We start from the raw sequence: 227,509 nt of genomic DNA, 5'->3' as shown, positions 1-227,509 counted from the left end.
CGCCCGCACGCAGCCGCCCGAGGTCGGTGTGCAGGCGTTCCCGCTGGTCGGCGGCGATGTCGAGCGTGTCGAGGTCGTAGCCGGCCGCCTTGCGCAGCGCCCACGGCAGGTCGTTGTGGCCGTCCACGACCGGGAACTCGCGCAGCAGCGCGCGGGCTTCCTCGAGGGAGGTCATCGGCGTCACTTCCCGAAGCCGAAGTGGCCCTGGCCCTCGACCTTGGAGCGCAGCCGCTTGCCCTTCTCGGTGGCCTGGTCGTTGAGGTCCTGCTGGAAGTCGCGCATCCTGTGCAGCAGCTCCTCGTCGTGCGTGGCGAGGATGCGGGCCGCGAGGAGACCGGCGTTGCGGGCACCGGCCACGGAGACGGTGGCCACGGGCACACCGGCCGGCATCTGCACGATGGACATCAGCGAGTCCATGCCGTCGAGGTACTTCAGCGGCACCGGCACGCCGATGACCGGCAGCGGGGTCACCGAGGCGAGCATGCCCGGCAGATGGGCGGCACCGCCCGCACCCGCGATGATCACCTTCAGGCCCCGGTCGGCGGCCTGCTCACCGTACGTGATCATCTCGCGGGGCATGCGGTGCGCGGAGACGACGTCGACCTCGTACCCGATCTCGAACTCGTCCAGGGCCTTGGCGGCGGCCTCCATGACGGGCCAGTCGGAGTCCGACCCCATGACGATGCCAACAACAGGGCTCATTCGGTGATGGTGCCTCTCAGGTAGCCGGCTGCGTGACGGGCGCGCTCCAGCACGTCGTCCAGGTCGTCGCCGTAGGTGTTGACGTGTCCGACCTTGCGGCCGGGCTTCACGTCCTTGCCGTACATGTGGACCTTGAGCTTGGGGTCGCGGGCCATGCAGTGCAAGTACGCGGAGTACATGTCCGGGTAGTCGCCACCCAGGACGTTGACCATCACCGTCCACCTGGCGCGCGGGCGCGGGTCGCCGAGCGGGAGGTCGAGGACCGCGCGGACGTGGTTGGCGAACTGCGAGGTGATCGCGCCGTCCTGGGTCCAGTGCCCGGAGTTGTGCGGGCGCATCGCCAGCTCGTTGACGAGGATGCGGCCGTCGCGGGTCTGGAACAGCTCCACCGCGAGGTGGCCGACGACGCCCAGCTCCTTGGCGATGGTCAGCGCCATCTGCTCGGCCTCGAGGGCCAGCTCCTCGTCCAGGTCCGGGGCCGGGGCTATGACCGTGTCGCAGACGCCGTTCACCTGCTGCGACTCCACCACCGGGTAGGCGACGGCCTGCCCGTGCGGGGAGCGTACGACGTTGGCGGCGAGCTCGCGGACGTAGTCGACCTTCTCCTCGGCGAGGACCGGGACACCGGCCCGGAACGGGTCGGCAGCCTCCTCGGCGCAGTCCACGACCCACACGCCCTTGCCGTCGTAGCCGCCGCGCACGGTCTTGAGGACGACCGGGAAGCCGTCCCCTTCCGCGGCGAACCGGACGACATCCTCCGGGTCGGCGACGATCCGGTGCCGCGGGCACGGGATGCCGATCGCGTCGAGCCTCGCGCGCATCACGCCCTTGTCCTGGGCGTGCACCAGCGCGTCGGGCCCCGGGCGCACGGGGATACCGTCCGCCTCCAGGGCCCTGAGGTGCTCGGTGGGTACATGTTCGTGATCGAAGGTGATCACATCGCAACCGCGCGCGAACTCTCGCAGCGTGTCCAGGTCGCGATAGTCGCCGATGACGACATCGCTCACGACCTGCGCCGCGGAATCCTGAGGGGTGTCACTGAGAAGCTTGAACCTGATGCCCAACGGGATGCCCGCCTCGTGCGTCATACGCGCGAGCTGCCCCCCGCCGACCATGCCGACTACCGGGAACGTCACACCCCTAGCGTATCGGCCACGCGGGGGCGACCGTATCGCGTCCCTCCCACGATCTCTTACCAGTCGCTTTCCGCCCTCTTTCCGAGCTGTTTCCTGGTCTTTGGCTTGTGCACAGGCGGCGGCGGGTTCGCCTGGATAGCATGGCTGGGCTGACGAAACCTACCGACGGGAGCTGCACAGCCATGGAACCTCGTTCCTCGGGGCTGCAACGGCTCGTACGCGAGGTGGCCAAGTTCGGCACCGTCGGCGTTGCGGGCATCTTCGTCAACCTCGGCGTCTTCAACCTGGTCCGGCACGTCTCCGACCTGCCGGTGGTGCGCGCCAGCATCATCGCGACGGTGGTCGCGATCGTCTTCAACTACGTCGGGTTCCGCTACTGGACGTACCGGGACCGCGACAAGGGCGGGCGCACCAAGGAGCTCACGCTCTTCCTCCTCTTCAGCGCCATCGGCCTGGTGATCGAGAACGGCGTGCTGTACGCGGCGACCTACGGCTTCGGCTGGGACAGCCCGCTGCAGAGCAACGTCTTCAAGTTCGTCGGCATCGGCGTCGCGACGCTGTTCCGCTTCTGGTCGTACCGCACCTGGGTGTTCCGCGTGCAGCCGACGCAGGAGGCCGAGTCGATCCTGGTGGCCGAGTCCAAGAGGCCGCACCCCGACTCCGAGCCGAAGTCCCAGCGGGTCCCCTAGGCCCTGCGGGCGGCGCACCGGAGGGGCGCGGGGAACCGCGCGCGACCGCGGTGGCGCCGCGGCCGGACGACGACGGATCGCGGCAGCCTCACCGGACCGTCGGCAGTTCCTCCTCCGGCTTGCGGGCTGGCGGTGTGCGCGACAGGAACAGACCGAACACCGGCGGCTGGGCTTGCAGCAGTTCCAGGCGGCCGCCGTCGGCCTCCGCGAGGTCGCGGGCGACGGCCAGGCCGATCCCCGTGGAGTTCCGCCCGCTGATCGTCCGCTCGAAGATCCGCGCGCCGAGGTCGGCCGGGACCCCGGGACCCTCGTCGGTGACCTCGACCACGGCCTGGTTACCGGTGACCCGGGTGCGCAGCGCCACCGTACCGCCGCCGTGCATGAGGGAGTTCTCGATCAGCGCCGCCAGCACCTGGGCGACCGCGCCCGGTGTGCCGACGGCCTGCAGATGCCGCTTGCCGGAGCTGACGATGGCCCGGCCGGCGCTGCGGTAGGCGGGCCGCCACTCGGCGAGCTGCTGCTGGATGACCTCGTCCAGATCGAAGGTGACGGCGGAGCCGGTACGCGGGTCGCGGGCGTTCGTCAGCAGCCGCTCGACCACGTCCGTGAGCCGCTCGACCTGGGTGAGCGCGACGTTCGCCTCTTCCTTCACGATGTCCGGGTCGTCGGTGAGGGTGATCTCCTCGAGGCGCATGGACAGCGCGGTCAGCGGGGTGCGCAGCTGGTGGGAGGCGTCGGCGGCCAGGCGGCGTTCGGCCGTCAGCATGCGCCCGATCCGCTCGGCGGAGGAATCCAGCACATCGGCGACGCGGTCCAGCTCGGGGACGCCGTACCGCTTGTGCCGCGGGCGCGGGTCACCGGAGCCGAGCCGCTCGGCGGTCTCCGCGAGGTCGGTCAGCGGGGAGGCGAGCCGATTGGCCTGCCGTACGGCGAGCAGCACGGCCGCGACCACCGCGAGCAGCGCCACCAGCCCGATGATCAGCAGGGTGCGGCCCACCTCGCGGGTCACCGCGGAGCGCGGCTCCTGCACGGTGACCGTCTCGCCCTCCTCGCCCTGCTGAGTGGCGTGGATCACGTCGCCCTGCGGCTTGGTGCCGATCTCGATCGGGGTGTGGCCGGGCATGCGGATGACCGCGTACTGCTCCTTGCTGACCGGATTGCGCAGCACGTCCGCGTTGACGTTCTCCGCGGCGAGGATCCGGCTGTCCACGATGCTGGCCAGCCGCACCGCCTCGGACTCCACCCGCTCCTGGGCGCTGTTGCTGATCGTCCGCGTCTCGACGATCACCAGGGAGATGCCGAAGACCGCGATCACGACGAGGACGACGGCGAGGGTGGACTGGATGAGACGTCGGCGCATGTTCCGTCACCTGGGGTGATCGCTGGGCCCCGGGGAGGGGCTCAGCTCTTCTCGAAGCGGAAGCCCACGCCGCGGACCGTCGCGATGTACCGGGGGTTCGCCGCGTCGTCGCCGAGCTTCTTGCGCAGCCAGGAGATGTGCATGTCGAGGGTCTTCGTGGACGACCACCACGTGGTGTCCCAGACCTCGCGCATCAGCTGGTCGCGCGTGACGACCCGGCCGGCGTCCCGCACCAGGACCCGCAGCAGGTCGAACTCCTTGGCGGTGAGCTGCAGTTCCTCGTCGCCCATCCACGCCCGGTGCGACTCGACGTCGATCCGCACCCCGTGCGTGGCCGGCGGCTGCTGCGGCTCGGCGGCACCGCGCCGGAGCAGCGCCCGCACCCGGGCGAGCAGTTCGGCGAGCCGGAAGGGCTTGGTGACGTAGTCGTCGGCGCCCGCGTCCAGGCCGACGACGGTGTCCACCTCGTCGGCCCGCGCGGTCAGGATGAGGATCGGCACGGTGTGACCGTCGGCCCGCAGTCGGCGGGCGACCTCCAGGCCGTCCATGCCCGGCAGTCCCAGGTCCAGTACGACCAGGTCGACGCCGCCCTGCATTCCGGCGTCGAGCGCGGTGGGTCCGTCCTCGCGCACCTCGACCTCGTAACCTTCCCGGCGCAGGGCGCGGGCCAGCGGCTCCGAGATGGACGCGTCGTCCTCGGCGAGCAGTACACGGGTCATGAGGTGATGGTAGACCGCCCGCGCATTGTGCTGGGGTGTGATCGCTTCCAGGAACTCTTACCTTCGCACACCGCTGGTACGGACCATCGCTCTGGGGATGCGATCGTAGGAAGGACCTTCGATTCCGGTCCTGCGGTTCCCTCGACACCTGTGATCCGCGTCTCAAGTCCTTCCATATCCGGCAGTGTCCTGCCGTACAGTGACGTGAACGCCTGTAGTACATCCGGGGACCTTTGGCGGGCATCTGACGCTGAAGGTCTCTTTTGTGTACGGGTTGGTGAGACACCAGCCTTGAAAGGAATGACCTCTGGCCGGGCTCCGGACGCACCGATGCGTCGCGGGGCGTGGATCCCGGTGGTCGCCGTCCGCCGCTTCGCGATCCGGAGCGGACTCCCCCTGGGCGTGGGGGTGGACGACCGACCCTGCCGGTGCCGGCCGCACCCCCACCGGGCGCGCAACGCTCCAGCCGCGCGTCCCGACCAGCAAGGAACGACCATGGCGTCCAGCCTGACGAAGGACTCGGTCCGCCCGGGCACCCCCGGCTCCGAGAAGACCTTCTTCGGCCACCCCCGCGGCCTGGCCACTCTCTTCATGACCGAGATGTGGGAGCGGTTCTCCTACTACGGCATGAGGGCCCTGCTCCCGCTGTACCTGGTGGCCCCGGGTGGCCTGCACCTGAGCGCGGGCACGGCGACCGCGATCTACTCGGTGTACGTGTCGCTCGTGTACCTGCTCGCCCTTCCCGGCGGCTGGTTCGCCGACCGTGTGCTCGGCCCCCGCAAGACGGTCGCCGTCTCGGGCGTGATCATCATGCTGGGCCACCTGTGCCTGGCGCTCCCCGTGGCCGCCAGCTTCTTCGTCGGCCTGGGTCTCGTCGCCATCGGTTCGGGATTGCTGAAGGCCAACATCTCCACGATGGTCGGCCACCTCTACAAGGGCCCCGACGACGCGCGCCGCGACGGTGGCTTCACGCTCTTCTACATCGGCATCAACCTGGGCGCGTTCGCCGCGCCGCTGGTCATCGGCACCGTCGGTGAGAACGTCAACTGGCACCTGGGCTTCGCGCTGGCCGCGCTCGGCATGGCGCTGGGTCTGGCCCAGTACCTGCTCGGCGGCCGCCACCTGAGCCCGAAGAGCAGCGAGGTCCCGACCCCGCTGACCCCCGCGGAGAAGTCCGCCACCCTGCGCAAGGGCCTGATCTGGCTCGTCATCGCCGCGGTCTTCTACGGCCTCGTCGGCGGCACCGGCCACTTCACCCTGAACTGGGCGCTGATCCCGCTCACCCTGATCGGCCTGATCATTCCGATCATGGTCATCGCCCGCATCCGCCGGGACAAGGACCTGGCCGCGGAAGAGAAGTCGAAGGTGTCGGCGTACATCTGGTTCTTCGTGGCCGCCGCCGTCTTCTGGATGATCTACGACCAGGGCGGCTCGACCCTGTCGCTCTTCGCGGACAGCTCGGCGAAGAACTCGATCGCCGGCTGGACGTTCCCGGTCTCCTGGTACCAGTCGGTCAACCCGGTCATGATCATGGCCCTGGCGCCGGTCTTCGCCTGGGCGTGGCTGTGGCTGAACCGGCGCGGCAAGGAGCCGAGCACGATCGTGAAGTTCGCCTCCGGCCTGGTGCTGATCGGTGCGTCCTTCTTCCTCTTCCTCGCCCCGCTGTCGATCGCCGAGGGCGGTCACAAGGCCGCGGCGATGTGGCTGGTCGCGATCTACTTCGTGCAGACCGTCGGTGAGCTGACGCTGTCGCCGGTGGGTCTGTCGGTGACGACGAAGATGGCGCCGAAGAAGTACGCCTCGCAGATGATGGGCGTCTGGTTCCTCGCGGTCACCGCGGGTGACTCCGTCACCGCGCTGGTCTCCAACCCGGCCGTCGGCGGCGTCAACCTCGACAAGATGGGCTTCGTCGCCCTGGAGGCCGTGCTCGCCGTCGTCGCCGGTGCGGCGGTGTGGGTGTACCGCAAGAAGGTCAACAAGCTGATGGGCGACGTTCACTAGTCGCTCGGACCCGGCCGACGGAGGGCCGCCGCATCCCGGTGGGAGCGGCGGCCCTCTTGGCGTGTGCGAGACGGTTCAAAGAGCCATGGGGCCGCTGCGCGTCGGCGGCTGCTGGTCGTCCGCGGCCGGTCGCGCGCTCCCCGTGCCCCCGGGGCGGCCAGGGCAATACACCTAGCGCGCCCCGCGCCGTGGCATGAACGTGAACACCGCTCCCCCCAGCAGGATCGCCGTGCCGGCCACCAGGCCGAGGGCCTTCAGGGCGCCGTGGTCGCTCGCGCCGGTCTCGGCGAGGCCGCCGGAGCCGGAGGTGCTGCTGCCGCCGGTCGAGGAGGTGCCGCCTGACGTCGACGTGCCTCCGGACGTGCCGCCCGGCTGCCGGCTGGTGTCCAGGGTGAGCGAGACCTCGGTCCGGGTCGGTGTGCACGTCGTGGTCGTACCCAGCGCCTTGACCGTGAGGACGCCCGGGGACAGCGTCGAGGTGCCGCTCGCGCCGGGCTTGTAGGTGCCGGTGAGGTCGGGGATCTCGATCGGGTCGCCGGACTTGATGGCCTTGGCGTTCGTCGGCCCCTCCACATGCACCGTGCCCTTGTCGGCGCCGCCCACCGCCACCTCCATGGACGGCTTCACGGAGTTCGCCGGGATGTCGGCGGGGCTGTCCATCACCGACTTCTTGAACTGCACGGTGAGGTCGAAGTTCCCGCCGTTCCTCCTGGCGTTGATCTGCACCGGCGAGGTCGCGTTCTTGTCGCCGATCGGGGTCTTGCAGGCGTACGGGATCTGCACCTCCTTGCCGGTGAAGTCGCTCTGCCCGCTGCCGCCGGTCGCGGTGGGCGTGGCGGTGGGGCTGCTGGACCGGGTCGGTGTCGTCGACTGCGTGGGTGTCGTCGACTGCGTCGGCGTCGAACCGGACGTGCCACCGCCCCCGTCTCCCGTCACCTGGATCGTCGCCGCCTTCTGCACGGTCTCCCTGGGCGTGCACTTGGTGTCGGTCGACATCGCGTTGACGGTGTACGCGTCGGGCGTCAGCGTCACCTCGCCGGCCGTCGTCAGCTTGATGCTGCCCTTCATGTCGGACAGCACCATGTCGCCACCCTTGGGGATGGCGGGGTTCGTGCGCGTCCCCTGCATCGCGAGGTCGGCGGTCTGCGCGCCGGCCGCCCTCAGCACCCCGGACGGCTGGACCGAGTTGGCGGGCAGGTCGATGATGTCGGGGTTCTTGGACGCCGCCTGGACGAACTTCCACACGACGTCCACCGTGTCGCCGACCTTCGCCGTGGCCGGCGCGGTGATCTCGACCTTCGTGGTGCCGTCGATCGGGCTGATGCCGGCGGGCGGCACACAGTGGGTGGCGTACGACACCTCGGCCGCCTGCGCGGGGCTCGCGGCGAGGCCCAGCAGGACGCCCGCACCGCTCAGCGCCAGCGCGGCGCCCGCGGCCGTACCTCTCCTTCGGATGCTCACGTGGGTCCCTTCGTGGTGGGAGTCGTAGGACTCGTGGGGCTGTCGTCGTGCGGTGCGGAGAGCCGGCCGGCCGGGGCGCCCGGGACGGAGTCCGGAGCGAACCACGGCAGGGTCGGGGTCGAGGGGGGCGGTTCGGTGGTACGGCTCCCGGGGCGGGGCAGCCGGGGCATTCGCAGGGTGCGGGTGAGGCGGGCGGCACCCGGGCGGCGCGGCCGCACCCGGTCCACGACGGCCATGCCGATGCGGAACAGCGCGGCCGGGACCACCAGGCAGAGCAGGATCCAGAACAGCGTCACGCCCCAGGGGCGGCCGACGCCCCACGGCTGTTCGGCGAGGACCCTGCCTTCGTACCTCACGGAGACGGTGTAGTCGCCGTGCGCTCCGGCGGACAGCTCGACGGGCAGCCTGACCTCGGCCTTCCTGCCGGGCGCCAGGGTGCCGTGCCACTGCCGGTCGTCCCACTGCGGAGCGAAGACGCCGTGCGCGGAGCCGACCTGGAAGAGGGGGTCCTTGATCGTGCTGGTGCCGGTGTTGCCGACGGTGAAGACCAGGGTGCGGCTCGGTGGGGCGCCGAACCAGGTCAGCACTCCGCTGGAGCCGGTCAGCCGGGTGTCGGACAGGATCGCCAGCCGGCCACCGGACTGTTCGGCGGGCAGCGGGGCGACGGGATGCCCGGCGACCTGGAGGACGGCGTCCGCCTCCGCCCCGGCGCCGGTGACGGTGGCCACGTGCACCACACAGGGGCAGGGCACGGGCGGCTCGGCGACCGGGAGTCGGCGGCTGAAGGCCCCCCGGGCGTCGGTGGTCACAGCCCGGCCGTCGCCGTTGGCGCAGGAGTTGGTGCCGCCGATGACACCCCGGGCCGGCGTGGCCCGCCCGCACACCAACAGCATCAGCAACGTACGCGACCGCCAGCCGCTCCCGCTGACGGTGAGCGAGCCGCCGGCGCCGGCCTGCGTCGCCGACAGCTTCACGACCGGCCCGGCCGCCGCGCCCGCCGTGCCGGTCAGCGGGAGCAGGACCCACGCGCACACCATCACGACCGCCACCGCCGCCGACCGCAGAACCCCCACCTTCCCGCTCACTTCACCGCGCCTTTCGTCAGCTCGGCCCCGGGGCCCGGGCCCTGGCCACCACCGGCAGCCCCCGGTCCTCCGACCGCCGGCACGCCCCCCGCCGCGCGGCTGAACCCCGGGGCACCGGTCGTCGGCCCCGTGGTCCTCGGGCCGCCGCCCGCCGCGCCGGACGGCCTACGGCGGCACCTCACGGCGATCACCGCGCCCGCCCCCGCCAGCAGCGCGCCGACCGCCCCCGCCGGCGCGCCCCACGGCACGAACCGTGCCGACGCGGTCGCCGTGGCGTGCGCTCCGCCGGAGGCCGTGACCGTCAGCCGTACGTCGACGGCGTCCAGCGCGGGGTGGTCCGCCCAGCGCTCGGTCAGTTTCCGGCTGGTGCCGGGGCGCAGATGGACGGAGAGTGTGCGCGGCGCGCGGTCCAGAACCCGGCCGAGGATGCCGTCCGCGCGCACCGCGAGCCTCGGCACGAGGACGGTCGTACCGCGGTTGACCAGCTCGTACGTGATGCGGTCGGCGTGCACCGCGAGGTGCTCGACGGTCAGCGCGGACAACGCCGGGCCGCCGACGCGCAACCGGATCGGGACGGTCGCCGTACGCCCCCGTGCGTCGCGCGCGACGACGGCGCCGGAGCGGTCGCCGGGCGCGGCCCCGGCCGGCACGGTCACCGTGAAGGGCACCTCGGCGCGGGTGCGACCAGGGACGCGTATCCCCTGGGAGGCCTTCTGCGCGAAGACGGTCCGCGGGCCGGTGCCGGACAGCCGCACGACGACCGGCGCGCGCCCGGGATTGGTGACGGACACCGTGTCCTGCAGGACCGTCCCGGGCGGGCCCTCGGCGTAGAAGGACGGGCGGCCGCCGCCCACGGGCGCGACGGACCAGCCCGCTGAGGCGGCGGAGGCGCTCGGTGCGGCGGCCGGCACGGCGCACAGGCACAGGGCCGCGGACAGTGCGGCACGGACCGGGAGCGGGCGCCGGTGGCGGGTCGGGGCATGGGCTCGGGCGCGGGTCTGGGCGCGGGCGGCGGACGGCATGGGCGGCTCCAGCGGTTGGCCTCGGCGTCGGCGGCGACCGGGGCTTCGGCGGTGGCCGATGGCCTGCGGTTCGGGGGGGCGTCGGCCCGGGGTCAGTGGCGTACCGTCCGGCCGTGCCGGGACAGCCAGAGCGCGCCCGCCGCACCGGCGAGCAGCACCGTGCCGCCCAGCGTGCCGAGGGCGACCACGGAGTCCTCCGGACCGGTCTGCGGCAGCTGCCCGCCGGAGGACGAGGAGGAGGACGAGGAGGAAGACGAGGAGGAGGACGAGGACGAGCCGGTGGCCGCGGTCACGTCCAGCGTCAGACCCGGTTTCGGATGGTTGGTCGGCGTGCAGGTCGTCGTCGTACCGAGTGCCTTGATGACGAGCGTGCCCGGCGTGAAGGTGACCTTGCCGGTCCTTTTCGGCGTGTACGTGCCGGTCAGGTCACTGATCTTGATGGGGGTGTCGGCGGGGATCGCGGCCGCGTTGGCGGGCCCGCTGACCGGCAGCGTGCCGCTGTCGGCGCCGCCGAGGCTGATGCTCGCGCTCGGGGTCATCGCACCCTTGCCCAGCTCGACGGGGCTGGAGGAGACGCCCTTCTGCCAGGACATGGTGATCTTGTAGCCGCCGCCGCTCTTGACGCCCGTCATGTCGATGGGCGAGACGGCGCTCTTGACGCCGATGGGCGTCTGACAGCGGTAGTCGACATCGACGACGTCGGCGTGGGCGGCCGGCGCGGACAGCAGCACCGCCGAGCCGGCCAGGGCCGCGGCGGACGCGAGCGCGGCGGTTCGTTTCGGGTACGACACGGTCGGTCCACCCCAATCATCGCGGCCGACATTTCCTGACGGCACATCAGATTCGGCCGTCAAGGTACGCCCGGCGCCGTGAGGAGGGAAGACGCATCACACGCCGGAGTTGTGGCGATCCGGCGTGTGTGACGGGTGGCTGGAGTGGAGGGTGGGCCCGGGGACTCACTCCTTGCGCAGCACCTCGGGCAGCCCCCAGCGCCGCAGCACCTCGGGGACGACGACGGTGCCGTCGGGCCGCTGGTGCTGTTCCAGGAGGGCCGGCACCAGCCGGCTGGTGGCCAGGCCCGAGGCGTTGAGGGTGTGCACGTACGCCGGCCTGCCGCCACCGGCCGGGCGGTACCGGATGCCGCCGCGCCGGGCCTGGTAGTCGCGGGCGTTCGACACCGAGCTGACCTCCGCGTAGGTGCCCAGGCTGGGCAGCCAGACCTCGACGTCGTACGTCCTGGCCTGGGCGGCGCTGGTGTCCTGGGCGGCGAGCCGGGCGACGCGGTGGTGCAGGCCGAGTCCGGCCACCAGCTCCTCGGCCCGGGCGAGGAGCTCGAGCTGGGCCGCGTCCGAGTCGGCCGGCCGGGTGAGCTGGAACAGTTCGACCTTGTTGAACTGGTGGCCGCGCAGGGTGCCCCGCTCGGCGGTGCGGTAGCCGCCGGCCTCCTTGCGGTAACAGGGGGTGTAGGCGACGTACTTGAGCGGCAGCTCGCGCTCGTCGAGGGTCTCGCCGTGGTGCAGGGCGGCGAGCGCGGTCTCGGCGGTGGGCAGCAGGAACCGCTCGGGACGGCCGTCGGCCGCGCGGTCCGTGACGAAGACGTCGTCCGCGAACTTCGGGAACTGGCCCGCGGTGTAGCCGGCCTGCCAGGTGAGCAGGTGGGGCGGGAGTACGAAGGTGTAACCCGCCCGGCGGTGGCTGTCCAGGAAGTGGTTGAGCAGCGCCCACTCCAGGGCGGCGCCCTCGCCCCGGTACACCCAGTGCCCGCTGCCGGCGAGCGCGGCCCCGCGCCGGTGGTCGACCAGGGCGAGCTCCCGGGTGAGTTGCACGTGGTCCCGGGGCGGGAAGCCGAACTCCGGGCGGTGGCCCCCGGTGCGGACGACCTCGTTGTGCTCCTTGCCGCCGGCGGGGACGTCCGGGTCGGGGAGATTCGGCAGGCCGTCGAGGAAGGCGCGGTGTTCGGCGTCCAGCCGGCCGTGTGCCGCGGCCGCCTCCGCGACCAGGTCGGCCAGTTCGGCGGCCCGGGCGAGTGGTTCGTCCGCGGGTTCGCCGGCCCGGCGCCGGCCCGCGACGTCCGCCGAGACGCGGCGCCGTTCGCCGCGCAGCCGCTCCAGGGCCGTACGGGCCTCACGCAGCCGCTCGTCGAGGGCGAGGAAGGTGTCGAGGTCCACGTCCAGGCCTCGTTTGGCGAGGCCCTCGCGGACGCGTTCGGGGTGCTGTCGGATGAGGGTGATGTCCAGCATGGCGCTGCCCAACTGGTCGGCGGGGCGGCGGTGTCCGCCCCGGGGTCGTCCCTCGGGGCGTGGGCGAGAGGGTGCTCGCGGTGCCACCACGCCTTCGCCGTCGTACGACGGCCTCGTGAGGCCCGATGACGGGGGCCGGCCGGCGGGGCATGGGGGCCGTCGTGGCGCGGCGGTCCGTTCCTCCCCGCACTCGGGAGGGGATTCACCCGGGGTGCGAGGCCGCCTTCCCAGCTGCCGGCGGCTCTCTCCGCTCGCGAAAGACCCGGGCTACTCCTCTCCTTCAGCGCGTTGCGCCCAGCGTAGGAACTGCCCGGCCCGGCGGAAACCGAATTTCCGCGTGTCAGCCGCGGACCCAAGCCGACGGACTACGCGGGCGCGCCCAGCTCCGCCCAGACCGTCTTGCCCGGCCGGCCCGTGGCGCGCACGACGCCCCAGTCCAGGCACAGCCGCTGCACGATGAACATGCCGTGGCCGCCGGGACGGCCGGCGCGGTGCGGGGTGCGGGGGGCCGGCTGGCCGGCGCCGCGGTCCGAGACCTCCACCCTGATCACCTTGTTGTCGCAGGCCAGGAGCAGTTCGTCGGGCCCCTCGGCGTGCAGGCACGCGTTGGTGACCAGCTCGGAGACGACGAGCAGCACGTCCTCGGCGGCGGCCCGCTGGTCGGCCGCGGCGGCGGGCAGCCAGCCCCACGCGTACAGCGCCTGGCGGGTGAAGTCGCGGGCGAGCGGCACGACCCCGCTCTCACCCTGCAGGCCGATTCTGCGGACCTGTGGTCCGCCGGTGCCCGGAGTGCCGCCGGCGGAACCGGACGGCACGGACGGCGCGGCTGCCCCCGTGGGCACGCCGGCGGCCGGCGCACCCTCCTCGGACGCCCCGGAAGCGCCGCTGGGCTCCGGGCCGCGGTCGCCCGGCGAGTAAGGCCGGGTGGTGCTCATCAGCGCTTCACCTCACCGATTCACCAGTTCACTGTTCAAAGGGCCGACACGGGTGCGTGCCGACCGGTCCGTACGTCTCCACCCGCCGTCCGCGCGGGGTGTCCTGCTCGCCCGTCCGTCGCACGTACGTCCCGTCCAGTCGTCTCGCCGGTCCCCCGGGTGGTCCGGGTCGGCGCTCGTCAGGGTTTTCCCGCCTTCTCCTGCCCTCTCCTGCCCGGCCGATCCGGCACAACACCCCTGATTTCGGCGTCGCCGATGCGGGCGCCCGCGGCCGGCGGCACACGGGAGGGCGGGGACGGCGGCTCAGTCGGCGCCGTCGGCCAGGGCCGCCTCCACGGAGTCGTGCACGGTGAAGACCGCCTCGGCCCCTGTGATCTCGAACACACGGGCGACCACCGGCTGCATCCCGGCCAGATGGACCCCGCCGCCGGCGGCCTCGGCCTTCAGCCGGGCGCCGAGCAGCACGTTCAGGCCCGTGGAGTCGCAGAACTCCAGGCGTGCGCAGTCCACGACGAGGCGTGAGAAGCCCTTGGCCAGGAGGTCGTCGAGGGGTTCACGCAAAAGATCGGCGGTGTGGTGGTCGAGCTCACCCGCCGGTGTCACTACGGCGCTGGAGCCCTCTTCCCGCACCTCCACCAGAAGCCGGCCCGACTGTGCGCTGCCGACCGTCCCGTGGTCCATGCCGTCTCTCTCCCGAGGTCGTGGACGCTGACTGCTCTCGAACATTACGCCTTCCAAGCGCACTCCGGCACCCGAACAACCTCACAGAACCGGACATACCTGAACAGAACGCACTTGCGATCGTCTCGGTGAAGCAGGTAGGGCTAGTAAGAACACCTACCCCTACACGCCGGCTTTGGAGGCGCCGCACACCGCAGTGCACGTCTTGGCTTCGGCAGCCTTATGCCGAGAACGATGGAGGACACCCATGTCACCCCGGCTCGACGCATCGCATACCCCGATCGCGACGTCGACACCCCCACCGGAACAACTGGATCATCCCATCGACGCCCTCGACGCCTTCGAGGGACTCCCGGAGATCCCCCCGTACGACGAGATCGGCCCGGTCGACGCGCGGGCCCTGTCCAAGACCCTCTTCGAGCGCCTGGAGTCGCTGGAGGAAGGGACGCACGAGTACTCGTACGTCCGCAACACCCTCGTCGAGCTCAACCTCGCGCTCGTCAAGTTCGCCGCCTCCCGTTTCCGCTCCCGCAGCGAGCCGATGGAGGACATCATCCAGGTCGGCACCATCGGCCTGATCAAGGCGATCGACCGCTTCGAGCTCTCCCGCGGCGTCGAGTTCCCGACCTTCGCGATGCCGACCATCATCGGCGAGATCAAGCGCTTCTTCCGCGACACCTCGTGGTCCGTGCGCGTACCGCGCAGGCTGCAGGAGCTGCGCCTGGACCTGGCCAAGGCCGGGGACGAGCTGGCCCAGCGGCTGGACCGGGCCCCGACGGTCCCGGAGCTGGCCGAGAAGCTCGGCATCTCCAACGACGAGGTCGTCGAGGGCATGGCCGCCTCGAACGCGTACACCGCCTCCTCACTGGACGCCCAGCCCGAGGAGGACGAGACGGAGGGCGCGCTCGCGGACCGCATCGGGTACGAGGACCACGGCCTGGAGGGCATCGAGTACATCGAGTCCCTCAAGCCGCTGATCGCCGAGCTCCCGTCCAGGGACCGGAAGATCCTCTCCCTGCGGTTCGTGGCGAACATGACTCAGTCGGAGATCGGCGAGGAGCTCGGCATCTCGCAGATGCACGTCTCCCGGCTGCTGTCACGGACGCTGGTGCGGCTGCGCAAGGGGCTGACACTGGAGGAGTGACCTCCGCGTCCCCGCCACTGTGACGGCTGCGCAGCGGCCCGGCCCCGGTGCCGGGCCGCTGCGGCGTTCTCGCCGACGCACCTCTCCGAGTGGCGCGGGTATCCGTGAACCCGCCCGCCATTCCTGACTCTTGGCACCTCTTCCGGCCAACTCGCCCCGTGATCCCAACCGTTATGCGGTTACCCGCGGAAACCTCTTTTCCCGGCCGTCGCGTCGGACCACTATGGCCCCCCGAACCGGCTGGTAGGTCAGGCCGGGACCGCAAGGGCGCGGTCTGCCGGGTGGCGCGAGGAGGCTGGACGCATGTCTCAGGGGGACGAGGCCGGGACCGACGGGACCGAGGCGGGCGGGGAGCCCGCGGACGCGCCGGACGCCCGGCTGACCGAACTGCTGCGCTCCCCCACGGTGACGGCGTACCCCGCCCTGCAGGAACTGCGCCGACGGCATCATCCGGCGGTCCTGGCCTACGCGCGGCTGTGCGCCGCGAGCGAGTCCGCCGCCCGCCGGCTGGCGGCCGAGGCCTTCACCACGGCGGCCCGCGAGACGGCCCGCGGCGTCGACCCGTCCGTCCCGCTGCGCCACCGGCTCCTGCTGCTCACGGCCAGGCCGGCCGCAGACTGGGCGCGCGACGAGCGCTCGGCCGGCCTCGACCCCGGACTGCTGCTCGTGCTGAACGCGTCCGGCCTGGCCGACGGGCCCACCCCGCCCCTGCTGCCCGCGTTCCGCTCCCTGTCGTCCCGGGATCAGGGCCTGATCTGGTACGACGTGGTGGAGCAGGAGCCGCAGGAGCGGACGGCCGCCCTGCTGGGCCTGAGCCGCGCGGACGTGGCCCACGGCACCCCGCAGGCCCTCAAGGCCCTGGCCCAGGCCTGCCTCCGCTCCCGCCTCGCCGCCTCTGACGACCCTCGCTGCACCGACTTCCGCCGGCTGATCGAGGAGGCGGTACGGCCGGACGGGCCGCGCTACAGCGCCGACCTCGACGCCCACATGGCCCGCTGTCCGCACTGCACGGCCGCGTTCGAGGACCTGCGGGCCCTGCGCGACGCACCCCGGCAGACGCTGGCGGAAGGGCTGCTGCCGTGGAGCGGGACGGCGTACATCCGCGCCGAGGAGCCGCCCGCCGCCCCCGCCGCCCCCGCGGCACGGGCCGCGGCCTGGCCGCCCCGGCGCCGCGTCCTGCTGGCCTCGGCGGCCCTGGGCGTGGCCCTCACCCCGCTCCTGGTGTTCCTGCTCACCCCGGCGCACAGCGACGACCAGCAGCCGACGGCCGCGACGCCGACGCCACCGCCGGTGACGGTCACGGCGACGGTCTCCGTCACCCCGTCCCCGTCGCCCTCCCCCACGACGTCCCCGTCGAAGACGCCGTCCGCGACCCCGAGTCCGTCCCGCCCGACCGCGCAGCCGTCGCCCTCCCCGAAGCCGACCCCCGCGCCGACGCCCCCCTTCACACCGCCCGGCGCCTCCTTCGCCCAGGTGGTGAACCTGGCGACGGGCCGCTGCCTGGACATCCGCGACGGCGACCTGTCGGAGGGCAACGACGTCATCACGGCCCCGTGCTCCTCCTCCGACACCCAGCGCTGGCGGTTCGACACCTATCTGGGCGTGCTGCGCTCGGGGGCCGACGACCACTTCTGCCTGGACAGCCGGGGCGCGACCGACCGGGGCGTCGGCATCTGGGAGTGCGATGCGGTCTACGGCGGCAACGGCGACAACCTCCGCTTCACCGTCGACCCCGACGGCACGATCCGCCCGAACATCGCCATCGAGACGGCGGTCACCCCCGACGGCAGACACGACGTGGTCTTCCAGCCCCTGGACGGCAGCGGGGAGCAGCGATGGCGGGCGGGGGCGCGGTGAGGTGGGGACGGCCGGAGTGGTGAGACTGGCGCGGGCCGAGGCAGGCGGCGCTGAGACCGGCGGCCGGCGGGGCCAGGCCGGGGGCCGCTGAGGCAGCCTGGGGTTTCCCCCGGTGCCGGCGGCGTCGGCGGAGACGGACGGGGGGCGCGCTGGTGGGGGGCGGCCCCCGCCGGCCGTCCCCGCTCAGACCACCTGCACGCCGCGGCGCCACACCCCGCTCACCAGCGGCACCCCCGGCCGGTAGGCCAGGTGCACGTGGCTGGGGGCGTCGAGAACGATCAGGTCGGCGCGGGCGCCGGGGGTGAGGTGGCCGATGTCGGTGCGGCGCAGGGCCGCCGCGCCGCCGGCCGTGGCCGACCAGACCGCCTCGTCCGGCGTCATCCGCATGTCACGGACGGCCAGGGCGACGCAGAAGGGGACGGAGGAGGTGAAGGACGACCCCGGATTGCAGTCGGTGGACAGGGCGACCGTGACCCCGGCGTCCAGCAGGCGGCGGGCGTCGGGCCACTCGGCCCGGGTGGAGAACTCGGCGCCGGGGAGGAGGGTGGCCACCGTGTCGCTGTTGGCCAGGGCGTCCACGTCCGCGTCCGTGAGGTGGGTGCAGTGGTCGGCGCTGGCCGCGTCCAGCTCGACGGCCAGCTGGACGCCGGGGCCGTAGGAGAGCTGGTTGGCGTGGATGCGGGGGTGCAGCCCCTTCGCCTTGCCGGCGGTGAGGATCGCGCGCGCCTGGTCACCGTCGAAGGCTCCCTTCTCGCAGAACACGTCGATCCAGCGGGCGTGCGGCGCGCAGGCGTCCAGCATCTCGCCGGTGACCAGGGCGACATAGGCGGCCGGGTCGTCGGCGTAGTCCGGGGAGACGATGTGCGCGCCGAGGTACGTCACCTCGTCGGTGTGCCGGGCCGCGAGGCGCAGCGCGCGGGACTCGTCCTCGACGGTCAGGCCGTAGCCCGACTTGGTCTCGAACGTCGTCGTGCCCTGGCGCAGGGCCTCGTCGAGGTACCGGGTGAGGTTGGCCTCCAGTTCCGCGTCGCTCGCCGCCCGGGTGGCCGCGACCGTGGTGCGGATACCGCCCGCCGTGTAGGAGCGGCCGGACATGCGGGCGTTGAACTCCTGCGTGCGGTCGCCGGCGAACACCAGGTGCGAGTGGGAGTCCACGAAGCCCGGCACCACCGCCCGGCCGCCCGCGTCGACCCGATTGTCAGTGGCGGGTGCTTTGCTGGATTCACCGGTCCACGCGACGCGGTCGCCCTCGATGACGACGGCGGCGTCCTGGACCAGACCGAGAGGGGAGCCGTCACCGAAGGAGGGGTCGTTGGTGACCAGCGTGGCGATGTTGGTGATGACGGTGCTGCTGCTCATGGTGTCCTCGGGGATGACGTGGGGGTTCAGCCGCGCAGGGCGTCGATGGCGTCCGCGAGCGCCGACGGGACGTCGGGCACGAGGGTGTGCGCCCCGTCCCGTACGACGTGCCGGCCGCCCACGACCGTATGCCGTACGTCCGCCGCGCTCGCCGCGAATACGGCCGTCTCGGCGCCCAGCCTGGGCAGCGGCCCCGCTGTCCTGACCGAGTCGAGGGCGACGGTGGTGAAGTCGGCGAGGGCGCCGGGTTCGAGGGTGCCGGCCTCGTCCCAGCCGAGGGCGGCGTGGCCGTCGGCGGTGGCGGCCCGCAGCAAGGCGGCGGCCGTCCAGTGCCCCCGGGTGCGGGAGCGCAGCCGCTCGTTCAGTTCCATCGCACGCGCCTCCTCGAGCAGGTCGATCACGGCGTGGCTGTCGGAGCCAAGGGAGAGCGGGGAGCCGGCCCGCTGCAGGGCGACGGCCGGGCCGATGCCGTCGGCCAGGTCCCGCTCGGTCGTCGGGCACATGCAGGTGCCGGTGCCCGAGTCGCCGAGCAGCGCGATGTCCTCGTCGGTGAGGTGGGTGTTGTGCACCCCGGTGGTGCGCGGTCCGAGGATCCCGTGGTCGGCGAGCAGCCGGGTGGGCGTGCAGCCGTGCGCCGCGAGGCAGGCGTCGTTCTCGGCGGTCTGCTCCGACAGGTGCACGTGCAGCGGGGCCCGCCGTTCCTCGGCCCACCCCGCCACCGTCGCCAGCTGCCCGGCCGGCACGGCCCGTACGGAGTGAATCGCGGCCCCGATCCGCGCGTGGTCCCGCTCCTTGAGAACTGCACAGCGTGCGGCCCAGGCCTCCGCGCTGCCGTCGGAGAACCGCAGCTGGTGGGCGTTCGGGGCCTCGCCGAAGCCGGAGGAGAGGTAGCAGGTGTCCAGGAGGGTGATGCGGATGCCCGCTTCGGCGGCGGCGGCGATCAGCGCCTCGCCCATGGCGTTGGGATCGGCGTAGGGGGTGCCACCGGGTGCGTGGTGCACGTAGTGGAACTCGCCGACACAGGTGATGCCGGCCAGGGCCATCTCGGCGTACACCGCGCGCGCCAGGGCGTGGTAGGTGTCCGGTGTCAGGTGCTCGGCGACGGAGTACATCGCCTCGCGCCAGGTCCAGAAGGTGCCGCTGCCGACCTGGACGGTGCCGCGCAGCGCCCGGTGGAAGGCGTGGCTGTGGGCGTTGGCGAGCCCCGGCAGCGTGAGCCCGCGCAACACCTCGGCACCGGGCGGCGGGGTGGGGACGCCGGTGCGGACGGCGCCGATCCGGCCGCCCTCGGCCTCGAGGACGACTCCCGGCTCGACGTTGGTGTCGAGCCAGGCGTGTTCCAACCAGTAGGTCCGCTTGGTCACCTGCAGGCCAGCCCTTCCAGTACGTCGGCGAGCGCGCGCACCCCGGCCACGCAGTCGTCCTCGGCGGCGAACTCGGCCGGGGAGTGCGAGACACCGGTGGGGTTGCGCACGAACAGCATGGCGGTGGGAATGCTGCCGGAGAGGATTCCGGCGTCGTGTCCGGCCCCGGTTCCGAGCACGGGCACCGTCAGGCCGGTGTCCTTGCCCAGGATGCGGCCGAGTTCGTCGCGCAGGGCGTGGTCGAACTCGACGACCGGGGTGAAGGACTCCCGGACGACGTCCAGGTCGATGCCGTGGGCGTCGGCGTACTCCCGGGCGGCCTTCTCGATGCCTCCCACCACCGTGTCCAGGGTCTCCTGGTCGGCGGCTCGGGAGTCGAGCCAGCCGCGCACCACCGAGGGGATGGCGTTGACCCCGTTCGGCTCCACGGCGATCTTCCCGAAGGTGGCGACGGCACCGGCGAGTCCGGCCTCGCGGCGGGCGGCGAGCACGGTCTCGGCGTACGACAGCATCGGGTCGCGCCGGTCGACGAGCCGGGTGGTGCCGGCGTGGTTGGCCTCGCCGCGGAAGTCGAACCTCCAGCGTCCGTGCGGCCAGATGGCGCTGGCGATGCCGACCCGGTCGCCGGACAGGTCCAGCGCGCGGCCCTGTTCGACGTGCAGCTCGACGAAGGCGCCGATCCGGGCCAGCCGCTCGGGGTCGGCCCCGATGCCCTCGGGGTCGTACCCGGCGGCCTCCATGGCCTGCGGGAGGGTGACCCCGTCGCCGTCGGTGAGCCGGTGGGCCTGCTCGACGGTCAACTGCCCGGCGGTGAGCCGCGACCCGACACAGGCGAGCCCGAACCGGGCCCCTTCCTCGTCCCCGAAGTTGACGATGGCCAGGGGCTTGCCGAACCGCGCTCCCCTCCCGCGCAATTCGTCCAGCGCGGCGAAGGAGGACACGACCCCGAGGGGCCCGTCGAAGGCCCCGCCGTCCGGCACGGAGTCGAGGTGCGACCCGGTGACCACGGCACCTCCTGCCGTCGGATCCCCGAGCCAGGCCCACTGGTTCCCGTTCCGGTCCACCTCATAGGCCAGCCCACGGGCTTCCGCCTGCTCCTGGAACCAGGCCCGGCACTCGGCGTCGGCCCCCGTCCAGGCGTAACGCCGATAACCGCCGGAGTCCGGGTGGCGGCCGATCGGGAGCAGCTCGCGCCACATCCCGTGGAACGAGGGAGCGTTCCGCACGGACGTCGCCCCGGGCTGTGGGCAGTCGTTCCGCAGGGCGATGGGGGTCCCCCCGCTCGAACGAAGCGGAGCGTGGGGGCGGGTGGGCACGGCCGGACCCGCACCCGGCGACGAGAGCTCAGCCCCCTCCGGCGCGTTGCCGCCGTGCCCGGCCTCGTCCTGGCTCACGCGCCGTCACCCTCGCGCATCGGCACCCGAACCCCGCGCTCCTGCGCAACCGACTCCGCGATGTCGTAGCCCGCGTCCACGTGCCGGATGACACCCATGCCGGGGTCGTTGGTCAGCACGCGCCGGATCTTCTCGCCACCCAGCTTCGTGCCGTCGGCCACGGTGACCTGGCCGGCGTGAATGGACCGCCCCATGCCGACGCCACCACCGTGGTGGATGGACACCCAGGACGCACCGGACGCCACGTTCACCATGGCGTTCAGCAGCGGCCAGTCGGCGATCGCGTCGGACCCGTCGAGCATGGCCTCGGTCTCGCGGTACGGCGAGGCCACGGACCCGCAGTCCAGGTGGTCCCGGCCGATCGCCAGCGGAGCGGCCAGCTCACCGGAGGCCACCATGTCGTTGAAGCGCTCGCCGGCCTTGTCGCGCTCGCCGTACCCGAGCCAGCAGATGCGGGCGGGCAGACCCTGGAAGTGGACGCGTTCGCCGGCCATCTTGATCCAGCGGGCCAGGGACTCGTTCTCCGGGAACAGCTCCAGGATCGCCTTGTCGGTCTTGGCGATGTCGGCGGGGTCGCCGGACAGGGCCGCCCAGCGGAAGGGGCCCTTGCCCTCGCAGAACAGCGGGCGGATGTAGGCGGGGACGAAGCCGGGGAAGGCGAACGCCCGGTCGTAGCCCGCCAGTTGGGCTTCACCGCGGATGGAGTTGCCGTAGTCGAAGACCTCGGCGCCGGCGTCCATGAAGCCGACCATGGCCTCGACATGCCTGGCCATGGACTCACGCGCACGCGTGGTGAAGCCGGCCGGGTCCTTCGCGGCGGCGTCGGCCATGTCCTCGAAGGCCACGCCCACCGGCAGGTAGGACAGCGGGTCGTGGGCGGAGGTCTGGTCGGTGACGATGTCGATGGGGGCGTTCATCGCGAGCAGCTGCGGGACCAGCTCGGCCGCGTTGCCGAGGACGCCGATGGACAGCGGGCGGCGGGCGTCGCGGGCCTCGGTGGCCAGCTGGAGCGCGTGGTCGAGGGAGTCGGCCCTGACGTCCAGGTACCGGTGCTCGATGCGGCGGTCGATGGCGCGGGGGTCGCAGTCGATACAGATGGCGACGCCGTCGTTCATCGTCACGGCCAGGGGCTGGGCGCCGCCCATGCCGCCGAGGCCGGCGGTGAGGGTGATGGTGCCCGCGAGGGTGCCGTTGAACTTCTTCGCGGCCACGGCGGCGAAGGTCTCATAGGTGCCCTGGAGGATGCCCTGGGTGCCGATGTAGATCCAGGAGCCGGCGGTCATCTGGCCGTACATGGTCAGGCCGAGGGCCTCCAGGCGCCGGAACTCCTCCCAGTTGGCCCAGTCGCCGACGAGGTTGGAGTTGGCGATGAGGACGCGCGGGGCCCATTCGTGGGTCTGCATCACGCCGACCGGGCGGCCGGACTGGACCAGCATGGTCTCGTCCTGCTTGAGAGTCCTCAGCGTGCGGACCATCGCGTCGAAGGAGCGCCAGTCACGGGCGGCCTTGCCGGTGCCGCCGTAGACGACGAGCTTGTCGGGGTGCTCCGCGACCTCCGGGTCGAGGTTGTTCTGCAGCATGCGCAGGGCGGCTTCCTGCTGCCATCCCAGGGCGCTCAGTTCCGTGCCGCGCGGCGCTCGTACGGGGCGGGGTCCCGACATCGTCTGCCTCCTCCTGTTGCTCTGTCTATTCACATCCTGTCTTTCTGAATAGAACTAGTCAATACATCGGGACGCCCCCGTCCGCGCGCCGTCGGTGTTTGGCTGGATGTACGTGCGGCGGACCGAGGGGAGAGAGCGTGGAGCGGGACATCGAGGCGGCGGCCGAGACGACCGAGGCGCGGGAGCGTGCCACCCGGCGGGACGAGGCGGTGCGGGCCGCAGTGGAGCAGGGGCTGCTGGGACCGGACGCGGCCGTGGTCGGGCTGCTGGACGTGACCGGGATCCGCCGATCGGCGGCGGCCCTGCGGGCGGCGTTCGACGCGGTCGTACCGCCGGGGACGCCGGTGCTGCACGCCTTCGCGGTGAAGGCGACCCCGCTGGCGCCGGTACTGCGGCTGCTGCACGAGGCGGGCATCGGCGCGGAGGTGGCGAGCCCGGGCGAGCTGGCCCTGGCGCGGGCGGCCGGGGTGCCGTCCGCCCGGACCGTGCTGGACTCGCCCGCGAAGACCCCGGCGGAGCTGCGCGAGGCACTGGAACTGGGCATCGCGGTCAACGCCGACAACCCGCAGGAGCTGGATCGCCTGGACGCCCTGGTGCGGTCCGGACCCCCTCGGTCTCCGCTCGGCATCCGGGTGAACCCGCAGGTCGGCGGCGGCACGATCGGGTCGACATCGACGGCGACGGAGACCTCGAAGTTCGGGGTGGCGCTGCGCGACGAGGGGGCGCGCGAGTGGGTCGTACGGGCGTATCTGGACCGGCCGTGGCTGACCCGGCTGCACGCCCACACCGGCTCGCAGGGCATTCCGCTGACGCTGCTCGCGCGGGGGCTGGCGGAGGCGTACGCGCTCGCGGAGGAGATCAACGAGCGGGCGGGCCGGCGGCAGATCGACACGCTCGACATCGGCGGCGGGCTGCCGGTGAACTTCGCGGCCGAGACGACGGCACCCTCGTACGCGCACTACGCCCGGCTGCTGGCCGGGGAGGTGCCGGGGCTGTTCGACGGGCGGTACGGACTGGTGACCGAGTTCGGGCGGTCGCTGCTGGCCAAGCACGGGACGGTGGTGGCCCGGGTGGAGTACGCCAAGAGCGCGGGCGGCCGGCGGATCGCGGTGACGCACGCGGGCGTGCAGGTGGCGACGCGGACCGTGTACGCACCGGGGGCGTGGCCGCTGCGGATCGCCGCGTACGACGCCAAGGGGCGGCCGAAGCCCGGGCCGGAGGTGGTGCAGGACGTGGCCGGGCCGGCCTGCTTCGCGGGCGACCTGCTGGCCGAGGGGCGCACCCTGCCGCTGCTGGAGCAGGGTGACTACGCGGCGGCCCTGGACACGGGCGCGTACTACTTCGCGCACCACTACGCCTACAACTCCCTTGCCCGCCCCGGCATTTACGGCTTCGCGCAGGCCGGTTCGGGAGAGATCGCCTTCGCGACCGTACGGGAGCCGCAGACCATCGCCGAAGTGGTGGCGGAGTCCGGCGGGGCGCACACCTCGGCGCTCACCTCCCTGGTTCACCCTCCGGCCCACTCCCCGGTCCACGAGTAATGATCAACTCACGTGTCCCTGCGGTCAGTTGACCCACACTAGTACAGCGGACGCATGTTCCAACGGAAAATGCCAAAGGCCTCACCTCTCGCGCACACGTTGCGTAGTGTCGCTGTCACTCAGCCGGATTCCCAGGCGGGAGGGGAGCCACGGTGCCCGGAATCGACGAGTGTCTGCTGGAAGCGATGCGGTTGCCCGGTGCCCGGGGAGCGGCACTGGTGGACTGGACCAGCGGACTGGCCCTCGGCACGGTCGGGGAGGCGCCCGGCGGCGACCACGAGACCACCGCCGCCGAGGCCGCCGAACTGGCCCGGATGGCCGCCGAGCACGGCGCCTTCGCGGCCCACGCGGACGGGCAGCCACCCGTCGAGGACGTGATCGTCAGCAACCACGACAGCTACCACCTGCTGAGATTCGTGGACACGACCTTCGACAGCAGCGTCTTCCTGCACCTGTGGCTGGGCCGCGAGGAGGGCAACCTCGCACTCGCCCGGATCCGGCTCGGTGAGATGGCGGCCCGGCTGGTGCTGGGATGAGCGTGACCCAGATACCTCCGCCGCCGCTGCCGGTGCGTGACAAGTCGGCCCCCCGGGCCCTGTCGCCGATGCTGACCCGGCTCGCCGAGGAGCGGGCCACCGGGGTCCTGGTCCGCGAGCACGGCGTCCTGCACCTCGCCGAGGGCCGGGTGGTGCACGCCGAGAGCCCGCTCGCCCCCGGTCTCGACGTGCTCCTCACGGCCCACGGCACCCTCGCCGCCGCCGCCTGGCAGCGGGCCGCCGCAGAGACCGCCGGCCCGCTGCACGCCGCCGAACTCCTCCTGGACTCGGGGCTGTTACCGGCGGGCGCGCTGGAGCTATGCCATCTGGACGCGCTGTACGACGCCGGGTACTTCGCGCTGGCCCCGAGCAGCGCCCCCGGCCGCTTCCGGTACGACAGCGGTCCCCGGCTCGGCCCGCTGCCCTCGGTCCCGGTCGTCGCCCTGGAACACGAGACGCTGCGCCGCCGGCTGCTGCTGCACCGGCTGTGGCCCGACCCGGCCGCCGACAGCGCCCCGCTGATCCGCGCGGACCCCCCGGCGGCCGGACCCGTCACGCCCCGGCAGCGGGCGGTCCTGGACCGCGTGGACGGCGTCCGCACGGCCACCGGGATCGCCCGGAACCTGGGCCGGCAGGCCTTCCACACGCTGGTCGACGTGCGCCGGCTCGCGGCGGCCGGCCATGTCACCCCGCTGGCCCCCGTGCTCACACGACCTGCCCCGCCGCCCCCACCCCCGGTCACCGACCCCGACATCGCGCTGCTGAAGAGGCTCAGGGATGCACTGGAGGCGCTTTGAACGGCACCGCCCCGCCGAGAGGAGAGAGCTGATGGTGACCGAGGAGGACCTCCAGGCCGTCCTGGACGAGCTGCACCGGCTGCGCAACCGGGTACCGCAGCTCACCGGCGCCCTGGCGGCGGGCGTCGACGGTCTCGTCGTCGCCCACGACACTCCCGGAGTCGACCCCGAGGGTCTCGCGGCGCTCACCGCCGCCGCGCTGGGCGTGGCCGTGCGGGTCGCCGACGCCACCCGGAACGGCGGCTTCCGGGAGCTGCTGGTACGCGGCGAGCGCGGCTATGTCGCCACCTACGCGGCCGGCCGCACCGCCGTGCTGACCCTGCTCGCCCAGGACCGGGTCAACGTCGGCCGGCTGCACCTGGAGGGCCGCCGCTCCGGCGCCCGCATCGGGGAGTTGCTCGACGCCGCCGACGCCGCCGCCCGGGCGGCCCGTACGACCTCCGGACCCGCACCCGCACGCACCCGGACCACGCGCACCCAGCGCACCGGCACCACCCGCACCACCCGCACCGCAACCGACAGTTGAGAGGACCACGATGGCCAACACCGAGACCGCGCTGAAGGAAGCCCTCACCTCCATCGAGGGCGCCACCGGCGTCGCGCTCGTCGACTACACCAGCGGTATGGCGCTGGGCACGATGGGCGGCAGCAAGAGCTTCGACCTGAACGTGGCCGCCGCGGGCAACACGGACGTGATCCGCGCCAAGATGCGCACCATGGAGATGCTGGGCCTCAAGGGCGAGATCGAGGACATCCTGATCACGCTGTCGGACCAGTACCACCTGATCCGCCTGCTCAAGAGCCGTGGCGGCAACGGCCTGTTCCTCTACCTGGTCCTGGACGCGTCCCGGGCCAACCTGGCGATGGCCCGGCACCAGCTGAAGAAGATCGAGGAGGAACTGGAGGTCTAGCCGCCGGCAGAGCTAGACGAGCGCCGCGGTGCGGCGGCGGGCCCCGCCCGGGGCCGCGTCGCCGGCCGCGATGCCCGTACCACGCAGGCCCTTGACGGCCTTTCCCGCCGGGCGCCCGCCGCGCCGGTCGAGCCAGTCGACGCGCACCCACAGCAGCGTCTCCTCGGCGCGTTCCCGGCGTCCGAGCCAGGCGGCCTTCAGCCGCAGCCCGGTGCCGAGTCCGGCCAGCAGCATGCCACCGGCCGCGGGCACCGCGAAGGACGAGCCGAGCGCCCCGGCGAAGACCAGCAGCAGCCACCAGCGATGGCCCCGGCGCCAGTTGCGCACGGTCACCGCCCGGTCCTGCAGCACGTCGTACTTGCCCGCGCGGGCCGCGCCGCGGGCGAGCGCGCCGTACCGGCCCCGGCGCGCCAGCGCGACGACCGCCGCGCCGGCCAGGAACAGCACGGCCCCTGCGAGCACCCCGATCCGCCGTCCGGTCACCCCGGGCGCCAGCACCCCGATCCCGGCCGCGCACACCCCGAACCACCACAGCGGGGCGGCCCCCGCCCGTACGACGACGGCCACCCGGGCCAGCCCCTGTCCTCCGCGCGCCACGTCAGCCTCCCGTGTCACGTGTCCGCAAAAGCACCTGTGTCTCGTGGGGAAACTAGCGGCCGAACGTGAGACGAATCTGAGAACACGCGCGGGAGACGGTCACTCCACGAACAGGCCCCGCGCCGCCGCCTTCGCGTCGAACTCCTCCAGCCGGGCCTGCGCCTGGGGCAGGTCGTCGCAGACGGCCTCCAGCAGCACCCGTCCGAGCAGCATCGGCGCGCACGCGGTGTCGAAGGCGAGCCCCGTGCCGACGGCGGCGGGCAGCAGCAGGTCGGAGTACTTGCCGACCGGAGCGAACGCGGAGTCGGCGACCGTGACGGTGGTCAGGCCCACGTCCTTGGCGTAGGCGAGGGTGTCGACGACCTCGCGCGGATGCCGGGGCAACGCGAAGCACAGCAGCGCCGAGGCGCCGGCCCGGACGGCCGCGTCGATCCGGTCCTGGATCATCGTGCCGCCCTCGTTGAGCAGCCGGACGTCCGGGTGGACCTTGGCCGCGAAGTAGGCGAAGCCGTACGCCTGGGAGGCCGCGGCGCGCAGGCCCAGCACCGGCAGCGGGCGGGAGGCGGCCAGGATCCGGCCGGCCTTCTGCACCGGGCGCGGGTCGGCGAGCAGGTCGGCGAGGTGCCTCAGGTTCTCGATCTCGGCCTCGACGGCCTGCTGGTACTCGTTGAAGGCGCCCGCCTCGGCGGCCGGTTCGGCGGGGACGACCTCGCGCAGGTGCTTGCGCAGCGCCGGATAGCCGTCGAAGCCGAGCGCGACGGCGAACCGGGTGACCGACGGCTGGCTGACCCCGGCCAGTTCGGCCAGCTCCACGCTGGACAGGAACGGCACGTCGGCGGCGCGCCGGACCATGCTGTGCGCGATCCGGCGCTGGGTCGGCGTGAGCCGGTGTCCCTCGAAGAGCGCCTGCAGCCGGTTGGCGGGGCTGTCCGTGACACCGGACGCGGTGCCTTCCGTGGAACCCGCCCCGGTACTCCTGTCCACGCTCATGACGCGCTCCCCCTCCAGATGTCCGTGAACCGGTCGAGCAGTGCGGCCGCCTCCGTCACGTCGTCCGTGAGCGGCCGGTCGGCCGGGTCGGGATCGAGGACCGACTCGGCGAGCGCGAACGCCCGTCCGGCCGGCAGCCCCGGGTCGGGCCGCAGGTCACGCTGGCGCAGCGCCCGGACGGCGGCGACGAGCTCGCAGCCGACCACCAGACGATACGCACCGCACGCGCGCAGGGTCTGCCGCGCGGCGAGCGAGGCGAAGCTCGCCTGTTCCTCGACGCCCCGGGAGAGTACAGCGTGGCCGAGCGAGGCGGGGGCGGAGAAGGCCCGCAGATCGCCGAGCGCTGCCCCGGCCGCGTACTCCAGGATCATCACGCCGGAGGAGGCCGGCTCGTGGTCGGCGAGGAAGGGGCGCAGCCGGGTGTAGGCGGGCTCGTTGAGCGTGGACAGGCGGGACGTGGACAGCCGGGCCACCTGGGTCAGCGCGAGCCGGAAGTGGTCGAGCGCGAGGGCCAGTTGGGCCTGGTAGAAGCCGCCGTGGTGATAGGCCGCCAGGTCCTCGGGGGCGATGAGCGGGTTCTCGGCGGCCGCGTTGATCTCCACGCTCAGCACCTGCTCCAGGGCGTCGGCCGCGTCGTGCGCGGGGCCGTGGATCTGGGGCAGGCAGCGGAAGCCGTAGGGGTCCTGGATGCGGCCGAGCGGCGGGGTGGGCCGGTCGGCGGCGCCGATCAGCTCCCGCATCCGCCGGGCCACCTCGGTGCTGCCCGGGTGCGGGCGGGCGGCGTGCACGGGCGCGGCGTACGCCTCGTGGGAGCCGTCGACGGCGAGCAGGGACAGCGCCGCGACGACCTGGGTGGCGCCGATCAGCCCGCGCAGTTCGTGCAGGGCGAGCGCGGACTGGCCGAGGGTGAGGGCGTTGCTGCTGATCAGGGCGAGGGCGTCGTTGTTGTCGAGGGGCTGCGGCTCGGGGGCGCCGGCGCCGCGCCAGGGATGTTCCCCGGCGAGGGCGAGCCCGACCTGGGCGAGGGCCGCGATGTCTCCGGTGCCGACGGAGCCGAACTCGTTGACGACCGGACACGCGCCCCTGTCCAGCGCCTCGCACAGGGCGGTGATGACGCTCGGCCGCAGCCCGGCGCCGCCGGCCAGCAGCTGGTTGGCGCGGACGGCGAGCATCGCGCGCACCTGCCGTGCCGGGAGCGGTTCGCCGATGGCGCCGGCGTGGCTGCGCAGCAGGCGCAGGCCATGGCCGGCGGCGGACTCGGTGGGCACGTCCTCGTTCCGGTTGGCGCCGACGCCGGTGGAGCGGCCGTAGACGCGCCCGGTGGCGGCGATCTGCCGGGCGGCGTTCCAGGAGTGCTCCGCGCGCAGCATGGCGTCGGCCTCGGGGACGGGGTGCGCGGTGCCGTCGGCGAGCCGCACGACGTCCTCGACGCCGAGTCCGGACCCGTCCAGGACCACGGTCGCGGATCGCGCAGACGGCACGGACTGTGGCACGGACTGCGGTGCGTCCACGATGTGAGACGACATCACGCCCAAACTCCCCTCAACCTGGACATCCGATCTTGCCCCTCGGTCATCCGTTACAGCGGATTAACGCTGACCCGTTGACAAGCTATTCACACACCAAGAACTCTGCATGACGTTATACAGCCGGGCAAGGGACATCTCATGATCCAGTTCGACGCGGTCCACAAGCGCTTCCCCAACGGCACCACAGCAGTCCACGACCTCAACATGGAGATGCCGGAGGGCGGCGTCACCGTCCTGGTCGGATCCTCCGGTTGCGGCAAGACCACCACCCTGCGGATGATCAACCGGATGGTCGAGCCGACCTCGGGCACCATCCGCGTCGGCGGCAGGGACGTCACCCAGCAGGACGCGGCCGAGCTGCGCCGCTCCATCGGCTACGTCATCCAGCAGGCCGGCCTCTTCCCGCACCGCACGGTGCTCGACAACATCGCCACCGTTCCGCTCCTGCTCGGCTGGAACCGCAGGAAGGCCCGGGCCCGCGCCGCCGAACTCCTCGAAACCGTCGGCCTCGCCGCCGAGGCCGGCAAGCGCTACCCGCACCAGCTCTCCGGCGGTCAGCAGCAGCGCGTCGGCGTCGCCCGCGCCCTGGCCGCCGACCCGCCGGTGCTGCTCATGGACGAGCCGTTCGGCGCGGTGGACCCGGTCGTGCGCACCCAGCTCCAGGACGAACTGCTGCGGCTCCAGGCGGAGTTGAGCAAGACCATCGTGTTCGTCACGCACGACATCGACGAGGCGGTGCGGCTGGGCGACCAGATCGCCGTCTTCCGCACGGGCGCCCACCTGGTCCAGTGCGCCGCGCCCGCCGACCTCCTGGCCCGCCCCGCCGACGACTTCGTCGCCGACTTCCTCGGCGCCGAGCGCGGCCTGAAGCTGCTGTCCCTGAGGACCCTCGTCGAGGTCCCCCAGGGCCCGGCGCCGGAGGGCGGCACCTGGACCCTCGTCCTCGACGCGCAGAACAAGCCCCTCCACTGGGCGTCGCAGGACGCCGAGATCCCCGTACGCCCGCTGAAGGACACCGACTCCCTGCTGTCGGCCCTCAACGAGTCGGTCGCCTCCCCCACCGGACTGATCGCCCGCGTCGACGCCGGCGGGGTCCTCACCGGTGTCTCCTCCCGCGACGACATCCACGAGCACGCCGGCCGCGCCCACGCCGAAGTGAGGGTCGCCGCATGACGATCGACTGGTCGTGGATATCCGCCCACACCGACGACCTCACCACGCTCACGCTCTCCCACCTCCAGGCCGCCCTCACGGCCGTCGCCCTCGGCCTGCTGATCTCGCTCCCGCTGGCCGTGGTCGCCCACCGCGTCCCCCGGCTGCGCGGCTTCCTCCTGGGCGCCTCGAACGTCCTGTTCACGATCCCGTCGATCGCGATCTTCGTCCTGCTGCTGCCGGTCAGCGGCCTGACCCGCACCACCACCGTGACCGGTCTGACCGTCTACACCCTGGTCGTCCTGCTGCGGAACACCGTCGAGGGCCTGGACTCGGTCCCGGTGAAGGTGAAGGAGGCGGCGAAGGCGATGGGCACGCGCCCCCTGCGCACGCTCCTCACCGTCGAGTTCCCGCTCGCGCTTCCCGTGATCATGGCCGGGGTCCGCATCGCCACCGTCATGTCGATCTCCCTGGTCTCCGTCGCGACCTACATCGGCGACGGCGGCCTCGGCCAGCTCTTCACCGACGGATTCCAGCGCAACTTCCCCACCCCGGTGATCGCCGGAGTGGTCCTCACCCTGCTCCTCGCCGTCGTGGCGGACGCGGCCCTGGTCGCCGTCCAGTACGCCCTCACCCCCTGGACCAGGAGGCGAGCCTGAGATGTACGAACTCCTCAAGAACCTCGGGAACTGGCTGGTCAGCGGCTCCCAGTGGACCGGCCCCGACGGCATCGCCCACCGTCTCGCCGAACACCTCCAGTACTCCCTGCTGGCCACGCTGATCGCCGCCGCGCTCGGTCTGCCGCTCGGCCTGCTGATCGGCCACACCGGCAAGGGCGCGTTCCTCGCGATCAACCTGGCCTCCTTCGGGCGCGCGCTGCCGACCGTCGGCCTGGTCGTGCTGGTCTTCCTGGCGGGCGGCCTGTCGATGCTGCCGGTGTACGTGGCGCTGGTCGCCCTCGCGGTCCCGGCGATCGTCACCAACACCTACGCCGGGATGACGGCCGTCGACCCGGACGTGAAGGACGCCGCCCGTGGCCAGGGCATGCGCGGACACCAGGTGCTCCTCCAGGTCGAGCTGCCGCTCGCGTTGCCGCTGATCATGACGGGCCTGCGCCTGGCCCTCATCCAGGTGGTCGCCACGGCCACCATCGCGGCGTACGTCTCCTTCGGCGGCCTGGGCCGCTACGTCTTCGACGGCCTCGCCCAGCGCGACCTGGTCCAGGTGCTCGGCGGCGCGGTGCTGGTCGCCGTCGTCGCCGTCGTCCTGGACGTGGCCCTCGCCGCCCTCCAGCGCTTCCTCTTCCGTCACCGCACCGCCTGATCCCCGGGAACTTCCGATGAATCGTCGTACCGTCCTCGGCGGCCTGTTCGCGGTCGCCTCCGTCCCCGCTCTCTCCGCCTGCGCGAGCGGCATCACCTCCCTCAACGGCCAGGGCTCCGCCGGCGGCGGCGCCGGCTCCAGCAAGGGCGGAGTCACCATCGGCACCGCCAACTTCACCGAGAACCAGGTGCTCGGCTACCTCTACGCGGCCGCCCTGCGGGGCGCCGGCGTGAAGACCACCGTCCGCCCCAACCTCGGCACCCGCGAGATCGTCATCCCGGCGCTCAGGGGCGGCGACATCGACCTGCTGCCCGAGTACCAGGGCGCCCTCCTCAACTACCTCGACCCGAAGGCCACGGCCAGCGAGTCGGGCGAGATGCAGAACGCCCTCACCCAGGCCCTGCCCGCCGGCCTCCAGGTGCTGCCGTACGGCATGGCGGAGGACTCCGACGCCTTCGTCGTCACCCGCGAGACGGCGAAGAAGTACGGGCTGACCTCCCTCGCCGACCTGAGGAAGCAGAACGGCAGGCTGGTCATCGGCGCCGCCCCCGAGGTGAAGAAGCGCCAGGTCGGCGCGGTCGGCCTGAAGGACGTGTACGGCGTCCAGTTCAAGGAGTTCAAGTCGCTCGACTCCGACGGTCCGCTGGTCAAGGGCGCGTTGAAGAAGGGAGATGTGGACGTGGCGAACCTGTTCACCACCGACACCGACATCAGGGCCAACGACTGGGTGGTGCTCACCGACCCCGAACACCTCATCCCCAGCCAGCACATCGTCCCGCTGATCGCCGACCGCAAGGCCGACGACACCGTCCGCAAGGCCCTCGCCCGGCTCGGCAACCTGCTGACCACCGCCCAGCTCACCGAGCTCAACCGGCAGGTGGACAAGGACAAGAAGGACCCCGAGGACGTGGCGAACGCCTACGCCAAGCAGCACGGACTGGTGAAGTAGATGGGCGGCCTGGTGGAACTTCGCTCCATCGACGTCGTCCCGGACGAGGAGCGGCACGGCACCGCGTTCAGCCAGTTCACGCTCTGGCTGGGCGCCAACCTGCAGATCACGGCGGTCGTCACGGGCGCCCTCGCGGTCGTCTTCGGCGGGGACGTGGTCTGGTCGCTCGTCGGCCTGTTGCTCGGCAACCTGCTCGGGGGCGCGGTCATGGCCCTGCACTCGGCGCAGGGCCCGAAGCTGGGCCTGCCGCAGATGATCCAGTCCCGGGCGCAGTTCGGGGTGCGCGGGGCGGTCGTACCGCTGCTGCTGGTGATCGTGATGTACGTCGGCTTCTTCGCGTCCGGCAGTGTGCTCGCCGGGCAGGCGGTGGGCGAGCTGACGCACACGAACGACACCGCCGGGATCGTCGTCTTCGCGGCCGTCACGGGGGTCACCGCGGCCGTCGGCTACCGGGTGATTCACGCCCTCGGCCGCATCGCGAGCACGATCTGCGCGCTCGCCTTCGTCTACCTCGGCATCCGCCTCCTCGACCGCGCCGACCTCACGGCTCTCCTCCACGACGCCCACTTCTCGCTGCCGATGTTCCTGCTGGCGATGTCGCTGTCGGCGTCCTGGCAGCTGGCGTTCGGGCCGTACGTGGCGGACTACTCGCGCTACCTTCCGCGCACGACCTCGGCGAGGGCGACCTTCTGGTGGACGCTGTCCGGCTCGGCGCTCGGCAGTCAGTGGTCCATGACCTTCGGTGTGCTGGTCGCGGCCACGGCGGGCGCGAAGTTCCTGGACAGTCAGGTCGGTTACGTCGTCGCCCTCGGCGGCACCGGCCTGGTCGCCTCCCTCTTCTACTTCGTCATCGCGCTCGGCAAGCTCACCATCAACGTCCTCAACACCTACGGCGGTTTCATGTCGATGGTGACCAGCGTGAGCGGCTTCCGGGGCCAGCGGCGGCTGTCCCGGGCCGGCCGGGCCGTGTACATCGCGCTGGTCATGGTCGCGGGCACCGCGGTGGCTCTGCTGGGCAAGGACAGCTTCCTGTCCTCCTTCAAGGACTTCCTGCTGTTCCTGCTGACCTTCTTCACGCCATGGTCGGCGATCAACCTGGTCGACTACTACCTGATCTCCAGGGAGCGGTACGACATCCCGGCCCTGTCCGACCCGCACGGCCGCTACGGCTCCTGGCGCTGGGACGCCCTCGCCGTGTACGCGCTCGGCCTGCTCGCCCAGCTGCCGTTCCTCGCCACCGGCTTCTACACCGGCCCGCTGGTGCAGCCGCTGGGCGGCGCGGACATCTCCTGGATCGTGGGACTGGCGGTACCGGCACTGCTGTACTGGCTGGTCGCGCGGCGGAACGCGGCGTACCCGCCCGCGGGCCCGAAGAGGGGGGTTGTCCCCAGTGCGGAGGGGGCGCCCACTCCCTAGGGTGGCGCCCATGAACACACCGGACTCGCGGAACGCGAGCCTGAAGAAGGACGCGGACCTCCGGGAGGAACTCGGCGTCACCGTACGGGCCCGCGGGGAACTGGGCGACGACTACGACTCCGCGCTGGTCGACTCCTTCCTGGAGAAGGTCGAGCGGCGGATCGACGACGCGGTGGACCGCCGGGTGCGCCGGCAACTGGCCGAGGAGCGGATGGAGAGCGCGCGGGGTGCCCGGCGCCCGAAGGACGCCGACACGTGGACGCAGCGCTTCGGGTTCGCCGTCATCTCCCTGGTCCTCGCCATGCCGCTGTCCGCCATCAGCGGCGCCCTCGCGGGCATCGGCGGGACGATCGCCACCTGGGTCGGCATCGTCGGCGTCAACTTCGCCCAGGCGGTCCGCCTCAACCCCGATCTGCTCAGCGGCCGCGGCGACCGCTCCGGCCGGCAGGACTGACCAGGGAACCGCCCGTTCACGCCTGCCGGGCCGGCAGGTCCATGATCCGGCGGAGGTCGTCGGGCCGGGGCCGCGTGGTGGCGTGGGCGACGACGTCCGCGACGTCCGACGCCGACAGCATGCCGATCGCGTCGAGCACGGGCCTGCCGGCCCCGTGGGGAGTCGAGCACGGCCCGCTGAGCCGCGCGGGAAAGACTGTCGCGGGGACCGCCGCACCCCCGTTGCCGGGGGGCGGGACGACGGCGGTCCCCGCGAGGGACGCGGGCCGGGTCAGGGCCGGGCTTGCGCGTCCGTGGCGTCCATGGAGGTCCGGGAGCCGCTCCGGAGGTCCTTGGCGCCGTTCGGCGCCGGCCGGGACGGGAGCCTCCCCCAGTGCTCAACGCCTGGGGAGGTTCATCGCCCTGCCGACACCCACCAATGTGCCGGAGACGTGTTAAGCGGGTGCTGCGCGCACGTGACACGCTCGTACCACTTCCGCGAACCCCGTCCCTCCTCAAGCGGTCGCCGTGTACCCGCGGTTCACCGCGGGTTGGCCCCTACTTTCCACCCTTGGCCAGGAAGGCCAGCAGGTCCTGCCTGCTGATCACGCCGGTCGGCTTGCCCTCGACCAGGACGATCGCCGCGTCGGCCGAGCCGAGCACGGACATCAGGTCGCCGACCGGCTCGCCGGAGCCGACCTGGGGCAGCGGGGCGCACATGTGCTTCTCCAGCGGGTCGTCGAGGGAGGCGCGCTTGCTGAACAGCGCGTCCAGCAGCTCCCGTTCCACCACGGACCCGACGACCTCGGCGGCCATGACGTCCGGGTGACCGGCGCCCGGCTTGACGACCGGCATCTGCGAGACGCCGTACTCGCGCAGCACCTCGATGGCCTGGCCGACGGTCTCCTCCGGGTGCATGTGCACGAGGGAGGGGATGGTGCCGCCCGCCTTGTCGCTCAGGACGTCGCCGACGCGGGCGCTCGGGCCCTCGTCCTCCAGGAAGCCGTAGTCGGCCATCCACTCGTCGTTGAAGATCTTGCTGAGGTAGCCGCGGCCGCTGTCCGGAAGCAGTACGACGACGACGTCGTCCGGGCCGAGCCGCTCGGCGACGCGCAGCGCGGCCACGACGGCCATGCCGCAGGAGCCGCCGACGAGCAGGCCCTCCTCCTTGGCGAGGCGGCGGGTCATCTGGAAGGCGTCCTTGTCGGACACGGCGACGATCTCGTCGGCGACGGTGCGGTCGTAGGCGCTCGGCCAGAAGTCCTCGCCGACACCCTCGATCAGGTACGGCCGCCCGGAACCGCCCGAGTACACCGAGCCCTCGGGGTCGGCGCCGACGACCTGGACCTTGCCGTCGCTGACGTCCTTCAGATAACGGCCGGTGCCGGAGATGGTCCCTCCCGTACCGACGCCCGCCACGAAGTGGGTGATCTTCCCCTCGGTCTGCTCCCACAGCTCCGGGCCGGTCGAGTGGTAGTGCGAGAGCGGATTGTTGGGGTTGGAGTACTGGTCGGGCTTCCAGGCGCCCGGGGTCTCACGGACGAGCCGGTCGGAGACGTTGTAGTACGAGTCCGGGTGCTCCGGCGCCACGGCGGTCGGGCACACGACCACTTCCGCGCCGTACGCGCGCAGCACGTTGATCTTGTCGGTGCTCACCTTGTCGGGGCACACGAAGATGCACTTGTACCCCTTCTGCTGGGCCACGATGGCCAGCCCGACACCGGTGTTCCCACTGGTCGGCTCGACGATCGTGCCACCCGGCTTGAGCTCCCCGCTCTGCTCGGCGGCCTCGATCATGCGCAGGGCGATGCGGTCCTTCACGGAGCCGCCGGGGTTGAAGTACTCCACCTTGGCCAGGACGGTCGCCTGGATGCCCTTGGTCACGTTGTTGAGCCTCACCAGCGGGGTGTTGCCGACGAGGCTGATCATCGAGTCGTGGAATCGCACCGTTGTCTCCGGTCGCTGCAAAAGAACTGTTCGTAGTGGTGCCGCCAGCCTAAGGCCAGGTGTATGCCTGGAGCGGCCGTTCACTCCCCGTTGAGATTGACGCACGGTCCGTACGGGGCAAGGAGTGGGTGTACGGCTACGAGGAGGTGGCGGCGACGCATGACGAGCCTGTCGAGGGCGAGAGTGGCCCGGCGCATCGCGGCCGGAGCGGCGTACGGCGGTGGCGGAGCGGGACTGGTCGGCGCGGCCGCGGTGGGCCTGCTGCTGGCGGAGGTGCGGCTGGCCCGGCGCCATGTGGGCAACGGCACCGGCGGCCGCGTCCCCCTGGCCGACGGCGTGTACGGCCACGCGTACGACATCCCCGGAGAACCGCCCCTCCGCCTGACCATGCTCGGCGACTCCACGGCGGCCGGACAGGGCGTGCACCGGGCGGGCCAGACACCGGGCGCGCTACTGGCCTCGGGCCTGGCGGCGGTGGCCGAGCGCCCGGTGGAGCTGTGCAACGTCGCCCAGCCCGGGGCCCGGTCCGACGACCTGGACCGGCAGGTGGCGCTGGTGCTGTCCGCGGGGCTTCCCGTCCCCGACATCTGCGTGATCATGATCGGCGCGAACGACGTGACGCACCGGATGCCGCCGACCCGTTCGGTACGGCACCTGTCGGCGGCGGTACGCCGGCTGCGCACGGCCGGTGCGGAGGTGGTGGTCGGCACCTGCCCCGACCTCGGCACCCTCGAGCCGGTGCAGCAGCCGCTGCGCTGGCTGGCCCGGCGCGCCTCCCGGCAGCTGGCGGCGGCACAGACGATCGGAGTGGTGGAGCAGGGCGGCCGCACGGTGTCGCTGGGCGACCTGCTGGGCCCGGAGTTCGAGGCGAACCCCAGGGAGCTGTTCGGGCCGGACAACTACCACCCGTCGGCGGAGGGCTACGCCACGGCGGCGATGGCCGTGCTTCCCACGGTGTGCGCCGCGCTGGGCCTGTGGCCGGCGGAGGAGGAGCGCCCGGACGTGTCGCGGCGCGAGGGTTTCCTGCCGGTCGCCCGCGCGGCCGCCGAGGCGGCGTCCGAGGCGGGCACGGAGGTCACGGCGGCCATGCCGACGGGGCCTCGGGGGCCGTGGGCGTTGCTGAAGCGCCGGCGGCGGCGCCGGGTTCCCGAGGCCGAGCCGGCACGTCCGTCCCTGTGACCACCCGGGCGCTCCGCCCCGCGGCGGCAGCAGGGCCACCCGCACGACGCCGGCCGAACCGCCGAAGGAAAAAGCAAGCGCTTAGTAAGATGCGGTCAGTGTCACACCGCCACACCGGTGACCTGAACCATACGTAGCGGTAACTTCCCAACCGGCCCTGCCTAAACAACCCCGTCCACTGGAGCCGTGATGCCCGAAGCCGTCATCGTCTCGACCGCCCGCTCCCCCATCGGCCGCGCCGGCAAGGGTTCCCTCAAGGATCTGCGCCCCGACGACCTGACCGCCACGATCATCCAGGCCGCGCTCGCCAAGATCCCGGAGCTCGACCCCAGGGACATCGACGACCTGATGCTCGGCTGCGGCCTGCCCGGCGGCGAGCAGGGCCACAACCTGGGCCGTATCGTCGCCGTGCAGATGGGCATGGACCACCTGCCGGGCTGCACCGTCACCCGCTACTGCTCCTCGTCCTTGCAGACCTCCCGCATGGCCCTGCACGCCATCAAGGCCGGCGAGGGCGACGTCTTCATCTCGGCCGGTGTCGAGACGGTCTCCCGGTACGTCAAGGGCAGCTCCGACGGCCTGCCGGACACGCACAACCCGCTGTTCGCCGAGGCCGAGGCCCGCACCGCCGCCGTCGCCGAGTCCGAGGGGTCCACCTGGCACGACCCGCGCGAGGACGGCCTGCTGCCCGACCCGTACATCGCGATGGGCCAGACCGCCGAGAACCTGGCCCGCGCCAAGGGCATCACCCGCCAGGACATGGACGAGTTCGGCGTCCGCTCGCAGAACCTCGCCGAGCAGGCCATCAAGAACGGCTTCTGGGAGCGCGAGATCACCCCGGTGACCCTCCCCGACGGCACGGTCGTCAGCAAGGACGACGGCCCCCGCCCCGGCGTCACCCTGGAGGGCGTCGCCGGCCTCAAGCCGGTCTTCCGCCCCGACGGCCTGGTCACCGCCGGCAACTGCTGCCCGCTCAACGACGGCGCCGCGGCCGTCGTCATCATGAGCGACACCAAGGCCCGCGAGCTGGGTCTGACCCCGCTCGCCCGGATCGTGTCCACCGGCGTCTCGGGCCTGTCCCCCGAGATCATGGGCCTCGGCCCGGTCGAGGCGAGCACGCAGGCCCTGCGTCGGGCCGGCCTCACCATCGACGACATCGACCTGGTCGAGATCAACGAGGCCTTCGCCGCCCAGGTGATCCCCTCCTACCGGGACCTCGGCATCGACATCGACAAGCTGAACGTCAACGGCGGCGCCATCGCCGTCGGCCACCCCTTCGGTATGACCGGCGCCCGCATCACCGGCACGCTCATCAACTCCCTGCAGTGGCACGACAAGCAGTTCGGCCTGGAGACGATGTGCGTGGGCGGCGGCCAGGGCATGGCGATGGTCATCGAGCGCCTGAGCTGAGCCACCGTCCGTAGCGGGACAGGCACGTTACGTCCGTGAACGGCCCGGAACCAGGGAAACGCCAAGGTTCCGGGCCTTTTCGTGATCCAATCTCCCCCAGGATGTGACCTATATCGCTCCCCGGACGCATCGGTGCAGGTCAACGCAGGTCAGCGCGGTGTCCGGCGAAACCCCGAGGCCAAAGTCCTGTCCGTTTCGTGACGTTACGCACTGACAGCTGGTTAGTCCGCCCTTCAAGCTGATGTAGGAAGTCGGGGGTCGACTTTGAACCGGGAGTACGTCAGTGAGCACCATGCCCTTCGCCCTGCTGCTCACCACGGCCGCCACCGGCGCCGTGGGCGTCGCCGTCCTGCGCACCGTTCTGAAGCTGCGCCGCCAGCTGGCGGAGCTGCAGACCCAGCTCGCCGAGAACCGGTCGGCCGCCCTGGGTGCGCTGCTGCCGAACGCCCGCAGCAGCACCGACGCCGAACAGATACGCGCCGCCGTGGCCGAAGCGCTGGCGGAGGAGAGGGAGCGGGAGCTGGCCGAGGCCCGCGCCTTCTGGGCCGCGCAGGAGGCCCGTGACGCCTCCGACGCCCCGACCCTGCTGGGCCTGCCCGACTCCGAACTGTTCCTGCCCCGGCAGAGCGACTTCGCCGGCCTGGAGCCGGTGTCCGAGCCGACCGCCGACGCCGACGAGTTCGCCGGGGAGTCCCCGGAGCTGGCCGCGGCCCGCCGCCGGCACCCCTCGCACCCCGACTTCGTCCCGGTGCAGTCGCCCGTGGTGAACGACCACGAGCGCACGGTGACCACGCTGGAGCAGCTGGCCGCCGAACGCGTCGAACTCGCCGACGTCCGCCCGGGCCCGCTCGGCACGCTCGACGTCTACGTCTTCGCCGACGGCACCACCCTGTGCATGACCCCGGGCCACCGCGAGACCGCCGAACGCCTGGCGGCGGCCGTGGAAGCGGGCGAGGCCCCTCACCTCCTGGGCGGCTCCGGCGTCTCCGGCGCCTACACCCTGACCTTCGCCTGTGGCGAGGACATGGTCTACATCCTGGCCGACAGGGTCATCGCGTCTCTTTGACGGCCGGTGGAAACGGGGCGGGCGACGGCCGGCCCAGGGGGCGCGGGGATGGGGTCGACATGCGGCTCCGCCGCGTGGGTGCGAGCAACCACGAGAGGCCCGCAGTCGCGAACGGCGCTCAGACCCCCGCCCGCTGACGCGACTCCTCGACCACCCGCACCGCTTCGGCGACTTCAGCCTCGGTCGTCAGCACCACCGCCAAGTCGTGCGCGGCCACGAGAATCTGATCGGCCGCCGCGAACATCCCCGCGTCCGGCATCTGCCTCGGCTCGGTTCCCGGCTCCTCCACAGCCTGGGCCCGCCGGGCCAACTCCCTGGCCAGCGCCAGCGCCTCCGCGGCAGCGCCCCGCTGAAGTCGGCTCTGCGGCGCCGCTCGCAACCGGTCGGCGAAGTGATCCACTGCTTGGGTCAAGGGCGTCGTATCAACCACGCGCCGAGAGTAACGTGCCGCACTGTTGCCAATACGCGAACACTCAGGCACGGTGACGTGAAGGACCGGCTTACATCCCCTTTGCGTTCGGAGGCGCCGATGTCCCAACTCTTCTCCGAGGAGACCCACCGCAATCTGCTCGCCCGCATCCCCCACTGCACCGGTCGTGAAGTCTCCGACTGGCTGCGCACCGTAGAAGAAGGCCCCGCCCTGGTCCGCTTCGAGGAGAAGGTCAGCTGGCTCCGGCACGAGTACGACCTCGCGTACGGTCACGCGAAGGCGATCGTCCATGAGTACGACCTGAGGAGGGCAGCACGCAAGCTGCTCTAGACGGCGAAGGGCCCCGGGTCGGAACCCGGGGCCCTCTCCACGACCTCACGACCGGCGGACGCGCTAGTCGTTGTTGGTGAAGATCGCCACCAGCCGCAGCATCTCGAGATAGATCCAGACGAGGGTGACCGTGAGACCGAACGCGGCCAGCCAGGACTCGTTGCGCGGGGCGCCGTAGGCGATGCCGTCCTCGATCTGCTTGAAGTCGAGGGTCAGGAAGAACGCGCCGAGCACGATCGCGACGATGCCCACGAGCGCGCCGAGGGGGCCGAAGCTGCGAAGACCGCCGTTGTCGGCGACGCCGAAGACGACCAGCAGCAGGTTGACCGCCATGACCACCAGGAACGCCATGGCGATGGCCATGCCGACGCGGGCGTAGCGGGCGGTGACGCGGATCCAGCCGGCCTTGTAGACGAGCAGGGTCGCGGCCGACACCGCCATGGTGCCGAGCACCGCCTGGAAGGGCGCGCCGCTCCAGCGGCTGTTGTACATCTCGCTGATGACGCCGAGGAAGACGCCCTCGAAGGCGGCGTACCCGAGGATCAGCGCGGGCGACGGGGTCCGCTTGAAGCTCTGGACCATCGCCAGGACGAAGGCGACCAGCGCGGAACCGACGGCCAGGCCGTAGCTGGTCGCCGAGACCGGCAGCAGCGCCCAGGCGAGGACGGCGCCGACGGCGACGGTGCCGAGCGTGATGGCCGAGCGGACGACGACGTCGTCCATGGTCATCCGGTCGGTGGTGGCGGGGGCCTGCGGCTGGGCGCCGTGCTGGACGCTGCCCTGCGCGTACGGGTTCTGGGCGTAGGGGTTCTGCGCGTAGGGGTTGCCCTGCGCGTACCCGGCCTGCGGTGCGGTGTTGAAGCCGGCGTAGCCGTTGTCGCGGCTGAACCCCCGTCGCGAGAAGACCGGGTTGCTGCTCCTCATTTCACTCCTCCATGGCTGCCGTGCACAGCCTTGGCTCAAGAGTAATGGACTGGCAAAGGACCGACCATGATACCTGAGGAGGATCTTTCCCCTGCCGTGCTGCCCAACACGCTACGCGGACCGGCCATTCCCGGCCATGGGTGATCGCCTTCCATGACGAACCTGCTACCACACCGAGACGCTCCGCTAACCCAGGGGAAACCCGGTGTACGCCTCGGCCAGGTCGGTCTCGGCCGCGCGGGACGAGGCGATCCTGTCCAGCCGGGCCAGTTGGAGGCGGACGTCGAAGGGGGTGGCGTCCGGGGCCGGATGGAGCAGGGTCGTCATGTCGTAGGAGAACCGCTCGGCCTGCCAGACGCGGCGCAGACAGGTCGCGGAGTAGGAGTCGAGGAGCTCCGGGGAGCCGGTCTCCTTCTCGTGGGCGAGGGCGCGGGCGAGGGTGACGACGTCGCCGACGGCGAGGTTCAGCCCCTTGGCGCCGGTCGGCGGCACGATGTGGGCGGCGTCGCCGGCGAGGAAGAGCCGGCCGTGGCGCATCGGCTCGTGCACGAAGGAGCGCATCGGCGTGACCGACTTCTGGGTGATGGGCCCGCGCTCCAGCCTCCAGTCGTCCGCGGTCTCGCAGCGCCGCTGGAGCTCCGACCAGATCGCGTCGTCGGTCCAGTCGTCGGCGTCCGTGTCGGCGGGCACCTGGAGGTAGAGGCGGGAGACGGACGGGGAGCGCATGGACAGCAGGGCGAAGCCGCGCTCGTGGCGGGCGTAGACGAGTTCCTCGTGCGAGGGCGCGACGTCGGCGAGGACGCCGAGCCAGGAGTAGGGGTACGTCCGCTCGAACACGCGCGACAGGGCCGCCGGGAAGGCCTTGCGGGCCACGCCCCAGAAGCCGTCGCAGCCGGCGACGTAGTCGCACTCCAGCACGTCCTCGCAGCCCTGGTGCCGGAACCGGATGCGCGGCCGGCCGCCGTCCGCGTCCTCCACCGCCAGCACCTCCGCCTCGAACAGCAGCGGTCCGCCCTCCTTCAACTGAAGGGCGATCAGGTCCTTGCAGACCTCCGTCTGGGCGTACACCGTGACCGACCGGCCGCCGGTGAGGCCGGGGAAGTCCACCCGGTGGCGGCGGCGGTCGAAACGCAGCTCGATGCCGTCGTGCCGCAGTCCCTCCCGGTCCATCCGCTCCCCGGCGCCGGCGGCGCGCAGCACGTCGACCGTGCCCTGCTCCAGGATCCCGGCCCGCTGCCGATGCTCTACGTAGGCGCGGTCACGGCTCTCCAGCACGACCGCGTCGATGCCCGCGCGGTACAGCAGCCGCGCGAGCAGCAGTCCGGCCGGTCCGGCTCCGATGATCCCGACGGTGGTGCGCATCGGTTCGTCCCTTCGGGTCGACGTCGACTCCACGTCCGTTCGCGTTCGCGTGGTGAAGTTTTCTTCACCTGTGCGCGCCGAGTCTGCGCCGGGGGGCATCCGATGTCAATGGGCGGGCACGGCGCGGCCGCCCGCCGGTTCCGTGAGGGGCATGTCACGGAACCGGCGGGCGGCTGTGCGCGGCGGCGGGGCGGTCAGTGACCGGGCCAGCCGTCCAGGTGGCGGTGGAGCGTGACGCTGGGCTGCGCCTTGGCCTTCGGGGCGTGGGCGACGGCGTCGCGCAGGACCGCGCTCACCTCGCCCGCCAGACCGTCGGCCCGCGTCCTCAGCTCGTCCGCGGGCAGTGTGGAGCGGGTCAGCGCGTCCAGCCGGCGGTGGATGTCGGCGAGCCGCTGCCGGGCGCCGGCGTCGAGGTTGAGCGGGGCGGGGGTGGAGACGACGAACTGGTAGGCGCCGGCGAGGGTCTGGCAGCCGGTGCACTCCTTGTTGGCCGCGTCGCTGAGGTTCACGGCGTTCAGGTGCGTGTGCTCACCGGCGACCGTGACGATCTGGAAGGACAGCGCGACCGACCGGCAGTGGTCGTCGGCCGAGCAGCCCGCGGAGACGGCGTTGGCCTGGTTGCGCACCCCCGCCGCGTTGACGGTGCCGAACTGGCGGATGGTGAAGGAGTCCCGGGCCTGCGTGTGGTGGGCCCGGTCGGCGTGGCTGAAGACGTGGTCGGACGCGTAGGCCGCGTGCGCCACGCCGGTCACGGCCTGCGCCGGTACGGCGGTGGCGGCACCGGCGACTCCGGCGGCTCCGGCCGCGAACAGGCCCATGCGCAGGGCGTGCCGGGTGAAGGGGTGGTTGCCGGAGCGTGCCTTGCGGTGGCTGCTCATATGGTCTCCTGTGAGGTCATGAGGACTCCCTTCGGGGAGTGCGCTGTGGAGAGTGGACGGGAGTGTCAGGACGACGCCGGCGCGGCCGAGCCGGCCGGCGGCGGCGACGTCGGGCTGCCGGTCGGTGACGCGGGGACGCTCTCCGACGGGGTCGGGGAGGTCGGGGGGCCCGGGTCGGGGCTGGTGGGCGGGGGCGGGTCCGTGGTGGTTCCGCCGGTGGGGGTCTCCGGCTGGTGGGACCGGGTTCCGGTCGGCGAGCCCGGTGCGGAACCGGACGCCGACGGCTGCGGCGCGGAGGCCGTCGCGCTCCCCGAGGTGCCCGGCGACGGGCTGTCCGCCGGCGCCGACACGGAGGCTCCCGGCACCGCCGAGGGCGACACCGAGGCGCCGCCGCCACCGCGGTGCCCGGCATGGCCGCCGGGGGACGGAGTCGAGGCGTCGTGGGGTGTGGGCTCCTCGGTCGGCACGCCGGGCTGGAGGATCGGCGCGATCGGGGGCTTCTTCGGCAACGGCTTCGGCGTCACGCCGGACACCCAGGCGTAGGAGAGCCCGGTCAGTCCGGCGAGGGCGAGCACGCACAGCACGAGCCGCAACCGGGGCCGTCCCGCGGTGGAACGCTTCGCCGCCCGCAGCAGCCGGCCGCCGATCTTCACGGAGAGATAGACGACACCGGCCATCGGGCAGAGCAGCATCACGCTGCCGATCACCCCGACGAGCCCGGCGACGATCTGCCCGTGTGCGAACGCCCCGCCGGTGCCGAGGAGTTGCTCGGTGAGCGAGCGGACCATCGTGGTGAGGATCCTGGGCAGGTTCCACAGCGCGTAGCCCATCTCGCCCACGATCAGCGGCACCATCGTGAGCACCCAGGTGGCCACGATGGTGCGCGCGGACCTCTTCAGCCCGGCGACCTCCGTACGCGCCGCCCGGCCCGGCGCGCCCGGCACCAGGGAGAGCAGGATCGGCTTGATCTTGCCGTAGAGGTCCGGGACTCCGGCGAGGTCGCCGAGGATGTAGTAGCCGTCCAGGCGGACGGCCGGCATCAGCTGTTCCAGGATCTCGAAGTGCCCGAGGTAGACGGCGGCCAGGAAGAACTGCGCCCCCGTCGCGAAGTAGGCCCCGGCCATGCCCAGCATGAAGACGACGTTGAAGTAGACCCCGCCGAGGTCCGTGCGGAGCCGCCCGGCGCGGGAGATCCGGTAGACGTCGGTGACGTCGGTGTACATCGACGGCCAGATGAGGAACAGCCCGCAGCCGATGCAGCCGGGCCGGGCACCGCCGTACCGGCAGGCGGAGGCGTGGCCGAACTCGTGGAAGACGAGCGAGGCCACGGTGAGACCGAAGACGATGAGGATCAGCACCGGCTGGTCCAGGACCTCCAGCACCGGCTCGATCGCCCCGAAGAAGCCGAACAGCCACACGTCCATCGCGAGCGCCGTGAGCAGGACGGCGGCGACCACGGCCGGGCGGTGCAGCCAGGCCAGCGCCCTGGCGATCCGTGCCGTACGGCGCTCGTCGAAGATCACCCGGTGGCCCTTGAGGGCGAGCAGCAGGTCGGAGCGCGGGGCGTCGACCTCGTCGTCCTCCTGGCCCTCGGGCACGGTCACGCCGAGCGGCTGGAGCTTGTTCTCCAGCAGGTAGCTGATGTTCTCGCCGCTGACCTCGCGGCCGTAGCGGGCGCTGACCCGGTGGGCGATCGTGTCGACGTCACGGACGCCGTCGACGGACGACGCCACCAGGTACAGCAGCCGGGACAGCTGGACGACCTGCCCGTCCCCCCGACGGGCGATGTACTTCGGCTCGGTGAAGCCCGAGCCCTGGTACTCGCCGTGCAGTCGCAGCCCCGCGCTGAGCCTTGGGGCCGGCCGGACCGGCGTTCCGACGGCCGGCAGGCTGCCGGTCGTCACCTGTTCGTACGTCACCGGCCAGCCGCCGGGCCCGGGCACCGGGCCGGTGTCGTAGAGCGCGGGCCCGTCCCCGAGCACCGTCATATGTGGTCTCCCCCCACGTACTGCCGCTTCCCCCCGGCATGACCGCGGGGGCGGACCGCCCCGCACCGCCCGTGCGCGACCCGCCCCCGCAGCCGTGGTCGTTACTGCTTGACGGTGATCGTCTGCTGGGCCGACGACTCGGCGTCCGACCACGCGGAGTGGTCGTTCACGGCGGCCGACTCGTTGTGGGCGTTGATGTTCGCCACGTGCTTGGTGACGTTGACCGTCTTGCCGAAGCTGAACTTCAGCCGGCCCAGGGCCTCACGGCCCGGCAGCAGCTCCGCGGACTCGCCGTCCAGCTCGCGCATGTCCATGCTCATGATGAAAGTCCTCTCGTGGTGTGTCGGTCGGGGTGGCGCGCGAGCGTTACTGGCTGACGCTGATGGTCTGGGAGGCGCCGGAGTCGGCCACGGACCACGAGGAGTGGTCGTTCAGGGCGGCGGACTCGTTGTGGGCGCTGATGTTCGCGACGTGCTTGGTGACGTTGACCGTCTTGCCGAAGCTGAACTTCAGCCGGCCGAGGGCCTCACGGCCCGGCAGCAGCTCCGCGGACTCGGCGTCGAGCTCATGGGCGTTCAACATGGTCGATTCCCCCTCGGGAAACAGGCGGTTCCGGTCGGAGAGAGTCAGGTTCCCCCCGGACTCTGTCCAACTTGGTCGGACGGGCTGTCCAACGAGATTGGACACTAGGCCCTCACGGCACCACTCCGCAACCCGTTCGGTGAATCACCCTTTCGGCGCCCCGACTACCCGACCGTAGAATCGGCGCCGAAAGGGACGGTCAGGTCGAGCGGCGAGCAGGAAGTGGACTTCGGTGGCCAACGCACTGCAGCAGTTGATCCGTGAGCGTCTCGACCGGAACGGCTGGTCCTACGGCGAGGTGGCACGGCGCGGCGGTGTCCCGCGCTCCACCGTCCACCACCTGGCCACCACCGACCGGGTCGTCCGCATGCCGCAGGCCACCACCCTGGAGGGCCTGGCCAAGGGCCTTCAGCTGCCCCTCGACACCGTGCGCCGGGCCGCGGCGGAGGCCTGCGGCATCCACGTCTACGGCACCCCGGGCACCCAGGACGCCGACGACACGGCCGCCCGCACCACCGACCCGGAGGTGGACCTGCTCATCGCCAGCGTCCAGCAGCTGTCGGCCGAGGACCGCCGGCACGTCGCCGCCCTGGTCGAGTCCCTGCTGGGCCGCTCGGCACGCCCGGCACCGGAGAAGTGACCCGCCCGGCCGGAGCTGTGCCGCACCTCCCGCGGTGACGCCAGGCCGGACCGGTGCCGCGCCGGAAAAATTGCAACTGCGCCCGAATGGACCGAGATCCCCCGCTAGTCTCTCGTCCTGCCCGAGGAGCGAGAGCCGCACGACCCCGGGCTCTTTGGGGGGAACGTGTTGTTCGTGCATGGCGGGCCGGCCACCGCGGTGGTCCGGGGCCCCGCCGGTGAATCGGTCGTCCTGCTCTCCGGCGAGCTGCCGGACGTACTCACCGAGGCCGCGGTGACCGAGCTGCTGGACCTGGCCGCCGCGATCCTGGACGCGGACGAGCTGGAGCTGTTCCACACCTGCCTGCGCACCCTGCGCACGGACGGTCTCCGGGCGGGCCGGCGCATCGAGGTGGACGGTGCGGTACTGACGGTGTACGAGGGGTGAGGACCGGCGGGCCGGCGACGAGCGAAGTGACCCTCCGCCGGCCCTCCCGCGCCCCTGTGCCGCCGCACGGCCCACGGCGGACCGACGCGGACGGGGGCGCGCAAGCCGATCGTCGCCCCGCCGCTTTCGTCGCGTCCGACGACAGTCTTCGAGCCCGGGTGGCCGGAGACGGCCTCAGACGGCTCGGTTCTCCGCACTGACCATCCAGGCGTACTTCTCGAGGGAGTCGATGATCGCGTGCAGGAGATCAGCCGTCGACGGGTCCTCACCGTCGACTTCGTCGTGGACGGTGCGCATGGTGTCGACCGCGGCGCGCAGGCGCACGGTGATGAGATCCACCGCGGCGCTCACACTCTGCTCGCCCTCCGGGAACGACGGGAGCGTGGTGGTGGCCGCCACGGTGTCGGTACGCCCGTCAGGAACGGACTGCAGGGCCCGGATGCGTTCGGCGACGGTGTCGGCCGCCTCCCGGGCCTCGTCGACGATCTCGTCCAACTGCAGGTGCAGATCCCGGAAGTTGTGGCCGACGACGTTCCAATGGGCCTGCTTCCCCTGTAGATGCAGCTCGATCAGGTCCACCAGAACCTTCTGCAGGTTCGCGACGAGCTGCGACGAAGCGGTGAACCCGGCGAGTTGCTCGTCCGAACGCCGGGAGGACCCCGGGGCGGCGGAAGCAGTCATGACGGTCCTCTTTCGGTGGGGTACGGCAGAGGCGGGGATTCCGGCACACGATCACGATCGGGCGGGTCCTTCACACCCAGCCAAGACGCTCCTCGCCCGCTCCGCCTCGTTCGGATCGATTCCAGAGGCTAGGCGACGGGCCAGGGCAGTCCCACCGACGGCGCCGACGGGTTCACTCGATGGGAACAGCTGGTCGGCGACATGACGCCCTCGCGGAAGATCTCCGCCGCGGCTTTCCCCCGTCACCCCGGACGTTACCGAGGGACCGTCCCCGCGGCGCGGGGAGCACGACAGCGGCCTGGGATTCGCCGGGCTTCGGCAGGGACCACCCATCAGAAGAGGGTTCGCACACCGCGCACAGGAGACGAGGCCACCCCCACCTGGCGAGGTACCCACAAGGACATACGGGTTTGATCCACCTAGATCAAATGCGCTTTCAGATGCCCTCCGTGTTCGCGCGCCGGAGTTGGGTCCCTACAGGTTGGTGACCAGGCTGACAAGAGCACTCGTGTTCTGCGTCAGGCGCTCCAGTTCGCCGGCTCCGTTTGGAATGCCAGGAGTCCAGGATGTGCGCCCGCATGGCGGTGCGTGCTGTGAGCTCGTCGGCGTCGTTGATCGCCTGGGCGATCGCGGCGTGACCGACGTGGGCGGCCGCGATCTGCTTGTCGAGCTCACCGCCGCAGTACCTGCTGCTGGCTCGGGCATGATCGTGGATGCTTGTCACGACTGCTCGCGCGACGTCGTTGGCTGCCATCTGCATGATGTGATCGTGGAACTCGACTTCCAGGGCGAGGTACTGCTCGGGCCGCCCAAGCGCGCGCTCCATCGCGGCCAGGACACTGTTCATCTCGATCAGTTGTCGCTCGGTACGCCGGGTCGCGGCCGTTCCCGCCAGTTCGGACTCCAGCGCGCAGCGCACCTGGACGAGGTTGTCCAGCAGACCGAGGCCGTCGTCGTGCCGGATGCGGGCATCCAAGACCGTCGAGTCGAGCGGATCCCAGCGGGTGACGGGCGCGACCACGGTTCCCTGCCCCTGCCGGATGATCAGCAGTCCCTTGTGCTCGAGGGCCTTGAGTGCCTCGCGCACGACCACGCGACTGACGCTGAACTCCTCGCACAGGGCCTGTTCGCCAGGTAGCACGGAGTCGGCCGACAGTCGGCCGCTGACGATGGCGTCGATGAGGTCCTCTGCCACCGAGGCAGCGAGCCGCGCCGGGCGTCGTTGTTTCGTCCGGTCGGCGAGCCTGATGCGTGGTGAGTTGAGCAATTGGTCCCTATCCCCGGAGAGTTGCTGAGCTGCCCAGCATACCAAGATCTTGTCAACTCGTTACTCGTGTGCTGTCATCATGTCCTACAAGTTGGAGAGATCATGGAATGCCGGCCGAGCGAAGGAGTGGACAAGCCACGGCTCGTGACGACGCCCACCCCAGCGCGGCTGATGTCATCGCGTCGGGCTGCGCCCCGCCCGGTAGGACGAGCGCGCGCCACAAGGGTGGGCTGACCGGCCACGGCACGGGCCTCGGAAAGCCGGCACCTGGCCACACATGCACCGCGCCGGTCGTCGGCCTGCCGGACTGCGCCGAGGAACTCGCGCATTCGGTGTGGGCAGGCCAGTCAGCGGTCGGAGTAACACCTCATCACCGAGAACAAGGAGAGGCAATGAAGCCTGATCCAGACGATCACGCGGCTACCCGCGCCCCGTCAGACGGGGCGACGACACGGAGTCGACTGCGCCTGCTGGCGGGAGCCCTCACCCTCGCCGTTGGCGCCACCGGGTTCCTCACCACCGGCCCTGCGCAGGCGGCGACGCCCGCCGACCCGGGAGCGCGCTACATCTACGCGTCCCCGGACGGTACCGGCTCGGCGTGCGCCCAGAACAACGCGTGCTCGCTGACCGAGGCGCAGGCGCAGGTCCGCAAGTTCAACCAGAACATGCAGGATGACATCGTTGTCCAGCTCGCAGGCGGCACCTACTCGCTGAGCAAGCCGCTCACCTTCACGGCGGCGGACTCGGGGCACAACGGCCACCAGGTTCGGTGGCAGGCGGCTCCAGGCGCGCATCCGGTCCTCTCCGGCGGCCGGACTGTCTCCGGGTGGAGCCTGAGCGACCCGGCCCACAACATCTGGTCGGCCGGCGTGCCCGCCGACCTGAAGACGCGACAGCTCTACGTCGACGGCGTTCGCGCCGATGTGCCCCGGTCCGCGACGGGACTTCCCGCGGGCAGCAAGGTGACCGCCACCGGATACACCGTGCCCGGCAACAGTCTCCAGTCGGTCCGCAATCCCGCTGACCTCCAATTCATGTACCACCCGCTGGATTGGGCACAGGAGAGCTGCAACGCGGCCTCGATCACAGGGACGGCCTCGCAGACGACCGTCACGATGGCGCAGCCCTGCTGGGGCACCGTGCAGTCGTTCTACGGCGGCACGGAACGGGCGGACCTGCCGCAATATCTCGCGAACGACTATTCGTTCCTGAGCCAGCCCGGTCAGTGGTACCTCGACACGGCCGCGCACCGGATCTACTACATTCCGCGGTCCGGCCAGAAAATGTCCACCGCGAACGCGGTGGTTCCGGTCCTGCAGAACCTGGTGACCGGCGCGGGAACGGCTACCGCTTCCGTCCACGACATGACGTTCCAGGGGCTGACCTTCGAATATGCCACCTGGATGCAACCCAGTACGGACGTCGGCTTCGCCGAGACCCAGGCAAACCTGCTGATCACGACGCCGGATTCGTCGTACAACTGGAGTCCGGCTCACTTCGTGACCCCCAGCGGCGGAACCACCTGGAACAACACCCCCTACGGCAGCCAGGCGCAGGTGATGCCGGAGGCAGTGGAGTTCCACGCCGCCAGGAACATCAGCTTCGCCCGGAACACCTTTGTGCACCTCGGCGGCGCCGGCCTCGGTCTGGACCAGGGCAGCCGGCACAACCACGTGATCGGCAACGTGATGACCGACATTTCGGGCAACGGCCTGCAGGTGGGATCGGTCTCCGACCCCAACCAGACCGACCCGAATCTCATCGACGCCTACAACACCGTGTCCAACAACTACGTCCACAAAGTGAACGTGGAGTTCCTCGGCGGCGTCGGCATGTTCTTCGGCTATGTGCGCGACACCACGATCTCGCACAACGAAATCGCGGATCTGCCCTACAGCGGTATGTCGATCGGCTGGGGCTGGGGCTCGCTGGACACCACCCCCTCGATCGACGAGAACAACAAGATCATCAACAACTACGTTCACGATGTGATGCAGGACCTGCATGACGGTGGCGGGATCTACGCCCTCGGCCCGCAGCCGGGTGGCGTCATCTCCGGCAACTACATCGGGAACGTCGTCCACGACAGCGGCCACGTCTACCTCGACCAGGGCAGCACCGGGTGGACGGTCAGCCACAACGTGATGTCCACCGGGACCACCTGGATGCGCGCCAACCCGAACTCCTTCGACCCGAGCAGCAACGTCGCCAAGGACAACTACACCGACCTGTCCATACTCGCCTCCGGAACGGTGGCGATCAGTGGCACGACCACCGTGGCCACCGGTGAACTGCCGGCCTCGATCATCCAGAACGCGGGCCTCCAGCCGGCGTACAAGGACCTCGCCCCGACCACGCCGAGCGACACCCAGGCGCCCACCGCTCCGCAGCACCTGCAGGTCAAGGTCGTCAACCCGACCTCGCTGCACCTGAATTGGGCCGCGTCGACCGACAACGTCGGCGTGACCGGTTACGAGATCGCCGTCAACGGCCGTCTGGTCCAGGTGACCGCCACTCCGGGTGCCACGCTGACCGGCTTGACTTCCGACAAGGTCACGAAGATCACCGTCCGGGCCCGGGACCTCGCCGCCAACCTCTCCACGGCCGGCGGAATCTCGGTGCAGATGCCGGCGGCGGACACCCAGGCGCCCACCACCCCCGGCACGCCGACGGTCGACTCGGTGTACCCGACCACGGTGAACCTGTCCTGGCCGGCGTCCACCGACGACTGGGGAGTCACCGACTACCAGGTGTATCGCGACGGCGTGCTGGCCGCCACCACGACGGGCACCTCCGCCGAGGTCGACGGCGCGACCCCCGGTCAGACCGCCCAGTACACCGTCAAGGCCAAGGACGCGGCCGGCAACCTCTCGGCCGCCAGCCCCGCGGTCAGCGCGACGACGCCGGACCTTCCCAACCTGGCACTGCACGCACCGGCCACCGCGCTGTACCTCGACGGCAGCACCGCCCTGATGCAGCCGAACTCGATACCGGGCTACGCGGTCGACGGTGACCCGTCGACCTTCGCCCAGGCAACCAACCAGTACGCCTGGCAGCTCCAGGTCGATCTCGGCTCGTCGCGCACGATCTCCACGGTCGTGACCACGATGCCGTCCGACAAGTTCGCGACCGAATACAACATCGCGACTTCCCAGGACGGACAGAACTGGACGATCGCCGACAAGGTGACCGGATTCATGGGCGGGGTGAGCACGCAGAACCTCACCACCCCGGTCACCACGCGGTACCTGCGGATCGTGGCGGTACACCCGGACGGCGGCGGGCAGACAGGCGGCCAGATGGCCATCAGCGAGCTCGCTGTCTACGGCAGCTGACCGAACGTGCGAAACACGGCGGTGAAGTCCACCGCTCGTGTTTCGCACGTTTCGCGATCGCGGCCGGCGATCGCGTGGCACGCGAACTAGCACGCGCCCGATGGGTGTGTGCGCCGGGGTCTCAGACGACGGGGGCGACGGCGTCTGTCCACGCCCGGCAAGGGCTGGCTGCTCCTGCTGTCCGTCGGAATGATCGCGGGCGCGTCCGGCTCTGGCACCGCCACGGCCGTCAAAGGCAACGAGTCCTCGGCCGCGCCCTGCGACAGCACTCCAACCGGCATCAGCGTTCAGGGTCACCAAGCGATACATCCTCGCGGCGCGCAAGCTGACGAAGGACGCCGCGAACCGGGTCGGCGGCGCGCTTTGGGGAAGGTAACTGCAACCAGCGGACCGCTGTCGGACCGCTCCCGAAGGTGGCCCGCGCACTGCGTCGCAGACGAGGTGGTGCCCGGAGCCGGACTTGAACCGGCACGCCCGCGAAGGGGCAGCGAGGTTCAAGCCCCCTGGGACGTCACAGCGTTCGATTCGACGAAGAACAACGCGAGACGGAACAGCGGCAAGGCGAGGAGAGGCGACCTCCGGCTGCCGAGTGTCTGCTCGAACTCGGCCTCAACCGGCACAGCGCGCCGGTGTACGTCCACCGCGGTGGCTGCTGGAACGCAGCCAAGCGGTCGCGCGGCGTCGATGAGACCGAGGCGCGCCGGGCGCTCGCTGCCGGTGTCGCCGCTTGCCCGCACTGCCGGCCGGACGGCGAGCTCGGCCACCTGGAGGGATGACACGACAGGCCCCCTGCCGCATGCGCAGGGGGGCCTGGACCGGAGCTGCTTGCTTAACTCCGCGTGAGCGGCGCCAGAGGTCAGCGCTTGAACATGTCCTTGATCTTCTCCTTGGCCTGGCGTGCATCACCCTTGGACTTTTCCGCCTGGCCTTCGACGACCATCGGGTCGTCGACGGCGGCTCGTCCAGTGGCCCTCTTGAGCTTTCCCTTGACCTGCTCGGCCTTGGCCTTGGCCTTCTCACCAGCCGACATGGCAGACGCACCTCCTGCCGTGGTTAGCGATATGTCCGTAATTGTGAGTCCCGTGTGCCCGGCACCGCCCCTCACTAACAGGTCTGCCGGGTCAGGTCGCTAGGCGCTCCGCGGGCGGCGGCGCGTTGTCTTCTTCGCCGTGGTCTTCTTGGCGGGCTGCTTCTTGGCGGTCGCCTTCTTCTTCGGCTTCGGCAGCTCGTGCACCTCGGCCGGGCCCGCCCCCTGGGCGCGGGAGGCCTTGGCCTTCGCCACCGACTCGTTCAGCGCGGCCATGAGGTCGAGTACCTGGGTCGGCTGCTCAGGTTCCGGTGCCTCGGGGAGTGGCTTCACCTCCCGCTTCGCCTCGATCAACTGAGCCATGGCCTCGGTGTAGCGGTCCTGGAACTCGGGACCCACCAGTTCGTCCACCGTCATGGTGCCCATGAGGGCGAGCGCGCCCTCGATCTCCTGCTCGGACACCTCGACGGCCGGCGGGAGCAGGTCGATGGGGTCGCGGATCTCGTCTGGCCAGCGCATGGCGTGGAGGACCAGGACGTCGTCGCGGACGCGGAGCAGGCCGAGTCTTTCGCGGCCGGACCAGGCGTACTTCGCGACGGCCACCTTGGCCGAGCGGCCGAGGGCTTGGACCAGGAGTTTGTACGGCTTGGCCGCGACTGGGCTGGACGGCTGGAGGTAGTAGCCTTCGGCGATCTTCAGCGGGTCGATGGACTCCAGCGGCACGAACGCGTCGATCTCGATGGCCTTCGCAGTCGGCAGTGGCAGGTTGCTGAGGTCCTCGTCCGTGATGGGGATGACCTGCGTCTTGGTCAGTTCGTAGCCCTTGCCGATCTCGGACTGGTCGACCTCGCGGTCCTCCAGCTCGCACCCTTCCGGTACCGGATCCGGCCTCGGTCGGCCAGATGGTCCGGGAGGTGAGGTCTGGGCCGTCTGTGGGCCGGCGAAGAGTGGCCCACAGCGACCATCAACAACCAATGTCCACCCCGCGAGCACAGGTCAGCGCTGTGCCCACGTCGATGGCGCGAGGTCGGTTCGGGCTGACGTCACTTCTTCGACTACTGATCGCGCTCGACGGAACTGGACTCGCCCACGAAGGCTCTACCGACCACTTGATCCGCGCGGCGACACGCGATACGCCATTCCTTTGATCCGCTGCCGCTGACAGCGAGAGCTCTGTTGACGCGAAAGGTGCCGATTTGGGCATCTTCTTTGTGTATGTGCCAACGGTGGTGTTCTTCGGGTTGGGAATCGTGCGGATCCTCAAAAGGAGAGGAGTTCGGACCGAGGGGCGGCGTGGCGGTATGAGCTGGAACGCCAACATTTCTTCGATCGATGTTATTTATCGAGACAAAAGAGGGAAAGGCATTATGTCACGATCGTAGCCGAGGGCATCGGGCTTATGACACCTGTCCGCCTCGTAGACCTGCTTCGTGATTCCTGGAGGACTGCGGTATTACGTCGACGTACTGCTGAAGGGGGGAGTAAGAAGCTCACAGCGAATGCACCCGCAGGGCCGAGCCATATCCGTCCACCCGGAACGATGCCTGGAGAATGGCGCAGCTGTAGTGCCGCTCGGCATCGTTGAAGTCCGTTTTCGCGTGCTGAGGAAGCCTTTTCCACCAGATCATCACTCGTCTTGACCGATCCGGGCCCGACCCTGTTCTCTGCCGTCACCGGCTATCGCCCGCAGCGTTGATCCGCCCCGGATTGCGGCGCGACGCCAATGGCATTCGCCTACAGGGGGTCATGGTGTCTCACGCAGGGCGACGTGACACCTTTTGCTACAAATGAACGACGGAACTAGCCTCATTTTATGGCTATCGCGACCACGAATCCTGTGACGGGCGAGGTCATCAGGACCTTCGAGGAACTCACCGCCGAGCAGTTGGACGACAAGCTGGAGCGGGCCGCCGCCGCGGCGATCAGCGACGACCTCGACACACCGTCCTTCCCGCTGGAGGCGGCGGCGAAGGACGCCGCTTTGATCACCGAGTCTGCTCACGGTGCCGGGCTGCGGCTGGGCATCGCGGAAGTCGTACGTGACCGGTTGCAGTCGGCTGCCACGCACGGTCAGGGGCGGGCGGACGTGGCGGCCACGTACCGGCTGTCGCGACGGGCGGCCTGATCGGGCCGTCTCCCGGACACCGGTCCGGGTTCGGGCCCGCCGAAAGGAGGCATTGATGACACGAGCAGGAGTCGCGTCGGCGCGGACGAGTAGCGCGCAGCTCGCGGACATCGTTCCACGGGTAGACGACGAGCAGTGGGAGTCGCCCTCCGCCTGCAAAGGCTGGCGGGTCATCGATGTGATCGCCCACCTGGCGGCCCTCGCCCATGAAGCGGTCGAACCCCCCACACCGCACCCGTCCTGGCCGCAGGTTCGCGAGCGCTACCACGACATGCGGGTCGGCGAGCGCCGCGGCTGGAATCACCGTGAGGTGATCGACGAGTGGAGGCGCTACACCCCCCGGCAGTTGGAGCTCCTGGAAGCGGGCCAGAAGACGCCGCGAGCGGACGACCCGATACCGGTGCCGGGCTTGGGAACCTATCCGCGGCATCTGCTGGCCGACACGATGGCGTTCAATGTGCTCTGCCATCTGCGTTACGACCTGCTCGGCCCGCGGGGGCCGCTGCCGTTCACGGTTCCGGCGCCGACAGACGAACTGGTGGCTCCGGCCGTGGAGTTCATGCTCGCCGGGGTGCCGCAGATGCAAGGTCACGACCTGGACGCCGCGGTCACCGAGCCGCTCGTGCTGGACCTGACCGGCCCCGGTGCCACGACGGTCACGATACTGCCCGCCGAGGGCGGGCCCGCCGGGCTGACTGTTGCGCCTGGCGCCCTCGGCTCGACCCAGGTCCACAGCAGCGCGGCCGACTTCATCTGCTGGGGTACCACCCGCACTCCGTGGCGCGAGCACTGCGAGATCACCAGAGACGCCGCTGTCGCCGAGCCGTTCCTCGACCGCCTCGACATCATCTGACACACGATCCCGTTCTTGGCCTTTCCCCCCGCGGGGCGCGGTCGCAAGCGGCAGCACCGCTCTCGCCGTTTGAATGCAAAACAGCCCCGAGAACACCATCGACAAGTCGATAATCGCGAACCGGACAGACGAAAAGGAAGTGCGTCACCATGTCGAATTCGTCGCTGAAGAAGGTTCTCATCACGGGAGCCGGTTCCGGCTTCGGTTTCGAGGCGGCCATGCGGCTGGCCCAGAAGGGATTCGACGTCATCGCCAGCGTCGAGATCTACGCCCAGGTGCAGACCCTGAAGTGGCAGGCGGCCGAGCGGAAGGTCGACCTGCACGTGGAGAAGCTCGACGTAACCAACGACGGCGACCGGCGCAAGGCTCTCGACTGGGGCGTGGAGATCCTCGTGAACAACGCGGGCGTCGGAGAAGGAGGCTCGACGGTCGACATCCCCGGCGCGAACATCCGGCACCAGTTCGAGGTCAACGTCACGGGGCCGCTTCTGCTCACCCAGGGGATCGCCAAGCAGATGATCAAGCGCGGCGAGGGCCGTATCGTCTGGGTCTCGTCACGGGAGGGCCTGAACGTCAATCCGTTCACGGGTATCTACTCGGCGTCCAAGCACGCGATCGAGGCGATCGCCGAGACCATGGCGTACGAGCTGCAGGAGTACAACATAGAGGTCGCCACGGTGAATCCGGGGCCGTTCCTGACCGGCTTCAACGACCGGATGTTCCAGACGTGGGAGAGCTGGGAGGACGACCCCGCGGAGCGACTGTTCGACTACTCCGAACTCGCCTTCCCGCGGGCGCAGTTCGACCCTGAAGCCGTCTTCGCCACGCTGACGGCCGTGGCGGCCGGCGAGGTCGACAGCTTCCGGAACCTGGAGCCGAAGTCCATGATCGACGAGACCAAACAGCTGCAGCGGATTCCGTGGGAGCGCAAGGTCACCGATGGCCTCGGTACCCGGCATGAGGCCATCAAGAACGCCTACAAGATGAAGCCGGAGACACCGGTCTCGGCCTGAACCGGCATCGCATCAACGTGGCGGCCCCCGGCAGGGACGGCAGGGGCGCACGACACCAACGCGGCGCTACCGGAGCCTGGACGCGCGGATGGCACGCGGGCCACGACCCGGCCGCGCCCCGTGCCGGGACCGTGGTCGCACCCGGGTCGCGGGCTGAGCCGCCGCGACGCCGTCAGGCGAGGACTTCGAGGAGTCGTTTGCCGAGGACCCCGGCCGAGTGCGGGTTCTGGCCGGTGATGAGGTTGCGGTCCTCGACCATGTACGGCTCCCAGTTCGGCCCCCGGCTGAAGTCGACCCCGAGCTTCTCCTTGAGGTCGGTCTCCAGCAGCCACGGGGCTCGGGGGGCCAGCCCTACGCCCTCCTCCTCGTCATTGGTGAAGGCCGTGATCTTGTAGCCCTTGAACGGCGAGACACCGTGGATCCGGGTGGCCAGCATCGCGGCCGGGGCATGGCACACGATCGCCAGCGGCTTGCCCGACTGCAGCTGCTCGGTCAGCAGGCGCCCGGTATCGGGGTCGAACGCCAGGTCCTGCATCGGCCCGTGACCGCCCGGCAGGTAGACGGCGTCGTAGTCCTCGAGCCGCACGTCCGAGAGCTTGAGCGGCCGCCGCATCCCCTCGGCGTCGCGAATGATGTTCTCCTGCTGCAGGGCCCCGTCCTCACCACCGTTGAAGGACGGGCGCAGGCTCATCATGTCGACGGTGGGAATCACGCCGCCCGGAGTGGCGATGATCACTTGGTGACCGGCATCCGTGAGGATCTTGTACGGGTTCGCGAACTCTTCCGCCCAGTAACCCGTGGCATGCCTCGTGCCGTCCTTAAGCACCCAGTAGCTGGCACCGCTGACGATGAACAGTACCTTCGCCATACCCCATGCTCCTTCGTCCCGACCTTCGCGCCCAGGCGCGACCACGGCTGGGCAGTCCCCGCGCACTTCGCACGCTAAGTGGGCCATTGCCGTCGCGCACTTCGGGGCCGCGGGCTCGGATCCGCGGCGGGACCATTGGGGTGAATCACTGGGACTCGTCCGTCCTGACAGCCCACGTCGCGAGAGTGTGCGGAGTCAGCCGGCCTGACTCGTGGGTGATCGATCCGATGGAGGGCCGCTTCCTCTGCCTGTCCACTTGCCGATCTGGGTCACGATGACCAGCGTGACCCAGCCTGCTGCTACGCCGATGGCCGTGTCCGCCAGACGTAGCAGCGGCTGTTTCCAGGCCCCGTGCGGGTTCAGTCCTGCGACGACCATGACGACGGTGGTGGTGATGGCCGCGGTCGCTTCGTCGCCGGGCCGTCCGATCAGCCCGGGCACCAGGACGCTCAAGCCCACGAGCAGGGCGAGGCCCCAGGCGTGAAAGGGCAGGAACGCGAGGTATGCCAGGCAGAGTACGAAGCTGATGAGGGTCGCCGACATGCGAGCGATCGCCACGATCGCACTCTCCCTTTTGCATTCCCGGATCACGAAGATCGTGGAGATCGCAGCCCACATGCCACCGAGTTGCCCTTCCTCGTACGGCTGATGAGTCGACCACAGTCTGGTCGCCGCCCAGTAGCTCAGCAAACTGGCCAGGCCGACCTCGACCGAGTACCTCAGCAGCCTTCCGGTCCCCGCCTTCGGTGAACTCGATGTCACCGCCATGCTGCGATCGCTGTCTCGTGGAACCGCAACGCGCGACTGTGACAGGACATGCCCGTTCGTCACTTACCGGTGACGGAGTCGTGGGCCGCGCCGAGGATGAGATCCGTGACGGCTTGGGGGTGGGAGATCAGGGACACGTGGGAGGAGTCGATCTCCACTGTCCTGCGCGCGTGCGCGCGTTCGGCCTCGTACCGTTCGAGGCTCGGGTTGATGGCCCGGTCCTGTCTGCCTACGAGCACGTAGACGGGCTTGTCCCGCCAGGCCGCTTCGGTGAGTTTGTCGGTGAAGGCGGACTGTGTGATCGGCCGCTGTGTCGATGCCATGACGGACGCCTGCTGCTGGGAGAGGTCCTGGGCGAAGGTGGCGTGGAGTTCGGCGGGCCGGATGTACACGTCGGTGCCCGTGGTGGTGTCGCCGTTGCGGAAGGGGACCTGCCTCAGCGCCTTGGTGAGCGGGGCTGCCGCGAATTTGCCGGAGAGGCTGGCGAAGGATTCTCCCTTGTCCGGCATGATGGCGTTGACGTACACGAGTGCCTTGACGTTGTCGAGGCCGGCGGCCGCCTGTGAGATCACCTCGCCGGCGTAGGAGTGTCCGACGAGAACGATCGGTCCCTTGATGGTTTTGAGGAGGCTGTTCAGGTACGTCGAGTCCTGGGGTATGCCGCGCAGCGTGTTGGGCGGGGCGATGACCTGGTAGCCGTCCCGCTGCAGGCGCTGGACCACTGCGTTCCAGCTGGACCCGTCGGCGAACGCTCCGTGTACGAGCACCACGGTTGGCTTCTGGGCCGCCGGGGCCCGACCGATGTCGTCCGCGGCGTGAGTCGGCATCGGCATCACTGTCAGGGCGGAGAGCACCGCCACTCCAAGGGCCAGTCTGCCCTGGCCCGATGTCAGGATTCCGGAGACGGTCATGTGCTTCCACTTCCTCGGCGTACAAGGTGAACTCGGCCTGTTCGGCGACTGAGAAAAGTGAGGGTCGTACGGAAGGCGTCGCCCGCAGCCACCCCGAGAGCCCTGTCCGGCCGGCTGCGCGGAGTCGCGCGGACCTCCTTCGCGGAAGTCGTCGTGCTCCGCGTCCGCCGCATCTCCCGGATCACCATGTTCGCGTGTATCTGCTTGCCGCGCATTCGTTGCCGTGGAGGGGGGGCCGGTGGGGGGTGTGGTCGCCGCTCGACAGTCGCCGCTGGACCCCGACTACTCGCCGCCGCGCTGGATGCGCGACGACGAGTAGTCGGGGTGCCGCATCGTGAGACGCGCGAGGGTTCGAATGGGTGAATTGCGAGCTATATCGCGCGGTCATACGGTGGATATCGGCTGTCGCGACGACGAGTCCCGCGACGAGTGTCGAGGAGCGGGCGGGGTGGCCGCAGCATGCGGCCGGACGTCTGTCGCTAAGGACGCCGAAGGCGAGGAACCCCAACACCACCAGTGCTGGCAGGTGCCGCACCTCGCATCATGTCCACAGGGAGGAGTGGTACCACGTGTGCAGTCACAGGGGGGTGCAGCAAGAAGGTAGACCCGACCATCATGGTCCCGACTGCTGTGGCCGCTGCTGGCCCGGCCGGAACTGCCTGAGAGTCGCGCAACGCGATTACGACGGCCCCGGCGGCTTCGCTCACAACTACATTGAGGCGCTCCCGCGCCCCGGCGTCTGCGGCGAACCCCCGAAGCACACCCCTGGGTGTTCGACCGCCACCACGGCGACCGCCGCCGGGCCTCGTAAGGCGCGGCCGCACAGCATCGAAAAGAGGCCGCGACGACCCCTTGCTCAACGCACAGCACGCCGTCCGGCCATACGAATGCTCCCTGAGCCCGGCCTGTCTGACGCACTTGCGCGTAACGCATCCGAGTCTGCTCCACCACGTGGCGCCCAACAGTCGGCCATGGCCTGTGTCGTCGGGCCGGGGGTCAACAAGCCCCGTAGCTGCGCGGTGCGCCCCCGGCGCTGCCCTTGGGGCACCGCAGGAGCGACTGCCCCTGTCGGTCACTAAGCGTCACCGAATCAGCAGGGCGCAAGCTGACGCAGGACGCCGCGAAACGGCTCGGCGGCGCGCTGCGGGAACCGTAATTGCAACCAGAACTGCAACCAGCGGGCCACTTCCGGGTCACCCCCGAGGGCGGCCCGCCTCCTGCGTCGCAGACGAGGTGGTGCCCGGAGCCGGACTTGAACCGGCACGCCCGCGAAGGGGCAGCGAGGTTTAAGCTCGCCGTGTCTGCATTCCACCATCCGGGCAGGCCATGGGGCTCCGCTTCGAGGCTCGAGCCTATCGGGACGCATCCCCCGAACAGCGGAAGGGCGGACCGATGTTGTCTTATTTTATTGACGTCTGAGGGTGCATCAGCCCGCGGAACGGGCCATCCGCACTTGCCAACAGCGTGACGTGACGTGGGTACGCCCGTACGTGGAATGACGGAATTTCACCGTCTGAAGGAGGGTGCTCCACCCGTTCTCGACGCCGTTCGAGATCGGTTCGAGCGCCCCCTCAGGGGCCGCCGTCCTCCCCAGGTATGACACGGCGCCCTCCCGTCCGACCCGAGTCGCCCTCCGGAACCGGAACAGCGACTGACTACACGCGCCCTGAGCGCCGGGACGATGGAGCGGTCCCCTGGAACACGTCGTCCCGACAGGAGCACCCTCCCGTGACCACCACACCCACCGCCGGCCGGACCACCACCGTGGCCGCACGCGCCACGGAGCTGTCGAAGATCTACGGGCAGGGTGAGACCCGGGTGGTCGCCCTGGACCAGGTCTCCGTCGACTTCCGGCAGGCCGAGTTCACCGCGATCATGGGCCCGTCCGGCTCCGGCAAGTCCACGCTGATGCACTGCGTGGCCGGCCTCGACACCTTCTCCTCCGGTTCCGTGCGCATCGGCGACACCGAACTGGGCTCCCTGAAGGACAAGCAGCTCACCAGGTTGCGCCGGGACAAGATCGGCTTCATCTTCCAGGCCTTCAACCTGCTGCCGACGCTGACCGCCCTGGAGAACATCACCCTGCCGATGGACATCGCCGGCCGGAAGCCGGACAAGGCCTGGCTGGACCAGGTGATCTCGATGGTCGGGCTGTCCGGGCGGCTCGGCCACCGGCCCTCGCAGCTCTCCGGCGGCCAGCAGCAGCGCGTGGCCGTCGCCCGCGCCCTCGCCTCCAAGCCCGAGATCATCTTCGGTGACGAGCCGACCGGCAACCTCGACTCGCGCTCCGGCGCGGAGGTCCTCGGCTTCCTGCGCAACTCGGTGCGCGAACTCGGCCAGACCGTCGTCATGGTGACCCACGACCCGGTCGCCGCCGCCTACGCCGACCGCGTGGTCTTCCTCGCCGACGGCCGGATCGTCGACGAGATCCACGGCCCGACGGCCGACTCCGTCCTGGACCTCATGAAGCAGTTCGACGCGAAGGGCCGTACCTCCTGATGTTCCGCACCGCCCTGCGCAACGTCCTCGCGCACAAGGCCCGGCTGCTGATGACCGTGCTCGCCGTCATGCTCGGCGTGGCCTTCGTCTCCGGGACGCTCGTCTTCACCAACACCATCTCCGACGCCTACCAGAAGAGCTCCGCCAAGGGCTTCGACCAGGTCGACGTCGCCGTACAGCCCAAGTACCAGGACTCCAGGGGCGACCGGGTCGGCAAGCTGTCCGACCTGACGCGGGCCACGCTGGAGAAGGCCGCCAAGGTCCCGGGCGCCGCCTCCGCGACCGGTGTCGTCAGCGGCTTCACCGCCGTCGCCGACCAGCACGGCAAGCTCGTCGGCGGCGACTGGCAGTCCGCCGGCGGCAACTACTGGGGCACCAAGGACGCCCGGTACCCGCTGGTCGGCGGCCACGCCCCGCACGGCAAGGGCGAGTTCCTGCTCGACTCCAAGACCGCCGAGCGGGCCGGCTACCAGGTCGGTGACACCGTGCGCCTGTCGGTGAACGGCCCGGTCCTCACCCCGACCCTGGCCGGCATCTTCACCACCGACGACGGCAACGTGTCCGCGGGCGGCAGCCTCGCCCTCTTCGACACGCCCACCGCACAGGCCCTGTTCGGCAAGCGGGGCACGTACGACGAGATCGACGTCAAGGCCGCGCCCGGCACCAGCCAGTCCGCGCTGAAGGGCGAGCTGGACAAGGCCCTGCCCTCCCACCTGGTGGAGACAACCACCGGCAAGACGCTCGCCGACGACCAGGCCAAGCAGATCGCCGACTCGATGAGCGGGCTGAAGCAGACGCTGCTGGTGTTCGCCGGTATCGCGCTTTTCGTCGGCACGTTCATCATCGCCAACACCTTCACCATGCTGGTCGCCCAGCGCACCCGGGAGCTGGCCCTGCTGCGCGCGGTCGGCGCGTCGCGCCGCCAGGTGACCCGCTCGGTGCTGATCGAGGCGTTCGCGGTCGGCGCGGTCGCCGGTGTGGCCGGGCTCGCCGCCGGTATCGGCATCGGGGCGGGTCTGCGCTCCCTGCTCGGCTCCTTCGGCGCGAGCGTGCCGGACGGGCCGCTGGTGATCAGCCCCGGCACCGTGGTGGCCGCCCTCGCGGTCGGCATCCTCATCACCATGCTCGCCGCCTGGCTGCCCGGCCGCCGGGCCGCGAAGATCCCGCCGGTGGCGGCGATGAGCAGCGTGCACGCCAAGGCCACCACCAAGTCGCTGGTGCTGCGCAACACGCTCGGCGCGCTGTTCGCGGCGGCCGGCGTCGCGGTGGTCGTCGCGGCCACGTCGATGGACGCCGACTCCGCCCAGGGCCCGATGGGCATCGGCGCGGTCCTGCTGATCATCGGCGTGTTCATCCTGACCCCGCTGCTGTCCCGGCCGCTGATCGCGGCCGCCGCCCCGGTGCTGCGCGCCTTCGGTGTCTCCGGCAAGCTGGCCCGGCAGAACTCGGTGCGCAACCCCCGCCGTACGGCGGCCACCGCCTCGGCGCTGATGATCGGCCTCACCCTGATCACCGGCATGACCGTGATGGCGGGCAGCCTGCAGACGTCCATCGACAAGATGGCCTCCTCGGCGATCCGCGCGGACTACGTCGTCTCGATGGCCAACCGGTCCCCGCTCTCCCCGGACGTGGCGACGAAGCTCGCCGCCGCCGACGGCGTCACCGCCAGCAGCCCGCTGCGCAACGCCGCGTCCCGCATCGACGGCAAGACCGAGTTCCTGACCGGCGTGAACGGCTCGTCCATCGGGAAGCTGACGGACTTGAAGGTGGACAACGGCTCCTTCACGGTGAGCGGCACGCGGGTCGTCGTGGACAAGGACCGGGCCAAGGAGTACGGCTGGACGGCCGGTTCGCGCTTCACCGCGCACTTCGAGGACGGCAAGGCACGCACCCTGACGGTCGCCGGGGTCTACGAGGGCAACGACATGATCAACGGGATCATGCTCGACGACAAGGTCCTCACCCCGCACCTGAAGGACCCGGCCGACATGCAGGTCATGGTCAAGACGGCCCACGGCGCGTCGAGCGCGACCAAGGACCGGCTGACCAGGGTCCTCGGCGACAACCCGGCGATCAAGGTCCAGGACAAGCAGGACATCTCCAACAGCATCGCGCAGATCTTCACGACGATGCTGAACATGCTCTACGGGCTGCTCGGCATGGCGGTGATCGTCGCGGTCCTCGGCGTCATCAACACCCTCGCCATGTCCGTCTTCGAGCGCGCCCAGGAGATCGGCATGCTCCGCGCGATCGGCCTGGACCGCAAGGCGGTCAAGCGGATGGTCCGCCTGGAGTCCCTGGTGATCTCCCTGTTCGGCGGGGTGCTCGGCATCGGCCTCGGCGTGTTCTTCGGCTGGGCGGCCGGTCAGCTGCTGGGCACGAAGATGCCGACGTACGAACTGGTCCTGCCCTGGGGCCGGATGGCGGTCTTCCTGCTGCTCGCGGGCACGGTCGGCATCCTCGCCGCCCTGTGGCCGGCCCGGCGCGCGGCCCGGCTGAACATGCTGGCGGCGATCAAGGCCGAGTAGCCGTACGACAGTCGGGGCCCCCGTTCCGGTCGCGGAACGGGGGCCCGCGGTGTCAGCCGTGCCAGGTGCGCGGGCGCGGCGACAGCCCGGACGCGCCCGACTCCGGGGTGCGGATCGCCAGGACCTGGTTGACGCCGATCCGGTTGCGCTCGAAGGCGAGCGCGGAGGCGGCCATGTAGAGCCGCCAGACGCGGGCCCGGCCGGGGCTGGTGAGACGGACGGCGCGGTCCCAGCCGGCCTCCAGGTTGACGACCCAGCGGCGCAGGGTGCGGGCGTAGTGCTCGCGGATGGACTCCACGTCCCGCACCTCGAACCCGGCGCGCTCCAGCTGGGTGACGGTGGTGCCGATGGGCGCGAGCTCGCCGTCCGGGAAGACGTACGCGTCGATGAACTCGTCCACCTGGTACGCCGATTCGTCGCGCTGCGGGCGGCGGGCGATCTGGTGGTTGAGCAGCCGCCCGCCGGGCTTCAGCAGGTCGTACAGCCGGCGGGTGTACTCCAGATAGCGCTCGGCTCCGACGTGCTCGGCCATGCCGATGGAGGAGATGGCGTCGAAGGGGCCGTCCCCGACATCCCGGTAGTCCTGGACCCTGATCTCCACCCGGTCGGTCAGCCCCTCGTCGGCGACACGCTTACGGGCGTACGCCGCCTGCTCCTGCGACAGCGTGACCCCGACGACGCTCACGCCGTGCTCGCGGGCCGCGTGGATGGCCATCGAGCCCCAGCCGCAGCCGACGTCCAGCAGCCGCTGTCCGGGCGCCAGACCGAGCTTGGCGCAGACGAGTTCCAGCTTGTCCCGCTGGGCGCCCTCCAGGGTCCCGTCGTCCTCCCAGTAGGCGCACGAGTAGACCATGGACGGCCCGAGGACGATCTCGTAGAAGTCGTTCCCCACGTCGTAGTGGTGGCTGATGGCCCGCCTGTCGGTGCGCCGGGTGTGCAGATGCCGGCGCGGCCTGCGCATCTCCTCGCGCGGCGGCGCGGGCGGGATCGGCGGCCCCGCCAGCTTCAGCAGCTCGCGGGCGGCGGCCCGCACGGCCGGGTCGCGCACGGCCTCGACGAGTCCGCGGGCGTCCTCCCCGCGCTCCCACACCAGTCCCGCGAGGGAGTCCAGCACGATGTACAAGTCGCCCTCGATGTCCAGGTCGCCGGAGACCCAGGCACGGACGAGGCCCAGCTCGCCCGGTTTGAACAGCATGCGACGCAGGGCGCGGCGGTTGCGCACGACGAGCGCCGGCGCGTCCGGCGGCCCGGCCTGCGACCCGTCCCAGGCCCGCAGTCGGACCGGGAGCGGGGCTCCCAGCACCTGCTCGGCAAGACTCCTCAGCCGCGACGCGACGTCGGCCATGGGCACACCTCCAAGACGAGATCCCGGATGCCGGTAACCACGTAAACACCGTCCGCTGTCCCGCGCAGTCCCGCAAAGGAGTTACAACTGAGCAAAATGGTTGCAGGGGCCACGTAGATGGGCCGCGAAGTGTGCGCGGGGACCTGCCGTCGGGCCCCGTCACGAGCCGCGTCGACGGCGGTGATCACGGGAGGCGTGCGGTCGAACGGCGCCGCGTTCGCCGCCGCCGCGGTCCCCCTGTGGTGCCGACCGGATACGAGGCCCTGGGCTTCTCGGGCCACGGGGGCCGCTTGCGGGACCACCAGGGGGCCCGAGGCCGCGGTGGACGGCTGCCACAGCGGCGATTCCGGCCGGCGGGCCGTCGTCGGCCGGGGCTGCCGCCGGGTGCTCGACAGCATCCGGGTACCGGTGGCCGCACACGCCGAAGGACCTCCCGCACCACGGATGGCGGGAGGTCCTTCGGGGTGTTCCGGTGACCGGAGGTCAGGAGGCCTTGGCCTTCTCCTCGGTCTTGGCGGCGGCGACCGGCGCGGGCTTGGCGGCCTCGTAGAACTCCTCGCGCGGGTTCTCCATGGCGCCCAGGGAGACGACCTCGCGCTTGAGGAACATGCCGAGCGTCCAGTCGGCGAAGACGCGGATCTTGCGGTTCCAGGTCGGCATCGCCATGCCGTGGTAGCCACGGTGCATGTACCAGGCGAGGCGGCCCTTGAGCTTGATCTTCATCTTGCCCATGACGATCATCGCCACGCCCTTGTGCAGGCCGAGACCGGCGACCGCACCCTTGTTGGCGTGCTCGTACTCCTTCTGCGGGAAGCCCCGCATGCCGGAGACCACGTTGTCGCCGAGGACCCTGGCCTGGCGCAGCGCGTGCTGGGCGTTCGGCGGGCACCAGGCGTTCTCGTTGCCCGCCTTGCGGCCGACGAGGTCCGGGACCTGGGCGTTGTCACCGGCGGCCCAGATGTAGTCCGTGCCCTTGACCTGAAGGGTCGGCTCGCAGTCGACGTGGCCGCGCGGGCCGAGCGGCAGACCGTAGCGGGAGAGGGCCGGGTTCGGCTTGACGCCGGCCGTCCACACGATCGTGTTGGAGTCGACCTCGAGGCCGTTCTTCAGCACGACGTGGCCGTCGACGCAGGAGTCCATGGAGGTGGAGAGGTAGATCTCCACACCGCGGCCCTCGAGGTGCTCCTTGCCGTACTGGCCGAGCTTGGGACCCACCTCGGGGAGGATCTTGTCGGCGGCGTCGACGAGGATGAAGCGCATGTCCTCGCGGGACACGTTCTTGTAGTACTTGGCCGCGTCCCGGGCCATGTCCTCGACCTCGCCGATGGTCTCCGCGCCCGCGAAGCCACCGCCGATGAAGACGAAGGTGAGCGCCTTGCGGCGGATCTCCTCGTCGTTGGTGGAGTCGGCCTTGTCGAGCTGCTCGAGGACGTGGTTGCGCAGGCCGATGGACTCCTCGATGCCCTTCATGCCGATGCCCTGCTCGGCGAGGCCGGGGATCGGGAAGGTGCGGGAGACCGCGCCGAGCGCGATGACGAGGTAGTCGAAGGGCAGCTCGTACGCCTCGCCCACCAGCGGGGCGATCGTGGCGACCTTGCGGTCCTGGTCGATGGTGGTGACCCGACCGGTGAGGACCTCCGCCTTCGGCAGCACGCGCCGCAGCGGGACGACGACGTGGCGAGGGGAGATGTTGCCGGCGGCGGCTTCGGGGAGGAAGGGCTGGTAGGTCATGTACGACCGGGGGTCGACGACCGTGACGGTCGCCTCGCCGTAGCGCATCTTCTTGAGAATGCGCCGAGCTGCGTACAGGCCTACGTACCCACCGCCTACTACGAGGATCCTGGGACGCTCCGTGGTGCTCATGCCATCGAGTATCCACCCGCCCAGGAGGGGGTGCTCGTGCGCCCCTTCACAAGGTCCGACAGGGCCTGTGCTACACTCCGCGACCCGCGTGACGCAGGTCATGGCCGACGAAGGGAACCGCAGCACCCTTTGGGCTGTTGTCAAGGCCGTGTGAGCTGCCGCTCTCGGCGGCGAGCGAGGGGTGGGCCGCCCGGAACAGCCCCCTCGGAACGCGATCCGAAGGCGGTGCGCGACCTCCATCTGAACGTGTTCAAGGGCCCCTTCGCCCCCCGAAAGGGGCAACGGACACCCTTCCGTGCACCGGCCGGGCCGAAATCCTTGTGAAGAACTTCACGAAGTTTTCCGACGCGGCGTCACCGAGGGGCCCCGAAGGGCCCCCGGGAGACGCTCAAACGTTATCCGACCTGCTCAGCAGTTCGCTACCCATCAGTAACAAAAAGAGGCCGGGAAAGGAGATTCCCTCGGGGCGAGAGGCCTCATCGCCGGGCCGGCGGACCGGTCAGCCCCGGTGCGCGGCCCCGCTCCCCGACTCCGTCTCTTCGGCCACCTTGAAGGCGATGCCGTCGAGGATGTCGTGCTCGCTCACCACGACCTCCTCGGCACCGATCCGCTCCATGATCGCCAGCAGCACGAGGGCGCCCGCGCCGATGACGTCGACCCGGCCGGGATGCATGGACGGGATCGCGGCACGCTCGGCGTGTGTGGAGCGCAGCAGCCACTCGGTGATCTCGCGGACGCGGTCGTGGGAGATCCGCGAGTGGTGGATACGCGCGGAGTCGTACTCCGGCAGCTTCTGCGCGATGGCCGAGACGGTGGTGACGGACCCGGCCAGGCCCACCAGGGTGTGCGCCTCGCGCAGCGGGACCGTCTGCTCGGCGAGGTCCAGGGCCACCTCGATGTCGGCCCGCATGGCGGCGATCTCCTCCTCGGTGGGCGGGTCGGAGACCTTGCCGCCGTGCACCAGGTGACGCTCGGTCATCCGCACGCAGCCCACGTCCACGGAGCGCGCGGCCCGCACATGGTCGTCCCCGACGACGAACTCGGTGGAGCCGCCGCCGATGTCCACCACCAGGTACGGCCGGGTGAGGTCGTCCCGCCCCTTGAGCTCCTCGGTCGCGCCGGTGAAGGAGAACTCGGCCTCCTGGTCACCGGTGATGACCTCCGGCTCGACCCCGAGGATGTCCACCACGCCGCGCACGAAGTCGTCCCGGTTCTCGGCGTCGCGGGAGGCGGAGGTGGCCACGAAGCGGAGCCGCTCCGCGCCGTGCTCCTTGATGATCTGCGCGTACTCACGGCAGGCGGCGAAGGTGCGCTCCAGCGCCTCCGGGGCGAGCCGGCCGGTACGGTCGACTCCCTGGCCGAGCCGAACGATCGTCATCCGCCGGTCCAGGTCGACGAGTTCACCCGTCTGCGGGTGCACGTCGGCGACGAGCAACCGGATGGAGTTGGTACCGCAGTCGATGGCGGCCACGCGGGTCACTTCTCGTCCTCCTCGATGCGCCTGGCGGCGAAGTGGCCCGTGCCGTCCTCCGTCGTCTCCACCTGCCACTGCCCGCCGGCCGGCGGCTGGGCCGGTGTCACGCACGGCCCCTTGCGCCACCACTCCGGCAGCAGGGCGATCGCCTCGTCGCCCAGCGGGTTCACGCCCGGGCCGGCGGCCAGCGAGTGGGCGACCAGGACGTGCAGGCACTTCACCCGGTCCGGCATACCGCCCGCGCTGGGGAAGCCCGTCAGCTCCTCGATCTCGTCCCGGCGCCGGATGTAGTCCTCGTGCGCGGCCCGGTAGGCGGCGGCCAGCTCGGGGTCCGTCTGCAGCCGCTCGGTCATCTCCTTCATCACGCCGTCCGCCTCCAGCGTGCCGATGGCCGAGGACGCCTTCGGGCACGTGAGGTAGTACAGCGTGGGGAAGGGCGTGCCGTCGGGCAGCCGCGGCGCGGTCTCCACGACGTCCGGCTGACCGCAGGGGCAGCGGTGCGCGATGGCCCTCAGGCCCCGCGGCGGACGGCCGAGCTGCTGCTTGAAGGCCTCGACGTCCGCGTCGGTGGGCTCGGAGCGCGGAGTGGGCGGCGGGGGCGTTTCCATGACTGCTTCAGGTTGGCTTTCTATCGATTACTGGTCGGAGGCGTCGGACTTGTCGACGCCGTCCCACACGTTCGCGTACCAGGGCCGGCGGGCGGCCCGGAGGTCGGCGCGGGACTGCTTGGCCGCGCCCGGGTCGATCACCACGTACCCGGTCTCCCCGGGCATCACATAGTGCAGCCGGCGGCGGATCTGCTGTTCGGCGTAGGAGTCGTCCTGCCAGCGCGCCTTGAGGTCGCGCAGCTGCTCCACCCGTTTGCGGGCCTGCTCCTGCTGCCGCTGGAGGTCGGAGATCTGCGCGCGCTGGGAGACGTACTGCCGCATCGGATAGGCGAGCGCGACGACGAGCGAGCACAGCACCAGCGCCAGCAGCGCCGCGCGGCCGGTGAGCCGGGAGCGGCGGGCCTGACGCTTGGTCTGGGAGCGGTAGACCCGGGCCGCCGTCTGCTCGCCGAGCAGCCGCAGCCTGGTCGCGGTGGAGAAACGGTCCCGGTCCCTGACGGCCATGTGGCTCTCCGCCTCCCCTTTCACACGTGCGTACGTCCCCGGACACGGTACGGGACCGGGTTCGGGGACGTACGTACGACTGGCCAAGACGTGGCCCGGGTCGCGTCAGCCCTTGAAGCGCGGGAACGCGGAGCGGCCGGCGTACACCGCGGCGTCGTCGAGGATCTCCTCGATGCGCAGCAGCTGGTTGTACTTGGCGACGCGCTCGGAGCGGGCCGGGGCGCCGGTCTTGATCTGGCCGCAGTTGGTGGCGACGGCCAGGTCGGCGATGGTGACGTCCTCGGTCTCGCCGGAGCGGTGGGACATCATGCACTTGTAGCCGCTGCGCTGGGCCAGCTCGACGGCGTCCAGGGTCTCGGTCAGCGAGCCGATCTGGTTGACCTTGACCAGCAGGGCGTTGGCGGTGCCCTCCTCGATGCCGCGGGCGAGGCGCTCGGGGTTGGTGACGAACAGGTCGTCGCCGACCAGCTGGACCTTGTCGCCGAGACGGTCGGTGATGACCTTCCAGCCGGCCCAGTCGTCCTCGAACAGCGGGTCCTCGATGGAGACAAGCGGGTAGGAGGCGACGAGCTCCTCGTAGTACTCCGTCATCTCGGCGGCGGAGCGCTCCTTGCCCTCGAAGAGGTACTTGCCGTCCTTGTAGAACTCGGAGGCGGCCACGTCGAGCGCGAGGGCGATCTGCTGGCCGGGGGCGTAGCCGGCCTCCTTGATGGCCTCGATGATGAGGTCGAGGGCCTCGCGGTTGGAGCCGAGGTTCGGGGCGAAGCCGCCCTCGTCGCCGAGGCCGGTGGACAGGCCCTTGTTCTTCAGGACCTTCTTCAGCGTGTGGTAGACCTCGGCGCCCCAGCGCAGGGCCTCGGAGAAGGACTCCGCGCCGATCGGGGCGATCATGAACTCCTGGATGTCCACGTTGGAGTCCGCGTGCGAGCCGCCGTTGAGGATGTTCATCATCGGCACCGGCAGCAGGTGCGCGTTCGGGCCGCCCAGGTAGCGGAAGAGCGGGAGGTCGGACGCCTCGGAGGCGGCGTGGGCGACGGCGAGGGAGACGCCGAGGATGGCGTTGGCGCCGAGGGAGCCCTTGTTGTCGGTGGCGTCCAGGTCGAACATGGCCTGGTCGATCAGGCGCTGCTCGGTGGCGTCGTAGCCGACCAGCTCCGGGCCGATCTGCTCGATGACGGCGAGGACGGCCTTCTCGACACCCTTGCCCTGGTAGCGGCCCGGGTCACCGTCGCGGAGCTCGATGGCCTCGAAGGCACCGGTCGAGGCGCCGGACGGGACGGCGGCACGACCCGTGCTGCCGTCGTCGAGGCCGACCTCGACCTCGACCGTGGGGTTGCCTCGGGAGTCCAGGATTTCCCGGGCTACGACGACGTCGATGGACGGCACGAGCATCTCCTTCTTGGATGTGACGCTGGTAGTGCGGGGCGGTGAGCCTTACGGCTGTGCCTTGCGGCTAGAGCCTAACCGTCCCCGGGGGATCAGCCACCGACCGACCGTCCCGTGGACGGAGAGGACACGCAGACGGTACCCATTGTTCACGATCGGAACAAAGGGGGGTAGGGGTGAAGAGCGGGGAAACGGTAGGGGTGACGAGCGGCGAAAACAAAGACCCCGCCCCGGCGCGTACGGGGGAACACGCGCCGGGGCGGGGAGACCGTGGGGACGGGGTGGCCCTCACGAGGCCTTCAGTCTGCGAGCCGGGGATGTGAGGGCGCTGTGGGTCCGTTCGGAGCCGGGTGTCACTTCAGGTGCAGCTGCTGGCCCGGGTAGATGAGGTCGGCGTGCTGGACGATGTCCTTGTTCAGCTGGAACAGCTTCTGCCAGCCGCCCGCGACGTGGTGCTTCTCGGCGATGGCGCTGAGGGTGTCGCCCGCGACGACCTTGTACTCGCCGTCACCCTTCTTGACCTTCGTGCCGGTCGGGGTGGTGACGGTCTTGCTCACCGAGGGGGCCTTGCGCTCGGTGGAGCGGGTGGCGGCCTGCTGGTCGGTGGAGCGAGTGGTCGCGCCGGTGCTCGTGCCGCTCGACGGGGTGCTCTTCGAGGAGGTGGTGGGGGCCGAGCCGTTGTAGGCGGCGCTGGACAGGCCCGTGCCGCAGACCGGCCAGGCGCCCTTGCCCTGGCCCGCGAGGACCTTCTCGGCGACGGCTATCTGCTGCGCCTTGGTGGCGAGGTCGGCGCGCGCGGCGTACGCGGTGCCGCCGTACGCGGCCCAGGTGGAGTTGGTGAACTGCAGACCGCCGTAGAAGCCGTTGCCGGTGTTGATGGACCAGTTGCCGCCCGACTCGCACTGGGCGACCGCGTCCCACTCGGAGGCGGTGGCGGCGGAGGCGTTGCCGGCCGCCATCAGCGGGGCGGCGACGGCGGCGCCGGTGACGCCGGCGAGCGTGATGGCGCGGACGGCCTTGGACGGACGACGGTGCTTGCCCTTGCCGGAAAACAGCATGGATCGATCCCCTCACCGACGCCTGCGAGGTGAGCTGTCGGGTTCGGGCCGGTTGAGTTGCCCGGCCGCACGCTCGCTTTCGCGAGGCGCGGCTTCACCCCAAGCCGGTCCAGCGTCAACCGCTGGGCCCGGCGCTTACCTTGGGTCCCCCGCTCCTGCCTACGGCGCATGACGCGACGACTGTTCCCGGGCAACCGCTGGCAGGATTCGGCGTTGCGACTGCCGGGGCTCGTGATGACGAGCGGTCCTGACCGTAGCCACGAGATCGCCGGAATTTCAAAGACGATCAGGGCTTCTGAGACTCATCCCACACTTTCACCAAACCGGACATCCGCCGCGAAACAGGGCGCCAACTCTCCCTATTCGGCGCCCTTTTCGCCCCCGACTTTCAGGGTCTGACCGGCGCTGATGTGGTTCGGGTCGGCGCCGATGGCCTTCTTGTTGGTTTCGTAGAGCGCGCGCCATCCGCCGTCGACGCCGAGGGAGTCGGCGATGGAGGCGAGGGAGTCGCCCTCATGGACGGTGTAGGTGTCCGGTCCTCGGCCGGCGTGACGGCCGGAAGACGTGCCGCTCTGACCGTTTGACACGCTTTCGTCCGCACTCGCGCCGCGGTGCCGTCCGCCACTGTTGAGCGCGCCGGTGTCGACCAGACTCCAAGAACCGGGGGCCTGCTGGTAATTGTCCGAGTTGTCGGCACCCGAGGCCGCTGTGGACGAGCTGTCGCTTCCCTGTGAGCTTCCGCCGCCCGACGAACCGAACTTGCCCGCCTTGTCGGACTTGGGGGTACTGGTCCCGGTGAAGTCGCCGGTCTCGTCCGGGGTCCCGGTGGCGTCCTTGCTCGGGTCCGGGGTCGACGCGGCGTCCGAGCCGGAACCGGAGTCCGAGGAGTCCGTGCCGGGAGTGGAGTTGGAGTCGGAGCCGGACGAGGAGGAATCCGGCAGACCGGACGAGTCGGATTCGTCGGTGGAACCGGACGTGCCGCTCGACCCGCCGCTGTCACCGGGGGTGCCGACACCGGTGTCGACATCGACCGAGGCGGAGTCGGAGGTCAGCCCGGCCGTCAGCGCGCACATGGTCCAGGGCTTGGTGCCCTGGTCGGCGAGGATCTTCTCGGCGACGGCGATCTGCTGCGAACGGCTCGCCTGGTCGGCGCTCTCCGCGTACTGCGTGCCGCCGTAGGTGTCCCAGTCGTCCTGCGAGATCTGCAGGCCGCCGTAGTAGCCGTTTCCGGTGTCCGCGCTCCAGGAACCGCCGCTCTCGCACTCGGCGACCTTGTCCCACGTGGTGCCGTCGGCCGCGTTGGCGCTCGCGGCGCCGAGCAGCGGGATGGCGATGGCGGAGCCGGTCACTCCGGCCGCGACGAGGAGGGCCGGAGCCTGGCGGGGGCGACGGTGACGACCGTTCCCGGAGAGCATGCGGAAGCCTTTCGTGCGACAGCAGGACCGGCGCGGCGAAGTCGTTCCCCTCGCCACACTGATGGGTGAACGTATCGGCAGACGATCACTAGTCACAAGTTAATGCCGCGCAGATCACGTGAAGATCACAGAGTTGAACCGCTGTCATGTTTACGGTTCTACGACCGCTCCACGGCCCCACCGGCGGCCGGTGCGAACTCCACCGGCAGGGTGCGCAGGCCCCGCATGATGAGCCCGCCGCGCCAGCGCAACTCCGCCGGATCGACGGCGAGCCGCAGGTCCGGCAGGCGGCTGAGCAGGGTGGCCAGCGCGGTCTGGCCCTCCAGCCGGGCGAGCGGTGCGCCGAGGCAGTAGTGGATGCCGTGGCCGTAGCCGAGGTGCTGGTTGTCGCGGCGGGCGAGGTCCAGGACGTCCGGGTCGGTGAACCGCTCCGGGTCCCGGTCGGCCGCCGCGAGCACGACGAGCACCGGGTCCCCGGGCGCGATGTCCTGTCCGCCGATGGTGAGCGGCCCGGTGGCGAACCGCCAGGTGGCCAGCTCCACCGGGCCGTCGTAGCGCAGGAGTTCCTCCACCCCCGTCTCCAGCAGGACCCTCTCCCCCGCGTCGAGGGAGTCCTGGAGCCGCCGGCGCTGGCCGGGGTGGGTGAGCAGGGCGTAGGTGCCGTTGCCGATGAGGTTGACGGTCGTCTCGAAGCCGGCGAACAGCAGGATGAACGCCATCGCGGCGGCCTCGTTCTCGGTGAGGTGCTCGCCGTGGTCCGAGGCGCGGATGAGACCCGAGATGAGGTCCTCTCCGGGCGCGGGCTCGGCGGGCAGCGCCTCGCGCTTCTTGTGGATGAGCTCGGCGAGGTAGCCGCGCATCTTCTTGACGGACCGTGCGACCCCGCCCCGCGGCCCTCCGCCGTGCCGGATCATCATGCCCGCCCAGTCCCGGAAGTCGTCCTGGTCCTCGCGCGGAACGCCGAGCAGGTCGCAGATGGCGTAGATGGGCAGCGGGAAGGCGAACTCGTGGATGAGGTCGGCCGAACCCCTCGCCGCGAAACCGTCGATGAGCCGGTCGGTCAGCTCCTGGACCCGGGGCGCGAACTCCGCGACGCGGCGCGGGGTGAACGCCTTGCTGACCAGCCGGCGCAGCCGGGTGTGGTCCGGCGGGTCGATGTTCAGCAGATGCGTCATGAGCTCGGCCTTGCGCTCGCCCGGGATGCCGGTCTTGCCCTTGGCGTGCTCGGGCTCGTCGTGATGCGCCGGGTTCTTGCTCAGCTGCTGGTCGGCGAGGGCCTGCTTGGCGTCGGCGTACCGGGTGACCAGCCAGGCCTCCACCCCGCTGGGCAGCCGCGTCCGGTGCACGGGCGCGTGCTCGCGCAGCCAGGCGTAGGCCGGGTAGGGGTCGGTGGCGAACTCCCAGGTGAAGAGGGCGGGAGCGGGGGCGGATGCCGTCGGGGGGTGGGGCTGGTCGGTCACTCCTCGACGGTATCCGGATCCGGGTGGGCCTCGGCGTCCCGGTGCTCGCCACCGGTCGCTGGTATGGGCCCGGGCGCGACTCCCTCCGCCTCCCGGATCGCATCCCGGTACGCCCGCGCCGCCGCGCGCAGCGCCGCCTCCGGGTCCACGCCCTCGGCGTCCGCGCGGGCCGCCAGCGCCAGCAGCTGGTAGCCGACGCCCTGGCCCTGCGGGAGCGGCACGTCGAGACCCGCCGTGCGCGCGCGGGAGGCGAGCTTGGCGGCGAGGGCCAGGCCCGGCTGGCCGACCGGGACGCCCTCGGTGACCGAGGTGCGCCGTTTCTCCTCCGCCTTGGTGCGCAGCCAGTGCTCCTTGACGTCCTCCGGCGTCTCGGCCTTCTCGTCGCCGAAGACGTGCGGGTGCCGGTGGACGAGCTTGGCGACGATGCCGCCGGCCACGTCGTCGACGGAGAACGGCGCCTCCGGGTGCTCCTCGGCGATCCGGGAGTGGAAGACGACCTGGAGCAGCACGTCGCCCAGCTCCTCGCGCAGCTCCTCACGGTCGCCGGCCTCGATCGCCTCGACCAGTTCGTACGCCTCCTCGATGGCGTACTTGGCCAGACCTTCGTGGGTCCGCTGGGAGGACCAGGGGCATTCGACGCGGATGCGGTCCATGACCTGCACGAGGTCCAGCAGGCGGGCGCCGGGCAGGTCGTAGGAGGCCGGCAACAGCTCCAGCTCCGGCATGGTGACGCGGCCGGAGCCGGCCAGCCGGGCCAGGCCGTCGGTGAGCGCGGGCTCGCCCTCGCCGGTGGCCACGACCACCACCGTGCGCCCGCCGGCGCAGGCGTCGACGAGCTCCTGCGCGGTGGGGGACGCCTCCTGCACCACTGTCCCGGCCTCGCGCAGATACGGCAGTTGCGGATGCGCTCCGTCCGCGCACAGCACGGCGTCGGCCGCGCGCAGGGCCTGCCAGGCGGGCCAGGACAGCAGGCCGGGGGCGACGCGGTGGCTGGTGGTGAGCAGGACGACACGGCCGGGGTCGGCAGCGGGGGCGAGGTCGGAGCTGGATGCGTTCACGATCCGAACGTAGCCCACGGCGGGAGGGAGCGGATTCGGATATCCACAGGGTGGGGAGGATCGTGTGATCGTATGACCGAGGCCCCTCGGTTCCCCGAGCGGGCCCGCTCCCCCGCCGTACCGTTCCGGCGCCTCCCACGCCGTGCTGCCGTACCGTTCCGGCGCCCGCCCCGGTCGCGCCGCGCTACGCCGTCGCCGGCTGTCCGCCCGACGCGGTCGTGACCTCCCGTACCCAGGGCGTCTTGGCGTCCACGCGGCTGCTCTTCTGCACGTCCCAGGCGCCGTAGCGCGGGTTGAGGTCGATGTGGAGCTCCTGGGACGCCTTGGACAGGGCCTTCCAGAAGTCGGGCTGGGTGGTGTCGGTGCCGAGCTGCTTGGCCAGCTTCTGCGCCTCCAGCTGGAGCCGGAGGTTGTCGTCGAGGCGGGCGGGCGCGATGCCGTACTTCTGCAGCCAGGCGGTCTGGAGTCCCTTGGCGCCGCCGGCCTGCTGTTCCAGGCCGCTGCGCAACTGCTCGACCTCCTTGCGGCTGACCGTGATGCCCGCGTCCTGCGCGGCGCGGTGCAGGACCCGGTCGAGGACCATGTTGTGCAGGGTGTCCCGGGTGAGGGTGCTGGTGGAGGCGAGGACCTGCTGGTACTGGGTCTGGTCCGGCACCGCTGCTCGCTGTGCCCTGCGGACCTCGTCGACCCGGCTCTCCAGCTGGGCGACGGTGATCCGCTGCCCTCCGACGACGGCCGCGGCGCCCGGGTGCGCAGCGCTTCCACAGGCGGTCAGCAGTGGTGCCGCGGCGGCGATCGCGGCGGTGAGGACGAGCGCGGTGCGACGGCGGCGGTGCAAGGGAACCTCCCGAGGAGATTGTGCGGCGGTGCACAAAGTCTTGCGGTGATCGATGGTAGGCAGTGGGCAGGCCGCGGCCAACCCATTCGACCAACGATTCGCAGGCGCTTCGGGCACCGCCGCGCCCGCCGCACGGGCTCAGCCGGTGATGGCCACCGGCGCGTCCCACCCGTCCCGGTCCACGGTGAGCGTGACCCCGCCGTGCGCCTCCTTGCTGTTGACCATGTACTGATGGCCGCGGCTGTGGGGAGTGAACTGGCTCGATCCCCACGGCCAGTCCCCGGTCGTGGTGTTCTGCTTGTCCCACAGGGCGTACCAGAGGTTGCCCGGCAGATCCGTCTTGTCCTTGGCCGTCGCGATCGCCTTGGCACTGGAGCTGGTGAAGCCGTAGTAGCCACTGCGGTACGTCTTCGCGCGCAGCCCCTTGTCGAACGCGCGCACATACGTCAGCACGGCGTCGTTGCACGCCGTGTTCGTGATGTCGTAAGCCTCCATGTCGAGGTAGACCGGGCTGCCCGCCTTCATGCCGAGCGCGGAGGCCTTGGCCACGGCGTCGGCGGCGTCGTTGGTGCCGAGCGAGGCGGCCGTGGACGCGGTGATCTTCTCCGGGTTGGAACCGGACTGGCAGGGCGGCTGGGCGCCGACGTAGATCGGGATGAGCTTCCAGCCCATCCCGGAGACGTACGTGACCCAGTCCGCGGTGAGGTTCGCCTGGGCACAGCCGCGGTTCCTGCCGCCCACGTAGACGGCGGCGGCACCGTAGAACCCGGTGTGCCAGGCCTTCATCGCCGACTTGGAGGGCGCGGCGCAGGTGTCGAACGCGCGCCCGGTGAAGGTCTTCTGCGCGGGCCAGGCGGTGGCGGCCATGGAGGTCTGCGCCGCGATTCCGGCGCCGGCGACGACGGCGGCCCCGGCCACCGCCCACGTGAGATATCTGCGCTTCTTCGACTGCCGATGGCCGGCCATGAGTCCCACCCCTGGTGCGTGTGCGTTGTCGATACCGTGCCACGGGAGTTCACGGAAACCTCCCGGGCAACGGCATATTTAACCGCGTACCTGCCCCAGCCACTGCAGGGTGCGCCGGATCTCCATGGCCATCGGGTAGCCGGGACCGTGCAGCCGCTCCACGTCCATCAGCAGTCGCGCGAGGGTGTCGTGGGCGGACGGCCGGTCGCCGAGGGCGAGCAGCAGATGGCCGATGCGCCGGCGGACCTCGTGGGCGAGCTGCGGGTCGCCGGAGACGTACTGGTTCTCGTAGTACGGCAGCAGCGCGCGGTACTCGGCGAGCGCCGCCGCCGGCTGGCCCAGCTGCTCCAGGCACTGCGCGGCCTCGTAGCGGTAGCGCAGGGACTGCGGGTCGGCCTGGCCTGCCTCCGCGGCGCGTTCGTCGGCGAGCCGGCGCAGTTCGGGCAGCGCGCGCCGGTACTGGCCGTCGTCCATGAGCGTGGCCGCGTACTGCTTGCGCAGGGTGCGCACGACCGGGGAGTGCTCGCCGTGCTGCTCGGCGGCGGCGGGCAGGATCGCGCCCAGGATGTCCACGGCCTGGGTGATGCGCCCCTCCCCCAGCAGGCGTTTGACCTCGTCCACGGCGGCGGCGACATCGGGCTTCTCGGTCACCGGCGGCGCCGGCGCGACGGGGGCCGGCTGGGGCGCGGGGGTCCGCGCGCGGTCCGGCCAGGGGGCGTGCGGACGCAGGAAGGGACGCGTGGGGTCCAAGGGGGCCCCGGTGGGCGTCCCGCGCGCGGGCAGGAGCACCGCCAGGTCCTCGTACACCTCCTGCGCGGACGCCGGGCGGTGCTGCGGGTCCTTGGCGAGCAGGCGCAGGACCAGGGTCTCCAGTGCCTCGGGGACCTCGGGGCGGATGCGGCGCACGGGCAGCGGGGGCTCGTACAGGTGCCGGTGCAGCACGCCGAGCGCCGTGGAGCCCGCGAACGGCACGTCACCGCTGAGCAGTTCGTGCATCAGCACACCGAGCGCGTAGAGGTCGGTGTACGGGCCGACCGCGCCGCCCATCGCCTGCTCCGGCGCCATGTAGGCGGGCGAGCCGATCGGGGAGCCGGTGTGGGTGAGGCGGGTGGTGTCGGTGTCCATGACCGAGGCCACGCCCAGGTCCAGGACGGTGACCGTGCCGTCCTGCTTCACCATCACATTGCGCGGCTTGAGGTCGCGGTGGACGATCGGCACGGCGTGCACGGCGCTGAGCACGGCGCACAGTTGCGCGGCCACCGCGACCGCCCACGGCCACGGGTACGGGTCGTGCTCGGCGAGATGGTCGGACAGGTCGGCGCCGTCGACGTACTGCATGACGAGGAACAGCTCCTCGCCCTCGCTGCCCGCGTCGTGCACGGTCACCAGCCCGGGGTGGTCGACCTGCGCGGTCACCCGGCACTCGCGCATGAACCGGCGGCGCAGCTCGTCCGCCTCCTGGCCGGCCACCTTGTCGGGGCGCAGCAGCTTCACCGCCACGCGCCGGTCCAGCCGCCGGTCGTACGCCGTCCACACCTGGCCCATGCCGCCCTGTCCGATGAGCGTGGACAGTTCGTACCGGTCGGCGACGACACGTCCTGGCGCCACGGTCACCTTCCGCCCTCACCGCTGCCGGGCCGGCCGTCCTGCTTGCGCAGGTAGTCGCTCAGCTCGTCCAGTTCGGCGCGGACCTGGTTGATGCGCGCGGGGGCGGGGCGCTGCGGCGGCGCGGGGACGGGCGGCTGGGGTGCGGACGGGTGGGGTGCGGACGGGTGGGGCATCGGCGCCGGGGCGTACGGGGGTTGGGGCATGCTCGGCCCGGTCGTCGCGGCGAACGGCGGCGCGGGCTGCGGGTATCCGTACCCCGGCGCCAACGGCATCCGCGCGACGTAGGCCTGACGGAGCCGATGGAAGTGGCGTATGTCCGCGTACAGGAAGTAGCCGACGCAGGCCACGGCGTTCAGCAGCAGGATGATCATGCCCGCGTTGCCGTTCGGCGTGCTGAAGTCGTCGGTGTGGTCGGTGCTGAGCAGGGCGAAGCTGATGCCGAGGACCACCAGCGTCCCCGCGAAGAACCCCCACTCGGCGCGCCTGCGGGTCACGATCGCCGCACGGAGCGGCGCCACCCACGCCAGGAATCCGATGCTGAGGAGCGCCACGGCCACGAAGATCACGCGCAGCACGACCAGCACCCCGGTCGAGGGTGGCTGCGGCGGAGGCGGCGCGTAGCCGGGGCCTTGCATGGCTGCTCCTGGAGGCCTGATGGGTTCGGACGTGTGTGCCGAGTCCGAGCGTATAGGCCGCCGAGGACAACCGGTCCCGGGTTGTACCGAACCGTTGTCGCGCGGACGTCGCCGCGGCCTTCCTCAGTCCGGTGCCACCGTCCCGTCCGTCAGCCCGTCGTACATTCCGCGCACGAGCTGTTCCCCGAGCCGGCTCGTGTGGCGCAGCGCCCGCTCGAACTCGTCGAGTGCGCGGAAGCGCGCGCCGTAGCGCCGTTGCTCGTCCAGCGGGAGCCGGGGCAGCTGCAGGCGGCGCACGTCCAGCCGGGTAGCGGTGGAGGCGTAACTGCTGGCCTGCCGGTTGTTCGCGGTGCCGCGCAGGAAGCCGGCGAGGAACCACGGGTCGAGCGCCGCGCGATCGGGGCGCAGGAGCACGAGGTTGCGCCCCAGGGCGGCGCCCCCCGTCGCCTCGTCGATCACGCGCGCCACCGAACCCCCGCCCAGCACCGGTACGACGACGTCGCCCGGCTCGGCCAGCACCGCCTCCTCCTCGCTCTCGGGCAGCGTCCCGGAGGGCGCCGTGCCGGCGAGGACGTCGTGGTCGGTGAGCACCGGCACGCGCACGTGGCCGCCGTTCCCGCCGGTGCGCATCACCAGCGCGCCCCCGCGCGCGAGTTCACCGATGGTGGTGAGCGGCCAGCGCGTGCCCGGCGCGGGAGCGGCGGGCGGGGGCGTGAGGTCGGCGGTCAGGCGCAGGGTCTCGCCGAGGTGCTCCCGCACCGCCGTGAGCTGTTCGGCGCCGTCGGCCACGGCGGCCGGCGGCAGATGGCGGGCGGGGGCGAGGTCGACGTCGTCGTCGAGGAGTCCGATGACCGGCACGGAACGGGCGAACCCGGGCCGCTCCTCCAGCCGCCCCGCGCGCTCGAAGGAACGCCAGGCGTCCAGCACGGCCTCCCGCACGGCCGCCCAGTGGGGACCACCGCGCCCCTCCCCGGCGAACCTCCCGGTGTCCACGAGCAGCACCTCGGGCGCGGCCGGCGTCCGGTCCGGCCGGCGCAGCACCCACACGTGCAGCGGGATGTTGTACGGCGGCGCGGCTCCGACCGGCAGCGCCACCACGGCCCTGAGCGCACCCCGGCGCAGCAGGTCGGCACGGATCCGGCGCCCGGAACGGCGGGAGGCGGCGGCCGGCGGCATGAGCAGCACGGCGGATCCGCCGTCGGCCAGCCGGGCCAGCGCGTGCTGCACCCAGGCCAGTTCGGACTCGGTGCGGGCCGGGAAGCCGTACTCCCAGCGGGCGTCGTAGGCCAGTTCGTCGTGGCCCCAGTTGCGCTCGTTGAACGGCGGGTGGCACAGCACCGCGTCGGCGCGCAGCTCCGGATGGGCGTCGGCACGCAGAGTGTCGCCGGCGGCGGCCCGCACGGCGGCCCGGGAGTGCAGCGCGAGCCGGAGCGCGGTGAGCGCGGCCAGCTCGGGTGCGCTGTCCTGTGCGTACAGCTCCTGGCCGGGGCGGGTGTCGACGGCCCGCAGCAGGGCGCCGGTGCCGCAGGCGGGGTCCAGGACGGTACGGACGGGTCCGACGAGGTCGGCCATGAGACCGGCGAGGCCGGTCGGGGTGAGCGTGTACTGGCGGGGGTTGGCGTCCAGGTGCCGGCCCAGCAGGAACTCGAAGGCCTGCCGCGCCCCGATCTCGGCGGCCAGCTCGCCCGCGCCGCGCAGGAGCGGTACGGAGGGGAGGAGTTGGGGCCCGGTGGGGATGCGGAGGGCGGGGGCGGGGGTGGCGGGGTCGGCTGTGCGGGAGGTGGAGGCGCGGGGGGTGGAGGCGCGGGGGGTGGAGGCGCGCCGAGGGGGCGTGCCGTGAACGTCGGTGGGGGTGTGAACGGCTGACCGTGCGTTCACAGGCTGCCCAGCCGGGGACGAGTTCACGGCGGGGGTCGCGGGCGCGTCGTTCACACCGGCGGACCCGGGCGGCGCGTTCACACCGGCGGACCCGGGCGGCGCGTTCACACCAGGCGCTGCGGAGGGCGCGTTCACACCGCCGGCCACGGCGCCCGTGTTCACACCGCCTCCCGTCGCGCCCGCGTTCACACCGGGCGCCCCGGAGGACGCCTTCACACCGGCTGCCGGTACGCCGCCGAACCGTGGTGTCAGCACCTGCTCCAGCGCGCCCGGCATCAGGGCCGCCAGGCGGGCGTCGGAGCCGGCGGTCGCGTCGAGCCAGACGGTGGGGCGCTCGTGGATCAGCAGCAGGGCGCAGCCCGCGTGCACCAGGGCGGTCAGCGGGCCCTCGGGGTGTCCGACGAGCTGCTGCCAGACCCGTTCCCGCAGCGGGACCTCGGCGAGTTTGCCCTGCTTGCGCAGCCACGCCTCGACCTCGCCGAGCGCGAAGGACGGGCTCGTCTCGGTGCCCCCGACCGGCTTGGGGAAGTCGGCGTGCCGACGCCGCCAGTTGCTGACGGCGGCCCGGCCCACTCCGGCGAGCCGGGCGATTCCGGCCGCGGTCACCTCAGTCGCGTTGTCCTGCACCGGCCCCGCTCCCCTCGTCCTGTGTGCGCCGAGCATAGCCGCGTACACAAGATCCATGCATTCACGTGCGTGTACACAACCGATTGCTTGGATCGTGTTGACTCGGTTCACAGCCTCTGCTCTTATTGACCCAGCGAACGAGCGGCCACCGGAGGGGGCGGCCGCCGCTTTGGGAGGGGATTCGCCATGGGCACGAAGGCCAAGGTCGCGCTGGGCGCCGTCGTGGGGATCGTCGTCATCGGTGCCGTGTCCGCGAACGCCGGCAGCGGCGGCAAGGACGGCGGCTCCGGCAGCAGCGACAAGGGGTCTTCCGCCGCCGAGCACACGCCCGGCGGCACCAAGGGCAAGAAGGACGCGGGGGGCGGCCAGGCGGCGGGCGGGAAGAAGGCCGCCATCTCCGGCGACGGCGAGTACCAGGTCGGCTCCGACGTGAAGCCGGGCACGTACCGCACCAGGGACAACGCCGACGACATGTGCTACTGGGAGCGCGCCAAGGACGCCGAGCAGGGGACGGACTCGATCATCGCCAATGACAACGTGACCGGCACGGCCGTCGTCACCATCAGCCCGAGCGACGCCTACTTCAAGACGACGGGCTGCGGCGCCTGGAAGAAGGCGGCCTGACCCGGCCCCTCCCACCACCGCTCACCCCGTACCACGCACCACCGCGCACCACGCACCGCTCACCCCGTACCACGCACCACCGCGCACCACGCACCGCTCACCGAACCTGTCCGACCGGCTCCGGCTCGGGGCTCGACTCCCCGCGGCCGGCGCCGGTTCCGGACGCCGTACGGCATGCCGTACGCCGCCCCCCCCCACACTCCCCTGACACTCAACCTTTTGAAGGATCGTCATGCGCCTCTCCCCCCGTGTCGCCACACTGCTCGCCGTCGCGGCGCTTCCCCTGGCCCTCACCGCCTGCTCGTCCGGTTCCTCCCCGGACGCCGGGGGTGCGAGCGCCAAGCCGGCCAAGGCGAAGGACCTCAACGCCGGGCTTGCCACCGGTACGCAGTTGAAGAAGGCGCTGGCGCCCGCGTCGGCCTTCCCGTCCGGGCTCACCATCGAGACCGACGGTTCCGCCGACAGCGGCGACCAGTTCCTCTCCCCGTCGAGCAGGAAGACCGCGAAGCCGGACTGCAAGAGGCTGGAGGCCACGTCCTGGATCCAGATTTCCGGCTACAAGGGAGGCGTGTCGTTCGCGCAGAACGACTACGCCAACAAGGACAAGACCGAGGAAGTGGCCCAGGAGATCGACACCTTCCAGGGCGCCACGGCCGCCTCGGTGCTGAAGGAGCTGCAGAGCGTCGCCACCGCGTGCGCCACGTTCACGGACACCGACGCGCACGCCAAGGTGGAGCTCACCGGCAAGCCCACGGCCGGGCTCGGCGACGAGGCCTACACGATGACGCTGACGAGCGGCGCCTGGCAGAACGGCACCACGCTGATCGCGGCCCGTTCCGGCAACACCGTGGTCACCGTGCTGTCCACGGCGGGCAGCGACAACGGCGCCTCGTCCGCGAAGAGGGTGACGACGACGGTCCTCGCGGCGCTGAAGAAGGAGGCGAAGCCGGGCGATCAGGCCTGATCACCGGCGTCCCCGTCCCACGACCGTTCCGCACCCGCGAAGGATGCCCATGCGCCAGAGGTCCCGCCTCGCCGGCCGGGCGGCCGCCGAAGAAGCCGCCGTACGGAGCCGCGGCGTACCCGCCACTTCGTTGCGCGCCGCACTCGGCCTCGGCCTGCTGATCGGGTTCTATCTGCTGGCACTGCTCATACTCGTCGCCCTGGCGGCCCTGGACGTCGCCCTGGCCCGGGGCCCGGGCTTCACGGTCATGGCTCTGGAGGGCTACCTGGGCTCACTGGCGGTCGCCTGGTGCGTGGTGCGGGTCGTCCTGCTCAGCCGTGGCCGCGGGGAGGAGCGGGACGGGCCTTCCGGTCTGTCACTGACGCCGCAGGAGCAGCCGGAGCTGTGGCGGCGGGTGCGTGACCTGGCCGAGCGGGTGGGCACTCGGCCGCCCGCGGAGATACGGGTGATCCCGGGGGCGGGGGCCATGGTGTGCGAGGACGCCCGGTGGCTCGGGCTGGTCGCGGGCGAACGCCGGCTCTTCCTCGGCGTGGCGCTGCTGATAGGCCTGCCCGAGGACGAGCTGGACGCCGTACTCGCGCACGAGCTGGGGCATTACGTGCACGACGACACCCGGCTGGGGGGCCTGCTCTGGGCACTGCGCAGCAGGTTGCAGGACACCGTGCTCACGTTGCAGAACCGGGCCGCCGCCGAGGAGGCCGAGCAGAAGGCGGCGTCCGCCGCGCGGGCCGCCCGGCGCCGGGCGGCCGGCAAGCCGCCACCGGTGAAGCGGGAGCCCACGCGGGGCCCGGACCACTACCTGGCGATCGTCTTCTCCGCGTACGCCAGGATGTGCCTCCGGCTGACCGAAGCCGTCAGCCGACGGCAGGAGTACGCGGCCGATCTGGTGGCCGCCCGGATCGCGGGACCGCGCACCACGGCCGCCGCACTGCGCCGCGTTCCCGCGCTCGAAGCCGCCGACGACCTCTATCGGCGCGGTTACGCCCTGATGGGCTCCCAGGCCGGGTTGCTGCCGCCGGAAGGACAGTTGTACGGCGGGCTCGCGCATCTGCTCGCGGACGGCGCACGCCAGGCGCAGCTGGAGGCGTTCGCCCGGGAGCTCCCGGAGGAGACCTCCCAGGAGAGGTCTCCCTACGACACCCACCCGCCCACAGCCGACCGCATCGCGGCGCTGGAAGCACTCCCGGACGACGGACGCGCCACCTCGCTCGTACGGCGCCCCGCGTCCGCACTGCTGCGGGCGCCGCACACCCTGCTCGCCGAGCTGGAGCGGGCCGTACTGAGCCCGGAGGCGCTGTCCATGCGGCGGGTGCCCTGGGCCGAACTGCCGTCGCGGACCCGGCGCGAGAGGTGGGCGCGGGAGGTGGGGCCGCTGCTGGGGGCCATGGCCCAGGCGGCCGGGGCGAGGGGGTTCGCCGCACGCGGATTCACAGACCTCGACCGGCTCCTGGACATGCTCGACCACGGCCTGCTGCACGACATCGCCGACCGGCTGCCCAAGTCGGAGCAGGCCGGCCGGAGCAGTGGCCGTGCGGCTCGTGAGTTCGCCAGGACGGCGTTCCGCGCGGCCCTGCGTCACCTGACCCTGCTCGCCGTGCTGGACGCCGGGCTGTGCCGGTGGGAGCTGTGCTGGGCGGGGCCCCCGGTGCGCCGGGTGGCACCCGATGGGCTCGCCGAGGCACTGGAGGAGGCGCTTGACCACGCGGTCGCCGATCCGGCCGGCACGGCGCCACTGCGCGCCCTGCTGCTCGGCGGCAGTCGGTGGCCGGTCGGCGGCACGGCGCCTCCAGCCACCGCCCCGCCCTGGCTCCCACCGCACCCCCTGCCCTGACAGCCTTCCCCTCCCCCGACTCCGAAAGACCCGGAATGAACGTCCTGATCGACATAGCCGGTGCCGGTGCCCTCGTCTACGCGGCCGTCACCATCCCCCGCAACGCCCGCAAGGCACGCGCCGCTCGGGCCGAGGCAAAGGCCAAGGCGCCGGTCAACATCGACGCCGCCAAGTACGGGCTGGTGCCCGCCGCGCAGCTCGACACCCGTTTCGCGGGTCCCGATCCCGAGGCCGACGCGGTCGCGGAGGCCGCTCGCGCCGGTGACTGGCGGCAGGCCGCCGCCTACCTGGCCGGAGCGGGCCGCGACTGGGACCTGCGGTGGTACCGGCTCGGCATCCTCGTGCACGCCGCCGTCGAGGACGACACCTGGGTCAAGGCCTGGAGAAGCGAGTACCCCCACGACCCGTCCGCCGCGCTCGTGCACGCCGACGCGCTCGTCTCGCTCGCGGGCAAGGTCCGCGGCGCGAACGGTGCGCAGCACACGACGGCGGAGCAGTTCGAGGGCTTCCACCGGCTGCTGGCCCAGGCGCTGCCCGCCTGCCAGGAGGCGGCCTGGATGGCTCCCGAGGACCCCTGCCCATGGATCGCGCAGATCACCATCGCCATGGGTCTCGGCTGGTCGCACGACGACTTCCGGGCGCTGTGGGCCGAGATCGCCGCACGCGACCCGCACCACTTCGGTGCCCATGTCAGCGCCCTGCAGTACTGGTGCGCCAAGTGGCGCGGCTCGCACGAGCTGATGTACGCGTTCGCCGAGCAGGCCGCGGCCTCCGCTCCGCGGGGCAGTCTGCTGCCCGTACTGCGCCTGTACGCGCTGTTCGAGCACGCGGTGCGGGAACGCGGTGAGCCCGTGTACGACCAGCCGTGGATCCCGTCGGCCTTGGACGCCACCCTGGACGCCGTGGACCAGGTACCGGCCGGGCACCACCGGCTGCCGCTGGTCCGGCATCTGCTGGCGAAAATGCTGTTCCACAGGAAGCGGTACGCGGAGGCCGTCGAGCAGTTCCGGGCGATCGGCGGATACATCGGCAGCGTGCCGTGGACGTACTCCGCCAACCCGGTCAAGTCCTTCGTCTACGCCCGCACGAACACCTTCGTCCTCTGGGAGAAAGCGGGCCGCCCCGCGCCTTCGCCGCGCTCCCACTCCGCCGGGCTCTGACGGCCGGCGGCGGCTGCAACGGGTGCCGCGTCTCGATGCCCCGGGAACGGCACGATCCTCGGATACGACCCGCGCACCGACCGGGTGGCGTTCACCAGGTCGAGGAGCGCGTGCCAGTCCTCGGCCGGGGTGCCGGGCACGCGCAGGTCGGGCAGCGCGCCCATCACCCCGGGGCCGAACCAGCCGGAGACGTCGTCCCACCGCAGATCCCGCATCCCCGCATGTTCCCGCCGTCCCGGCACCGGCACATCCGGGTCTCGTACGGCCCTGTCGACGGACGCGGTTGCGGCGGGCGTGGCCTCAGTGGGCGCGGAAACGCTCCGGTGCCCTGGTCGGGTTGCCGCCCGTGGGCAGTTCCTGGCCGGGGCAGCCGCTGAGGACCTTCTTCATAGCGGCCTTCTCGGCCGCGGTGACCCACAGGCCGTACTTCTTCTTCACCGCGACCTGGTCGGCCACATAGGCGCACCGGTACTTCGTGTTGGGCGGGAGCCAGGTGGCGGCGTCGCCGTCCCCCTTGCCGCGGTTGGTGCTCGCGTCGACGGCGATGAGGTTGAGGGGGTCGTTGGCCAGGGCTATGCGCTTACTGGCGTCCCAGTACTTGGCGCCCTTCTGCCAGGCGTCGGAGAGGGGGACGACGTGGTCGATGTCGACCTGGCTGCTGCCGCGCCGGTAGGTGATGTCCTTGCCGGAGTAGGGGTCGGGTTCGAGCAGTCCGTAGGAGACCTTGCAGGAGCCCCCGGTGAGCTTCACGTCCTTCAGGTCGCGTTTGAGTATGTCGTCGCGGGTGTCGCAGGAGTTGGAGTCGGTGTCCGCCCAGGCGGTGCCGAACCGTTCCCGCGAGTAGCCGGTCTTCGGCGCCCGCCCCTTGACGGTCAGTGAGTCGACGGCGGCCGACGCGGCGCCGTTGCCACCGCTCTGCTCGGGCCCGGAGGCCCCCTTGCTCTTGTCCATGGTGCAGCCGGTCGCGGCGACCAGCACGACCACGGCGGTGACCGCTCCACCCCTCAGACGCCCCACGGTGCGTCCCCCCTCACTCGCGCTGCTCCGCCCTCAGCCACCGGCGGAATCGTTCCGTCCCTTACGGTAACCGCCCCGCCGCCGACTGCAGATGGGACCCAAAGGGGTACTTCCGGGCAATCCGGCGCCAAGTTGGGGCAGAGGGCGCCCATCGGGGGAGTACGGGGAGTGCGTGTGTGCGCCCGCTCACCTCGCGCCGCGGCGGCGCTCGCCGGAACGCGCACCGGCATCGGCAGCAGCCGGGGGCGACGCGCCGGTTGTCGCCCCCGGCTCACCGAGCCTCATGCCCCCCTCGCGGCTTCTACGACCCCAGGATCGAGGCGAGGAACTCCCCGACCCAGCCCAGCAGTTCGCGGCCGACCAGCGGCTTGCCGCCGACCTTCGCGGTCTTCGGGCGCGGGACCAGCACCTGGTGCACGGTCGGCTTGATGACCGTGCCCGGGTAGAGGCGCTTGACCCGCAGCTCCTGCGACTCGCGCAACTCCACCGGTGCGAAGCGGATGTTGTTGCCCTGGAGCACGATCTCGCCGACGCCGCACGCGCGGGCGAGCATCCGGAGGCCGGCCACGAGCAGCAGGTTCTCCACCGGTTCGGGCAACTTGCCGTAGCGGTCGGTGAGTTCCTCCCGGACGGCCTTGATGTCCTCCTCCGAGTTCGCGGAGGCGATGGCGCGGTAGGCCTGGAGGCGCAGGCGCTCGCCGGGTGCGTAGTCGTGCGGGACGTGCGCGTCGACGGGCAGCTCGATCTTGACCTCGAGCGGCGGCTCCTCCTCGATCTCGCCGGTCTCCAGCTGCCGCCGGTAGTCGGCGACGGCCTCGCCGACCATGCGGACGTAAAGGTCGAAGCCGACGCCCGCGATGTGGCCGGACTGCTCGCCGCCGAGGAGGTTTCCGGCGCCGCGGATCTCCAGGTCCTTCATCGCCACGTACATGCCCGCGCCCATCTCGGTGTGCTGGGCGATGGTCGCCAGGCGCTCGTGGGCCGTCTCCGTCAGGGGCTTCTCCGGCGGGTACAGGAAGTAGGCGTAGCCGCGCTCCCTGCCCCGCCCGACGCGGCCGCGCAGCTGGTGCAGCTGGGACAGGCCGAAGGTGTCGCCGCGCTCCACGATCAGGGTGTTGGCGTTCGAGATGTCGATGCCGGACTCGACGATCGTGGTCGAGACGAGGACGTCGGACTTCTTCTCCCAGAAGTCGACGACGACCTGCTCCAGAGTCGACTCCGACATCTGGCCGTGGGCCGTCGCGACGCGTGCCTCGGGGACGATCTCGCGCAGCCGGGCCGCCGCGCGGTCGATGGACTCGACGCGGTTGTGGATGTAGAAGGCCTGGCCCTCGCGCAGCAGTTCACGGCGGATGGCCGCGCCGATCTGCCGCTCCTCGTACGGCCCGACGAAGGTGAGCACCGGGTGGCGCTCCTCCGGGGGCGTGGTGATCGTGGACATCTCACGGATGCCGGTCACGGCCATTTCGAGGGTTCTGGGGATCGGGGTCGCGGACATCGTCAGCACGTCGACGTTCGCGCGGAGCTTCTTCAGCTGCTCCTTGTGCTCGACGCCGAAGCGCTGCTCCTCGTCGACGATGACCAGGCCCAGGTCCTTGAACTTCGTCTCGGAGGAGAACAGGCGGTGGGTGCCGATGACGACGTCCACCGCGCCGTCCTTCAGGCCCTCCAGGACGGCCTTGGCCTCGGTGTCGGTCTGGAAGCGGGAGAGCGCCTTCACGCTGACCGGGAACTGCGCGTACCGCTCGGAGAACGTCCCGAAGTGCTGCTGCACCAGCAGGGTCGTCGGGACGAGGACGGCGACCTGCTTGCCGTCCTGTACGGCCTTGAAGGCGGCCCGCACCGCGATCTCGGTCTTGCCGTAGCCGACGTCGCCGCAGATCAGGCGGTCCATCGGAATCGACTTCTCCATGTCCTCCTTGACCTCGGCGATGGTGGTGAGCTGGTCCGGGGTCTCGGCGTAGGGGAAGGCGTCCTCCAGCTCCCGCTGCCAGGGCGTGTCGGTGCCGAAGGAGTGGCCGGGGGCGGCCATGCGCGCGCTGTAGAGCTTGATCAGGTCGGCGGCGATCTCCTTGACCGCCTTCTTCGCGCGTGCCTTGGTCTTCGTCCAGTCGGCGCCGCCGAGCCGGTGCAGGGTGGGCGCCTCGCCGCCGACGTACTTGGTGATCTGCTCCAGCTGGTCGGTGGGGATGTACAGCCGGTCGCCGGGCTGGCCGCGCTTGGCGGGGGCGTACTCCACGACCAGGTACTCGCGGGTGGCGCCCTGGACGGTGCGCTGCACCATCTCGATGTAGCGGCCGACGCCGTGCTGCTCGTGGACGATGTAGTCGCCCGCCTCCAGGGTGAGCGGGTCGATGGTCTTGCGGCGGCGGGCCGGCATCCGGGCGCCCTCGCGGCCGGTGGCGCGCTGGCCGGACAGGTCGGTCTCGGTGAGCACGGCGAGCTCGAGGGCCGGGTCCACGAAGCCGTACTCGATCGAGCCGCAGGAGACGTGCACGACGGAGGGGCTGAGTTCACCGAGGTCGGCGTCCAGGCGCGCCGCGATGCCCTCGTTGCCGAGCACCTCCACCGTGCGGGCGGCCGGGCCGTGGCCCTCGGTGACGAACACCGCGCGCCAGCCGTCGGCGAGCCAGCCCTTGGTGTCGGCGAGGGCCCGCGCGGTGTCGCCGCGATAGGTCTCGGGCGCGTGCATGCCGAGCTTGAGGGTGTCCGCGTCGAGCTCCTCGTCGGCCGCGAACGGCGAGACGGACCACCACATCATGTCCAGCTCGCGCGCCCGGTCGCGGACGTCGGCGATGGACCACAGGGAGGCGGCGCCGACGTCGATCGGGGCCTCGCCGCCGCCCGCGGTGGCCGCCCAGGAGGCCTGCAGGAACTCCTGGGAGGTGGCGACGAGGTCGGCGGCGCGCGTGCGGACCCGCTCCGGGTCGCAGACGACCGCCATCGCGCCCTTGGGAAGGACGTCGAGCAGCAGCTCCATGTCGTCCACCAGGACGGGGGCGAGGGACTCCATGCCCTCGACCGCGATGCCCTCGGCGATCTTGTTCAGCAGTTCACCCAGCTCCGGGTGCTCCTCGGCGAGGGCACGCGCGCGTGCGCGGACGTCGTCGGTGAGCAGCAGCTCGCGGCACGGCGGTGCCCACAGGCCGTGCTCGGCGACTTCGAGGGAGCGCTGGTCGGCGACCTTGAAGTAGCGGATCTCCTCGACGTCGTCGCCCCAGAACTCCACGCGCAGGGGGTGTTCCTCGGTGGGCGGGAAGACGTCCAGGATGCCGCCGCGCACCGCGAACTCGCCGCGCTTCTCGACGAGCTCCACGCGCGCGTAGGCGGCGGCGGCGAGGGCTTCCACGACGTCGTTCAGGTCGGCGCTCTGGCCGGTCCTCAAAGACACCGGCTCCAGGTCGCCGAGGCCCTTGACCTGCGGCTGGAGCACGGAGCGCACGGGCGCGACGACGACGGAGACCGGGCCGGTCTCGGGGTCGTCGGGGCGGGGGTGGGCGAGGCGGCGCAGGACGGCGAGACGGCGGCCGACGGTGTCGCTGCGGGGGCTGAGCCGCTCGTGCGGGAGGGTCTCCCAGGAGGGGTACTCCACGACGCCCTCGGCGGGCAGCAGGGAGCGCAGGGCCGCCGCCAGGTCCTCGGCCTCGCGGCCCGTCGCCGTGACGGCGAGCACCGGGCGGCCCGCCTCGCGGGCGAGTGCGGCGACGGTGAAGGGGCGGGCCGCCGGGGGGCCGACGAGGTCGATGTGCATGCGGTTGCCGTCCGCGGCCGCCGTGATCGCTTCCGCGAGGGCGGGGTCCTTGACGACGGCGTCGAGCAGACCGTGCAGGCTCATGGAGGGGCTTTCCGTCCGGGGGTGGGCAACGCGAATAACCCGACGCGGGGAGCAGCCGGGGTTGTCCAGCCTACGACTCCGCCGGCGTTGCCGTCGGAGCCTGTGGACAACTGCGCCCGCCACCCGACTCGGCCGGCCCGAGAGGTGCACCACGAAACGACCCGGTGCCGGGGAGTCCCCCAGGACTCCCCGGCACCGGGCCTTCCCCCGCAACCCCCGTATGCGGTGGTCTGCGGCCGTACACCCCCTGCGCGGTGGTCTGCGGCCGTGCACCCCTCGCGGTGGCCGTCGCTCCCGTCTGTGCGGCTAGTCCGTCGCGATGGCGTTCAGGACGTTCATCCGGCCCGCCCGGAACGCCGGGATCAGGGCGGCGAACAGGCCCACGAAGGCCGAGGCGACGAAGACCGTGATGATCGTCGGCCAGGGGATGTCCAGGACGTTCAGGCCCTCCAGCGCGAGGAGCTTCTGGGCGGTCGCGCCCCAGCCCATGCCGAGGCCGAGGCCGAGCAGGGCACCGAAGACGGCGATCACCACGGACTCCAGGCGGATCATGCGGCGCAGCTGGCGGCGGGAGAGGCCGATGGCCCGCATGAGGCCGATCTCCCGGGTCCGCTCGACCACCGACAGGGCCAGGGTGTTCACGACACCCAGGACCGCGACGATGATCGCGAGGGCGAGCAGGCCGTAGATCATGTCGAGCAGCTGGCCGATCTGGTCCTTCAGCGCCTTCTTGTAGTCGGTCTGGTCGCGCACGGTCAGAGCCGGGTCGTCGCGCAGCGTCTGCTTCAGCGCCTTGTAGGCGGCCGCCTCCTGCCCGTCCTTGGCGGTGGCGAAGACCAGCTGGTCCAGCGGCATCCGGTCGGCCGGCACGTACGTCGCCGCGGTGGCGACGGAGGCGTACATCGCGCCCTTGTCGACCACGACGTCGTCACTGGTGATCGCGCGCACGGTCAGCCTGGCCGTCCTGCCGTCCTTGAAGCCGACCGCGACGGTGGAGCCCAGCTTGATGCGGTGCTTCTTGGCGAAGCCCTCGAAGACGGACATCGAGTCGGGCCTGTAGGCGTCGGCGAGGTTGCCGGCGACCGTCTTGGTGCGCAGGTCCTGTGCGTAGGTCGGGTCGGCCGCGTTGATCGTCTCGTTCCTGGAGACACGGCCGTCCGGTGTGGTCAGGGACGCGTCGAGGACCTTGTACTCGGTGACCCGCTCCAGGCCGGGCGTGTCCTTGATCTTCTGCACCATCTGGGGGTTGACGAAGGAGTACTCCTGGTCGCCCTGGATGATGAAGTCGGTGCCGACGGTCTTGTCGAGCTGGTCGGTGGCCGAGGCGACCATGGAGGAGCCGACCACCGACAGACAGGCCACCAGGGCCAGGCCGATCATCAGGGCCGCGCCGGTGGCACCGGTGCGGCGCGGGTTGCGCAGCGCGTTGCGCTCGGCCATCCGGCCCACGGGGCCGAAGACCCGCAGGATGATCGCGCCGAGGACCCGGACCAGGCCGCCGGCCAGCAGCGGGCCGATGACGACGAAGCCGACCAGCGTGGCCACCACGCCCAGCCCGAGCCAGCCCGAGCCGGCCTTGGCCTTGTCGGCGGTGGCGGCGACGTACAGGCTCCAGCCGCCGGCGGCGGTCAGGAGCAGGCCGACGACGGCGCGGACGGCACCCGCCCTGGCGTCGGCCGGGGCGCCCGCGTCGCGCAGCGCGGCCATCGGGGAGACCTTGCCGGCGCGGCGGGCGGGCAGGTAGGCGGCCAGGACGGTGACCACGACGCCGAGGAGCAGACCGACGGCGGGGGTCGTCCAGGCGACGGTCAGGTCGTCGGTGGACAGGTGCATGCCCATCTGGCCCATGAGCTTCATCAGGCCGACCGCGATGCCGACGCCCGCACCGACGCCGAGCAGGGAGCCGATCACGCCGAGCAGCAGCGCCTCGATGAGCACGGACCGGTTGACCTGCTTGCGGGAGGAGCCGATGGCGCGCATCAGGCCGATCTCGCGGGTGCGCTGGGCGACCAGCATGGAGAAGGTGTTGATGATCAGGAAGATGCCGACGAGGAAGGCGATCCCGGCGAAGCCGAGCATCGCGTACTTCATGACGTTCAGGAAGCTCTCGACGCTCTTCTGGTTGGCGTCGGCGACCTCCTTGGCGGTCTGCACCTTGTAGCCGTGGCCGAGGACGGCGGTCACGTCCTTCTTCAGCTGGTCGTTCGTCACGCCCTGGGCGGCGGTGACGTTGACGTTGGTGTACACGCCCGTCCTGCCGACCAGGGTCTGCTGGGCGGTCTTCGTGTCCAGGTAGAAGATCGCCGCGCCGGGGTTGGTGACCTTGAAGGCGGCGATGCCGGACACGCGCGCGTGGTGCGTGCCGACGACCGAGATCATGCCGATGTCGTCGCCGATCTTCAGGTGGTGCTTGCCGGCGGTGTCCTCGTCGACCATGACCTGGTCCGGGCCCTTGGGCGCCGCACCGGAGGTGATCTTCATGGTGCGGGCGTCGTTGCCGTTCCAGCTGCCCACGATGGTGGGGGCGCCGCTGCTCGGCGACAGTTTGTCCTTCTTGGCGTCGACGACGGTCACCGAGGTGGAGAACACGGTGCCCTCGGCCGACTTCACGCCCTGCGCGCCGCGGACCTCACGGACCACCGAGGCCGGCAGGACCGGCGGCTTGCCGGTGCGCGAGGTCGTCTGACCCGTGTCGGAGGAGCCCTTCGCGCTGACCGTCACGTCCGAGGCCGTGGCCTGGAAGAGCTTGTCGAAGGTGGTGTTCATCGTGTCGGTGAACACCAGCGTCCCGCACACGAAGGCGACCGACAGCAGGACCGCGATCGCCGAGAGCGCCATCCGGCCCTTGTGCGCGAAGAAGTTGCGCATCGAGGTCTTCAGGACGGTCATGACGTACGCCCCCGGGCGTCGAAGTCCTTCATGCGGTCCAGGACCTGATCGGCCGTCGGCTGGTACATCTCGTCGACGATCCGGCCGTCGGCGAGGTAGAGCACGCGGTCGGCGTAGGAGGCGGCCACGGGGTCGTGGGTGACCATCACGATGGTCTGGCCCAGCTCGTCCACGGACCGCCGCAGGAAGCCGAGGACTTCGGCGCCCGCGCGCGAGTCGAGGTTTCCGGTCGGCTCGTCCCCGAAGATGATCTCCGGGCGGGCGGCGAGGGCGCGGGCCACGGCGACGCGCTGCTGCTGGCCGCCGGAGAGCTGGGTCGGCCGGTGCTTGAGCCGTCCGGCCAGGCCGACGGTCTCCACGACCCGGTCCAGCCACCCCCGGTCCGGTTTGCGGCCGGCGATGTCCATGGGCAGTGTGATGTTCTCGATCGCGTTGAGCGTCGGGAGCAGGTTGAACGCCTGGAAGATGAAGCCGATCCGGTCCCGGCGCAGCTGGGTGAGCTTCTTGTCCTTCAGGCCGGTGATCTCGGTGTCGTCCAGGTAGATCTGTCCGCTCGTCACGGTGTCGAGTCCCGCGAGGCAGTGCATCAGCGTGGACTTTCCGGAACCCGAGGGGCCCATGATGGCGGTGAACTGGCCCCGCGCGATGTCCACGTCGACGTGATCGAGGGCGACGACACGGGTCTCGCCGGACCCGTACGCCTTCACGACCTGCCGCGCCCGCGCGGCAACGGCCGTAGGCCCTCCAGTGCCCCCGTGCCTGGGAATGGTCACAGCCGATGTCACGGTATGTCTCCTATGTCGGTTGGCAGGTCGGTGAGTGCCGCCCCGGTGGTCCGGGCCGTCGTGCCTGGGTACGTCGTCGAGTCTCGCGGCCGGCGGGGCCTTCGCGCGCTGGTGCGAAGCCCCGTCTTCCCCGGGGGTAAACCCCACCCCGCCGGTGCGGTCAGCCGCCCCCCAGCGGCGTAAAGCCAGGTTAAGGAGCGGGCCCCGCCGCTCTCGTCCTCCGCCGGGACGAACCCTCCCCGAGCCGTAGTACGGAGGTACCCCTAGGGGTGCTCCACCCAGGGGCGGAGCCGGTCTCGGGGTCGTCTCCACCCTTCGGTGCGGAAATCCTCCACCCTGCCGTCGCGTCAGGGTCAAGCGCAGGGCCGCGCGAACGCCGTCCGAGACCCTCGAGAGGCGGGTGGGAGCGTGGGAAGCTGTCGTACCGCGGAAAGGTGCATCGGCCACGGGTCGGGCCGGCAGGCAGTGACGGGGAGGGGTTCGCAGTGGGCAGTACGACACCCGCGATACGCAGCGGCGCCGAGCGGCGTCAGGACACCCGGCGGCGCGGGGCGGTCGTCGCCGCGCTGATGCTGGCGATGGCACTGGCGGCGCTGGACGCCACGATCGTCTCCACGGCCGTACCGCAGATCGTCGGCGACCTCGGCGGGTTCTCCGTCTTCTCGTGGCTCTTCTCCGGCTATCTGCTCGCCGTGACCGTCACACTCCCCGTCTACGGCAAGCTGTCCGACACCTTCGGCCGCAAGCCGGTGCTGGTGACGGGCGCGGCCGTGTTCCTGCTGGGCTCGCTGCTGTGCGCGGGTGCCTGGAACATGGCGGCGCTGATCGCGTTCCGGATCGTGCAGGGTCTGGGCGGCGGGGCGTTGCAGGGGACCGTGCAGACGCTGGCCGCCGATCTGTATCCGCTGGCCGAGCGCCCGAAGATCCAGTCCAAGCTGTCCACGGTGTGGGCGGTCTCGGCGGTGGCCGGTCCGGGGCTCGGCGGGGTGCTCGCCGCGTACGCCGACTGGCGCTGGATCTTCCTGATCAACCTGCCCATCGGCGCCGCGGCGCTGTGGCTGATCGTCCGTCATCTGCACGAGCCCGCACGGGAGACGCCGGAGAACGCCGCTCACGCGCGCGTGGACTGGGCCGGCGCGCTGGCGGTGTTCGCCTGCGGCGGGGTGCTGCTGACCGCGCTCGTGCAGGGCGGGGTCGCCTGGGCGTGGCTGTCGGCGCCGTCGCTGGTGCTCTTCGGCACGGGCCTGGCCCTGGCCGGTGTGGTGGTCGTGGTGGAGCGGCGGGCGGCGCAGCCGATCATCCCGGGGTGGGTGTGGCGGCGCCGGCCGATCGCGGCCGTCAATCTGGCGCTCGGCGCGCTGGGGCTGCTGATGGTGGCGCCGAGCGTGTTCCTGCCGACGTACGCGCAGTCCGTGCTCGGACTCGCGCCCGTGGCCGCCGGTTTCGTGCTGTCGGTGTGGACGCTCACCTGGCCGATGGCCGCGGCGCTCAGCCAGCACGTCTACCGGCGCATCGGCTTCCGGGACACCGCGCTGCTCGGCATCGGCCTGGCCGCGCTGATCCTGTGCGTGTTCCCGTTCCTGCCCTACCCCGGCTCGTGGTGGCAGCCGACGCTGCTGATGATGCTGCTGGGCGGGGCGCTCGGACTGTTCCAGCTGCCGCTGATCGTCGGGGTGCAGTCCACGGTCGGCTGGTCGGAGCGGGGCACTACGACCGCGTCGGTGCTGTTCTGCCGGCAGACCGGACAGACCCTGGGCGCCTCGCTGTTCGGCGCCGTCGCCAACGGGGTGCTGGCCGCCCGGCTGGGCGGGGCGGGCGATCTGGACTCCGTCACGCGCGCGTTGGACGCCGGTACGGCCCCGGAGGCGACCCGGCGGGCGATCGCGGACGCGGTGCACGCGGTGTACCTCGGGGCGGCGGCCGCGGCGGTGCTGGCCTTCGTGGTGCTGCTGGTGGTGGCACCGCGGAGGTTTCCGGTGCGCGAGGAGTGAGCGCGCCGGCCGGCGCCCGCCGGGGAGGCTCGCCGCGACCGCCCGTCGAGCACCAGAGGTTGCGCAACGCGGCCGCGTGATCCCCTTGAGGTGCCGGTCGAGGGAAGCGGCCACGCACGCGCGCGTGATCGCAGGTGCGGGGTGACGCGGCCGGCGGGGGTGCGGTCCGGTGGGGCGGGGCAGCGTGCCGGGGCCGTCGCCGCGTGGGCGGCCGCCGGGGCCTGGACGCCGGCGGAGGCAGACGAAGGGGGCGGAGGCTGCAGGTACAGGGCCACCGCGAGGACGAGGGCCCCACGGTGGCCGGGCAGGGCGGGACAAGCCGCGAGAGAGATCGATGCGCCGACGGTGGGCCCGGGGACACCGGGGCGGACATCGCCCGGGGGAGGTACGCGCGCGTTCCCCGATGGACGCACGAGGGCCGTACCAACGGTCGAACCGACGGGACCGCCGGGTCCGGCAGGTCCGGCACGGGGCGTCCAAGGGCAGGTTAACGCGGGTAACACCCCAGCTCTGGGCGCCTTTTCGGGTAGTAAGCGCATACCGACCGGCCAGTTCGGTGAAAACGCCGCGCGGCCCCGGTACCCGCGAGTAGCGTGCGTGGCTCCGCACCCCCACCTCCCTGCGGTCCGCCGCCACGGACCCGAGCCACGCAAGGAGCTCCGGGATGTCCTATGACCCGCAGCACCCGTCGTACGACCCACCCCACCCGTTCAACGCCCCGCCCCGACCGCCGTACGACCCAGCGCATCCCTTCTACGACCCGCCTCAGCCGTCGTCCGCCTACGATCCGCCGCCCCTCACCTACCCCTGGCAGCCCGCCGCCCCGCCGCCGCCCCGCCCGGAACGCAGGCCGCTGCGGGACCCGGTGGGCCACCACAGCGACCTGCGGGTGCTGCGCAGCGCCTACCGCTGGCAGCGGCGCACCGCCACCCTCACCGCGCTGGGCTACTTCACGCTGTTCCTGGTCCTGTCCGCGAGCGCGCCCGGCGTCATGACGCGCACGGCCGCCGACGGCATCCCCGCCGGCCTGCTGCTCGCGCTGGTCCAACTCCCGGTCACCTGGCTGGCGATCGCCCTGTACGAGCACACCGCGCGCCGGCACGTCGATCCGCTCGCGGACCGCATCCGCAAGGAGGCCGAACTGGACGCCCGCCGGGGGGCGATCCGATGACCGGCGCCGCCGGCACCCCGGTCGTGGGGGGCTTCACCGGTTTCAGCGGCTCGGCCCAGTCCATGTCCCTGGTCGCCTTCTCCACCGTCGCCACGGTGATCCTGCTGCTGTGCGTGATGACGGGCCCCGACCACGACGACCTCGACGAGTTCTACACCGGCTACGCCTCCCTGTCCCCGCTGCGCAACGGACTCGCCATCGCCGGCGACTACATCTCCGCGGCCACCGTCCTCGGCACCGGCGGAGTGATCGCCCTGTGCGGCTACGACGGTGTCGTCCTCGCGCTCAGTACGACGCTGTCGCTGATGCTGCTGATGTTCCTGCTGGCCGAGCCGCTGCGCAACGCGGGCCGGTTCACCATGGGCGACGCGCTCGCCCGCCGGCTGCCCGGCCGCTGTGTGCGCATCACGGCCTGCGCGGTGACGATCGCCGCGCTGCTGCCGCTGATGCTGGTCCAACTCGCCGGAACCGGTCAGCTGATGGCGTTCATCCTGGGCTTCTCCAACACGTCCGTGAAGACGGCCTGCGTCGTGGGACTCGGCGCCCTGATGATCGCCTACGCGGCGATCGGCGGCATGAAGGGCACCGCGCTCATCCAGATCCTGAAGATCGTGATGCTGGTCGGTTCGGGCGCCGTGGTCGCCGTACTGATCCTGCGGCGTTTCGACTGGGACCCCGGCGCCCTGTTCGCCGCGGCCTCACGGCAGAGCGGGGCGGGGCCCGCCTTCCTGCGCTCCGGGCTGCAGTTCGGCACCGGGCCGCGGTCCCGGCTCGACATGGTCGCCTCGGAGTTGACGGTGGTGCTCGGCGGTGGCGTCCTGCCGCACATCACCATGCGCATGTACACCGCCTCCAGCGCCCGCCAGGTGCGCCGCTCGATGTCCTGGGCGGTGTCGATCGTCACGCTGTTCGTGCTGGTCATCACGGTGATCGGGTTCGGCGCCACGGCACTGGTCGGCCGCGCGGTGATCGCCGGGGCCGATCCGCAGGGCAACACCGCGTATCTGCTGGGCTCGCGGGCGGTGTTCGGCGCCCACGTGTCCACGGCGGAGACCTTCCTGTTCACCATGGTCACCACCGCGATCTTCCTGACCCTGCTCGCCTCGGTCGCCGGGATGATCCTCGCCTGCGCCAACTCCCTCGCCCACGACGTGTTCGCCGCCCGCGTGCAGGAGATGCCGGCCCGGCGCGAGATGGCCCTGGCCCGCGCCTCGGCGCTCGCCATAGGGGTGCCGACGATCCTGCTGGCCACGCTGGTGCAGCACCACAGCCTGCAGCCCCTGGTGACGCTCTCCTTCTGCCTGGGCGCCTCGGCCATCGCGCCCGCCCTGGTGTACGGCCTCTTCTGGCGCCGCTACACCCGCAGCGGGCTGCTGGCCACGCTGATCGGGGGCTCGCTGACCGTGCTGCTGCTCATGCCGGGCACCAATCTGGTCTCCGGCTCACCCGTCTCGGCCTTCCCGCACGCCGACTTCAACTGGTTCCCGTTCACCACGACCGGTCTCGTCTCCATCCCGGCCGGCTTCCTCTTCGGCTGGCTCGGCACGGTGGCCTCCGGCCGCGCCAAGGCGGAGCAGCAGCGCCACCAGTACGAGGCGGTGGAGGGGTGGATCCTGGCCGGGGCGGTGCGGAAGGGAGGGTGAGCGCTACTCCCGTTCCAGTGCCGCTCTGCCCCTGAGGGACATGAGGCTGCTGCGGACGTGGTCCATGTGCGCGGTCACGACGTCCCAGGTCTCGCCGTGCTCGCGCAGCACCTGTTCCGTCTCGCGGGCGATGCGTTCCTCGCGCACGCGCGCGTCGGCGATGATCTCGGCGGCACGCGCGCGTGCCTCCTCCTGGCTGCGGCGCGCGGACACCTCGGCCTCCCCGAGGGCCTGCTTGGCCTCGGACAGCGCGGCCTCGGCCCGGCTGATCCGCTCCGCGTACCCGGCGTCCAGCGCGGCGATCCGCTCGGCCTCCTCGCGCTCGGCCTCGGCCCACCGCTCGGCGTGCTCCCGGGACTGCTCGGCGAGCATGCCGGTGGTGCGCTGCCGCACCTCGCGCAACGCGGCGAGCGCCTCCGAGCGCCGGTCCTTCACTTCGCGCCGGGCACCGACGCGGACGGCGTCGGCCTCGGCACGCGCGGCGAGGAGCCACTGGTGGGCGCGTTCGTCGGCTTCCGCGCGGAGCGCGTCCGCCGCTTCCTGCGCCTCCCGGCGTGCGCTCTCGGCCTGCTCCTCCGCCTGGGCGACGCACTGGTGCGCTTCGCGCCGCGTGCGCTCGCGGAGGTCCGCCGCCTCGTCCAGCACGACCTGGAACAAGCGCCGTGCGCCCTCGCCGAGCGACTCGTACGCGTGCGGTGCGAGCCGGCCGACGACCTCGCGCATCCGCGCGGCCTCCGCCTCCATGTCCTTCGCGAGCACGGTCAGCCGCGCGGCCCGTTCCCACGCGGCGTCACGGTCGCAGGACAGCGTCTCCACGAAGGCGTCGACCTGATCGGGGCGGTAGCCGCGCCCCCGGCCGGTCACGAAGCCGTGCGGAGACATCGATGCGCTGCTCACCTGGGAACCCCTCTCCACCGGACGTACGCGACAGGATGATGTCGCGCACATCTTGATGGATCGGACGTAAGCCCTCATAACGCGACACTCCGCAGCCCCGTCACACCCGGGATCGCGCACGTCGCCCGCGGCGCGGCACACCAGACCGCCTACAGCACCTCCTCCTCAAGGGTGACGATCACGCTGCGAACGGGCGCCGGTTCCGCCAGGCGCGCCGCGTCCGCCGCCGCGCGCCCCTCGGGCGAGGCGACCGCGTCGTCCAGCTCCTGCGGTGAGTCCCACTCCGGCGTCGCGACCAGGTAGTACGGCGCGCCTCCGCACACCGCCGCCGTCCGCCGGCCGAGGGTGGAGCGGCGCAGGCGGGGCAGCCGGCGGCCGAGCGGGACGTGCGCCTCGCGGTAGTGCGGCTCGAACGCCTCGGGGTCGGCGGGAGTCTCGTACAGGGCGGGGAAACGGGCCGTCATCGTGCCGCCCTGCCATGGCGCGTGAGGACGGCGGCGCCCACCCGTTCGGCCGACAGGCACCCCAGCTCGGCCGGCGGGCTCCCGGCCGGGAACAGACGCCGGCCCTGCCCCAGCACCACCGGGAAGGTCATGAGCCGGTACTCGTCGACCAGGTCCGCCTCCCGCAGCGCGTCCACGACGGCGAGGCTGCCGGTGACGACCACCTCCCGCCGCTCGGCCCGCACGGCGTCCGCCGGATCACCTTTCAGCAGGCGGGAGTTGGACCACGCGGACACGTCCGGGGTGCCACGGGAGACGACCAGCTTGGGTACGGCGTTCATCCTCGCGGAGAACGCGTCGTCCCGCCCCGGCCACAGCCGCGCGAACAGCTCCCAGGTGGTACGGCCCAGCAGCAGGACCCCTTCGTCCAGCACGCGGCCGAGGCGGAACTTGTCCCCGGCGACCGCCTCCGGGCCGTGCCGGAAGGCCCAGCCGCCGTACGGCGTGCCCGCGGACCCGTCCGGGTCGGACACGATCCCGTCCAGGGTGATGAACTCGATGACGACGACACTCACGACGACGGTCCCTTCGCTCGGTTGCTCGCCGGTACCTACCGGCGGCAGCGGCCGGACTCATCGGTCCCGGCGGACCATCGCGTCGGGGTCGCCGTCGGGGGCCGTGTGCTCTCCGGGGGCGGCGGGCGTGGGCGGCGCGAACGCGGCCAGGACGCGCGGGTCGGCGAAGACCACGTTCCGGGCGACCCGGCCGCCGGTGACCGTCAGGACCTGCACGGTGTGCAGCGCGTGGCCGCCCCCGTGTTCCGGCGCGTACGCCGCGAGCGCCGGCTGTCCGTTGGCCGCCACGCGCTCCACCCGCCAGCCCGTGCCGCGCATCGCGAACACCCGCTCCAGGAACAGGCCGTACTCCCGCCTGCCCCGGTACCACAGGGGCACCGGCGGCATCTCCAGGACCGCGTCCTCGGTGAGCAGCCGCACCAGCTCCGGTACGTCGGCCGCCTCGAAGGCGCGCAGGTAACGCCCCACCACCGCCCGCACCTCGGGATCGTCCGGCTCACCGACCTCGTCGATCGCCCCGATCGCGCCCCCGCGCGCGAGAACGGCGCGCGCCCGCTGCAACGCGCTGTTGACCGCGGCCACCGACGTGCCCATCTGCTCGGCCACCTCGGCGGCGGAGAACTCCAGCACCTCGCGCAGCACCAGCACGGCCCGCTGCCGCGCCGGCAGCAGCTGCAGCGCCGCCACCAGCGCCAGCCGCAGGTCGGCGCGTGCCTCCACGTCGAACCGCGCCTCGGGGAACGGCTCCAGCCACGGCACGTCCAGGGCGGGCGTCAGCGGCGCCCCGGGATCGTCCGAGGGTGCCCCCAGTCCGGACGGCAGGGGGCGGCGTGAGCGGCTCTCCAGAGCGTTCAGGCAGGCGTTGGTCGCGATGCGGTACAGCCAGGTCCGCACCGACGCGCGCGTGGCGTCGTAGCGGTCCCGCGCCTTCCAGGCCCGCAGCATCGTCTCCTGCGTCAGGTCCTCGGCCTCGTGGAACGAGCCCAGCATGCGATAGCAGTACGCCACCAGCTCGCCCCGGTACGGCTCGAAGTCCACCGGTCCATCATGCCCGTCACGCGCGCGTGACGGGCATGATCCACCCGACTCCGGCCGGCCCGCCTACAGCAGCCCGTCCCACATCTGCTCCAGCAGCACCGACCACCAGCTCTCCGGCGAACCGAGCGCCGCCGGGTCCAGGGCGGCCAGCTGCGCCTGGAAGTCGACGGTCCAGCGGCCCGCCTGCTCCTGGTTCAGCCCGTACCGCAGGCGCCACATCCGGCCCAGCAGGGCCAGGCAGCGCACGAACTCCGGCAGCCCGGTGTTCACGAACTGCGGCGGCACCGGAGCCCCGCCCGGCCCCGCCTCCACCGGCACGGCCACGATGTTCGCCGTGCCGTACTGCACACAGACCGCCTTGCCGAAGTCTGTGCCCATGACGAGGTACGAGCCCGCGTCCGCCGCAGGCTGCACCCCGCGCTCGGCCGCCAGCTCCGCCAGCGTCGGAACGGGGCGCCCCGGCTGGGCCTGCGCCCAGAAGAACGGGCCCATGTCCAGCGGCAGACCGGCCACGACCAGCGTGTGCGCCACGATCGGCGGCACACCCTGCCGGGACACCGCCTGCTGCTCGAACCGGAAGATCCCCGGCCCGAACGCCGCCGCCAGCTCCTGCGCGACGCCCTCCGGCGGGACGGGCGGCGCGGCCTGCACCGGCGGCAGCGGCGCCCGCACCGGCGCGGGCCGCGCGGGCCCGTCCGCCACCTGGTGCAACTCGCCCTGGTGCGCCAGCAACTGCTGCATGCCCTGCTGCCGGCTCGCGTGATCCGTGCCGTACGGCGCGATGCTCGTGATGCGCGCCTGCGGCCACTGCTCCCGGATCATCCGCGCGCAGTAGGCACCCGGCAGCTCGCACGACTCCAGCTCGGTGTGCAGCTCCAGCACCTGGTCCGGCGGCACGTTCATCGCCCGCAGCTCATGGAAGATCTGCCACTCCGGATGCGGCGTACCCGGCGCCGAACGCCGGATCAGCTGCTGCTCCGAACCGTCCTGCGCGCGATAGCGCAGCACGGCCTGGTAGCCGGGACCCACCGTCGGCTGCCCCTGCTGCGGATACCCGTACGCCGGCGGCCCCGCAACGGGCGCGCCCGGCGGCGGCATCGCACCCGGCGGCGGCATCGCACCCGGCGGCATCGGCTGCGGAGCGCCCGGCGGCATGCCCGGAGCGCCCGGCACACCGAGCGCGCCGGGGGCGGGCGGCGGGGGCGCGCCAGGACCGGTCACGGGGGGCGCGGCCAGCACGGTCTCGGCGTGGTGCACGGCCCCGTGCCCGCTGCCCGGCACGCCCGGGGCACCGGGCACGGCGGGACCGGCAGCGCCGCCCGGCGGCTGCGGGACGCCGGGCGCGGGCGGCATGCCCGGGGCGCCCGGAACACCCTGCGCGCCCGGCATACCGGGAACACCCGGTACGCCCGGCGGCTGCGGCGTGCCCGCGCCCAACTGGCCGGGGTCGGCGAACACCGTGGCCGCGTGGTGCACGTTGCCCGCAGGCGCGGCAGGCGGATGGGGGGCGCCCGGAGCGTTCGGCGCGGCAGGCGGGTAGGGAGCGCCCGGCGCCCGCGCCCCTTCCGCGCCCCCGGGGCCGGCCGGCGCGCCCGCGCCACCCTGGCCCTCAGGTCCCTCGGGCCCGAGCGACGACACCAGTTGCGTCGGCACGTACCCACCACCAGGCGCACCCGGCGCGGGCGGCGGCGTCGGACCGCCCGGGCGGGCACCCGGCGTACCAGGGGCACCCGGCGGCGGAGGCGGCGCACCCACACCGCCGCGCGCCTTCTTCGGCGGCGGCGCGGCCTTGCTCGTCGCGGCATCGGCGATGTCCCCGGCGTTCGGCGCGAGCCGCCGCGCGGACACACCCGCGTCAGCCGAAGGCTGCGGCGCCCCGGGGGCACCCGGCGCACCGCCCGGCGCCGGCGGGTAGCCGTAGCCCGGAGCAGCCTGCGGAGCGCCGGGGCCCTGCGGATAGCCGTACGGGGGGGCGCCCGGGGGCGGCAGCGGGGTGCCGGGCGCCTGCGGGTGGGCGGGCGCGCCCGGCGGAGGCGTACCGGGAGCCGCCGGCGGCTGCGGGTGGCCGTACGGCGGCGTACCGGGAGCCGCCGGGGGCGTACTGCCCTGCGGAGCACCCGGCGCGGCAGGAGCGGCGGGTGCTCCGGGCATGCCCGGCGCGTACGCAGCTTCAGGCGCCCCCGGCGCACCACCGGGAACGGACGGGCCACCCGGCACGCCCTGCGGGAATCCCTGCGCGCCCTGCGCGTTCGAAGGATCCAGCGCCGGCGCGACCGCCGTCGGCGGCAGCTGGCTGCCCCCCGACATCAACGCCGTCTTCGCGTCCGGCGCACTCGCCGGCGGCCGCAGAGCCTCGTCGTCGGCATCGCTCAGCGGCGGCGCGAACACCGTCGCGGGCAACGGCACGGAACGGTCGTCCTCACCGGAGCCCGCGTTCGTGTCGGTACCGGCCCAGGGCGTGGCCCCGACCGGTACCTCCGCCGACGGCGCACCCACCGGAGCAGCCGCCGCGGGCACCCCGGCCTGCGTCTCCGCCGGCCCCGCCCCACCGGACGAAGCCCCCCCACCGACACCGGCAGCGGCACCGGACGCACCCGCGGCCACCCCGGCCCCGCCGGAGACACCGCCCCCGGCACCCGAACCGCCCCCGTTCTCCGGGCGGCGGTCCCCGATACCCAACTTGTCCGCAGCCTCCTGCAGCCACTCCGGAGGAGTCAGCAGGAACGACGTCTGATTCAGATCCACCCGGGCAGCCGCCGGCGCCGGCACCGCATCCCGCGGCTCATCGGCACGGCCGTACTCCTCCTCGTACCGGCGGATCACCTCACCCACCGGCAGCCCCGGCCACAGCGTCGCCTCCCCGCTGTCCCGGGCGATCACCAGCCGCTGCGCCCCCGCGTCCGAACGCGGACCCTCCGCCCGGTCCTCGCCCCACACCACGAAACCCAGCTCGAACTCCCGCACCCGCACCTCACGATGCTGGTACGCGGGCACGTCACCGTTGATCCACTCCTCGGCGCGCTCCTGCGCCTGCGCGTAGGTCACCATCGGCTGAAGCTCACTCCCCCACCGGGCCGGACGACGCCGAGCCGGCGGACACCGGAACGACACGGGCGAAACCACCGTCGACCATCAGATTCGCCACCGTCTCCAACTCCGGCGGACTCCCCGCGAGCCGCGACAGGAACACGTCGAAATCGTCACCGCACGGCAGCAGCAGACGCTCCACCCGCTCCGCCGGCGACCACGACGGATCCACATCCCGCACATCGTCGTACGCGCAGAACCACACCGAACCCAGCCGCTCGCCCTTCACCTTCACCGCGAGCAAACCGCCCTGCACGAACGCCACCCCGAGGTAATCCTTCGTCAGATGGTCGCGCAGACACTTGTTCACGTACACGAGGTCGTTCACGGCCGCCTCGTCCCGCACCGTGAAGAACGGCTGGTCCAGCAGCAGACCCAACTCGGCGTACAGCGCCGTGCCCACCGGCGCGCAACCACCCGCCGCCTTCAAGAACGAGCGATACGCGCCGGGAAGCCGGTACCCCAGATCCTCCTCGACGCCCTGCACCTGGGCCTCCGACACCGCCACACCCGACTTCGGCAGCCCGACATGCGCCGGCCGCGTCTCCTGCAACGGCCGCGTCCCCCGCTTTCCGTGGTCCACCGGCGCCGTCGCCACCCCACCGTGATGCCGCAGCAACGCCTTCACCTCGACCGGAATCAACTCCAGCCGCCGCGAACCCGCCACGTGGTGCCACGTCCAGCCATGCGGCGTCGCCACATCCGGCACCGTGTCCCACAACGCGTGCCCCGCCGCCGCCAACGCCGTGTTCGCCGACACGTAGTCCGTCAACCGCAACTCGTCGACGCCGAAACCCTCCGGCGGCTCCGCGATCTCCACCGCCACACGCGCGTACGGAGAGAAAACCGGGTAACCACGCTCGTCGACCCGTACCCCTCTCGGGTGACGCGCCGCCCGGACCGGATCCGGGAAGTGCACGACCTGCCCGGCGTAGGCCGCGTTCGGCGGCGCGGCTTGTCCCCCAGCCTGGCGGCTGGGCGGTGCCCCCAGCCCGAGCCGACCTGTCGTCATGGCGGTAGCCCCCTGCGGCGTTCTCTCTGGCCTCAAATCGGCGGTGTCGATCGCGGATGGCGACAGCCTATGCGGTACCCGAACCCCGGTCACCGGCCCACCGCATCCCCGGGGACACCACCCCTCCGCTTCCGTGACCAGCCGTCACCCCACCGTGACCACCACCCCCGACACGGGCGTTTCGCACCGCCCCAGCTTCCGCACCGGCCACGGCATTTGGCACCCTGTGTCCTTCGGGGGAAGCCCGGGGGAGGGAAAACGATCATGAATACCTGGCGCACCGGAGGTACGGACGTGCGGGCCGGAGACCCTCGCATCGACTGGAGCGGCACCGGCACACCCCCCGCCCCCACCCTCCGTCACCGCCGCGACGGCATCCTGCCCACCGTCGCCGCCGCGCTCTCCGTCCACGGCGCCACCCTCACCGGCACCGCCGCCCGCAGCGACCAGCCCCCACCCCTGCACCCCCTCGTCCAGGACTTCCTCGACACCCTCACCAGCGCCCAACGCGACCGCTTCACCGGCCGCTGCGCCGAAACCATCCTCATCTCCCGGCACCTCACCGCGGCCGACGCCGCACGCAGCAAACGCGCCGCCCGCAAACCCATGACCAACGGCGAAGCCCGCAAAGCACTCAAACACGCCAAACTCACCGCCCGCCGCATACGCGAGGACGGCGACCCCCTCCACGGCAGCTTCGCCACCCCCTGCCGCGCCTGCACGGCCCTCAGCGCCCACTTCGGCGTCCGCATCGTCGACCCCACGGCAACCGACGGCTGAAAACCGCCGTCAACCCCAGTACCACGGCACCACACCGCCGGCACCACGCACGACGAACGAAGGGCCGATGCACCCCGACCACGCCACCACCCCCAAGCCGCCCACCCGCCACGAGCACGGGGCCACCCCACCCCGCTTCCCCGTACTCGTCGACGCCGCCCTGCGCGCCGCCGGCTGGCAACCCGGACGCTGGGACATAAAGCAGGCAGAGATCTGGGCCGACACCCTCCGCGACCACACCTCACCCGCCGGCCACCGCCACACCGTGTTCCCCGCCGCCGTCGAAGCCTGGGCCGAATTCGGCGGCCTCACCATCACCCCCAGCGGCCCCGGCCGCCAGATCGCCCCCGCCACCCTCCGCCTCGACCCCCTCCACGGCCTCCACCACGCCCGCACCCTCGGCGACCTCGGCCGCGCCCTCGGCACCGACATCTGCCCCCTCGGCGAGGAAACCGACACCGCCGCCGTCCTCGCCATCGACACCGAGGGCCGCGTCTACACCCTCGACCACACCGGTGACTGGTACGCGGGCCCCGACATCGACCACGCCCTCACCACCCTCATCACCGGCATCGAACCCGTACGCCTCACCGCCGGCTGACCCGCCCGGCCGAGCCACGCGTCCGACCCACCGGGCCCGCCCCCTCCCGGCCGAGCCCTACACCGCCGGGATCACCGCCGACACCCGAAACCCCCCCGCATCCGTCGGCCCCGACACGAACACCCCACCCAGCGCCACGACCCGCTCCCGCATCCCCACCAAGCCGTTCCCACCCGACGGCAGCCCCGCCGCCGACGCCGACCCCGGCTCCGGCGGCGGCTCGTTCTCCACCTGCATCGCGATCTCCGACATCCGATGCGCGAGCCGCACATGCGTCTTCGCACCCGCCGCGTGCTTGTGGACGTTCGTCAACGCCTCCTGCACCACCCGGTACGCCGTCTGCTCGATCTGCGCCGCATACGACCGCACCTCCCCCTCCACCGACAGATCCACGACCATCCCCGCAGCCGCCGACTGCCCGATCAACTCATCCAACTCCGACAGACACGGGCCGTCCTCCGCCACAGCCCGCGAAGCCGCAGCCGCAGCCGCCTCCCGCACCGCCGCCAACGGCACCCCCGCCGCCCACCGGGCCACATCCTCCCCGGCCCGCAACACCCCGAGCATCTCCCGCAACTCGGTCAACGCCTGCCGCCCCATGTCCCCCACCAGCGCCGCGTTCCGCACGGCCTTCTCAGGATCCTTCCGAGCCACCGCCTGCAGCGCCGCGGCATGCACCACCATCAGACTCACCCGGTGGGCGACCACGTCATGCATCTCCCGCGCGATCCGCGTCCGCTCCTCGTTACGCGCCCACTCCGCCCGCTCCTCCGCCCGCTCCGCGAGCAACTGAAGCTCCCGCTCCAGACTGTCCGCCCGCTCCCTGAGACTCTCCATCAACCGCCGCCGCGCGCCCACGTACAGGCCCAGCAGCACCGGCGGAGCCGTCAGCCCCAACGCCGTCGCCACCGCCGCGAACGGCACGAACCAGTCACCCAGCGTCAGATCACCGCGTGCCATGTCCTGCCGGACCCGCACGAACGTCACGACCGCCGTCCCCACCAGCGACATCCCCGCCAGCGCCCCGATGATCCGACGCGGCAGCTCACACGCGGCCAGCGTGTACAGGCCGACGATCCCCAGCAGGAACCCCATCTGCGCCGGCGTGATCGCGATCGCCACCAGCACGACGGCGATCGGCCACTTCCGCCGCACCAGCAGCACCGACCCGGCGATCACCCCGAAAACGATCCCCACCGCCACCGGGATCCCCGCGTCCCGGGCGAACGGGATCCCCTCCGCGCCGCACTCCGCGGCGGACACCAGCGCCAGACTCCCGTCGAGCACCGCACTACGCCACCTGGCCCACCACCACGGCCCGGTCAGGGCCCTGGCATGCTCTTCCCCCGTCGTGGTCATGTCTCCAGCCTACGGGCGAGGGCTGCGGCTTTTCCGGCGACTTTCGCCTACCTCCACACACCACACTCAGTAACCGAACGGCCCCGAAACCCCACCCCGGGGCCAGAGACGCTGTGTTGCGAGGAGCGCTCACTCGCACAACCGCACCAAGGGCCGGTGGAACGGAATCGTGGCCCAGGCCGAGGCACGTCTCGGGTAAGGTCTGAGACGCTGTCCCCCGTGGTGTAACCGGCAGCACACTAGATTTTGGATCTAGCAGGACAAGGTTCGAATCCTTGCGGGGGAGCCACGGCACACAAGACCTGGGTTCGGGTCCTGACCGGTCTCACCACCGTCAGGGCCCGCTCTCATGTCCCTCAGGAAACACCCCGGTATCCTGCGGCTGTCATCCCCACTCACCCACAGCCGAAGGGCAACCCCGTGAGCGCCATCCGCCCGGCAGCCGTCGTCGTTCTCGCAGCGGGTGAGGGCACCCGTATGAAGTCGGCCACACCGAAGGTCCTGCACGACATCTGTGGCCGTTCCCTCGTGGGCCATGTGCTGGCCGCGGCCCGTGAGTTGGATCCGGAGAATCTGGTCGTCGTCGTGGGGCACGCCCGGGAGCAGGTCACCGCGCACCTCGCGGAGATCGATCCGGGCACCAGGACCGCCGTACAGGCCGAGCAGAACGGCACCGGGCACGCGGTGCGCATGGGGCTGGAGGAGCTGGGCGGGGCCGTGGACGGGACCGTCGTGGTCGTGTGCGGGGACACCCCCCTGCTGACCGGGGACACGCTCACGCGGCTCGCCGAGACCCACACCACCGACGGCAACGCCGTGACCGTACTGACCGCCGAGGTGCCGGACGCGACCGGTTACGGGCGGATCGTGCGGGACGAGGCAACCGGCGCCGTCACCGCGATCGTGGAGCACAAGGACGCGTCCGCGGCCCAGCGGGTGATCCGGGAGATCAACAGCGGGGTGTTCGCGTTCGACGGGCAGTTGCTGGCGGACGCGCTGAAGAAGGTGCGGACGGACAACAGTCAGGGTGAGGAGTACCTCACGGACGTGCTCGGGATCCTGCGGGAGGCCGGTCACCGGGTGGGTGCCTGCGTGGCCGCCGATCACCGGGAGATCGCCGGGATCAACAACAGGGTGCAGTTGGCCGAGGCGCGTCGGATCCTCAACGACCGGCTGCTGACGGCCGCGATGCTGGACGGGGTCACCGTCGTCGATCCGGCTTCCACGTGGGTCGATGTGACCGTGACCTTCGAGCGGGATGCCGTCGTGCACCCCAACACCCAGCTCACCGGGACCACCCGTCTCGGTGAGGGCGCGGAGGTCGGGCCGAACAGCCGGCTGAAGGACACCGAGGTGGGTGCGGGGGCGCGGGTGGACAACACCGTGTCCGACGGGGCTGTCGTGGGCCCGGAGGCGAGCGTGGGGCCGTACGCGTATCTGCGGCCGGGGACCCGGCTCGGTACCAAGGGCAAGATCGGGACCTACGTCGAGACGAAGAACGCCACGATCGGCGAGGGCACGAAGGTGCCGCATCTGTCGTATGTGGGTGACGCGACGATCGGTGAGTACACGAACATCGGGGCGGCGAGTGTCTTCGTCAACTACGACGGTGAGAGCAAGCACCACACGACCGTCGGGTCGCACTGCAAGACGGGTTCGGACAACATGTTTGTGGCTCCTGTCACGGTCGGGGACGGTGCTTACACCGCCGCCGGGTCTGTGATCACGAAGGATGTGCCGCCCGGTTCGCTGGCCGTGGCCCGTGGTCAGCAGCGGAATATCGAGGGTTGGGTGGCTCGGAAGCGTCCGGGGAGCGCGGCGGCGAAGGCGGCCGAGGCGGCGTCCCGGCGGGGCGAGAGCGAGGAGTGACCGGGAACGGCTCCGCCAAACACGGCGTACCGTGATAAGTGCACATCCGCACGAGTGCATACCCGCACCCCTACCAGCCGATACGGCCTCTCACGCCCAGACGGGAGGCCACGCGAGCAGTCGGCTGGCTGAGAACCTCTGAGGAGACAGTGCTGTGACCGGGATCAAGACGACCGGCGTGAAGAAGATGATGTTCTTCTCCGGCCGCGCCCACCCCGAGCTTGCCGAGGAGGTCGCCCAGCAGCTGGGTGTCGGGGTCGTCCCGACGAAGGCCTTCGACTTCGCCAATGGCGAGATCTACGTCCGCTACCAGGAGTCGGCGCGTGGTGCGGACTGCTTCGTGATCCAGAGCCACACGGCTCCGATCAACCAGTGGATCATGGAGCAACTGATCATGATCGACGCGCTGAAGCGTGCGTCGGCTCGTTCCATCACGGTGATCGTGCCGTTCTACGGTTACGCGCGGCAGGACAAGAAGCACCGGGGTCGTGAACCGATTTCGGCGCGTCTGATCGCGGATCTGATGAAGACGGCGGGTGCGGACCGGATTCTCACCGTCGACCTGCACACGGACCAGATCCAGGGCTTCTTCGACGGTCCCGTCGACCACCTCTTCGCGCTTCCGCTCCTCGCGGACTACGTGGGTGACAAGGTCGACCGCGACAAGTTGACGGTCGTGTCGCCGGACGCGGGCCGGGTGCGGGTGGCGGACCGGTGGTGTGACCGTCTCGGTGCGCCGCTGGCGATCGTGCACAAGCGCCGGGACAAGGACGTGGCGAACCAGGTGACGGTCCACGAGGTCGTGGGTGAGGTCAAGGGCCGCGTGTGTGTGCTGGTCGATGACATGATCGACACCGGTGGCACGATCTGCGCCGCTGCGGACGCGCTCTTCGCGCACGGCGCCGAGGACGTCATCGTGACCGCGACGCACGGTGTGCTGTCGGGTCCGGCCGCGGACCGGCTGAAGAACTCCCGGGTGAGTGAGTTCGTGTTCACGAACACGCTGCCGACGCCGGCGGAGCTGGGCCGGGACCTGGACAAGATCACGGTGTTGTCGATCGCTCCGACGATCGCGAGTGCGGTGCGTGAGGTGTTCGAAGATGGTTCGGTGACAAGCCTCTTCGACGAGCAGTGAGGTTTCTGCACACCCGTCACCGGCGTTAGCCTTTGATCGTTTTGGGTGCGGCCTCCCCTGCCGAGTAGACTGCTGCAGTTGCTCGGCGAGGGAGGCCGTACTCGTGTGTACGGCGGTCCGTTATCGACGCGCTCTTCGTAGCAGGCCGTTCGTGGCCGGGTGACCACGTCCGTTCCGAGTTCCTACGAGGAGTGATCAACATGTCCGAGGTGAAGCTCTCCGCCGAGACCCGTACCGAGTTCGGCAAGGGTGCCGCCCGTCGCATCCGCCGCGACAGCAAGGTTCCGGTTGTTCTCTACGGCCACGGCACCGAGCCGGTGCACCTGACCCTGCCGGGTCACGACCTGCTGCTGGCGCTGCGTACGCCGAACGTCCTGATCTCCCTGGACATCGACGGCAAGACCAGCGAGCTGGCGATCCCGAAGGCCGTCCAGCGTGACGCGATCAAGGGCTTCCTGGAGCACGTCGACCTGCTGCTGGTCAAGCGTGGCGAGAAGGTCACGGTCGAGATTCCGGTGCACGCCGAGGGCGAGCTGGCCCCGGGCGGCAACCTGCTGGAGCACGTCCTGAACGCGCTGCCGGTCGAGGCCGAGGCCACGCACATCCCCGAGGCCGTCACCGTCTCCGTCGAGGGTCTGGCGGCCGGTGCCTCCGTCCTCGCCAAGGACATCACCCTGCCGAAGGGTGCGACCCTGGCCGTGGAGGAGGACGTGGTCGTGCTGCAGGTCCTGCAGGCCCAGGCCGAGGAGACCGAGGGCGAGGCCGCCGAGGAGGGCGAGGAGCAGGCCGAGGCCTGATCCTCTTCGTCGTCATCCGTTCAGCCGCCGCTCTCCCTCGCGGGGAGCGGCGGCTGCCGCGCATCAAGGAGAGATGGACGTGACCACCCCCGCCAGTACGGATCCCTGGCTGATCGTGGGGCTCGGGAATCCCGGGCCGGAGTACGCCATGAACCGGCACAACGTCGGTTTCATGGTGGTGGACCTGATCGCGGAGCAGATCGGGGGGAAGTTCAAGCGGGCGGGCAAGGCGCAGGCGCAGGTGCTGGAGGGACGGATCGGTCCGGCGGGCCAGGCGAGCCGGCGGGTGGTCCTGGCGAAGCCGACGTCGTACATGAACCTGTCCGGCGGTCCGGTGAACGCGCTCAAGGACTTCTACAAGGTGCCGGTGGCGAACGTCGTGGCGGTGCACGACGAGCTGGACATCGACTACGGGATGCTGCGGCTGAAGCTGGGCGGCGGTGACAACGGGCACAACGGTCTGAAGTCGATGACGAAGGCGATGGGTTCGGACTACCACCGGGTGCGGTTCGGGATCGGGCGGCCCCCGGGTCGCATGCAGGTGGCGGACTTCGTGCTGAAGGACTTCTCGTCGGCGGAGCGCAAGGAGCTGGACTACTTCGTGGACCGCGCGGCGGACGCGGTGGAGTGTCTGGTGATCGAGGGGTTGGAGCGGGCGCAGAGCACGTACAACTCGTGACTTGTACCGCTTTGGTTCCCGGGCGAGTTGACCGGTCGTAGCGGTATGGCCAATGATCCCGGCCATGCCTGCCACTGCCAGCACTGCCCGTCGGGCGTCCGTGTCCGCGTTGCGGTTCGGGCGGGTCGCGGCGACGGGTGCGCTCGCCGCCTTGATTCTGTCCGCCGGGGTGTGGGGTTCCTGGGGGACCGCGCAGCACGTGATGCTGACGAAGGGGCGTGAGGCCGGCACGGTGCGGGTGACCGCGTGTGCCGGGGACACCTGTACGGGGCCGTTCACGCCGACGTCCGAGGGGGCGCGGGCACGGGCGCGCGTGGAGCTCGGGAAGTCCGTCGCGGTGCGCAAGGGGCAGACGTACGACGTCGTGCTGAAGCCGGGTACGGCGGACGCGGTGCGCTCGGGTCCGGCCGGGATCCTGTATGCGTGGGTGCCGTTGGGCGGGGCGTTGCTGCTGGCGTCGGTGGTCGTCGCGGGCGGGATGCGGCTGACGCGGGTGGCGTGGGTGCTGGCCGGGTGCGGGGTGGCGTTGCTGACGGGGGCTTTTCTGGCGGTGTCAGCGGGTTCGTGACCCGGTGCGCGGTGGCGGCCGACGGGTGTTGCGTCTTCGTGATTGACCTTGGGTCAGCCGTGGTTGGAAGCTGAGCCGCCCCCTCCACAGCTCCCCGTAGGCCACTCGAAGGTGGACCAGCCCCATGCGTACCTTCATCCGTGCCGGCGCGGTGACCGCCGGTCTGTCGGCGGCGCTGTTCCTCGCGCCCGCCGCCCATGCCGCTCCGCCCGGTGACAACGGCGATGTGAAGATCCACAAGTCCACGACGGACGGGTCCGACGAGCGCAATGAGCCGCACGTGTGCTCGTTCTACCTGGACGCCTTCCACTTCGACGGCGGCCAGCAGGTCGACTGGCGCATCGAGGTGTGGGCCCCGACCGGTGGGACGAAGGGCACGACCGTGAAGTCCGGTGCCCTGTCCCTGGACGCAGACGGCCACGGCCGCACGCAGGACATGTCCCTGCCCGACGGTCACTACAAGCTGTTCTGGAACTTCGAGGGCGAGAAGGGCGCGGCCAAGCACAAGGTGTTCTGGACGCGCTGCGAGGACTCGGGCGGCGGTGGCGGTACGCCGTCGACGGGTCCGTCGGCCGGTACGACGTCGAGCGCCTCCCCTGCGCCGTCCTCGTCCGCGACCTCGTCCGCGTCCCCGACCTCGTCCTCGTCGGCCCCCGGTTCGGCGCCCTCGTCGGCCCCCGGGTCGGCGTCCTCGTCGTCTCCCGCTCCGTCCTCCTCGCCGTCCGCGCAGGGCGGTGGCGGCGATCTGGCCGAGACCGGCAACAGCGTTCCGGTGGGTGTGCTGTCGGGCCTCGCGGCGGTGCTCGTCGGGGCGGGCGGCTACCTGGTGGTGCGGCGCCGGAAGGCGCGAGGCTGACCTGAGCCGGGAAAGAGGGTGCCCCCGGGGCCGTCGTACGACCCTGGGGGCACCCTCTTGTCTGCCGTGGCCGTCAGCCGGTGTTGCGCAGGCCCGCTGCCACGCCGTTGACGGTGAGGAGCAGGGCGCGGGAGAGCAGCGGGTCGGGCTCGGTGCCCGTGGCCGCCGCGTCGCGCTGGCGCTTGAGCAGGGTGACCTGGAGGTAGGAGATCGGGTCCAGGTAGGCGTCGCGGATGGCGAAGGTCTGCTTCAGGACGGGCTGGGCGTCGAGGAGTTCCTGTTCGCCGGTGACGCGCAGCACCTCGCGGACGGTGAGTTCGTGTTCGGCCTTGATGGTGTCGAAGACGTGGCGCAGCTCGTCGGGGACGAGGGTGTCGACGTAGTGCTGGGCGATGCGCAGGTCGGTCTTGGCCAGGGTCATCTCCACGTTGGAGATGAAGTTCTGGAAGAAGTGCCACTGCCGGCGCATCTCGTCGAGCACGGTGTCCAGGCCCGCTTCGCGCAGGGCCTTCAGGCCGGAGCCGACCCCGAACCAGCCGGGGACGATCTGCCGGGACTGGGTCCAGCCGAACACCCACGGGATGGCGCGCAGGCCGTCGAGGCCGGCGCCGGAGTCGGGGCGCCGGGAGGGCCGGGAGCCCAGGTGCAGTTCGGCGAGCTGGTCGACGGGGGTGGAGGCGAAGAAGTACGCCGGGAGGTCGGGGTCCTCGACCAGGCGGCGGTAGGCCGCGTGCGCCGCGTCCGACACCACGTCCATGGCGGCGTCCCAGCGGGCGAGGGCCTCGTCGGACTGGCGGGGGGCGGTGTGCAGGGCGGAGGCCTGCAGGGTGGCCGCGACGGTCAGTTCGAGGTTCTCCCGGGCGAGGGAGGGGATCAGGTACTTGTCGGAGATGACCTCGCCCTGCTCGGTGACCTTGATCTCGCCCTCCAGGGTGCCCCAGGGCTGGGCGAGGATCGCGTCGTGGGAGGGGCCGCCGCCGCGGCCGACGGTGCCGCCGCGGCCGTGGAAGAGCCTGAGCCGTACGCCGTACCGGTGCGCGACGTCGCGCAGGCGGCGCTGGGCGCGGTGGATCTCCCACTGGCTGGTGGTGATGCCGCCGAACTTGGAGGAGTCGGAGTAGCCGAGCATGACCTCCTGGACGTCGCCGCGCAGCGCGACCAGGCGCCGGTAGGACGGGTCGGAGAGCATGTCCTCGAGGATGGTGTCGGCGGCCTTGAGCTCGTCGGTGGTCTCCAGGAGGGGGACGATGCCGATCTTCGCCCAGCCGGCGTGCAGGTCGATCAGGCCGGCCTCGCGGGCGAGGACGGCGGCGGCGAAGACGTCGTCGGCGCCCTGGCACATGGAGATGATGTAGGACTCGACGACCTCGGGGCCGAAGACCTGAAGGGCCTTCTTGACGGTCTCGAAGACGCCGAGGGTCTTGGCGCCTGCCGCGTCGACGGGGGCCGGGGTGGGGGCCAGCGGGCGGCGCGAGCGCAGTTCCTTGGCGAGGAGCTTGGCCCGGTACTCGCGGGGCATGTCGGCGTAGCGCCAGGACTCCTCGCCGAGGCGGTCGAAGAGCTGGCCGAGGGCGTGGTGGTGGGCGTCGGCGTGTTCACGGACGTCCATGGTGGCGAGCTGGAGGCCGAAGGCGGCCAGGGTGCGGATGGTGCGGGCCAGGCGGCCGTCGGCGAGGAGGCCGCCGCGGTGCTCGCGCAGCGAGGCCTGGATGAGCCTGAGGTCGCCCAGCAGCTCGCCGGTGCCGAGGTAGTCGCGGCCCTCCTCGTGGGGGGTGCCCTTGGCGAGGCGCTGCTTGGTGTTCTCCAGCTTCTGCCGGATGCAGGTGGCCTTGAGCCGGTAGGGCTCCTCGGCGTTGAGGCGCTTGTAGCGGGGGCTGATCTCGGGGAGCTGTTCCAGGTCCGTGCTCAGGGACTGGAGCAGTTCTTCGGTGGCCCCGGTGTAGCGGATGGAGTTGGAGAGCAGTCCGCGCAGCTCGTCGATCATCTCCAGGGCGTCGTTGATGCCGTGCTCGTGCTGGAGGATGAGGACGTCCCAGGTGACCTGGGGGGTGACGTTGGGGTTGCCGTCGCGGTCGCCGCCGATCCAGGTGCCGAAGGTGAGCGGGCGGGTGTCGTCGGGGAGCTTGACGCCGACGCGCTCCAGTTCGGCGGTGAGGTCCTCGAGGACGTCGCCGACCGCGTTCGCGTGCAGTTCGTCGAGGTAGTAGATGGCGTTGCGGGCCTCGTCGGCGGGCTCGGGGCGGACGACGCGCAGTTCGTCGGTCTGCCAGACGAGGTCGATGTTCTCGGCGAGGCGGACGTCGTGGCGGCGGCGATCGGTGTCGAGGACGGGGACGTCCAGGAGCGCGGCGATGCGCCGGAGCTTGTTCAGGACCGAGCGGCGCGCGGCCTCGGTGGGGTGTGCCGTGAACACCGGGCGAACGTTCAGGTTGTGGACGGTCTGCTTCAGGTGTTCGGGATCGGCGTCCTTGAGCCGGTCGGCGGTGCGGGCGAGGAGGCTGCCCTCGGCGGCGCGCCGGGCGCGCAGTTCGCGGCCGCGGTGCACCTGTTCGGTGACGTTGGCGAGGTGGAAATAGGTGGAGAAGGCGCGCACCAGCTTGGCGGCGGTCTCCAGTTCGGTGCCGCGCAGCAGCTCGGCGGCGGCCTCGCCGTCCTCGCGGGTGAGGCGGCGGACCTTCTCGACCAGGTCGAGGAGCTCGGGGCCTTCCTGCCGTACGAGGGTCTCGCCCAGGAGATCACCCAGCCGGCGGATGTCGGCGCGCAGCTCGCTGCTGGTCGTGGTGGTCTGGTCGTCGGCACTGCTCACAGGTGCGGCTCCTTGCAGTGTTGAAGCTCGTCTGGGAGGGAACCCGGGCGGCTGCCACGCGGCGGGAGCCGCATACGGGCCGCAGCGTCCGGGAAGGAAACTTCAGCGGACCGCGCTGTCCGACCGAGTTCAAGGATAGGTGTCGATGGGGACGCGCAGGCTCTGGGGCTCTTGCCGCCGGTCGACACGCTGCCATACTTACGACGCCGTAGGTTACGGAACCGTAGGGAAGTCCCGTTCGCTTCCGCGCGGTGCCGGCGGCCCGGCACCTGCCTCGACCCTCGACCCCACAGGGGACGCGCATGACCTCAAGTTCCGATGTGATCGAAGAAGCCCGTAAGGCCGACGACACCTCCACCCCGTCCGCCACGCTGGGTGGCGAGCAGAAGCGTTCGATCGAGCAGATCACGCTGCTTTTGTTCATCACCGTGCCGTTCCTGGCGCTCGTGGCGGCGGTGCCGCTGGCCTGGGGCTGGGGGGTGAGCTGGCTCGATCTGGGCCTGCTGGTGTTCTTCTACTTCCTGGGGTGCCACGGCATCACGATCGGTTTCCACCGGTACTTCACCCATGGTTCGTTCAAGGCCAAGCGGCCCCTGCGGATCGCGCTGGCGATCATGGGCTCGCTGGCGGTCGAGGGTCCCCTGGTGCGCTGGGTGGCCGATCACCGCAAGCACCACAAGTTCTCCGACGCGGAGGGTGACCCGCACTCCCCCTGGCGGTTCGGCGAGACGGTCCCGGCGCTGATCAAGGGCCTGTGGTGGGCGCACATCGCCTGGATGTTCGACGAGGAGCAGACCCCGCAGGACAAGTACGCGCCGGATCTGATCAAGGACCCGGCCATCCGGGCGATCTCCCGCCAGTTCGTCTACTGGACGGCCCTCTCCCTGGCGCTGCCGCCGCTGATCGGCGGTCTGGTGACGATGTCCTGGTGGGGCGCGTGCACCGCGTTCTTCTGGGGTTCACTCGTACGAGTGGCTCTGCTGCACCATGTGACGTGGTCGATCAACTCGATCTGTCACGCGGTGGGCAAGCGGCCGTTCAAGTCGCGGGACCGTTCGGGCAACGTGTGGTGGCTGGCGGTGCTGTCGTGCGGTGAGTCGTGGCACAACCTGCACCACGCCGACCCGACCTCGGCGCGGCACGGTGTGATGCGCGGCCAGATCGACTCCTCGGCCCGGTTCATCCGCATCTTCGAGCTGCTCGGCTGGGCGTACGACGTGCGGTGGCCGTCACGCTCGCGTATCGATTCGCGCCGGAACACCGAGGACGGCGGCTCCCGGCGCCGGAGGGAGACCGCGAAGGCGGCATGATTGACGCCGTGGCGACCGACTCCAGCAGCACCTCCAGCAACGAAAAACCGCGGCGGACCCGCCGGACCCGTATGACCGGTGCGGAGCGCCGCCAGCAGCTGCTGGAGATCGGTCGCACCCTCTTCGCGGCGAAGGGCTTCGAGGGCACCTCGGTGGAGGAGATCGCGGCGAAGGCCGGCGTGTCCAAGCCGGTGGTGTACGAGCACTTCGGCGGCAAGGAGGGCCTGTACGCGGTGGTGGTGGACCGCGAGATGCGGCGGCTGCTGGACATGGTGACCAGTTCGCTGACGGCCGGGCATCCGCGCGAGCTGTGCGAACAGGCGGCGTTCGCGCTGCTGGACTACATCGAGGAGTACACGGACGGTTTCCGCATCCTGGTCCGCGACTCCCCCATCCCCCAGTCCACGGGCTCCTTCGCCTCGCTCATCTCCGACATCGCCACCCAGGTCGAGGACATCCTGGGCCGCGAGTTCAAGTCCCGTGGCTTCGACCCGAAGCTGGCCCCGCTGTACGCGCAGGCGCTGGTCGGCATGGTCGCGCTGACGGGGCAGTGGTGGCTGGACGTGCGGCGCCCGAAGAAGGCGGAGGTCGCGGCCCATCTGGTGAACCTGGCGTGGCACGGCCTGGACGGGCTGGAGCAGAAGCCGCGGTTGATCGGGCACCGCAAGGCCTAGTAGCCCGCCGGCAGGTGCCGCCGGGCGTGTTCGTACGATCGCACGGTGACCAAGCAGCGTACGTCCCGCGTCCGACAGCAGCCCACGTCACCCGCCCGGCGGAGCGCGGCCCCCGCAGTCACCATGGAGCGCGGGAAGAAGGCCGGGACCGTGCTGTGCGGCCTGCTCACCGTGGGTCTGCTCGCGGTCACCGTCTATCTGGCCGGCTCGGCCGTCGGGCATCTGGGGCTGACCGGCCGTCGGCTGGACCTGCGGATCGAGCACTGCGAGGTGACCTCCAGCAGCACCCCGCGCGGGGGCGGCAGGCCGTCGACCGAGTACGCCTGCTCCGGAGTGGTGACCTCCGGCGGGGAGACGCGCCGGATCACCGCCCACGACTTCACCTCCTACCCCCTCACCCTCGCGCCGGTGAAAGTGGCCCAGGAGCCCTGGGGGACCTGGGTGCCGGTGGATCACGGCGCCTGGAACCAGGCGGGCCGCGCACTGTCCCCGCTGATCCCGCTCGGGTTCGCGTACCTGTGCGCCAAGGGCACCCTGACCGGCTATCGGCGCTGGAGAAACTCCAGCCGGTTGCCGACCGGGTCCCGCGAGTAGCAGCGCAGGTGGCCGGGGAGGTCGTCGTCCCAGGTCACCGGGGCGCCCCGGGCGGTGAGCCGGGCGGCGTAGGCCTCGATGTCCGCGACCAGCAGGCCGGGATGGGCCTTCGCGGCCGGACGGAAGTCGTGTTCGATGCCCAGGTGGAGCCGCACGGCACCGGCCTGGAACCAGCAGCCCCCGCGTGCCGCGAGCGCGGGCGGCTTCGGGATCTCCGTCATCCCCAGCACGTCGACGTAGTACGCCCGCAGCGCCTCCTCCGACCCGGGCGGGGCCGCCAGCTGCACGTGATCGATGGCGGCGAGCACGCTCAGGCCTCCTTCACGGCGACGGCGAACAGGCGGCGGAACGGCAGGACCGTGCCGTACGGCGCGCTGGGGTAGGCCTGCCGGAGCAGGTCGCGGTACTCGGTGAGGAACGCGTCGCGGGCCTCGGGGTCGTCGGCGAGCGCGGTCAGGGCGGGCCGGAGTCCGGTCCCCTTCACCCAGTCCAGGACGGGATCCTCGCCGCCCAGGACGTGGAAGTACGTCGTCTGCCACACGTCGGTCGCGCAGCCGAGGCGGACGAGGCGGTCCAGGTAGGCGCCGGGGGCGTGCACGGAGTCGGTGTGGCGCAGGACGTCGGCGAGGCGGGACTTCCAGCGGGGGGTGCCGGCGAGTTCGCGCATCAGGGCGTGCAGGGGGGCGTCGATGTTGTCCGGCACCTGGAAGGCGAAGACGCCGCCGGGCCTCAGTCCGGCGATCCAGTCGGCGAAGCGGTCGGCGTGCCCCGGCACCCACTGGAGGGTGGCGTTGGAGACGATCAGGTCGTACGGCTCCGCGGGCGCCCAGGTACGGATGTCGGCGGGGGCGAAGTCCAGCCGTCCGCCCCCGGTCGTGGGGCCCTCGTGCTCGGTGTGCGCCGCGTCGAGCATCTCGGGCGAGTTGTCGTGGCCGGTGACGTGGGCGGCGGGCCAGCGTTCGGTGAGCAGGACGGTGACGTTGCCCGGGCCGCAGCCGAGGTCGGCGATGCGGGGTGCCTGCGTGGGCAGGCCGGGGACGCGGGCGAGGAGGTCGAGGAAGGGGCGGGCACGATGACCGGCGTGCCGCAGGTACTGACCGGGGTCCCAGGTGGCGTTCGTCATGCCCACCACTGTCCTCCCGACTTATCTCGATGTCAAGAGACTCGACATCAAGAGACTTCACGTCGACACAACCACTACACTGATCTCCATGGAGGACGAGGTCGATCGGCTGGTCGCAGCGTGGCGCCGGGAACGTCCGGACCTCGACGTGGAGCCGCTGGAAGTGCTCAGCCGGGTGAGCCGACTCGCCCGGCACCTGGACCGCGCGCGCCGGCTCGCCTTCGCCGAGCATCAGCTGGAGCCCTGGGAGTTCGACGTGCTGACCGCGCTGCGGCGCGCGGGCACGCCGTACCAGCTCTCCCCCGGCCAGCTGCTCACGCAGACCCTGGTCACGTCGGGGACGATGACCAACCGCATCGACCGGCTCACCAAGAAGGGCCTGGTGGAGCGGCTGCCCGACCCGAGCGACCGACGGGGTGTGCTGGTCCGGCTGACCGCCACCGGGCGTGACCGGGCGGATCAGGCGCTCGCGGGCCTGCTGGAGCAGGAGCGGGCCATCCTCGCCGAGCTGTCCCGCGCCCAGCGCGCGGAACTCGCCGGTCTGCTACGCCAGTTGACCGCCCCGTTCGACAACATCCCCGGTTAGGTCGGCCGGTCCGACCCCCGCGCGGCGGGCGAGCGCCACGGCGGCCAGCGTCGAGTGGACGCCCAGCTTGCCGAGGACGTTCTGCATATGGGTGCGCACGGTGTGCGGGGAGAGGAACAGCCGCTCGGCCACGGCCTTGCGGCCCAGGCCCGCGACCATGCAGCGCAGCACCTCGCGCTCCCTGGGCGTGAGGGACTCCACGAGCCGCTCGCTCTCGGTACGGTGCCGGCGGGCGGCCGTCAGCTCCTTGAGCACGCCGGTGAGCAGGGCGGGCGGCAGATGGGTCTCGTCGCGCAGCACCCCCCGGATCACCGTCAGCAGCCGGGACAGCGAGCAGTCCTTGGCGACCCACCCCGAGGCACCGGCCTGCAGCGCGAGCGCCGCCCGCCGGGAGTCGTCCTTCTCGGCGAGCACGACGATCCGCACGGCCGGCTGGGCCACCCGGACCCCGGTGACCAGCGAGATCCCGTCGACCAACCCCTCCTCGTCGCCCTCCTGCACGGGCACGGCGGGGCGGGTGCCGGGGACGTTGCCGCCGAGGTCGGCGTCGACCAGGAGGACGTCGAAGCGGCGGCCTTCGCCGGCCGCCCGCTCCAGGCAGCGCAGTGCGGCCGGGCCGCTGCCGGCGGCGGAGACGTCGACGTCCGGCTCGGCGGCCAGGGCGGCGGCGAGCGACTCGGCGAAGATGCGGTGGTCGTCGACGACCAGGACTCGGATACGAACCACGAAACCCCCTTCCCCAGGCTCCGCGCGGAGCAGGGGACTACCAAGGTCCGGAATGGGCCCGGCCGTCAGCCGGTCCGGAACGACCGGTACGGTCCGGCGCAGTGCGGAGAACGACGACCCGCGCGGGTACGACACCAACGGACAAGGACACGCGCCGCACGGCCGCCGCCGTCGCGGAGACTGCTACCCCCACCGCGGGCGCCGTACCCGCCTGTCTCGCCCCCTGATCAGCACCGGCCCCCACCGGTGCTGTTCCTCAGAGTACGGATGGGAGCACGCAGCGGAAGGAGATTTGCAGAACTGGCCGTCCGGCGCGTTTATCGTGTGCCGCATGTTTCGTATTGAGGCGGAAGTCGACAAAGGCCGACGTGATCTGCTCCGCTCACGGCTGCGGGACACCAACACGGCGGCGTCCCCGGTCCTGGCGGCCCTGCGCGGCACCCCCGGCGAGCGCGAAGTGCCCCTCCATGTCTGGGCCATGACCCCCGCCGGCGACCTGGCCGGCGGCCTCGTCGGGCACACCTGGACGACCTGGCTGCACGTCACCTATCTCTGGGTCGACGTCCGCCACCGCGGCACGGGCCTCGGCTCCCGCCTCCTGTCCGAGGCCGAACGCGTCGCCCGCACCGCCCGCGCCTGCACCGCCGCCCGCCTGGAGACCTGGGACTTCCAGGCCCCGGAGTTCTACAGGAAACAGGGCTACGACGTGGTGAGCGTGATCCCGGACTATCCACCGGGCATCACGGAGTACACGCTGACGAAGCGGCTGGGCTGACGCGGTTCACCCCGTCGCCGGTGCGGGACCGTGTCTCGTCGGCGTCCATCCGGCCCGCCTCGCGTGAAAGGCCGTCAGCCCCGCACGGCCTACGGGGCTGACGAGGCCGGCGGACGTCAGACCACCCGCCGCGCCCCCGCCGAAGGCACCGCCTCGAACACCCGCGGTGTGCCGAAGGCCGCTGCCGCGAAGGCCTCCTCGATCGCCTTGGTGTGGGTGTCGACGTCGGTGGCCTCCGTCAGGACGATCGCCGAGCCGCCGAAGCCGCCGCCGGTCATGCGGGCGCCGAGGGCGCCGGACGCCAGCGCGGTGTCGACGACCAGGTCCAGCTCGGGGCAGGAGATGCGGAAGTCGTCGCGCAGGGAGGCATGACCCTCGGTGAGGACCGGGCCGATGGCGCGGGTGTCACCGGAGCGCAGCAGGGACACGGTCCGCTCCACCCGCTCGTCCTCCGTCACCACGTGCCGGACCAGGCGGACGATCTCCTCCTCGTCGCCGAGCCGGGCCAGCGCCGCGTCCAGCTCGGCGTACGGGATGTCCCGCAGGGCGTCGACGCCGAGCAGGGCCGCGCCCTTCTCGCAGCCGGCCCGGCGCTTGCCGTACTCGCCGCCGCTGTGCGCGTGCTTGACCTGGGTGTCGACCACCAGCAGGCGCAGTCCCTCGGCCGCGAGGTCGAAGGGGATCTGCTGCTGGGACAGATCACGCGTGTCCAGGAAGAGCGCGTGGCCCTGCTCGCAGCACGCGGACGCCGTCTGGTCCATGATGCCGGTCGGCGCGCCGACGTAGACGTTCTCGGCGCGCTGGCAGAGGCGGGCCAGTTTCCAGCCCGGAAGGCCGAGCCCGTAGAGGTCGTTGAGCGCGAGCGCGATCACCACCTCCAGGGCCGCCGACGAGGACAGCCCGGCGCCGGTCGGGACCGTCGAGGACAGGTGGACGTCCGCGCCGCCCACGCCGTGGCCCGCCTCGCGCAGGGCCCAGACCACGCCCGCCGGGTACGCCGTCCAGTTGTCGTCGGTTCCGGGCGCCAGGGCGTCCGGGCCCAGCTCCACCACGCCGCCGTCGACGTCCGCCGAGTGCAGGCGCAGGACGCCGTCGGTACGGCGGGAGACCGCCGCGACCGCCTGGTGCGGCAGCGCGAACGGCATCACGAAGCCGTCGTTGTAGTCGGTGTGCTCGCCGATCAGGTTGACCCGGCCCGGCGCCGCCCACACCCCCTCCGGCCCGGCGCCGTACAGCTCGGCGAAGCGCTCCGCGACCCGCTGTGCCCCCACTAGTGCTCCTTTGTGATGGTCTGCGCGAACTCCCAGGCGTCCGCGACGATGCCCGCGAGGTCCGCGCGGGTCGGGTTCCAGCCCAGCTTCTGACGGGCCGTGTCCGCCGAGGCGACCAGGACGGCCGGGTCGCCGCCGCGACGCGGGGCCACGATCTCGGGGATCGGATGGCCGGTGACCTGACGGACCGTCTCGATGACCTGGCGGACGGAGAAGCCCTCGCCGTTGCCGAGGTTGCAGATCAGGTGCTCGCCCGGCCGCGCGGCCGTCAGGGCCAGCAGGTGGGCCTCGGCCAGGTCCGCGACGTGGATGTAGTCGCGGACGCAGGTGCCGTCCGGGGTCGGGTAGTCGTCGCCGAAGACGGAGATCGCCTCGCGGCGGCCCTGGGCGACCTGGAGGACCAGCGGGATGAGGTGGGACTCGGGGTCGTGCCGCTCGCCGTACGCGCCGTACGCGCCCGCCACGTTGAAGTAGCGCAGGGAGACCGCCGCCAGGCCGTGGGCGTCCGCCTCGCTGGTGATCATGTGGTCCACGGCCAGCTTGGTGGCGCCGTAGGGGTTGGTCGGCTTCGTCGGGGCGGTCTCGACGATCGGGACCTGGTCCGGCTCGCCGTAGGTGGCCGCCGTGGAGGAGAAGACGAGCTTGCGCACGCCCGCCTCGCGCATCGCGCCGAGCAGGGCCATGGAGCCGGCGACGTTGTTGTCCCAGTACTTCTCCGGCTTCACCACCGACTCGCCGACCTGCGAGGCCGCGGCGAAGTGCAGCACGCCGGCGTAGGAGGGGTCGAGCCACTTGGCGGCGTCGCGGATGTCGCCCTCGATGAAGGTCGCGCCGGCCGGGACGCCCTCGCGGAAACCGGTGGAGAGGTCGTCGAGGACGGTGACCTCGTGGCCGGCCTCCAGCAGGTGCTGGGCCACGACACTGCCGACGTAACCCGCGCCACCCGTCACCAGGTACTTCATGAACTCGCTACCTCTCGCAGTCGCTCGGCCGCGCGCTCCGGCGGCACGTCGTTGATGAACACGCTCATGCCGGACTCGGAACCCGCGAGAAACTTCAGCTTGCCGGAAGTGCGGCGGATGGTGAAAAGCTCGAGGTGGAGCGCGAAGTCGTCCCGCGTGACACCGTCGAACTCCTCCAGCGCGCCGAACGGGGCCTGGTGCCAGGCCGCGATGTAGGGCGTCGGAGGTTCTCCCTCGCCGAAGATACGGTCGAAGCGCCTCAAGAGTTCCAGGTAGACCTGGGGGAATTCTGTGCGCGCCGCCTCGTCGAGGGCGAGCAGGTCGGGAACGCGGCGCTTGGGATACAGGTGGACCTCGTACGGCCAGTGGGCCGCGTACGGGACGAAGGCCGCCCAGTGTTCACCCTCAAGGACGATCCGCTGATCGGCGAGTTCCCGCGCGAGGACGGCGTCGAAGAGGTTCTCCCCGCCCGTGGCCTCCTTGTGGGCGGCGAGCGAGCGCAGCATCAGGGCGGTGCGGGGCGTGGTGAAGGGGTAGGCGTAGATCTGACCGTGCGGGTGGCCGAGGGTCACGCCGATCTCCTCGCCCCGGTTCTCGAAGCAGAAGACCTGCTCGACGGAGGGCAGATGCGACAGCTCCGACGTGCGGTCCGTCCACGCGTCCAGCACCAGGCGCGCCTGCTCCTCGGTGAGGCCGGCGAAGGAGGCGTCGTGGTCGGAGGTGAAGCAGACGACCTCGCAGCGGCCGGAGTCGCCGGCGAGGGAGGGGAACCGGTTCTCGAAGACGACGACGTCGTACGACGAGTCCGGGATCTCGCTGAGCCGCTCGCCCCGCGTCGGGCACAGCGGGCACTCGTCGGCCGGCGGATGGTACGTCCGGCCCTGCCGGTGGGAGGCGATGGCGACGGAGTCGCCGAGCAGCACGTCGCGGCGGATCTCGGACGTGGTGACCGTGCGCCCCAGCGGACGGCGGTCGACCGCCTCGCGCACGGTGTCGTCCCGCAGGTCGTAGTAGATGAGCTCACGACCGTCGGCCAGCCGTGTCGAGGTCTTCTTCAACGCCGGACTCCTCTACGTCCCGCACCCAATCACTCAACACAATCAAACATAACAGAACACCACCAGACAACACCTCGGTCGATCACAATCGAACAAAGAACACCACTCAAAGTGTTCAATTTCTGAACACGACGGCGTAGGTTCCGCTTGGATCAGTTCGCGCAACGAAGCGAGTTCTCATGCAAACCCCCACAAACAGCCCCCTCTATCTGGCGGCGGAGCTACGGCTCCCCACCAACTGGCTGGACTACACGATCCTGGCGATCTACTTCGTCGTCGTACTCGGCATCGGCTTCGCGGCCCGCCGCTCGGTGAAGACCAGCCTCGACTTCTTCCTCTCCGGACGCTCGCTGCCCGCCTGGATCACCGGCCTCGCCTTCATCTCGGCGAACCTGGCGGCCACCGAGATCCTGGGCATGGCCGCGAACAGCGCCCAGTACGGCGCCTACACCGTGCACTGGTACTGGATCGGCGCCATCCCGGCCATGGTCTTCCTGGGTCTGGTGATGATGCCCTTCTACTACGGCAGCAAGGTCCGCTCGGTCCCCGAGTTCCTGCTGCTGCGCTTCGACCGGGCCGCCCACCTGCTCAGTTCGATCCTGTTCGCGTTCGCCGCGATCCTGATCGCGGGCGTCAACCTCTACGCCCTCGCGATCGTCGTCGAGGCCCTGCTCGGCTGGCCGCAGTGGGTCGCCATCGTCGTCGCCGGCGCCTTCGTCCTCGCGTACATCACCCTCGGCGGCCTGTCCTCGGCGATCTACAACGAGGTCCTGCAGTTCTTCGTCATCCTGGCCGCCCTCATCCCGATCACCGTGCTCGGCCTGAAGAAGGTCGGCGGCTGGGGCGGGCTGACGGACAAGCTCACCGCCACCCACGGCCACAACTTCACCACCGCCTGGGGCGGCACCGGCATCGGCAGCGTCAACCCGCTCGGCGCCAACTGGCTGACCATCGTCCTCGGCCTCGGCTTCGTGCTGTCCTTCGGCTACTGGACGACCAACTTCGCCGAGGTGCAGCGCGCCCTGTCCGCGAAGAACCTCTCCGCCGGGCAGCGCACCCCGCTGATCGCCGCCTACCCGAAGGTCTTCATCGTCTTCCTGGTGATGATCCCGGGCCTGGTCGCCGCCGCGCTCGTGCCGAAGATCGGCACCTCCGGCTCGGGCCTGCAGTACAACGACGCCATCCCGTACCTGATGCAGGAACTGCTGCCCAACGGCGTGCTCGGCATCGCGGTCACCGGCCTGCTGGCGGCCTTCATGGCGGGCATGGCGGCCAACGTGTCGTCCTTCAACACGGTGTTCACCAACGACATCTGGGCCAAGTACGTGGTGCGCGGCCGCGAGGACGGCTACTACGTCCGCTTCGGCCGTCTGATCACCGCGATCGGCGTCCTGGCGTCGATCGGTACGGCGTTCCTCGCGTCCTCGTTCTCGAACATCATGAGCTACCTGCAGACGCTGTTCTCCTTCTTCAACGTGCCGATGTTCGTCGTGTTCATCGTCGGCATGTTCTGGAAGCGCGCGTCCGCCAGGTCGGGCTTCTGGGGTCTGCTCGCGGGCACCGTGACCGCGATGGTGAACTACTTCGTCCTCTACAAGAAGGGGATCATCTCCATCCCCTCCGACCAGGGCGCCAACTTCGTCTCCGCGATCGCGGGCTTCGTCGCCGGCGCGGTCGTGATGGTCGCGGTGTCCCTGTTCACCAAGCCCAAGCCGGTGCAGGAACTGCAGGGCCTGGTCTACGGCACCCGCTCCCCCGGCATGTCCGAGGCGCCCGCCCCCGGTGACGAGGCCTGGTACCGCAAGCCGGCCCTGCTGGGCTGGGGCGCGGTCGTACTTGCCGCCGCCTGCTACATCCCGTTCTCGTTCTGACGCGGGAGGATCGAGGAAACCATGAGCGACAACGCGCACTCCGACCGCCCCCACGAGGGTTTCCACTACAGCGAGGACGACGTCCAGCGCGAAGTCACCGAGCTGGAGGGCAAGTCCGCTACCGCGGCCCGCATCTTCGACCTGCGCCGCATCATCGGCGGCCTGTTCGTGGTCTACGGCGTCATCGTCACGATCACCGGCATCACCGACTCCCAGGCCGCCATCGACAAGGCCGAGGGGGTCAACATCAACCTGTGGACCGGGATCGGCATGCTCCTGCTGGGCATCTTCTTCCTGGCCTGGCTGAAGCTCCGGCCTGCGGCGCCTCGGCCGCTTCCTCCGGAGGGTTCGCCGGAGGAGTGACCGTCGGCCGGGGGCGGCTTTGCCGCGGGGGTACGGGCCGTCCCCGGGCCGCGGATCGGTCGCGCCCGCGCCCCTTCGGGGCGCTATTCCGGGCCGGCGTTCAGTGGCCCCGCCCGGTCCAGCAGCCCCGTCCGCGCGGCCAGCGCCGCCGCCTCCAGCCGGGAGCCCACCCCGAGCTTCATCAGCACCCGCTGCACATGCGTCCGCGCGGTGCTCGGCGCGATCCCCATCCCCGCCGCGATCAGCCGAGTGTCCTCACCGTCGGCCACCCGCACCAGGACCTCGACCTCCCGCGGCGTCAGCATCGACAGCAACCGCTGGGCCTCGTCGTCGGGCTGTGCGGCGGGGTTGAGCAGCTCCCCGAACGCCCCCTGGAGCAACTGCGGAGCAACCGCCGCCTCCCCGGCCCGCGCCTTCATGATCGCCCGCTCGACCCCCTCGATCCGCTCGTCGTGCCGGACGTACCCCGACGCCCCCGCGGCGAACGCCGCCGCGATGCCGCGCGGTGACGGCACCGGGCCCAGCACCAGCACCGCCACCTGCGGCCGCTCCCGCTTGATCTTCACCACCGGGTCGAACACGCCCGGTTCGGCCGGCGCCGCCGTACCCAGCAGGCACACCTCCGGCGCCCGCGCGATCACCAGGTCCGCCGCGCCCGCGGCCGGCGCCGCCGCGGCGAGCACCCGGTGACCGCGCAGCTTGAGCGCCGACGCCAACGCCTCCGCGAGCAGGCGATGGTCGTCGACGACCATGAGCCGCACTCCCATAGAGCAACCCCCCAGTCCCCCCCATGGATGCCCCACTATGGACGCCCACCGGTCCGCAAGGACAGAGGGCCCCCCGGCACCTCGTCCTTCATGTCCCCGGAAGCTACACGCTTGTTCGACGTCGCGCTGCCCCTCTTGATGAGAAGTGCCCCGGATCGATGAAATCCGGGGCACTTCTCGGTAAGTCACCCATTCGGGCGAGAGTCAGGACGGTGTCGGCGCGGCGGTCAGCCGTCCGTGCCGAACGCCAGGACCAGGTACTCCTTCAGGCCCCGCACGCTCTTCGTCTCGGTGAACTGCTTGGACATGTACAGCCGCCCGTGCCCGAACAGGAACTCGTCGGAGTCCGGCAGCATGCCGCCCTCCGCCTCCCGCGCGCTCCCCGTGGCCGGGTCCTCCAGCAGCCTGGTCATCGTGAAGCTGCCGCCGTCGATGCTGAGGACCTGGCCGCCCTTGTCGTACGGCGGCCGCTTGTAGACGAGCAGGTTGCCGCCGTCCATGCGCAGCGGGGAGAGCGTGGAGCCGTCGCCGGCCTCGGCGCGCCGGCCGGTCGGCCTGCCGGTGGCGAGGTCGAAGGCGACGATCTCGTTGGTGTCGCTCAGGCCCGAGGAGCCGTCGTCGTGTTCCTCGGTCGGCAGGTACAGCTTGCCGTTGCCGACGACGATCTGGTGGCAGTCCTCGATGCGGGTGGTCCCGTCGCAGCTGCCCCCGTAGGTCTTGCTCGGCGCGGAGATGTGGGCGAGCAGCCTGCCGGTCCTGTTGTCGATGGAGAAGTAGTCCGAGACGCCACTGCCGTCGTCGGCGCTCTCCCCGACATCGGCGGCCACCACCAGGGGGTCGGTGGAGACGACGGAGGCGTACTCGATACCGCCGTCCATCTTGTACTCGGAGATCACCTTCCCCGACTTGGGGTCGATGTTCTGGATGTGCAGCTGCCGGTTGTCGTACTCGCCGCACTTGCGCACCGCGACCAGCTTGGCGCCGCCGCCGTACCCCGCGTCGTAGCAGGTGTCGCCCTCCTTCGGCTGCCAGAGCACCTTGCCGGAGTCGAGGTCGAACGCGGCGCCGCCGTTGGAGCTGCCGACCGCGACGGTGCGTTGAGCGATCGTCAGGTTCTCGAAACTCACCGGGAAGTCACCGGACTTGACCGAGCTCGTCCACAGCCGCTTTCCCGAGTCGAGGTCGATCGCGGCGATCTGGGTGCAGCCCGGGGTGGAGTCGCTCGGGGACGCCTTCGCCCGGAAGGCGATCGCCGTCCGGTCGTCCGAGGTGACGTGGCCGGTGGCCGCGCAGACCGAGCCCGGCAGCTTGAGCGTCCACACCCGGGTGCCCCTGGCCGCGTCGTAGCCGATGATCTCGGCGTCGCCGGTCTTGGCGTACACCGTGTCGGTCAGCCAGGAACCCTCGGTGGAGACCAGCTGCTTCGTCGTGGGCATCGGGACCGAGAAGAGGAGCTTGCCCGAGGGGTCGGCCGGCACCTTCTCCTTGCCGCCGCCCGTGTTCCCGGTGCCACCGCTGCCGCCCTTGCCGCCGCTGGAGGAGGCGGTGTCGTGATTCTTCCCGTCGCCCCCGGAGGAGTTGGCGTACCAGATGCCGCCGACGACGATCAGCGCGATGGCGACGACCGCCGCGGCCACGATGTACAGCACGGTGTGGTTCCGCCCGCCGCCGTTGTGTCCCGGCTGCGGCGGCATCGGCACGGTGGGCGGCTGCGCCGGATAGCAGTAACCCGGCTGCCCGGGCTGCGCGTACGGGTTCTGCGGCGCGCCGCCGTAGGGGGCGGCGGCCGGGGGCTGCCGGCCGTACGGGGGCTGCTGCGCGCCGGGGTAGCCGTAACCGGGCTGTGGCGGCAGAGGAGCCGGTGCGGCCTGCGGGTAGCCGTAGCCGGGCTGCGGCTGTGGAGGCTGTTGCGGCTGCGGAGGCTGCTGTTGCGGGCTCGGCGGGCCGAAACCGCCGTGCCGCGGGGGCTGGTTGGGGGGCGGAGGGGGCGGCTGGGTCATGGGGCGGGTACCTCGGTGAGGCTCGAAAGGCCGGACTGCGACGGGAGATCGGGAGAAAGGAGGAGGAAGCCGGGACGGCGGCTCAGTTGCCGAAGGCCATGATCAGCTTCTCCTTCGACTGGTCGCTGCCGGACAGCCGGCCGGCGGAGATGAAGAACCGCCCGTCGGCCCAGTCCACGACACCGTCGTAGAAACTGTCCTCGATCCCGGCCGTGCCCTGCGGGTTCCGCAGCAGCTCGGTGGCCTCGTGGGCGGAGCCGGTGACCGGGATCGACACCACCTGGCCGCCCGCGTCGTACGACGGCTGCACATACGCGACGAGCTTGCCGCCGTCGACCTTCATCGGGTACATCGGCTCGTCGGCCGGGGACTTGGCCCGCCAGCGCGCCTTGCCGTCGGCCAGGCTGATGGCCACGATCTGGTTGGCGGTGCTCGTGGTGTCCGTCGGCAGGTACAGCGTGGCGGCGTCCACGGCGACGCCCTGGCAGCCCTGCAGGTCGCGTTGGAGGGTCGCCCAGCCGCAGCGGGGGGCGAACTTCTCGTCGACCTTGACCTCGGAGCGGAACCTGCCGTCCTTGGTGAACGTCGAGATGTTCCAGGCCTTCTTGTCCTGGTTGGTCAGATAGACCACCAGCGGGTCGACGGAGTACGTCCGGGTGACCTGCCAGCCCTTCTTGACCGTCTGTGTCCAGCGCACCTTGCCCGTGGCCGGGTCCAGCTCCTGGATCTCGTCGTGCGCGTTGCTGCCGCCCGCGCCGCAGGAGGACACCTGGACCAGCCGGCCGGTGCCGCCCGCGTACGCCGCCGGGAAACAGGCCGCGCCGTACTTCTCCTTGTCGTACAGCTTCTTCCCGCTGTCGATGTCGTACGCCGTGCCCGACTCCGAACGGCCCACCATCAGCGTCTTTCCGCTCACGGTCAGCTCGACGGTGAGCGCGCTGTCGAACAGCCCGCCGTCGGCGACCTCGGCGCTCCAGCCCTTCCGGCCGGTGTTCAGGTCGACCTGCTGCAGCTGGTTGCACTTGGCGTTGTCGCCGACGCCGCTCATGTACGCCACAACGACCTTGTCGTCGGCCGACTTCTGCGGGGTGACCGCACAGATCCTCTGCGCGAAGGAGATCGGGCCCCACACGGGCCTGCCGTCGCCGACTCCGTAGGCGAAGACCTGCTTGTACGCCGCCTTCACCGCCGCCTTGCCGGTGACCCACATGCCGGGCGCGTCGGCGCCCGAACCCGGGGCGTCCGGCGCCGACTTGTACCAGAGCACCTTCGCCTCACCGGGCCGCCGGCCCTCGTTGAGGTTCTCCGGGTCGTCGCCGCCCGGCGAGCCCGACGGGCTCGGCGCGCCGGTGACAGGGTGCCCGGGGTCGCCGCTCTGCCGGGCGACCGGCCTCTTCTCGCCGTCGTCGCCGCTCGTGACCGCGTACACGGTGCCGCCGATGACGAGCAGCGCCGCCACCGCGGCGCCGATGATCAGCGCGGTCTTCGCCCTGGGCCCACCGCCCGGCACGGTACCGGGCGCCCCGGGGTACGGCGGCTGCTGCGGGTACCCGAAACCGGGCTGGGGCGCCGCCCCGTAGGGCGCCGGCTGCTGCGGATAGCCGTAGGGGCCGGGCGTGACGGGGGCGCCGTACGGGCCCGGCTGCTGGGGGTAGCCGTAGCCGGGCTGGGGCGGCTGCGGCGGGGCGGCGGGCGGCTGGGCCGGCGGCGCTCCGAAACCGCCCTGCGGCGGCTGATCGGGCGGCTGGGTCATCAGCGTTCTTCCCCCTCGTTCACTGATTTTTAGCCACGCCCTGAGGTTCTCGACGGACCCTGGGTCGTTACTCAGACAGTTCTCAGACGGCCCTTTCTATCACCCGGTACCGACAGCCCACGGGCTCCCATCCGCCGCTGTTCCCAAGGGACGACCGGCCCGTGATGACGCCGTTACGCGCCTTCACGCTCCCTTCACGCAGCGCACGCAACAGCGCCGCGCGCGGCTTGATTTCAGCCGCGCGCGGCGAGCACCCACACGCCACGAGTCCGCTACGCGTCCTCCGCCAACTCCAGCCAGCGCATCTCCAGTTCCTCGCGCTCGCCGGCGAGGCCGCGCAACTGGGCGTCCAGTTCCGCGACCTTCGCGAAGTCGGTGGCGTTCTCGGCGATCTGGGCGTGCAGCTTGGTCTCCTTCTCGGAGATCTTGTCCAACTGCCGCTCGACCTTCTGGAGTTCCTTCTTGGCGGCGCGCTGGTCGGCGGCGCTCTTCTCCGTGGTGTCGGGCTTGGGCGCCGTGGCGGCGGCCTGCGCGGCGACCGCCTCCTCCATGCGCCGGCGCCGCTCCAGGTACTCGTCGATGCCGCGCGGCAGCATCCGCAGGGTGCCGTCACCGAGGAGGGCGAAGACCCGGTCCGTCGTGCGCTCGACGAAGAACCGGTCGTGGGAGATGACGATCATCGAGCCGGGCCAGCCGTCGAGGACGTCCTCGAGCTGGGTGAGGGTCTCGATGTCGAGGTCGTTGGTGGGCTCGTCCAGGAAGAGGACGTTGGGCTCGTCCATGAGGAGCCGCAGCAGCTGCAGCCGCCGCCGCTCACCACCGGACAGGTCGCCGACCGGCGTCCACTGCTTCTCCTTGTTGAAGCCGAACGTCTCGCACAGCTGCCCGGCGGTCATCTCGCGTCCCTTGCCCAGGTCCACGCGCTCACGGACCCGCTGCACGGCCTCCAGCACCCGCCAGGTCGGGTCGAGTTCGACGACCTCCTGGGAGAGGTAGGCGAGCTTCACGGTCCTGCCGACGGCGATACGGCCACCGGCCGGCTGTTCCTCGCCCTCGGTGCGAGCGGCCGAGGCCATGGCCCGCAGCAGCGAGGTCTTCCCGGCGCCGTTCACACCGACGAGAGCGATCCGGTCGCCGGGCCCGAGCTGCCAGGTGACGTGCTTGAGCAGCACCTTCGGGCCGGCCTGCACGGTGACGTCCTCGAGGTCGAAGACCGTCTTGCCCAGCCGCGAGGAGGCGAACTTCATCAGCTCGCTGCTGTCCCGGGGCGGCGGCACGTCCGCGATCAGCTCGTTGGCGGCCTCGACCCGGAAGCGCGGCTTGGACGTACGGGCGGGGGCGCCGCGCCGCAGCCAGGCCAGCTCCTTGCGGATCAGGTTCTGCCGCTTGGCCTCCTCGGTGGCGGCGATCCGCTCACGCTCGGCGCGCGCGAAGACGTAGTCGGAGTAGCCGCCCTCGTACTCGTACACGTCACCGCGCTGCACGTCCCACATGCGCGTGCACACCTGGTCCAGGAACCAGCGGTCGTGGGTCACGCACACCAGCGCCGAGCGGCGGTTCTGCAGATGCCGGGCGAGCCAGGCGATGCCCTCGACGTCGAGGTGGTTGGTGGGCTCGTCGAGGACGATCATGTCCTGCTCCTCGATGAGCAGCTTGGCCAGCGCGATGCGGCGCCGCTCGCCACCGGAGAGGGGCCCGATGACGGTGTCGAGCCCCTTGGGGAAGCCCGGCAGGTCGAGCCCGCCGAACAGTCCGGTCAGCACGTCCCTGACCTTGGCGTTGCCGGCCCACTCGTGGTCGGCCATGTCACCGATCACCTCGTGCCGGACGGTCGCGGCGGGGTCCAGGGAGTCGTGCTGCGTGAGCACGCCGAGCCGCAGCCCACCTGAGTGCGTGACGCGTCCGGTGTCCGCCTCCTCCAGCTTCGCGAGCATGCGGACGAGGGTGGTCTTGCCGTCGCCGTTGCGTCCGACGACCCCGATCCGGTCCCCTTCCGACACGCCGAGCGAGACGCCGTCCAGCAGGGCACGGGTGCCGTACACCTTGCTGACGTTCTCGACATTGACCAGGTTGACGGCCATTTCACTCCTGCCCCGGGGGATGGATCGACCATCCAGGGTAGTCGGCCGTCAGCCGTCGTCCCCCTGGTCCTGCTGACGCCGCTGGTAGTACCAGACCTCCAGCAGTGGCAACGTGTCGGTGGTCATGCCGGGATCCAGGGGGCCGATGCGGTGTTCGGCCTCCACGCAGCGCGGGTCGTCACGGTGGGCCAGCGCCGCGACCGCGTACGCGCGCGTGCGCTGCCGCTCGTCGTGGGTGAGCTCCTGCAGCACGTCCCCGATCTCCGGCTCGGAGCCCTGGTGGTGCGACAACCAGAAACAGGTGCGGTCGCGTACGTCGGGGTCCGGGTCGCCTGCCAGGGTGAGCACGGCGGGCAGGCCCTCCGAATGCAGCGCGCCCTCGTCGCCGTCCAGCGGGTCGGGGACCCAGCTGCGGATCCGGGGATCGGGGTGCGCGACGTACGACAGGCCGATGGCGTCCGCCTCGGGGCCGCCGACCCACGTCAGCCCGTTGAGCAGGACGTCGAGCACGTCCGTGTGCCGCTCCCGTGCGGCCCGGGGGACGAAGTCGCGGGCCCGGTCCCGGAGGACGGGCTCGCGGCGCTGGCCGTCCGCGATGACCGTGCTCAGCAGCACGTCCGCGGCGAAGAGCCGGTTCAGCGGATCGGGGTCGCGGCCGAGCCGGGCGGCCTCGGCCCAGGTCTCGTCGTCCAGCCGTCCGCCCGGCGCCAGCACCGATTCCGTCCACACCGTGTGGTCGCGGTCCGGGCGGGTCAGGGCGCGCGCGTGGAGTTCGGCGAAGGGCGTGCGCAGCCGGAGCTTCGTCTCCAGGCTCGTGAGGATCGCAAGGCACCCGTCGTACAGCGTGTGCCGGCCGAGCGTGAGCCTCTCGCACCAGCAGCCGGTGTCGTCCTCCGGCCTGGTGCGCTCGACCGGGCCCGGCAGGCCGGTCCTGTGCCGCAGTTCGGCCTCCGGATCGATCCGCGCCCAGTGGCGGGCCCGGTCCAGCAGTTCCTCGCGGGCCGGGCCGGGGCCGGCGTACCGCCTCGGGGAACACGGCCCACATCAGCCGCACCGAGCCGCTCTCCACCGCCCGCAGCAGCGGGGTGGTGCCGTGGTGCGGTCGGGCAGCCGCCGCAGCGGGTCGGCGCCCGACTGCACCAGGGCCTCGGCGACCGGCTCGTCGTACGCGGCGATCGCCCGGCACAGCACGGGCAGGCCTGTGCTCGCGTCGGGTGTGTCCGGATCGCCCCCGGCCAGGCTCCAGCAGCTCCCGGACCTGCTCGACGTCCCCGCGCCGTACGGCTGCGAGGAGCGCTCGCCCCTCCCCCGTGTGTCCGCCCCCTCCGGCCGTCGGCCGCTCACCTGCGGAACCGGCCGGGCGAGCTTAGAGAGACCCCTTCGGCCGGGGCGGCCGAATCACCGCCTGGTGGGGCCGTCGGTCACCGTGGCGCCCGGCGCGGGCGCGGTCGCGGTGCGTACCGTGCGGCAGGTGCCGGAGGACCGTAGGGCGTCGGCGATCTTCGTGGCCGACGCGGGGTCACGGGCGAGGAAGGCGGTCGTGGGCCCCGATCCGGACACGAGAGCGGCGAGGGCGCCCGCGTCCCGGCCCGCGTCGAGGGTGCCGGCCAGCTCCGGGAACAGGGACAGCGCGGCGGGCTGGAGGTCGTTCGACACAGCCGCGGCAAGCGCCTCGACGTCCCCCTTCGCCAGCGCCTCCAGCAGCTCCGCCGAAGCCACCGGCTCGGGAATCAGCCGCCCCCGCGCAAGCCGGTCGAACTCGCCGAAGACCGCCGGGGTGGAAAGACCCCGCTCGGCCATCGCGAAGACCCAGTGGAAGGTGCCGCCGACCTCGAGCGCGGTCAGCCGCTCGCCGCGCCCGATGCCGAGGGCGGCGCCTCCGACCAGGCTGAACGGCACATCGCTGCCCAGCTCGGCGCAGATCGCGAGGAGTTCGGCCCGCGACGCCGCCGTACCCCACAGCGTGTTGCAGGCGAGCAACGCGCCCGCGCCGTCCGCGCTGCCGCCCGCCATGCCGCCGGCGACGGGGATGTCCTTGGCGATGTGGATGTGGACGTTCGGCTCGATGCCCCGGCGCCCGGCGAGCGCGATCGCGGCACGCGCGGCGAGGTTGGTGGTGTCCAGCGGGACCTGGTCGGCGTCCGGGCCCGCACAGGTGATCCGGAGGTCGTCCGCGGGGGTCACCGTCACCTCGTCGTACAGGCCGACGGCGAGGAAGACGTTGGCGAGGTCGTGGAACCCGTCGGGGCGGGCGGCGCCGACCGCGAGCTGGACGTTGACCTTGGCCGGTACCCGGACCGTGACGCTCACGTGCCGCTCTCCTCGTGCTCGGTGGTCCCCGCGTCCTTGTGCTCGGCGATCCGGGCGAACTCCTCCACCGTCAGCGACTCGCCGCGCGCCTGCGGCGAGACCGCGGCCGCGACCAGCGCCGCCTCGGCGGCCGCCGCCGACCCCGCCCAGCCGGCGAGCGCGGCCCGCAGGGTCTTGCGGCGCTGCGCGAACGCCGCGTCGATCACCGCGAAGACCTCCTGCTTGGAGGCGGTGGTCTTGACCGGCTCGGCCCGCCGCACCAGCGACACCAGCCCGCTGTCGACGTTCGGCGCGGGCCAGAAGACGTTGCGGCCGATGGCCCCGGCCCGCTTGACCTCGGCGTACCAGTTGGCCTTCACGGACGGCACGCCGTACACCTTGTTGCCGGGCGTGGCGGCCAGCCGGTCGGCGACCTCCGACTGCACCATGACGAGGGTGCGCTCGATGCTGGGGAAGGTGTCGAGCATGTGCAGCAGCACGGGGACGGCGACGTTGTAGGGGAGGTTCGCCACCAGCGCCGTCGGCGGGGGGCCGGGCAGTTCTGCCACGTGCATCGCGTCGGAGTGGACCAGCGCGAACCGGCCGGCGCGCGCCGGCATGCGCGCCCCGACGGTGGCGGGGAGGGCGGCGGCGAGCACGTCGTCGATCTCGACGGCGGTGACCCGGTCGGCGACCTCCAGCAGGGCGAGCGTGAGGGAGCCGAGCCCCGGGCCGACCTCGACGACCACGTCGTCGGGGCGGACCTCGGCGGTGCGGACGATACGGCGGACCGTGTTGGCGTCGATCACGAAGTTCTGGCCGCGCTGCTTGGTGGGACGGACACCGAGCGCTGCCGCGAGCTCACGGATGTCGGCGGGGCCGAGGAGGGCGTCGGGGCTGGGGCTGCTCACGGGACAAGGGTACGGGGATGTACGGGGCCGCCGGTGCCAGGTGCCCGCGCGGGGCGCCGCCGGCGACGAGCGCCCCGTAGGGAGCGCGGGGAACCTCGCGACCTGCCACGACGCACCCGCGGCCGGCAAGCGGCCCGCAGCCCACGGCGGATCCCCGCAGCCGCCACCGCCCCGTCAGCCGTGCAGCCGCGTCCCGCAATGGGGCCAGGGCGTCGCCCCCCGCCGCATGTACAGCTTCTTCGCGCGGAAGGTCTGTTCCTCCGCGGGGGCGTCCTGGGGGCGTCCGCTGCCGCCGAGGCTGTGCCAGGTGCGGGTGTCGAACTGGTAGAGCCCGCCGAACGTTCCGGAAGGGTCGACCGCGTGCGGGCGGCCGCCGGACTCGCAGGCGGCGAGGCCGCTCCAGTTCAGGCCGTCGGCGCCGTCCACGGAGGTCGGCAGCGCCTTGGTGCCCACCTTCACGATCTGTTTGCGCGGCTTGCGCACCACCTCGGAGGTCTCCCGGCGCGGCTTCTCCTGGACCCCGTTCACGGTCCGCAGCAGGTAGGTGTCGCGCCGCAGCCCGGGCCGCCCGGCCTGGGTGACGACCTCGGTGCCCTTGAAGAGGGTGGGGTCCTGGGTGCGCTCGACCGCGAACGGGATCTCCTCCTCGCGGATCTCCCGGGTGCCGCTGATCCGCAGCACGGTCACCGTCTGCCCGTCGCGCGGGAAACTGTCGAGCGGGACGGAGGTCGTGTCCTGGCCCCGCAGGCCGATCCCGGCCTCCTCGACGGCCTCGCGGACGGTGGCCGCGTTGGTGCGGATGGTCCGGGTCCGGCCGTCCGCCATGATCGTGACGGCGCGTTCGGTGCGCACGTCGAGGGCGAGCCCGGCGCGTCCGATGCTCTTGGAGCGCGAGGTGGACAGGTACGCGCCCTCCGCGCGCACCCCCAGCTCGTCCAGCGCCCCTTCCACCGTGTGCGCCGTCGTCCACACCTCGCGCCGCTGGCCGTCGAGGGTGAGCCGGACGGGGCGCCCGTAGCGCACGGCGACCGCGTCTCCGCTGGCGAGCGCCGCTCCGGGGGCGGGCGCGATCATGTCGTGCGCCCCGACGTGCACGCCCTCTTCGGCGAGCAGCTCGCGCACGTCGTCGGCGAAGGTGTGCAGGGTGCGGTGCTTGCCGTCGACGCTCAGCTCGACGGCCTTGTCCTTGGCGACGAACGCGGTGGTGCCGCCGGCGAGGAAGGCCACGACCAGCGCCTGCGGCAGCAGGCGGCGTACAGCGGAATCCGGGCGTTCGGCGGCGCGCGCCTTGCGCCGGCGCGCGGCCCGCCCGCCCGTTCCGGCGAGCACCTCGGCCTCGCCCGTCCCTTCCGGGGCCGGCGCGCCGCCCTCGTGCGGGGCCGCGCCCCTGCCCGGCACGCTCCCGCGACGCCGCGTTCGCCGCGCCTCGGATGCGCCACCGGCCTGCGGCGCGCTCCCGCCCTGCCGGGGCAGCACCGGCTCGCTGACGAAGTACGCCTCCGCCTCGTAGGCGGGGCGGTAGGTGTCCTTGGACAGCCCGTACGCCAGGGTCTCCGCGGTGTGCACGGAGGCGTCGGGCCGACCGTACGGCTCGTACGGCTGGACGGGCTCGTACGGCGGGTACGGCTCGTAGGCCTCGAACGCCTCGTACTGCGACTTGCTCACGCCGACACGCTCCAGAGATGCCAGAGGGGGGTCCGGATCGGGCCCCCAGAACCTAGCGGAGCGTCCGTCACTCTCCAAAGCGACGCGACTACGTACTGTTGCCCGTCGAGCGTGCGCTCAACGCTCGAACGGACGGCTCAGTAGCCGAAGGCACGGGCGGTGTTGGCGGCGAGGGCCGTCGCCAGCGCGTCCTCGTCGATGCCGCGCACGGCGGCCATCGCACGGACCGTGACCGGGACGAGGTACGGGGCGTTGGGCCGGCCGCGGTACGGCGCCGGGGTGAGGAAGGGCGCGTCGGTCTCCACCAGGACCAGCTCCAGCGGGGCGACGGCGAGGGCGTCCCGCAGGTTCTGGGCGTTCTTGAAGGTGACGTTGCCGGCGAAGGACATGAAGTAGCCCTCGCGGGCGCAGATCTCCGCCATCTCGGCGTCGCCGGAGTAGCAGTGGAAGACGGTGCGCTCGGGGGCGCCCTCCTCCTTCAGGACGCGCAGGACGTCGGCGTGGGCGTCGCGGTCGTGGATGACGAGGGCCTTGCCGTGCCGCTTGGCGATCTCGATGTGGGCGCGGAAGGACCGCTCCTGGGCGGCCTTGCCCTCCGGGCCGGTGCGGAAGTGGTCCAGCCCCGTCTCGCCGACGCCCTTCACCTGGGGCAGTCCGGCCAGCCGGTCGATCTCGGCCAGCGCCTCGTCCAGCGCCGCGTCCCCGCCCGGCTCCCGGGCACCCTGCCGCGACCAGCCGTCGGGGTCGCCGTGGACGATGCGCGGGGCCTCGTTGGGGTGGAGGGCGACGGCGGCGTGGACGCTGTCGAACGCGGCCGCGGTCTCGGCGGCCCACTGCGAGCCCTTGATGTCGCACCCGACCTGGACGACCGTCGTCACCCCCACCGACGCGGCCTTGGCGAGGCCTTCCGCGACCGTGCCGGACTGCATGTCGAGGTGGGTGTGCGAGTCGGCGACCGGGACCCGCAGCGGCGCCGGAAGCGGCGGTGCGGCGTTCTTGTCGCCCTTGGAGGTCTGGCCGGCGTTCGAAGGCATGCCCCGATCCTACGAAAGGGGCACGCCCTCGGCGGCCGGTGATCCGCTCACCCGGCCTTGCGCTGGAAGGCGTGGAGGAGATCGGACAGGTGCCAGTGGTGCGGCTCCCCGGGCGCCGTGGGCACCTGCGGCGCCTCGACCGGGCCCGCCTGCGGCACGCTGTGGTGGCGCTCTCCGGCGCCGCGCACCGACGAGACCTGTCCCGCGCGCATGATCCGTACGACGTGGCCGTCGCAGTTGTGGCAGCTGGGCCGGCTCAGCGGCGACGGCACGACCCGGCCGTCGGCCACGTAGAGCACGAATTCCTGCCCGTCGGCGTCCGTGTGGTGCTCTATCTCGTACGACTGCTCCCAGCCGTGCCCGCACCTCATGCAGGCGAACGAATACGACTCGTGAACGACGGCTGTGGGGGTGCCACGGAGGCCGGTCTGCCCTGCGATCTCGCTCATGCCAGCTCCTCTTGTCCGCTGGACAGGCGCCCCTCGACGGGGCGCCTCTTCGACCAGTGGACGCCTTCACCAGCGCGAATGCATCCGGGCTGTCGAGTGTTGGAGGCGATTTGAGTCTTCCTTGCCGAAAAGGCCCCGGTCGGCCCCGTTTCGCTTTGCCATCGGCGACAGCCCTTTGCCGTCCCATGGGCCGCCCGCTCACCCGAGAACGCCCCTGCTCAGAGGGCCTATCAGCACAGGCCGGGGGCGGCGCCCGGGCAGGAGCGCGGCGACCTGCGCGACCTGGCGCGACGGACCCGCCGCCCGCCACGAGCCCCAGGCCCGACGGCGCTACGCGCGCAAACGCCTCTCACTCACCGACACGCTTCGCCGCGACCACGGCGTCGAAGACGACCCGCTTCGGCACCCCTGCCTCCACCGCAACCGCGGCAATGGCCTCCTTGCGCCGCTCCCCCGCCTCCTCCCGTACCCGCACCCGGCGCACGAGTTCCTCCGCGTCCAGCTCCTCGGGCCCCCTCTCCGGCGCCCCCTCGACCACCACGGTGATCTCCCCGCGTACCCCCTCCGCGGCCCACCGCGCCAGCTCGGCCAGCGGACCGCGCCGGACCTCCTCGTACGTCTTGGTCAGCTCCCGGCAGACGGCGGCCCGCCGGTCCGCGCCGAAGACCTCGGCCATGGCGGCGAGGGTGTCGTCGAGCCGGTGCGGGGCCTCGAAGTACACGAGGGTGCGGCGCTCGTCCGCGACCTCCCGCAGCCGGGACAGCCGCTCGCCCGCCTTGCGCGGCAGGAAGCCCTCGAAGCAGAACCGGTCCACGGGCAGCCCGGACAGGGCGAGCGCGGTGAGCACGGCGGACGGACCGGGCAGCGCGGTGACCCGGATGTCCTTCTCGACGGCGGCCGCCACCAGCCGGTAGCCCGGGTCGGAGACCGACGGCATCCCGGCGTCGGTCACCAGCAGCACGCGGGCGCCGCCGAGCAGCTCCTCGACCAGCTCCGGCGTCCGGGCGGACTCGTTGCCCTCGAAGTACGACACCACGCGGCCCTTGGGTGTGACGCCGAGGGCCTGGGTGAGCCGGCGCAGGCGCCGGGTGTCCTCGGCGGCGACGACGTCGGCGCCGGCGAGCTCCACGGCCAGCCGGGGCGGCGCGTCCGCGATGTCACCGATGGGGGTACCTGCGAGGACAAGGGTTCCAGTCACGCCCTCCATCCTCGCAGCAACCACTGACAGCCCCGCCGGCGAACAGGTCCGACGGTCCCGGGCGGTACGGACCGGTCCAGGGCGGTACCGGCCGGTCCGGGGCGGTCGCGGCCGGTCCGGGGCGGTCGCGGCCGGTCCGGGGCGGTCGCGGCCGGTCCGGGCGGTTCCGCGAGGCCCGGGAGAACCACCGCATCCCGACCGGTACCGCACATGCGCGGGACTCGCACAGAACGGTTCCCTACGATGGCGCGGTGACCAGTACCGCGTCCTCCATGGACCTCCGGCAGGGCCAGACGCCGCACGACCGGCGGCCTTCGTGGCAGCAGCGGCTGCGCCGATTCGGATACGTACCGGCCAAGGACGCGCCCTCGGGCGACGTACGCGACCGGCTGGTGCCCCCGTACGCCGAGCCGGGCCCCCGGCTGTGGCAGGCGTTCGGCGTGTCGCCCGTCCTCGCCGACCGGATCACCCGCTGGTCGGGCTGGGGCGGTCCGGTGCTGGTGACGCTGGTGGCGGGCCTGATGCGGTTCTGGAACCTGGGCAGCCCGCGCGCGGTGATATTCGACGAGACGTACTACGCCAAGGACGCCTGGGCGCTCGTCCACCGCGGTTTCGAGGTCAACTGGGACAAGAACGCCAACGACCTGGTGCTGCAGACCCACGGCCACCTCGCGATCCCGACGGACGCGGCCTACGTCGTGCACCCGCCCGTCGGCAAGTACGTCATCGGACTCGGCGAGCTGATGTTCGGGTTCGACCCCTTCGGCTGGCGGTTCATGACGGCCCTGCTCGGGACGCTGAGCGTGCTGCTGCTGTGCCGGATCGGGCGCCGGATCTTCCGCTCGACGTTCCTCGGCTGCCTGGCGGGCGCGCTGATGACGGTGGACGGCCTGCAGTTCGTGATGAGCCGGACCTCGCTGCTCGACGGCGTGCTGATGTTCTTCGTGGTGGCCGCGTTCGGCTGTCTGGTCATCGACCGCGACCGCTCCCGGGCGAGACTGGCCGCGGCCCTGCCGGTGGACGCCGACGGCCGGGCCCGCCCGGACGAACGGCTCGCCGACACCTTCCGGTTCGGCCTGCGCCCCTGGCGCTGGGCGGCGGGGCTGATGCTGGGCCTGGCCATCGGCACCAAGTGGAACGGCCTGTACATCCTGGCCGCGTTCTGTGTGATGGCGGTGCTGTGGGACGTCGGCGCCCGCAAGGTCGCCGGTGCCCGTCACCCGTATGCCGCGGCGCTCAAGTACGACACCGGCATCGCCTTCCTGGCGACGGTCCCGGTGGCGATCGCCGTCTACCTGCTCTCCTGGATCGGCTGGATCCTCTCGCCGACCGACGGCACCGGCGGCTACTTCCGCAACTGGGCGGCCACCGACGGCAAGGGCGGCAGCTGGACCTTCCTGCCCGACTGGCTGCGCAGCCTGTGGCACTACGAGCACGAGGTGTACGAGTTCCACGTCGGCCTGACCTCCCCGCACACCTACCAGTCCAACCCGTGGAGCTGGATCGTGCTGGGCCGCCCGGTCTCGTACTTCTACGAGTCCCCGAACCCCGGCGCCGACGGCTGTCCGGCGAACGCCGGCCAGAAGTGCGCCCGTGAGGTGCTGGCGATCGGCACTCCGCTGCTGTGGTGGGCGGCCTGCTTCGCGATCCTGTACGTCCTGTGGCGCTGGGCGTTCCGCCGCGACTGGCGCGCCGGTGCCGTCGCGTGCGGGATCGCGGCCGGTTATCTGCCCTGGTTCATGTACCAGGAGCGGACGATCTTCCTGTTCTACGCGGTCGTCTTCCTGCCGTTCCTCTGCCTGGCGGTGGCCATGATGATCGGCGCGATCATCGGCCCGCCGGGTTCCTCCGACACCCGCCGGGTGATCGGCGCCTCGGCGGCGGGCGTACTGGTGCTGCTCATCGCCTGGAACTTCATCTACTTCTGGCCCCTGTACACGGGCACGGCGATCCCGATCGACTCGTGGCGGTCGCGGATGTGGCTGGACACCTGGGTGTGATCCGCCCTTTGGCGAGTGGACGCCGTGCGGATTGTCGCAACCGTGCTACGGATCCGCCGCCGACATCACCCGCCAAGGTGGGGACCTTAAGGTGAGTGCCGTCGTTGGGGAGTGTGCGGGCTGCGGGGACCCTCGGGAAGGCACGGAGGAACTGAGGCTGTGGGCAAGAGAAGGCGCGTCGCCGAGCGACGGAGGACGACCCGACCGACCGTGCTCGGCGGGTTGATCGCCGTGGCCGCCTGCGGCATCGGGTTGGGTGTCTACGCGCTGACCGACGGCGGGGCGGCGGCCGACGAGCCCGCGTCCGCCACGGCCGGCCAGAAGGCCGTGAAGACCGGCCCGCTCAGCGCCGCCGAGATCCGCACGGCCTCCACCCGCTTCCTCACCGCGTGGCAGCAGGGCCGGCTCACCGAGGCCGCCGCCGCCACGGACCACGCCTCCGCCGCCGCCGCACTGCTCGCCGGCTATGCCAAGGACGCCCACCTGAAGGACGTCACGCTCACCGCCGGCACGCCCACGGGCGCCAAGGTGCCGTTCTCCGTCAAGGCGACCGTGTCGTACCACAATCTCAGCAAGCCGCTGGCGTACGGCAGTTCGCTCACCGTGGTGCGCCGGGCGAGCGACGGCAAGCCACTGGTCGACTGGCACTCCTCCGTCGTCCACCCGGACCTCAAGGACGGTGACACGCTCGTCACCGGCGAGTCCGGCACCCCGCCGATCAGGGCACTGGACCGGAACGGCGGCGAGCTGACGGCGGCCAAGTACCCGTCCCTGGGCACGGTGCTGGACGGGCTGCGGGAGAAGTACGGCAAGACGGCCGGCGGCAAGGCCGGAATCGAGCTGCGCGTGGTGCGCGGCAAGGCCTCGCAGCAGGCCAAGCTGTCCGACAAGACGCTGGTGGAGCTGAGCAAGGGCACGCCGGGCACGGTGAAGACGACGCTGAGCCCGACCTTCCAGGCGGCCGCCGAGCAGCAGGTCGGCAAGCAGTCGAAGGCGTCCGTGGTCGTCGTGCGGCCCTCGACCGGCGAGATCCTCGCGGTCGCCAACAGCGAGCACGGCTTCAACGTCGCCTTCCAGGGCTCTCTCGCCCCCGGTTCCACGATGAAGATCGTGACGTCGACCATGCTGTTCGAGAAGAAGCTCATCACCCCGGACGCGTCGCACCCCTGCCCCAAGACGTACAAGCTGGCCGGCTGGACGTTCCACAACGACGGCAACTCCGAGATCAAGAAGGGCACGTTCAAGCAGAGCTTCGGAGCCTCCTGCAACAACGCCTTCATCGACTTCGCGCCCAAGCTGTCCGACGGCGACCTCACCAAGGAGGCCCAGCAGGTCTACGGCCTCGGCATGGACAACTGGGCCATCGGCGTCCCCTCGTTCGACGGCTCGGTCCCGGTGCAGAGCGGCGCGCAGATGGGCGCCTCGCTGATCGGCCAGGGCGGGGTGCGCATGGACCCGCTGAACATGGCGTCGGTGTCGGCCACGGTGGAGTCGGGCGTCTTCCACCAGCCGTATCTGGTGTCGCCCTCGGTGGACAACCGCACGCTGGCGAAGGCCGCGCGCACCATGGCGTCGACGACGCAGTCCCAGCTGAAGGACGTCATGCGGTTCACGGCGGACTACGGCACGGCCGCCAAGGCGATGGCGGGCATGAGCGGGGACTACGGCGCCAAGACGGGCTCCGCCGAGGTCGACGGGCAGAAGAAGCCGAACGGCTGGTTCACCGCCTACAAGGGCGACCTCGCCGCCGCGGGCGTGGTGCAGGCGGGCGGCCACGGCGGCGACACGGCCGGTCCGATCGTGGCGGCTCTGCTCAGGATGGGCGGCTGATCAGGTCCGTACCGGCTCCGCCGTGTACGTCCGGCGCAGAAATCTCACCAGCGCCTTCGACTCGAACTGGACCACCTCGACACCGTTGTCGGAGTGGAACTCGACGACGGCCTGCACGCGGCCGCACGGCCACACGCGTACCGCGCCGCTCTCGGCCGGTGCCCGCAGTCCTCGTTCCAGCAGCGCGCGGGAGAAGGTCCACTCGTGCGGGCCCGGCAGGTCGATCCGGACCGACCGCGGATCGGAGTCGGGGTCGTACCGCAGCATCACCGGTACGGCTCCCGGGTCCTCCTCGTCCGTGACGATATGGGCGCGCGCGTACTGCTCGACCACAGACATCGGACCGCCCTTTCACTCTGAGTGACCTCTGCGGAAGCTGTGCATCCACTTCTTCTCTAATGTCCCATATTTTCCTTTTTGCGCCTTTTGGGGGCGAGCTCGCCCTTGCGGGCGGGCCACCCAATGGCCCTCGCGGTGAGCCTGCGCGGGGCCCGCCGTGAGCTCGACGAGCGGACGGCTCCCCTGGCCGGGCTGGTGGCGGCGTTCATCTTCGCCGCACAGATGCTCAACTTCCCCGTCGCGGCCGGAACAAGCGGCCATCTGCTGGGCGGAGCGCTCGCCGCGATCCTGGTCGGCCCCTGCACGGGCGTGCTGTGCGTGTCCGTGGTGCTGCTCATGCAGGGCGTGCTGTTCGCGGACGGCGGGCTCACCGCGCTCGGCGTGGACGTCACCGACATGGCGGTCACCACGACGGTCGTGTCGTACGCCGTCTTCCGCGCCCTGCTCGCCGTCCTGCCCCGCAAGCGGCGGTCGGCGACCGTCGCCTCCTTCGTCGCGGCACTGGTGTCCGTACCGGCCGCCGCGGTCGTCTTCACCCTGCTCTACGCGATCGGCGGCACGACCGACGTCTCCCCCGGCAAGGTCGCGACCGCGATGATCGGCGTCCACGTCCTCGTCGGCATCGGCGAGGCCGTCATCACCGCGCTCACGGTGAGCGCGGTGATCGCCGTACGCCCGGATCTCGTGCACGGCGCGCGAGGCCTGCGGCAGCGGCTCACGTTGCGCGTGAACAGCGTGCTGGTGGACGCTCCGGCGCCCGTGGCAGCGCGCACCTCCCGGCGCGCGCTGTGGGTGACGGGTCTGGTCACGTCGCTGCTGCTCGCCGGTTTCGTGAGCTTCTACGCCTCCTCGAACCCCGACGGTCTGGAGAAGGTCGCGCACGACAAGGGGCTCGACGCGAAGGAGCGGGAGCACGCCGCCGCCGACTCCCCGCTCGCCGACTACGGCGTCAAGAGCGTCTCCGACGCCCGGCTGTCCGGCGGCCTCGCGGGCGTGATCGGCGTCGGGGTCACGGTCGTGGCGGGCAGCGCGGTGTTCTGGGCGGTGCGCCGGCGGCGCGGCTCGGACGCCTCGCCCGTGAACACGGGTCCGTGACGTGGGCGCCGGACACGCCCAGCGGCTCGGGGAGCGGGTCGCCCTGCTCGGCCCGAACGGCGCCGGCAAGACCACGCTGGTGCTGCACCTCAACGGCATCCTGGGCGGCGGTGCCGGCGCGGTGACGGTGGCCGGACTGCCCGTCGGCGAGCAGCACATGGCCGCGATGCGGCAGAAGGTCGGCATCGTCTTCCAGGATCCGGACGACCAGTTGTTCATGCCGACCGTGCGCGAGGACGTGGCGTTCGGCCCGGCCGCCGCCGGGATCAAGGGGGCCGCGCTGGAGGAGCGGGTGCACGCCGCCCCCGAGCGGGTCGGCATGGGGGACTTCGCCGACCGCCCGCCGCACCATCTGTCCTTCGGGCAGCGCCGGCGCGTGGCCGTGGCCACCGTGCTCGCGATGGAGCCGGAGATCCTCGTCCTGGACGAGCCGTCCTCCAACCTCGACCCGGCCTCCCGCCGCGAACTCGCCGGCATCCTGCGCTCCCTGGACGTGACCGTCCTCATGGTCACCCACGACCTCCCGTACGCCCTGGAGCTGTGCCCGCGCTCCCTCGTCCTCAGCGACGGCGTGATCGCGGCCGACGGCCCGACCGGCGAGCTGCTCTCCGACGAGGACCTGATGCGGGCGCACCGGCTGGAGCTGCCGTTCGGCTTCGACCCGAAGTCCGTGACAATGGGCGCGTGACGAACGAGGACCGCGCCGCCGAGGGGTCGCTGCTGCTGGACGACCAGCTGTGCTTCGCGCTGTACGCCGCACAGCGCGCCGTGACCGCCGCATACCGCCCGCTTCTGGACGACCTCGGGATCACCTACCCGCAGTACCTCGTGCTGCTGGTGCTGTGGGAGCGCGGCGAGACCAGTGTGAAGGAGCTGGCGCGGGCCCTCCGGCTGGACTACGGCACCGTCTCCCCCCTGCTGAAGCGGCTGGAGGGAGCGGGCCTGGTCCGCAGGGAGCGCGCGGCCGGCGACGAGCGCTCGGTGCTCGTCGCGTGCACGGGGCGCGGCGAGGAACTCAGGGAGCGCGCCGCGCGCGTACCCGGCGCCCTGCTCACCACGACGGGCCTCGGTGCGCAGGAGGTCGCGCGGCTGCGCGAGGCGTTGTGGCACCTCACCGAGCGCGCCGACGCGGCGGCCGACCGGCGCTGATCCCGCACCGAGCCTGCGGTGTTCACCTGCTGAGCTCGCGTTACCCGCAGTTGCCACCCCCGGGTGCCGCCTGCTGACCTACCGGACAGTACCTTGTGCACGATGTACTTGTGCGTCACTTGTTCCGGGGGAGGCCGGCCATGACCGAGGACACCGCTGTCGACACCCGTCCGACGAAGATCATGTACGTGGCCGAGGCCACCGCCCACGGCGGCCGCGACGGCTATGTCACCAGCCAGGACGGCCAGATCGAGCTCAGGGTCGCGATGCCTCCGCAGCTGGGCGGCGACGGCAACGGCACCAACCCGGAGCAGCTGTTCGCGGCCGGCTACAGCGCCTGCTTCCACAACGCGCTGATCCTGGTCGGCAACCGCGCGGGCTACGACCTGACCGGCTCCACGGTGGCCGCCAAGGTCGGCATCGGCCCGAACAACCACCGCGGCTACGGCCTCGCCGTCGCCCTCAGCGTCTCCCTGCCGGTCCTGGACCCGGACGTGGCGGCCCAGCTGGTGGACGCGGCGCACGAGGTCTGCCCGTACTCCAACGCCACGCGCGGCAACATCGACGTAACGATCCTGCTGGGCTGATCCCACCAAGGAATCACAGGTGCCCAGCCGCTGTTGCACCCACTGTCGCAGGCGATCGGAAGGGACGGCGGACGTGGACGTCAACGGCACAGTGGCCGAGGGCTTCGAGCCGGTCAGGGAGGCGTTCGCAGCGAACTTCGCGCTGCTCGGGGAGCGCGGCGCGGCCGTCGCCGTGTACCGCGAGGGGCACAAGGTGGTCGACCTGTGGGCAGGCACCAGGGATGTGGACGGTGCGGCCTGCTGGGAGCCCGGGACGGCACAGGTCGTGCGCTCCGCGACCAAGGGCGTCGCCGCCGCCGCGCTGCTGCTCCTGCACCAACGCGGCGAGCTGGACCTGGACGCTCCCGTCGGCGCGTACTGGCCCGCGTACAAGGCGGCCGGCAAGGAGCACACCCTCGTACGGCACCTGCTCGCTCATCGCGCGGGTGTGCCCGTGCTGGACCGCCCGCTGACCCCCGCCGAGGCCGCCGACCCCGACCTGGGCGCCGCGGCCGTCGCCGCCCAGGCGCCGGTGTGGGAGCCGGGCACGGACCACGGCTACCACGCACAGACGTACAGCTGGCTCACCGGCGAGCTGATCCGGCGCGTCACCGGCCGCCCGGTCGGCGAGTGGATCGCGGACGAGATCGCCGGCCCGGTCGGGGCGGAGCTGTGGCTCGGCCTGCCGGAGTCGGAGCACGCGCGCGTGGGCCGCGTCGGCCCGGTCGAGGCGCCCGAGGCCGTGGGCGGCCTGAAGACCCGGCCCAAGCGGGCGGTGGCCGGGGCCTACGCCGACCCGGACTCGCTGACCCGGCGCGCGTTCGCCGCGATCACCCCGCTCCCCGACGAGAACGATCCCGCCTATCGCGCGGCCGCCCTGCCCGCCTCCAACGGCATCGCCACCGCCGACGGACTGGCCCGCTTCTACGCCTCGCTGATCGGCGAGGTGGACGGCGGCGCCCGGCTGTTCACGCCGGAGACCGCTGAACTGGCCCGTGCCGAGCAGTCCGCCGGACCGGACCGGGTCCTGGTGGTCGGCACCCGGTTCGGCCTCGGCTACATGCTGCACGGCGCAGCGTCCCCGCTGCTCTCCCCCGGTTCCTTCGGCCACCCCGGCCGGGGCGGCGCCCTCGCGTTCGCCGACCCGGAGACGGGCATCGCCTTCGGCTACGTCACCAACGGCTTCCGGAAGAGCGTGACGGCGGACCCGCGGGCGCAGGCGCTGGTACGGGCGGTGCGTACGGCGCTCGCATAGGCGCTGACTCCCCTGTGCACCGCACCCTGCGGGCCGTCACACGTTGATGGTGTGCGAGGTCCGTCCGGACGCCGCGTCGATCTCGTCGTGGGCCTTGGTCAGCAGGTGCATGGCCAGTTCGTTGAGGGCACGTGCGCCGGCTATCTCCTCGCCCACCCTGGGCTGGTTGGAGTCGACGCTGTGCCGGGTCGCGTGGCCGTGCGCCCGCACCTCGGTGCCGTCGGCCAACCGCACCAAGGCCACGGCTTTGGTGTGCTGATCGTCCTCCATGAACTCCAGCTCGACATGCCATCCGACAGCGGTGTGCATCATGACGATCACCTCCGGAAACAGCTGGTTCCAGCTGTTTCCAGGGTGCTCCCCCGTGCGGGGAACGTCACTTCGGCGGGGGCGTCACGCGCCCTGCTCGGACGCGTCGAAGCTCGCGAAGTAGGCGGCGGCCATGTCCTCGTCCGCGTGGCCCTGGGCGGCGGCGCGTGCGAGCCGTTCCGCGGTCGCCACGGCGACGTCCAGCCGTACGCCGCCGCGCTCGCCGGCCTGGACGATGAGGCGGGCGTCCTTCTCGGCGGTGGCCACCGCGAACGACGCCGGAGACAGTTTGCCGTCGAGCAGCAGCGCCGTCTTGGCGCGCAGGTAGGCCATGTCGAGCGGGCCGCCCTGGATGAGGTCGAAGAAGTCCTGCGGATCCACGCCGAGGGCCTGGGAGAGGGCGAGGACCTCACCGGCCGCCGCGGTGGCGGCGAGCACCCAGCTGTTGGCGACCAGCTTCAGCCGGCTGGCGCTGCCCGCCCCGCCGTCGTTCCCCGTCCACACGGTCTTCGCGCCGACCGCGTCGAAGACGGGCGCGACCGTCTCGCGCCCCTCTTCCGGGCCGGCCGCCAGCACGGTCAGCTGACCGGCCTCGGCGGGCTGCCTGGTGCCGAGGACGGGCGCGTCGTAGAAGACGAGTCCGTGCTCGCCGGCGAACGCCGCAAGGTCGCTGACCAGCTCGATCCCGGCCGTGGTGCACTGCGCCCACACCATGCCGGGCCGCAGCGCAGGTACGGCCTCGCGCATGACGTCCAGGACGGTGTTGCCGTCGTACAGCATCGTCAGGACGACGTCGGCGCCCTCTACGGCCTCCGCGGGGGTGTCGGTGACGCGTGCGCCGTCGGCGGCGAGCGGCTCGGCCTTCTCCCGCGTACGGTTCCACGCGCGCACGTCCAGCCCGGCGCGGCACAGGTTCCGGGCCATCGCGGCCCCCATGATGCCGGTGCCCAGTACGGTGACGCTCGGCTTGTCGCTCATTGACGGCTCCCTGTCGTCCGGTTGCTGCCCAGTGGTTCTCCTACCGGACTACCCGAATACCCCGCGCGCATCATCAACCCGACGCCCCACCACCAGCGGCCCGGCCGCCCCGGTCCTGGGACCGGGCCGGCCGGATCGTCGGCAGGACGGCGGCCGTGCCGAGGGGTGTCACGCGGTTCGCTCGCGCACGTCCACCAGGTCGGCGCCGGCATGGGTCACGAGCGCCTTCGGCTCGATGGGGAAGACGGTGTGCGGCGTACCGGCGGCCGCCCACACCACGTCGTGAGCGAGCAGCGAGCGGTCGGCGAGGACCCGCGTGCGTGTGCGGTGCCCGACGGGCGGCACCCCGCCGATGGCGTACCCGGTGGTCTCCCGCACGACACCGGCGTCGGCCCGGGTGACCTTCCCGGCGCCCAGTTCCTCCCGCACCCGCTCCACGTCCACGCGCGAGGCCCCGTCCATGAGGACCAGCACCGGTACCCCGTCGGCGGCGAAGACCAGCGACTTGCAGATCTGGCTGAGCTCGCACCCGATGGCCGCGGCGGCCTCGGCGGCGGTCCGGGTGGCCTCCGGGAACGTCCTGGTCCGTGCGAGCACGTCGGCGAGGCCGAGCGTGCGGAGGGCTTCGGCGAAACGGGGGTGGGCTCCGGACTCGTCGGCGTCAGTGGCGGCTGTCGTCGTCATGCCGGGCACGCTACGCCATCGCCGGAGCCCCGCTCACGGGGTTTTCGCCGCTCGCCGCACGCCCGCAGGGCCATGGCAGAAAGCCGGTGAGGGTGCAGCCCCGTCCCCACGGGCACCCTCACCGGCGGCTCTGACCAGAAGCGGTACCTCAGGCCCGTACCAGCTCCTTCTCCTCGTCGGGGTCGGCGTGCCTGCGCTCCGGGTCCGTCTGCGTGCGCAGGCCCTCGCCCTCGATGTCCACGTTGGGCAGCGCGCGGTCGAGCCACTTCGGCAGCCACCAGGCCCGCTTGCCGAGCAGGGCGAGTACCGCCGGGACGATGGCCATGCGGACGATGAACGCGTCGAAGAAGACCGCGATCGCGAGACCGAAGCCGATCATCTTGATCATCGCCTCGGACGAACCGATGAAGCCGGAGAAGACGGCGATCATGATGACGGCGGCGGCGGTCACGACCCGCGCCCCGTACCTGAAACCGGTCACCACGGCCTGACTGGGCTTCTCGCCGTGGACGTACGCCTCCCGCATCCGGGTCACGAGGAAGACCTCGTAGTCCATCGCCAGACCGAAGACGACACCCACCATGAAGATCGGCATCATCGACATGACCGGGCCGGTCTGCTCGACGTTCATCAGGCCGGACATCCAGCCCCACTGGAAGACCGCGACGACCGCGCCGAGGGCCGCGAGCACGCTGAGCAGGAAGCCGAGGGCCGCCTTCAGCGGGACGAGGACGGAACGGAAGACCACGATCAGCAGCAGGAACGCGAGGCCCACCACCAGCGCCAGGTAGGGCAGGAGCGCGTCGTTCAGCTTCTGCGAGACGTCGATGTTCAGCGCGGTCGTACCGGTGACCAGGAGCCTGGAGTCGGTCTTCGCCGCGATGTCCGCGCCCTTGTCCCGGATGGTGTGCACCAGGTCCTCGGTCGACTTCGAGGACGGCTTGGACTTGGGCACGACGGTGATCGTCGCGGTGTCGCCGGCCTGGTTGGCCACGGCCGGGGTGACCGTGACGACGTCCTGCAGGCCCTTGATCTCGTTGCCGACCTCGGTGAACGCCTTCTTGGGATGCTCGCTGCCCTTGGCGTCGACCACGACCATCAGCGGGCCGTTGAAGCCGGGCCCGAAGCCCTCGGAGAGCAGGTCGTAGGCGCGGCGCTGGGTGGTGGAGGTGGGCTGGGAGCCGTCGTCGGGCAGACCCAGCTCCAGGGACGAGGCCGGGATCGCCGCCGCGCCGAGGCCTAGCACACCGAGCAGCAGGACGGCGACCGGGCGGCGTACGACGAAGCTCGCCCAGCGGGTGCCCATGTTGGGGCGGCCCGGCTTCTTCGGCGTACGGCCGCCGCCGAGCAGCTTGCTCTTCTCGCCCGCCGGCTTGATCCGGCGGCCCGCGTAGCCGAGCAGTGCCGGGATCATCGTCAGCGCGATGAGTACGGCGATGGCGACGGTGCCGGCCGCCGCGACGCCCATCTTGGTGAGCATCGGGATGTTGACGACCGACAGGCCGACCAGGGCGATGACGACGGTGAGGCCGGCGAAGACCACGGCCGAGCCCGCCGTGCCGACGGCCCGTCCGGCCGCTTCCTCCCGCTCACGGCCCTCGGCCAGTTCGGCGCGGTAGCGGGAGACGATGAAGAGGGCGTAGTCGATGCCGACGGCCAGGCCGATCATCGAGGCCAGGGTGGAGGTCGTGGAACCGAGGTCCAGGGCGCTGGCCAGCGCGGTGATCGTGGAGACGCCGATGCCGACCCCGATGATCGCGGTGAGCAGCGGGAATCCGGCCGCGAGCAGCGAGCCGAAGGTGATGACCAGGACGACGGCGGCGATGCCGAGGCCGATGACCTCGCTGGAGCCGGTCTCGGGGGTCGCGTTCAGCGCGTCACCGCCGACCTCGACGGTCAGCCCGGCGTCCCGCGCGTCCTGCGCGGCCGCCTTCAGGGCGTCCCGGGAGGAGTCCTTGAGCTCCATGCCCGAGACCTTGTACTTCACCGAGGCGTAGGCGATCGTGCCGTTCACGCTGACGGCGTGCCCGGTGTAGGGGTCGGCGACGGAGGCGACCTCGGAACCGGTCTTCAGTTCCTTGACGGTCCTCTCGACGGCCGCCTTGTTGGCGGCGTCGGTCATCTTCTCGCCGCCGGGCGCCTTGAAGACGACCCGTGCGGTGGCGCCGTCGGCGCTCATCCCGGGGAAGCGCTGTGCCAGCAGGTCGAAGGCCTTCTGCGCCTCGGTGCCGGGGATGGAGAAGGAGGTGTTGCCGGCGGCCGGCGCGGAGGCGGCGCCCACCCCGGCGAGGGTGAGCAGGGCGACCCATATGAGGGCGACGAAGTGCCGTCGCCGGAAGGCGAGACGGCCGATTTTGTACAGAAACGTGGCCACGGAGGCGTACTCCCGGTCAGGTCGTGGGGGTTCATCAGGGCAGGGGTGATCAGCCCGACGACGTGAGCGGTGACGTCAGGTGGTGGGCTTGCTCGGGGATCAGAAGGGGATCGGAAGGCGATCAGCCGGTGGTGGCGCCGAGGGCGGGGAGGACCACGGCGTCGATGTACGACAGGAGGAAGGCCTGGGTCGGCGGCTGCTCGTCGATGAGCGAGCGGGCTGCGAACCCGCCGATCATCATGTGCATCACGTAGTCGATCGCGGGGTTGTCCGCACGGATCTCGCCCCGGTCGACCGCCCGCTGCAGCACGCGACGGAACTCCGCCAGCTCCGGGTCGATGAGATGGTCCTTGAACGCGCGCAGCAGGTCCGGGTTGCCGTGGACGGCCATCGCCAGACCCCGCATCAGCGCGGAGTTCTGTTCCATCTCGCAGTCGTCCGAGCGCAGCGTGAGGGCGTGCAGATCGCCTCTGAGCGACCCGGTGTCGACGTCGTCGGCGGAGCCGCCCGGCTTGCTGTGCCGCACCGCCTTCGCCACCAGCTCGGCCTTGCCGCCCCACTGGCGGTAGAGGGTGGCCTTGCTGGACCGGGTGCGGGCGGCGACGGCGTCCATGGTGAGGGCGTCGTAGCCGACCTCCCGGAGCAGGTCCAGCACGGCCTCGTACAACTCGGCCTCGCGCTCGGGCGTGATACGGCTGCGACGTGTCGCCGCGACGACCTCGGTCATGCCACTCGCCTTCCCGCTGCGGAACCATGCTTGCTACACCACGAAGATACCCCGGGACCAAGCGAAACGAAACCGTTTCGTACGTGTGCTGGGTCACGAACGTGAGCGCCGCATAAGTTGCTGGGCCCCAGCGGGGGGAAAAGCATGGGGAGGTGAGCTATCTGCGCCTTCCCCACATCAGCGACGACCTGCTGTGCTTCGTGGCCGAGGACGACCTCTGGCTGGCGCCGCTCGACGGCCCGGGCCGCGCCTGGCGGCTCACCGCGGACCGTACGAAGACCGGGCACCCGCGCTTCTCGCCCGACGGCCGCCGGATCGCCTGCACGACCTGGCACAGCCTCGTGCCCGAGATCCACCTCGTCGGCATCGACGGCGGTCCCGAGCGGCAGCTGACGTACTGGGGCAGCTCCGACACCCAGGTGTGCGGCTGGACCCCCGAGGGCGACATCCTGGCGGTCGCCTCCCACGGCCAGCCCTTCTCCTACTTCACCTGGGCCTACAAGGTCCCCACCGACGGCGACCCGGGCGGCCGGCTGCCCTGGGGCCCGGTCGCCGACATCCAGGTCGCCGACGTCGCCGGCGAGCACAAGACCCTCCTGCTCACCGGCACCCCACCGCACGAACCCGCCTCCTGGAAGCGGTACCGCGGCGGGGCCATGGGCCGCCTCTGGCTGCACGGGCGGCAACTCGTGCCCGACATCTGCGGCCATCTGGCCTGCCCCATGTTCGTCGCCGGCCGGATCGCCTTCCTCTCCGACCACGAGGGCGTCGGCAACCTCTACTCCTGCGCCGACGACGGCTCCGACCTGCGGCGCCACACCGACCACGACGCCTTCTACGCCCGGCACGCCTCCAGCGACGGCACCAGGGTGGTCTACCAGTGCGCGGGCGAGCTGTGGCTGGTGGACGACCTCTCCCCCGGCGCCGTGCCGCGCAAGCTGGACGTCCGTCTCGCCGGGCCGGCCACCGGGCGCCGCGCGTACCAGGTGCCGGCGGCGCAGAACGTCGACGGCATCTCGGTGGACGACACCGGCAGGGCCAGCGCCGTCGTCGTACGCGGCAGCCTGTACTGGCTCACCCACCGCGACGGCCCCGCCCGTACGATCGCCGACACGCCCGGCGTGCGGGTACGGCTGCCGGAGATGCTGGGGACGACCGGCCAGGTCGCGTACGTCACCGACGCGGAGGGCGAGGACGCCGTCGAGATCGCCCAGCTGCCCCGCGCGACCGGTGACCGCGCACCCCGCCGCCTCGCCTCCGGCCGGCTGGGCCGCGTCCTGGAGATGGTCTCCGACCCACTGGGCGAACGGCTGGCGCTCGCCTCGCACGACGGGCGGTTGCTGTTGATCGATGTGGCGGAGGAGGGCGGCGCGGAGATCCCGGACACCGGAGACACCGGAGACACCGGGGACACCGGAGACGTGGGGGACACAGGAGACGTGGGGGACACCGAAACCACAGAGACCACCACCGGGGGCCAGGACATCGGGAGCGCGGAAGGCGCGGACGCTGCTGCGGGCCGGCTCACCGAGCTGATCCGGTCCATCAACGGGCCCGTCCGCGACCTCGCCTTCTCCCCGGACGGCGCCTGGCTCACCTGGTCCCATCCGGGCATCGGCCGCTCCCTGCGCCAGATCAAACTGGCCCGGATCAAGGACCGGCTGATCGTGGACGTGACCAACGGCCGCTTCGAGGACGAGAATCCCGTCTTCACCCGCGACGGCCGCTATCTCGCCTTCCTCTCCTGGCGCGGCTTCGACCCGGTGTACGACGTCCACACCGGCGACCTGTCCTTCCCGCTAGGCTGCCGCCCGTACCTCGTGCCGCTGAACTCGGCGACCCCCTCCCCCTTCGCCCTGAACCCCGAGGGCCGCCCGGCCGCCGGCGGACTCGACCCGGTGGAGGACGAGGAGACCGGCGAGAGCGGGGCGGTGACGGTCGAGGTGGAGGGCCTGGCGAACCGGGTGACACCGTTCCCGGTGATCGCTTCCAAGTACTCCGGGCTGCACCCGGTCGCCGGCGGCGGACTCGTCTGGCTGCGCTGGCCGATCTCCGGCGCGCTCGGCGAGACCTTCGTCAACCCCTCCGACATCAGCGGCCGCCCGACCCTGGAGTACTTCACCATCACCAAGGCGAAGAAGTCCGAACTGATCGACCACCTGGACTGGTTCGCGGTCAGCGGCGACGGCACCCGGCTGGTCGTCGTCGACGAGGGCGACCTGCGCGCGGTGCCCTCCACGGAACTGGGCGACAGCGACACGACCGTCTGGATCGACCTGCGCCGCATCCTGCACGTGGTCGAGCCGCCCGCCGAGTGGCGCCAGGCCTTCGACGAGGCGGGACGGATCATCCGGGCCTACTTCTGGGACCCCGGCATGTGCGGCATCGACTGGGACGCGGTGCTCGACCAGTACCGGCCGCTGGTCGAACGCGTCGCGTCCCCGGACGAGTTCGCCGATCTCCTCAGGGAGGTCCTGGGCGAACTGTGCACCTCGCACGCCTACGTCACCGCCGCCCGCCGCAACGAGGGCCCGCCGCACTACCAGCGCTGGCAGGGGCTGCTCGGCGCCAACTTCGTCCGCCGCGACGGCCACTGGATGGTCAAGCGCATCCTCCCCGGTGACTCCTCCGACTCCAAGGCCCGCTCACCGCTGGCCGGCACGGGCATCCGCGAGGGCTCCGTGCTGACCCATGTCGACGGCCGCCCGGTCGATCCGGTGACCGGGCCGTTTCCGCTCCTCGCCGGCTCCGGGGGGACGACCGTGGAGCTGACCTTCACCCCGCCGGAGGGGGAGGCGGGCCGCGCCCGCCGGGTCGCCGTCATCCCGCTCATCGACGAGCGGCCGTTGCGCTACCAGGACTGGGTCGCCAAACGCCGCGACGTCGTGCGGGAGTTGAGCGGCGGAAAGTGCGGTTATCTACACATCCCGGACATGGGTGGCTCCGGCTGGGCCCAGTTCAACCGCGACCTGCGCATGGAGGTGTCCCGGCCCGCCCTGATCGTGGACGTGCGCGGCAACGCGGGCGGGCACATCAGTGAACTCGTCATAGAGAAACTGACCCGTACGATCCTGGGCTGGGACCTGACCAGGGACGCGCAGCCGGTGTCGTACACCTCGAACGCGCCGAGGGGCCCGGTGGTCGCCCTGGCCGACGAGGCGACCTCCTCGGACGGCGACATGATCACCGCCGCGTTCAAGCTGCTGAAGCTCGGCCCGGTGGTCGGCCAGCGCACCTGGGGCGGCGTGGTCGGCATGACCGGCCGGCACCGGCTGGGCGACGGCACGGTCATCACGGTCCCGATGAACGCCGCCTGGTTCGACGCCTACGGCTGGTCCGTGGAGAACCATGGCGTCACGCCCGACCTGGAGATCATGCGCACCCCGCTGGACTGGGCGGAGGGCCGGCACGCCCAGATGGACGACGCGATCCAACTGGCCCTGGACCTCCTCGAAACCACCCCCGCCGCGATCCCGCCCGACTACAGCGAGGTCCCCGACCACTCCCGCCCCAGCCTCCCACCACGCTCCGAATGAGCGGCCCTTCGGCGTGCGCTCAGGTGCTCGCCCACTCCAACGAACTCGGCCCGCTCTGGGAGCCCGGCCGAGCTCTGGGCACTCGGGGGCTCAAGGAACCCGGCTGTTCAGGAACTCCGGCTGCTCGGGGACTCCAAGGGCTCTGAGCGGCCGGGGATGCCAGGGCTCGGGAACTCCGGACTCGAGGGCTCCGGACTCGAGGGCTCCGGACTCGAGGGCTCCGGACTCGGGGGCTCGGGAGCCTCGGGAATTGCGGGCCGGGGGGCAGGAGTTCGGCGACCCGGGCGGAGCGGCGCCGGTGAACCGCGCGGCAAGGGCCGGCCGTGAAGGGGCGCGGGGAACTGCGCGAAAAGGCTTCACCCGCGCCGCACCCGACAACGCCCCCCCCCGAGCACCCTCCGAGCACCCCCGCATCCCCCCACACACGAACGCGGGGCACCCTCCGCAAAGAAGGGTGCCCCGCGCCAAACCGGCCAAGGCCGAGCGCAGCGACTAGGCGTCGTAGTCCCGGTCGAAGCGGTCTTCCATCTCCTGCTCCGAGTCCTCGATGTCGCGCATGTTCTGGCGACCGCGCTCGGAGTTCGGCTGCTGGCCCTGCTGCCCGCGCTGCTGCTGACCGCCGCGCGGCTGCTGACCGCGCTGGCCGGCCCGCTCACGGCCCTCGTTCAGCTTGTCCTTGGCCTTGTTCTGCCACTCGTTGGCCTGGTCCTGGAACTGGTCCTTCATACCCATGTGGGTTCACTCCTGTGGTGAGTGAGGGTCGGGGGTGGACCCCTCGGTCAGGCCCCTCGGTGGGGCCTCGACCAGATTCACACGGGCGACCACGGAACGCATGTGGATCAGTTACGGTGCGTAGTCCTGGCCGCCTCGTCGGCCGCCCCACCTGCACCGACGAGCCCCGAGCGCATCCCCTGGAGACGGGGTGCGAACCGCTTCATCTCGCGCTGCCCGACCGTCCCGATGAGCGCCGGCAGACAACCGCGCACGCCCTGCATGCCGCGCAACCACCACTGCCCGTACACATGCGCCGAGCGCCGCTCGATCCCGGCGACCAGCCGGTCCACCGCGGGCCCCAGGGGATACGTCTTGTTGGACGGCCAGGGCAGCCGCTGTCGCAACTCCCGCATGACGTCGTCCTGGTCGGCACCGCGCACCATGTCGGTGTCCGTCCAGGACAGGTACGCGACACCGACGCGCACCCCCTGATAGCCGACCTCGGCGCGCAGACTGTGCGCGTACGCCTCCACGCCCGACTTGGACGCGCAGTACGCCGTCATCATCGGCGCCGGAGTGATCGCGGCGAGGGAGGCGATCTGGAGCAGATAGCCCCGGCTCTCCACCAGCACCGGCAGGAACGCCCGCGCCGTCACCGCCGAACCGATCAGGTTCACCTCGATCACCCGCCGCCAGGCCTGCGGATCGGAGTCGGCGAACGGACCGCCCGTCGCCACACCGGCGTTGGCCACCACGATGTCGACCTTCCCGAACCGCGCCTTCACCTCCTGCGCGACCCGGCTCATCGTCTCGTGGTCGGTGACGTCGGCGTACCAGTAGGCGCTGTCGCTGTGCAGGCGCGAGGAGACGTCCTTGAGTGCCTCCTCCTCCAGCCCGACCAGTGCGACCCGCGCGCCGCGCGCGGAGAGCTTGCGCGCCAGCAGCTCACCGACACCGCGCGCCGCTCCGGTGACGACCGCGACCTGCCCTTCGAGGCTGACCCTGCTCATGCGCCCTCCTTGGTCCGCGCCGGGGTGGCATCGTGCTGGTCCGCGGGTCCGGTCCCGGTCCCGGTGGCGGTGACGTACGTGGTGACGAGTTCCCGGATCCTGCCGGTCACCAGGCCGGGGGCCTCGATCGGCGTCATGTGTCCGACGCCGGTCAGTTCGGTGAGGCCGACGCAGTGCGGCAGCGCCGCGACCAGCGCGCGGGCATGCACGGGGGGCGTGAGCCGGTCGGATGTGCCGTGCACGATCGCGGTGGGCGCGGCCAACTCCCGTACGCCGTCGTCGAGATCGAGCGCCTCGAGCACGCGCGCCCAAGCGTGGCGCGCGGCGCGCGGGCAGGCGTGCACGATCCGCGCGCACGCCTCCACCATGTGCGGAGCGGAACCGGCGCCCATGGTGGCGTACCTGAGGATGCTCTTCGCGACCGGCGTGACCGGTCCGAGCGGAGCGCGCGAGCCGAGAATGCGCCCGGTGATCCAGGTGCGCACGCGCCCGGCGCGCAACGGCAGTACGCGCGACTCCGCGACCAGTCGTGAGCTGCCGGTGCTGCACAGCAGAACGGCGGCGGCGTGCTCCCGGAAGCGGGGGCGCGTGGCCGCGGCCATGATCGTCATACCGCCCATGGAGTGGCCGGCGATCAGCGCCTTCTCCCCGGGCGCGAGCGTCTGCTCGAGCACCGCTTCCAGGTCGTCCGCCAGCGCGTGGGTGGTGCACGCAGGGCTCGCGGGACTGCGCCCGTGCCCCCTCTGGTCGTAGGCGATCACACGGTGGTCGGTGACCAGGTCCCGTATCTGCGCGGCCCAGAAGGCCGTCGAGCAGGTCCAGCCGTGGGCCAGGACGACGGGGGGCGCGTCCTCGGGGCCGTGCACCTCGACGTGCAGTCGCGCGCCGTCGGCGGAGACGACGGTGAGTTCGCGGGCGGGGGCGGGCGGGGCGTACGGTCCGAAAGCCACGGGGGCGAGACGGCTCATGCGGCACCCTCGCTCCGCTGAGCGGCGGCCACCGTCTTCTGCACGGCCGTACCGGCCGGCTCGGCGCCGGTCTTCCGGAGGACCTCGTACTCCCCCAGGTCCACCCGCCGGGTCGCGCGCCGGAACTCCGCGGTCGTGCCCGGCCAGATGGTGGTGTTGCGGCCGCTCGCGTCCAGGTACCAGCTGGTGCAGCCGCCGGTGTTCCACACGGTCCGCTTCATGCGTTCCTGGACCTTCCGGTTCCAGTCCTCGACGGCCGCGGGCCGGGCATCGAGGGCCGTACGGCCGCCGAGGACGTCCAGTTGCCGCAGGTAGTCGGCCATGTAGTTCAGCTGGGACTCGATCATGAGGATCATGGAGGAGTTCCCGAGGCCGGTGTTGGGCCCGATGATCGTCATCCAGTTCGGGAAGCCGGCGGCCGCCGCGCCGCGCAGGGCCTGCATGCCGTTCTTCCAGGACTGGGCGAGCGTGACGCCGTCCGCCCCGACCACCCGCTCGGCGATCGGCATGTCCGTGACGTGGAAGCCCGTACCGAAGATGATCACGTCGACCTCGGCCTCGGTGCCGTCGGCCGCCACGACGGTCGACCCGCGGACCTCGCTGAGCCCGCCGGCGACGACGTCCACATTCGGCTGGGCCAGCGCCGGGTAGTACTCGCTGGACAGCAGGATCCGCTTGCAGCCGATGCGGTAGTCGGGGGTGAGCTTGGCGCGCAGGGCCGGGTCCTTGATGGCACGGGCCATGTTGCGCTTGGCGAGCCGCTCGACGAGCCCGAGTTCGTCGGGGCGCTTGGTGAACGCCTGGACCTGCAGTTCCCGGATGCCCCACAGCAGTCCGCGCCTCAGCTGGGTGGTGAAGGGCACGGACCGGTGGAGCCGGCGCTCGGCCTCGCTGATGGCGCGGTCCATGCGGGGCATCACCCACGGCGGCGTGCGCTGGAAGAGGGTGAGCCGGCCGACCTCGCGCTGGATAGCGGGCACGATCTGGATGGCGGAGGCGCCGGTGCCGATCATGGCGACCCGCTTGCCGCGCAGGTCGTGGTCGTGGTCCCAGCGGGCGGAGTGGAACACCGTGCCCGGGAAGGACGCGAGGCCGGGGATCTCGGGGATCTTGGGGTCGGACAGCGGCCCGGTGGCGGAGACGACCACGTCTGCGGTGAGCGTGCCACGCGCGGTCTCGATCTCCCACCGCAGGTTCTCGGCGTCCCAGGTCATGAGCTTGACCTCGGAGTCGAAGCGGATGTGGGGGCGCAGCCCGAAAAGGTCGGTGACGTGCTCCAGATAGGCGCGGATGTGCCGCTGCCCGGAGAAGGTGCGCGGCCAGTCGGGGTTGGGCGCGAAGGAGAAGGAGTAGAGATGGGAGGGCACGTCACAGGCGCACCCGGGGTAACTGTTGTCCCGCCAGGTGCCGCCGACGCTGTCCGCCCGCTCCAGGACGACGAAGTCGGTGATCCCTTCGCGGCGAAGCCGCACCGCGGCCCCCAGCCCGCCGAATCCGGACCCGATCACCGCCACCCGTACATGCTCGTGCTCGGCCATCCCGAAGCCTCCACGCATCGCCTTGGACTCTGCCAGTGACCACTGGCGCAATGGGACTGTAGAGCAGCTCCGTACCGAGCGGTAGGGGGCGGGAGAAGGAAGTTACCGGCGGTACACCATAGGCTTCGGGCGTGGCAGAGGACGCAGAACACCCGGAGGTACGGCCGCGGGCACGGCGCGAGTACCGCATGGAGGAGCTGGCGCGACTGGCCGGCATCACCGTGCGCACCCTGCGCTTCTACCGCGAGCGCAAGCTGATCCCGCCACCCCGCCGCGAGGGCCGTATCGCCTGGTACGACGACCACCACCTGGCCCGTCTGCGCACCATCGCCGCCCTGCTGGAGCGCGGCCACACCCTGAACGGCATCGCGGAACTCGCGGAGGCCCTCGACCAGGGACGCAACGTCGCCGACCTCCTCGGTGTCGGCACCCCCACCGAGGAGGAGCCGGTCCGCCTCACCCCGGAGGAACTCGCCGCCCGCTTCGAGGGCGAGGTCACCCCGGAGAACCTCGCCGCCGCCATGGAGCTGGGCTACCTCGGCACCGACGGCGACGAGATCGTCCACATCAGCCGCCGCCTGCTGGACGTCTCCTCCGCGCTGGTCCGTGAGGGCATCCCGCTCGGCGAGGTCCTCATGGCCGCCACCCGCGTCCGCGAACACGCCGACGCCCTGGCCGAACTCTTCACCACCCTGATCCTGCGGTACGCCCGCGGCGAGGACCTCCACCGCCTGCGCCCGCTGGCCCGGAGCGTGGTGGAGGCGGAGCTGTCCCTGGCCCTTGACCGGAGATTGCGGAAGCAGGAGGACGGGTAACGTCCCCAGCGTCACACGTCCATCCGTCATCCCTCGGCTCCCATGACTGCCGAGCGGCCGGCGGCCATCGGTGGCAGGGGGGAGCCGGACAGTGTCCGAGGAGGAACGGGCCACGCCCGAGGAAGCGACGCAGCGTGCCTGGCGGGTGCACGCCGTGCTCGCGGAGTGGACCCGCACCGCCGACGCCAAGGCCTCCTTCGCCCTGGCCATGGAGTCCGCCGCCGTCGCCGCCGTGGTGGCGATGTCCGGCTCCGGACAGCGGCTGGGCCGTGTCTCGGGCCTGCTCCCCGAGACGCTCCTGTGGACGGGGCTGACGCTGCTCGCCCTGTCCGCCGTACTCGCGGTCCTCGCGGTGGTGCCCCGCCACGAACGGGACGGTCGGGTGAGATCCGCCCACGCCGACGACATCATCTTCTACGGGCACATACGCCACTGGACTCCCGACGAGCTCGCCGACAGCCTCTCCCGGCACGAGCCGCTGCCCGCGCTGGCCCGCCAGCTGGTCACCATGAGCCGCATCCTCTGGGCCAAACAACGGCTGGTGCGGCAGTCGCTGTTGACCGCGGTCGCCGGCTGTCTGCTGATCGCGGTCGGGGCCCTCACCGGCTGACCGCGGACCGAGGCGAGAGGACGGCGATGACGGCGGAGTTCCCCGGCGGCCCCACCGGACGCGGACCCGGCCGGACCCCCTTCTGGGACCTGCTGGACGACCCCGCCCGCGCCACGCTGCGCCGGGCCGGGCGACCGGCGGAGTACGCGGCCCGCGAGGAACTGCTGCGCCAGGACGACCTCACCGACCACCTCCTCGTCGTGGGCCGCGGATGCGTCAAGGTGACCACCGTGTCCGCCGCCGGCTACCAGGCGGTGTTGGCCCTGCGCAACCCCGGTGACCTGCTCGGCGAACAGGCGGGCCTCGACGGCGGCCCCCGCTCGGCGACGCTGACCGCGGTCACCCCCGTGCGGGCCCTGGTGATACCCGCCGCGGCGTTCCGGTCGGCGGTCCGTGACCATCCGGTCATCACCGGCGCCGTCCACCAGGTGCTGTCCGCCCGGCTCCGGGACGCCGACCGGCAGCGCACCTCGGCGGGCGCGGACCCGCTCGCCTCCCGGCTCGCCGGACTGCTGCTGGACCTCGCCGCGACCCACGGCCGACGGCACGCCTCCGGAACCATGGAGATCGGACTGCCGCTGTCCCAGGACGACTTCGCGGGCCTGATCCTCGGCTCCCGCAGAACGGTCAGCCGCCTCCTCGAACAGTGGCGGGCCGACGGCTGGGTGAGTACCGGCCGCACCCATCTGACCATCGACAACCCCGACGCCCTGAAGCGAGTGCGGGAGGGCGGGCCGGCGGCCGGAACCGGATGACCGGTCCGCGGCTCACAGATCCGTCCAGGCCAGCCGGGAGAAGCCGTACTCCTCGGCGACGGGGTTCCACGCGGCGACGAAGTCCTTCTTCGCCTTGGTGGCGTCATCGCTCGCGGTGGCCGCGTCGTGCCAGGCGCTCGTCGCGGCGGCACTGCCGGAGGCGCAGTCGCCCGACACGGCGTCCACCACGCGTACGTAGGCCCGATCCGCCGCCTCCGACCTGCGCCAGGCGGTGCGCAGGTCGGAGGCCAGGCCGTCCGGGAGCTCGTCGAGACCGAGCGCGTCCAGCTTGTCCACCAGTCCGGCCCGCGCGTCGGCCGCATCGGCGAAGACCCGCCTGTCGTCCGACAGGTCGTTGCACTGCGTCAGCGACGCCACCGCGTCGGCGACGCCACCGCGCCGGCCGGTGTTCTCGGTCAGCAGTCCGTTCAGCGCGCGTGCCTGTGTCTCGCGGGCCGATGTGGTCGAGGTCTCGCTCTGCCGGGTGGTGGTGTCCGCTGCGCCGTCGCTGCCACTGGCGGAGCCGCCGCCATGCCCGTTCCACCAGACGCCCAGGGCGACGAGGACCAGGACCGCCCCGATCACCGCCGCGGCCACCCGGCCCGCCCCCGAGCGCCGGCCACCGCTCACCGCAGGACGGTACGGGGGCGGGACGAACGAGGGCACGGGCCCACCGGCCGGTGCCGCCGCACCGGGAGCGGGGGCACCCTGCAGGCGCGTACCGCCGGGGCCCGTACCGCCCGAGGCCGCGCCGGGCGTCGGCCCGCCGGCGGGACGACGGCCGGGCCAGGTGACGGGCGCGGTGTCGAACGCCCGGCGCAGCGGATCGAGCCACTCGGACAGGGTGGGCCGGTCGGACGGCGTGCTGCTCAGGCCACGCTCGGCCAGGTCGCCCACGGTCCGGTCGACGCGCCGCAGCGCATCCGTGTCCTGTCCGTGCTGTTCGTGCAGGAAGAGACGGGTCGCGAGGAGCGCGAACTTGTAGCCGTCCCCCTGTGTCGTCTCGGGAACCTCATCGGCGGGCAGCTGCCAGCCGGGCGTCTGCACGGGTTTGAGGGCCCATGCCCCGGCCAGCCCCATGGCGTCGCAGTCGATGAGGAAGCAGCCGGGCCGTTGCCCCGCCAGCGAGAACAGCAGGTTCTTCGGGGACAGGTCACCGGCCACCACGCCGAGTTCGTGCAGCCGTTGGAGGGTGTCGGCGAGGGCGAGCAGCAGGCCGAAGGTCTGACGGGGCGACACCTCGCCCACCATCTTGCCCACGAAGTCCAGGGGGTTGAGCAGGAACTCGAAGCCGGCGGTCTTCCTGTCCCCCGAGGGCACGGTGATGAAGAACTCGTCCGGGATCTGCCGCATCAGGAAGCCGCGGACGTCCGACCCCTCGGTCACCAGCGCCGCGGGCCAGGCCGTGTGCCGGGCCATCCACTCGCCCACCGCGGGCGGCCGGCCGGGCAGGAAGGCGACCATGCGGTCCAGCACGTCGACCCGGAGCTGGCCGAGCGCCTTCGGCTTGTACTCCTTGTAGGCCACCGGCCAGGTCTTGTTGATCAGCCGCTTCTCGACCTCCCACACGGTGCCCTGGCCACCGTCCCCCAGGGTGCGGCCCAGCACCAGCTGCGCCTTGGGGATCCGCACGGCTCCCGAGCCGGTCACCGCGTCCCACCGGTCAGGCGGTGCCGGGGCCAGACGGCGAGGAGGGTGCGGTCGTCGTCGAACGTCTCCCGGGAGAAGTCCAGCAGGTGGGCCAGGGCCCTCGGCTCCGGCGGCGGCACCGACAGCCCGTCGGCGAACAGCTGTCCCACCAGGCCTGTGCCATCGCCGAGCGGCACACCGAAACCGTCGGTGCCCACCAGCAGGACGCCGTCCGCCGGGAGCGTGTACGTCATCGGCCGTGACCGCGCCGACAGCCGTGGCAGCGCGACCACCGCCGTACTGGAGATGTCGTCGGAGCCCGCGTCCTCGTCGTGCAGCAACGGGGCGTACCGGCCTCCCTGCAGGCACCAGGCCGAGGAGTCCCCGGCGCGGATCACCGTCACCCGCATGGCGCCGCCCTCGACCGGTGTGACCGTGCCTGTCACGAGGGTCGTGGCCAGCGTGCGGGACGCCTCCGCCCGGTCGGCCTCGGACGGTTCCCGGCCGTGCGCGACCCGCATCAGCAGCTGATACGCGGCGGCCTTCAGGACCCGGGACCAGTCCGGCCCCGGCCGGTCCTCGCCCAGCTGGACCAGCAGGTCGTTCACGGCGGTACGGCAGGCCAGCGCCGCTCCCACATGCGACTGGTGGGCCGAGGAGACGCCGTCGGCCACGGCGAAGACGACCGTGCTCGTCGGCTCGTGCCAGGCGACGACCACGTCGTCCTGCCGGGGCCGGCCGCCGAAACGGTGCGCGTCCCCACGTACGGAAGCCAGCCGGACGGTCAGGTGCGGGGTCGACCACCCGTCGAAGATCGTGTCGGGCCGGTAGGGGTCGGCCGGCGGCGGTTTCGGCTCCACGTGTTCCGTGGGGATGCCGAGCACGATGCGCCGCCACCGGTCCGCCTCCTGCACGGCGCCGGGCCCCCGCGTTCCCTGACCCCGCTGCGGCGCGGGCTCCTGGGCACGTGGCGCCGCGTGCCGGGGCCCGGGGCCGGCAAGAGCTCCGGCCTCACCCGGCGCGCCGCCGCGGGCCTCCCGCGCCTGAGCCGGGGCCCCGTCACCGGTCCGCGGAACCGTGCCCGACGCCGCCGCGTCCGAGCGCCCCGCACCGGAACCCTCCCACCACGCCGCGCCGTCGTACGACCGGTACCCGCCCGGGCCGCCCTCGTAGGACGGCGACCGACCCTGCCCGCCCTCGTAGGACGACGACCGACCGGCACCCTCCTCGTACGACGGCCGGCCGGTCGGCCCGTGCCGCACATCCGGTCGTGCCGTGCCCTCCCGTGGCTGCGCGGTGGACCAGCCCTGCGGGGTCGGCCCCTGCCGCGGGTCGTACGGTTGCGGTGCGCCCGGCTGCACGGGCCGGGACGGGCCGGGCTGCCGCGGTGCGGCGAGGTCCGGGCCGTCGTACTCCGGGACGGAGTAGTCGGGAACGTCGTACGTGGGCACCGTGTACTCGGAGACCGCGTAGTCGGTGACCCGGTACTCGGGTGCCGGCGGTCCCGGGGGCTGGCGCTGCTCGTCGCGCCGCGGCTCGGGAGGCGGCGCGGGCTCCGTCGGATCCGGGGCGTCCCCTTCCTCGGCCGGCTGACCCTTCCCCCACCGGAATCGCGCCCGTTTCTCCACGTCAGACCTCATCGATCGCGAGCCTGAAGCCCTCCGGCTTCTCCACCACCAGCTCGGGCTGCCCCGACGCCATCGCGTTGCCCGACTCGACCACGCTCTTGGTGAGCGCGGTGAAGAACTTGGCGATGGAGTCGCCGAGTTGGGCGCCCGGGATGGACACGAACGCGAACTCCTGCTGTGTCGCCACGGACAGGATGGTCTCGGCACGGGCCTCACCGATCCCGAACGCGATGACGTTCGGCGCCGCCCCGGTGACGGACCGGTCGGTGAGCCGGCGGTGTGTCTCGCGCCACTCCTCGCCGCAGGTGGGCTGCCCGTCGCTGAGGAAGAAGACAGCGGGCCGGTGCACGCGGTACCCCTGGGACTTCAGCGTCCGCACGTCCTGCGGGATGCGCTGGAGCAGTGCCCCGAACGCGGCGTCGTAGTTCGTGCCGCCGCCCGCCGACAGCCGTGGCAGCTCGGCCTCGCTCCTCAGATCGGCCAATATCAGCCGTTCCTTCACCCCGTTGGCGAAACCCAGCACCGAAAAGCGCACCTTGGCGGCCGCCATCGGCTCCCCCAGCAGCGCGACGTGCAGCGACTTCATCCCCTCGTTGAGATCGCCGACGTAGCCCGTCATCGATCCCGACTCGTCCGCGAGGACGTACACGGGCAGCAGTTGCCCCAGTGTCTCGGCCATCCCAGTCTCCCCTCGACCGTTCAGCTGTCCTGCTCGACCACGACCGGCCTGAGCCCCTGCGGGCACTCCAGCCGCAGCTCCATCTGCCCGGCGAGCGCGCTCCGGCCCAGGTGCAGCAGGGTCCGCTGCAGCAGGACCGAGAACTGCACCGCCGACTGCGCCAGGTCCGCACCCTCGACGGCGACGACGCCCAGTTCGGGCCGCGAGGCGAGCCGCTGCACCGCCCGGACACGGTCCGGTCCGATCCCGCAGGCCACCAGGTGCGGAAAGTACTTGTGCGCCATCAACTCGGCGTGCGCCACCGGCCATTCGCCGTCGTCCTCGGCCTGGCCGACGGCGAGGAAGAAGACGACGGGCCGCAGCACCCGCGGCACCTGCTCCTTCAGCCGCTCCGTCTCCAGTGGCACCAGGTCCAGCAGCCGCCGCAGCACCGGCCGGTAGCGGCAGCCGGGCGTGGTGGTCAGTCCCGGGACGCCGGTGCGCCAGGAGACCTCGGTGAGCGGCAGCACCACATCGGCACCGTCGGCGTACGTGATCACCGACAGGCGGATCGCACCGGCCACGTCGGGGCTGTTGGCGAGGAGCGTCTGCACCGAGCGCAGCGCGTTCCCCAGGTCGGTGACACAGCCGGCCGCCGCCGTCGAGGTGTCCAGGACGACGTACACCGGGATCAGTCCGCTCGGCGGCGCGGACGCGGGGGCCGGGGTGCTGCCGCCCCACTGCACGGGCCCGCCGCTCGGTACGGCCGCGGGCGCGGACGCCGAGTGGTCCGGGCCCTGGGGCACGGATCCCGTGGTGAACGAGGGTGCGACGCCGGCGTCCGGTCGTTCGAGGACCCCTGCGACTCCCGCGCCGGGGGCGCTCGGCCCGAGCACACCCTGGCGCAGCCCGGGAAGGTCGACCTCCCGGATCACGCCCCGCTCGATGAGGTACTTGACCATCTCGGCGTGCCGCTGGTCGCGGATCTCGTGCTGGGTGGCCTCGGTCTCCCGGACCCGGGCCAGCAGCTCCAGGGCATGCGCGGTCTGCTCCGGGTGGCGCACCAGGTGCTCACGGATGAGGTTCTCGAAGTCGAGCACCGTGCCGTCCAGCGTGGCGCGCTCCGCCGCCTGTCGGCGTCTGCGGCCGTCGGCCCGGATGTCCTCGATCAGCTCGTCGGAACGGGCCTCGCCGACCCGCGCGTCGTGGGTGTGCACCTCCAGGCGGGCGCGCCGCCGGGCCTCCTCGAGCTCCTTGATGTGCCGGGCCGCCGCGTCGTCGGGCTCCATCTGGACCTTGCAGTGATAGATGGTGATGCCCTCGGGCAGGCGGATCTCCCGGTCCAGCTCGTGGTTGACCGCCAGCTGTGCCGCCATGGCGTCGGTGATGGGGAACCGTGCGGCGCACAACCGGATGCGGTCGGTCAGATACCCGTACACGACGGCCGGCGCGTCCCGCACGTTTCTGGACACCACCAGCGCCGGATCGTGCACCCGGAAGCCGACGTCGATCGTCGCCTGGAACCGGTGTCCGCCGTCCTTGCAGGTCAGCGGGGTCTTGGTGACGGCGGCCTGGCGCCGGTGGTCGCTGAGGTCGACGACGTAGCAGGCACGGTTCTTGCCGAACCAGCGCTGTCCGAACGTACGCACCCGCTCGACCTCGAAGGGGCCGCCCTCGACCGGGTAGACGATCGCCACGGCGGGCGGGAGGTTCGGCAGCTCACCCACCCGGCTGCGGGCGATCGCGCGGTCGTTGAGGATCAGCGAGATGGTCATCTTCCCACCCTTTCCAGGTCGAGCTGCGCGTGCACCATGGCGGCTGTCAGCGGCAGCCGCACGATCCGGTCCGGGTGGGTCCAGGCCTCGGCGCAACCGCGCAGGATCCGGCCGGAGCGCACGTCTCCGTGTGCGATGGCGCCGACGAGCAGCCGGAGCATCTCGCGCAGTTCCGGGTCCCGCTCGGCCAGCGCGGCCCAGCCGCCGATGACCTGCTCCGCCTCGTCGTGGAAGAAGGACTCGTTCAGCGCGCCGCGCCACAACCGGACGAACGGGTCGCGCAGTTCGGGCCTGCGGTGGGCCAGGTGGAGCAGGGTCGGCCACTCCGGCGTCGCGGCGCCCGGCGCACCCGTCTCGATGTCCTTGGTCTCCACGACCACCTGGGCGGCGACGATCAGAAAGGCGAGGGTCGCCGCCCGGCCCGAGCGGTGCTCCTCGGCACCGGCCCGCAGCGTGGACAGCACGGATCCGGTCACGTTCGGGTCGGCGGCCACCAGGTCGGCCAGCGCGAGGCCGACGGCCACGGCCACCGTCACGCTGTCGACCGCGAGCAGCCGGGCGAGCTCCTCGACGGGGCGGTCGGACACTGCTCCCAGGCCGTGCACGCGGGCCGCGGTGGCCCGCGGCGCGGGACGCTCGTCCGCGTACCAGCCGTCGACCAGGGCGGCCGCCTGCTCCCGCACCCAGGGGTGCTGGCAGGCCACGGACAGGGCGTAGGCGACGGCGCTGCGACGCAGCGCGTTGTCGCTGCGCGCCCAGGGGCCGAGGATGCGGCGCTCGATGTGCCGGTAGGCCTCGGCGGCGAGCAATCCGAGACCGGAGGCCGCCGCGCAGACGCGCACCTGCTCCGCGGGGTGGACCACCAACTCGGCGAGCCAATCGAGCAGTTCGCCCTGGATCTCGTACTGGGTCCAGGCGTGCACGATGACCCGGCGCGCATAGCCGGGGTCCTTGTACTCCAGCACCTTGCCCGGCTCGCCGTCCGGCTTGTCCAGCTCGTGGGCGCGCAGCCGCAGCAGCTGCCGCCGCCGGGGCGTCTCGAAGGGGGCGACGGAGCGGGGTACACGCCCGTCGGGCCCGGCCGCCCTGACGTAGGGGGTGTCGTCCTCCAGCCGTTCGCGCAGTGACCGGGCGGCCTCGGCGACGTCCTCCTGCGGCAGGCCGTTGAGCACGGCCAGGGCCAGGGCGAAGCTGCGTGCGGCGGCGTCCGGCAGGCTCTCGGCCCAGATCTCGAAGTCCTCCACCTCCAGCCGGGCCCGGTGCTCGCGCAGCCGGTCCAGGTCGACGCCGCCGGTCAGGTCAAACTGCTCGCTCAGCGCCGCGGCGAGGTCCCCGGCCTGGCGACAGGCCGGGAGGTCGCCCAGCAGTTCGCCGATCACGTCACACACCTCGTCGCGCGCCAGCAGCCGGTCGGCGTCGCGTTCGGTGAGCCGCCACCGCAGGTGCGCCCGCACCACGTCCAGGGGCCGTGGAGCGGCCGTCAGGTCCCGGACGGCGGCGAGGAGTTCGCCGTCCGCGAGTTCGCCGTCCGCCACCGTGACGACCATCCAGGCGTCCGCCTGCGAGAGCGCGCCCTGGACCTTTTCGTACGTGTCGCGCCCGAGGTTGGCGATGTCGTCGGGCCGCTCCAGCAGGAACCCCGCGCCGTGCTCGATGGCTCCGGTGTCGTTCTCCAGCTGCTCGGCGAGGTGGGCGAAGTCGACGCCGCTGTCCAGGTGGTAGAGCGTGCCCCGGCAGGCCCCGAGGAGCAGCCGTACGGCCATGGCGGACTTGCCGTACCCCGCCGCGCCGCGCAGGATCAGCACCCGCTGCCGGGTGAGGGCGTCGCGGGCGTCGGGAAGGTCGGCGGGCGCGCAGTACGCGAACCGGACACGCTCGGCGATGAGCGGGGACAGCACACGCAGCCTGCGTCTGCCGCCGCCCAGCAGCACCACGTACTTGTCGCCGCCGACCATGTCGCCCTCGACGTTGGCGACGGCGTGCTGCAGATGCCCGCGCCGCTGCGAGCCCTGCCCGAGCTGGCCCGTCGCCTCGTACGACTCCGCACCGGGGCCGGACTGCGGCGGCGGCGCGCTGTCGTCCGCGCCCGCCGCCGGCTGCCCCGGGGGCGGGCCGTCGGGGGTGTCTCCGGCGGGTTCCTGGCCCGTGCCCGGGGCGGGCGGTTGGGGCGCGTTGCCCGCGCCGCCCGCCCCGGGTCCCCCCGGCCCGGCCGCCGGCCGGCTCCCCCCTGCTGAACCGGCGACCGGGGCTCCTGCGGGCGTGCCGACCGTCATGGCCGGACGCTCCCGGTGGTGTGGATGGTCACGTGCTTGTCGTGGGCGATCTGGTCGCCCTGGACGGTCTCGGCATGCTGCCAGACGGTGGGGCGGTCCTCGGTGCCGCCGCGAGGGCCCCGGGCGGGGGCGGGCTGTCCGGCGGAGTCGCCGGTCCCGGGTGCGTGCGCAGGGCCGCCGGAACCGGTGGCGGCCGGGCCGGCCGGCCGACCGGGGGAGGCCGGCTGCGCAAGCCCGGGCGGGGCCGAGTACCCGGGGACCGTGATCCAGCTGCTGATCGTCTCGCCGTGCTTGGTGGTGAAGGCGCAGGGCAGGTAGGCCGCGGGGTCGATGCCGCGGTGGCCGTGTCCGATCACGCCGCGGTGGACCTCGCCCGAGACGGCGAAAACCATCCGCGCGGAGGGTGCGGCAATCAGCACGTCGCGTAACGGCTGCGCGTCCACCAGCCGGCACGCCGTGTTGACGGCGTCGCCCGACCACCCGTGCGCGTCGCGTGCCGCCAGCCCCTGGTGCAGGGCCAGGCGCAGCCGGAGCGCGTGTTCCGCGTTCGACTGTTCCGCGTATTCCCTCAGTTCCTCGTCCAGTTCGCTCACGAACGGCCCTGCGAGCAGAAGCGGGGACACGGACGGCTTGACCAGCATCAGCACTCCGTCGCCGCGGTCCTCCGTCACGGTGTCCGCCACAGCGAGCCCGGCACGCTCCATCGCACCGGTGAGCGCCCGGTACATCGCGGCCCGCACCCGCCGCTGCACGGGATCGCGGCGCGAACTGAAGTTCTCGACGTCCAGCACCATGATCCAGTGGTGCGTGGCCTCACCCGCCATGCGCGTGCCTCCCCGTACTCCCCGTGCTCCCCGTGCCCCGCGGGCCTTCCGATGCTCCCGGTGCTCTCCGCGGGCGTGCCGCTGATCGATCGGCTTCACCAGTAGACGGCATACGGAGGGGGGCGGTCCACGCCATTTGGCGCACTCGCGGGAATGGCCGAAAACGATCCATGACGGACGTTCGAAGGCACGAACACTCGCGCGATTTACACACTCTGCAAAGCAGGGGCAGGCACGTACCGCTCCGGCGTGCCGCACCGGGAGCCGCCCGGCGGAACCGCCTAGAGGTCGTAGACGACGGTCACCGGCGCATGGTCGGACCAGCGCTCGGCATGGGTGGCCGCGCGCTCGACGAAGCCCTTGACGGCCTTCCCGGCGAGACCGGGCGTGGCGACGTGGTAGTCGATGCGCCAGCCGGAGTCGTTGTCGAACGCCCGCCCCCGGTACGACCACCAGGTGTACGGCCCCGCGACGTCCGGGTGCAGGGCACGCACGATGTCGACGTAGCCGCCCTCCCCGGCGGCGAACACCCGGCCGAGCCACTCGCGCTCCTCGGGCAGGAAGCCGGAGTTCCCGGTGTTGCCGCGCCAGTTCTTCAGGTCGGCCTGCTGGTGGGCGATGTTCCAGTCGCCGCACACGACCACCTCGCGGCCGTCGGCGGCCGCGCGCTCACGCAGCGCCTTGAGGTGGCCGAGGAACTCCCCCATGAACCGGACCTTCTCGTCCTGCCGTTCGGTGCCGACCTCGCCGGAGGGCAGATAGAGGGAGGCGACGGTGACACCGGGCAGGTCGGCCTCGACGTAACGCCCGCTGCCGTCGAACTCGGCCGAGCCGAAACCGATCCGGACCCGGTCGGGCTCGCGCCGTGTGTAGAGGGACACGCCCGCGCGCCCCTTGGCGGCGGCCGGGGCGTGCACGACGTGCCAGCCGTCGGGCTGCCGCACCTCCTCGGGCAGCTGATGCGGCTCGGCGCGCACTTCCTGCAGGCAGACGACGTCCGCTTCCGTCTGGGCGAGCCACTCCACGAAGCCCTTCTTCGCGGCGGCTCGCAGCCCGTTCACGTTCACCGAGGTCACAGTCAGCACCCGGGCACGATACCGGCACACTGGTCGAGGTCCGACCGCACACCCGACGATCACCGTCTGCATAGAAGTACGATGCCCAGCATGAATATACGCCGCGTTCGTTTCGATCATCCCGACGCCGTGAAGCTCAACGACGAGGTCCAGGCCGAGTACGCCGAGCGCTACGGCGACGACGGCGATGCCACCGCCCTCGACACGGCGGACTTCGACCCGCCGCGCGGCGTCTACCTGATCGCGTACGACGAACGGGACCGCCCCGTGGCCACCGGCGGCTGGCGCAGCCAGGACCGCAACGAGGAGGGCAACGAGGACGGCGACGCCGAGCTGAAGCGCATGTTCGTCGTAGCGGAGATGCGCGGCCGGGGCCTGGCCCGCCGCGTCCTCGCGGCCCTGGAGGAGGACGCCCGCGCGGCCGGCCGTGTCCGCATGGTCCTGGAGACCGGCACCAAGCAGCCGGAGGCCATCGCCCTGTACACCTCGTGCGGCTACGAGCCCTGCACCAAGTTCGGCTACTACCGCCACCACGAGGAGAGCCGCTGCTTCGCGAAGCGCCTGTCGGGCACGTGAGCTGGTTGCCCGGGGGCGGCCGGGCCTGGGCGCGGGGGCTGCTGTACTTCCCTGCTGCACAGCAGCCAGATGCGCGAGGTGGGTTGGCTGTCGGTGTAGAGAACTACGTAGACGCCGGTCCAGCGCATCCGATCTTCACCAAGCAGGGTCGTGTCCCGCTCCAGGGGAACGCGTGCTCTCGGCTGCGGCCCGGTCTCCCCTTGCGGCGACTCGCTTGAGCCACTGCCCGCCTTCGGCGGCGAGCCGAGCGCCTGGAGCCGTTCGAACCGCGCACCTTCAACCGGCGGTTCGTGGACCGCTCCGCCCGCGCCGGCGTCCGCCGGATCCGGCTGCAGGACATCCGGCACACCTGCGGTTCGCTGCTGGGGGTGTCTCGGGAAGCAGGATCCGAAGTGGTTGCCGTACTGCGCTGTTGTACGACACGTCAAAGCCCCGGTCGGGAGATCCCTACCGGGGCTTTGAGCTGCGTGGACCTGAGGGGATTTGAACCCCTGGCCCCCTCGATGCGAACGAGGTGCGCTACCGGACTGCGCCACAGGCCCTTGCAACGAGTGAAACTCTAGCATCCTCCTCGGGGTGCTTGGAAATCCGTTCCCTGACTGGTCAGAGGCGGGCTTCCGGCGAGGTGACGGCCGTCACTCGTTGGCCGCGCGCGGGCGGTCGCCGTCCTCGTACTGATCGAAGAGGGGCGTGCGTCCGCGTTCACGCGTCCGGCGTGCGGAGGCCGCGCCGGGGGCTCCCCCGCGCGAGCGCGTCCGAGCGTGCGGGAGCGCGTCACTGCGGACCTCCGCCGCTTCGCCCCCGGACGCGGACACCTGCTCGTCCGTCTCGGCCCGCGGCGCGCGGTTCGCCTCGCGCTCCGGCGCGACCGAGCTGGAGCGCGCCGAACTCCAGGTGTCGGGCGCCCCCAGATCCACGTCGGACGTGGCGCGCGGCGCGACCGGTGCGGTCACGTACGTGGGCAGGGGCACCGGCACCGGGTCCCAGCTGTCCCCGCCGGGCCGCCGCCGGCGCTCCCGCTGCTGGTCGACCCACTCGGCATGGTCCGTCTGCTCCACGAGGGCGCGCCGGTCCGCGGCGAGCGCGGCGTGCCCGGTGTCCGTCCCGGTCTCCGGGGCCTCCTCCGGTTCGTCGGCGGTGGAGCCCGTGTCGAGGGGCGCGCGGCGACGCGGCTGGCGCTCCCGCTCCCGCAGCCGCTGGGCGGCGACCTCGGCGCGTCGGCGGTCCATCTGGTAGGCGAAGCGCCGACGCTCCTGCGAGCGCAGGTACGCGATGTACGCGCTGAGCAGTACGGCCGGTGCGGCAGGCGCCCACAGGAAGGCGAGTCCGCCGACGGCGGCGACGATCGCGCCGAGGGTGAAGGCGAGGAAGAGCACCACGGTGGTGCGCCTGCGGCGCGCGAGGACCTTCGAGCGCCGGGCGCGCGCTGCGGCCGCCTGTGCCGAGGACGCCCGCCGCGCGGACGGCACACGCGCCGCGGACGCGGACGCGGAGCCGGATGCCGGTCCGGCGGCCTGTTCGCGTGCCGGTTCCGCCCGCCCGGACGCCTCGGGTTCGGCGTCGGGGTGCACCTGACGGCGGGTCGGAGGCATGGCGAAGGCCCGGACGTCCACCGAGTCGGTGACGGCGTCCGGGGTGCCGGCGTCCGGCTCCCCCTCCTGGGTGGAGCGCGCCCGCAGGTCCTTGGCGTACCGACGCTCCATTCCCGCCCGTCCGGACAGCAGCCGGATGGCGGTGCTGAAGCGTTCCGTCGGACGGGCCTCGTTCAGCTCGTCCTGCCTACGGAGCCACATCGGCACCAAGTAGGCGGCCCAGGCCCCGACAATGACTGCGTAGATGAGGCCGCTGCTGCTCACATCTCACACCGTAGAGGGGTTTGCATGAGGCCATCCGCCAATTGGGCCGGTGTGTCGCACGATCTGGCTGATATTTCCAGCATTTTTTGCGACCGATGCGATCAGCAGACCGTCGCCTGCGCGAATTGAATGCCCCCGAGACGGTCACCAGCCGATCAATTTCGAACACATATTCAATTTCCGGTGCTCTGGGGTTTCTGCCGCAGCTGCTGCGATCGTGCCCGCTGCCACCGCGCGAGCAACCCGTCGGGCACCTCCTCCGCGGTGAGCGCGAACACCAGGTGGTCGCGCCAGGCCCCGTCGATGTGGAGATAACGCGGCCGGAGTCCCTCCTCACGGAATCCGAGTTTCTCCACGACCCGGCGGCTCGGCCGGTTCTCGGGGCGAATGCAGACCTCGATGCGGTGCAGTCCGACGCTGCGGAAACAGTGGTCCACCACGAGCGCGACGGCCGTCGGCATCACCCCGCGCCCGGCCACCGACTCGTCCACCCAGTAACCGATGTGCCCCGAGCACATCGACCCCCAGGTGATCCCGGCGACGGTCAACTGCCCGACGAGCCGCCCCTGGTACTCGATGACGAACGGCAGCATCCGGCCCGCGTGGGCCTCCGAACGCAGGTGCCGGACCATCTGCCGGTAGGTCGGCCGGTGCGCTATCGGTCCGCTCGGTGTGGGCGGAGGGATGGTCGCCTCCCAGGGACGCAGCCAGTCCCGGTTGCGCCGGTTCACCTCGCGCCAGGCCCGCTGGTCGCGCAGCTTTATCGGCCGGAGGACGACATCACCGTCCGCCAGTACGACGGGCCAGGAAGGGCTGTTCAGCTCGCACCCCCGCTACTGGGTCTGGGGTGGTCGCCGCCGCGGATCTGCTCGACGGCGTGGACCAGCAGGGGCTCCAGCACGGAGAGGCCGTCCTTCACCCCGCCCGTGGAGCCCGGCAGATTGACGATCAGGGTCCGCCCCGCCACTCCGGCCAGGCCCCGCGAGAGCGCCGCCGTCGGAACCTTCTCCCGCCCGTACGCCCGGATGGCCTCCGCGATGCCGGGCACCTCGCGGTCGATCACCGCGCGGGTCGCCTCGGGCGTGCGGTCGGTGGGCGAGATCCCGGTGCCGCCGGTGGTGACGATGGCGTCGTACCCGGCATCGACCCCGGCGCGCAAGGCCGCCTCCACGGGGTCCCCGTCGGGGACGACCCGGGGGCCGTCGACATCGAACCCGAAGCTCCTCAGGGCGTCCGCGATCAAGGGGCCGCCCTTGTCCTCGTAGACGCCCGCGGCAGCCCTGTTCGAGGCGGTGACCACCAGAGCGCGGTAGCTCATGCCCTGCTCCAGTCGCCCGACTTGCCGCCCGTCTTCTCCTCCACCCGAACGTCCGTGATGACCGCTCCCTTGTCGACCGCCTTGACCATGTCGATCACGGTGAGCGCGGCGACCGTCACGGCGGTGAGGGCCTCCATCTCGACGCCCGTACGGTCCGTCGTCTTCACGGTGGCCCGGATCTCCACGGCGTCGTCCGCGACCGACAGATCCAGTCTCACACCCGACACCGACAACGGGTGGCACAGCGGGATCAGGTCCGGGGTGCGCTTGGCGCCCATGATCCCGGCGATGCGCGCGGTGGCGAGGGCGTCACCCTTGGGCACCCCCTCACCGCGCAGCAGCTCGACCACGCGGGCCGAGACGAGGACGCGACCGCTGGCGCGGGCGGTGCGCGCGGTCACGTCCTTTCCGGACACGTCGACCATGCGGGCCGCGCCCGCGTCGTCGAGGTGCGTCAGTCGGTCCTGCACAGGGGGTCCGGGGGTCTCCCCCCGGGAAGGCACGGTCATGGCTGTGGCGCTCCCGGTCCGGGCCCGTCGCAGTGCGGTGCACGGGCCTGTTGTGCGCGACACGCTACCGCCAACCAGCAGGGCTCAGCCGAGCAGGACCACTTCCACCTCGGCGCCGGGCTCGACGGACTCCACGTCCTCGGGGACGACGATCAGCGCGTCGGCGTGCGCCAGCGCCGCGATCAGATGCGAGCCGGCCCCGCCGACGGGGGTCACCTCACCGTCGCCGTACGCCCCGCGCAGGAACTGCCGGCGCCCCTTGGGCGAGCGCAGTGCCTTCTCCGCCTTCAGAGCGGCCCGGGCACGGGGCCGGTGCACGTCCGTGAGGCCCATCAGGGTGCGGATGGCCGGACGGACGAACAGCTCGAAGGACACGTACGAGGACACCGGGTTGCCCGGCAGTGCCAGCAGCGGGGTGTGTTCGGGGCCGATGGAGCCGAAGCCCTGCGGCTTGCCGGGCTGCATGGCGAGCTTGCGGAACTCCACGCCGCTGCCCGCCTCGTCCTCGTCCCCGACATGCGCCAGCGCCTCCTTGACGACGTCGTACGCCCCTACGCTCACCCCGCCCGTGGTGACCATCAGGTCGGCGCGGACGAGCTGGTCCTCGATGCTGGAGCGCAGGATCTCGGCGTCGTCGGCGACGGCGCCCACCCGGTAGGCGATGGCGCCGGCGTCCCGCGCGGCGGCCGTCAGGGCGAAGCTGTTGGAGTCGTAGATCTGCCCGCCGGCCAGATCCTCGCCGGGCTGCACCAGTTCGCTGCCGGTGGACAGGACGACCACGCGCGGGCGCGGGCGCACGCGTACCGTGCCGCGGCCGACCGCGGCCAGCAGGGCGATCTGCGGCGGGCCGAGGATCGTCCCGGCCTCCAGGGCGCGGTCACCGGCCTTCACGTCGCTGCCCTGGGCCCGCACGTGCGCGCGTGCCTCGACGGGGCGGTGCACGCGCACCTGCCCCTCGGCGCCCTCGGGGGCCGAGCTGCGCGCCCGCATGCCGCTCACCGGGCCCGCGCCGAGCCCTCCGTCGGTCCACTCCACCGGGACGACGGCCTCGGCACCGGGCGGCAGCGGGGCGCCGGTCATGATGCGGGCGGCCTGGCCGGGGCCGACCCGGACCGGGTCGGCCGCGCCCGCCGCGACGTCCCCGACGACCTCCAGGGCGGCCGGGAAATCCTCGCTGGCGCCAGCCACGTCCGCGACCCGCACCGCGTACCCGTCCATGGAGCTGTTGTCGAACGGCGGCAGGGACACCGGCACCGTCACGTCGTCGACCAGGACGCAGCCCTGGGCGTCGAGCAGCTGCAGCTCGATGGGTTCGAGGGGCCGGACGGTCGAGAGGATGTCCTCCAGGTGCTCGTCCACCGACCACAGGTCGTCCGGGCCTGCGGGGCGGGTCGCGGCGCTGCTCAAGATTGCTGCATCTCCTCGGCTACGTAACTGCGAAGCCAGGTCCGGAAGTCCGGGCCCAGGTCTTCACGTTCGCACGCGAGTCTGACAATGGCACGCAGATAGTCGCCGCGGTCGCCGGTGTCATAGCGGCGGCCCTTGAAGACGACGCCGTGCACCGGCCCGCCGACCTTCTCGTCCGTCGCGAGCTGCTGGAGGGCGTCGGTGAGCTGGATCTCGCCGCCGCGGCCCGGCTCGGTCTTGCGGAGTATGTCGAAGATGTGCGGGTCGAGGACGTACCGGCCGATGATCGCGTAGTTCGACGGGGCGTCCGCCGGGTCCGGCTTCTCGACCAGCCCGCTCACCTTGACCACGTCGGCGTCGGCGGTCGTCTCCACGGCCGCGCAGCCGTAGAGGTGGACCTGCTCGGGCGCGACCTCCATGAGGGCGATGACGCTGCCGCCGTGCCGCTCCTGAACCTCGATCATGCGCTGCAGGAGCGGGTCGCGCGGGTCGATCAGGTCGTCACCCAGGAGCACCGCGAAGGGCTCGTGTCCGACGTGGGGGGCGGCGCACAGCACCGCGTGGCCGAGGCCCCTGGGGTCGCCCTGGCGCACGTAGTGCATGGTCGCCAGGTCGCTGGACTCCCGCACCTTCGCCAGCCGTTCGGCGTCGCCCTTCTTCTCGAGCGCCGACTCCAGCTCGTAGTTGCGGTCGAAGTGGTCCTCGAGAGGACGCTTGTTGCGTCCGGTGATCATGAGGACGTCGTCGAGCCCCGCCGACACGGCCTCCTCGACCACGTACTGGATCGCCGGCTTGTCGACAACCGGCAGCATCTCCTTGGGAGTGGCCTTGGTGGCCGGCAGGAACCGGGTGCCGAGGCCTGCCGCGGGAATGACAGCCTTGCTGATCCTGGGGTGCGACTGAGTCATGCCCGCAACCTTATCCGGTGCCTTTGTGGAGAAACTGTGGCTCCGCTTGGTTGACCCTTTATGACTGCATTCAAGAAGGGTGCGAGAACGACCCGTGGAACACGACGGACGCACGAGCGAGCCTGACAAGCGAATGTTGCGGCGGGAGCTCCTCTCGGTGAGGAACAGGTTGACGGCCGATGACGTCGAGGAGACGGACCGCGCGCTGGCCGAGCGCGCCCGGGAGCTGCCCGAGCTGGCGCGTGCGCGGACGGTGGCGGCGTACGTCTCCGTGGGGAGCGAGCCCGGCACGCATGCGCTGCTGGACGCGCTGCGCGCGTGGGGCGTGCGCGTCCTGCTCCCCGCGCTCCTGCCGGACAACGACCTGGACTGGGGCGAATACACCGGCCCGGACTCGCTCGCGCGGATCCAACACGGTGGGAAGATGGCGCTTTTGGAGCCCTCCGGCGCGCGCCTCGGCCCGGACGCCGTGACGTCCGCCGACGTCGTCCTGCTGCCCGGACTGGCCGTCGACGCGCGCGGGATGCGCCTGGGGCGGGGCGGAGGGTCGTACGACCGCGTGCTGGCCCGTCTGGAGGGCGCGGGCGCAAGCCCCCGGCTCGTGGTGCTGCTGTACGACACGGAGGTCGTCGCGCACGTTCCCGCGGAGGCGCACGACAAGCCGGTGCACGCGGTGGTGACGCCCTCCGGCGTACGCCGGTTCCGGATGTGAAAAGGCCCTCCACGCACGCGTGGAGGGCCTTTTCAGCGCAGTACCGGAAAGCCGCTCACGGCTTGAGGACGAGTGTGTCGCTGGTGCTCTGGTCGACCGCCTTGTCCGAGAACGACCAGGGCAGCAGCTCGCCCTTGGCCCACAGGCTCGTCTGGTCCGTGTAGTGCGCGCTGAAGGCGTGCCCGGAGGCGCCGGTCAGATTGATCCACTTGGACTTGTCCAGGTCGGCGAGGTTGACCACCATCCGCATGGACGGCACCCAGACGACGCCGTAGCCGCCGGCGGCGTTCCAGCCGGTCGCGTTGACCGTGGCCTCGCCGCCGCTGAGCTTCCAGGGGCCGCGGTTGAGGACGTACTGCAGGACCTTGGGGCCGTCGGTGCCCAGCGTCTGGTTCTTCAGGAACAGACGGTGCAGCCGGCCCCAGCTCCAGGTGTCGATGTCCTTGCCGAGCTTGGCGGTCAGCTCCCAGCGGGCGTCGATCATGGCGCGGGCGAAGAGCTCGTCCATGTTGTTCGCCGCGGGGCGGGTGCCCGACTTGGGCGTTTTCCACCAGTCGCTGTTCGGCTTCTCCATCAGGGTGCGCACGACCTCGAACCAGCGGTCGCCGCCGTCCGGCTGCGCCTGGTCGGCGTCGCGCTCACCGCACTCGCGCACCTTGCTGTCGTCGTCGACCGGACCGGTGCTGTCGATCTTGTCCACCCACAGGCACTGCCCCTTGACGCGCAGCTCCTTGGGGAGCTTGTTGCCGAAGGCGAGCTTGAGGATGTTGCGCCAGACGGAGTTGAAGTAGGCGGCCGCCGCGGAGTCGGACTCCTGGGTGTAGTCCCAGCCCTCCAGCAGCTTCTGCGCGTCGCGGACGTCCTTGTCCTTGAGGTTGATCTTCAGCAGCTTCGGCACCAGGAGCTTGGCGATCTCGCTGCTGTTGTCCAGCTGCATCTGCCGCATGTCGTCGGTCGAGATCTTGCCGTGGTCCTTGATCTTGGACTCGATCAGGTCGGTGATGCGCTGGCTGCGGGTGCCGTAGCCCCAGTCGCTGGTGAGCGTGTACGGGTACTTGTCCTTGTCGACCACGGCCTGGTTGGCGGTGACGATGTAGCCCCGCTGGGGGTTGTACTCGTACGGCAGTTCCTTCTGCTTGATGAAGCCGGTCCAGCGGTACTTCGAGTCCCAGCCGGGCGCCGGGATGGAGCCGTCGTCCGCCGAGGACCGCGTGGGGATCTTGCCGGGCAGGGTGTAGCCGATGTTGTTGTCGGTGTCGGCGTAGACGAGGTTCTGCGAGGGCACGTCGAACAGGGCCGCCGCCTGGCGGAAGTCGCTCCAGTCCGCCGCCCTGTCGATGGCGAAGACGGCGTCCATGGAGGTGCCCGGGTCGAGCGCGGTCCACCTGAGGGCGATGCCGTAGCCGTCGCCGCGGTCGGGCGCTGCCGTGTTGACCGTGGCCCGCTTGCCGACCTGGACGAGTTCGTCGTCACGGTCGGACAGCAGTGGCATCCCGTCCTGCGTCTGGCGGACGACGATCGTCTTGGCCGAGCCGCCGGCGACCTTGATGGTCTCCTGGCGGGTCCTGAACGGCCGGACCTTGCCGTCGTACTGGTAGCCGTTCGCGGTCACCTTCTCCAGATAGAGGTCGGTGACGTCGACGCCGGAGTTGGTCATGCCCCAGGCGATGTTCGCGTTGTGGCCGATGATCACACCGGGCATACCGGCAAAGGTGTAGCCGGTCACGTCGTACCGGCACTTGCTGGAGACGCTGCGGCAGTGCAGGCCCATCTGGTACCAGACGGACGGCAGCGACGCCGACAGGTGCGGGTCGTTGGCGAGCAGCGGCTTGCCGGTGATGGTGTACTTCCCGGCCACCACCCAGGAGTTGGAGCCGATGCCCTGGCCGTTCACCCCGACGGCGGTCGGGACGTCGTCCAGGACGTTGTAGAGGCCCGCCAGCTGGCTTGTGAGCGACGATCCGGTCGTGGCCGAGGCGGAGGAGCCGGTCGTGCCCGTCGTGCCGCCAGGGGCGCCCGTGGCGCCTCCGGTCGTGCCGGTGGTGCCCGTCGTGCCGGCGCTCTGCGAGCTTCCGGTGCCGCCGCTCTGCTGGAAGGACCTGGTCACCTCGTCGTACTGGCCCTCCTGCACGATCGGCTTGTTCCGGCTGTACGGGTACTCCGGGTACAGGTCGGCGATCTGCTGCGGGCCGAGCCGGCTCGTCATCAGGGCGCGGTCGATCTCGTCCTGCATGTTGCCGCGCAGGTCCCAGGCCATCGCCTTCAGCCAGGAGACGGAGTCGACGGGGGTCCACTTCTCCGGCTTGTAGTCGTTGGTGAAGCCCAGGGCGGCGTATTCCAGGGAGATGTCCTTGCCGTCCTTGCCCTGGAGGTAGGCGTTGACTCCCTTGGCGTACGCCTGGAGGTACTTCTTCGTGGAGGCCGACAGCTTGGTGTCGTACTCCTGCTTGGCGATCCGGTCCCAGCCGAGGGTGCGCAGGAACTCGTCGTTCTTGACCTGGCTCTTGCCGAACATCTCCGACAGGCGCCCGGACGTCATGTGCCGGCGCACGTCCATCTCGTAGAACCGGTCCTGCGCCTGGACGTAGCCCTGCGCCATGAACAGGTCCTCGTCGGAGGACGCGTAGATCTGCGGGATGCCGTTGCCGTCCCGCTTGACGTCGACGGGCCCCGACAGGCCCTGGAGCGTGATCGAACCCTTGGTCTGCGGGAAGGAGGCGCGGACGGTACTGATCGACCAGTACGCGCCGTAGGCGATGCCTCCGATGATGGCCAGTACCAGAACCAGCACGATCAGTCGGGCTTTGCGCCCCTTCTTCCTGCCGGACTTGGCGGGCGCGGCACCGGTGGTGGCGGTGTCACCCGTTGTGGCGGTGGTGTTGGGGGGCATCGCTGTCCTTGCTGTCCTAACGCGAGCGGCAGGTCGGGCTGTGACTTTGAATGAGCGCTGGAGCAACCATAGGCGCAGGGCCCTGTGCGCCTTGACGCGGAGTCGGGAACGAGCGCGTACGAGCGTTCGATCTTGCCTCGCCGAGCGTCAAGAAAGCGTCAAGAGTTAGGTAAGGTAACGAAGTACTTGGGTGCGGTGCGCCGCAGCCTCGGGTCTTGTGCACGTGAGTCCGCGCCTCCCGCGCGGGCCAAGGAAGGGAACCGCCGCTGACTGTCCACCACCTCAACCAGCTCCTGCTCGTCTGCTCCCTGGTCCTGCTCGTCGCCGTCGCGGCCGTGCGGATCTCCTCCCGCAGCGGGCTCCCCAGCCTGCTCGTCTACCTGGGGATCGGCATCCTCATGGGCCAGGACGGCATCGGGCACATCCACTTCAACAGCGCCGCGGTGACCCAGGTCATGGGGTACGCGGCCCTGGTCGTGATCCTCGCCGAGGGCGGCCTGGGCACGAAGTGGAAGGAGATCAGGCCGGTCCTGTCCTCCGCCGTCGTGCTGGCGACCCTCGGAGTCGCCGTCAGCGTCGGCGTGACCGCGGCGGGCGCGCACTATCTGATCGGGCTGGAGTGGCGGCAGGCGCTCATCGTCGGCGCGGTGGTGTCGTCGACGGACGCGGCGGCGGTCTTCTCGGTGCTGCGCAGAGTTCCCCTCCCCGCGCGCGTGACGGGCACGCTGGAGGCGGAGTCCGGCTTCAACGACGCCCCGGTGGTCATCCTGGTCATCGCCTTCTGCACGGCCGGCCCGGTCGAGCACTGGTACGTCCTGCTGGGCGAGATAGCCCTGGAGCTGGCCATCGGCGCGGCCATAGGGCTCGCGGTGGGCTGGATCGGCTCCTGGGGGCTCAGGCACGTGGCCCTGCCCGCCTCCGGCCTCTATCCGATCGCGGTGATGGCGATCGCGGTCACGGCGTACGCCGCCGGCGCCCTGGGGCACGGCAGCGGCTTCCTGGCCGTCTACCTGGCCTCGGTGGTGCTCGGCAACGCCAAGCTCCCGCACTGGCCGGCCACGCGCGGCTTCGCCGAGGGGCTCGGCTGGATCGCCCAGATCGGCATGTTCGTCCTGCTCGGCCTGCTGGTGACCCCGCACGAGCTGGGCGACGACGTCTGGCCCGCCCTGGTCATCGGCCTGGTCCTGACCATGGTGGCGCGGCCGCTGAGCGTGGTGCTCAGCCTGGCGCCGTTCCGTGTGCCGTGGCGGGAGCAGACGCTGATGTCCTGGGCGGGACTGCGCGGCGCCGTGCCCATCATCCTGGCCACCATCCCGATGGTGAACGGCGTCACGGGCAGCCGCCGCATCTTCAACATCGTCTTCGTGCTGGTCGTGGCCTACACCCTCGTCCAGGGACCGACGCTGCCCTGGCTGGCGCGCACGCTGCGCCTGGGCGAGCAGGGCGAGGCCGCCGACCTCGGCATCGAGTCGGCGCCGCTGGAACGGCTGCGCGGACACCTGCTGTCGATCACGATCCCCGAGGGCTCCCGGATGCACGGCGTGGAGGTCAACGAGCTGCGCCTGCCTCCCGGGGCGGCCGTCACCCTCGTCGTACGCGAAGGAGAATCGTTCGTTCCGTCGCCCACGACCGTGCTGCGCCGGGGCGACGAACTGCTGGTCGTCGCCACCGACCGGGTGCGTGACGCGGCGGAGAGACGTCTGCGCGCCGTCGCCCACGGCGGCAAGCTGGCGGGCTGGCTGGGCACGAACGGGGCGGACAGCTCGCGGAGCACACGTTAAGAGATCGTTTCGTCCGGTTCACATGCCGTGAAATCCCAGGTGTCCCAGGCCGTGGTGCTCGTTTTCACAGCCGTGCCGGGAGGCGATCCCTGTACCATGAAGGCGCACCCTGATCGAACCAACTCTGCCTGACGCAGAGCTGGCGCGACCGTATGGCGGCCGTGTCGTCCCCACCCGCAGTGGGCGCCGGTATCTACCGCAGTCCGCGCAAGAGGACAGCTCTCGGCGCCCGGGCCCACACATGGCCCGCGCTACCAGGCGGCAGAAAGGCACGGGCCGTGGGATCCACGGTCACCACCACCGAACCGGAGAAGACCTCGCCGGCCTCGTCCCGCCCGGGATACGGACAGCTGCTGCGCACCCGCGGCGCCTGGACCTTCCTGCTCCCCGGTTTCGCGGCGCGCCAGCCGTTCGCGATGCTCACCCTCTCCATCGTGCTGCTCGTACAGCACACCACCGGCTCGTACGGCGCCGCCGGCGCCACCGCGGCCGTCACCGGTGTCTCCATGGCGCTGTTCGCGCCCTACAGCGGCCGCCTCGCCGATCGCCACGGCCAGCGTGCCGTCCTGGTTCCCGGGGTTCTGGTGCACACGCTGGCGGGTCTGTCGCTGACGGCGCTCGCGCTGGCGCACGCCCCCCTGTGGGCGCTGTTCCTGGCGGCCGTCCCGACCGGCGCCTCGGTGCCGCAGGTCGGCCCCATGGTGCGGGCACGCTGGGGTGTGAGGCTGCAGGGCTCGCCCCTGATGACCACGGCGGCGGCGTTCGAGTCGGTCACGGACGAGCTGACCTTCGTCTTCGGTCCGCTGCTGGCCACCGCGCTGTGCACCGCGGTGGCACCGGCGGCCGGCCTGGTCACGGAGGGCGCGCTCACCCTCGTCGGCGGTCTGCTGTTCGCCGCGCAGAAGGGCACCCAGCCGCCGGTTACCGGTGGCGGCGGCCACGCGCGCGTGAAGCACGCCTCCGCGCTGCGCGTGCCGGGCGTGCGCGTGCTCGTCGTGGCCTTCCTGGGCATCGGGTCCGTCTTCGGCGGCATGCAGGTGTCGCTGGCGGCGTTCACCGAGTCGATCGGTGAGCCGGGCCTGAACGGCGTCCTGTACGGCGTCTTCGCCGCCGGCAACATGCTGTCCGGCATCGTCTGCGGCGCGATCGCCTGGAAGGTGGCCCCCCAGCGCCGCCTGGTCGTCGGCTACACGGCGCTCGCGATCGTCGCGTCCGCCCTGTGGACGGCCCACTCGGTGCTGCTGCTCGCCGGGCTCGGTCTGCTGGTCGGCATGTGCATCGCGCCGGCGCTGATCACGGGCTACACCCTGGTCGAGGGCCTGGTCACGGCAGGGGCCCGCACGGAGGCCTTCACCTGGCTGACCGGCGCGGTCGCGCTCGGGCAGGCGGCCGCCGTCACCGTCGCCGGGCAGCTCGAGGACCGGCTGTGGGGCGGCGCGGGTTTCCTCGTGCCGATGGCCGGCACGGTGCTGGCGCTGGCGACGCTGCTGGCGCTGCGCTCGCGGCTGGTCACGCGGCAGCAGAACCGCACCGTCGCACGTGGCGTCGGTCACCGCGTGCCGGTGACGGTGGACTGATCCCCGGGAATACGTCACTATGGACCGTCGTTAGCACTCATCGAGACAGAGTGCCAGGAGGAAGACAGTGCCGACCTACCAGTACCAGTGCACCGAGTGCGGCGAGGGCCTCGAGGCGGTGCAGAAGTTCACCGACGACGCCCTGACCGAGTGCCCCAACTGCAGTGGCCGCCTGAAGAAGGTGTTCTCCGCGGTCGGCATCGTCTTCAAGGGCTCCGGCTTCTACCGCAACGACTCCCGCGGCTCCTCGTCGAGCAGCAGCCCGGCGTCGAAGCCGTCGAGCACGACGTCCTCGACGTCGTCCGGCTCGTCCTCGTCCGACTCGAAGCCGTCCTCCACGAGCTCCGCCAACAGCTCCGCGGCCTGATCACTCCTCCCCGGACCCTGCCGTCGTACGACGGCGGGGTCTTCGGCGCTTGCGGGCACCGGATCCCCCCGCGGTTTCACCGCCCGCTAGTGTGCTGGTCATGGCGAACGCAGAGATCGGCGTAATCGGCGGCTCGGGCTTCTACTCGTTCCTCGACGACGTGACCGAGGTCCAGGTGGACACCCCCTACGGGCCGCCCAGTGACTCCCTCTTCTTCGGTGAGATCGCCGGCCGGCGGGTCGCCTTCCTGCCCCGGCACGGCCGCGGGCACCATCTGCCGCCGCATCGCATCAACTACCGCGCCAACCTGTGGGCGCTGCGCTCCGTCGGCGTCCGGCAGGTGCTGGGCCCCTGCGCCGTGGGCGGGCTGCAGCCGGAGTACGGCCCCGGCACCCTGCTGGTGCCGGACCAGTTCGTGGACCGTACGAAGTCCCGGGCGCAGACGTATTTCGACGGATTGCCGCGGACCGACGGCACCGTGCCGAACGTCGTGCACGTCTCCATGGCCGACCCCTACTGCCCCACGGGACGCGCTGTCGCCCTGAAGGCGGCCCGTGGGCGGGACTGGGAGCCGGTGGACAGCGGCACCCTGGTCGTGATCGAGGGGCCGCGATTCTCGACGCGCGCCGAATCGTTGTGGCACCGGGCGCAGGGCTGGTCGGTCGTGGGCATGACCGGTCATCCGGAGGCGGCGCTCGCCCGGGAACTGGAGCTGTGCTACACGTCGCTGACCCTGGTCACCGACCTCGACGCGGGTGCCGAGACCGGCGAGGGCGTCTCCCACGAGGAGGTGCTGCGGGTGTTCGCCGCCAACGTGGACCGGCTGCGCGGGGTGCTGTTCGACGCGGTGGCGGCGCTGCCGGAGACCGGGGCACGGGACTGTCTGTGCGCGAGCGCGCTCGGCGGAATGGACCCGGGCTTCGCGCTGCCGTAGCGCGCCGCGGGGACGGCTGACCGGAATTCACCCTTCGGGTGGGCGAGTTATCCACAATGCGCCTGTGGCCCACCGGCTCCGGCGGGATTCGGCGCGAGGCCCCATCGTGGCGTCGCAAGCCGAATTCCTCGTCGCAGGCGGTGATGTCCATGCCTCGGTCCTCGTCCCCGAATCCGTCCCCCACTCCGTCCTCGCCCCCGCCGCTTCTCCCTCTTCCGCCTCCCCTGCGGCTCCCGCGTCCCCTGGGCACGGACGCCCCGGCGATCCGCGAGGTCCCCGCATTCCCTCCCGTGCGCGTGCGCGGCGGGCGACATCGGCTGCACCGGCTCGTACGGCACCGCAGGCGGGCCATCGCGGCCGGCCTCGCGACGACGGCGGCCGCGCTGCTCGCGGCGGGGCCGCGCACCGGCGCCGAACCGCACCGCGTGGAACAGGCCCGCGGTCACCCGGTCACGGCGCCCGCACGCCGGCCCGCGGCCGTGGACGTGGTGACGGCGCCGGTGCGGATCGCCGACGCGGCCACGGTCCGACTCCTGCGGCCCGGCGACCGTGTCGACGTCATCGCCGCCGAGGACCCGTCGGCCGGGGGCGTCGCCCGGGTGCTCGCGCGCGGTGTACGCGTGACCGAGGTGCCCGAACCTCTGGAGGGCGGGGCCGAGAGCGGGGCGCTGGTCGTGCTGTCGGTGCCGCGTGTCACGGCGGCCCGGCTCGTCGGCGCGAGCGCCACGGCACGTCTGGCGGTGACGCTTTGCTGAACCGGCTCGGGCGGTGTCCCCGCGGCCTGCCGTCCGGTGGCTCCCTCAAGCGACGGGATTGGACACCATGGCCTCACCGTGCCGTAGGTTGCGGAGCGTTTCGTTCCACACCCTGTGCATGTGAGGAGAGTCCCCGAGGTGAGCGAGAAGAAGGAACCGAGCGTCTTGCACGGCTTCAAGGCCTTCCTGATGCGCGGCAACGTCGTCGATCTGGCGGTCGCGGTGGTCATCGGCGCGGCCTTCACCAACATCGTCAACTCGGTGGTGAAGGGCGTCATCAACCCGGTGGTCGGCGCGATCGGCAGCACAGAACTCGACCAGTACAGCTCCTGCCTGATCCCGCAGTGCAACGGCAAGGAAGGCATCCACATCCTGTGGGGCTCGGTGCTCAGCGCCACGCTCAACTTCCTGATCACCGCAGCGGTCGTCTACTTCCTGATGGTCCTGCCGATGTCGAAGTACCTGGCGCGGCAGGCGGCCCGCAAGGCGGCGCGGGAGGGCACCAAGGAGGTCATGGACGTGACCGAGCTGGAGGTGCTCAAGGAGATCCGCGACGCGCTGGTCGCGCAGCGCGGAGCGGGGCACGACCAGCGCTAGCGGCGCCGCCGCGGACGGCTCAGAGGTGGTGGGGCGGCTTCTCGTCGAGGAAGCGCTTCAGGTCGGCGGCGCTGTCGGCGTCCGAGCGCTCGCCCCAGCCGCGATCGGTGTCGTCCGAGGACTGCTGGTCCAGCGGGTCGTCGAAGACCAGCGCGGGCTTCGGGGCGCGGGGCTCGGATTCGGGGGCGGTGCTCATGCCCCAAGGGTACGGTCCCGATGCCCTCGCCCAGCTCTCCCGGGTCCCTGCCCGAAGGCCCGGTGCGCGTCGGCCGGCGGCCGAGAAGCGGCATCTGACCCGGTGCTTTGGACGAGACCTTGGGTCGCCGCTTCTTTGTGAATCCGTGCACAGGATTTCGGACCGGATTTCTGCTGTCCTGGGAGGCATGACGTCGAGTTCCGCTCCGGCGCCCGCCTCCTCGGGCGCACCACGGCCCTCCGGTCCCCTGCGACGGCTCACCGCGCGCGGGCGCGACGAGGCGCACCGGGTCTCCTCCCCGCTGGAGCTCTTCTTCGACCTGTGCTTCGTCGTGGCGATCGCACAGGCGGGAGTACAGCTGGTGCACTTGGTCGCCGCAGGGCACGCCGGCGACGGAATCCTCAACTACGCCATGGAGTTCTTCGCCATCTGGTGGGCGTGGATGAACTTCACCTGGTTCGCCTCGGCGTACGACAACGACGACGCGCTCTACCGGGTCGTCACCCTGCTGCAGGTCGCCGGAGTCCTCGTGCTGGCCGCCGGGATCTCCCGGGCCGTCCAGCATCACGACTACCTGGCGATCTGGCTCGGCTACGTGATCATGCGGCTGGCGATGGTCACGCAGTGGCTGAGAGCCGCGAGATCGGCCGAGGGCGCCGAGAGAACCACGGCGGTGCGGTACGCGTGCGGCGTGCTGCTGTGCCAGGTCGGCTGGCTCGGGCTGGTGCTGCTGCCCGGTCCCGCGCGGCCCTGGGTGTTCCTCGTGATGGCGATCGCGGAGATGTGCGTGCCGCTGTACGCCGAGAGGGGGCACGAGACCTCCTGGCATCCGCACCACATCGCCGAGCGGTACGGCCTGTTCACCATCATCGTGCTCGGCGAGACGATCGCCGCGGCCACCGTCGCCGTGAAGTCGGCCGTGGACGAGCACAACGCGCTGGGCGAGCTGCTGCCGATCGCGGTGGGCGGGCTCCTGATCGTCTTCGCCGCGTGGTGGATCTACTTCGTGGTACCCATCCACGCCCGCCTGCGCGCCAACGGGCAGGCGTTCCTGTGGGGTTACGGCCACTACCTGATCTTTTCCTCGGCCGCGGCGATCGGCGCGGGCCTTGAGGTGGCCGTGGAGCACGCGGTCGGCAAGACGCAGATCTCCACGCTGTCCGCGTCGGCGGCCGTGACACTGCCGACGGCGCTGTATCTGCTCACCGTCTGGGCACTGCACGCGCGGCACTTCAAGATCGGCATCGGCCAGCAGCTGGTGCTGCCGGTCGCGGCGCTGCTGGCGATCTGCTGCACCTTCCTGGGCAACTGGGCGGTGCTCGCGGCGGGGCTCGTGTCCTCGGCCGCGGTTGCGACCGGCGTGGTGCTGACGGCGCGTACGGCCCGCCGCGGACACGGGGCGAACGCCACCGCTCCGGCCGACTGAGCCCTCCCGGGGCGCCCGGCGGGCGAGACTGGCGTCCATGACTGTTGACGCAATCACGGACGTGGCCGGGCTGCGGGTGGGGCACGCCTCACGCCGCGGGGACGGCTGGCTCACCGGCACCACGGTCGTCCTCGCTCCGGATGGCGGCGCGGTCGCCGCCGTGGACGTACGCGGCGGTGGCCCCGGCACCAGGGAGACCGACGCGCTCGACCCGCGCAACGTGGTGCACCGGGTCGACGCCGTCGTGCTGACCGGTGGCAGCGCGTACGGGCTCGACGCCGCGTCCGGCGTGATGGCCTGGCTGGAGGAGCGGCGACGGGGCGTGCGGGTGGGCCCGGACCCGGCGCACGTCGTGCCGGTCGTGCCCGCCGCGTGCGTCTTCGACCTGGGGCGCGGCGGGGATTTCCGTGCGCGGCCGGACGCGGCGACCGGACGGGCGGCGGTGGAGGCCGCGGCGGCGAGCGCGCCGGGCGCCCGGGTGGCGCAGGGGTGCGTCGGAGCCGGCCTGGGCGCCGTGGCCGGGCGGATCAAGGGCGGGGTGGGTACCGCGAGCGCGGTGCTCGACTCGGGGATCACGGTCGCGGCGCTGGTGGTCGTGAACGCCGCGGGGTCGGTGATGGAACCCGGGACGGGGGCGCTGTACGGGGAGTTGTCGCAGGGACGGATGGAATGTCCCGAAGAGCGGGTGCACGAGGCGGCGCGCCGACGCCTCGACGAGGCCGCCGCCAAGAACGCGCCGCCGCCGCTCAACACGACGCTGGCGGTGGTCGCGACCGACGCGAGTCTCTCCAAGGCGCAGGCACAGAAGGTGGCGGGCACGGCGCACGACGGGATCGCGCGTGCCGTACGGCCGGTGCACCTCATGAACGACGGCGACACCGTGTTTGCGCTGGCGACCGGCGCGCGCCCGCTCGCCGAGCACCCGCTGGAGCTCAACGCCGTCCTCGCCGCCGGGGCGGATGTGGTGACGCGCGCGATCGTGCGGGGCGTGCGCGCCGCGGAGTCGGTCACCGGGCCGGGCGGGGCGTGGCCGTCGTACGGGGAGTTGTACGGGGCGTCGTAGGGAGGGCGGGGCCCACGGTTCGCGCCCTCACCCGTGCACTCCTGTCCGGGTGCCCGCCAACGGCTGCCCCCTGGCGTCACGTTGGGGACATGGCCTGGCGGGAAACGGGAACCGGGCCCGCCTCCAGGGGTTGAATTGTCGCGGTTCTGTCACGTGATGGCGTTCATGGGGAACGGGTGGGAACCTTTCCGGCCGCCAAGGCCCTCTTTCTCCACGCACTGGAACGGATCACGCACATCACACGAACCTGGAGCAGCCCGTGACAACGCCGGACATTGCAGCGCGGCGCGCACTGGGGGCCTGTGCCGCCCTGATGGTCGGCGCCCTCACCCTGACCGCGTGCGGTGGCGACGCCAACGCCACCAGCGACGACAAGGGCGGCAAGGACTCCCCCAAGGCGTCGGTGGCCCAGGTCGTGATCTCGGCCAAGGACGGTTCGACCGGCGCGTCCATCAACGCGACCGGGGTGAAGGTCAGCGGCGGCAAGCTGACCGACGTGAAGATGAGCGTCGCGGGGACGGGGCAGGCCGTGGCCGGGGCGATATCGGCGGACGGCAGCAGCTGGAAGCCGAAGGAGCAGCTGGAGCGCGGGACGAAGTACGAGATCGACGCGACCGCGAAGGACGCCGACGGGCGTACCACCGCGACCAAGTCCATCTTCACCACCGTCACGTCGGCCGACAGTTTCGTCGGCACCTACTCCCCCGACGACGGCACCACGGTCGGGGTGGGCATGCCGGTGTCGTTCACGTTCGACAAGTCGATCACCGACAGGAAGGTCGTGCAGTCGCACATCACGGTCAACTCCAGCAGCGGCCAGCAGGTGGTCGGGCACTGGTTCGGGGACCGGCGGCTGGACTTCCGGCCGCAGGAGTACTGGAAAGCCGGCTCCAAGGTCACGATGAGGATCGACCTGGACGGGGTGCAAGGCGCCAAGGGCGTCTACGGGGTGCAGAAGAAGACCGTCTCCTTCACCGTCGGGCGGTCGCAGGTCTCCACCGTCGACGCCAACACGCAGACGATGACGGTGGTGCGGGACGGCACGACGATCAAGACGATTCCGATCTCCACCGGCAGCCCGGACCACACCACGTACAACGGGCAGATGGTGATCTCCGAGAAGTTCACGCAGACCCCCATGGACAGCCGGACGGTCGGCCTCGGCAACGCCTACAACATCCCGGACGTGCCGCACGCGATGCGCCTGACGAGCTCCGGCACCTTCATCCACGGCAACTACTGGTACAACAGGGGCAATCCGCCCTTCGGTCACGAAGGCACCAGCCACGGCTGCGTCGGGCTCGCGGACGTACAGGGCGGGCAGAGCGCCACACCGGCCAAGTGGTTCTTCGACAGCTCGCTCATCGGTGACGTCGTGATCGTGAAGAACTCCCCGGACAGCACGGTCGCACCGGACAACGGGCTCAACGGCTGGAACATGTCGTGGGGCGCCTGGACTGCGGGAAGTGCCCTCTGAGCGGCGGGTTTTGACGTCACGTAGGGCCGCGCGGGAATTCTTCGCGCGGCCCGCGCGTTTTCCCGGCGTACGTTTTCTCGGTTCCCGGACATGATGTCCGACCGAGGGGCTACGGTATGCACCCACAAGGTGACATGCAGCAACGCCGGGAGAAACCTTGAGCGTTCCGTACGAGACGGCAGCGTACGAACCAGCCGAGTCGCCCGAGTCTCCGGAGGAGCATCTCGCGCGACTCCTCGGCCGTGCCCTGAACTCGTTCGAGCTGCCCGACGAGGTGATACGGCAGCTCGACTGCGCGCTGGCGCACGACAGTTCGCTGCACTCCGCGCACCACAGCGCGGGACTGCATCGGGAGACGTACCGGCACACCTGGCTGCTCTCCGACGGTTCCGCGGTCACGCTGTGGGAGCTCGTGCACAACTCCACGCCGGGCGGCGCCTCCGAGCACGAGGTGTACGTCGACGAGGAGGAGCTGCAGGCGGCCTCGGCGCGGCTCGGAACGCCACCGGACGCGCCGGAGTTCGAACTGCCGGCGCTGATGCGGCTGTGGGCGATCCCGGAGCCTCGGCACGCGTTCGCCTCCGGCGACTCGGCGGACCACGTGCGCCGGCTGCTGCGCCGTGCGGAGAACGCCGACCGGCCCGGCGCGGAGACGGCGGCGCTGCTGGCGACGGCGACCGCGCACGAGATCGCACAGGCGTTCGGGCGCCCGAGGCGGGCCGGACGCGCGGGGCTGAGCTACGCGCTGTACGAGCACGCGTTCCTGCTGCCGGACAGCAGCGAGGTCTCCCTCTGGGAGGTCGAGCACACGGCGACGCCCGACGGGCGGCACATGTGCGAGGTGTACATGTCGGAGGACGCGGCCCGGGACGCCATGGAGCGCCGCGCGGCGCGGCAGGGATAGCGCGGGCGCCGGCAGCGCCCGGTGCGGGGGCTTCAGCGCTGTGGGGCCGTTCCCCCGTCAGCCGTTGGCGAGTTGCCGTACCAGCCCGGCGAACGCGGCCCGTTCGGCCGGGGTCAGTTCGACGGACTCCAGCGGGGGGCCCACGCGCCGCTGGCGCGGCAGGGCGGGAAGCGGGGCGGAGCTGCGCCGGGCCGGGGCCCGGAGGCCGGGGCGGCGCAGCAGGCGCGTCAGTACGGCGGCCCATACGACGGCCGCCGCGGCGAGGACGGCCACGCCGATCAACTGGAGAGTCGGGACGTGCTCAGGCATGCGTCCCAGTACACACCACGGTCCGGGACTTTGATCCCGGACCGTGACGTATCTCGCAGGTGCCGTGAACAACTCACAGCGAACTAAAGGGACAAGGTGTGGCGGGAGGTGGTGCGCCGGTCAGGCCGCCACGGGCTGCTTGGTCTCCTTCGTCGGGGTGGCCGGGTTCGCGGCGGGGTCGGTGGTCGTGTTCTCGGGGGCCTGCTTGCGCATGCCCTTGAGGAGGACGACCAGGGCCGTGGTGGCGCAGACGCCGGCCGCGATGGCGACGAGGTACAGGAACGGGTTGCCGATCAGCGGGACCACGAAGATGCCTCCGTGCGGGGCGCGCAGGGTGGCGCCGAAGGCCATCGACAGGGAGCCGGTGAGCGCGCCGCCGACCATCGACGAGGGGATCACGCGCAGCGGGTCGGCCGCCGCGAACGGGATCGCACCCTCGGAGATGAAGGAGGCGCCCAGCACCCAGGCGGCCTTGCCGTTCTCGCGTTCGGTCCGTGTGAACAGCCTGCCGCGCACGGTGGTGGCCAGGGCCATCGCCAGCGGAGGGACCATGCCGGCCGCCATCACCGCGGCCATGATCTTCATCGCGGAGTCGCTCGGGTTCGAGACCGCGATGCCCGCGGTGGCGAAGGTGTAGGCGACCTTGTTGACCGGACCGCCCAGGTCGAAGCACATCATCAGGCCGAGCAGGGCGCCGAGCAGGATCGCGTTGGTGCCGGTGAGGCCGTTCAGCCAGCCGGTGAGGCCCTTCTGGGCGCTGGCGATGGGCTTGCCGATCACGACGAACATCAGGAACCCGACGATCGCCGAGGAGATCAGCGGGATCACCACCACCGGCATGATGCCGCGCAGCGCCGCCGGGATGTCGATCCGCTGGATGGCCAGCACCACGCCACCGGCGATCAGACCGGCCGCCAGGCCGCCGAGGAAGCCCGCGTTGATGGTCAGCGAGATCGCACCGCCCACGAAGCCGGGGACGAGGCCGGGCCGGTCGGCCATGCCGTAGGCGATGTAGCCGGCCAGGACGGGGACCAGGAAACCGAAGGCCACGCCGCCGATCTGGAACAGCAGGGCGCCCCAGCTGTCGGCCTGGGTCCACATGAAGTGGTCCATCACCGAGGGCGCCTTGTTGATCTTGTAGCCGCCGATCGCGAAGCCCACGGCGATGAGGAGGCCGCCCGCGGCGACGAACGGAACCATGTAGCTCACGCCGCTCATCAACCACTTGCGGAGCTTGGTGCCGTATCCCTCGGTGGAGTCGCCCGCGCGCTCGACCGGGGTGCTGCCCGACGCGGACGCCGGCGCGCTCGCCTCGCCGCGCGCCGCCTTCCCGCGCACGTCGGCGATGAGTTCGGCGGGGCGGTTGATGCCCGCCTTCACTCCGACGTCCACGGTCGGCTTGCCGGCGAAACGGTCCTTGTCGCGGACGGGGACGTCGTGCGCGAAGATCACGCCGTCCGCCGCCGCGATCACCGCCGGGTCCAGCCGGGTGAAGCCGGCCGACCCCTGTGTCTCGACGACGAGTTCGACGCCCGCGTCACGGCCGGCGTTCTCCAGGGACTCGGCCGCCATGTACGTGTGCGCGATACCGGTCGGGCAGGAGGTGACGGCGACGATACGGAAGGGGCGCTCACCGGGGTCCGTTGCGGGGGCGGCGCCCGCGGGGGTCACCTGCGCCGGGGCGGACGCGCCCGCGGCGGGCGCAGTGGTCTCCGCCGTGGTGTCCGCCGCGGCGCCGGCGGAGGCCGCCACCGGCGCCGCAGCGGAGTCTTCGGAAGCGCCCCCGGCATCCGCAGTGCCCACGGCGCCCTGTGCAGCGCTCGCCGCAGCGTTCGCGCCCTCCCCCGAAGGCTCCGCCGGCGCGTACGCCGCACTCGGCGTCTCGTCCCCGCGGATCAGCGCCGCCGCCGTCTCCGCCTCGGTCACCGCGCGCAGCGCCGAGGTGAACTCGGTGTTCATCAGCTGCCGGGCCAGCGAGGAGAGGATCGTGAGATGGGCGTCGTCGGCGCCGGCGGGTGCCGCGATCAGGAAGATCAGGTCGGCCGGACCGTCGGCCGCGCCGAAGTCGACGCCGGCGGCGCTGCGACCGAACGCGAGGGTCGGCTCGGTGACATGGGCGCTGCGGCAGTGCGGGATGCCGATGCCGCCGTCGAGGCCGGTCGGCATCTGGGCTTCGCGGGCGGCCACGTCGGCGAGGAAGCCGTCCAGGTCGGTCACCCGGCCCTTGGCCACCATGCGTTCGGCGAGGGCGCGCGCCGCCGCTTCCTTGGTGTCGGCGGACAGGTCGAGGTCGACCAGGTCCGCGGTGATCATGTCGCTCATCGCGGGCTCCTATGCACGCGTATCGCCCGGGGAGTGGGGTGGGCGCAGTCAGGGACGGGGATGCTGTGGGGGGAAGCGGTGCGGATGGGGGTGGCGGCCGTGGTGAGTGACGGGGACTCTCCCCACGGCCGGGACGGGGCGGTCGTACGGCGGCGGGTCAGGGCTTTCATGGCGCCGGCTCCGTCAGTTCGCGGTCGAGCGGGATCTCGGCCGTGACGGTCACCGCCGCCGGGTCCAGGTCGCCCGGGGTCGGCATGACGCTCCCGGGCAGTTGGACGGCGGCGGCACCGTGGGCGACGGCGGAGGCGAGGGCCTCGGGGCCGCTGCCGCCCGCGATCAGGAAGCCGGCGAGGGAGGAGTCGCCGGCGCCGACGTTGCTGCGGACGGTGTCCACGCGCGCGGTGGCGAACCACGCGCCCGTGTCCTCCACGAGGAGCTGCCCGTCGGCGCCCAGGCTCGCGAGCACGGCACGCGCGCCCATGCCACGCACCTGCTCTGCCGCCTTGAGCGCGTCGCCCACGGTGGCCAGGGGGCGTCCTACGGCCTCGGCGAGCTCCTCGGCGTTGGGTTTCACCACGTCCGGCCGGGCGCGCAGCGCCTCGAGCAGCGCACGCCCCGAGGTGTCCAGGGCGATACGCGCGCCTCCGGCGTGCGCCCGCGTGACGACATCGGCGTACCAGGCGGGCGCGAGACCCCGGGGCAGGCTGCCGCAGCACGCGATCCAGTCGGCGTCCCGAGACTGTTCGCGGACGGTGTCCAGGAGGAGTTCCTGTTCGGCCGGGGACAGTTCGGGACCCGGAGCGTTGATCTTCGTCAGCACCCCGTCCGCCTCCGCGAGCGCGATGTTGGAGCGGGTGGAGCCGGTGATCGGGACGGGCGCGACCTCGATGCCCTGCGCGTCGAGCAGGTCGGCGATGAGCGCTCCCGGCGCACCACCCAGGGGCAGAACGGCCACCGTGCGCCGGCCGGCGGCCGCGACGGCGCGCGAGACGTTCACGCCCTTGCCGCCGGGGTCCATGCGCTCGGTCTCGGCCCGGATGACCTCGCCGCGCTTGAGGGCCTGGACCTCGTAGGTGCGGTCGAGGGAGGGGTTGGGGGTGACGGTGAGGATCATGCGCGCACTACTTCCGTGCCGCCGCGCTCGATGACGGCGGCGTCTTCGGGGCTCAGCCCGTTGTCGGTGATCAGCAGGTCCACGTCGCTCAGGTCGCCGAAGCGGGCGAAGTGCTCCTGGCGGTGCTTGGCGGAGTCGGCCAGCAGCACCACGCGGCGGGCGGCGGCCACCGCGGCCCGCTTGACCGCGGCCTCGGCGAGGTCCGGGGTGGTCAGGCCGTGTTCGGCGGAGAAGCCGTTCGCGGCCACGAACAGCACGTCGGCACGGATCTCGCCGTACGCGCGGAGCGCCCAGGCGTCCACGGCGGCGCGCGTGCGGTGCCGTACGCGCCCCCCGACGAGGTGAAGCTGGATGCCCGGGTGGTCGGCCAGGCGGGCGGCTATGGGCAGGCTGTGCGTGACGACGGTGAGGGAGGCCTCCAGCGGGATCCCGGCGGCGACCCGGGCGACCGTCGTACCGGCGTCGAGGATCATCGTGCCCTCGGTCGGCAGTTCGGCGAGGGCGGCCTTGGCGATGCGGTCCTTCTCGTCGGCGGCGGTCGACTCGCGTTCGGTGAGGTCCGGTTCGAAGTCGAGGCGGCCCGCCGGGATGGCACCGCCGTGCACCCGGCGGACGAGGCCGGCGCGGTCGAGGGCCTTCAGATCGCGGCGGATCGTTTCCGCGGTGACCTGGAACTCCTCGGCCAGCGACAGCACGTCCACCCGGCCGCCGTCACGTGCGAGCCGGAGGATCTCCTGCTGCCGTTCCGGTGCGTACATGTCGTTGGCCTCCGCCTGTGTCCGTTCACTTCCGACTGATGCCCGAACGTGTGGTTTCGATGCGAGGCTACGCCGGGATTTCCGGAAAGTAAACAGGTTCAGACTTCAACCGGGCATGATCGGGCTTCCGACCGTGTCCGCACCAGCAGAGCGGCCCGGCACCTGGTCGGTGCCGGGCCTTCGACGTGCCTGGTCAGGGCACCAGCTCGGGTTCCTTCTCCGGCACGGCCAGCTCCTCTTCCGCCGCCCCCTCGACATGCTGCGCGGGCCGCTTCGGCAGGGCGGACATCAGCAGGAAGATCACGCCCATGATCCCGGCGACCCACCACAGCGCGTGCTGGAAGGCGTGCACGAAGGCCGGGCCGACCCGGGCCGGGGACAGCCGGTCACCGATCTCACCGAAGAACACCACCGACACGAGCCCCAGACCGAGCGCGTTGCCCATCTGCTGCACCGTGTTGATCAGCCCGGACGCGGAACCGGCGTGCTCGCGCGGCACCTCCGAGAGCACCGCGTCGGTCAGCGGGGCGACGATCAGCCCCATCCCCGCGCCCATCACGACCAGCGGCAGGGCCATCTGCCAGGAGGCGACGGTGAGCCCGTACCGGTGTGCCTCCCCCAGGTAGAGCAGTACCCCCACGCCCATGATCAGCGCGCCCGCCTGGAGCACCTTCCGTCCGAACCGCGGGACCAGCTTCTGCACCGACATCCCGGCCGCCGTGGACACCGCGAGGGAGAACGGCACGCCGGTCAGCCCCGCCCGCAGCGGGCTCCAGCCCAGGCCGATCTGCATGTACAGCGTCCAGACCAGGAAGAAGATGCCGAGTGCGACACCGAAGACGGTCTGTACGGCGATGCCCGCGGCGAAGCTCTTCACCCGGAAGAGGGACAGCTCGATGAGCGGGGAACCGTCCCTGGCCGCCTTCCGTTTTTCGTACGACACCAGCGCCGCGAAGACGGCGAGCGCGCCGGCCATGCAGACGTACCCCCACAGCGGCCAGCCCAGCTCGCGGCCGCGCGTGAGCGGGTAGAGCAGCATCAGCAGGCCCAGCGAGACCAGGGCGACACCGACGAGGTCGAGCTTCAGCGCCCTGGGGGCCTTCGACTCGGTGATGAAGCGGCGGCCCAGGATCCAGGCCAGGACGCCGACGGGGAGGTTGATGAGGAAGATGGGCCGCCATTCGAGGCCGAACAGGTTCCACTCGGTCAGCAGCGCGCCGAGCAGCGGTCCGGAGACCGCGCCCAGACCGACGATCGCGCCGAACAGGCCGAACACCTTGCCCCGTTCGTGGGCGGGGAAGGTGGCATGCACGATCGACAGCACCTGCGGCACCATCATCGCCGCCATACCGCCCTGCAGGATCCGCGAGGCGACCAGCATCTCCGGGTTCGCGGCGAAACCGCACAGGGCGGAGGCGAGAGTGAAGCCGCTGACACCGATCAGGAACAGCCGCTTACGGCCGTGGATGTCGCCGAGACGGCCGCCGGTGATCAGACCCGCGGCGAAGGCCAGGGCGTAGCCGGCGGTGATCCACTGGATCTGGCTGACCGATGCGTGGGCGCTCCGCTGGATGGACGGAATGGCGATGTTGACGATCGTCACGTCCACCAGGTCCATGAAGGCCGCGGTCATGACGATCGCGAGGGCGACCCAGCGCGCCCGGTCGGGAAGGGTGGTGGGCAGCATCGTGGGAGTGTCCGTGACGGTCCGGCTGTCCGTGGTCCGTGGCCGGTCGCGCAGTTCCCCGCGCCCCTGCTCGGCGTTGCGGTCGATCGAGGTCATGGAGTGACCGTAGGGCCCCATTAGGTCAGATCATGACCTAGTCGTACGGCATTCTCGCCTGTATGACCACCGACACACCCGCCCGGCTGCTGCAACTCCTCTCGCTCCTCCAGACGCCCCGCGAGTGGCCCGGCGGAGAACTCGCCGAGCGGCTCGGAGTGTCGCGTCGTACCGTGCGGCGGGACATCGACCGGCTGCGGGAGCTGGGCTACCCGGTGCAGGCCACGAAGGGCGCGGACGGCGGGTACCGGCTGGTCGCGGGCAAGGCGATGCCGCCGCTGGTGCTGGACGACGAGGAGGCGGTGGCGATCGCCGTGGGGCTGCGGGCCGGCGCCGGGCATGCGGTGGAGGGCGTGGACGAGGCGTCGGTACGGGCCCTGGCCAAGCTGGAGCAGGTGCTGCCGGCCCGGCTGCGCCACCGGCTGTCCACACTGCAGGCGGCTACCACGGCGCTGACCAGCGGGGACGGGCCGAGCATCGCGCCGGAGACACTGACCGTGATGGCGTCGACGGTGGCGGGGCACGAGCGGCTGCGGTTCGCCTACCGCGACAGGGAAGGCGGCGAGTCGCGGCGGCTGACCGAGCCGCACCGGCTGGTGTCGACCGGCCGGCGGTGGTATCTGGTCGCCTACGACCTCGACCGCTCCGACTGGCGGACCTTCCGGGTGGACCGGGTGAGCGAGCCGTTCGCGACCGGAGCACGGTTCGCTCCGCGGGAGCTGCCTACGGGGAGCGCCGCCGAGTATCTGCGGCAGTCCATCCACCGGCGGCAGGAGACGTACGAGTTCGCGGTGCGGTTCGCCGCACCGGCGCAGCAGGTCTCCGCGAAGGTGCCGGCCTGGGTCGGGGTGCCGGAGGACGACGGCGAGGGCGGTTGCGTGCTGAGCGGCATCTCCGGGGACCCGGTGGACTGGCTGGCAATGCGGCTGGCGATGACGGGGTACGAGTTCACGGTGCGGACACCGGATGAACTCGTGGCGTGCGTCCGGGAGTTGGGGGGACGACTGAGTCGGGCGGGAGCGGGCGGTTCCGGGGACGGGGCATCGCGGTGACGACCTGACCTCGACCGGCCCTAGCCCTCCACGCCCTCCCACTGAAAACCCCGCAAGGACGCGAGGTTGCGCAGCGCCAGGGCCGCGGGGCCTTCCGGGCCGGTGGGCGGGGAGGAGGTGGCGGCCCAGGACTCCACGGCCACGCGAACGGCTGCGCCCGCGACGGCCGCGGCGAAGCGGAGGTCCGGGGTGGCCGGCCGCGAGTCCGACAGGACCGATCGGGGGTCCGGGGTGGCCGGTGCAGGGGTCGCTGGGCGCGAGGCAACGTTGTCGCCGGGGCCCCTGTGTCGCCCGCCCGCCTGGCGCCCAGCGCCCGCCCCGCCCTCATCGACACCGCCCGCTTCCCCGGCCTCGGCTTCGTCGACTCCAACTCGGTGCCCTCCAGCCTCCGTTGACCGCATCCGGGCCGCAAGGACGTCGGCCAGGGTGCGGTCCGATTCCTGGCAGACCTCGGCCCAGACCTTGCGCAGGGCGGGGCTGGTGCCGGCCAGGCGGATCAGGGTGCGGACCCATTCCCAGGACGCCGCCGAGACGCCCGCGCCGGGGGTGAGGGTGTGGTGGACGGCGTGTTCCAGGGCCTCGGGGACCGTGAGGTGGGCCGGGGCCGAGCGGACCGCTTCCGCCCAGCGCTGGGCGCCCGCCGCGTAGAGGGGGGCGACCGCTTCCTCCTTGGTGGCGAAGTAGCGGTAGAACGTCCGCGGTGCGATGCCCGCGGCCTGCGCGATGTCCTCGGCGCGGGTCGCCTTCAGGCCCTGGCGGACGAACAGGGCGGCCGCGGCGCGGGCGATCTCCATCCGGGTCTCGGCCTTCCGGCGCTCGGTCAGCGAAAGGGGCGAGGAGGCGGAAATCTGCTGGTGGGAGGTGCCGGAGGTGCTGCCGGAGGTGGTGCTCATCCCGGCAGATTATGTCCCTGTGGCAGAATCTGCCATCCGGCGGTCCACCCCGGGGTTCAGGTACGGGGTGGGCCGCCGTCCAGGACGGGCCACCGTCCCCTCACCCGCGCAGACTTGAGTCTCCCGCAAGCAGACTTGGGTCTCCCGCAAGGGGCGAGCCGAGGGTGGGGCTCATGCACGGCGGCACCTACCCGATCGGTGAGCTGGCCCGACGTACCGGGCTGTCGGTCACGACGATTCGCTTCCAGGCCCGACCCCGGCCGGTTGTCGCCGCTACGGCCCCGAGGCCGTCGCCCGGCCGGCGCTCGTACGGACGCTGCGCGAGCTCGGCCTCGGCCTGGAGGTGATCCGGCGGATCGTGGACCGACCGCTCGCCCTCGTCAACGGCCGGCCGGTCCCGGTGCCTTTGACGCCGTCATCGACTGGGCGGCGAGTGCGCTGCGGGTCCGGGCGGCAGTGGCCTGATGAGGTCCTGTGCGCAGCGGACAGCAGGTGACCCGAGAGGACCCTCAAGTCGGGAACAGGGTCTCGCAGTTGACGAACCGTGAGCCTGCGGCGCGCGGATACGGCGGAGACAGCCGACACAAATGAAGCCGGGTCTCGGCACCCGGGGGGTGGGTACCGAGACCCGGCTCGGGAAGGTCCCGGCGCCGGGGGGGGATGTGCGTCGGGACGTGGCTGTGGGGGCGTGGGTCGTGCCGAGTGGGCGCGTGGGTCGGCCGGTCTGTGTGGTGCAGGGGGAGTGCGGTTCCCGGGCCTGGCTGCTGTGGGGCCCGGAGAGGTTGTTCCCGCGGGCCCGGGAGTTGAAGCGATGGGACCACGCCATGTTTGCGCCGTCTTCCGCGACCGGCGTGCGCTCCCCCAGGCACCGTACGCCCACAGGGATCACACGCGCCCCGGCGAGCGGCACGTCCGCAGACACCCCGGGCCCCGGCGCACCGTACGCCCACGGGCGCCGCAGGCCGGCAACCGCCAAGCGTGGGGGCGTGCCCCAAGCACGCCGTACCCGCACCCGACGGCGCCCGGCCCTCTCACGGCACCGGCGCCGGCTCCCCGCACCGAACTCCGTTACGCCGCCGCGTCGAAGCCGGTCTGGCGGGCCAGCTTCTTCAGTTCGAGCAGGGCGTGCTTCTCGATCTGGCGGATGCGCTCGCGGGTCAGGCCGTGCTCCTTGCCGACCTCGGTCAGGGTGCGCTCGCGGCCGTCCTCGATGCCGTAGCGCATCTTGATGATGGAGGCCGTGCGCTGGTCCAGGCGGCCGATCAGGTCGTCCAGTTCCTCGCTGCGGAGCAGCGTCAGCACCGACTGTTCCGGCGACACCGCGGACGTGTCCTCCAGCAGGTCGCCGAACTGGGTCTCGCCCTCGTCGTCCACCGACATGTTCAGCGAGACCGGGTCACGGGCCCAGTCGAGGACGTCGATGACGCGCTCCGGACTCGCACCCAGCTCCTTGGCGATCTCCGCGGGCTCCGGGTCGCGGCCGTTCTCACGGTTGAACTCGCGCTGCACGCGGCGGATGCGGCCCAGCTCCTCCACCAGGTGGACGGGGAGCCGGATGGTGCGGGACTGGTCGGCGATGGAGCGGGTGATGGCCTGACGGATCCACCAGGTGGCGTACGTCGAGAACTTGAAGCCCTTGCGGTAGTCGAACTTCTCGACCGCGCGCACCAGTCCGGCGTTGCCCTCCTGGATCAGGTCGAGCAGGGGCAGGCCGCTTCGCGGGTAGCGCCGGGCCACCGCCACGACCAGGCGGAGGTTGGAACGGATGAAGACGTCCTTCGCCCGCTCACCGGCGGCCACCAGCGCCTGCAGCTCCTCGCGGGAGGCGGTCGAGGCCGACTCCTCCTCACCGTCGAGGATCTGCTGCGCGAAGACACCCGCCTCGATGGTCTGGGACAGCTCGACTTCCTTTGCGGCGTCGAGCAGCGGCGTACGCGCGATCTCGTCGAGGTACATGCCGACCAGGTCGCGGTCCGCGATCTCGCCGCCGTGTGCGCGAACACTGCTTGCCGAGTCGGCCGTCTCGCCGGTGGCGGACTGACGACGGGCGACGGCACGGGTTGCCATGCGTGCTCCCTTGCGATGGTGGGCTGGCGGGTGGTCCTGCTGAACGCTCGGCAGCGGGGGGAGTGTCTCTGGCGACTCTCTCCGAGTGCCCTGCATCCGACGGAAACAACGACTGGAATCCGGACAGAATTCCCAACCCGCACCCCAATTTTTCTGATCATGCAGTACCCTGTTCCGCCACATGGGAGGCGAGATGCCGACGGAACGTACAGAGGCGCAGGTCAGACCAGGAGTCGAGGGGGATCTCGACGCCCTCACGGCGATCTACAACCACTACGTACGCGAGACGGCCATCACATTCGATACCGCGATCTTCACTCCGGAAGAGCGCCGCCCTTGGCTGCTCTCCCACCCGGAAGACGGCCCGCACCGCCTGATGGTTGCCACGTGCGCGGAGTCACAGGAGATTCTGGGGTACGCCACATCCAGCCCTTACCGGCCGAAGCCCGCGTACGGCACGTCCGTGGAGGTCTCGGTGTATCTCGCCCCGGACTCCCCCGGAGGCGGCACCACCGGCCGGCGCGGCATCGGCACGCTGCTCTACGACGCCCTCTTCCATGCGCTGGCCGACGAGGACGTGCACCGCGCCTACGCCGGGATCGCCCAGCCCAACGAGGCCTCCGAGCGGCTGCACGCCCGCTTCGGCTTCCGGTACGTCGGCACGTACCGCGAGGTCGGCCGCAAGTTCGGCCGCTACTGGGACGTGGCCTGGTACGAGAAGGACCTGTAGCCCGCGCCGGCGGTCAGCCGAACTGCACGGACCGCTTCGCCATCCCCATCCAGAACCCGTCGATCACGGACTTCTGCGCGTCGAGCTCACCGCCGGCCTCCGCCGCGCCCATGGTGACGAAGAGCGGGGCGAAGTGTTCGGTACGGGGGTGGGCGTAGCGGCCGGCCGGGGCCTTGTTCAGGAAGTCGAGCAGGGCGTCCCAGTCGCGGGCCTGGAGGGCGCGGCGGCCCCAGTCGTCGAACTCGGAGGACCAGCTCGGCACACCGGACCCCGCGTATCGCAGGGCGGCCAGATTGTGGGTGAAGAAGCCGGAGCCGACGATCAGCACGCCCTCGTCGCGCAGCGGCGCGAGCTTGCGGCCGACGTCCATCAGGCGGACCGGGTCCAGGGTGGGCATGGAGATCTGCAGGACGGGGATGTCGGCGGCGGGGTACATCTCGACGAGCGGGACGTAGGCGCCGTGGTCGAGACCGCGCTCGGGGATGTCCTGGACGGGGATGCCGGGGGCACGCAGCAGCTTGCGCACGGATGCGGCCAGCTCGGGTGCGCCGGGGGCGTCGTAGCGCACCTGGTAGTAGTGCTCGGGGAAGCCCCAGAAGTCGTAGACGAGCGGGACCGTCCGGACCGCGCCCACCGCGAGCGGGGCCTCCTCCCAGTGGGCGGAGACCATGAGGATCGCCTTGGGGCGGGGCAGGCCGGCGGACCAGGCGGCGAGCTCACCGGGCCAAATGGGGTCGTCGGCGAGCGGCGGGGCGCCGTGGCTGAGGTACAGGGCGGGCATGCGCTCCGGCCCGGCGGCGGGCTTCTCCTGGGCGGCGGTGGACATGGCAGCGGCTCCCGTGGACGACATTGCTTTAACTCTCAAGTTGTACGTCGACGGTACGCCTTACTTGTTCAAGTTTCAAGGAGATGCCTCGTACAGTGGGACACATGAACACGGCACCCGACTCCGCCGCGCGGCCCCGCTGGCTCACCGACGAGGAACAGCGCGTCTGGCGCGCCTATCTGCACGCCACCACCCTGCTGGAGGACCACCTCGACCGGCAGTTGCAGCGCGACGCGGGCATGCCGCACATCTACTACGGGCTGCTCGTCGGCCTCGCCGAGGCCCCGCGCCGGCGGCTGCGGATGACCGAGCTGGCGATGCAGGCGAAGATCACCCGCTCCCGGCTGTCGCACGCGATCGCGCGGCTGGAGAAGAACGGCTGGGTGCGGCGCGAGGACTGCTCCTCCGACAAGCGCGGCCAGTTCGCGGTGCTCACCGAGGAGGGCGCCGAGGTGCTCAGGCGTACCGCGCCCGGCCATGTGGCCGCCGTACGGCAGGCGATGTTCGAACGGCTCAGCCCGGAACAGCAGAAGGCCCTCGGCGAGATCATGGAGATCGTCGCCGAGGGCCTCCAGCCCAACGAAGCGGGTGCGGACCTGCCCTGGCTCCGCTAGCGGTTCACGGTCAGTGGGCCACCACCGGCACCGGCAGCTCGTCCTCGGCGCCCGCGCCCTCGCCGACGATCACCTCGGTGCCGCCCGGGCGGCCGGCGTTGACGAAGGTGAAGGCGATCAGGGCGGCCAGAGCCAGGATGCCGACGGCGAACCAGATCGCGGTGCTGTAGCCGTGCACCATGCCCTGGAGCTGCACCAGCTGCTGCTGGGGCCTGGCGGTGGCACCGGCGATGTGGTCCTTGATGTACGAGGTGGTCGCCGAGGCGGCGATGGTGTTCAGCAGGGCGGTACCGATCGCGCCGCCCACCTGCTGCGAGGTGTTGACCATCGCGGAGGCGACACCGGCGTCCCGGGGCTGGACGCCCTGGGTGGCCAGGGACATCGCCGGCATGAAGGCCGTACCCATACCGAGACCGAGCAGCACCATCGCGGGCAGCAGCTGGGTGCCGTACGCGGAGTCGACCTTCAGCTGGGTCAGGATCAGCATGCCGAGCGCGGCGACCAGGAAGCCGGGGCCCATCAGGAAGCGGGCCGGGATCCGGGTCATCAGCCGGGTGCCGATCTGGGTGGAGCCGGTGATCATGCCGGCCACCATCGGCAGGAAGGCGAAGCCGGTCTTGACCGGCGAGTAGCCCTTCACGACCTGCAGATAGTAGGTCAGGAAGAGGAACAGACCGAACATGCCGATGATCGCGAGGCCGAGGGAGAGGTAGATGCCGCCGCGGTTGCGGTCGGTCACCACGCGCAGCGGCAGCAGCGGGGCCTTGACCCGGGACTCGACGACCACGAAGGACAGCAGCAGTACCGCGGACGCGACGAACATCGAGACGGTCACGCCGTCGCCCCAGCCGTCGGACTCGGCGCGGGTGAAGCCGTAGACGAGCGCGACCAGGCCGAGGGTGGACAGGATCACGCCGGGGATGTCGAGCGGGGAGCGGTTGCGGCCGCCCTCGGGCTCACGGATGACGAAGTAGGCACCGGCCGCGGCGACGACGGCGAACGGGACGTTCACGAAGAAGGTCCAGCGCCAGTTCAGGTACTCGGTGAGGAAACCGCCGAGGATCAGGCCTACCGCACCGCCACCGCCGGCGATCGCGCCGTAGATGCCGAACGCCTTGGCGCGCTCCTTGGCGTCGGTGAACATCACCGCGAGCAGGGACAGCGCGGCCGGGGCGAGCAGGGCGCCGAAGACGCCCTGGAGGGCGCGTGCACCGAACATCATCGGGCCGGTGGTGGCGGCACCGCCGAGCGCGGAGGCGAGGGCGAAGCCCGCCAGGCCGGTGACGAAGGCGCGCTTGCGGCCCCACTTGTCGGCGATCCGGCCGCCGAAGAGCAGCAGGCCGCCGAAGGCGAGGGCGTAGGCCGTGACGACCCACTGCCGGTTGCCGTCGGATATGCCGAGGTCGGTCTGGGCGGAGGGCAGGGCGATGTTCACGATGGTGGCGTCGAGGACGACCATCAGCTGGGCGAGCGCGATGAAGACGAGCGCCTTCCAGCGGTTGGCGTCGCCGGCCGGCGCGGCGGCGCCGCGAGCCTTGAGGGCTGTTTCGGACATGGGGATACCCACTTCGGGACTTCGTGACGGAAAATGTGCGGGAAAGATCGAGAAAAGAGGGAGCAGGGCGAAAAAACGGAAACTCAGGGTGCGGCTCGTCGACGGTGACGGCCGGAGCGCCGGGTCGGCCTACGGGTGGACTGGGGTCGGGAGCCGAACTAATCGGTCAGCACGCGCGCAGCTCCTCGATGGTCACGGCCGTGCCCGGCAGGGTGGAGCGGGCGGGCGCCCGCAGGCCGTCGAGGAACAGCTGCAGGTGACGGTGGACGAAACGGTCGCTGTGCAGGCAGTCCGTGCCGGCCGGGGGCCGGCTCAGCTGGGCCACGGCGATCATCACGTCGCCGACGCCGACGTCGGGCCGGAGCTGACCGGCCGCCCGGGCCCGGCCCATGACCTCGTCCACGAGCTGTTCGACGCGCTCGCGGGAGGCCTCCAGGTCGGGGTGGTGCTGGTCGAAACTGCTGGAGATCATCGGGCACAGCGCGCTGATCCGCTCGTCGGCGGCGGCGTGCACGAAGTGCTCCAGTGCGGCGAAGGCGTCCCCGGTCTCGGCGAGGGCCACCTCGGCCGCCTCGGCCGTACGGTCCATGACGGAGCAGACGACCTCACGGACGAGGGCCTCGCGGTCGGGGAAGTTGCGGTACACCGTGGCGTTGCCGACGCCGGCCCGGCGGGCGATCTCGTCGAGCGGCACGTCCGGGCCGTGCTCGACGAACATCTCCCGGGCGGCGGTGACGATCCGCTCCCGGTTGCGCACTGCGTCGGCACGGGGCCGGGGCGCCTTGCGCGGTGCGGGGGTGGTCGCGGTCGGCACGGTGGACTCTCCTCGGTGGCGATACGGAAGCTGTTGGAGCTGTGGGAAGCCGTCGGAGCTGTTCGGAAGTCTCTTCCGAGGTCAGAGGGTGATCCGGGGAGCCGGTCCCTGTTTCGCTCGGACACATGACTAAACGGGGAGAGGCTCCCCGGATATTTCCCGCCCAGGAGAAGAATCTATGTGACCTGAGCCACACTCATATTCCGCCGGGATTCACCCTCGTGCGGACCCGCATTCCCACGATCGGTCTCGTCCAGCGCGCGCCCCGCACCCCTCCGACACAGGGTGATCGCATGGGTGCAGCCGGAGACCCGCGGCTGCCGTGGAGCGAGAGGTCCATGCATGCAGCCGCAGCCGCCCCGCCGCCACATACGCGCCGGCCGCCCGCGCCGCAGCCGCATACGCCTGCGCCGGATGGGCGCTCTCGCCGTGGTGACCGCGCTGACCTTCGCCGTCAGCACCTCGGCCGGGGCCGGACACCTGACGGCGCCCACCACCGCCGGCCCCGCCGGCCTGGCCCGCTCCACCCCCTGTATGGTCCACGGCGCCGTCGACATACAGATGACCGAGGGCCTGCCCACCCCGCGCGGCTACGCCCACTCCACCGGCACGGTCCGCGCCCTGACCCTGATGATCGACTTCTCCGACGCCCCCGGGCAGGGCAGCGCGATGGACCGCTTCCACGAGTTCTTCCCGCAGACCCAGGAGTGGTTCCGCACCGCGTCCTACGGCCGCCTCGACTACCGGCCCCAGACGCCGATCACCACATGGCTGCGGATGCCCAAGCCCTTCAAGCAGTACGGCATAGAGCGCGGCGCGCCCTTCGATCCCGGCTACCGGCAGCTGGTGAAGGACATCGTGGCCGCGGCCGACCCGAGGGTGGACTTCCGCTCGTACGACATCCTCAACGTCCTGGTCACCCCGAACGCCGGCCCCTCCGCCCTGGACACCGTCCTGTCCGTGACCTTCGCCGGCAACACCGACGCCCCGGTCGCCGACGGCGTCACCGTCGCCAACGCGTCCTTCATCTACTCCCGCCAGGACGACGGTTCCGGCTCCTTCCCCCGCACCGGCTACCGCGTGCTGCCCCACGAGAACGGCCACACCTTCGGCCTGCCCGACCTGTACACGCAGGAGGGCGGGGGCGCGGTCGGGCACTGGGACATCATGAGCGAGGACTGGGGGGCCGACAACGACCTGCTCGCCTGGCACAAGTGGAAGCTGGGCTGGCTGGACGGCTCCCAGGTGGGCTGCGCGGCGATCCGGGGCAGCGTCGAGTACCTGCTGTCGCCGCTGTACAAGCCGGGCGGCGGAAAGCTCATCCTCGTGCCCGTCAACGCGCAGAGCTCGTACGCGCTGGAGGTCCGCGCGCCGGGCGGCAACGACGAGGCGGTGTGCAAACCGGGCGTGCTGATCTACAAGGTGGACGGCACCGTCGACACCGGACGCGGTCCGGTCACGGTGTACGACAGCCACCGGGGCAGCGGCGGCTGCACGCGCAGCCCCAACGTCCAGGCGGAACTCTCCGACGCCCCCTTCTCCCCCGGCGAGACCTTCAAGGACCCGGCCCACGGCATCACCGTCGAGGTGGTCGGCACGGACGCCGACGGGAACTACAAGGTGCGGGTGACACGGGCGTAGGACCCGGCGGGCAGGCGTGGCCCCGGGGCGGCCGGAGCTCCCTGGCCGGTCACGGCCGGCACTTGGGGCGGAGGGACGCCGGGCGGGATTACCGTAGGCGTGCCCCTCTGCCGTACCGGAGAGCCGATGCCCGCGAAGACCGCCCCGAATGCCGACGCCCGCGCCGAAGCGGGGGAAACGGTCGGGCCGTTGCTGCGCGGGGTCGGGGTGCTGCGGCGGCTGACCGAGGCGGGCGGCACGCTGACGCCGAGCGCGCTGGAACGCGCCACCGGCCTCGCCCGCTCCACGGTCGACCGCATCACCGCGACCCTCTCCCGCATGGACTACGTCCGCCTCGACGGCCGGGACGTCGTCCTGACCCCCCGCGTGATGGAACTGGGCAACGCCTACCTCGCCGCCCTGCGGCTGCCCGCGCTGCTCGGCGCCCGCGCCGACGCCCTCGCCGACGAACTGGACGAGTCGGTGTCGCTCGCGGTCGCCGACCTCGACGGCATCCGCTTCATCCACCAGGCCACCCGCCGCCGCGCGCTGTCCGTGAGCTTCCGCATCGGCGACCTGCTGCCGGCCGAACGCACCGCACCGGGGCCGCTGTTCGCCACCGAGTGGAGCGAGCCGGACTGGGCCCGCTGGCGTGCCCGGCGCGCGGCCGACCCGACGGACGCGGCCTTTCCCGCCGTACCGCCCCGTCAGACACCCACCGACGACCCGGCCTTCCCGCACGACGCGGCCTTCCCGCACCAGGTGGAGCGGGCGCGCCGGGACGGCTGGGCGGTGGACGACCAGCTGATCGAACCGGGCCTGGTCGCCGTCTCCGTACCCGTGCGGGATCCGGGCACCGGCCGCCTGGCCTGCGTGGCGAGCGTGGTCAGCCACACCAGCCGGCACTCCGCGGCCGACCTGCGCACCAGCCTCCTGCCGCGCCTGCGTACAGCGGTGGCGGCGATGGAGTCCGACCTGCGCACGGCACCACCGCCCGCGCCGGGGCCGCCCCCCGCGGGCCTGGCGACCTGGACGACGGAGTCCAAGCACCAGCTGGGCCGGGACTTCGTGGAGTCCCTGGCGCGCGGCCTGACCGTGCCGACCGCCTTCGGCGAGGGCCGCGCGGCGCTGTCCCTGAGCGAGGTGGCACGGGCGACCGGGCTCGCCCGGGCCACGGCCCGCCGCGCGCTGCTCACCCACGAACACCTCGGCCTGGTGCTCGCCCGCCCCGACCGCACCTTCGCCCTCACCCCGCGCGTCCTGGACCTCGGCTTCCCGCCGCTGTCCCGCACCACGCTCCCCCGCCTGGCCGAACCCCACCTGCGCTCCCTCACGGACCGTTTGCACGAACCGACGGCGCTGGCGGTGCTGACGCCCGATGGCTCGGAGATCCAGTACACCGCCGGGGCGGGCCCGAGCCGGGTCCTCACGGTGCACGTCACCGTCGGCGCCCGCCTGCCCGCCGCGGCGACCTCCCTGGGCCGCGTCCTCCTGGCGGACACCGCCTCCCCCCTCCCGCCGGCCCTCGCCGAGGTGCGCGACCAGGGGTACGCCCTGGCCGACGAGGAACTGGAGTCCGGGCTGCGGTCCGTCGCCGTACCGGTACGGGACCGGGCCGGCCGGGCGGTCGCCGCGCTGAACGTGGCCACGCACGCGGCCCGCCGCACCCTGGAGGACTGCGTCCACGACGTCCTCCCCGCCCTCCGCACGACCGCCGCCCACATCGAGTCGGACCTCCACACGGCCTCCCGCTTCAACCCGGTCCCGACGTCCTGACTCACTCCCCCCGCCGCCCCGTACCGCGACGGACCACCCGCTACACTGTCCGCGGTGGCTGCATCGCCACCGAACGAGCAATGCCTTCGTAGCTCAGGGGATAGAGCACCGCTCTCCTAAAGCGGGTGTCGCAGGTTCGAATCCTGCCGGGGGCACCGAGAGAAGGGCCAGCTCAGGAGGGGTTTCCTCCCAGGCTGGCCCTTCGGCGTTTCAGGGGTCGTGCCACAGGCGTGCCACTACGGGCCCGCAGGATCCTTCTCGGACAGGTCGGAGGCCGCTCCCCCACCTCCCTGGATCATCGCACCGAGCCGATCGGCGGTGGCCCGCTCCGGGTCGCTGGTCATGTGCCGATAGATCAGCGCGGCGCGCGAGCTGCTGTGGCCCATCCGAGTCATCAGCTCCCGCGGGCTGGCCTCGGCCACGGAGGCCAGCGTGTTGCCCGTGTGCCGCAGATCATGGAAATTCAGCTCGGCCGAGACACCCGCAGCCTTCCGGGCTCGGACGGGGGCCGGGTCGGTCGGCGCGTGGGTGTGGGCGGGCGGCGGGTCGGGCTGTCCGAGTACTTGGGCAGGAACACCGCGACCTCCTCTTATCTACTCGTCTAGGTGTGTGCGCCGTTTACGACGCTCACTCCGGAGCTCGTGCCGGACTCGATGGCGGGGGCCAGGAAGGTGTGCGAGAGTCAGGCGCCGAAGAGGGCGATCAGGACGACGACCCAGGTGCGCACGTCGAGGAACGGCGCGCCGCCGCCCCCGTTGACATCGTCGACGTGCTCCGCCTCACCCCGACCACGGCCAGGGACATCCGCGCGGGTGAGCGCGCCTGGCCGGTGGTGTGTGCCACGAGCGGCCGGGGTACTCGGGTGCACCCACCGTGCGGGGCGCCCCGCAGGAATGCAGGCCGTCACGGCTCGACGGCTGAGGGGCACCCGGCGTCCCACATCCCTCCTGCGAGGCCTCCGATGAGCCGTCTCTTCTCGCCGCTCACCCTCCGCGGCACGACCTTCCCAAACCGGGCCTGGGTGGCTCCCATGTGCCAGTACAGCTCGGTCGACGGCTATCCGCAGGACTGGCATCTGGTCCATCTCGGCTCCCTGGCACGCGGCGGGTCCGGCCTGGTCATGCAGGAGGCCACGGCAGTGGAGCCTGAGGGCCGGATCACCCCTTCCGACGCCGGCATCTGGGATGACGGGCAGGCCGCCGCGTACAAGCGGATCACCGACTTCGTCCACGGGCAGGGAGCCATTGCCGGCATCCAGATCTCCCATGCCGGCCGCAAGGCGTCGACGGCACCGCCCTGGGAGGGTGACGTGTACGTCGAACCGGAGGCCGGAGGATGGCAGACGGTCGCACCGTCACCGCTGCCGTTCGGCGACTGGCCAGCCCCGCGGGAGCTCGGCGCGGACGACATCCGCGCTCTGGTCCGGGCCTTCGGCGAGGCCGCCGCGCGGGCGCTGTCCGCCGGCTTCGAGGTCCTGGAGATCCACGCCGCGCACGGCTATCTGCTGCACCAGTTCCTGTCACCGCTGTCCAACTACCGCAGCGACGAGTACGGAGGCGATCTCGACGGGCGCAGCCGTTTCCTCGTCCAGGTCACCGACGCCGTACGGGCGCAGTGGCCGAAGGACCGCCCGCTGTTCGTGCGCTTCTCGGCCACGGACTGGGCCGACGGCGGCTGGACCCCGGAGGAGACGGTCGAGCTGTCGCGGCACCTGGTGGCCCACGGCGTCGATCTGGTGGACATCACCAGCGGCGGGCTCGTCCACAACGCCCGTATCGAAGTGGAGCCCGGCTACCAGGTGCCCTTCGCCCGAACCGTCCGCGAGGGCGCGGCGCTGCCCGTCTCCGCGGTCGGCCTGATCACCGCACCGGAGCAGGCCGACCAGATCCTCGTGGACCGCTCGGCCGACGCGATCATGCTCGCGCGCGAACTGCTGCGCAACCCGACCTGGCCGCTCCGCGCGGCCCAGGTGCTCGGTGACGACGTCCCGTGGCCGAAGCAGTACCAGCGTGGCCGCCCACGTCATCGCTGAGGCCGTCGTCGCCCGAGCACCCGGGAATTCGGCATAAGGCAATGAGGTTTCCTCCGATATGAGCGATGAATGCACCAATGCCGCTTTTCCCGCACCCCAGGGCGAGTCGATGCGGGCGCTGCTCGCGGCCGACCGTGTGGGCACGCTGCGGCAGATATCCGCCCTTAGCCGTGAGTTCGAAGGGATCGTCGAGGCGAACGCACTGGTGGCCATTGACGACGAGCACGACCCGGAGGGGGCGAGCACGGCCTTCGAGCGGGCGCACGTCGCCGCCCTGCTGGCCCAGGCGCGCGAGCATCTGGACGATCTCGATCGCGCTCTGGAGCGGTTGGAGAGAGGCGACTACGGGCGCTGCGTGCAATGCGGTGAGCCGATCCCGACGGAGCGCCTCGAAGTTCGCCCGGCGGCGAAAAGCTGCGTGCGCTGCGCGTCCGAAGCTCGTTTAAGGGTGCACAGTTGAGGGCGCGACATGTCGTCCTGCCCCAACTCGGCGTGCGGGTAGATGCCGAGTTCCTCCGCCGGCGGCCGTTCACCATCTGACCTTCGTCCGGCTTGATCAGGAGACGACACGGCCTGGCTCATCGGATACCGCCGACCGCACCGCCGCTACGAACGCAAGGCCGACCGCTTCCTCGCTTACACGAGCATCGCCTGCACCCTCATCTGCTACCGCAAACTCGCCGTCTGCAAGAACATGGAGCTGGGCGTCGTGGCCCTGGTCTTCCGCTGCGAACCAGTGGCCGGCACCGAGCGCACGTCCAGTGAGACGACGGCCGTCGAGTGGCTCACGCCCGACGAGGTCCCTACGTTCATCAAGCCCCGGCTGCGCTCCGCTCCGCCGGGCGCGCTTCCCGGCTCCGCTGCGGGCGACGCTCCTGCCTCCGGCCCGCTCCGCCCGCGCTGCGCCCACGCGCGCCCACAAGTGGATAGGGCCGGTGGCCATGAGTCTTGGGGCTGCCGGCGGGGGCAGGAAGCCGTCGGCAGCCCTGTGGAGCTCGGCCCACATCCTGACCTCGCTCCGCTCGGCGAACGCTGATGCGCCGTGGGTCCAGAAGGCCGGATTGCCCCTGGCGGCACGCCACAACGGGACCCAAGCCAGCCACGGGCACCGGCGCACTATCGCGGGGCCTACTCGTAGCCGAGGACCTTGAAGTTCTTGCTTACGAAGATGTGGTGCGGCCAGTTGACGCTGATGTTGTGGACCTCATACTCGCCGTTGCTCAGCTTCACCACCCGGTCGTTGATGCCTCCGGGGACGACGGCCTGCGCGGCCTTGGTCGCCTTGTCCGCCGCCGCCCCGCTGACGATCGTCCCCTCTCCCTCGATGTAGTCCGGGATCTGACCGACCGACTTCGCCGGTGACGGCGTTCCCTGCTTGAAGGGGATCACCCCTGCCGCCTCGGCAGCCGCAACTCCGCCGTCACCCTTGGGCTGCACGATGACCTTCGTAGCCGTGATGGTCGCGCTGTCGACCGTCCCCAGGACGAGAACGCTTGCGCCCTCCTTCACGGCGCGCCCCGAGGCACGGCGGGTCCCCATGTTGTAGGTCGTGGAGGACGCCTCGTCGACGGTCACCTTCACACCCATTGCCGTTGACAGAGTGAAGCCCGACGTGGACGTGGTCTCGACGATGCCGGTCGCACCCCCGGCAGACGGCCCAGCCACGGGCCCGCCACCGGCGGGCCGACTGGGCGTTGCGGTCGGTGAGGATGAGGCGGTGGAAGAAAGGGACAACGCGGACGACGAGGAAACCGCCGCGGCGGACGTTCCGGCATTGGCCAGTCCGGCCAACGCACACGTCAGCCCGGCGGCCACAATCAATCCGCCCTTCTTCTTCGACAGTAGCCGCCGCACCCTCGGGCGGCGTGCTTGCATCGCCGGGGCTGAGTCCGCCGGCGAGTGGCTTGTCGGGTCATAGTCATTCATGACTGCTCCTGATCGCGTGGGGCAACTGGTGCTGAGCCTGCTGGCCGTTCGTATGAGGACGCTGTAGTTGAGCTGAGGACGTCCTAAGAAGCCGTTGTCCTACCGATCGCGATTGTCGAGTTTCCGCTGGTGGGGCGGGGAGACTTCTTCCTCGGTCTGCTCAGGAGGACCGGCGAGGACGACACCGAGTGGAATCGGATCAGGCCGGCGCGCAGGCGCGTGATCACCGATGTCGAGGACGTGATCGTCGCGGTCACCGCTGACCCACGGCGCCTTCGAGATCTCGGTGGAGGTCCTCCCCCGGGTCCTCTCGCTGCTCCCCGACTCCTCGCTGAGCAGGCCCTTGCCCGCCATGGCGAGATCGCGGTGTCCAAGAAGCGCAAACCGGCGCGGCCGTTGGTCACCGTCCATGGCAGGACGTACGAGATCCGCTTCCACGAGCGGCAGAAGCAGGTCCGGCCATGCCGGACAGGGAGATCACGTGTCCCCTAGAAGGAGATCAGTTTGTCCCGGGGGGAGGTCGGCGTGTCCGTCGACATCACGGACGGTTGGCGGTCGTACTCCGGTTCTCAGGGGCAGTCCTGGCCCTGCTCGACCGCGTCTTGGCGGTCGGCGCCGTTCCTGACGAGGATCGACAGCAGGGAGGGCCTCGGCGGGGTGGCGCAGGATCTTGCCCGGATCCATCGTGGGGTCACTGTTCGTGACCAAGGTCGCCGATGAACTCTGCCACCAGGGTGGCGAACTGCTGCGGTGCCTCTTGGTGCGGGGCATGGCCGACGCCTTGGATCACTTGAACCTCGCCGCGCCACAGCGCGGGAATGTCCAGTTTGCGCAAGTAGTCGAGGCTGACCAGCTGCTCGTTGGCGCCTTGCAGGATGGCCAGCGGCTGGCGGAGCTCTTTGACGATGGTGATCTCGTCCGCGAACCGGGCCGCCCCAGCGCTGGACTGCAGCCCTATGCGTGCCGCGCCGTCGGTGGCCAGGATGTCGGACACGAACTCGCCGGTCCCGAGCGGCGAGCCAGGCGCGGTGAAGCTCTCAGCGGCCAGCTTTGCCTCGGATTCGCTGACGTGCTCGGCGAAAAGGGCGCCTATCGCCAGGTTCGGCAGGAACGCCTCCGCCATCTGCGCAGGTGACGCGATCGGCGGCGCGCCGAAAATGACGAAGCCGCGTGCGTCCGGCAGCATAGGTGCGGCCTCCATCGCGGTCTGCCCGCCCATGCTCCAGCCGACGACGACCGCGTCGGGAACACCGAGCTCCTGCGCGAAGCCGGTGAGCACGGCCGCGTATCCCGGCAGCGAGTAGTCGGCAGGGTCCGTGGCAGGCGCGGACTGCCCGTGACCGGGCAGGTCCAGCGCGAGGCAGCGAAACCGATGGCCGAAATCACCATTCATCACCGGAAGCCAGGTCCTGGCGGATGACGAGTTGCCGTGAACGAAGATGACTGTCCGACTGTCGTCTTGGCCGCCCTGGTCGGCAGGGCTCTCCAGGTAAGAGATCTGCTGCCCGTCGATCTTTGCGCTCAGCTGTTTCACTTGTTTTACCCGACGCCTCTCGGTTCGGCCGGCCGGTCTCCCCGGCCGCCGCCTGAAGCCTGGCTCGCTGATTCCAGCCGGGTTGCTCCTCCAGCAGAGCCGGGCTCCGTTCTTTTGCACCGTCGGCGCACTGTCAAAGACTGAACGACACGCCTGTGAGCGTCTCCGAGGCATCCCAGAGGCGCCGGGCAAGCTCTGTGTCCTGCGCGGTCTCGGACCGGCCGATCAGTTCGGCACCGCCGCGCATGTGCATCCAGTGTTCTGGTCCGGTGAAGCTGTCGCCGGGGACGTCGCCGGTGGCGGCATAGAGCACCGGCAGGGCGCCATGTTCCGGGTCCTGCGCGAGCAGGCGGAGCATCAGTCTGGTGACAAGCCCCGCCGACCGGTCGTAGATGTTCGTAGCGACGAAGCCGGGGTGCGCCGCGACCGCCAGCACGCTCGACCCGGCGGCCTTCAGTCGACGTTGCAGCTCGGACGAGAACAGCACGTTTGCCAGCTTCGACGTTGCGTAGGCGCGGGACTGTTTGTAGGGGGTGTGCTCCCAGTTGAGGTCGTCGAAGTTGATCCGCCCCATTCGCTCCGCCTGTGATGCCAGTGACACCACTCGTCCGGTGACGTGGGGAAGGAGCAGGTTCGTCAAGGCGAAGGCGCCGAGATGATTGGTGCCGAACGCTCGCTCGAATCCGTCGGCGGTCCTTTCGAGCTCGGGGACTGAGACGCCTGCGTTATTGATCAGTAGGTGGATCGGGTCCCGCCAGTCGGTGGCGAAACGGCGTATCGATGCCAGGTCGGCCAGGTCCAGTTGCCGCACCTCTGTGTCACCGGGCGTCGCTTCGGCGGCGCGCCTGCCCTTCGCCGTGTCGCGCACCGCGAACACGACGCGTGCGCCGTATCCGGCGATTGCCTTGGCGGTGGCGAGACCGATTCCGCTGTTCGCGCCCGTCACGATGACCGTCTTGCCTGTCAGATCGGGATTCATGACCGCCAGACTAGACACTGCCTAGTAAGTAGTCAATGACTAGTTTCCGGTAGGGTGAAGGGGTGAACCCTAGGCCCTTCCATCACGGGAACCTGCGAGCCGCCCTCCTGGACCAAGCGGAGCAAACCTTGCGTGAGGACGGTATCGACGCGCTGTCGCTGCGTGAGCTGGCACGTCAGGTCGGCGTCAGCCACGGCGCACCTCGCAGCCACTTCATTGACCGACAGGCATTGCTGGACGCGCTCGCTGAGCGAGGCTTCAACCGCCTCGCCGACGAAGTAGGAGCAGCGATCGGTTCCGACGCCGTGGACTACAAGCAGCGATTCCGCGCTGCCGCAGCCGCATACGTGCACTTCGCCGTCACCGACACCGCACTCCTGGACCTCATGTTCACCGCGAAGAACGGCAACGCCCCTGAGGGGCTGCGCGTCGCCTCAGAACGACTTTTCGCGACCTTCCGCAACCTGATCGACCGCAGTATCGAGGCCGGAGAACTCAGACCTCAGGACCCGCACCGACTACAACTGCTCCTCGCCGCCGTCATGCAAGGAATCGCGGTCCTCGTCAGCACCCGCCGAATCTCCACGGAGGACGGTGCCTCCCTCATCGACGACGCGATCTCTCTACTGGTCCGCGACCAGGACGGATGAAGAGCCGACGAGGCTGCGCCGCCCGTGGTCGAGAGCTTCCACTTGCTGAGGACCGCAGAGGGGCGGCCCGGCCCCGCACGGCGAAGCCGCGGGGTCCACTCCCATCCGACAGACCGGCCGGACAAGCCACCACCTGAGAAGCCGTATCTCAACCGAACATGATCGCTTGATTTTCGCTGGTCAGGCATGGTCTGGCTCGGAATGAGGGAGGGATGCGGCGTCTTGTTTCGGCCCCGTGATCGAGGGGTGCACGATGGCGTCGGTGCTGGGAAGTTGTGACGGCACCAGTCGATGAGGGAGCCGGTGTAGCCGCCGTCGGCCCAGACAAGGGTGATGTCGCGGTGCGGGCGGCGCAGCCGCCTCAGCAGGCCCACGGCGGCGCCCCGGTCGCCGATGTTCGGCTGCCAGCACGGCCGGCGCGAAGGAGCAGGACTCCGCCGACGCACGGCAGGACCTGTTCGTGTCCGCGGTGATGGCCCTCGTCGTCGGTGCGGGTGTGATCGTCGGCGAGCTGGGGGCGCCATCGCCTTCCTGGCGCCGCTTCTTGCCCGGTACGGCACGCTGATCACCTACGGGCTGCTGGCCGCGTGGTTGGTCTCGGCCGGAATCGTGGGATCGCGGGTGGCCCCTCCCCTGGGGTCCGCCCACAACCCAAAACGATCATGAAAAATCTGCGGGGGAGAGGTCGCGGGAAACCGCGCCCGCCATGGACCCGGCCGACGTGCAGGCCCGCGCCGAGCGCGAGCTGTGCATCGTCATCCTCCAGGCCGTGCAGGACGCCCATGAGAAGAAGCGCAAGGGCATCCACATTGCCGATCTCCTCGACCAACTGCGAGAGGAGTACACCGGCTTCGACGAGTGGGACGTCACTACCACCCTCGGGATACGCATCCCCGAGGCCCTCTCAGCCCTCCGCAACGCCCCCCTCCCGCGCCCCGCAGCAGGGGTACAGGAGGAGGCCGAGGAGGGGGCCCTCACCACTCCCGCTGCCGCCCCGGACTCCACCGGGGATGAGGCTGTCCCCACCACCCTGATTGCCCGACACCTCCGGGCAGTCTCCGACCCCTCCCCTGGAGAGGCTGCCTAATGCTGATGTCAAGCGATGAGGCGGAGTTGGGGACGTCCTTCGTAGGGCTTGCGATCGCGGAGCATGGCGTAGACGACGTTGACGC

202 protein-coding genes, 4 tRNA genes, 5 pseudogenes and 1 riboswitch (1 of these 212 cut by a window edge) are annotated in these 227,509 nt (G+C 71.5%); of the genes and pseudogenes, 88 read left to right on the top strand and 123 right to left on the bottom strand.

The genetic code is table 11. The features are described 5' to 3' along the window. The 3 genes in view from AB0L59_RS25850 to AB0L59_RS25840 are tightly spaced (at most 5 nt apart) and all read right to left on the bottom strand, a layout consistent with a single transcriptional unit that may run on beyond the window. Positions 1-175, bottom strand: partial view of a dipeptidase gene (locus AB0L59_RS25850; RefSeq protein WP_365587891.1) — the start only. The gene continues 1,004 nt to the left of window position 1, outside the view; the window shows 175 of its 1,179 coding nt (coding positions 1-175); the start codon lies at positions 173-175; its stop codon lies off the left edge, out of view. Between the two features lie 5 nt (positions 176-180). Continuing rightward, entirely contained in the window at positions 181-702 is a 522-nt protein-coding gene (gene purE, locus AB0L59_RS25845; protein ID WP_365587889.1) for a 5-(carboxyamino)imidazole ribonucleotide mutase, read from the bottom strand. Further along, positions 699-1,838 (bottom strand): 5-(carboxyamino)imidazole ribonucleotide synthase, encoded by a 1,140-nt coding sequence (locus AB0L59_RS25840; protein ID WP_365587886.1) that lies wholly within the window; start codon positions 1,836-1,838, stop codon positions 699-701. The genes purE and AB0L59_RS25840 overlap by 4 nt, the downstream gene beginning before the upstream one ends. A 182-nt stretch (positions 1,839-2,020) precedes the next feature. Between AB0L59_RS25840 and AB0L59_RS25835 the strand changes: the two genes are divergently transcribed. Further along, entirely contained in the window at positions 2,021-2,527 is a 507-nt protein-coding gene (locus AB0L59_RS25835; RefSeq protein WP_365587883.1) for a GtrA family protein, read from the top strand. A gap of 88 nt (positions 2,528-2,615) precedes the next feature. Here the strand turns inward: AB0L59_RS25835 and AB0L59_RS25830 are convergent, their stop codons facing one another. After that, a complete protein-coding gene (locus AB0L59_RS25830) occupies positions 2,616-3,887 on the bottom strand; it encodes an ATP-binding protein (protein WP_365587881.1) in 1,272 nt (423 codons plus the stop codon). Positions 3,888-3,928: 41 nt separating this feature from the next. Beyond that, positions 3,929-4,606, bottom strand: a complete 678-nt coding sequence (locus tag AB0L59_RS25825) for a response regulator transcription factor (RefSeq protein WP_020940464.1) — start codon at positions 4,604-4,606, stop codon at positions 3,929-3,931. Positions 4,607-5,101: 495 nt separating this feature from the next. Between AB0L59_RS25825 and AB0L59_RS25820 the strand changes: the two genes are divergently transcribed. Beyond that, positions 5,102-6,607 carry an oligopeptide:H+ symporter gene (locus AB0L59_RS25820; protein ID WP_365587878.1) on the top strand — a complete coding sequence of 502 codons (1,506 nt, stop codon included), beginning with the start codon at positions 5,102-5,104 and terminating at the stop codon, positions 6,605-6,607. A gap of 171 nt (positions 6,608-6,778) precedes the next feature. Here the strand turns inward: AB0L59_RS25820 and AB0L59_RS25815 are convergent, their stop codons facing one another. The 7 genes from AB0L59_RS25815 to AB0L59_RS25785 form a co-directional block, all read right to left on the bottom strand. Beyond that, positions 6,779-8,068: a hypothetical protein gene (locus AB0L59_RS25815; protein WP_365587876.1), complete on the bottom strand. Its 1,290-nt coding sequence runs from the start codon at positions 8,066-8,068 to the stop codon at positions 6,779-6,781. Then, positions 8,065-9,105, bottom strand: coding sequence for a hypothetical protein (locus AB0L59_RS25810; RefSeq protein ID WP_365587952.1), 1,041 nt, complete (start codon positions 9,103-9,105; stop codon positions 8,065-8,067). The genes AB0L59_RS25815 and AB0L59_RS25810 overlap by 4 nt, the downstream gene beginning before the upstream one ends. 44 nt (positions 9,106-9,149) lie before the next feature. Next, positions 9,150-10,175 carry a hypothetical protein gene (locus AB0L59_RS25805; RefSeq protein ID WP_365587874.1) on the bottom strand — a complete coding sequence of 342 codons (1,026 nt, stop codon included), beginning with the start codon at positions 10,173-10,175 and terminating at the stop codon, positions 9,150-9,152. A 92-nt stretch (positions 10,176-10,267) separates the two neighbouring features. Continuing rightward, complete coding sequence (locus AB0L59_RS25800; RefSeq protein WP_365587872.1) at positions 10,268-10,966, bottom strand: LPXTG cell wall anchor domain-containing protein; 699 nt, start codon at positions 10,964-10,966, stop codon at positions 10,268-10,270. A gap of 165 nt (positions 10,967-11,131) precedes the next feature. After that, on the bottom strand, positions 11,132-12,415 hold the full coding sequence (gene serS / locus AB0L59_RS25795) for a serine--tRNA ligase (protein WP_365587869.1): 1,284 nt from the start codon (positions 12,413-12,415) through the stop codon (positions 11,132-11,134). A 365-nt stretch (positions 12,416-12,780) separates the two neighbouring features. Beyond that, positions 12,781-13,350, bottom strand: a complete 570-nt coding sequence (locus AB0L59_RS25790; protein WP_365587867.1) for an ATP-binding protein — start codon at positions 13,348-13,350, stop codon at positions 12,781-12,783. 303 nt (positions 13,351-13,653) lie between these two features. After that, positions 13,654-14,031, bottom strand: coding sequence for an STAS domain-containing protein (locus tag AB0L59_RS25785; protein WP_365587864.1), 378 nt, complete (start codon positions 14,029-14,031; stop codon positions 13,654-13,656). 247 nt (positions 14,032-14,278) lie between these two features. Here AB0L59_RS25785 and AB0L59_RS25780 point away from each other — a divergent pair, with 247 nt between their 5' ends. Together AB0L59_RS25780 and AB0L59_RS25775 are read left to right on the top strand one after the other, a co-directional pair. Beyond that, positions 14,279-15,175: an RNA polymerase sigma factor SigF gene (locus tag AB0L59_RS25780; protein WP_365587861.1), complete on the top strand. Its 897-nt coding sequence runs from the start codon at positions 14,279-14,281 to the stop codon at positions 15,173-15,175. Between the two features lie 303 nt (positions 15,176-15,478). Beyond that, positions 15,479-17,032: a ricin-type beta-trefoil lectin domain protein gene (locus AB0L59_RS25775; RefSeq protein WP_365587859.1), complete on the top strand. Its 1,554-nt coding sequence runs from the start codon at positions 15,479-15,481 to the stop codon at positions 17,030-17,032. A gap of 183 nt (positions 17,033-17,215) precedes the next feature. Here AB0L59_RS25775 and hutI read toward each other — a convergent pair whose 3' ends face one another. The 4 genes from hutI to hutU form a co-directional block, all read right to left on the bottom strand. Continuing rightward, positions 17,216-18,391 carry an imidazolonepropionase gene (gene hutI / locus AB0L59_RS25770; protein ID WP_365587856.1) on the bottom strand — a complete coding sequence of 392 codons (1,176 nt, stop codon included), beginning with the start codon at positions 18,389-18,391 and terminating at the stop codon, positions 17,216-17,218. A 26-nt stretch (positions 18,392-18,417) separates the two neighbouring features. Next, complete coding sequence (locus AB0L59_RS25765) at positions 18,418-19,755, bottom strand: formimidoylglutamate deiminase (RefSeq protein WP_365587854.1); 1,338 nt, start codon at positions 19,753-19,755, stop codon at positions 18,418-18,420. Further along, a complete protein-coding gene (locus AB0L59_RS25760) occupies positions 19,752-20,954 on the bottom strand; it encodes an allantoate amidohydrolase (RefSeq protein ID WP_365587950.1) in 1,203 nt (400 codons plus the stop codon). The genes AB0L59_RS25765 and AB0L59_RS25760 overlap by 4 nt, the downstream gene beginning before the upstream one ends. Positions 20,955-21,145: 191 nt before the next feature. Continuing rightward, positions 21,146-22,810, bottom strand: coding sequence for a urocanate hydratase (hutU, locus tag AB0L59_RS25755; protein WP_365587851.1), 1,665 nt, complete (start codon positions 22,808-22,810; stop codon positions 21,146-21,148). Between the two features lie 137 nt (positions 22,811-22,947). Here hutU and AB0L59_RS25750 point away from each other — a divergent pair, with 137 nt between their 5' ends. The 5 genes from AB0L59_RS25750 to AB0L59_RS25730 all read left to right on the top strand — a co-directional run bounded on the left by AB0L59_RS25750 (position 22,948) and on the right by AB0L59_RS25730 (position 26,595). Beyond that, positions 22,948-24,351, top strand: a complete 1,404-nt coding sequence (locus AB0L59_RS25750) for a diaminopimelate decarboxylase (RefSeq protein ID WP_365587849.1) — start codon at positions 22,948-22,950, stop codon at positions 24,349-24,351. 152 nt (positions 24,352-24,503) lie between these two features. Next, positions 24,504-24,887, top strand: coding sequence for a hypothetical protein (locus AB0L59_RS25745; protein ID WP_365587846.1), 384 nt, complete (start codon positions 24,504-24,506; stop codon positions 24,885-24,887). Continuing rightward, positions 24,884-25,684: a transcriptional regulator gene (locus AB0L59_RS25740; protein WP_365587843.1), complete on the top strand. Its 801-nt coding sequence runs from the start codon at positions 24,884-24,886 to the stop codon at positions 25,682-25,684. The genes AB0L59_RS25745 and AB0L59_RS25740 overlap by 4 nt, the downstream gene beginning before the upstream one ends. A 31-nt stretch (positions 25,685-25,715) precedes the next feature. Further along, positions 25,716-26,210, top strand: a complete 495-nt coding sequence (locus AB0L59_RS25735) for a roadblock/LC7 domain-containing protein (RefSeq protein ID WP_365587841.1) — start codon at positions 25,716-25,718, stop codon at positions 26,208-26,210. A 10-nt stretch (positions 26,211-26,220) separates the two neighbouring features. After that, complete coding sequence (locus AB0L59_RS25730; protein ID WP_365587839.1) at positions 26,221-26,595, top strand: hypothetical protein; 375 nt, start codon at positions 26,221-26,223, stop codon at positions 26,593-26,595. Positions 26,596-26,607: 12 nt separating this feature from the next. On the opposite strand, the gene AB0L59_RS25725 is transcribed toward AB0L59_RS25730, so the two are convergent. The 3 genes from AB0L59_RS25725 to AB0L59_RS25715 all read right to left on the bottom strand — a co-directional run bounded on the left by AB0L59_RS25725 (position 26,608) and on the right by AB0L59_RS25715 (position 29,708). Then, positions 26,608-27,192 carry a hypothetical protein gene (locus AB0L59_RS25725; protein ID WP_365587837.1) on the bottom strand — a complete coding sequence of 195 codons (585 nt, stop codon included), beginning with the start codon at positions 27,190-27,192 and terminating at the stop codon, positions 26,608-26,610. Between the two features lie 99 nt (positions 27,193-27,291). Next, positions 27,292-28,182 carry a MurR/RpiR family transcriptional regulator gene (locus AB0L59_RS25720; protein WP_365587834.1) on the bottom strand — a complete coding sequence of 297 codons (891 nt, stop codon included), beginning with the start codon at positions 28,180-28,182 and terminating at the stop codon, positions 27,292-27,294. Continuing rightward, positions 28,179-29,708, bottom strand: a complete 1,530-nt coding sequence (locus AB0L59_RS25715) for an aromatic amino acid ammonia-lyase (RefSeq protein WP_365587831.1) — start codon at positions 29,706-29,708, stop codon at positions 28,179-28,181. Before AB0L59_RS25715 ends, AB0L59_RS25720 begins: the two co-directional genes overlap by 4 nt. Positions 29,709-29,849: 141 nt before the next feature. Here AB0L59_RS25715 and AB0L59_RS25710 point away from each other — a divergent pair, with 141 nt between their 5' ends. Genes AB0L59_RS25710 through AB0L59_RS25685 form a run of 6 tightly spaced genes read left to right on the top strand, consistent with a single transcriptional unit; the run spans position 29,850 to position 35,005 of the window. Further along, positions 29,850-30,884 (top strand): ABC transporter ATP-binding protein, encoded by a 1,035-nt coding sequence (locus AB0L59_RS25710; protein ID WP_365587828.1) that lies wholly within the window; start codon positions 29,850-29,852, stop codon positions 30,882-30,884. Beyond that, positions 30,881-31,522: an ABC transporter permease gene (locus AB0L59_RS25705; protein ID WP_365587827.1), complete on the top strand. Its 642-nt coding sequence runs from the start codon at positions 30,881-30,883 to the stop codon at positions 31,520-31,522. The genes AB0L59_RS25710 and AB0L59_RS25705 overlap by 4 nt, the downstream gene beginning before the upstream one ends. 1 nt (position 31,523) lies before the next feature. After that, positions 31,524-32,186: an ABC transporter permease gene (locus tag AB0L59_RS25700; protein ID WP_365587824.1), complete on the top strand. Its 663-nt coding sequence runs from the start codon at positions 31,524-31,526 to the stop codon at positions 32,184-32,186. Positions 32,187-32,202: 16 nt separating this feature from the next. After that, positions 32,203-33,135 carry an ABC transporter substrate-binding protein gene (locus tag AB0L59_RS25695; protein WP_365587822.1) on the top strand — a complete coding sequence of 311 codons (933 nt, stop codon included), beginning with the start codon at positions 32,203-32,205 and terminating at the stop codon, positions 33,133-33,135. Next, a complete protein-coding gene (locus tag AB0L59_RS25690) occupies positions 33,136-34,551 on the top strand; it encodes a cytosine permease (RefSeq protein WP_365587819.1) in 1,416 nt (471 codons plus the stop codon). A gap of 10 nt (positions 34,552-34,561) precedes the next feature. Continuing rightward, positions 34,562-35,005 (top strand): hypothetical protein, encoded by a 444-nt coding sequence (locus AB0L59_RS25685; protein ID WP_365587818.1) that lies wholly within the window; start codon positions 34,562-34,564, stop codon positions 35,003-35,005. A gap of 16 nt (positions 35,006-35,021) precedes the next feature. Here the strand turns inward: AB0L59_RS25685 and AB0L59_RS25680 are convergent, their stop codons facing one another. Continuing rightward, positions 35,022-35,144 carry a hypothetical protein gene (locus AB0L59_RS25680; protein WP_365587815.1) on the bottom strand — a complete coding sequence of 41 codons (123 nt, stop codon included), beginning with the start codon at positions 35,142-35,144 and terminating at the stop codon, positions 35,022-35,024. A 397-nt stretch (positions 35,145-35,541) separates the two neighbouring features. Continuing rightward, entirely contained in the window at positions 35,542-36,930 is a 1,389-nt protein-coding gene (locus AB0L59_RS25675) for a cystathionine beta-synthase (RefSeq protein ID WP_365587812.1), read from the bottom strand. A 159-nt stretch (positions 36,931-37,089) separates the two neighbouring features. On the opposite strand from AB0L59_RS25675, the gene AB0L59_RS25670 reads away from it, so the two are divergent. The 3 genes from AB0L59_RS25670 (at position 37,090) to AB0L59_RS25660 (ending at position 40,585) form a co-directional block, all read left to right on the top strand. Beyond that, on the top strand, positions 37,090-38,109 hold the full coding sequence (locus AB0L59_RS25670; protein WP_365587810.1) for an SGNH/GDSL hydrolase family protein: 1,020 nt from the start codon (positions 37,090-37,092) through the stop codon (positions 38,107-38,109). Between the two features lie 189 nt (positions 38,110-38,298). Beyond that, on the top strand, positions 38,299-39,519 hold the full coding sequence (locus AB0L59_RS25665) for an acetyl-CoA C-acetyltransferase (RefSeq protein ID WP_365587807.1): 1,221 nt from the start codon (positions 38,299-38,301) through the stop codon (positions 39,517-39,519). A gap of 283 nt (positions 39,520-39,802) precedes the next feature. Next, a complete protein-coding gene (locus AB0L59_RS25660) occupies positions 39,803-40,585 on the top strand; it encodes a hypothetical protein (RefSeq protein ID WP_365587805.1) in 783 nt (260 codons plus the stop codon). Between the two features lie 118 nt (positions 40,586-40,703). Here the strand turns inward: AB0L59_RS25660 and AB0L59_RS25655 are convergent, their stop codons facing one another. Then, positions 40,704-40,985: a hypothetical protein gene (locus AB0L59_RS25655; protein ID WP_365587947.1), complete on the bottom strand. Its 282-nt coding sequence runs from the start codon at positions 40,983-40,985 to the stop codon at positions 40,704-40,706. 129 nt (positions 40,986-41,114) lie between these two features. Between AB0L59_RS25655 and AB0L59_RS25650 the strand changes: the two genes are divergently transcribed. Beyond that, a complete protein-coding gene (locus AB0L59_RS25650) occupies positions 41,115-41,345 on the top strand; it encodes a DUF4287 domain-containing protein (protein WP_067045839.1) in 231 nt (76 codons plus the stop codon). A 63-nt stretch (positions 41,346-41,408) separates the two neighbouring features. On the opposite strand, the gene AB0L59_RS25645 is transcribed toward AB0L59_RS25650, so the two are convergent. From AB0L59_RS25645 to AB0L59_RS25620, 6 genes are all read right to left on the bottom strand, one after another. Next, positions 41,409-42,269: a Bax inhibitor-1/YccA family protein gene (locus AB0L59_RS25645; protein WP_365587802.1), complete on the bottom strand. Its 861-nt coding sequence runs from the start codon at positions 42,267-42,269 to the stop codon at positions 41,409-41,411. A 186-nt stretch (positions 42,270-42,455) separates the two neighbouring features. Further along, on the bottom strand, positions 42,456-43,631 hold the full coding sequence (locus tag AB0L59_RS25640; RefSeq protein ID WP_365587800.1) for a 4-hydroxybenzoate 3-monooxygenase: 1,176 nt from the start codon (positions 43,629-43,631) through the stop codon (positions 42,456-42,458). Between the two features lie 194 nt (positions 43,632-43,825). Next, positions 43,826-44,509, bottom strand: a complete 684-nt coding sequence (locus AB0L59_RS25635) for a hypothetical protein (protein ID WP_365587798.1) — start codon at positions 44,507-44,509, stop codon at positions 43,826-43,828. A gap of 65 nt (positions 44,510-44,574) precedes the next feature. Further along, entirely contained in the window at positions 44,575-46,497 is a 1,923-nt protein-coding gene (locus AB0L59_RS25630) for a hypothetical protein (protein ID WP_365587795.1), read from the bottom strand. Positions 46,498-46,598: 101 nt separating this feature from the next. Next, complete coding sequence (locus tag AB0L59_RS25625; RefSeq protein WP_351205916.1) at positions 46,599-46,817, bottom strand: hypothetical protein; 219 nt, start codon at positions 46,815-46,817, stop codon at positions 46,599-46,601. A gap of 46 nt (positions 46,818-46,863) precedes the next feature. Beyond that, positions 46,864-47,079: a hypothetical protein gene (locus tag AB0L59_RS25620; protein WP_365587793.1), complete on the bottom strand. Its 216-nt coding sequence runs from the start codon at positions 47,077-47,079 to the stop codon at positions 46,864-46,866. 232 nt (positions 47,080-47,311) lie between these two features. On the opposite strand from AB0L59_RS25620, the gene AB0L59_RS25615 reads away from it, so the two are divergent. Together AB0L59_RS25615 and AB0L59_RS25610 are read left to right on the top strand one after the other, a co-directional pair. Further along, entirely contained in the window at positions 47,312-47,719 is a 408-nt protein-coding gene (locus AB0L59_RS25615; protein WP_365587790.1) for a helix-turn-helix transcriptional regulator, read from the top strand. A gap of 174 nt (positions 47,720-47,893) precedes the next feature. Beyond that, positions 47,894-48,145 carry a hypothetical protein gene (locus AB0L59_RS25610; protein ID WP_365587787.1) on the top strand — a complete coding sequence of 84 codons (252 nt, stop codon included), beginning with the start codon at positions 47,894-47,896 and terminating at the stop codon, positions 48,143-48,145. A 174-nt stretch (positions 48,146-48,319) separates the two neighbouring features. On the opposite strand, the gene AB0L59_RS25605 is transcribed toward AB0L59_RS25610, so the two are convergent. Together AB0L59_RS25605 and AB0L59_RS25600 are read right to left on the bottom strand one after the other, a co-directional pair. Then, positions 48,320-48,826, bottom strand: coding sequence for a DNA starvation/stationary phase protection protein (locus AB0L59_RS25605; protein ID WP_365587785.1), 507 nt, complete (start codon positions 48,824-48,826; stop codon positions 48,320-48,322). Positions 48,827-49,262: 436 nt separating this feature from the next. Next, the gene (locus AB0L59_RS25600; protein WP_365587782.1) at positions 49,263-50,021 is read right to left on the bottom strand and encodes a FadR/GntR family transcriptional regulator; all 759 of its coding nucleotides are present in this window, start codon (positions 50,019-50,021) and stop codon (positions 49,263-49,265) included. A gap of 464 nt (positions 50,022-50,485) precedes the next feature. Between AB0L59_RS25600 and AB0L59_RS25595 the strand changes: the two genes are divergently transcribed. Together AB0L59_RS25595 and AB0L59_RS25590 are read left to right on the top strand one after the other, a co-directional pair. Beyond that, positions 50,486-53,428: a discoidin domain-containing protein gene (locus AB0L59_RS25595; protein ID WP_365587779.1), complete on the top strand. Its 2,943-nt coding sequence runs from the start codon at positions 50,486-50,488 to the stop codon at positions 53,426-53,428. A gap of 629 nt (positions 53,429-54,057) precedes the next feature. Then, positions 54,058-54,204: a DUF6233 domain-containing protein gene (locus AB0L59_RS25590; RefSeq protein WP_365587777.1), complete on the top strand. Its 147-nt coding sequence runs from the start codon at positions 54,058-54,060 to the stop codon at positions 54,202-54,204. A gap of 80 nt (positions 54,205-54,284) precedes the next feature. On the opposite strand, the gene AB0L59_RS25585 is transcribed toward AB0L59_RS25590, so the two are convergent. Together AB0L59_RS25585 and AB0L59_RS25580 are read right to left on the bottom strand one after the other, a co-directional pair. Beyond that, complete coding sequence (locus AB0L59_RS25585; protein ID WP_355155283.1) at positions 54,285-54,458, bottom strand: CsbD family protein; 174 nt, start codon at positions 54,456-54,458, stop codon at positions 54,285-54,287. A gap of 99 nt (positions 54,459-54,557) precedes the next feature. Beyond that, entirely contained in the window at positions 54,558-55,430 is an 873-nt protein-coding gene (locus AB0L59_RS25580) for a Ku protein (RefSeq protein ID WP_365587775.1), read from the bottom strand. A gap of 838 nt (positions 55,431-56,268) precedes the next feature. Between AB0L59_RS25580 and AB0L59_RS25575 the strand changes: the two genes are divergently transcribed. The 3 genes from AB0L59_RS25575 (at position 56,269) to AB0L59_RS25565 (ending at position 58,446) form a co-directional block, all read left to right on the top strand. Then, positions 56,269-56,580, top strand: a complete 312-nt coding sequence (locus tag AB0L59_RS25575; RefSeq protein ID WP_365587772.1) for a hypothetical protein — start codon at positions 56,269-56,271, stop codon at positions 56,578-56,580. A gap of 55 nt (positions 56,581-56,635) precedes the next feature. Further along, complete coding sequence (locus AB0L59_RS25570; RefSeq protein WP_365587770.1) at positions 56,636-57,433, top strand: maleylpyruvate isomerase family mycothiol-dependent enzyme; 798 nt, start codon at positions 56,636-56,638, stop codon at positions 57,431-57,433. A gap of 149 nt (positions 57,434-57,582) precedes the next feature. After that, positions 57,583-58,446, top strand: a complete 864-nt coding sequence (locus tag AB0L59_RS25565) for an SDR family oxidoreductase (RefSeq protein WP_365587768.1) — start codon at positions 57,583-57,585, stop codon at positions 58,444-58,446. 172 nt (positions 58,447-58,618) lie between these two features. Here the strand turns inward: AB0L59_RS25565 and AB0L59_RS25560 are convergent, their stop codons facing one another. The 4 genes from AB0L59_RS25560 to AB0L59_RS25545 form a co-directional block, all read right to left on the bottom strand. Further along, entirely contained in the window at positions 58,619-59,314 is a 696-nt protein-coding gene (locus AB0L59_RS25560) for a type 1 glutamine amidotransferase domain-containing protein (protein WP_365587765.1), read from the bottom strand. A 195-nt stretch (positions 59,315-59,509) separates the two neighbouring features. Further along, the gene (locus AB0L59_RS25555) at positions 59,510-60,082 is read right to left on the bottom strand and encodes an FUSC family protein (protein ID WP_365587763.1); all 573 of its coding nucleotides are present in this window, start codon (positions 60,080-60,082) and stop codon (positions 59,510-59,512) included. Positions 60,083-60,141: 59 nt separating this feature from the next. Continuing rightward, a complete protein-coding gene (locus AB0L59_RS25550; RefSeq protein ID WP_365587760.1) occupies positions 60,142-60,993 on the bottom strand; it encodes an alpha/beta fold hydrolase in 852 nt (283 codons plus the stop codon). 1,234 nt (positions 60,994-62,227) lie between these two features. Next, positions 62,228-62,314 (bottom strand) — tRNA-Leu (locus tag AB0L59_RS25545). 407 nt (positions 62,315-62,721) lie between these two features. Between AB0L59_RS25545 and AB0L59_RS25540 the strand changes: the two genes are divergently transcribed. Together AB0L59_RS25540 and AB0L59_RS25535 are read left to right on the top strand one after the other, a co-directional pair. Continuing rightward, positions 62,722-63,492, top strand: coding sequence for an ABC transporter ATP-binding protein (locus AB0L59_RS25540; protein ID WP_365587759.1), 771 nt, complete (start codon positions 62,722-62,724; stop codon positions 63,490-63,492). Next, entirely contained in the window at positions 63,492-66,020 is a 2,529-nt protein-coding gene (locus tag AB0L59_RS25535) for an FtsX-like permease family protein (RefSeq protein ID WP_365587756.1), read from the top strand. The genes AB0L59_RS25540 and AB0L59_RS25535 overlap by 1 nt, the downstream gene beginning before the upstream one ends. Positions 66,021-66,072: 52 nt before the next feature. Here the strand turns inward: AB0L59_RS25535 and AB0L59_RS25530 are convergent, their stop codons facing one another. The 15 genes from AB0L59_RS25530 to AB0L59_RS25460 form a co-directional block, all read right to left on the bottom strand. Further along, positions 66,073-67,365, bottom strand: a complete 1,293-nt coding sequence (locus AB0L59_RS25530) for a class I SAM-dependent methyltransferase (protein WP_365587753.1) — start codon at positions 67,363-67,365, stop codon at positions 66,073-66,075. Between the two features lie 483 nt (positions 67,366-67,848). Next, positions 67,849-69,228 (bottom strand): NAD(P)/FAD-dependent oxidoreductase, encoded by a 1,380-nt coding sequence (locus AB0L59_RS25525; protein ID WP_365587750.1) that lies wholly within the window; start codon positions 69,226-69,228, stop codon positions 67,849-67,851. A gap of 499 nt (positions 69,229-69,727) precedes the next feature. Next, positions 69,728-70,708: a Ppx/GppA phosphatase family protein gene (locus AB0L59_RS25520; protein WP_365587748.1), complete on the bottom strand. Its 981-nt coding sequence runs from the start codon at positions 70,706-70,708 to the stop codon at positions 69,728-69,730. After that, the gene (locus AB0L59_RS25515) at positions 70,705-71,310 is read right to left on the bottom strand and encodes a DUF501 domain-containing protein (protein WP_365587745.1); all 606 of its coding nucleotides are present in this window, start codon (positions 71,308-71,310) and stop codon (positions 70,705-70,707) included. The genes AB0L59_RS25520 and AB0L59_RS25515 overlap by 4 nt, the downstream gene beginning before the upstream one ends. A 27-nt stretch (positions 71,311-71,337) precedes the next feature. Beyond that, entirely contained in the window at positions 71,338-71,814 is a 477-nt protein-coding gene (locus tag AB0L59_RS25510) for a septum formation initiator family protein (RefSeq protein WP_365587743.1), read from the bottom strand. A 105-nt stretch (positions 71,815-71,919) separates the two neighbouring features. Then, positions 71,920-73,206 (bottom strand): phosphopyruvate hydratase, encoded by a 1,287-nt coding sequence (gene eno, locus AB0L59_RS25505; RefSeq protein WP_365587742.1) that lies wholly within the window; start codon positions 73,204-73,206, stop codon positions 71,920-71,922. 347 nt (positions 73,207-73,553) lie between these two features. Further along, complete coding sequence (locus AB0L59_RS25500) at positions 73,554-74,258, bottom strand: transglycosylase family protein (RefSeq protein WP_365587739.1); 705 nt, start codon at positions 74,256-74,258, stop codon at positions 73,554-73,556. Positions 74,259-74,262: 4 nt separating this feature from the next. Further along, positions 74,263-74,435: riboswitch (cyclic di-AMP (ydaO/yuaA leader) on the bottom strand. A gap of 182 nt (positions 74,436-74,617) precedes the next feature. Then, positions 74,618-75,673 carry a transglycosylase family protein gene (locus tag AB0L59_RS25495; protein WP_365587736.1) on the bottom strand — a complete coding sequence of 352 codons (1,056 nt, stop codon included), beginning with the start codon at positions 75,671-75,673 and terminating at the stop codon, positions 74,618-74,620. A 158-nt stretch (positions 75,674-75,831) separates the two neighbouring features. After that, entirely contained in the window at positions 75,832-77,133 is a 1,302-nt protein-coding gene (locus tag AB0L59_RS25490; RefSeq protein ID WP_365587733.1) for a cytochrome P450, read from the bottom strand. Next, positions 77,130-78,191 (bottom strand): nucleoside triphosphate pyrophosphohydrolase, encoded by a 1,062-nt coding sequence (locus AB0L59_RS25485; RefSeq protein WP_365587731.1) that lies wholly within the window; start codon positions 78,189-78,191, stop codon positions 77,130-77,132. Before AB0L59_RS25485 ends, AB0L59_RS25490 begins: the two co-directional genes overlap by 4 nt. Positions 78,192-78,375: 184 nt before the next feature. After that, a complete protein-coding gene (locus tag AB0L59_RS25480) occupies positions 78,376-79,029 on the bottom strand; it encodes a SurA N-terminal domain-containing protein (protein WP_365587730.1) in 654 nt (217 codons plus the stop codon). Between the two features lie 138 nt (positions 79,030-79,167). Continuing rightward, a complete protein-coding gene (locus AB0L59_RS25475) occupies positions 79,168-79,995 on the bottom strand; it encodes a glycoside hydrolase domain-containing protein (RefSeq protein WP_365587727.1) in 828 nt (275 codons plus the stop codon). 78 nt (positions 79,996-80,073) lie between these two features. Beyond that, positions 80,074-81,540, bottom strand: a complete 1,467-nt coding sequence (locus AB0L59_RS25470) for a serine/threonine-protein kinase (protein WP_365587944.1) — start codon at positions 81,538-81,540, stop codon at positions 80,074-80,076. Positions 81,541-81,605: 65 nt separating this feature from the next. Continuing rightward, entirely contained in the window at positions 81,606-82,238 is a 633-nt protein-coding gene (locus AB0L59_RS25465; RefSeq protein ID WP_365587725.1) for a hypothetical protein, read from the bottom strand. 123 nt (positions 82,239-82,361) lie between these two features. Further along, positions 82,362-84,743, bottom strand: a complete 2,382-nt coding sequence (locus tag AB0L59_RS25460) for an N-6 DNA methylase (RefSeq protein WP_365587722.1) — start codon at positions 84,741-84,743, stop codon at positions 82,362-82,364. Positions 84,744-84,929: 186 nt separating this feature from the next. Between AB0L59_RS25460 and AB0L59_RS25455 the strand changes: the two genes are divergently transcribed. The 4 genes from AB0L59_RS25455 to AB0L59_RS25440 all read left to right on the top strand — a co-directional run bounded on the left by AB0L59_RS25455 (position 84,930) and on the right by AB0L59_RS25440 (position 89,322). Then, positions 84,930-85,367: a hypothetical protein gene (locus tag AB0L59_RS25455; RefSeq protein WP_365587720.1), complete on the top strand. Its 438-nt coding sequence runs from the start codon at positions 84,930-84,932 to the stop codon at positions 85,365-85,367. A 232-nt stretch (positions 85,368-85,599) separates the two neighbouring features. Beyond that, positions 85,600-86,331 (top strand): hypothetical protein, encoded by a 732-nt coding sequence (locus tag AB0L59_RS25450; protein WP_365587718.1) that lies wholly within the window; start codon positions 85,600-85,602, stop codon positions 86,329-86,331. Positions 86,332-86,380: 49 nt separating this feature from the next. Next, positions 86,381-88,162 (top strand): M48 family metallopeptidase, encoded by a 1,782-nt coding sequence (locus AB0L59_RS25445; RefSeq protein WP_365587716.1) that lies wholly within the window; start codon positions 86,381-86,383, stop codon positions 88,160-88,162. A gap of 35 nt (positions 88,163-88,197) precedes the next feature. Beyond that, positions 88,198-89,322, top strand: a complete 1,125-nt coding sequence (locus AB0L59_RS25440) for a hypothetical protein (protein ID WP_365587714.1) — start codon at positions 88,198-88,200, stop codon at positions 89,320-89,322. Here the strand turns inward: AB0L59_RS25440 and AB0L59_RS25435 are convergent. From AB0L59_RS25435 to AB0L59_RS25415, 5 genes are all read right to left on the bottom strand, one after another. Continuing rightward, a complete protein-coding gene (locus AB0L59_RS25435) occupies positions 89,238-89,537 on the bottom strand; it encodes a hypothetical protein (protein WP_365587955.1) in 300 nt (99 codons plus the stop codon). The genes AB0L59_RS25440 and AB0L59_RS25435 overlap by 85 nt on opposite strands. Before the next feature lie 85 nt (positions 89,538-89,622). After that, positions 89,623-90,339: an HNH endonuclease family protein gene (locus tag AB0L59_RS25430; RefSeq protein ID WP_365587712.1), complete on the bottom strand. Its 717-nt coding sequence runs from the start codon at positions 90,337-90,339 to the stop codon at positions 89,623-89,625. Positions 90,340-90,640: 301 nt separating this feature from the next. Then, on the bottom strand, positions 90,641-94,174 hold the full coding sequence (mfd, locus tag AB0L59_RS25425; RefSeq protein WP_365587710.1) for a transcription-repair coupling factor: 3,534 nt from the start codon (positions 94,172-94,174) through the stop codon (positions 90,641-90,643). Between the two features lie 306 nt (positions 94,175-94,480). Then, positions 94,481-97,063, bottom strand: coding sequence for an FtsX-like permease family protein (locus AB0L59_RS25420; protein ID WP_365587708.1), 2,583 nt, complete (start codon positions 97,061-97,063; stop codon positions 94,481-94,483). After that, a complete protein-coding gene (locus AB0L59_RS25415) occupies positions 97,060-97,848 on the bottom strand; it encodes an ABC transporter ATP-binding protein (protein ID WP_365587705.1) in 789 nt (262 codons plus the stop codon). The genes AB0L59_RS25420 and AB0L59_RS25415 overlap by 4 nt, the downstream gene beginning before the upstream one ends. 485 nt (positions 97,849-98,333) lie before the next feature. On the opposite strand from AB0L59_RS25415, the gene AB0L59_RS25410 reads away from it, so the two are divergent. The 3 genes from AB0L59_RS25410 to AB0L59_RS25400 all read left to right on the top strand — a co-directional run bounded on the left by AB0L59_RS25410 (position 98,334) and on the right by AB0L59_RS25400 (position 102,653). Then, positions 98,334-99,839, top strand: a complete 1,506-nt coding sequence (locus tag AB0L59_RS25410) for an MFS transporter (RefSeq protein ID WP_365587703.1) — start codon at positions 98,334-98,336, stop codon at positions 99,837-99,839. A gap of 664 nt (positions 99,840-100,503) precedes the next feature. Continuing rightward, entirely contained in the window at positions 100,504-101,010 is a 507-nt protein-coding gene (locus AB0L59_RS25405; RefSeq protein WP_365587700.1) for a DUF485 domain-containing protein, read from the top strand. Further along, the gene (locus AB0L59_RS25400) at positions 101,007-102,653 is read left to right on the top strand and encodes a cation acetate symporter (RefSeq protein ID WP_365587697.1); all 1,647 of its coding nucleotides are present in this window, start codon (positions 101,007-101,009) and stop codon (positions 102,651-102,653) included. Before AB0L59_RS25405 ends, AB0L59_RS25400 begins: the two co-directional genes overlap by 4 nt. A gap of 3 nt (positions 102,654-102,656) precedes the next feature. On the opposite strand, the gene AB0L59_RS25395 is transcribed toward AB0L59_RS25400, so the two are convergent. The 6 genes and pseudogenes from AB0L59_RS25395 to AB0L59_RS25370 all read right to left on the bottom strand — a co-directional run bounded on the left by AB0L59_RS25395 (position 102,657) and on the right by AB0L59_RS25370 (position 109,705). Then, a complete protein-coding gene (locus AB0L59_RS25395) occupies positions 102,657-103,535 on the bottom strand; it encodes a cellulose-binding protein (RefSeq protein ID WP_365587942.1) in 879 nt (292 codons plus the stop codon). A 164-nt stretch (positions 103,536-103,699) separates the two neighbouring features. Continuing rightward, positions 103,700-104,014, bottom strand: coding sequence for an EthD family reductase (locus AB0L59_RS25390; protein ID WP_365587696.1), 315 nt, complete (start codon positions 104,012-104,014; stop codon positions 103,700-103,702). Further along, entirely contained in the window at positions 104,011-104,568 is a 558-nt protein-coding gene (locus AB0L59_RS25385) for a dihydrofolate reductase family protein (RefSeq protein ID WP_365587693.1), read from the bottom strand. Before AB0L59_RS25385 ends, AB0L59_RS25390 begins: the two co-directional genes overlap by 4 nt. Positions 104,569-104,625: 57 nt before the next feature. Continuing rightward, positions 104,626-105,612: pseudogene (locus AB0L59_RS25380) on the bottom strand (RNA polymerase subunit sigma-70); the annotation flags it as partial. 57 nt (positions 105,613-105,669) lie between these two features. Then, positions 105,670-108,654, bottom strand: a complete 2,985-nt coding sequence (locus tag AB0L59_RS25375) for an SUKH-4 family immunity protein (protein WP_365587691.1) — start codon at positions 108,652-108,654, stop codon at positions 105,670-105,672. Between the two features lie 10 nt (positions 108,655-108,664). Further along, positions 108,665-109,705 (bottom strand): SMI1/KNR4 family protein, encoded by a 1,041-nt coding sequence (locus AB0L59_RS25370; protein WP_365587688.1) that lies wholly within the window; start codon positions 109,703-109,705, stop codon positions 108,665-108,667. A 264-nt stretch (positions 109,706-109,969) separates the two neighbouring features. Here AB0L59_RS25370 and AB0L59_RS25365 point away from each other — a divergent pair, with 264 nt between their 5' ends. Together AB0L59_RS25365 and AB0L59_RS25360 are read left to right on the top strand one after the other, a co-directional pair. Beyond that, a complete protein-coding gene (locus AB0L59_RS25365; protein WP_365587685.1) occupies positions 109,970-110,485 on the top strand; it encodes a YwqJ-related putative deaminase in 516 nt (171 codons plus the stop codon). Positions 110,486-110,552: 67 nt separating this feature from the next. Continuing rightward, the gene (locus AB0L59_RS25360) at positions 110,553-111,086 is read left to right on the top strand and encodes an SUKH-3 domain-containing protein (protein ID WP_365587683.1); all 534 of its coding nucleotides are present in this window, start codon (positions 110,553-110,555) and stop codon (positions 111,084-111,086) included. A gap of 57 nt (positions 111,087-111,143) precedes the next feature. Here the strand turns inward: AB0L59_RS25360 and AB0L59_RS25355 are convergent, their stop codons facing one another. Continuing rightward, positions 111,144-112,445 carry a histidine kinase gene (locus tag AB0L59_RS25355; protein ID WP_365587681.1) on the bottom strand — a complete coding sequence of 434 codons (1,302 nt, stop codon included), beginning with the start codon at positions 112,443-112,445 and terminating at the stop codon, positions 111,144-111,146. A gap of 213 nt (positions 112,446-112,658) precedes the next feature. Here AB0L59_RS25355 and AB0L59_RS25350 point away from each other — a divergent pair. From AB0L59_RS25350 to AB0L59_RS25320, 7 genes are all read left to right on the top strand, one after another. Further along, a tRNA-Gln gene (locus AB0L59_RS25350) sits at positions 112,659-112,734 on the top strand. Positions 112,735-112,865: 131 nt separating this feature from the next. Next, complete coding sequence (gene glmU / locus AB0L59_RS25345; protein WP_365587678.1) at positions 112,866-114,314, top strand: bifunctional UDP-N-acetylglucosamine diphosphorylase/glucosamine-1-phosphate N-acetyltransferase GlmU; 1,449 nt, start codon at positions 112,866-112,868, stop codon at positions 114,312-114,314. Positions 114,315-114,468: 154 nt separating this feature from the next. After that, positions 114,469-115,449 carry a ribose-phosphate diphosphokinase gene (locus tag AB0L59_RS25340; RefSeq protein WP_365587675.1) on the top strand — a complete coding sequence of 327 codons (981 nt, stop codon included), beginning with the start codon at positions 114,469-114,471 and terminating at the stop codon, positions 115,447-115,449. Between the two features lie 200 nt (positions 115,450-115,649). Continuing rightward, positions 115,650-116,246, top strand: a complete 597-nt coding sequence (locus tag AB0L59_RS25335; RefSeq protein WP_365587673.1) for a 50S ribosomal protein L25/general stress protein Ctc — start codon at positions 115,650-115,652, stop codon at positions 116,244-116,246. 73 nt (positions 116,247-116,319) lie between these two features. Next, positions 116,320-116,925 carry an aminoacyl-tRNA hydrolase gene (gene pth, locus AB0L59_RS25330; protein ID WP_365587670.1) on the top strand — a complete coding sequence of 202 codons (606 nt, stop codon included), beginning with the start codon at positions 116,320-116,322 and terminating at the stop codon, positions 116,923-116,925. A gap of 52 nt (positions 116,926-116,977) precedes the next feature. After that, entirely contained in the window at positions 116,978-117,493 is a 516-nt protein-coding gene (locus AB0L59_RS25325; RefSeq protein ID WP_365587668.1) for a hypothetical protein, read from the top strand. A gap of 124 nt (positions 117,494-117,617) precedes the next feature. Further along, entirely contained in the window at positions 117,618-118,349 is a 732-nt protein-coding gene (locus AB0L59_RS25320; protein ID WP_365587667.1) for an LPXTG cell wall anchor domain-containing protein, read from the top strand. A 73-nt stretch (positions 118,350-118,422) separates the two neighbouring features. Here AB0L59_RS25320 and ppc read toward each other — a convergent pair whose 3' ends face one another. Then, positions 118,423-121,155, bottom strand: coding sequence for a phosphoenolpyruvate carboxylase (ppc, locus tag AB0L59_RS25315; protein WP_365587666.1), 2,733 nt, complete (start codon positions 121,153-121,155; stop codon positions 118,423-118,425). Positions 121,156-121,457: 302 nt separating this feature from the next. Here ppc and AB0L59_RS25310 point away from each other — a divergent pair, with 302 nt between their 5' ends. From AB0L59_RS25310 to AB0L59_RS25300, 3 genes are read left to right on the top strand one after another with little or no spacing between them, the layout of a single operon-like run. Then, positions 121,458-122,465: a fatty acid desaturase gene (locus tag AB0L59_RS25310; protein WP_365587664.1), complete on the top strand. Its 1,008-nt coding sequence runs from the start codon at positions 121,458-121,460 to the stop codon at positions 122,463-122,465. Further along, entirely contained in the window at positions 122,462-123,139 is a 678-nt protein-coding gene (locus AB0L59_RS25305) for a TetR/AcrR family transcriptional regulator (RefSeq protein ID WP_055704858.1), read from the top strand. The genes AB0L59_RS25310 and AB0L59_RS25305 overlap by 4 nt, the downstream gene beginning before the upstream one ends. A 45-nt stretch (positions 123,140-123,184) precedes the next feature. Next, the gene (locus tag AB0L59_RS25300) at positions 123,185-123,733 is read left to right on the top strand and encodes a hypothetical protein (protein WP_365587661.1); all 549 of its coding nucleotides are present in this window, start codon (positions 123,185-123,187) and stop codon (positions 123,731-123,733) included. Here AB0L59_RS25300 and AB0L59_RS25295 read toward each other — a convergent pair. Both AB0L59_RS25295 and AB0L59_RS25290 read right to left on the bottom strand, forming a co-directional pair. Then, the gene (locus tag AB0L59_RS25295; protein WP_365587658.1) at positions 123,682-124,041 is read right to left on the bottom strand and encodes a VOC family protein; all 360 of its coding nucleotides are present in this window, start codon (positions 124,039-124,041) and stop codon (positions 123,682-123,684) included. The genes AB0L59_RS25300 and AB0L59_RS25295 overlap by 52 nt on opposite strands. Before the next feature lie 2 nt (positions 124,042-124,043). Continuing rightward, complete coding sequence (locus tag AB0L59_RS25290; protein WP_365587656.1) at positions 124,044-124,856, bottom strand: trans-aconitate 2-methyltransferase; 813 nt, start codon at positions 124,854-124,856, stop codon at positions 124,044-124,046. A gap of 88 nt (positions 124,857-124,944) precedes the next feature. Here AB0L59_RS25290 and AB0L59_RS25285 point away from each other — a divergent pair, with 88 nt between their 5' ends. Beyond that, a complete protein-coding gene (locus AB0L59_RS25285; protein ID WP_365587655.1) occupies positions 124,945-125,442 on the top strand; it encodes a MarR family transcriptional regulator in 498 nt (165 codons plus the stop codon). Here AB0L59_RS25285 and AB0L59_RS25280 read toward each other — a convergent pair. Then, positions 125,401-126,168: a response regulator transcription factor gene (locus AB0L59_RS25280; protein ID WP_365587653.1), complete on the bottom strand. Its 768-nt coding sequence runs from the start codon at positions 126,166-126,168 to the stop codon at positions 125,401-125,403. The two genes, AB0L59_RS25285 and AB0L59_RS25280, sit on opposite strands and share 42 nt — an antisense overlap. A gap of 331 nt (positions 126,169-126,499) precedes the next feature. On the opposite strand from AB0L59_RS25280, the gene AB0L59_RS25275 reads away from it, so the two are divergent. Further along, on the top strand, positions 126,500-126,943 hold the full coding sequence (locus AB0L59_RS25275; RefSeq protein ID WP_365587650.1) for a GNAT family N-acetyltransferase: 444 nt from the start codon (positions 126,500-126,502) through the stop codon (positions 126,941-126,943). A 116-nt stretch (positions 126,944-127,059) separates the two neighbouring features. Here the strand turns inward: AB0L59_RS25275 and galK are convergent, their stop codons facing one another. Genes galK through galT form a run of 3 tightly spaced genes read right to left on the bottom strand, consistent with a single transcriptional unit; the run spans position 127,060 to position 130,234 of the window. Beyond that, a complete protein-coding gene (gene galK, locus AB0L59_RS25270; RefSeq protein ID WP_365587648.1) occupies positions 127,060-128,214 on the bottom strand; it encodes a galactokinase in 1,155 nt (384 codons plus the stop codon). Further along, on the bottom strand, positions 128,214-129,176 hold the full coding sequence (gene galE, locus AB0L59_RS25265) for a UDP-glucose 4-epimerase GalE (RefSeq protein WP_365587646.1): 963 nt from the start codon (positions 129,174-129,176) through the stop codon (positions 128,214-128,216). The genes galK and galE overlap by 1 nt, the downstream gene beginning before the upstream one ends. Next, positions 129,173-130,234, bottom strand: coding sequence for a galactose-1-phosphate uridylyltransferase (gene galT, locus AB0L59_RS25260; RefSeq protein ID WP_365587644.1), 1,062 nt, complete (start codon positions 130,232-130,234; stop codon positions 129,173-129,175). Before galT ends, galE begins: the two co-directional genes overlap by 4 nt. Positions 130,235-130,413: 179 nt before the next feature. Between galT and AB0L59_RS25255 the strand changes: the two genes are divergently transcribed. Beyond that, positions 130,414-132,105, top strand: coding sequence for a sodium:solute symporter family protein (locus AB0L59_RS25255; RefSeq protein ID WP_365587641.1), 1,692 nt, complete (start codon positions 130,414-130,416; stop codon positions 132,103-132,105). A 21-nt stretch (positions 132,106-132,126) separates the two neighbouring features. Further along, positions 132,127-132,468, top strand: coding sequence for a hypothetical protein (locus AB0L59_RS25250; RefSeq protein ID WP_365587639.1), 342 nt, complete (start codon positions 132,127-132,129; stop codon positions 132,466-132,468). 83 nt (positions 132,469-132,551) lie between these two features. Here AB0L59_RS25250 and AB0L59_RS25245 read toward each other — a convergent pair whose 3' ends face one another. The 12 genes from AB0L59_RS25245 to rsmI all read right to left on the bottom strand — a co-directional run bounded on the left by AB0L59_RS25245 (position 132,552) and on the right by rsmI (position 146,615). Continuing rightward, positions 132,552-133,235 (bottom strand): response regulator transcription factor, encoded by a 684-nt coding sequence (locus AB0L59_RS25245; RefSeq protein WP_365587636.1) that lies wholly within the window; start codon positions 133,233-133,235, stop codon positions 132,552-132,554. 227 nt (positions 133,236-133,462) lie between these two features. Then, positions 133,463-135,235, bottom strand: a complete 1,773-nt coding sequence (locus AB0L59_RS25240) for a PQQ-binding-like beta-propeller repeat protein (RefSeq protein ID WP_365587633.1) — start codon at positions 135,233-135,235, stop codon at positions 133,463-133,465. Positions 135,236-135,317: 82 nt separating this feature from the next. Further along, complete coding sequence (locus AB0L59_RS25235; RefSeq protein ID WP_365587631.1) at positions 135,318-136,988, bottom strand: PQQ-binding-like beta-propeller repeat protein; 1,671 nt, start codon at positions 136,986-136,988, stop codon at positions 135,318-135,320. 272 nt (positions 136,989-137,260) lie between these two features. Beyond that, on the bottom strand, positions 137,261-139,069 hold the full coding sequence (locus AB0L59_RS25230) for an ABC-F family ATP-binding cassette domain-containing protein (protein ID WP_365587628.1): 1,809 nt from the start codon (positions 139,067-139,069) through the stop codon (positions 137,261-137,263). Positions 139,070-139,117: 48 nt separating this feature from the next. Further along, complete coding sequence (locus tag AB0L59_RS25225) at positions 139,118-139,798, bottom strand: hypothetical protein (protein ID WP_365587625.1); 681 nt, start codon at positions 139,796-139,798, stop codon at positions 139,118-139,120. Between the two features lie 315 nt (positions 139,799-140,113). Beyond that, the gene (locus AB0L59_RS25220) at positions 140,114-140,413 is read right to left on the bottom strand and encodes a hypothetical protein (RefSeq protein ID WP_365587622.1); all 300 of its coding nucleotides are present in this window, start codon (positions 140,411-140,413) and stop codon (positions 140,114-140,116) included. Between the two features lie 54 nt (positions 140,414-140,467). Then, complete coding sequence (locus AB0L59_RS25215; protein ID WP_365587619.1) at positions 140,468-141,379, bottom strand: 4-(cytidine 5'-diphospho)-2-C-methyl-D-erythritol kinase; 912 nt, start codon at positions 141,377-141,379, stop codon at positions 140,468-140,470. Next, the gene (gene rsmA, locus AB0L59_RS25210) at positions 141,376-142,269 is read right to left on the bottom strand and encodes a 16S rRNA (adenine(1518)-N(6)/adenine(1519)-N(6))-dimethyltransferase RsmA (protein ID WP_365587616.1); all 894 of its coding nucleotides are present in this window, start codon (positions 142,267-142,269) and stop codon (positions 141,376-141,378) included. The genes AB0L59_RS25215 and rsmA overlap by 4 nt, the downstream gene beginning before the upstream one ends. 174 nt (positions 142,270-142,443) lie before the next feature. Continuing rightward, positions 142,444-143,934 (bottom strand): ubiquitin-like domain-containing protein, encoded by a 1,491-nt coding sequence (locus AB0L59_RS25205; protein WP_365587614.1) that lies wholly within the window; start codon positions 143,932-143,934, stop codon positions 142,444-142,446. A gap of 137 nt (positions 143,935-144,071) precedes the next feature. Beyond that, a complete protein-coding gene (locus tag AB0L59_RS25200) occupies positions 144,072-144,968 on the bottom strand; it encodes a TatD family hydrolase (protein ID WP_365587611.1) in 897 nt (298 codons plus the stop codon). 47 nt (positions 144,969-145,015) lie between these two features. Then, on the bottom strand, positions 145,016-145,417 hold the full coding sequence (locus AB0L59_RS25195; protein WP_365587608.1) for a hypothetical protein: 402 nt from the start codon (positions 145,415-145,417) through the stop codon (positions 145,016-145,018). A gap of 349 nt (positions 145,418-145,766) precedes the next feature. Then, entirely contained in the window at positions 145,767-146,615 is an 849-nt protein-coding gene (gene rsmI, locus AB0L59_RS25190; protein ID WP_365587605.1) for a 16S rRNA (cytidine(1402)-2'-O)-methyltransferase, read from the bottom strand. A 251-nt stretch (positions 146,616-146,866) separates the two neighbouring features. Between rsmI and AB0L59_RS25185 the strand changes: the two genes are divergently transcribed. Together AB0L59_RS25185 and AB0L59_RS25180 are read left to right on the top strand one after the other, a co-directional pair. Continuing rightward, positions 146,867-148,615, top strand: coding sequence for a phospholipid carrier-dependent glycosyltransferase (locus AB0L59_RS25185; protein WP_365587602.1), 1,749 nt, complete (start codon positions 146,867-146,869; stop codon positions 148,613-148,615). A gap of 159 nt (positions 148,616-148,774) precedes the next feature. Beyond that, positions 148,775-150,445, top strand: a complete 1,671-nt coding sequence (locus tag AB0L59_RS25180; protein WP_365587600.1) for a penicillin-binding transpeptidase domain-containing protein — start codon at positions 148,775-148,777, stop codon at positions 150,443-150,445. Here the strand turns inward: AB0L59_RS25180 and AB0L59_RS25175 are convergent, their stop codons facing one another. Beyond that, positions 150,446-150,784, bottom strand: coding sequence for an SsgA family sporulation/cell division regulator (locus AB0L59_RS25175; RefSeq protein ID WP_365587599.1), 339 nt, complete (start codon positions 150,782-150,784; stop codon positions 150,446-150,448). Between the two features lie 123 nt (positions 150,785-150,907). Here AB0L59_RS25175 and AB0L59_RS25170 point away from each other — a divergent pair, with 123 nt between their 5' ends. The 5 genes from AB0L59_RS25170 to AB0L59_RS25150 all read left to right on the top strand — a co-directional run bounded on the left by AB0L59_RS25170 (position 150,908) and on the right by AB0L59_RS25150 (position 154,849). After that, the gene (locus AB0L59_RS25170) at positions 150,908-151,879 is read left to right on the top strand and encodes an energy-coupling factor ABC transporter permease (protein WP_365587597.1); all 972 of its coding nucleotides are present in this window, start codon (positions 150,908-150,910) and stop codon (positions 151,877-151,879) included. A gap of 1 nt (position 151,880) precedes the next feature. Continuing rightward, positions 151,881-152,567 carry an ABC transporter ATP-binding protein gene (locus tag AB0L59_RS25165; RefSeq protein WP_365587595.1) on the top strand — a complete coding sequence of 229 codons (687 nt, stop codon included), beginning with the start codon at positions 151,881-151,883 and terminating at the stop codon, positions 152,565-152,567. Beyond that, on the top strand, positions 152,564-153,028 hold the full coding sequence (locus AB0L59_RS25160; RefSeq protein WP_365587593.1) for a MarR family transcriptional regulator: 465 nt from the start codon (positions 152,564-152,566) through the stop codon (positions 153,026-153,028). The genes AB0L59_RS25165 and AB0L59_RS25160 overlap by 4 nt, the downstream gene beginning before the upstream one ends. Before the next feature lie 140 nt (positions 153,029-153,168). Next, positions 153,169-153,615, top strand: a complete 447-nt coding sequence (locus AB0L59_RS25155) for an organic hydroperoxide resistance protein (RefSeq protein ID WP_365587591.1) — start codon at positions 153,169-153,171, stop codon at positions 153,613-153,615. A gap of 73 nt (positions 153,616-153,688) precedes the next feature. Next, complete coding sequence (locus tag AB0L59_RS25150; protein ID WP_365587588.1) at positions 153,689-154,849, top strand: serine hydrolase domain-containing protein; 1,161 nt, start codon at positions 153,689-153,691, stop codon at positions 154,847-154,849. Positions 154,850-154,885: 36 nt separating this feature from the next. Here AB0L59_RS25150 and AB0L59_RS25145 read toward each other — a convergent pair whose 3' ends face one another. The 5 genes from AB0L59_RS25145 to AB0L59_RS25125 all read right to left on the bottom strand — a co-directional run bounded on the left by AB0L59_RS25145 (position 154,886) and on the right by AB0L59_RS25125 (position 159,921). Continuing rightward, on the bottom strand, positions 154,886-155,161 hold the full coding sequence (locus AB0L59_RS25145; protein WP_365587585.1) for a DUF1876 domain-containing protein: 276 nt from the start codon (positions 155,159-155,161) through the stop codon (positions 154,886-154,888). Positions 155,162-155,242: 81 nt separating this feature from the next. Further along, the gene (locus AB0L59_RS25140) at positions 155,243-156,136 is read right to left on the bottom strand and encodes an NAD(P)-dependent oxidoreductase (RefSeq protein WP_365587584.1); all 894 of its coding nucleotides are present in this window, start codon (positions 156,134-156,136) and stop codon (positions 155,243-155,245) included. A gap of 168 nt (positions 156,137-156,304) precedes the next feature. Then, positions 156,305-156,820 carry a YbaK/EbsC family protein gene (locus tag AB0L59_RS25135; RefSeq protein WP_365587581.1) on the bottom strand — a complete coding sequence of 172 codons (516 nt, stop codon included), beginning with the start codon at positions 156,818-156,820 and terminating at the stop codon, positions 156,305-156,307. A gap of 148 nt (positions 156,821-156,968) precedes the next feature. Then, on the bottom strand, positions 156,969-159,194 hold the full coding sequence (locus tag AB0L59_RS25130; RefSeq protein WP_365587578.1) for an MMPL family transporter: 2,226 nt from the start codon (positions 159,192-159,194) through the stop codon (positions 156,969-156,971). Positions 159,195-159,315: 121 nt separating this feature from the next. Continuing rightward, positions 159,316-159,921, bottom strand: a complete 606-nt coding sequence (locus AB0L59_RS25125; protein ID WP_365587575.1) for a TetR/AcrR family transcriptional regulator — start codon at positions 159,919-159,921, stop codon at positions 159,316-159,318. Between the two features lie 152 nt (positions 159,922-160,073). Here AB0L59_RS25125 and AB0L59_RS25120 point away from each other — a divergent pair, with 152 nt between their 5' ends. After that, on the top strand, positions 160,074-163,457 hold the full coding sequence (locus AB0L59_RS25120) for a S41 family peptidase (RefSeq protein WP_365587572.1): 3,384 nt from the start codon (positions 160,074-160,076) through the stop codon (positions 163,455-163,457). Between the two features lie 492 nt (positions 163,458-163,949). Here the strand turns inward: AB0L59_RS25120 and AB0L59_RS25115 are convergent, their stop codons facing one another. The 4 genes from AB0L59_RS25115 to AB0L59_RS25100 form a co-directional block, all read right to left on the bottom strand. Beyond that, a complete protein-coding gene (locus AB0L59_RS25115) occupies positions 163,950-164,189 on the bottom strand; it encodes a hypothetical protein (protein ID WP_365587570.1) in 240 nt (79 codons plus the stop codon). A 107-nt stretch (positions 164,190-164,296) separates the two neighbouring features. Further along, on the bottom strand, positions 164,297-165,181 hold the full coding sequence (locus tag AB0L59_RS25110; RefSeq protein ID WP_365587567.1) for an SDR family oxidoreductase: 885 nt from the start codon (positions 165,179-165,181) through the stop codon (positions 164,297-164,299). Continuing rightward, entirely contained in the window at positions 165,178-166,149 is a 972-nt protein-coding gene (locus AB0L59_RS25105; protein ID WP_365587564.1) for an alpha/beta hydrolase, read from the bottom strand. Before AB0L59_RS25105 ends, AB0L59_RS25110 begins: the two co-directional genes overlap by 4 nt. Beyond that, the gene (locus AB0L59_RS25100; RefSeq protein WP_365587562.1) at positions 166,146-167,687 is read right to left on the bottom strand and encodes an NAD(P)/FAD-dependent oxidoreductase; all 1,542 of its coding nucleotides are present in this window, start codon (positions 167,685-167,687) and stop codon (positions 166,146-166,148) included. Before AB0L59_RS25100 ends, AB0L59_RS25105 begins: the two co-directional genes overlap by 4 nt. 188 nt (positions 167,688-167,875) lie before the next feature. On the opposite strand from AB0L59_RS25100, the gene AB0L59_RS25095 reads away from it, so the two are divergent. The 3 genes from AB0L59_RS25095 to AB0L59_RS25085 all read left to right on the top strand — a co-directional run bounded on the left by AB0L59_RS25095 (position 167,876) and on the right by AB0L59_RS25085 (position 169,867). Continuing rightward, positions 167,876-168,502 (top strand): MerR family transcriptional regulator, encoded by a 627-nt coding sequence (locus tag AB0L59_RS25095; RefSeq protein ID WP_365587939.1) that lies wholly within the window; start codon positions 167,876-167,878, stop codon positions 168,500-168,502. 91 nt (positions 168,503-168,593) lie between these two features. After that, positions 168,594-169,112, top strand: coding sequence for a Pycsar system effector family protein (locus tag AB0L59_RS25090; RefSeq protein ID WP_365587559.1), 519 nt, complete (start codon positions 168,594-168,596; stop codon positions 169,110-169,112). 26 nt (positions 169,113-169,138) lie between these two features. Beyond that, entirely contained in the window at positions 169,139-169,867 is a 729-nt protein-coding gene (locus AB0L59_RS25085) for a Crp/Fnr family transcriptional regulator (protein WP_365587558.1), read from the top strand. A 12-nt stretch (positions 169,868-169,879) separates the two neighbouring features. On the opposite strand, the gene AB0L59_RS25080 is transcribed toward AB0L59_RS25085, so the two are convergent. The 7 genes from AB0L59_RS25080 to AB0L59_RS25050 all read right to left on the bottom strand — a co-directional run bounded on the left by AB0L59_RS25080 (position 169,880) and on the right by AB0L59_RS25050 (position 179,739). Further along, a complete protein-coding gene (locus AB0L59_RS25080; RefSeq protein WP_365587556.1) occupies positions 169,880-171,517 on the bottom strand; it encodes a hypothetical protein in 1,638 nt (545 codons plus the stop codon). Beyond that, a complete protein-coding gene (locus tag AB0L59_RS25075) occupies positions 171,514-173,136 on the bottom strand; it encodes a protein phosphatase 2C domain-containing protein (RefSeq protein ID WP_365587554.1) in 1,623 nt (540 codons plus the stop codon). The genes AB0L59_RS25080 and AB0L59_RS25075 overlap by 4 nt, the downstream gene beginning before the upstream one ends. Next, entirely contained in the window at positions 173,126-173,803 is a 678-nt protein-coding gene (locus AB0L59_RS25070) for a hypothetical protein (RefSeq protein ID WP_365587552.1), read from the bottom strand. Before AB0L59_RS25070 ends, AB0L59_RS25075 begins: the two co-directional genes overlap by 11 nt. A 20-nt stretch (positions 173,804-173,823) precedes the next feature. Further along, positions 173,824-175,557, bottom strand: a complete 1,734-nt coding sequence (locus tag AB0L59_RS25065) for a hypothetical protein (protein ID WP_365587551.1) — start codon at positions 175,555-175,557, stop codon at positions 173,824-173,826. Beyond that, entirely contained in the window at positions 175,554-177,830 is a 2,277-nt protein-coding gene (locus AB0L59_RS25060; protein ID WP_365587549.1) for a proline-rich domain-containing protein, read from the bottom strand. The genes AB0L59_RS25065 and AB0L59_RS25060 overlap by 4 nt, the downstream gene beginning before the upstream one ends. Beyond that, positions 177,827-178,654, bottom strand: a complete 828-nt coding sequence (locus tag AB0L59_RS25055) for a hypothetical protein (protein WP_365587546.1) — start codon at positions 178,652-178,654, stop codon at positions 177,827-177,829. The genes AB0L59_RS25060 and AB0L59_RS25055 overlap by 4 nt, the downstream gene beginning before the upstream one ends. A 281-nt stretch (positions 178,655-178,935) precedes the next feature. Further along, the gene (locus tag AB0L59_RS25050) at positions 178,936-179,739 is read right to left on the bottom strand and encodes an exodeoxyribonuclease III (RefSeq protein WP_365587543.1); all 804 of its coding nucleotides are present in this window, start codon (positions 179,737-179,739) and stop codon (positions 178,936-178,938) included. An 81-nt stretch (positions 179,740-179,820) separates the two neighbouring features. Here AB0L59_RS25050 and AB0L59_RS25045 point away from each other — a divergent pair, with 81 nt between their 5' ends. Further along, the gene (locus AB0L59_RS25045) at positions 179,821-180,306 is read left to right on the top strand and encodes a GNAT family N-acetyltransferase (protein WP_365587540.1); all 486 of its coding nucleotides are present in this window, start codon (positions 179,821-179,823) and stop codon (positions 180,304-180,306) included. 468 nt (positions 180,307-180,774) lie between these two features. Here the strand turns inward: AB0L59_RS25045 and AB0L59_RS25040 are convergent. From AB0L59_RS25040 to galU, 7 genes are all read right to left on the bottom strand, one after another. Next, a tRNA-Ala gene (locus AB0L59_RS25040) sits at positions 180,775-180,848 on the bottom strand. 93 nt (positions 180,849-180,941) lie between these two features. After that, positions 180,942-182,162 carry a gephyrin-like molybdotransferase receptor GlpR gene (gene glpR, locus AB0L59_RS25035; RefSeq protein ID WP_365587537.1) on the bottom strand — a complete coding sequence of 407 codons (1,221 nt, stop codon included), beginning with the start codon at positions 182,160-182,162 and terminating at the stop codon, positions 180,942-180,944. 173 nt (positions 182,163-182,335) lie between these two features. After that, positions 182,336-182,983, bottom strand: a complete 648-nt coding sequence (locus tag AB0L59_RS25030) for a GNAT family protein (RefSeq protein WP_365587937.1) — start codon at positions 182,981-182,983, stop codon at positions 182,336-182,338. Further along, positions 182,980-183,480 (bottom strand): MogA/MoaB family molybdenum cofactor biosynthesis protein, encoded by a 501-nt coding sequence (locus tag AB0L59_RS25025; protein ID WP_365587535.1) that lies wholly within the window; start codon positions 183,478-183,480, stop codon positions 182,980-182,982. Before AB0L59_RS25025 ends, AB0L59_RS25030 begins: the two co-directional genes overlap by 4 nt. Then, a complete protein-coding gene (moaC, locus tag AB0L59_RS25020) occupies positions 183,477-183,989 on the bottom strand; it encodes a cyclic pyranopterin monophosphate synthase MoaC (protein ID WP_365587533.1) in 513 nt (170 codons plus the stop codon). The genes AB0L59_RS25025 and moaC overlap by 4 nt, the downstream gene beginning before the upstream one ends. 84 nt (positions 183,990-184,073) lie before the next feature. After that, positions 184,074-185,396: a gephyrin-like molybdotransferase Glp gene (glp, locus tag AB0L59_RS25015; protein WP_365587532.1), complete on the bottom strand. Its 1,323-nt coding sequence runs from the start codon at positions 185,394-185,396 to the stop codon at positions 184,074-184,076. Beyond that, on the bottom strand, positions 185,393-186,304 hold the full coding sequence (gene galU, locus AB0L59_RS25010) for a UTP--glucose-1-phosphate uridylyltransferase GalU (protein ID WP_365587529.1): 912 nt from the start codon (positions 186,302-186,304) through the stop codon (positions 185,393-185,395). The genes glp and galU overlap by 4 nt, the downstream gene beginning before the upstream one ends. A 133-nt stretch (positions 186,305-186,437) precedes the next feature. Between galU and AB0L59_RS25005 the strand changes: the two genes are divergently transcribed. Continuing rightward, the gene (locus tag AB0L59_RS25005) at positions 186,438-187,016 is read left to right on the top strand and encodes a 5-formyltetrahydrofolate cyclo-ligase (RefSeq protein WP_365587934.1); all 579 of its coding nucleotides are present in this window, start codon (positions 186,438-186,440) and stop codon (positions 187,014-187,016) included. A 55-nt stretch (positions 187,017-187,071) separates the two neighbouring features. On the opposite strand, the gene AB0L59_RS25000 is transcribed toward AB0L59_RS25005, so the two are convergent. Beyond that, positions 187,072-189,906 (bottom strand): penicillin acylase family protein, encoded by a 2,835-nt coding sequence (locus AB0L59_RS25000; RefSeq protein WP_365587527.1) that lies wholly within the window; start codon positions 189,904-189,906, stop codon positions 187,072-187,074. Between the two features lie 266 nt (positions 189,907-190,172). On the opposite strand from AB0L59_RS25000, the gene AB0L59_RS24995 reads away from it, so the two are divergent. The 6 genes from AB0L59_RS24995 (at position 190,173) to mscL (ending at position 195,917) form a co-directional block, all read left to right on the top strand. Beyond that, complete coding sequence (locus AB0L59_RS24995) at positions 190,173-191,687, top strand: potassium/proton antiporter (RefSeq protein WP_365587933.1); 1,515 nt, start codon at positions 190,173-190,175, stop codon at positions 191,685-191,687. A gap of 278 nt (positions 191,688-191,965) precedes the next feature. Continuing rightward, positions 191,966-193,264, top strand: coding sequence for an MFS transporter (locus tag AB0L59_RS24990; RefSeq protein ID WP_365587524.1), 1,299 nt, complete (start codon positions 191,966-191,968; stop codon positions 193,262-193,264). Positions 193,265-193,331: 67 nt separating this feature from the next. Then, positions 193,332-193,631 carry an FmdB family zinc ribbon protein gene (locus AB0L59_RS24985; protein ID WP_365587522.1) on the top strand — a complete coding sequence of 100 codons (300 nt, stop codon included), beginning with the start codon at positions 193,332-193,334 and terminating at the stop codon, positions 193,629-193,631. A 100-nt stretch (positions 193,632-193,731) separates the two neighbouring features. Further along, positions 193,732-194,565, top strand: coding sequence for an S-methyl-5'-thioadenosine phosphorylase (locus tag AB0L59_RS24980; protein WP_365587519.1), 834 nt, complete (start codon positions 193,732-193,734; stop codon positions 194,563-194,565). 149 nt (positions 194,566-194,714) lie between these two features. Next, complete coding sequence (locus AB0L59_RS24975) at positions 194,715-195,320, top strand: hypothetical protein (protein WP_365587516.1); 606 nt, start codon at positions 194,715-194,717, stop codon at positions 195,318-195,320. A gap of 138 nt (positions 195,321-195,458) precedes the next feature. Next, a complete protein-coding gene (mscL, locus tag AB0L59_RS24970) occupies positions 195,459-195,917 on the top strand; it encodes a large conductance mechanosensitive channel protein MscL (protein ID WP_365587513.1) in 459 nt (152 codons plus the stop codon). Between the two features lie 19 nt (positions 195,918-195,936). On the opposite strand, the gene AB0L59_RS24965 is transcribed toward mscL, so the two are convergent. After that, positions 195,937-196,113, bottom strand: a complete 177-nt coding sequence (locus tag AB0L59_RS24965) for a hypothetical protein (protein WP_365587510.1) — start codon at positions 196,111-196,113, stop codon at positions 195,937-195,939. Positions 196,114-196,300: 187 nt separating this feature from the next. Between AB0L59_RS24965 and AB0L59_RS24960 the strand changes: the two genes are divergently transcribed. The 4 genes from AB0L59_RS24960 to AB0L59_RS24945 all read left to right on the top strand — a co-directional run bounded on the left by AB0L59_RS24960 (position 196,301) and on the right by AB0L59_RS24945 (position 200,983). Next, the gene (locus AB0L59_RS24960; RefSeq protein WP_365587507.1) at positions 196,301-197,539 is read left to right on the top strand and encodes a low temperature requirement protein A; all 1,239 of its coding nucleotides are present in this window, start codon (positions 196,301-196,303) and stop codon (positions 197,537-197,539) included. A gap of 37 nt (positions 197,540-197,576) precedes the next feature. After that, the gene (locus AB0L59_RS24955; RefSeq protein WP_365587504.1) at positions 197,577-198,602 is read left to right on the top strand and encodes a P1 family peptidase; all 1,026 of its coding nucleotides are present in this window, start codon (positions 197,577-197,579) and stop codon (positions 198,600-198,602) included. A gap of 259 nt (positions 198,603-198,861) precedes the next feature. After that, positions 198,862-200,079: an Ig-like domain-containing protein gene (locus tag AB0L59_RS24950; RefSeq protein ID WP_365587501.1), complete on the top strand. Its 1,218-nt coding sequence runs from the start codon at positions 198,862-198,864 to the stop codon at positions 200,077-200,079. A gap of 157 nt (positions 200,080-200,236) precedes the next feature. Next, a complete protein-coding gene (locus tag AB0L59_RS24945; RefSeq protein WP_365587498.1) occupies positions 200,237-200,983 on the top strand; it encodes a DUF6227 family protein in 747 nt (248 codons plus the stop codon). 57 nt (positions 200,984-201,040) lie between these two features. Here the strand turns inward: AB0L59_RS24945 and AB0L59_RS24940 are convergent, their stop codons facing one another. The 5 genes from AB0L59_RS24940 to AB0L59_RS24920 form a co-directional block, all read right to left on the bottom strand. After that, positions 201,041-201,292, bottom strand: coding sequence for a hypothetical protein (locus AB0L59_RS24940; RefSeq protein ID WP_365587495.1), 252 nt, complete (start codon positions 201,290-201,292; stop codon positions 201,041-201,043). Positions 201,293-201,412: 120 nt separating this feature from the next. Further along, on the bottom strand, positions 201,413-203,614 hold the full coding sequence (locus AB0L59_RS24935; RefSeq protein WP_365587492.1) for a fructose-specific PTS transporter subunit EIIC: 2,202 nt from the start codon (positions 203,612-203,614) through the stop codon (positions 201,413-201,415). Between the two features lie 166 nt (positions 203,615-203,780). Continuing rightward, positions 203,781-204,728, bottom strand: a complete 948-nt coding sequence (pfkB, locus tag AB0L59_RS24930; RefSeq protein ID WP_365587490.1) for a 1-phosphofructokinase — start codon at positions 204,726-204,728, stop codon at positions 203,781-203,783. Then, entirely contained in the window at positions 204,725-205,486 is a 762-nt protein-coding gene (locus AB0L59_RS24925) for a DeoR/GlpR family DNA-binding transcription regulator (RefSeq protein ID WP_365587487.1), read from the bottom strand. The genes pfkB and AB0L59_RS24925 overlap by 4 nt, the downstream gene beginning before the upstream one ends. 193 nt (positions 205,487-205,679) lie before the next feature. Then, entirely contained in the window at positions 205,680-207,173 is a 1,494-nt protein-coding gene (locus AB0L59_RS24920; protein ID WP_365587930.1) for an MFS transporter, read from the bottom strand. A 158-nt stretch (positions 207,174-207,331) separates the two neighbouring features. On the opposite strand from AB0L59_RS24920, the gene AB0L59_RS24915 reads away from it, so the two are divergent. Beyond that, the gene (locus AB0L59_RS24915; RefSeq protein ID WP_365587484.1) at positions 207,332-208,321 is read left to right on the top strand and encodes a YafY family protein; all 990 of its coding nucleotides are present in this window, start codon (positions 207,332-207,334) and stop codon (positions 208,319-208,321) included. A gap of 20 nt (positions 208,322-208,341) precedes the next feature. Here AB0L59_RS24915 and AB0L59_RS24910 read toward each other — a convergent pair whose 3' ends face one another. Beyond that, entirely contained in the window at positions 208,342-209,214 is an 873-nt protein-coding gene (locus AB0L59_RS24910; RefSeq protein WP_365587481.1) for a TetR family transcriptional regulator, read from the bottom strand. 173 nt (positions 209,215-209,387) lie between these two features. Between AB0L59_RS24910 and AB0L59_RS24905 the strand changes: the two are divergent. Continuing rightward, positions 209,388-209,593: pseudogene (locus AB0L59_RS24905) on the top strand (MerR family transcriptional regulator); the annotation flags it as partial. 689 nt (positions 209,594-210,282) lie between these two features. Here the strand turns inward: AB0L59_RS24905 and AB0L59_RS24900 are convergent. Then, positions 210,283-211,281, bottom strand: a complete 999-nt coding sequence (locus AB0L59_RS24900; protein ID WP_365587478.1) for a sigma-70 family RNA polymerase sigma factor — start codon at positions 211,279-211,281, stop codon at positions 210,283-210,285. A gap of 193 nt (positions 211,282-211,474) precedes the next feature. Between AB0L59_RS24900 and AB0L59_RS24895 the strand changes: the two genes are divergently transcribed. Beyond that, positions 211,475-212,011 (top strand): N-acetyltransferase family protein, encoded by a 537-nt coding sequence (locus tag AB0L59_RS24895; RefSeq protein ID WP_365587476.1) that lies wholly within the window; start codon positions 211,475-211,477, stop codon positions 212,009-212,011. Positions 212,012-212,024: 13 nt separating this feature from the next. Here AB0L59_RS24895 and AB0L59_RS24890 read toward each other — a convergent pair whose 3' ends face one another. Further along, a complete protein-coding gene (locus AB0L59_RS24890; RefSeq protein ID WP_365587927.1) occupies positions 212,025-212,792 on the bottom strand; it encodes a class III extradiol ring-cleavage dioxygenase in 768 nt (255 codons plus the stop codon). 149 nt (positions 212,793-212,941) lie between these two features. Here AB0L59_RS24890 and AB0L59_RS24885 point away from each other — a divergent pair, with 149 nt between their 5' ends. Further along, on the top strand, positions 212,942-213,451 hold the full coding sequence (locus AB0L59_RS24885) for a MarR family transcriptional regulator (RefSeq protein WP_365587473.1): 510 nt from the start codon (positions 212,942-212,944) through the stop codon (positions 213,449-213,451). A gap of 10 nt (positions 213,452-213,461) precedes the next feature. Here the strand turns inward: AB0L59_RS24885 and AB0L59_RS24880 are convergent, their stop codons facing one another. After that, the gene (locus AB0L59_RS24880) at positions 213,462-215,006 is read right to left on the bottom strand and encodes an MFS transporter (RefSeq protein WP_365587470.1); all 1,545 of its coding nucleotides are present in this window, start codon (positions 215,004-215,006) and stop codon (positions 213,462-213,464) included. Between the two features lie 166 nt (positions 215,007-215,172). Beyond that, positions 215,173-215,820: a helix-turn-helix domain-containing protein gene (locus AB0L59_RS24875; RefSeq protein WP_365587468.1), complete on the bottom strand. Its 648-nt coding sequence runs from the start codon at positions 215,818-215,820 to the stop codon at positions 215,173-215,175. A 342-nt stretch (positions 215,821-216,162) separates the two neighbouring features. On the opposite strand from AB0L59_RS24875, the gene AB0L59_RS24870 reads away from it, so the two are divergent. The 3 genes from AB0L59_RS24870 to AB0L59_RS24860 all read left to right on the top strand — a co-directional run bounded on the left by AB0L59_RS24870 (position 216,163) and on the right by AB0L59_RS24860 (position 219,371). Then, complete coding sequence (locus tag AB0L59_RS24870) at positions 216,163-217,461, top strand: M6 family metalloprotease domain-containing protein (protein WP_365587466.1); 1,299 nt, start codon at positions 216,163-216,165, stop codon at positions 217,459-217,461. Positions 217,462-217,587: 126 nt separating this feature from the next. Beyond that, positions 217,588-219,216 (top strand): IclR family transcriptional regulator C-terminal domain-containing protein, encoded by a 1,629-nt coding sequence (locus tag AB0L59_RS24865; protein ID WP_365587465.1) that lies wholly within the window; start codon positions 217,588-217,590, stop codon positions 219,214-219,216. 82 nt (positions 219,217-219,298) lie between these two features. Then, positions 219,299-219,371 (top strand) — tRNA-Arg (locus AB0L59_RS24860). A gap of 81 nt (positions 219,372-219,452) precedes the next feature. On the opposite strand, the pseudogene AB0L59_RS24855 reads toward AB0L59_RS24860, so the two are convergent. Next, positions 219,453-219,719: pseudogene (locus AB0L59_RS24855) on the bottom strand (tyrosine-type recombinase/integrase); the annotation flags it as partial. A gap of 458 nt (positions 219,720-220,177) precedes the next feature. Between AB0L59_RS24855 and AB0L59_RS24850 the strand changes: the two are divergent. The 4 genes and pseudogenes from AB0L59_RS24850 to AB0L59_RS24835 form a co-directional block, all read left to right on the top strand. Then, positions 220,178-221,248 (top strand): NADH:flavin oxidoreductase/NADH oxidase, encoded by a 1,071-nt coding sequence (locus AB0L59_RS24850; protein WP_365587463.1) that lies wholly within the window; start codon positions 220,178-220,180, stop codon positions 221,246-221,248. 58 nt (positions 221,249-221,306) lie between these two features. After that, the gene (locus AB0L59_RS24845) at positions 221,307-221,708 is read left to right on the top strand and encodes a TraR/DksA C4-type zinc finger protein (RefSeq protein WP_365587460.1); all 402 of its coding nucleotides are present in this window, start codon (positions 221,307-221,309) and stop codon (positions 221,706-221,708) included. 111 nt (positions 221,709-221,819) lie between these two features. Continuing rightward, positions 221,820-221,927, top strand: a pseudogene (locus AB0L59_RS24840) (IS5/IS1182 family transposase); the annotation flags it as partial. A gap of 24 nt (positions 221,928-221,951) precedes the next feature. Next, a pseudogene (locus AB0L59_RS24835) lies at positions 221,952-222,050 on the top strand (NUDIX hydrolase); the annotation flags it as partial. A gap of 326 nt (positions 222,051-222,376) precedes the next feature. Here AB0L59_RS24835 and AB0L59_RS24830 read toward each other — a convergent pair. Then, on the bottom strand, positions 222,377-222,823 hold the full coding sequence (locus tag AB0L59_RS24830; protein ID WP_365587457.1) for a hypothetical protein: 447 nt from the start codon (positions 222,821-222,823) through the stop codon (positions 222,377-222,379). Between AB0L59_RS24830 and AB0L59_RS24825 the strand changes: the two genes are divergently transcribed. Continuing rightward, positions 222,798-223,166 (top strand): hypothetical protein, encoded by a 369-nt coding sequence (locus AB0L59_RS24825; protein WP_365587454.1) that lies wholly within the window; start codon positions 222,798-222,800, stop codon positions 223,164-223,166. The genes AB0L59_RS24830 and AB0L59_RS24825 overlap by 26 nt on opposite strands. Positions 223,167-223,273: 107 nt before the next feature. Here the strand turns inward: AB0L59_RS24825 and AB0L59_RS24820 are convergent, their stop codons facing one another. The 3 genes from AB0L59_RS24820 to AB0L59_RS24810 all read right to left on the bottom strand — a co-directional run bounded on the left by AB0L59_RS24820 (position 223,274) and on the right by AB0L59_RS24810 (position 225,687). After that, positions 223,274-223,612 carry a hypothetical protein gene (locus AB0L59_RS24820; RefSeq protein ID WP_365587451.1) on the bottom strand — a complete coding sequence of 113 codons (339 nt, stop codon included), beginning with the start codon at positions 223,610-223,612 and terminating at the stop codon, positions 223,274-223,276. A 253-nt stretch (positions 223,613-223,865) separates the two neighbouring features. Beyond that, a complete protein-coding gene (locus AB0L59_RS24815; RefSeq protein WP_365587448.1) occupies positions 223,866-224,708 on the bottom strand; it encodes an alpha/beta hydrolase in 843 nt (280 codons plus the stop codon). Between the two features lie 133 nt (positions 224,709-224,841). Next, entirely contained in the window at positions 224,842-225,687 is an 846-nt protein-coding gene (locus AB0L59_RS24810; protein ID WP_365587446.1) for an oxidoreductase, read from the bottom strand. 62 nt (positions 225,688-225,749) lie between these two features. On the opposite strand from AB0L59_RS24810, the gene AB0L59_RS24805 reads away from it, so the two are divergent. After that, on the top strand, positions 225,750-226,337 hold the full coding sequence (locus AB0L59_RS24805) for a TetR/AcrR family transcriptional regulator (protein WP_365587443.1): 588 nt from the start codon (positions 225,750-225,752) through the stop codon (positions 226,335-226,337). Between the two features lie 706 nt (positions 226,338-227,043). Next, on the top strand, positions 227,044-227,424 hold the full coding sequence (locus tag AB0L59_RS24800; protein ID WP_365587440.1) for a hypothetical protein: 381 nt from the start codon (positions 227,044-227,046) through the stop codon (positions 227,422-227,424). Positions 227,425-227,509 lie beyond the last annotated feature (85 nt).

Origin of the sequence: Streptomyces sp. NPDC052109, from assembly GCF_040680195.1 — a bacterium.
Lineage (GTDB): Bacteria > Actinomycetota > Actinomycetes > Streptomycetales > Streptomycetaceae > Streptomyces.
Note: the sequence above shows the minus strand (reverse complement) of the source record. Positions and strands in the feature narration are given on the sequence as shown.

Bases quoted from the DNA above. Each gene is read 5' to 3' on its own strand.
- purE (WP_365587889.1), bottom strand. From the start codon at position 702: ATGAGCCCTGTTGTTGGCATCGTCATGGGGTCGGACTCCGACTGGCCC.
- AB0L59_RS25835 (WP_365587883.1), top strand. From the start codon at position 2,021: ATGGAACCTCGTTCCTCGGGGCTGCAACGGCTCGTACGCGAGGTGGCC.
- AB0L59_RS25830 (WP_365587881.1), bottom strand. From the start codon at position 3,887: ATGCGCCGACGTCTCATCCAGTCCACCCTCGCCGTCGTCCTCGTCGTG.
- AB0L59_RS25825 (WP_020940464.1), bottom strand. From the start codon at position 4,606: ATGACCCGTGTACTGCTCGCCGAGGACGACGCGTCCATCTCGGAGCCG.
- AB0L59_RS25820 (WP_365587878.1), top strand. From the start codon at position 5,102: ATGGCGTCCAGCCTGACGAAGGACTCGGTCCGCCCGGGCACCCCCGGC.
- AB0L59_RS25810 (WP_365587952.1), bottom strand. From the start codon at position 9,105: ATGGTGTGCGCGTGGGTCCTGCTCCCGCTGACCGGCACGGCGGGCGCG.
- AB0L59_RS25805 (WP_365587874.1), bottom strand. From the start codon at position 10,175: ATGCCGTCCGCCGCCCGCGCCCAGACCCGCGCCCGAGCCCATGCCCCG.
- serS (WP_365587869.1), bottom strand. From the start codon at position 12,415: ATGCTGGACATCACCCTCATCCGACAGCACCCCGAACGCGTCCGCGAG.
- AB0L59_RS25790 (WP_365587867.1), bottom strand. From the start codon at position 13,350: ATGAGCACCACCCGGCCTTACTCGCCGGGCGACCGCGGCCCGGAGCCC.
- AB0L59_RS25785 (WP_365587864.1), bottom strand. From the start codon at position 14,031: ATGGACCACGGGACGGTCGGCAGCGCACAGTCGGGCCGGCTTCTGGTG.
- AB0L59_RS25780 (WP_365587861.1), top strand. From the start codon at position 14,279: ATGTCACCCCGGCTCGACGCATCGCATACCCCGATCGCGACGTCGACA.
- AB0L59_RS25775 (WP_365587859.1), top strand. From the start codon at position 15,479: ATGTCTCAGGGGGACGAGGCCGGGACCGACGGGACCGAGGCGGGCGGG.
- hutI (WP_365587856.1), bottom strand. From the start codon at position 18,391: ATGAGCAGCAGCACCGTCATCACCAACATCGCCACGCTGGTCACCAAC.
- AB0L59_RS25760 (WP_365587950.1), bottom strand. From the start codon at position 20,954: ATGTGGCGCGAGCTGCTCCCGATCGGCCGCCACCCGGACTCCGGCGGT.
- hutU (WP_365587851.1), bottom strand. From the start codon at position 22,810: ATGTCGGGACCCCGCCCCGTACGAGCGCCGCGCGGCACGGAACTGAGC.
- AB0L59_RS25740 (WP_365587843.1), top strand. From the start codon at position 24,884: ATGAGCGTGACCCAGATACCTCCGCCGCCGCTGCCGGTGCGTGACAAG.
- AB0L59_RS25735 (WP_365587841.1), top strand. From the start codon at position 25,716: ATGGTGACCGAGGAGGACCTCCAGGCCGTCCTGGACGAGCTGCACCGG.
- AB0L59_RS25730 (WP_365587839.1), top strand. From the start codon at position 26,221: ATGGCCAACACCGAGACCGCGCTGAAGGAAGCCCTCACCTCCATCGAG.
- AB0L59_RS25720 (WP_365587834.1), bottom strand. From the start codon at position 28,182: ATGAGCGTGGACAGGAGTACCGGGGCGGGTTCCACGGAAGGCACCGCG.
- AB0L59_RS25715 (WP_365587831.1), bottom strand. From the start codon at position 29,708: ATGTCGTCTCACATCGTGGACGCACCGCAGTCCGTGCCACAGTCCGTG.
- AB0L59_RS25710 (WP_365587828.1), top strand. From the start codon at position 29,850: ATGATCCAGTTCGACGCGGTCCACAAGCGCTTCCCCAACGGCACCACA.
- AB0L59_RS25705 (WP_365587827.1), top strand. From the start codon at position 30,881: ATGACGATCGACTGGTCGTGGATATCCGCCCACACCGACGACCTCACC.
- AB0L59_RS25700 (WP_365587824.1), top strand. From the start codon at position 31,524: ATGTACGAACTCCTCAAGAACCTCGGGAACTGGCTGGTCAGCGGCTCC.
- AB0L59_RS25695 (WP_365587822.1), top strand. From the start codon at position 32,203: ATGAATCGTCGTACCGTCCTCGGCGGCCTGTTCGCGGTCGCCTCCGTC.
- AB0L59_RS25690 (WP_365587819.1), top strand. From the start codon at position 33,136: ATGGGCGGCCTGGTGGAACTTCGCTCCATCGACGTCGTCCCGGACGAG.
- AB0L59_RS25685 (WP_365587818.1), top strand. From the start codon at position 34,562: ATGAACACACCGGACTCGCGGAACGCGAGCCTGAAGAAGGACGCGGAC.
- AB0L59_RS25670 (WP_365587810.1), top strand. From the start codon at position 37,090: ATGACGAGCCTGTCGAGGGCGAGAGTGGCCCGGCGCATCGCGGCCGGA.
- AB0L59_RS25665 (WP_365587807.1), top strand. From the start codon at position 38,299: ATGCCCGAAGCCGTCATCGTCTCGACCGCCCGCTCCCCCATCGGCCGC.
- AB0L59_RS25650 (WP_067045839.1), top strand. From the start codon at position 41,115: ATGTCCCAACTCTTCTCCGAGGAGACCCACCGCAATCTGCTCGCCCGC.
- AB0L59_RS25645 (WP_365587802.1), bottom strand. From the start codon at position 42,269: ATGAGGAGCAGCAACCCGGTCTTCTCGCGACGGGGGTTCAGCCGCGAC.
- AB0L59_RS25640 (WP_365587800.1), bottom strand. From the start codon at position 43,631: ATGCGCACCACCGTCGGGATCATCGGAGCCGGACCGGCCGGACTGCTG.
- AB0L59_RS25635 (WP_365587798.1), bottom strand. From the start codon at position 44,509: ATGAGCAGCCACCGCAAGGCACGCTCCGGCAACCACCCCTTCACCCGG.
- AB0L59_RS25630 (WP_365587795.1), bottom strand. From the start codon at position 46,497: ATGACGGTGCTCGGGGACGGGCCCGCGCTCTACGACACCGGCCCGGTG.
- AB0L59_RS25625 (WP_351205916.1), bottom strand. From the start codon at position 46,817: ATGAGCATGGACATGCGCGAGCTGGACGGCGAGTCCGCGGAGCTGCTG.
- AB0L59_RS25620 (WP_365587793.1), bottom strand. From the start codon at position 47,079: ATGTTGAACGCCCATGAGCTCGACGCCGAGTCCGCGGAGCTGCTGCCG.
- AB0L59_RS25605 (WP_365587785.1), bottom strand. From the start codon at position 48,826: ATGACTGCTTCCGCCGCCCCGGGGTCCTCCCGGCGTTCGGACGAGCAA.
- AB0L59_RS25595 (WP_365587779.1), top strand. From the start codon at position 50,486: ATGAAGCCTGATCCAGACGATCACGCGGCTACCCGCGCCCCGTCAGAC.
- AB0L59_RS25585 (WP_355155283.1), bottom strand. From the start codon at position 54,458: ATGTCGGCTGGTGAGAAGGCCAAGGCCAAGGCCGAGCAGGTCAAGGGA.
- AB0L59_RS25575 (WP_365587772.1), top strand. From the start codon at position 56,269: ATGGCTATCGCGACCACGAATCCTGTGACGGGCGAGGTCATCAGGACC.
- AB0L59_RS25570 (WP_365587770.1), top strand. From the start codon at position 56,636: ATGACACGAGCAGGAGTCGCGTCGGCGCGGACGAGTAGCGCGCAGCTC.
- AB0L59_RS25565 (WP_365587768.1), top strand. From the start codon at position 57,583: ATGTCGAATTCGTCGCTGAAGAAGGTTCTCATCACGGGAGCCGGTTCC.
- AB0L59_RS25560 (WP_365587765.1), bottom strand. From the start codon at position 59,314: ATGGCGAAGGTACTGTTCATCGTCAGCGGTGCCAGCTACTGGGTGCTT.
- AB0L59_RS25555 (WP_365587763.1), bottom strand. From the start codon at position 60,082: ATGGCGGTGACATCGAGTTCACCGAAGGCGGGGACCGGAAGGCTGCTG.
- AB0L59_RS25550 (WP_365587760.1), bottom strand. From the start codon at position 60,993: ATGACCGTCTCCGGAATCCTGACATCGGGCCAGGGCAGACTGGCCCTT.
- AB0L59_RS25535 (WP_365587756.1), top strand. From the start codon at position 63,492: ATGTTCCGCACCGCCCTGCGCAACGTCCTCGCGCACAAGGCCCGGCTG.
- AB0L59_RS25530 (WP_365587753.1), bottom strand. From the start codon at position 67,365: ATGGCCGACGTCGCGTCGCGGCTGAGGAGTCTTGCCGAGCAGGTGCTG.
- AB0L59_RS25525 (WP_365587750.1), bottom strand. From the start codon at position 69,228: ATGAGCACCACGGAGCGTCCCAGGATCCTCGTAGTAGGCGGTGGGTAC.
- AB0L59_RS25515 (WP_365587745.1), bottom strand. From the start codon at position 71,310: ATGGAAACGCCCCCGCCGCCCACTCCGCGCTCCGAGCCCACCGACGCG.
- AB0L59_RS25510 (WP_365587743.1), bottom strand. From the start codon at position 71,814: ATGGCCGTCAGGGACCGGGACCGTTTCTCCACCGCGACCAGGCTGCGG.
- eno (WP_365587742.1), bottom strand. From the start codon at position 73,206: ATGCTCGTGCCGTCCATCGACGTCGTCGTAGCCCGGGAAATCCTGGAC.
- AB0L59_RS25500 (WP_365587739.1), bottom strand. From the start codon at position 74,258: ATGCTGTTTTCCGGCAAGGGCAAGCACCGTCGTCCGTCCAAGGCCGTC.
- AB0L59_RS25495 (WP_365587736.1), bottom strand. From the start codon at position 75,673: ATGCTCTCCGGGAACGGTCGTCACCGTCGCCCCCGCCAGGCTCCGGCC.
- AB0L59_RS25475 (WP_365587727.1), bottom strand. From the start codon at position 79,995: ATGGCCGGCCATCGGCAGTCGAAGAAGCGCAGATATCTCACGTGGGCG.
- AB0L59_RS25470 (WP_365587944.1), bottom strand. From the start codon at position 81,540: ATGGGCCAGGTGTGGACGGCGTACGACCGGCGGCTGGACCGGCGCGTG.
- AB0L59_RS25465 (WP_365587725.1), bottom strand. From the start codon at position 82,238: ATGCAAGGCCCCGGCTACGCGCCGCCTCCGCCGCAGCCACCCTCGACC.
- AB0L59_RS25455 (WP_365587720.1), top strand. From the start codon at position 84,930: ATGGGCACGAAGGCCAAGGTCGCGCTGGGCGCCGTCGTGGGGATCGTC.
- AB0L59_RS25450 (WP_365587718.1), top strand. From the start codon at position 85,600: ATGCGCCTCTCCCCCCGTGTCGCCACACTGCTCGCCGTCGCGGCGCTT.
- AB0L59_RS25445 (WP_365587716.1), top strand. From the start codon at position 86,381: ATGCGCCAGAGGTCCCGCCTCGCCGGCCGGGCGGCCGCCGAAGAAGCC.
- AB0L59_RS25440 (WP_365587714.1), top strand. From the start codon at position 88,198: ATGAACGTCCTGATCGACATAGCCGGTGCCGGTGCCCTCGTCTACGCG.
- AB0L59_RS25435 (WP_365587955.1), bottom strand. From the start codon at position 89,537: ATGCGGGATCTGCGGTGGGACGACGTCTCCGGCTGGTTCGGCCCCGGG.
- mfd (WP_365587710.1), bottom strand. From the start codon at position 94,174: ATGAGCCTGCACGGTCTGCTCGACGCCGTCGTCAAGGACCCCGCCCTC.
- AB0L59_RS25420 (WP_365587708.1), bottom strand. From the start codon at position 97,063: ATGACCGTCCTGAAGACCTCGATGCGCAACTTCTTCGCGCACAAGGGC.
- AB0L59_RS25405 (WP_365587700.1), top strand. From the start codon at position 100,504: ATGTCCTATGACCCGCAGCACCCGTCGTACGACCCACCCCACCCGTTC.
- AB0L59_RS25400 (WP_365587697.1), top strand. From the start codon at position 101,007: ATGACCGGCGCCGCCGGCACCCCGGTCGTGGGGGGCTTCACCGGTTTC.
- AB0L59_RS25395 (WP_365587942.1), bottom strand. From the start codon at position 103,535: ATGTCTCCGCACGGCTTCGTGACCGGCCGGGGGCGCGGCTACCGCCCC.
- AB0L59_RS25390 (WP_365587696.1), bottom strand. From the start codon at position 104,014: ATGACGGCCCGTTTCCCCGCCCTGTACGAGACTCCCGCCGACCCCGAG.
- AB0L59_RS25375 (WP_365587691.1), bottom strand. From the start codon at position 108,654: ATGGTGACCTACGCGCAGGCGCAGGAGCGCGCCGAGGAGTGGATCAAC.
- AB0L59_RS25370 (WP_365587688.1), bottom strand. From the start codon at position 109,705: ATGACGACAGGTCGGCTCGGGCTGGGGGCACCGCCCAGCCGCCAGGCT.
- AB0L59_RS25365 (WP_365587685.1), top strand. From the start codon at position 109,970: ATGAATACCTGGCGCACCGGAGGTACGGACGTGCGGGCCGGAGACCCT.
- AB0L59_RS25360 (WP_365587683.1), top strand. From the start codon at position 110,553: ATGCACCCCGACCACGCCACCACCCCCAAGCCGCCCACCCGCCACGAG.
- AB0L59_RS25355 (WP_365587681.1), bottom strand. From the start codon at position 112,445: ATGACCACGACGGGGGAAGAGCATGCCAGGGCCCTGACCGGGCCGTGG.
- AB0L59_RS25335 (WP_365587673.1), top strand. From the start codon at position 115,650: ATGTCCGAGGTGAAGCTCTCCGCCGAGACCCGTACCGAGTTCGGCAAG.
- pth (WP_365587670.1), top strand. From the start codon at position 116,320: ATGGACGTGACCACCCCCGCCAGTACGGATCCCTGGCTGATCGTGGGG.
- AB0L59_RS25325 (WP_365587668.1), top strand. From the start codon at position 116,978: ATGATCCCGGCCATGCCTGCCACTGCCAGCACTGCCCGTCGGGCGTCC.
- AB0L59_RS25320 (WP_365587667.1), top strand. From the start codon at position 117,618: ATGCGTACCTTCATCCGTGCCGGCGCGGTGACCGCCGGTCTGTCGGCG.
- AB0L59_RS25310 (WP_365587664.1), top strand. From the start codon at position 121,458: ATGACCTCAAGTTCCGATGTGATCGAAGAAGCCCGTAAGGCCGACGAC.
- AB0L59_RS25305 (WP_055704858.1), top strand. From the start codon at position 122,462: ATGATTGACGCCGTGGCGACCGACTCCAGCAGCACCTCCAGCAACGAA.
- AB0L59_RS25290 (WP_365587656.1), bottom strand. From the start codon at position 124,856: ATGACGAACGCCACCTGGGACCCCGGTCAGTACCTGCGGCACGCCGGT.
- AB0L59_RS25285 (WP_365587655.1), top strand. From the start codon at position 124,945: ATGGAGGACGAGGTCGATCGGCTGGTCGCAGCGTGGCGCCGGGAACGT.
- AB0L59_RS25275 (WP_365587650.1), top strand. From the start codon at position 126,500: ATGTTTCGTATTGAGGCGGAAGTCGACAAAGGCCGACGTGATCTGCTC.
- galE (WP_365587646.1), bottom strand. From the start codon at position 129,176: ATGAAGTACCTGGTGACGGGTGGCGCGGGTTACGTCGGCAGTGTCGTG.
- AB0L59_RS25255 (WP_365587641.1), top strand. From the start codon at position 130,414: ATGCAAACCCCCACAAACAGCCCCCTCTATCTGGCGGCGGAGCTACGG.
- AB0L59_RS25250 (WP_365587639.1), top strand. From the start codon at position 132,127: ATGAGCGACAACGCGCACTCCGACCGCCCCCACGAGGGTTTCCACTAC.
- AB0L59_RS25245 (WP_365587636.1), bottom strand. From the start codon at position 133,235: ATGGGAGTGCGGCTCATGGTCGTCGACGACCATCGCCTGCTCGCGGAG.
- AB0L59_RS25240 (WP_365587633.1), bottom strand. From the start codon at position 135,235: ATGACCCAGCCGCCCCCTCCGCCCCCCAACCAGCCCCCGCGGCACGGC.
- AB0L59_RS25235 (WP_365587631.1), bottom strand. From the start codon at position 136,988: ATGACCCAGCCGCCCGATCAGCCGCCGCAGGGCGGTTTCGGAGCGCCG.
- AB0L59_RS25230 (WP_365587628.1), bottom strand. From the start codon at position 139,069: ATGGCCGTCAACCTGGTCAATGTCGAGAACGTCAGCAAGGTGTACGGC.
- AB0L59_RS25200 (WP_365587611.1), bottom strand. From the start codon at position 144,968: ATGCCTTCGAACGCCGGCCAGACCTCCAAGGGCGACAAGAACGCCGCA.
- AB0L59_RS25195 (WP_365587608.1), bottom strand. From the start codon at position 145,417: ATGAGCGAGATCGCAGGGCAGACCGGCCTCCGTGGCACCCCCACAGCC.
- AB0L59_RS25175 (WP_365587599.1), bottom strand. From the start codon at position 150,784: ATGTCTGTGGTCGAGCAGTACGCGCGCGCCCATATCGTCACGGACGAG.
- AB0L59_RS25170 (WP_365587597.1), top strand. From the start codon at position 150,908: ATGGCCCTCGCGGTGAGCCTGCGCGGGGCCCGCCGTGAGCTCGACGAG.
- AB0L59_RS25155 (WP_365587591.1), top strand. From the start codon at position 153,169: ATGACCGAGGACACCGCTGTCGACACCCGTCCGACGAAGATCATGTAC.
- AB0L59_RS25145 (WP_365587585.1), bottom strand. From the start codon at position 155,161: ATGATGCACACCGCTGTCGGATGGCATGTCGAGCTGGAGTTCATGGAG.
- AB0L59_RS25140 (WP_365587584.1), bottom strand. From the start codon at position 156,136: ATGAGCGACAAGCCGAGCGTCACCGTACTGGGCACCGGCATCATGGGG.
- AB0L59_RS25135 (WP_365587581.1), bottom strand. From the start codon at position 156,820: ATGACGACGACAGCCGCCACTGACGCCGACGAGTCCGGAGCCCACCCC.
- AB0L59_RS25125 (WP_365587575.1), bottom strand. From the start codon at position 159,921: ATGACCGAGGTCGTCGCGGCGACACGTCGCAGCCGTATCACGCCCGAG.
- AB0L59_RS25115 (WP_365587570.1), bottom strand. From the start codon at position 164,189: ATGGGTATGAAGGACCAGTTCCAGGACCAGGCCAACGAGTGGCAGAAC.
- AB0L59_RS25110 (WP_365587567.1), bottom strand. From the start codon at position 165,181: ATGAGCAGGGTCAGCCTCGAAGGGCAGGTCGCGGTCGTCACCGGAGCG.
- AB0L59_RS25105 (WP_365587564.1), bottom strand. From the start codon at position 166,149: ATGAGCCGTCTCGCCCCCGTGGCTTTCGGACCGTACGCCCCGCCCGCC.
- AB0L59_RS25100 (WP_365587562.1), bottom strand. From the start codon at position 167,687: ATGGCCGAGCACGAGCATGTACGGGTGGCGGTGATCGGGTCCGGATTC.
- AB0L59_RS25095 (WP_365587939.1), top strand. From the start codon at position 167,876: ATGGAGGAGCTGGCGCGACTGGCCGGCATCACCGTGCGCACCCTGCGC.
- AB0L59_RS25085 (WP_365587558.1), top strand. From the start codon at position 169,139: ATGACGGCGGAGTTCCCCGGCGGCCCCACCGGACGCGGACCCGGCCGG.
- AB0L59_RS25075 (WP_365587554.1), bottom strand. From the start codon at position 173,136: ATGAGGTCTGACGTGGAGAAACGGGCGCGATTCCGGTGGGGGAAGGGT.
- AB0L59_RS25070 (WP_365587552.1), bottom strand. From the start codon at position 173,803: ATGGCCGAGACACTGGGGCAACTGCTGCCCGTGTACGTCCTCGCGGAC.
- AB0L59_RS25065 (WP_365587551.1), bottom strand. From the start codon at position 175,557: ATGACCATCTCGCTGATCCTCAACGACCGCGCGATCGCCCGCAGCCGG.
- AB0L59_RS25060 (WP_365587549.1), bottom strand. From the start codon at position 177,830: ATGACGGTCGGCACGCCCGCAGGAGCCCCGGTCGCCGGTTCAGCAGGG.
- AB0L59_RS25055 (WP_365587546.1), bottom strand. From the start codon at position 178,654: ATGGCGGGTGAGGCCACGCACCACTGGATCATGGTGCTGGACGTCGAG.
- AB0L59_RS25045 (WP_365587540.1), top strand. From the start codon at position 179,821: ATGAATATACGCCGCGTTCGTTTCGATCATCCCGACGCCGTGAAGCTC.
- AB0L59_RS25025 (WP_365587535.1), bottom strand. From the start codon at position 183,480: ATGAGCTACCGCGCTCTGGTGGTCACCGCCTCGAACAGGGCTGCCGCG.
- moaC (WP_365587533.1), bottom strand. From the start codon at position 183,989: ATGACCGTGCCTTCCCGGGGGGAGACCCCCGGACCCCCTGTGCAGGAC.
- galU (WP_365587529.1), bottom strand. From the start codon at position 186,304: ATGACTCAGTCGCACCCCAGGATCAGCAAGGCTGTCATTCCCGCGGCA.
- AB0L59_RS25005 (WP_365587934.1), top strand. From the start codon at position 186,438: ATGTTGCGGCGGGAGCTCCTCTCGGTGAGGAACAGGTTGACGGCCGAT.
- AB0L59_RS25000 (WP_365587527.1), bottom strand. From the start codon at position 189,906: ATGCCCCCCAACACCACCGCCACAACGGGTGACACCGCCACCACCGGT.
- AB0L59_RS24980 (WP_365587519.1), top strand. From the start codon at position 193,732: ATGGCGAACGCAGAGATCGGCGTAATCGGCGGCTCGGGCTTCTACTCG.
- AB0L59_RS24975 (WP_365587516.1), top strand. From the start codon at position 194,715: ATGCCTCGGTCCTCGTCCCCGAATCCGTCCCCCACTCCGTCCTCGCCC.
- AB0L59_RS24965 (WP_365587510.1), bottom strand. From the start codon at position 196,113: ATGAGCACCGCCCCCGAATCCGAGCCCCGCGCCCCGAAGCCCGCGCTG.
- AB0L59_RS24960 (WP_365587507.1), top strand. From the start codon at position 196,301: ATGACGTCGAGTTCCGCTCCGGCGCCCGCCTCCTCGGGCGCACCACGG.
- AB0L59_RS24955 (WP_365587504.1), top strand. From the start codon at position 197,577: ATGACTGTTGACGCAATCACGGACGTGGCCGGGCTGCGGGTGGGGCAC.
- AB0L59_RS24940 (WP_365587495.1), bottom strand. From the start codon at position 201,292: ATGCCTGAGCACGTCCCGACTCTCCAGTTGATCGGCGTGGCCGTCCTC.
- AB0L59_RS24935 (WP_365587492.1), bottom strand. From the start codon at position 203,614: ATGAGCGACATGATCACCGCGGACCTGGTCGACCTCGACCTGTCCGCC.
- pfkB (WP_365587490.1), bottom strand. From the start codon at position 204,728: ATGATCCTCACCGTCACCCCCAACCCCTCCCTCGACCGCACCTACGAG.
- AB0L59_RS24925 (WP_365587487.1), bottom strand. From the start codon at position 205,486: ATGTACGCACCGGAACGGCAGCAGGAGATCCTCCGGCTCGCACGTGAC.
- AB0L59_RS24920 (WP_365587930.1), bottom strand. From the start codon at position 207,173: ATGCTGCCCACCACCCTTCCCGACCGGGCGCGCTGGGTCGCCCTCGCG.
- AB0L59_RS24915 (WP_365587484.1), top strand. From the start codon at position 207,332: ATGACCACCGACACACCCGCCCGGCTGCTGCAACTCCTCTCGCTCCTC.
- AB0L59_RS24910 (WP_365587481.1), bottom strand. From the start codon at position 209,214: ATGAGCACCACCTCCGGCAGCACCTCCGGCACCTCCCACCAGCAGATT.
- AB0L59_RS24900 (WP_365587478.1), bottom strand. From the start codon at position 211,281: ATGGCAACCCGTGCCGTCGCCCGTCGTCAGTCCGCCACCGGCGAGACG.
- AB0L59_RS24895 (WP_365587476.1), top strand. From the start codon at position 211,475: ATGCCGACGGAACGTACAGAGGCGCAGGTCAGACCAGGAGTCGAGGGG.
- AB0L59_RS24890 (WP_365587927.1), bottom strand. From the start codon at position 212,792: ATGCCCGCCCTGTACCTCAGCCACGGCGCCCCGCCGCTCGCCGACGAC.
- AB0L59_RS24885 (WP_365587473.1), top strand. From the start codon at position 212,942: ATGAACACGGCACCCGACTCCGCCGCGCGGCCCCGCTGGCTCACCGAC.
- AB0L59_RS24880 (WP_365587470.1), bottom strand. From the start codon at position 215,006: ATGTCCGAAACAGCCCTCAAGGCTCGCGGCGCCGCCGCGCCGGCCGGC.
- AB0L59_RS24870 (WP_365587466.1), top strand. From the start codon at position 216,163: ATGCAGCCGCAGCCGCCCCGCCGCCACATACGCGCCGGCCGCCCGCGC.
- AB0L59_RS24865 (WP_365587465.1), top strand. From the start codon at position 217,588: ATGCCCGCGAAGACCGCCCCGAATGCCGACGCCCGCGCCGAAGCGGGG.
- AB0L59_RS24850 (WP_365587463.1), top strand. From the start codon at position 220,178: ATGAGCCGTCTCTTCTCGCCGCTCACCCTCCGCGGCACGACCTTCCCA.
- AB0L59_RS24845 (WP_365587460.1), top strand. From the start codon at position 221,307: ATGAGCGATGAATGCACCAATGCCGCTTTTCCCGCACCCCAGGGCGAG.
- AB0L59_RS24810 (WP_365587446.1), bottom strand. From the start codon at position 225,687: ATGAATCCCGATCTGACAGGCAAGACGGTCATCGTGACGGGCGCGAAC.
- AB0L59_RS24800 (WP_365587440.1), top strand. From the start codon at position 227,044: ATGGACCCGGCCGACGTGCAGGCCCGCGCCGAGCGCGAGCTGTGCATC.